Origin of the sequence: Kitasatospora sp. HPM-01-4 (assembly GCF_051374625.1) — a bacterium.
Taxonomy (GTDB): domain Bacteria; phylum Actinomycetota; class Actinomycetes; order Streptomycetales; family Streptomycetaceae; genus Kitasatospora.
In genome coordinates, this window is the sequence record NZ_JBPQGP010000005.1 from 4177795 (window position 1) to 4405245 (window position 227451).

The following is a 227451-nucleotide window of genomic DNA, read 5'->3' on the forward strand; positions in this document are numbered from 1 at the left end:
CGGCCGCGCCGCCGATCCCCTTCATGTACGAGGTCCAGACCTGGGTCGGCAGCGCGGAATCCGGGGTGTCCGGGCTCGCGCCGCCCAGGCCCTCCAGCGAGAGCAGCTTCATGTCCTTCAGGTCCGCCCGGTAGACCGTGACGGCCGTGGACACCTGGCCGCTGTAGCCGACGAACCAGCCCGCCGTACGGTCCGCGTTGGTACCGGGCGTCCCGGCCAGGCCCGGACCGGCCGCGGCCACCGCCTTGGCGCTCCCGGTGCGGACGGCGCCCTTGAGCGCCGCGTCCACGTCGCCGGCCACCTTCGGGCTCAGCGCCTGGACCGCGCTAGGCAGCCGCAGTTCGATCGGCGCGCCATTGCGGGTGATCTTGCGCACCGAGTACGGGTCGGTGTGCTTGCCGCCGGCGGCGAAGGCGGCGTACGCGTCGGCGGTCCGCACCGCGCTCGGCGTGGAGTTGCCGACGGTGAAGGCTGGCACCAACTCGCCCATGCTGTCCGGGAGCAGGCCCAGATCGGCGGCGGTCTGCTGCACCCGGTCCAGACCCACGTCCATGCCGAGCTGCATCATCGGCCCGCTGACGGACTGCTCCACCGCGGTCCGCAGACTGATCTGGCCCCAGTTCCGCTTGCCGTCGTTGGCGGTCTTCACGATCTGCCCGTCCCGCCCCCAGTACGGCCCCTCCGGGGTCATCACATTGACCCCGTTGTCGCCGTTGTAGACGGTGGTCGGCAGCACCGGCGAGCGGGCAGCGTCCCGCTGGCGCTGCACCCCCTGGCTGAGCCCGGCCGCGTACACCAGCGGGGTGAAGGCCGAACCGACCGGCACGGTGGAGGTGTTGGCGTTGTTGAAGCCCTGCTTCAGATAGTCGGGACCGCCGTAGAGCGCGACGATCCTCCCGTCGGGCGCCACCGAGGCGGCGCCGACCCGGACCAGCTGGTCACTCTGGCGGCTGTCGGGATCGATGCCCTTGGTGGCGTCCTGCACGGCCGCGGCCAGCGCGGTGACCTTCGGCTTCTCGAAGGTGGTGTAGATCTGGTGGCCGCCGAGGTCGAACTGGGCCGGGGTGATGTCGGTGTGGCCCTCCACATAGGTCCTGGCCATGTCCACCATGTACCCGACCTGTCCGCTCAGCCCGGCCGCCTTCGGCTGGGGCCTGGGCTCGGGGAACACCGTGTACTTGGCGCGCTCGGTCGCGGAGAGCTTGCCGATCTTCACCATCCGGTCCAGGGTCCAGGACCACCGGTCCACGGCCCGCTTGCGGTTCTCCGCACCGAGGGCCGGGTCGAACTGCCCCGCCCCCTTCAGCAGGGACGCCAGGAAGGCCCCTTCACTGGGGTTGAGCTGCGAGACGTCCTTGCCGTAGTACGCGGCGGCGGCCCGCTCGATCCCGTAACTGCCGCGCCCGAACCAGCTGGTGTTCAGATAGCCGGCCAGGATGTCCTGCTTGCTCATCCGCTGGTCCAGCTTGATCGATATGACGATCTCGCTCAGCTTGCGGGATATGTCCTGGCGCTGGTTCAGGTAGATGTTCTTCACGTACTGCTGGGTGATGGTCGAACCGCCCTGGGTGTCACCGCCCGAGCCCATCCGGTAGATCGCACGGCTGATGCCCTTGACGGAGATCCCCGGGTCCGAGTAGAAGGTCTCGTTCTCGGCGGCCAGCACGGCCCACTGGACCGACTCCGGCACCCGGCTGAGCGGCACCTCCTGCCGGTTGATCTCCCCGACCCGCGCCATCTCGGTGCCGTCGGCCCAGTAGTAGACGTTGTTCTGCTGGGTGGCGAAGGAGTTCAGGTCGTCCGGCACCTCGGTGGTCACGTAGAACCAGGTCCCCCAACCGGCCAGCACCGTCGTCCCGGCGGCCAGCACCAGGAGCAGCTGGCGCCACGACGGCACCCAGCGGCGGGCCCCGCGCCGCCCTCCGCGCGGGTAGTCCAGCCGTCGCAACGGCCGCCACCGACGCCGCCGTTCGGGCTTCTCCTCCTCGGCCCCGCCACCCTGGTGAGCACGCACAGTCCGGTCTCCGATTCGCTCGTGGGACAGGCTCCCCCGAACACAGAGACGCGACGAGGACCGCACCTCGGTTACCGATACGGGTGTGATCACGGTCATACTCTGCGAAACGGGCCGACAGCGCTCCGCCGTCCGCCGTCACCGGGCTCGCGTGTTGCGCCCGGACCGGCCGGGCGGGAGCGGCGAGAATCGCGGGTGTGGACAACAGCGTTCGGCTCGCGCGGCAGGAGCAGCCAGCCGGAGGAAGGCCCGACCCGGCCGGGGTCAGCCCACCCGGCGGTACTCGTACCGTCCCCTGATCGCCCGGTTGAAGTAGCCGCCCGGGCTGGACGCGCCGAGCAGCTCCCGGTGGACATGCCGGGGCACCCCCGTGTACCGGTAGACGGCGCTGCTCACGAACTCGATCTCCAGTACGTGTGCCCCGGCGTCGTAACCCACCGACCGGAGACAGGAGGAAACGACATGATCACGCACCATCCCTCCATCCTGCGCCCCCTCCTCACCCCGCGCCCGTGCGCCGAGGGGCGCGCGGCATGAGGCTCAACCCGGTGCACGAGCTGCTGCTGGCCGACCTGCTGACGGTCGGCGCACCGTACGCGTTCGCGCTCGGCGGCGGCTGCGCGGTGCTGGTGCACGGCCTGGTGGACCGGCCGGCCGAGGTGCTGGGAGTGGCCACCGAGAGCCCGGTGCCGATGGCGGAGATCGCGGCGGAGGTCGGCGCGGGGCTGGCCGGGTGCGGCTGGACGGTGCGGCGGCTGGAGTCCGGGGCGGTGTCCGCCCGGCTGGCCGTGCGGGATCCGGTGAGCGCGCAGGGGGCCGAGGTCGAGCTGCGCAAGGAGGTGTTCTGGCGCCCGGTGCTGCACACCGGGTACGGCCCGGTGCTGGCGCTGGAGGACGTGGTCGGCACCAGGGTCCGCGCGCTGGCCGACCGGGGCCTGCCCCGCGACCTGGTCGACGTACACGCGGCCGCCGACCGCTGGAGCCACCCCGAACTGGAGGAACTCGGACGCCGGCACACCCGGGGCGCCTTCGACCTCACCGAACTGCAGGCCAGGCTCGCCGGGGCGGACCTGCTCGACGACCGCGAGTTCGCGGTCCTGGGCCTGGACGAGGACGCCCGCACCGGACTCCGTGCCTGGGCCCAGTCCTGGGTCGACGACATCGCCGAACGCCTCATGGAGGAGGCCCCGCTCCAGGACGAGGAGACGGACTGACGGCGAGCACCCCCCGAGGGTGCTCGCCGTCCACGGGGTCCGTCAGTTGCCGGGGTTCCGGTAGAACGGCGCGTCGTCCGGCCCGATGTACTCCGGCCGGTACCAGGTCGACGGACGCATCGCCTTGCGCACCTCCTGGCCCACCCCGAGCACCGAGGCGAACAGCGCCATCCGCATCGGGATGCCGGCGTCGGTCTGCCGGAAGATCGCCAGCCGCGGGTCCCGGTTCAGGTCGGTGCTCAGGTCGTTGGCGCCCGGACGGCTATCGCGCGGCAGCGGGTGCATGATCACCGTGTCCTCGAGGCAGACCCGGTCCACCAGCGCCCGGTCGATCCGGAACTCGTCGCTGTACGGGAGCGGCTTGTCCTTGAAGCGCTCGGTCTGCAGCCGGGTCGCGTAGACCAGGTCGGCGCCCTTGAGGCCGTTGCTCGGCTGGGTGCTCTCCTCGACCCGGTGGCCCCGGCTCGCGACCAGTTCCAGCAGCTCCTGCGGCATCCGCAGCTCGGCCGGGGAGACGCAGGAGATGGTCAGGTTCTCGAAACGGGAGAGCAGCTTGATCAGGGAGTGCACGGTACGGCCGTACTTCAGGTCGCCGACCAGGGCGATCCGGCGGCCGTCCAGGCTCTTGTCCAGGCGGTCGAACTCGCGGTGCAGGGTGAACATGTCGAGCAGCGCCTGGGTCGGGTGCTCACCGGCACCGTTGCCCGCGTTGATCAGCGGGACGTTGGTGGCCGCCGCGAACTCGTTCATCGAGCTGACCTCGGGGTGCCGCATGACCACCAGGTCGCAGTAGCCGCTGACCACCCGCGCGGTGTCGGACAGTGACTCGCCCTTGGAGATGGAGGTCACCTCGGCGCCGGTGGTGCTGGTCACCGCGCCGCCGAGCCGCAGGAACGCGGTCTCGCAGCTCAGCCGGGTACGGGTGCTCGCCTCGAAGAAGAGGCTGGCCATCACCGCGCCCTCCAGCACCCGGGTCACCTGCGCGCCCCGGGCCACCGGCACCAGGACGTCCGCGAGTTCGAAGAGCCGCTCCAGTTCGTCCCGATCGAAGAGATCGCTGGACAGAATGTGCTTCCCGGTCAGTGACATGGCGGCTGTGACTTCCTCGGTAGTGCTGCTCGGCGCCGACAGTGTACTTCCCCGGGACCTGCCGGATCCTGCCGAGCACTTTCCACGCATTTCACTCCGCCGGAAAACCGGGAATTCCCGGCCGCCCCGGCTTCGAATTCCGCGGCGTGAATTCGGGGCGGCCGGAAAACGGACTCGTACCGACCGGCGATGGGGCCCGCGGCTCCCGTGCCGGTCGGCCTCAGCCGGCCGCGTACTCCCCGGTGATCAGGGCGCGCGCGACGGTGTGGAAGGTGATGTTGAAGCCGATCGCCGCCGCCGGGGTGTCCGGGGTGACGTCGAGGGCCGGGACGTCCAGCGCGTGGACCGCGAAGACGTACCGGTGGGCCGGTCCGGGCGGCGGGGCCGCACCGTCGTACTTGTGGCCGGGGAAGTCGTTGCGGCCGTGGAAGGAGGCCTTGCCGGGCAGGGCCTCGTCCGAGGCGCCCGCGCCGCGCGGCAGTTCGGTGGTGTCGGCGGGCAGGTTCAGCGCCAGCCAGTGCCACCAGCCGCTGCCGGTCGGCGCGTCGGGGTCGTAGCAGGTCACGGCGAAGCTCCTGGTGCCGGCCGGGGCGCCGGACCAGGAGAGCTGCGGCGACTCGTTCCCGCCGGCGTAGCTGAAGGCGTCGGCGAGCCTGCCACCGTCCGTCAGATCACGGCTGGTCAGTTCGAACGAGGGGACCTGGGGCAGGAATTCGTACGGCAGAGGCGGACGGACACTCATCGCGGCACCTTCTTCACCTGGCTGGACAGTGAACAACCAGGCAGCAGTGTAGGAGGCGGCCGTACAGTCGAGGGCATGGCCACGGACAGTTCCCCCGCACTCGACCCCGCCCGGATGATCGCCGAGGCTCGGCGGGCGTTCTTCGTGATGTTCGCCCTGCTCTGCGCAGTCTGGGCGGTCCAACTCGCCAACTGGGCCGACGACTACCGCCTCACCCTCGACTACGGCATCGTGGCCCACCGCCCGAGCCGGCTGGCCGACGTCCTCGCCGCACCCTTCATCCATGTCAACTGGCAGCACCTGGAGGGCAATTCCGGCCCCCTCTTCGTCTTCGGCTTCCTCGCCGCGTACCGCGGGGTGAAGAAGTTCCTCGGCCTCACCCTGCTGGTCGCGCTGACCAGCGGCGCGGCGGTCTGGCTGTTCGAGCGCGCTCACGTGGTGACGGTCGGCGCGAGCGGCGTGATCTTCGGGTACTTCGGTTACGTGGTGCTGCGCGGCCTGTTCGACCGGAACCTGATCGACAGCCTGATCGGCCTGGTGATGGGCGCCTCCTTCGCCTACCTCCTGACCACCGCCGTACCCGGCACCCCGGGCGTCAGCTGGCTGGCCCACCTGGGCGGCCTGGTCGGCGGCTTCGCAGGCGCCTGGCTCTTCCGCGACCGGAGCCGCAACCGGGCCTCCGCGGCCACCCCCGCCTCCGCCACCGCTCCCGCCGCCGCACCGGCCGCCACCGCTCCCGCCGCCGCACCGGCCGCCTCCGCACCGGCCGGCGCGCCCGTGCACAGTGCCGACCCCGACCGCGCCCAGCTGCTCAAGGAACTCGACGACCTGGGCTTCTGACCACCTCCACCCGGGCGACTAGGTCTAGACCTATCCCCGGCGGCCCGGTTAGCGTGACGGTCCGTACCGCACCGCCCACCCGGAGCCGCCACGTGGAGTCGTCCGTCCTCGCCTTCGCCACCGACCTGATCGACGAGGGCGCCGACACCTTCTTCGGCAACCTCACCGACCGGGCCGGGGTCGGCGGCGTCACCCTCGCCTCGGTCTACCACGAGGCCCGCGACGTCTTCCCGCACAACCCGCGCCGGGTCGTCCGCTACCTGGAGCCCGGCGCCGCCTACTTCCGCCCGGACCCGGCCCGCTGGGCCGGGCGGCGGCTCACCCCCGTCCCCTCCACCGCCATCGGTGAGCGCGACCCGTTCGCCGAGGCGGCGGCCGAGGCGCGGCGACGCGGCCTCAGGCTGCACGCCTGGACGGTCTTCTGCCACAACGACCACCTCGGCTTCAGCCACCCCGACACCGCCCCCGCCAACGCCTTCGGCGACCGCCACCTGACCGAGCTGTGCCCGGCCAACCCCGAGGTCCGCGAGTACGCGACCACCCTGGTCGGCGAGTTCGCCCGCTACGGCGTGGACGCGATCCGCGCCGAGTCGCTGCACTTCCACGGCCTGCGCCACGGCTACCACCACGAGCGGTACTTCGAGGAGCTGGGCCCGGTCACCGAGGCCCTGCTCGGCATCTGCTTCTGCCCGCACTGCCGGGCGGCCGCCGCCTCGGCCGGCGTCCCGGCCGCCGAGGTCCGGCGGGCCGTGCAGGACGAGCTGCGCGCCCGTCTCGCCGACGAGCGCCGCGCGGCCGAGCCCGCCGCCCTCGACCGGCTGGCCGACGGCGCGCTGGCGGCGTACCTGGACGCGGCCACCCGCTCGGTCACCACACTGGCCGCCGAGGTGACCGAGGCGGCGGCCGGGCACGGGATGCGGCTGACCTTCATGGACGCCGCCGGCCCCGGCAAGGGCTGGCTGTCGGGGATCGACCTGCCCGCCCTCGCCGGCGTGACCCACCGGATCGAGACCCTCGGGTACGAGAGGACCCCGCAGGCCGTCCGCGAGCGGGTCGCCGCCTTCGCTCTGCACGGGGTGCGGCCGGACGACCTGGCGGTGATCCTCCGCCCGATGGCCGAGGACTGCGACGGAGCGGACAACCTGGCCGAGAAACTCGGCGTACTGCGTGAACTCGGCGTCCCCGAGGTCGAGTTCTACAACTACGGTCTGATGCGCCTGTCCTCGCTGGACCGGATCGGCCAGGCCCTGCGCGGCTGAGTGATGACATCCGTCATGCCCGACCGATGACCCACCGGCCTGCCGCCCCCCGCCCACGGGACGACAGAATCGTGCTCACCGGCGAGGCGAACGACGCGAGGCCGGGACCACAGCTTCCGGGGGAACACCAATGAGCAGCACCGCCTCCACCGCCCTGCCGCAGACCGATGCCGAGCAGCCGGTGGCCACCGGGCAGCTTCCCACCGCCGAACCGATCCCCTCCGCCGAACCGATTCCCTCCGCCGAGCCGATCCCCTCCGCCGAGCCGCTGCCGACCGTCGCCGAGATGCGGCTGCCCACCTGGTTCTTCGGCTTCGAGGGCACCCTGGCCGGCGCGTACGACATCCTGCACGCCTTCCCCACGGCCTGGCCCGTACTGCTGGTCCTGCTCGCGACCAACCTCGCCGTCGCGTTCACCGTGATGCGCAAGCGGCTCAAGCTGGCGAAGATGCTCTGGCGCGGCAAGGGCACCCGCAAGGTCGCCTTCATGCTGCTCGGTCTGCGCCTGGGCAGCCACGCCCTGCTGGCGGTGATCGGCATCGCCCTCACCTCGGCCCTGGTGCACGTCCTGTTCGCCCTGGTGATGGCCGCGGTGACCGTCTCCCTGCTCGCCTACACCCAGAAGACCGCCCTGCGCGCCCTGGTCGAGGCCGGCAAGATCACCGCCTGAACCGGATCCGCCCCGCGGCCCGGGTGCCCGTCACGGCACCCGGGCCGCGCGCCGTCCCGACACCCCCGCCGCTCCATCCGTCCTCGAGCAGGGCCGAACGGCCAGAAAGACGACAACCTGGACGGAAGAAACGACGCAAACCACCCGATATCACCTCGCCCCCATCCCCGGGGCCATGTCTCGCCTGCTGCGCCCGCGGGCGGCGTGACGGTAGGCTTTCCGTGTGATCTTCAAGCGCATCGGCAACGGACGGCCGTACCCGGATCACGGCCGGATCAGCACCCGCCAGTGGGCGGACGTCGCGCCGCGTCCGGTGCGGCTGGACCAGCTGGTGACCACCAAGGGGCAGCTGGACCTCGAAACCCTGCTGGCCGAGGACTCCACCTTCTACGGGGACCTTTTCGCCCACGTGGTGAAGTGGCACGGCGACCTCTACCTGGAGGACGGACTGCACCGCGCGGTCCGCGCCGCCCTGCAGCAGCGCCAGGTGCTGCACGCGCGCGTGCTCGAAATGGACTGACCTCGGAAAACCCCGAGGATCGAACGCGAACCGAACGCCGCTGACGCGCGTCCTGACCATCGGTCATCCTCCGGCGTCCAGTCGCTCGGGCCCTTCAGTACATCCTTTCGAGTGTCCACGTACTCCAGATGATGATCATCTAGTACCCCGTGGCCGCTCCGGCACTAGTCTGCTGGGTACGGATCTGTCGCTGGCCGCACCAATCACCGAGCCTGCCCTGGCAAAGGGGGAGACTGACCGTGAGCATGTTGACTCCGCAGGGGTTGAAGGGGAAGCAGTACCGGGTCACCGGTAAGTCCTATCCCCGCCTCGGGCGCCCACCCCGCAAGAGCCGCAAGGTCCTGGCCGTGGTCGGCGCGGCACTCGCGCTCGCCCTGGTCGCACTCGGCGGCGTCCAGCTGGTGGGGATCTTCACCGGCAAGAGGACGCCGAGCGCCCAGGCCTGCGCCTCGCCCGGCGGCAAACCCCTCGCCGCGCCGGCCGCCTCGGGTTCCGCCTCGGGCTCTCCCAGCGCCTCGGGCTCTCCCGCCGCGTCCGCCCCCGGCTCTGCCGCGAGCAGCCCCGCCGCACCGGCCGCGACCAGCACCGCGGTCCCCCAGCCGCAGGCCGTCACCGTGAACGTCTACAACGCCACCGACAAGTCCGGTCTGGCCGCCCGTACGGCGGAGGAACTCAAGAAGCGCGGCTTCACCATCGGCAAGGTCGGCAACGCCCCGACCGCCATCGACCGGAAGCTGCCCGGCACGGTCCAGGTGATCAGCGGCCCGGCCGGCATGGGCGCGGCCACCCTGCTCGGCTCCCAGGCCGCCGGCTCGACCGCCACCACGGACAGCCGGACCGACGCCACGGTCGACTTCGTCATCGGCGACACCTACTCCGCCCTGCTGGAGCCGGCCAAGGCCGCCGCCGCGCTCGAAGCCGCCACCAAGCCCTCCCCCGCCCCGAGCCACGGCAGCTGCTGAAGCGCACCTGGCGCACGGGGTACCGCCCGACCGGCCGTGTGCGCGAGGTGGAACACGATCGCGTCCCGCCGGAACCGGTGAGCCGGTTGCGCTCCCACAACCTGGTGGGAGTGCAACCGGCTCACCGGTTCCCGGTGCGGCGGAGCGGTCTTCCGCTTCGCCCACGGGCTTGATCGAACGGGAGTCCGCGCCCCGTGCGGTTCTCAGCCGGCGGTGCCGTAGAGGCGGTCGCCCGCGTCGCCCAGGCCGGGGACGATGTAGCCGTTCTCGTTGAGGCGCTCGTCGACGGCCGCGGTCACCACGGTGACGGGCATCCCGGCCAGCTCCCGCTCCATCACCTCGACGCCCTCCGGCGCGGCCAGCAGCACCACGGCGGTGACGTCGGTGGCACCCCGCTCGATCAGCATCCGGATCGCCGCGACCAGCGTCCCGCCGGTGGCCAGCATCGGGTCGAGCACGTAGACCTGGCGGCCGGAGAGGTCGTCCGGCATCCGGGTGGCGTAGGTGGACGCCTCCAGCGTCTCCTCGTTGCGGACCATGCCGAGGAAGCCGACCTCGGCGGTGGGCAGCAGCCGGGTCATCCCGTCCAGCATGCCGAGCCCGGCGCGCAGGATCGGCACCACCAGCGGACGCGGGTAGCTCAGCCGGGTGCCGGTGGTGACGGCGACCGGGGTGGTGATCTCCACCTGGTCCGTACGGACGTCCCGGGTGGCCTCGTACGCGAGCAGGGTGACCAGCTCGTCGGTCAGGCGCCGGAAGGTCGGCGAGTCGGTGCGCTCGTCGCGCAGGGTGGAGAGCTTGTGGGCGACCAGCGGATGGTCGACGACGTGGAGACGCATAGTCCGACGATAACGGGCTTCGGCACATACGTACGACTTGCCGCAAACCGGGGCCAATGACGGAACCGAGACCTTTTCCGTGGTATCAACCGAACACTTCTGGGAAGGTCGGACCGTATGAAGAGCAACCCGGCGCGAACATCAGCCGCTCAGGCGGACGACGGGCCCGGCTCGACAGACGAGTCCCAGGCCGCCCCCGAGACCCCGGAAGAGCGCCGCCGACGGCGCGCCGTCTTCCTGCGCGAACTCGCCGAGGCGCGCGAGCTGCGCGAGCGGGTGCAGCCCCGGCGCACCAAGGAGCGCCGGATGCGCGAAGCGATGCGGATGCGAACCTTCCGGACCTGACAGAGACACCGCCGATCTGTCGGCCGTCAGCCAGCCATTCCGACACGACCTGCGAAGACGCGCTGCCGAACACCCCCCGCAGCGGCAGCCTTTCTGTCACGATGCCGGAGAGACGGTCCGAACAACGGACCGCCTCCGGCGCGGGGGCGGCCAGTCCGCGTTCGCCCGAGATCGCCTACAGCCGAGACCAATCTTGGGAGTGTCCCCGGTGGCGTACTTCGCTGCAGTGCTTGCTCGCACCGATGGCGGGTGGGATGTGAGCGAGACAGAACTTGACGAGGTCGAGACCCTGGCCGATCTGGCCGACCTGGCCCGCGAGGCCGCCCAGGACGACGACAGCGTCCTGGTCTTCATCGAACAGGAAGACGCGTGGTTCGCCGTGATCCGGGTGGACGGCGAGGACGACCCGCGGATCTTCGTCTCCGACGGCGCCGCCGCGGCCCGCAGCTCGTACGGCTCGGTGCTCACCGACGAGCTGGTGGACCGGGTCGGCGACGGCGACTTCGACGACGACTTCGACACCCTGGTGGCGGAGCTGGACGACGAGGGCACCGAGAGCGAGGCCGACGAGCGGGAGGAGGACGAGGAGGACGACCAGGACGCCGCCGGGTCCGGCGGGGTGCCGGTCGGCCCGCTCGGCGACCTCGAACTGCTGGCCGACCTCGGGGTCACCTCCGGCGAGCTGGTCGAGCTCAGCGGCGAGGGCTCCGTCCCGGGCGACGCGCTCTCCGAGATCGCCGAGGCGCTCGGCTGCGGCGAGGTCCTGGAGGCGGTGCGGTAACCGCCCCGCCGGTGGCCGACACTGGTCCCATGCAGATCGCTCCCCTCCCGGCCCCCGTACGCCCCGACCCGGTACGCGACCGCTGGACGGACCCGATGCGCCTCGCCATGGCCGAGGCCGCACTGGCCACCGCCGCCGGCGACGTACCGGTCGGGGCGCTCGTCCTGGGCCCCGACGGGACGGTCATCGGGCGCGGCCACAACGAGCGCGAGGCGATCGGCGACCCGACCGCGCACGCCGAGATGGTCGCGATCCGGCAGGCCGCTGAGACTTTGAACACAGCCGCGCGACCGGGATCACCCGGGGCGGCAGCGGAGTGGGACGGCGACGGGCGGCGGCCGGGCGACTGGCGCCTCAGCGGCTGCACCCTGGTGGTCACCCTGGAGCCCTGCACCATGTGCGCGGGCGCGATCGTGCTCTCCCGGCTGGACCGGGTGGTCTACGGCGCCCTGGACGAGAAGGCCGGGGCGACCGGCTCGCTCTTCGACGTGGTCCGCGACCGCCGCCTCAACCACCGCCCCGAGGTCATCCACGGCGTGCTCGCCGAGGACTGCGCCGAGCAGCTGCGCGCCTTCTTCGACACCCAGCGCTGAGGCCCCCTCCGGAACGGATTTCGTTCCTGACGGGACCGTCCGGTAGAGTTCCCCTCGGTAGCGTGTCCGAGCGGCCAAAGGAGCACGCCTCGAAAGCGTGTGTGGGGGCAACTCCACCGTGGGTTCGAATCCCACCGCTACCGCCATGAATTGGCAAAGGGTCCGGATTGAAATCAGTCCGGGCCCTTTGTCATACATCCGTGGGTTCTATGCTGATCCCCGCATCGTCGGCACAGGGCGGGCGTGCACACGGGAGGAACCCGCTATGGAGAGCCAGATCGTTCACAAGGCCGCATTCCTGCTGCACGAGTGCAACGAGCCCGAGCAGGTCGTGGTGGAGCGACTCAAGGAGTACTTCCCCTCGCTGAGCCTGACCGAGCGCGAGCGCTACGTGTCCGAGGCGTGGGACCAGGTGCACGGCCAGGGCGTTCCGGAGGCCTGAGCAGCCGTCGACAGCAGAGCCGGTACGACGGACCGGTGACCGGCGCGACAACGGCTCCGCACTCGTCCGGGGGTGACCACCATGACCCGGGAGTGCGGAGCCGTTGTCGCGACCGCTGTCGGCCTTTCGAAGGGGGGAGCGGTCTCCGGGGGGACGAGTCCGCTCCCCCGGCGGAGTCCCACAACCGGTGCCGCGTCGGGGGGAAGCCGCGGCACCCGGTCCCACAGCGGGGAGCTCCGGATCCGTGCACCGAGGATTCCTGCCAGATCCCCGGTACACCATCCATCGTGCGGCACGGCCGGGCCCCGGGCATCCGGAGAAAGGCCTCTGCCGCCAGGACCTTCGTCCCGCCGGGTGAACGCGTCTCTCACCCGATCGGCCGTCCTGTGGATAAGCTGCCGAGCAGAAAGCGGAGGGGCGCCCGGGGAAGGGCCGGCGGCCCATGGGCAGGGAGGCGGGCCGGGGCGATGGCGCAGGCGAAGAAGATCGGCATGTACCTCCTGCTCATCTTCGTGATCTACACGATCATCACGTCGCCCACCAGGGCGGCGGAACTGGTGCAGACCGGGTTCGTGGGGATCTCGGACGCCGCCAAGGCGGTGGGGACGTTCATGACGGGGCTGGTGAAGTAGCCCGCAGCCCGGGCGACCACCGGGCCCCTGCTCGGCCCGCCGGGCCCCGGCGGGTACGGTGACGGGGTTCGCCCAACCCTCGACCGCTAGGAGCGGCACTGTGATCCGGCACCTGGTCCTCTTCAAGCTCAACGAAGGCGTCGGCAGGGACGACGAGCGCGTGCTCGCCGGGGCCCGGGCCTTCGAGGAGCTCGGCTCGCTGATCCCCGAGCTCCGCCAGTGGGAGTGCGGCTGGAACATCACCGAGCGCGACATCGCCTACGACTACGCGATCAACAGCCTGGTCTCGGACCGCGACACGCTGCAGAGCTACCTCCTCCACGAGGCGCACCAGGCCGCGGCCGCACAGTGGCGCGAGTTCGCCACCTGGGTGATCGCCGACATCGAGGTCTGAGGCCCCGACGGTCACACCGGTCGTACCCGTACGACCCTTCGGCCCCCCGGCTCCCGCGAGCCGGGGGGCCTTCGTGCATCGGCACCCCTCCCGCACGATCCGCCAACACGCCTAAATGTGGTGCTTGCCCGTACTGTGCACTACTTGTGATGCTATGACCGGTTTTGCCGGACCTGGCGAGGTGGTGAGGACGACCCAAGGACCGCGCAGCAGTGGCTCGGACCGGAATAGTCGATCAAGGGAGGGTGACGTTCCGTGCGGACCCAGGACAGCGCGCCGGAGGCCGGCGAGGAGGGGTCACCCGGGTCCTCTGACGGCCGGTCCGGTGCCGGCCGCAGCTCGGTGGACGTCAGGACGCTGACCCGGGTCCTGTTCGAGCGGCTGAGCGAACTGCCGCCGGGTACGCCGGAGCGCGAGCGGGTGCGGGCCGCGCTGATCGAGATCAACATTCCGCTGGTGCGCTACGCCGCGACCCGGTTCCGCAGCCGGAACGAGCCGATGGAGGACATCGTCCAGGTCGGCACCATCGGCCTGATCAACGCGATCGACCGGTTCGACCCGACCCGGGGGGTGCAGTTCCCGACGTACGCACTGCCGACCATCCTCGGCGAGATCAAGCGCTACTTCCGGGACAACGTCCGCACCATGCACGTGCCGCGCCGGCTCCAGGAGCTGTGGGTGCAGGTCAGCGGTGCCATGGAGGAGCTCACGGTGGCGCACGGCCGGGCGCCCAAGGTGCCCGAGATCGCCGCCAATCTACGGATTCCCGAAGAGGACGTCCGGGCCTGCCTGGACGCCGGCCGGGCCTACAACGCCGCCTCACTGGAGGCCGCGCAGGAGCACGAGGGCGGACTCGCCCTGCTGGACCGGCTCGGCTACGAGGACTCCGCACTGGCCGACGTCGAGCACCGGGACATGGTCCGCCACCTGCTGGTCCAACTCCCCGAGCGGGAGCGGCGGATCATCATGCTGCGATTCTTCGCCAATCTGACGCAGTCCCAGATCTCCATCGAGCTGGGCATGTCACAGATGCACGTCTCCCGGCTACTGTCGAGGATCCTGACCCGGCTGCGGACCGGAAACTCCTGGGAGGAGTGAACCGATACCGGCCTGGGGGTTGCTGCGCGTTACTGCGGCGTGACATCTTGCGACGGTCGGGTTTGCCGAGACGCGTGTTCCGGTATGGAGCTGGAGGGCCGCCCAGCCGGGAACTGCCACTCGGTAGCGCCCGTTGTACTGTCAGTCACGAGGGGGTGGGTGCATGTCCGCAGAGCTGGGTGCTGCCGGGGTCCAGGGCACGACGACGGTCGCCGAGATTCCCGTGCCGCACAGCCATACGCCGCCGGTGCCCGAGGCGTCCGGGCCCGCGCCGGAGGCGGTCGGCGCCGCCGTGCCCGAGGGCAGGCCGCTGGACACCCGTACGCTCTCCCGCTCGCTGTTCCAGCGGCTGGCCACCCTGGAGACGGGCAGCGAGGAGCACACCTATGTCCGGGACACCCTGATCGAGCTCAACCTGCCGCTGGTGCGGTACGCCTCGGCCCGGTTCCGCAGCCGGAACGAGCCGATGGAGGACATCGTCCAGGTCGGCACCATCGGGCTGATCAAGGCGATCGACCGGTTCGACCCGGAGCGCGGGGTGGAGTTCCCGACCTTCGCGATGCCGACGGTGGTCGGCGAGATCAAGCGCTTCTTCCGGGACACCAGCTGGTCGGTCCGGGTGCCCCGGCGGCTGCAGGAGCTGCGGCTGGCGCTGACCAAGGCCGGCGACGAGCTCTCCCAGAAGCTGGACCGCTCCCCCACCGTGGCCGAGCTGGCCGCCTTCCTCGGGGTGAGCGAGGAGGACGTGGTCGAGGGCCTGGCGGTCGGGAACGCGTACACCGCGAGCTCGCTGGACTCCACGCCCGGCGAGGAGGAGGGCGAGGGCCCGCTGGCGGACCGGCTCGGCTACGAGGACCTGGCGCTGGAGGGGGTCGAGTACCGGGAGTCGCTGAAGCCGCTGCTGGCCAAGCTGCCGCCGCGGGAGCGGCGGATCATCATGCTGCGCTTCTTCGGCAATCTCACCCAGTCGCAGATCGGCGAGGAGATCGGCATCTCGCAGATGCACGTCTCCCGGCTGCTGACCAAGACGCTGACCCAGCTGCGCGCCGGGCTGATCAGCGAGAGCTGACCGGCCCGGCGGCCGGATCCGCGCCCGGGTGCCCCGCGCTCAGTCGGTGAGGAGGTTGCGGCGCAGGCCGTCCAGGACCTCGTCGTCCAGGCCCAGGCCGTCCCGCCAGAAGTGCTCGAAGGAGTCCCAGCCGGCCTCGACCTCGGCGAAGGCGGTCTCCAGGTAGACCCGCTCGGCCAGGAAGACCGGGAGCAGCAGGCTGGGCTCCTTCATCAGGCCGCGGGTGCCGAAGCTCTCCACGATGTGCTCGATCAGCGCGGCGGAGCGCTCGTTGGTGAGCAGGTAGTCCGCGAAGACCGTGTCGCGGTCGACGCCGAGGGCGGTGAGGGCCAGGGCGGCGACCCAGCCGGTGCGGTCCTTGCCGGCCGAGCAGTGGAAGAGCACCGGCACACCGTCGGGGGCGGCGAGCAGGCGCAGCACGGTGGCGAAACGCTCGCGGGCGCCGGGAGAGGTGACGAACCAGCGGTAGAGGCCGATCATCATCTGCTCGGCCCTGCCGTCGCCGAGGATGGCCCGCTGCCGCTCGGCGTCGCGGTCGGCGAGGGCCTGGCGCATGGCGATGTAGATGTCGAAGTCGGCGGCGAAGATCGGCACGTGGTGCAGGGTCGGGCCGCCCGGCTCGGCCGAGGGTATGGGGTCGAGCAGCATGGACTCGCCCGCCCCGTCGAGCTCGGCGACCGGCAGACCGAGGATCCGGTCGGCCCCGGACTCACGGACCTCGTCCAGGCTGCGCAGGTCGACGACTCGGCGCAGGCCGGCCGCGGCGAGGATCTCCTGGTCCGCTTCGGTGGTCCGGTTCATGGCGTCGGCGCGCAGCGCGACGCCGTACCGGAGGGTGCGGCCGTCCCGGGTCCGGTAGCCACCGAGGTCACGGGCGTTGGCCGCCCCCTTGAGGCCGAGGCTGCGTGCGGTCTCGGTGGTCTGCTGGGTCACGGGCTGTCCTCCGGGGCGCGTTCGCACGGTGAGCGGTACGAGAGCAGGCGTCGGTGTGCTGGGGACGGAGTACGAAAACTCGTACGACCCGATCAGTGTATGGGGCGGCGCCGGGGACGCGCCGGGGCGCGGTACGCCGGCTCCGGGGAGCGGGCCGGGAGCCGGAGAGCTGGTCCGCCGCGGCGGGACGCGGCCCGACGCGGCCGGGGAGCCTGAAGCCGCCGGCGGAGGAGCGGCGCGGCGGATTCGGCTGGTGTGTGCGGCCGGCCCCGTGCACGGGACGGGCCGACCGGTGCCGTACGGGCTGACGGCGCGACAGTTCCGCTGCCGGCGCCGGGCCACGGTCTGAGCTGGATGCCTGGCGGCGGCCCTGCTGGGACCGTCCGCCAGGCATGGGGAACAAGCCGCCGAACCCCGTCCGGCGGCGTCTTGCGGTTACTTGACGGCGAGCCAGATCACCGCGGCGACCACGGCGATCGCCACGACGACGATGCCGACGATCAGACCGGTGCGGTTGCCGTTGGAGGCGCTGCCGTACGTGGACACGGAACCCGGGGCCTGGGGAGCGGGGGTCTCCTCCACGAACGCCCGGAACATCTGGGTGCTGCCGGCGGGGTCGTAGTCGTTGTCAGCCATGGCACGGACTCTAGCCAACCCACGAGGTCAAAGGACACCCCGGACCCCCGGTAGTGAGCATGCCAGGCCCTTCGGAACCGGACTGACGGCCACTCGCCGGGCGCGCGTACGACAAGCTCGTGAAGACTTGGCCGGGTTGGGAGGACAGCGCGTGCCGATCGGGTTGAATCCGGTTATGACCGACAATCACAGTGACGCTCCCCACAGGGTGACCCTCGGCACGTCGGACCTGACCGTCTCCCCGCTGTCGCTCGGCGGGAACGTGTTCGGCTGGACCGCGGACGAGGCGCAGTCGTTCGCAGTGCTCGACGCCTACACGGCCGGCGGCGGCAACTTCGTCGACACCGCCGACGTCTACTCGGCCTGGGTGCCCGGCAACACCGGCGGCGAGTCCGAGACCATCATCGGCAACTGGCTCCGCAGCCGCGGCAACCACGCGGACATCGTGATCGCCACCAAGGTCGGGGCACACCCGGAGGCCAGCGGGCTGAAGGCGGCGAACATCAGGTCCGCCACCGAGGAGTCGCTGCGCCGCCTCGGTGTCGACCACATCGACCTCCTCTACACCCACCGGGACGACCCGGAGGTCCCGGTCGAGGAGTTCATCACCGCGCTGGACGAACTGGTCCGCGCGGGCAAGGTCCGCCACATCGCCGCGTCCAACATCAGCGCCGAACGGCTCACCGAGGCCCTGGAGTTCTCGGCCCGCGAGGGTCTGGCCGCCTATGTGGCCGTCCAGCCGCACTACAACCTGGTCTCCCGCGACACCTACGAGGGCCCGCTGGCCGAGGCCGTCGCGGCCCACGGCCTCTCGGCGGTGCCGTACTTCGCGCTCGCCTCGGGCTTCCTCACCGGCAAGTACCGGCCGGACGGCGGGGCGGTCGAGAGCGCCCGCTCGCAGGGCGCCGCCCGCTACCTGGAGGACCCGCGCGGGCCCAAGGTGCTGGCCGCCCTGGACCAGGTGGCCGAGGCGCACGGCGCCGAGCTCGCCTCGGTCGCGCTGGCCTGGCTCGCCGCCCAGCCGACCGTGGCCGCGCCGATCGCCAGCGCGCGCACGGTCGAGCAACTGCCTCCGCTGCTGGCCGCGGCACGGCTGCGGCTGACGGCGGACGAACTGGCCCTGCTGGACTCCGTCTCGGCCTGACACCGCCGAGACGCCACAGGCTGTGGACAGGCCCCTCGGGATCTGTCCACAGCCTGTGGACGCGGACGGACCTCCCCAGGCCGCGGAAGGAACTACCGGACGGCCGGCCGTGGCACCGAGGCGGTGACCCCCGCGGGGGCCACGAAGGCGACCAGCAGCTGCTCCATCAGCGCGTGGCGCGTCCTCTCGTCCAGCTCGTACGCGGTGGCGAGCTCCAGACGCCGGACCGCGAGCGCGGCCGCCTCGACCGCGTCGTCCACGAGCGCGGTGCGCAGGCCCGCGTCCAGGTCGGCGAGCCGGCGGCGGCGCATGCTCTCGGCGACCTCGGGCGCGTAGTCGAGGGCGAGCGGCTGCACCGAGTACACCTCGATTCCGATCGGGGCGGCCTCGGCGGCCAGGGCCTTGGTCAGCTCGTCGGCGAACCACTGCCCGTCACGCAGCGCGGGACCGGGCATGAGGTCGCTGTCACAGGGAAGCGCGCTGGCGGTACGCGAGAGCACGGCGTGCACCTGCTCGCGCAGGTACATCTCGTGATCGGCGACGGCCAGCGCGGCACGGGCGGTGTCCCTCACCCGCCAGACGATCAGCAGCCTCACCACGATGGGCGTTCCGGTCCGGTCGGTGACCCTGACCGGATCGCTGCGCCAGTGGCGCAGCCGTACGTCGACCACCCGGCGGCGCAGCAGCGGGTTCACCCAGACCAGCCCGGCGCGGCGGACGGTACCCCGGTAGCGGCCCCAGCGGGTGAGCACCCGGCTCTGACCTCCGCCGTTCGCCAGCAGGCCGCAGACGACCGACGCCGCGAGCAGCCAGGCGGCGCAGGCCGCGGCCACCGCACCGACGCCCATCACGATGTGCCCGTCGGCCCGGACGGCGGCGCTGCGCAGATCCGGCAGCACGGGGATCCTCGGCAGGACACCGGTCCGACTGAGCAGCAGGAGCAACGCGGCGACGGAGACGAGCAGCACGAGCAGCGCGATCCAGCCGGGAAGCGAACGGGCACGGTGCTCACGCAGCGCCTGATCGGCCCTGGGCGGGCGGCGGGCCGGATGCGGCTCGGCGGGGACGTCGGGGCGGGCCGGATGCGGCTCACCCTGTGCGTCGGGGCCGGCCATGGCGAGCGCGGCGGGGAGGGCCGGGTGCGTCTCGGTGGGCGCGTCGGGGAGAGCCGGGTGCGTCTCCCTGGGCGCGTCGGGGAAGGCCATGGCGGGCACGGCGGGAAAGGCCGGAGTTGATGTGTCGCGGGTGTCGGGCGGATCGGACGGCTGGACGGGGAGCCCGGGGGCCGGCGGTCTCGGTACGCCGGACGCACCGACGGGCTTCCGGTGCGAGTCGGCGTCGGCGGTCGCCGGGTACCACGCCGGCAGCCGGGTGTCGGCCGCCTCGAGTTCGTCCTCGACCGGCACCGGGGCCGCCTTGGCCAGCGGCCGGGCGACCGCCCCGGCGACGGCCCGACGGAACTGGGTGGCACCCAAAGACAGTTCGGGCCTGGGCTCAGGCCAGGAATCGGGTCGCGTCGAAGAATCGCGGGTGACGTTCATGCACGGATCCTCGGGGTCGGTGTGTCGCGCGACGTCCGCCCGGAGATGACGGGCGGCGTCGGGCACAGGCTCTGCTGATATACCATCAAATGCGACATTCAGAGCATAAGTGCTGTAATGACGCATTCCTGTCGACGTGTCGCCGGAAGCGCCGATCGCGGCCGTCGACGGCGGCGGGCCTCCTCGGCGCACCGTCAGCGCAGGCGTGAGCCGGATCCGCCGGTCAGGGCCCGGCGGATCAGCAGCCCTGCCGCCGCGAGGAAGAGCAGCCCCGCCCAGAGCCCGCTGCGCCATCCGCCCGTGCCCGTACGGTGCGCGGCGACCGGCTCCGGGAGGCCCGGCGCGGCTGCGGGGGCCGAAACCGGCGGCTCCCCGCCCGTGCCCGGAGCCTGCGGTCCTCCCGCGAAGGACGCCGCCCCGGCGCCGGTGACGGACGGCACAGCCCCCTCCGGCGCGACGGTCCCTGCGGCCCCGCCGGATGACGCGGGCCGAGAGGCCTGGGCGGACGGCACGGGCCGAGCGGGCACGACGATCGGCAGCAGCCGGACCCCGGAAACGGCCTTGGCACCGCACCGGGCGGCCTCGCCCTCGACCACCGCGACCGCCGCACCCGCGACGGCCCCGTCACCCCCGTTCTCCGGCCGGGTGCCGGCGACGGCCGTGCAGACGAGCGGTGCGGTGTCCTCGGCCCTGGGCGCGCCGACGGTGAGCCTGATCCGCCGGTCGAGGACCTGCCCCGAGTCGGCGAAGCCGCCCGGGCCGATGAGCTGCGCCGGGTCGCGGGCGATCCGCAGCCGGGCCCAGGTGTCGCCGGAGGCGGCGTTGCCCGGGACGGTCCACTGCAGCGTGGCCGAGGTGCTGCCGGCCGGCACCGTGGTCTGCACCCGCCCGGCGGCGTCGAAGTGCCCGCTGTGGCCGAAGTCGATCCAGCCGACCAGGGTGGCCGGCCGGCTGCCCGGCTCCACCGGGACGGTGACCTCGTAGGGGCGGCCGACCGCCGCCTCGTCGGGGAAGGAGACGGTGGGATCGCCGCCCCCGTACTCGTTTCGGCCCGGCCGGCGCCTGGGCGGCACCGGGCTGGCGAACGGACCGCGCCGGCTGGTGTCGCGGTCGGGCGCGATCAACGGAGCCGGGACATCCTCGAACTGCTCCGGCTCCCCGGGATCGCCGGGGCCCGGCCGGACCAGCGGCTGGGCGCTGTGCGCCGGCGGGAGGGCCAGGGTCCGTGCGGATCCGCCGCTCGCGTCCCGGCCGAGGAACAGGTCGGAGACCAGGTGCGAGGCGTTGCCGTAACCCTGCGGCGCCGTGCCCAGGCCCTCGTCCAGGGTGACGGTGTACGCGTGCCTGGGCGCGGCCGGGGCGGTGGCGCCGCCGCTTCGGGCGGTGCTGCGCCGTTCGACCCTGAAGGTGACGGTGCTGACCGTGCCCGCGAGTTCGAGCGTGCCCAGTCCGTCGGCGGCGCCGTCCGGGAGGCCGTCGCCGGACGGGGCGAGGGTGTCGCCGCCGACCGTCCAGCCCGGCCAGTCGGTACGGCCGATCAGGGCCACGGTGCCTGGGGCGCCGCCGGTGACGGTCAGTCTGGTGGCGGTGCTGCCGCCCTTGCCGGTGGCGACCCCGGCCAGGCCGCTGAGGTGCAGCCGGGGGTTGCGCACCACCCGGGAGAACGAGAGCCGCAGCGTGCCGAGCGTGTGCCAGGAGCCGTCGGACCGCGGGTGCCGCTCGGTGATCTCGAAGGTCTCGGCCGGATCACCCGGGCGAAGTCCGTCCGCGTAACCGGAGGTCACGGACGCGGAGGCGGCTGCTTCGCGGACGGACGATTTTCCGCCATCCGCGCCGCGGCTCGGGAGCGTCGCGCCGTGACCGGATCCGGTCCGGGCGGCGAGTCTTCCGGGCGCGGCAGTGGAGCTCACCCCGGGAGCGGGCGAGAACTCCAGTTCCACGGCGAGACCCGAGGGCAGGACCGCACGACGCGCGCGGTTCCAGGCGTCCGGGCTCTGCTGCGCCCTCGCGACGTCGGGCCAGGCCGTCGAAGTCCAGCCGAGCAGCAGGGCGGTGGCCAGTACGGCGGCACCTGCCCTGCCGACTCCCCTGCTCCCGGCCCCGGTCGGCCCGGGTCCGCCCGGACGGGACGCCGTGGCGGCATGGCGGAACTGTCGGCTCATCCGACTCTCCCTACGGTGTCCGCCGCCGGAACCGGCGGCGCGGGGGCGGATCTTGACGCGCGCATAACATCCGACAGAAGGGAATCACGAGCGGGCGCCGGTCATACTTCGACATCCGGTCCGGCCGTCCGTCCGCCACCCGATCGGCGGCCGCTCTCCCGACGGCCCGAAGGCCGCTCCGGCCGACGCGTTCCGGCCACCCCTGTTCCGGTCAACCGGAATCGGCTGTCCGGTAATTGAGCCTCGGTCGGCTCCTGCTGTTCGATTCGGGCACGAGCTCAGTAGAGTCAGCGGCCGTGACCACCGACCCAGCTCTCATCAGGAGCAGTCCCGCCCCGGCGGAACCGCACGGAGCCGGGGCCCGCGGGTACCCGCGGCGGCAGCCGTACGAGCGGGTTCCCGGGGTGCGCGGGCTGTCGGCGCCGCACCTCGACGGAGAGCGGGACCACCCCCGGGCCGCCCTCGCAGCCCTGATCACCCGACCGGAGGATTCCGGAGCACTCACCGGCCTGCCCCGCGCCCCTGGCTCCCGGCCCGACCGCCGCGCGCGCCCGGCGCACTCTCCCGCCGTCGGCGCCACCGGCTGAGGGCCGCTCGGTGCCCCTGGACCCAGCGGTGATCCGCGCCAGCCTCGCCGTCGTCGAGCGCCGCGCCGACCACCTGGTCAGGTACTTCTACGCCCACCTGTTCACCCACAACCCGGACGTCCGGCAGCTCTTCCCCACCGAACTGTCCGAGCAGCGCGACCGCCTGTTCGCCGCACTGACCGAGATCGTGCTCCGGCTGGAGAACACCGAGCAGCTCACCGCGTACCTGAGCGCCCTGGGCCGCGACCACCGCAAGTTCCGGGCCGCACCCGAGCACTACCCCGCCGTCGGCACCAGCCTGATCGCCGCCATCCGGCACTTCTCCGGCCACTCCTGGACGCCGGAGATCGAGAAGGCCTGGACCGAGGCGTACACCGTGATCGCCCGGGTGATGATCGAGGCGGCCGGGGCGGTGCCGCCCGGGACGCCGGCCTGGTGGGACGCGGTGGTGACGGCACGTCACCGGTCCGCGCCCGACATCGTGCGGCTCACCCTGCGCCCCTGCCGGCCGTACCCCTTCCTGGCCGGGCAGTACCTCTCGCTCTGCTCGCCCAGGCGGCCCCGGGTCTGGCGGCCGTACTCGATCGCCAACGCCCCGCGCGCCGACGGCACGCTGGAGCTGCACATCCGCCGGGTGCCCGACGGGCTGCTCAGCACCGTGCTCGTCAACGATCTGATGCCCGGCGAACGGGTGATGCTCGGGCCGCCGGTCGGTGACGCCGTACTGGACCCCTGCTCGCCCCGCCCGCTGCTCGCCGTGGCCGGCGGGACCGGCTGGGCGCAGATCAGGTCCCTGGTCGAGCAGCGGGCCGCCTGGGCCGAGGCCGGCCTGCCCGCACCGGCCACGGTCTTCCTCGCCGCCCGGAACGACGCCGACCAGTACGACCTGGACGCGGTCCGCGCGCTGGTCACCGGTCAGCCCTGGCTGGAGGTGGTGCTCGCGGCACCTGAGGACGGCGGCGACCGGGAGGCGGCCGTCGAGCTGCTGCGCGAGGGGCTCCGCCGGTACGGCGCCCACCGGCACGACGGCTGGGCCGGGCACGACATCCGCCTCAGCGGCCCGCCCGACCTGGCACCGGCCGTCACCGGACTGCTGCTCGCACTGAACGCCGGGCCCGAGCTGATCCGGCACGACCCCGTGCCGCCGACGTTCAACCGGACCCGGCCGCTGACCTCGTCCGACTGGTTCCTGGACCGGCGCGACGTGCCCTGGATCAACCGCACCGAGCGGGGCTTGAGGGACGAGGCCGGCCAGCCTGAGTAGATCTTGAAAAGCGCCCGGACGGGGCCGGAGAACGACGAAGGCCCCGGATTGGATCCGGGGCCTTCGGCTGGTGCGCTCAGCAGGATTCGAACCTGCAACCTCTTGATCCGTAGTCAAGTGCTCTATCCGTTGAGCTATGAGCGCTCGGGACACCCCCGAGGGGGAGCCTTCGCGGTGGTTTGGTGCGCTCAGCAGGATTCGAACCTGCAACCTCTTGATCCGTAGTCAAGTGCTCTATCCGTTGAGCTATGAGCGCTCGCCCTGTCGGCCGGGGCCTGCGGGGCGTTGCGGGGACAACATTACATGACCTGCGACCTGGGACGAAATCCATCACCCCGGGACGCACGAAGGGCCCCGCCGGCGTACTGCCGACGGGGCCCTTCGGATGGCGGAGGCTGAGGGATTTGAACCCTCGATCAGGAATAACCCCGAAACCGCATTAGCAGTGCGGCGCCATAGACCGGACTAGGCGAAGCCTCCTCCACATGGACTGCTCCGGCGGACCGGATGCACTCCGTGCGAATGCGATGATGCCACAGCCGGGGGCTCCGACACCAACCACCGCTTACGTTACTAGGCGGGTCATCCAGAGCGCAAAGAAGAATGAGATACTTCAGCCCCCCGAGGAGAGTGCGAGCCGCGAGTCGTACGCTGCGACGGCACCGCCGTCAGTGACGAAAGCCGTGAGGAGACCTGTCGACGTGAGCAGCAGGCCGATCCGAGGCGCTGCTCGCCTCGCCGCGATACTCGACGCCCTGCCCGACGCACTGCTGCTGGTCAACAGCAACGGCACGGTCGTGGACGCCAACAAGGCCGCGGTGCAGGCCATGCAGGCCCCCGGCACCTCGCTGGTCGGACGCGGGCTGCTCGACCTGCTGCCCGAGTTCGACCCCAGCCGGATCCCCGGCTCGATGCGCCCGGCCGCCGCCGAACCCGAGGGCCTGGACCACCCGGTCCGGATGACCGCACGGCGGACCGACGGCACCACCTTCCCCGTCGAGGTCTCCGGCAACGACTTCACCGACGACGGCACGGGCAGCGGCGGCGCGGGCGCGGCGTACGGCTTCGAGCCGTACCGGGACCCCTCCGCCAGCCGCGACCTGCTGCTGCTCCTGGTCCGGGACCTCTCCACCCGGCTCGGTGTCGAGGCCGAGCTGCGGCGGCAGCACAAGCAGACCGAGATGATCCTGCGGGCCGCCGCCGAGGGCGTGCTCGGCGTGGACCTGGACGGCCGGGTGGTCCTGGTGAACCCGGCCGCCGCGCACATCCTCGACTACCGGGCCAGCGAGCTCGGCGGCCGCGAACTGCACCCGCTGATCCAGCACTCCCAGGCGGACGGCAGCCCGCTGGCCCTGGAGGGCTCGGCACTGCTGGACACCCTGGTCTCCGGCCGCAAGCACCGGGTGCGCGGCGCCGTGCTCTGGCGCAAGGACGGCACCCCGGTGACGGTGGACCTCACCACCGCACCGGTCCGGGACGGCGATCAGCTGGTCGGCGCGGTGATGACCTTCACCGACCGGACCGGGGAACTGGCCCTGATCGCCCGCAACGAGCACCTCACGGCGGTCCTGGAGGGCGAGCTCGGCAGCGCGCTCACCGCCCTCCACCGCCGGATCGACGCACTGGCGGCCGACCCGGCCGGACAGCTCTGGCCCGAGGCCAACTGGACGCTGCGGCGGCTCGCCGACGAGTGCCGGCGTTTCGGCACGCTGATAGACGGGGTGCTGACACACCAGAAGTTCGAGCGCGACGTCGAGGCCGGGAAGCAGACGCTGGAGCGCACGTCGGTCGGCCTGGACAAGGTCGTCCAGCGGGCGGTCGAACTGGCCGGCGACCTGGTCGGGCCGGGGCGGGTCCGGTACTCGGTGCACGCCGCCGCCGTCGAGGTCACCGCCGACCGGGAGCACTTCGCGCGTGCGCTGGCCCATCTGGTGGCCGACGTCAGCGGGATCGGGCACCCGGTCGCCGCGGGGGCGGACGACGAGGGCGGCGACGGGCAGCACGCAGCGTCCGCGCTGCCGCCGGCGGGCGGCGACTCGCCGATGGTGGTACTGGCGGCCGCACAGCGCGGCGAGGTGGCCCGGATCGAGGTGCGCGGCCCCGCACGCGCCAGCAGCCCGGTGCACCTGCCGATCGCGCGCAGCACCGTCGAACGGCACGGCGGCGTACTGCAGCGGCACGAACTGCCCGGCCGGGCCGGGACGACCTACGTGGTCGAACTGCCGCTGGACCCTGCGGCGGTCGCTCGTGCGGCCGCCAAGTCGGCCGCCGACGGGGGCCGGAGCGTCCCCAGGGAGACCGACACCGCGATGCTGCCCGACCTGCCGGACGTCCCGCCCGCGCCGGGCGGCGGCGCCGAGGGTTCCGAGGCGGGCGCGCGCCCGGATGCGGACGACGGTGCCGGCTCGGCGGAATCCCGCGCGGCCTCGGGTGCCGAGGACCGTACGGCGGCCCGGGACACCGAACGCGCTTCCGGTGCCGACGACGGCAGGGAGAGCCGCGCGGCCGGCAGCGGCGCGCGCGGCCCGATCGCGCTGGGGCCCGGCGGGCCCGCCGCCGATACGGCACCCGGTGCCGCCGACGACGACACGGCGGCACCCGCGGCACCGGTTGAGGCCGCACCGGCCGCGGAGGAGCCGGGCCGGACGGGCCGCCGTCGGCGCGGGGTGCCCGCGAGCGAGGAGCCCTCGGCGGCGCTGTCCCTGCCCGGCGTACCCGACCCCGGTACGCCGCTGTACCCGGGCCTTGAGCACGCCCTGCCCGCGACCCCGCCCACGCCGCCGGCGCCGGCCGCGCCACCGGCCCCCACCGGGCGCCGCCGCAGGCTGGCCATCCCGGCGCAGCCCGGGACCCCGCCGACGGCCCCGGTCGGCTCGGGTACGGAACCAGGCCGGCCGATCGCGATCGAACCCGCCCCCACCGCCCCGACCACGGCCCCCGCGGCCCCGGGTGCCCCGGGTGAGCGGCCCGGCCTTCCCGTGCCGTTCGGGCAGCAGGGCGCCGGGGCGGCCGGGCAGTCCGCGCTCCCGGTGCCGTTCGGGCAGCAGAACGCCCCGGCGGCTGCCGGTCCGTCGGCCTCGGCAGAGCAGCGGGACACCGGCCAGGCGCCCGGGCAGCAGACTCCGGAGCAGCGGCCCGGCGCCGGTCAGGCCCAGCCGGTGGGCAGTGGACTGGGCGAGCTGGCGCCGCCGCGTCCGCTCGGCGGCTTCGCCTCGGCCTTTCCGCAGGCCTTCGCGCAGGTGCCCCCCGCGCCGGGCCAGGCCCCGGTGCAGTCCGCGCCGCAGTCGCAGGGCCCCGCGACGGATGGCGCGCGTCCGGCGCTGCCCGCGCCGGTGAGTTCCCCTGACACGCCGGCGCCCGTCGAGCCGCGTACGCCTCCGCGCCCGGTGGCCGAGCTGGCCCGTTCCAGCGCCGAGGAGGCGGGCCGGGTGCCCGCGTCGATGCCGGACTTCCCGACCATGGTGTCCTCCGCCGCGGACGGCGGACCGCGCCGGCTGCTGGTCTGGCCCGAGCCCGACCCGTCGACCAAGGCCGCGCTCCAGGACCGCGGGTACCGGCCGGTGATCGTCCGCTCCCGTGAGGAGGTCGACGCCCAGGTCTCCGGCTACCCGGCGGCCCTGTTCGTGGACCCGCTGACCGGCCCGATCACCCGCACCGCACTCCAGTCGCTCCGTACGGCCGCGCTCAACCAGCGGGTCCCGGTCCTGGTCACGGCCGGTCTGGGCCAGGCCACCAGGGACGCCGCGTACGGCGCCGACCCGGCCGTGCTGCTGCGCGCGCTGGCCCCGCGCGACAGCGAGAACCACGCCGCCCGGGTGCTGCTGGTCGAGTCCGACCCGGACATCGCGGCGGCGCTGATCGGCAGCCTGGAGCGGCGCGGCATGCACGTCGAGCACGCGGTCTCGGAGAACGACGCGGTCTCCCGGGCCAGCAGCATGCAGCCCAACCTGGTGGTGATGGACCTGCTCCAGATCCGCCGCCGCCGGGTCGGCCTGCTCGACTGGCTGCGCGCCAACGACCGCCTGTACCGCACCCCGCTGGTGGTCTACACCTCCGTGGACCTCGACCCGCAGGAGCTCCCCCGTCTGCGCACCGGCGAGACGGTCCTCTTCCTCGCCGAGCGCTCCACCAGCGAGGACGTCCAGTCCCGGATCGTCGACCTGCTCGCCCGGATCGGCGCGCTGGGCGAGGTCAGCGCGGCGGGGCGGTAGCACCGGCCGGTCCCGCGCGGCCGTGCGCCGCCGCGGGACCGACCGGGCGGCGCCGGGGGACGCGGGGAGTTTCGCGCCCCCTGGCCGCCCGTCCGCCTACTCCTTGCCGAGGACGGTGACGTCCAGCCGGTCGGCGGCGTAGTCGGCGCGGACGACCTTCTTGTCGAACTTGCCGACCGAGGTCTTGGGCACCGACTCCACCAGCGCCCAGCGCTCCGGGAGCTGCCAGGAGGCGACCCGCTCGGCGAGGAAGGCGCGCAGGGCCGGGAAGGCCACGGTGGCGCCGGCGCGCAGGACCACGGCGGCGAGCGGGCGCTCGCCCCACTTCTCGTCCGGGACGGCGATCACCGCGGCCTCGGCGACCTCGGGGTGGGCCATCAGGTGGTTCTCCAGCTCCATCGAGGAGATCCATTCGCCGCCGGACTTGATGACGTCCTTGGCCCGGTCGGTCAGGGTGAGGTAACCGTCCGGGGTGATGGTGCCGACGTCGCCGGTGCGCAGCCAGCCGTCCGCGCTGAACTTGTCGTCGGGCCGCTGCGGGTCCTGCCCGGCGCCGCCGAAGTACGCACCCGCGACCCACGGCCCCCGGACCTCCAACTCGCCTGCCGCGACGCCGTCGTGGGGCATCCGCTCGCCGCCGGGGCCGATCAGCCGGGCCTCGACGGAGGCCGGGAAGAGGCCCTGGGTGAGCCGGTAGGGCCACTGCTGCTCGGCGGTCAGCCCGGCCGGGGGCTGGGCGAAGGTGCCGAGGGGGGAGGTCTCGGTCATGCCCCAGGCCTGCACCACGGTGATGCCGTGGCGCTCCTCGAAGGCCCGCATCAGGGAGGGCGGGCAGGCCGAGCCGCCGATGACCACCGTGCGCAGCGAGGAGGTGTCGTAGTCGCCGCGGTCGAGCTCGTCCAGCAGTCCGGTCCAGATGGTCGGGACGGCGGCGCTGACGGTCGGCCGGACCCTGGCGATCATCTCGGCCAGCGGCTTGGGCTGGAGGAAGCGGTCCGGCATCAGCAGGTCGGCGCCCGACATGAAGGAGGCGTGCGGCACGCCCCAGGCGTTCGCGTGGAACATCGGGACCACCGGCAGCACGGTGTCGCGGCCGGTCAACGCGAAGGTGTCGGCGGAGTTCACCTGCAGGCAGTGCAGGTAGATCGAACGGTGGCTGTAGAGCACGCCCTTGGGGTCGCCGGTGGTGCCCGAGGTGTAGCAGAGGGCCGCCGCCTCGCGCTCGTCCAGGTCGGTCGGCCACGGGTACTCGGCCGGCCGCCCGGCGATCAGCTCCTCGTACTCGTGGACGGCTCCGCCGAAGCCGGCGAGCAGCGAGAGGTCGCCCTGGCCGCTCACCACGATGTGCTTCAGCGTCGGGGCGAGCTGCGGCAGCACGCCGGCCAGCAGCGGGAGCAGGCTGCCGTTGACGATGATCGCGTGGTCGGCGGCGTGGTTGATGATGAACGCCAGCTGCTGGGCGGGCAGTCGCAGGTTCAGCGTGTGCAGCACCGCGCCCATCGAGGGCACGGCCAGGTACGCCTCCAGGTGCTCGGCGTTGTTCCACATCAGTGTGCCTATCCGCTGGTCGCCCGAGACCCCGAGCTCGTCGCGCAGCGCGTACGCGAGCCGGGCCGCCCTGGCCCCGACCTCGGCGAAGGTGCGGACCACCGGAGCGGCGCCGTCCCAGGTGGTCACCGTCGAGCGACCGTGGACGGTGGATCCGTGGTCCAGGATTCGGGAGACGGTGAGTGGTGCGTCCTGCATCGTGCTGAACACGCGGGTCCTCCTTGACCGGTCCGGGCTGCGAGCGCACCCGCCGCTACTGGCGAGTAGAAACGGGATCCAGGCCCGATTCTGGCGAACCGCCGTCCCGGTGTCAGCAGATTGGCCCGGGATGAGACGTGTCGCTCACCCGCGCCCCGGGTGCGGGCCCGGATCGTGCCGGGCGGGCGGGCGCCGTAGGCGTCCCCTCGCCGGCTGTCGCCGCACCGGGCCCCCGCCCGGGCCGGCCGCTCGGGCGTGTGGGGAGACGGCCAACCACCTTTCGCCGCGCACCGGTTGGCGGCTCACGCGGCGGCCGCGGCCTGGGTCCCGGCACGGTGGGATGCCGCCGGCACCGCCTGCCCCGGTGGCCGGCGTGGCGCTGATCGCGCACCGGCTACGAGGACCCGCAGGGCGCCCCACCCCCCGAGGGAGGGGCGCCCTGCGCGGCATCGGGGCGGTCAGAAGACCGGGGTGGTGGCGCGCTGCAGCTGGCAGATGTCGGGGAAGCTCTTCTGCCAGGTGACCTGCTGGCCGTTCCAGTCGCCGTAGGCGGTGACGGTGACCGGGTCCTCGATGTGCGGGCATCTGAGGTGCGGGGCGCCGGCCAGGCGGTTGATGTCCCCGTCGGCGGCGGCGAGGGCGGCGCAGGCACCGTCCGGATCGGGGTGGCTGCCGCCGTTGGGGTTGCAGGTGAGGAAGTGGTCCTCGACGGCGGTGTCGTCCGCGTCGCGTACGACGTAGAGCTGGAAGAAGGTGTTCTCGGCGACCGGGGCGGCGGGGGCGGCGGCGGTGCTCAGGGTGGTGACGGCGACTACGGCGGCGGCGGCGGAGGCGGCGAGCCTGCGGAGCGCGGTGGTGGTCATGCCTCACACCCGACCATGCGGAATCGGCGGGGCCAAGCCGCCCTTCCGGCGAACGAGTGGGCCCGGCGCGGAAGTTCGCGCTAAGGAGTGAGCGCCGGGCGGCCGGGAGGACTAGGGCGTGTCCGACGGTACGCGGCGCCCGGTGGGAGCTGTCGGACGCGGACTACCGCCCCATCGCCACCAGACCGTCCAGCTGGTCGCGGTCGATGTTGAGGGTCACGCCCGCGTAGGTCTCGTCGGCGCTGCCCCGGTACTGGTGGATGCGCTGGTGGCGCACCCACATGTCGTCGGGCGGCGCGTCCTTGCCGTCGGTGACGGCGCGCCCGTCCCAGCGCGCGTACCAGATGACGTCGGGCAGCGGGGAACTGCCCGCCCGGCCGGCGGCGGCGATGTCGGCGACTCCGGAGTTCACGCTGGAGTAGAAGCCGGAGTGGTACCCGGCGGAGTGCAGCGTCTGGGTCCAGCCGAGGGTGAAGTCGACCACCGCCCGGCTGCAGGTCCGGTCGCCCGGCGGGTACGCCTCCATGTCCAGGTAGACCGGGCTGCCCGGGCCGAGGCCGAGCGCCTGCAGGCTGAGCACCGCCTCGGCGGCCTCCTCCCCGCCCTGCTGGACGGCGCGGGCCGGGTCGATCCGGTTGGGCTTGTTCTTGATCTTGGCGCACGGCGCCTGGAGGCCGACGTGGGTGGGCACCAGCTCCCAGCCCATCGCACGGACACCGCTCACCCAGCCCGGCGTGAGCCTGGGCTGGTCGCATCCGCGCTGGCCGCCGCTGCTGTAGATGCCCACCGCGCGGTACGGGGAGGCGATCCGCCACAGCTGCATGGTCTCCAGCGGCGGGGCGGAGCAGGCGTCGAAGCCGGGACCGGAGAAGCGGCGCTTGGGCAGCGACTCCCATCCGCGGCCGGTCTCCTCGATCACGGTCGGCGGTCCGGCCGGGTGCCCGCCGACCGAGCCGGCGACCGCGGCGACCGACTGGGTGTCGACCACCTGCCGGGCCGGCAGCGGGAGGTTGCGGTCGGTGGCCAGGAGCAGGACGAGGGAGGCCGCCGCGAGCGCGGCCGGGCGGAGGTAGCGCACCGTCCTTTGATACTGACCGGTCATCATCCGCCCGGTCCGCCGCGCCGGAACGTGACCGGCGTTCACCCCACCGTGACGGAAGTCCGTATACCGAGAAACAGTGCGGTAATGAGTTTGGATGCTGTTCGGGTATTACGTCACACTTTTCCCATGTCCACAGCCAGTACCTGTGAGACCGCTGTCCAGGTCTCGCCCGGCCCCTCGCCCGTCCATCCCCTGCGGCGCCGTCTGAACGTCCCGGCGCCGCTGCTCTGTGTCACGGCCATGTTCGCCGTCCAGCTCGGCATCGCGCTCTCCCAACCGCTCTTCGGGCCGCTCGGGGTCAGCGGCGCGACCTTCCTGCGGCTGGCGGCCGCCGCGGTGATCCTGCTCGCCGTCACCCGGCCGCGACTGCGCGGCCGCAGCCGGCGCGACCTGGCCTCGGCCGGACTGCTCGGCATGGTCTCCGCGGGCATGACCCTGTGCTTCGCCGGGGCCGTGGACCGGCTGCCGATGGGGACGGCGGCCACCATCGAGTTCCTCGGACCGCTGGCGGTCGCGATGGCCTTCGCCCGGCGGGCCAGCCACCTGCTCTGGGCGCTGCTGGCCGGCGGCGGGGTCGCGCTGCTGACCCTGTTCGGCGGGGAGGGCGGCGGCACGCACGGCCTGGACCCGGTCGGGCTCGGCCTCGCCTTCGCCGCCGCGGCCTGCTACGCCGGGTACATCCTGCTGACCGACAAGGTCGGCGCGTCCTTCAAGGGCTTCGAGGGGCTGGCGGTCTCGATCACGGTCGGGGCACTCGTGACGCTTCCGCTGGGGATCGGGCCGGCCTGGCACGGGCTCTCCTCGGCCGACAACCCGTGGGGGCTGCTGCTCGCCGTGACCGGGGTCGCGCTGCTGCTGCCGGTGATCCCGTACGCCCTGGAGATGTCGGCGCTGCGGCGGCTGCCGCAGCGGGTGTTCAGTGTGCTGGTGAGCCTGGAGCCGGCGGTCAGCGCGCTGGTCGGGCTCGTGGTGCTGCACCAGGTGCTGGGGGCGGCACAACTGGCCGGGATCGCCTGTGTGGTGGCCGCCAGCGTGGCGTCGACGCTGGCGAGTCGGCGGTAGGGGCCTTACGGCCGGGGGGATTTCAGGGGTGCGGGGGGCCGCGCGACCAGCCGTCGCGAAGGTGCGTGGTTTCGCGCGCGGCGCCCCGCGTCCCTGAGACGGTGCGGGGCCGCCGGAAGGCCGCCACGGCGGTGCGCGGGTTCCCGCACCCCGGGGCCACCCGCCCGCCCCGGGGTTCCGCTTGTCCGTGAAAGTGATCGTGATCGTGATCGTGGGCGGTGCCGGGTTCCCGGCACCGCCCACCGGTGTTCCGCCCTCCGGTGTTCCGCCCTCCGGTGTTCCGCCCTCCGGGCCGGATGGGACCTGGCGGAGCCGGTGGCCGTCAGATGGTCTTGCCGGGATTCATGATGCCGAGGGGATCGAAGACGGCCTTGATCTGCCGCTGCAACTCGAGCCCGACCGGCCCCAGTTCGCGCGCCAGCCAGTCACGCTTGAGCAGGCCGACGCCGTGCTCCCCGGTGATGGTGCCGCCGAGTTCCAGGCCGAGCGCCATGATCTCGTCGAAGGACTTCAGGGCCCGGGCGGACTCCTCCTCGTCGGCGCGGTCGAAGACCACCACGGGGTGGGTGTTGCCGTCCCCGGCGTGGCAGACCATGCCGATGGTGAGCCGCTGCCGGTCGGCGATCCGGGCGACCCCGCGCAGCATTTCGGCCATCCGGGAGCGCGGCACCGCGACGTCGTCGATCATCGTGGTGCCCAGCCGCTCCAGGGCGGGCAGCGCCAGCCTGCGGGCCTGGAGAAGCAGCTCGGACTCGGCCACGTCCTCCGCCGGCACCACCTCGCTCGCTCCGGCCGCCCGGCACAACTCGGCCACGGCGGCCAGGTCCTCTGCTCTGCCCGGGCCGTCGAAGGCGACCATCAGCAGGCCCTTGGTGGCCTCCGGCAGTCCCATCCGCGCCATCTCGTTGACGGCCCGGACGGTGGTGGAGTCCATCAGTTCCAGCAGGGACGGGACGAACCCCGCCGCCATCACCTCGCAGACCGCCGCGCAGGCCGAGTCCGTGCTCGGGAACTCCGCCACCAGCGCCAACTGCGGTGCGGGCGCGGGCCTCAGGGCCAGTACGGCCTGTACCACCACGCCGAGGGTTCCCTCCGAACCGACCAGCAGCCTGGTCAGGTCGTAGCCGGCCACCCCCTTGGCGGTCCGGCGGCCGGTGCTCAGCAGCCGTCCGTCGGGCAGCACGACGTCGAGGCCGAGGACGTACTCGCTGGTCACGCCGTACTTCACACAGCACAGACCGCCCGCACCGGTACCGATGTTCCCGCCGATGGTGCAGGACTCCCAGGAGGACGGGTCCGGCGGATAGGCGAGGCCGTGCTCGGCGGCGGCGCGGGACAACCGGGCGTTCACCACCCCGGGTTGGACGACGGCGATCCGGTTGACCGGGTCCAGCTCCAGGATCCGGTCCATCCTGACCATGGAGAGCAGGACGCAGCCGTCCACCGCGTTGGCGCCGCCGGAGAGACCGGTCCTGGCGCCCTGCGGCACCACGGGGACCCGGAGTTCGGTCGCGGTGCGGAGGACGTGCTGCACCTGTTCGACGGTCTCCGGCAGGACCAGGACGGCGGGTTCGCCCGCCGCGCAGAATCCCGCCATGTCATGGCGGTAGGCGGACGTGACATCCGGATCCACCACGACGGCCCGTTCGGGCAGCCCCTCCAACAGCCTTCCCGCCAGATCTGCCACGGCAGCCTCCGCTCCTCGTGTCCGCCGGCCGGATGCGTGCCCGGCACCCGGCCCGGGGCGAACTCTGCCCCTCCCACCTCGCCCGGGCAACCACGCGGTCCGGGTGTCGCTCCCGGGCGGCACGCGCGCCCGCCGGGTGGGTCCGGCCCGCTGACCGACCCTGGTCCGCCCGGAGGCGGACGGCAAACGCCCCACCGGGACTTCATCATCTCGCTTCCGCCCGTGGCACAGGGGTGTCGGCCCCGGGTGGTCCACCGCACGGGCTCGGGCGCACCGCTTCGGGCCCTCCGGCGTGCACCGCTCCGCGGCCGCCGGCGCCCGGGCCGCGAGAGCACCGGGGGGCCGTCCCACCGGGCGCTCCCCACGAAGTCCTTGCACGATCTGATGAAGTTCGGCCCGATATCCGTCGGACGTCCGGCCGAGTTGACTTCGTGTCACTAGCCTGCCTTCGGCAGAGCGACCGGCTGCCTAAGCTGAGAGCGACCAGGGGAGATGGCGGGTCGAACCCAGTCCGTCCCCGTCCCCGCCTCCGCAAAGGAGTCCACCGGCTATGCGTACAGCTCGCAAAGCAGTGCCGGCCCGCGCGAGGCCGCCCCGCCCGGCGGTGACCCGTGCGGCCGTTCTCGGCTCCTCCGTGGGCCAGTCCCTCTCCCCCGCCCTGCACCGGGCCGCCTACGCGGCCATGGGCCTCGCCTGGGAGGTCGAGGCGATCGAGTGCGAGGACCCGATGCTGTGCGGGATGCTCGACACCGGGAGCACCGCCTGGGCCGGGCTCGCGCTCGCCAAACCGCTCAAGCGCGCCGTCCTGCCCTGGATCGACGATGTCACCGACCTCGCCCTGGACGTCGGCGGTGTCAACACGGTCGTCTTCCGCCAGGGCCGGACCTTCGGTGACAACACCGATGTCCACGGGATCGTCCTGGCGCTGCGCGAGGCCGGGATCGACTCCCCCGCCTCCGCCCTGGTGCTGGGCGGCGGCGCCACCGCTGCCGCCGCCCTCGCCGCGCTGCGCGACCTCGGGATCCGGGAACCGGGCCTGGTGGTCCGTGAACACCGGTACGCGGCCGAGGCCTCGGCGGCGGCCGGACGGCTGGGCGTGGCGGTGGACATCCACACCTTCGACCGCCTCGAAGAACTGCTGCACCCCGCCGGTCTGGTCATCTCGACACTGCCGGCCGGCGCGGCGGACCCGTACGCGGCCGCGATCACGCACTCCGGGGCCGCCGTACTGGACGTGGTCCCCGCGGCCTGGCCCACCCGGCTCGCCAAGGCCGCCGGGTTCACCGGCAGCACGGTGGTGGACGGGCTGTCCCTGCTGGTCCACCAGGCCGCCCGGCAGGTGGAGTTGATCACGGGGCGGAGCGATGTCCCGGTGGAGGCCATGCGCGCGGCGGCCCGGGCCGAACTGGCCCGCCGTACGGGCTGAACGGCTCCGGGCGGCGCCTCGCACACTCCGGCCGCCGGGCGGGTGCCCTCCCGGTCGGCGGCGCGGGGAACCGAGGCGCCGCCGACCGCGCTCGTGCGGATCGCCGCTGCCCGGCGCCGGCCGACCCGGGCTCTCGGTCGGGCGCCCCTGCCCCGCACCCCTGGTGGCCCTCCGGCCGGTCGGCTGCCGGCCACTACGCGGAGAGCCCCTGGGAGTTGTCGGCCGCCTGGCGGCGGGCCGCGGAGAGGACGGTGATCGCGTGGGCGACCGAGCAGAGGGTCGTGTGCCGGTGCCAGCCCGCGTAGTTGCGCCCCTCGAAGTCGCGCATGCCGACCTTGGCGCCGATCTCGGTGAAGTCCTTGGCCACCCGGCGGGTGAGCCGGCCCATGCGCAGCAGTGCCGCCGCCGGCACCTCCACCATGTTGGAGAGCCAGAGCTCCGGCGGCTGCCCCTTGCCGCCGGACCAGCCGCCGACCAGGGTCAGTGCGCGCTGGGGTGCTCCCGGTGCGCCGGGACGGCGGATCGCGGGTAAGGTCACCCGGGTTCCGCTGACCAGGATCGAGCGGGTGATCGAGTAGTCGGGGTCCACCCAGCCCACCGGCCGGGCGAACCGCTTCGCCCACTCGGTCAACTGCTGTGCCTGGAAGAGCCGGTCGCCGCGTCCGGGCAGCCCCGGGTCGAAGCCGATCAGCCGGGTGGCACCGCCGATCCGCATCACGAACGGCACGCCCCGCCGGCTGAACTCCCTGACCAGTACGGTGGCGTCCAGTTCGCGGGCGTCCAGCACGGCCGGCCTGCGCCGCAGCCCCCAGTCGGGGCCGGCGATCTCCACCAGGGTCTCCACGGCGCACAGTTCGGGGCTGACGCCGGACACCTCGTCCGGGATCTTGGCACGCCGGCGGCGCTCCTGGTCGTCCAGCCAGCCGGGGGGCAGGAAGAGTCCCCAGTTCACCGGGGCGCTCGTCTCCTCGTTGGCGAGCCAGACCCCGTACGCCTGCTGGCTGTTGATCACCCGCCCGTGCTCGGTGCGGAAGGACTCCTCGACACCGACCGAGTGCGCGCCGGCCTTGGGAACCGCCATCGAGCTCAGCACCCAGGCCTGCGGCAGCACCACGCGGTCCAGGTGGCGGGCCAGTGTGTGTCTTACCGCCTGCCAGCTCCAGGAGGAGTCGCTGATGAAGTGGTGCAGGCTCTGCTCGGCCGCGCCGTGGGCGGCCACCGAGGCGAGCGCCCGCATCGACTTCCGTCCGGGGACCGACAGCAGCCCGGAGATGTACCACTCCCCACGGGCTCGCTGGTCGCGGCGCTTCAGTGAGGCGAGCATCCGGCGGGAGAAGTCCGTGACGAAGTCGTCCGCCACGTCCCCCCAGATCCGGTCCGAAACATCCTTCTCGATCAGATCCACAGCCCGCGTCCCCCTCTACGGCGATTGCGTCCACTAGCGCCTCCGGGCGCTGTGCCGGGAGGCCAGGTGTGCGGTGTTGTCTCAGGCACAGTAGCGTACCGACTGGTTGGTTTGAAATGCCCTTAGCGGAAGCTTGCCGAGATTCAACGGACTCGGACCGGAGTACTCGATACCGCACAGTTGGTTTGTTAAGCTCCTGTGCACACACTGCCCTTCCAGCAGCCGCAGGCGGTTCGCCGGGGGCCGGAACGGCAGGCCCAGCGGCATCCCGGCCGGCCGCACATCCGCGGTCCGGCCGCCCAGCGCGAGCACGAAGGAGAGGTCATGCCCCGTCAGGAACGGGCCGAGCGCACCAGGCGGTTACTGGTGCGGGCCGCCGCCGCCTCCTTCGACGCCGACGGCTACACGATGACCGGACTGGGGGACGTCACCAGGCTCTCGGGCATGTCCAAGGGCGCGCTGTACTTCCACTTCGGCTCCAAGGAGCAGCTGGCGGAGGCGGTCCTGGAGGGCTCCCGGGAGGGGCTGCGCGAGAGCATCCGCGAGGCCCGCGCGCCGGGCGGCCCGACCGTCCAGTACCTGATCGACCTGTGCCACTCGGTGGCCCGCCGTCTGGATCAGGACGTGGTGTTCAGGGCCGGTCTCCGGCTGACCAGCGACCCCGGTATGACCAAGCCCGTCTGCCCGCCGCCCCACGCCGGCTGGGGGCACATGATGCGGCTGCTGCTCAGGCGCGCGGCGGCCCGGCGGGAGATCCGCGCGGAGGCTCCGGTGGAGGCGGTGGCCACCCTGCTCGGTGCCGCCATGGCGGGCGTCGAGCTGCTGGCCCGGCAGGACACGCGGTGGCTCGACCGCGAGGCGATCACCCGCCTCTGGCAGACGATCCTTCCCGCACTGGTGCCGCCTGAGGCTGTCGACCGGCTGGATGCCACCGGGTCGCAGCCCATACCGGACGGACTCCTTCCGGTGGAGCTCGACTCACCGGCGCTCGACTAGCCGATGCCGCCCGGGCCGACGGCATCCGGACCGCCGACTTCAGGGCCGCCGACATCCGGGCCGCCGACTTCAGGGCCGCCGACTTCAGGACCATCGGCTTCAGGACCATCGGCTTCAGGGCCGCCCGATGCAGGGCCGCCGCTACTCGCGCCGACCGGACCGGGCCTGCCCGGGTAGCTCCGGTGGCACTCCGGGCCACCGTCATCTTCCTTGCGCCGAACCGGACTTCACAACAACGGGGCGCGGCGCCGAGACCGCCGCGCCCCACTGGACCGCCGGCTACTCGGCCGACGCCTCCTCGGCCTCGAACTCGACCTCGGGCAGCAGCGCGCGGGCCCCTCGGCCCGGCGACGTGTCCAGCCGCGCCAGCACCGACGGCCTGGCGATCGACGGCAGGAGGTGCTGCCACAGCACCGAGACCCGCTTCTCCAGGTCGGCCAGCCCGGACGCCACCTGCGAGTACGAGGTGACGCCGTTGAAGCTTCCGACGATCATCTCGGTCGTCTCCCTGGGGTCGACCTGGGGCAGCAACTCGCCCTGCTGCTTGGCCTGTTCGGCCAGCGCCCCGAGCACATCGGTCCAGGCGAGCAGCGGGTTGCTGTCGGTGAAGTCCACCGATCCGCGCTCCACCGCGAGCCTGATGCCGGCCCTCAGGATGGCGTCCTCCGGCAGCGCGTGCGCGACCGCCATGGTGATGTCCACCAACTCCTGGAGTTTGGAAGCGTTCTCCGCCACCCTCAGATGCAGGGTCTGTTCCTGCATCACCCCTCGGGCCAGCGCCTCCTTGGAGGGAAAGTGGAAGTACAGCGCACCCTTGGTCACCTCCACTCGGGCCAGGATCTCCTTGATCGAGGCCGCGTCATAGCCCAGCTCGTCGAAGACCTCCGCGGCCCCCTGCAAGATCATCTGGCGCGTACGGATCGCGCGCTCCTGTTGTGCCATCGGGACTCTCCTGTCGTACCACTGCTTACGCCCCGCCCTTCATACACAAGATTGACGGACCGAAGGGCTCCACAAATAAACCGGCTGACCTGTATTGTGATGCCAGGGCCAACGGGGCCCTGAACCACGCTTTTCGTGATCCTCGGGGGAGGGGAACATGATCGACGTGCAATCCATCACCGCAGCCCCCGGCTGCGCGCTGTCCAGCTCACCGTTCAGACCCGAAAGCGCTCGGATACCGTCTCCAGCGGCGAACTTCAGCAGCACAGTCCCCAGGGAGCTGGTCCACCGCGCCGCTGTGGCCGAGGTCCTGCTGACCCGCTGGCGCCGACTTGACGACACACACTTCAGTGCGTCGGCCCAGTGGCCACGAGGCCACAGTTTCTTCACCTCTCCTGACGGTTTTCACCATGACCCCCTCCTCATTGCAGAAACCATCCGACAGGTCGGTACCTTACTTGCTCACGCAGAGTTCAACGTACCGATGGACAGCAATTTCTTGCTCGAAACTTTGCACTTCGACTCCGACCTGCGCGGACTCGAGGTCAAGGGGACGCCTGCCGACCTGGAACTACTGGTCACCGCGTCCGATCTGCGCTACAGCGGCCGCATGCTGAGCGGTCTCCGCTACCACGCGCAGTTCCTGCGCGACGGCGCCCGGGTGGCCACCGCCAACCTCAAGGCCACCTTCATGAGACCGGCGATCTACCGCCGGATACGCGGCGAACACCTGACCGCCCGGCCGGGCACGGTGCTTCCCGCACCGGTGGAGCCCGCTCTCGTCGGCCGGCGGATCGGCTTCGACGTCGTACTCTCACCGACCGGGCTGTCCAACCGCTGGGAGCTGCGCGCCGACAGCCGGCACCCGGTGCTCTTCGACCACCCGGGTGACCACATCCCCGGCATGGTGCTGATGGAGGCCGCCCGTCAGGCGGCCCGGGTGATGGCGCCGGAGGCGGACATGATCACCTCGCTCGACACGTCCTTCACCAAGTACGTGGAGTTCGAGACGCCCTGCTGGATCGTGGCCGACGAGGTGGAGAGCCGCGACCCCTCCGTCCGGCGCCTGGTGGTCCGCGGTGAGCAGTTCGGAGAGACCGCCTTCACCATGTCCGTCGCGGTGGCCGCGCGGGTGCCGCTCGCCGTGTGACGGTGCGGCCACTCGGTGCGTCGGACGAACCCCCGACGCACCCCGGCCCTCCCCAGCGCCCGCCCGGTTCCGGCGGGCGACCGGCTGCGGCGGGCGACCGGTTCCGGCGGGCGACCGGCTGCGGCGGAGAGTCAGCGCACCGGCGGATCGGTACGGCCGGGACAGGCCCGGTACGGCGCACGGCCATGGACCGCGCGCCGATCCGGTACCGGAGTCAGAGCCGGCTGCCGCCGCTGGCGTCGATCCGCTGACCGGTGATCCAGCGGGAGTCGTCTGAGGCCAGGAAGGCGACGATGTCCGCCACATCGGCGGCCTCACCGAGCCGGTTGAACATCGAGTACGCCTCCAGGGCCGCGGTGGCCTCGGGACTCGTCCGGCGGTGGGCGTTCATCTCGGTGGCCACGAACCCCGGGGTCACCGCGTTGACGGTGATCCCCCGCGGGCCCAGCTCCTTGGCCAGCGCCAGGGTCAGCGCCTCGATCCCGCCCTTGGTCATCGCGTACCCCACACCCTCGGGGAAGGCGATCCGGGTGACGATCGAGGAGACGTTGACGATCCGCCCGCCGTCCGGCATCCGGGACAGGCCCTGCTGGATGAGGAACAGCGGGGCCTTGGCGTTCACCGCGACCAGCCGGTCGAAGATCTCCGGGGTCACCTTGTGGATGTCGGCGGGCACGCTGATGCCCGCGTTGTTGACCAGGATGTCCAGCCCGGGGCGCTCCCCGCGCTCCGCCAGCGCCTGGTCGAAGCGGCCGTAGAGCGTCTCGACGTCCCCCGGGACGCCCAGTTCGGCGGCGATCGGGAAGGCCCGGCCACCTTCCTTCCCGATCAGCGCGACGGTCTCCTCGGCTGCCGCCTGGTTACCGCCGTAGTGGACGGCCACCAGTGCGCCGTCCCTCGCCAGCCGCAGGGCGATCCCCCGGCCGATCCCCCGGCTCGCCCCGGTCACCAGAGCGGTCTTCCCATCGAGTGCGCCCACGGTGTGCTCCCCTTCCGCGTGGGTGGTCATACCGCCGATCACATCACGGGAAGGGGCTCCGCGGGGCCTGGTTCACTACTGTTCCAGGGGAGTTGGGGCCGTTCGTCCGACCGGGCCCCGGGCTCAGGACAGGGCCGGCTCGGTCTGCCCGGTCCGCGCGCTCCAGAGCAGGCCGGCCTCGGCCGCCGCGTCCAGTATGCGCACCAGCGACTCGTCGATGGCGTCGAGCGAGTCCACGATGTGCCGCACCCCGGCCTCCCGCATCAACTGCCGCTGGTGGCCGTGCTCGAAGTCCGAGGGGTGGCCGATGAACGGGACGCCCAGCGGCCTGGCGTGCTCGGCCACCCGGGCCACGTCGTCGATGAAGAGCACCTCGTCGTGGCCGAGGCCGAACACCTCGGTCACGATCTCCGTGACCCCGGGGCGGAAGTCATTGGTGCAGACGTACCCGGGCTCGTCGAACAGCCCGGCGTGCGCGCCGAGATGGCGGTCGAAGTGGGAGCGGTCCAGGCCGCCGTAGCAGACCGTGCGCAGCCCGAGCCCGCGCAGCCGCTCGACCAGCTGGACGGCACCGTCCAGCACCCGGTTCGGATCCCGCTCCAGGTACTCGTCCCGCTCCTGGAAATAGGCCTCCAGTACCCGCTCCGGTGACCAGTCCAGCCCGGCGGCCTCGGCGATCACCACGGCGGCATCGGCCTGCCGCTGGGAGAAGATCCGGCGCTCGGTCTCGGCCGAGTACTCGCCGCCCCGGCTGGTGATGAAGCGGTGGATCACCGGGCTGAAGGTGTCGTTCAGCATCACGCCGTCGATGTTCACGGCGGCGGCCTTGAGCCGGCTCAGCGGTCCCGTCATGGTGCAGTCCCCCCTCAGGTCTGCGCCCATGGTAGAGGGGAAGCTGCGGCGGAGATCAACTGTTGGGACACAAGTTACGTGGGGATCGCCTCCGCCCGTCCCCGCGGACCGGCACGGTGAACTCCGCTGCGCTGTACGGAATCTGGCCACTGATCGACCGGCGTGCTGCGGGAACGCGAAGGGCGGGTGCCGGCACCCGCCCTGAGCTGGGACTACGCCCACGCGCGGAGGGTGTGGGACTTGAACCCATGGCGACGGGTCGCGCCACGACAGTTTTGGAGAGCATCTCCGTGGGCGGCACTCGCGCCTGCGTCGTCCGGCAGCCGGCGCCGAGCGAGTGGCCGGTTCAGGAGGTGGCGGCGGTCGGCGCGGGCTTGCAGAACTCCGCCTCCAGCTCGGCGGTGAAGACGCCGATCGGGGTCTTCCAACTGCCGTTGGCCCAGTCGCCGTTCACCTCGGTCGAGAGGATGTGGCGGCCGTCGCGGGTGCCGAAGGTGTAGGACCAGGAACCGTCGATCGCACCGCCCATGCCCCACACCGTGCCGCAGGAGAGATCCATCGAGGCGACGCCCAGGCCGTAGTGGGACTTGTCGATCCAGCCGCCCTGCGGGTCCAGCATGGTGAACATCTCGCCCTGCTGGGCGGGCGGCAGCAGCCGGCCTTCGAGCAGCGCGCGGAAGAAGGTGCCGAGGTCGCCGTTGGTGGAGATCATGTCGCCGGAGCCGAAGCCCAAGGAGGGGTTCTGCTCGGTCACGTCGTAGCTGGGAGTGGTGTCGCCCGGCACCATCAGCTTGGAGTAGAGGCGGCCGTGCGGGCCGTGGATGCGCGTGTCGTCACCGGTCGGTTCGTAGGTGCTCTTCAGGTGCAGCGGCTTGGTGATCCGCTGGGCGATCTCCTGCGCCAGGCCGTGGCCGGTGGCCTGCTCCACGATCATCCCGGCGAGCAGGTAGTTGGTGTCGGAGTACTCCCAGCCGGCCCCCGGGGCGAACGTCGGCTTGTAGGCGATGGCGATCTCCACCAGCTGACGCGGGGTGAAGCTGTCGAACCGGTGCCGCAGGAACGGCTGGCCGACGAACTCGTCCTCTGCGAGCTGCGTCATGGCGAAGTTGTGGATGCCGCTGGTGTGGTCCAGCAGCTGACGGATCGTGATCCTGGAGCCGTCGTAGCCGTTGCCGTCCACCAGACCGGGCAGCCAGTGCTCGACGCTGTCGTCCAGGCTGAGCCGGTGCTCGGCCTCCAGTTGGAGGATGACGGTGGCGACGAAGGTCTTGGTGGTGCTGCCGATCCGGAACCGGTCCTGCGGCGCGAGCTCGCGTCCGGTGTTCAGGTCGGCGGCGCCGGCCTGCCCGAACCACGTCGAGTCGCCGTTTCGGACCTCGGCCATGGCCCCCGGCAGGCCGGCCTCGGAGACCGCGCGGTCGAGCACCGACTGGACGCCCGCGTGCTCGCCGTGGCGTGTGCGGTCCTCGGCGACGGCCGCCGGAGCACTCGCCAGCAGGGCGCCGGTGAGCACGGTGGTGAGGGCGGCGCGGACGGTGATCTTCATGGTGGTCCCCCTGGTCGCGGTCTGGTTTCGCGTTGCGTGAAGAGACTAGGCCGGAATTCACATAGTCATCAACGGGTGAGATGCCCAAGTGGCATGAAATGCCAGGTGAATTGGGGTCAATCCTTGCAATGAGCCTGCCGGTGAATGCAATAGATGCTCTCGCTTGTTGCAATGGGCTCGCGGTGAACGCATACTCGGCCGCGGAGAGAGGAGCGTTCATGCCGGGTGCCAGGCTGACCCAGGAAGACCGCCGCAAGATCGCCGCCGGACTCACCGAGGGGCTCGGCTACGGGGAGATCGCCCGCCAGCTCGCGCGCCCGACGTCGACGGTCACCCGCGAGATCGCCCGCAACGGCGGCCCGTCCGGCTACCGGGCGGACAGTGCGCAGCACGCCACCGCACGGCGTTCCCGGCGGCGCAAGGCGGGACCGCCTCGGACGTCCGACGGCGGCGCGGGCACGGCGGACGGGCGCGATCCGGCCGCGGTGGAGGAGTTCGCGACGCAGCTCGCCGAGCTGCTGGTGCACCTCGGCCTGCCACGCATGGTGGCCCGGGTGCTCGCCTGTCTCTACGTCACTGACAGCGGCAGCCTGACCGCGGCCGACCTGGTGCGGCGGCTCGGGGTGAGCCCCGCGTCGGTCTCCAAGGCGATCGGCTACCTGGAGGGCCAGGAGCTGGTGCGGCGCGAGCGGGACGAGGACGGTCGCCGCGAGCGGTACGTCATCGACGACGACGTCTGGTACCGGTCACTGCTGGCGAGCGCCCAACGCAACGCGATACTCGCGGAGTTCACGCGCAATGGGGCCGGCCTGCTCGGCGCGGCCACCCCGGCCGGGGCCAGGCTGCGCGCGGCGGCGGCCTTCCTGGAGGACACCGGAGCGGACATCGTCCGCGCCGTGCAGCGACGGCGGGACGAAGAGGCGGCGCACTCCGGGGCGGCGCCCCGGACGATGCCGCGGTGACCAGCGGCGCCCGGCACAAGGGTGGGACACCGTGGCACAGCGAAGGGCGGGCACCGGCGATCAGCCGGTACCCGCCCTGAGCTGGGGTGATCCCCACGTGCGGAGGGTGTGGGATTTGAACCCACGGTGACGGGTCACGCCACGACAGTTTTCAAGACTGTTCCCTTAGGCCGCTCGGGCAACCCTCCTGGCGGAGGTCAGCCTAACGGGTCCGGAGGGGTTCGGTGCACATGCTTTTCCGGAGTGGGCGCTTTCCAGGGGTGGAAGGGTCAAGGGTGGAAGGGTCAGGGAGTGTCGCCCTTGCGCTCGCCGAGGGTGACGGTGGTCTTGTTGGTCTTGCCGTCCCTGGTGTACTCGACGCTGACCTTGTCGCCGGGCTTGTAGGTCCAGATCTCGCTGACCAGGGTCGGGGAGCTGTCGATCGGGTGGCCGCCCAGCTTGGTGATGACGTCGCCCGCCTTGAGGCCGGCCTGGTCGGCGGGGCCGCCGGGGGTGACGGCCGGGGTGCCCTGGACGGGACCGGTCTGGATCTGGGCGCCGTCGCCCTTGTAGTCGTCGTTGCGCAGGACGCCGAGGATCGCGTAGACCGGGGTGCCGGTCTTGATCAGGTCCTGGGCGACCCGGCTGGCCTGGTTGATCGGGATGGCGAAGCCGAGGCCGATGCTGCCCGCCCGGCCGTTGGAGCCGCCGGTGTTGGACTGGATCGCCGAGTTGATGCCGATCACCGCGCCGGAGCTGTTGAGCAGCGGTCCGCCGGAGTTGCCCGGGTTGATCGAGGCGTCGGTCTGCAGCGCGTTCATGTAGGACGACTGTGCGCCGGTGTCGTCGCCGGAGGCCACCGGGCGGTCCTTGGCGCTGACGATGCCGGTGGTGACGGTGCCCTCCAGGCCGTACGGCGCGCCGATGGCGATGGTGGCGTCACCGACCGCGACCTTGTCCGAGTCGCCGAGCGGGAGCGGGACCAGCTTCTCCTTCGGCGGGTTGTCGAGCCGGATCACGGCCACGTCGTAGCCCTGGGCACGGCCGACCACCGAGGCGCTGTACGCGGAGCCGTCGGAGAACTTGACCGTCAGCTTGCCGCCGTTGGCCGCCGGGGCGACCACATGGTTGTTGGTGAGGATGTGGCCCTCGGTGTCGTAGACGAAACCGGTGCCGGTGCCGGACTCCTGCGAGCCCTGGGCCTTGATGGTGACCACGCTGGGCAGCGCCTTGGCGGCGATCCCCGCGATGGAGTCGGGGGCCCGGTCGACGGTCTTGTCGCCGGCCTGGACGGTGGTGCTGGTGTGGCTGGCGCCGGAGTAGGCGGAGTTGCTGGAGGCGCTGTTGACGGTGGCGCCGATCGCGCCGCCCACCAGGCCCGCCACCAGGGCGACCGCCGCGACCAGGCCGACCAGGCCGCCGCGCTTGCGGGCCCGCGGCGGCGTCGGGCCGCCGAAGTCGCCCGGGTAGCCGGGAGCACCGGGCTCACCCGGACCGGCCGGGGGCGTGCCCCAGCCGCCGAGCGGCTGCCCGGCGCCGAACGGGTGGTGCGGCTGCCCCTCGGCGGCGAACGCGGCGGCCTGCGGCGGGGCGCTCTGCCCGGCCTGGGCCGAGGGCGCCGCGTACGGGTTCTCGGCAGCGGCCGGCCCTGCGGCCTGGGCGGCCGGCGGCGGCGCGTCCAGGTAGCTCGGCGCAGCGGGGGCGGCCGGCGGCGGGGCGTCCAGGTAGCTCGGAGCGGCCGGTGGCGGCGCGTCCAGATAGGCGGGGGCCGGAGCCTCGCCCGAAGCGGCAGCGGCCGGGGCGGGCTCAGCGGCCGCCGCCCCGCTCAGCTTGGTGAGGGCGACCGTCGGCGCGGACTCGACGACCGGTGCGGCATCAGCCGACGCGCGGTCATGAGCCGGACCCACCGCCCCCTGACCGTCGGAGGAGCGCTCCTCCTCCGGCCCGGTGGACCCACTCGCGTGCTCGGTGCTCACGGACGACCTCCATAACTGACAGGACCTTGGCCCATAGTTTTTCGCATCACGGATTCAGTTGCCGTAAGGAGCCTTCTGAAGAACTCGTGAGAATCCTTAAGTACTCCCGACATGCCCTCGACAGGTCCCCCCGTCCGGTCCCGCCGGCCGGTCCCGCCGACCGGGTGTACCGGCCGTCGGCGGATCCGTACGGCCGCCCCGCGGCCTTGGGGGTTCGGACGACCTGCGGTTACCCTGGCGGCTCCAAAACTGACACGCGGGAGCTTGGACCGTCCAGGCTGAGAGTGCGCTGATCGGACCGTACGCCATTCGCACCGGCGACGCGGTCGAGGGGGCGCAGACCGCTCGAACCTGTCCGGGTAATGCCGGCGTAGGGAGCACTGGCCATGTCGGCTGTCTCTGTACCGCCCTCTGACGCGTCCACGACCGTCTCCGAGCGCCCCGAGGCGCCGCTGACACTGGACACCGCACCGCCTCGCACGCTCGGCTTCCGCGACCAGTTCGCGCTCTGGGCCAACCTCGGCGTCAGCCTGATGGGCTTCAGCGGCGCGGCCACCGTGCTCGGCACCGCCGGTTCCGAGCTCTCCTTCGCGGCGTCCGTGACGGCGGTCGTGGCGGGCACGGTGATCGGTACCGCGATGCTCGGCGTGGCCGCGCTGATCGGCGCGCGGACGGGCGCCCCGGCGATGGCCTCGCTGCGCGGGCTGTTCGGCACGAAGCTCTCGTACCTGCCGACGGTGCTGAACATCGCCCAGTGCATCGGCTGGGGCGTCTACGAGCTCATGGTGATCGCGATGGGCGCGCAGGCGGTGGCCGGAACGGACGGCTGGCGCTGGCTGTTCGTGCTGCTGGCGGGTGTGGTCACCACCACGCTGACCATCTGGCCGCTGGGTTCGATCGCGGTACTGCGCAGGTACATCGCGGCGGCGGTGGGTGTGGCGATGGTGTACTTCACCGTCCAGCTGGCCCGCCAGGGCTTCCCCGACCCGGGCTCGGGCAACTGGAACGGCTTCCTGCGCGCGACCGACGCGATCATCGCCGTCTCGATCTCCTTCGTCCCGATGGCCGCCGACTACACCCGGCACTCGCGCACCTCCTCGGGTGCGTACTGGGGCACCTTCTCCGGCTACACGCTGGCCCAGGTGTGGTGCTACGTGGTGGGTCTGATCGCACTGCTGCAGTCCGACGGCGACCCCTCGAAGATCTTCTCCTCGTTCACCGGGGTCACGGCCGGCTGGCTCTTCCTGCTGGTGCTGGTGCTGCGCGAGACCGACCAGTCCTTCGCCAACGTGTACTCGACCGCGATGTCCGTCCACAACCTGTTCCCCCGGGTGGACCGCCGCCTGCTGACCGGCGGGATCGGCGTGCTGGTCACCGTGCTGGCGCTGCGGATCCGGGAGTTCACGGACTCGTACTTCAACTTCCTCGGGCTGATCGGCTCGGTGTTCCTGCCGCTGCTGGCGGTGCTCGCGGTGGACTACTTCTTCGGCGTCGGCCGCCGCGGCTGGAACCTCGACCGGGACGCCCCGGCCCGCTGGCTGATGCTGGCGCCGTGGCTGCTCGGCTTCGCGGTCTACCAGTTCCTGGCCCCGACGCCGATCGCCGGCTGGTGGACCGACCTGTGGACCGGCCTGCAGTCCGCGGTGCACTTCACGCCGCAGGAGTGGAGCTCGGCCTCGCTGTTCGCCTTCCTGGTGCCGGCGCTGGCCACCTGGCTGCTGACCCTGGCCGGCCGGGACCGGGCGGCCGGCTGACCGGTCCCGGCCGCCCCCGAGGCGCTCTTTCCGGACGCGAATCCGCCCCCGGCTCCGGCCCGGGGCGGATTCCCTTTTCCGCCCTTTCTCCTCCGCCGCCGGCTTTTCTTCACCGTGAGTTCCCCGTGCCGATGGTTCCGGCTCACCTCGGGCCTCGTAGGGTTGGTGCCGTGGAAACCCGGAACCTCTCAGCGACGGCACCAGGAACCATCGACCGCACGGCCGTCCGGGTCATCGCGCACCGGGGTTCCTCCGCCGCCCTCCCCGAGCACACCCTCGCCGCCTACCGCCGGGCGATCGAGGAAGGCGCCGACGGCCTGGAGTGCGACGTACGGCTGACCGCCGACGGACAGCTGGTCTGCGTCCACGACCGCACGGTCGGGCGCACCTCCGACGGGCAGGGCACGGTGTCCGCGATGACGCTGGCCGAGCTCTCCCGGCTGGACTTCGGCTCCTGGAAGTCCCCCGAGGCACCCGAGCCCAGCCCCGTCCTCACCCTGGCCGGGCTGCTGGAACTGGTCGCCGACGCCGGCCGGCGGATCGAGCTGGCGATCGAGACCAAGCACCCCACCCGGCACGGCGGCAGGACCGAGACCGAACTGCTGCGCATGCTGGGCCACTACGGGCTGCTGCCCGCGATGTCCGCCGAATCCTCGGTCCGGGTGATGAGCTTCTCCGAGCTCTCGCTGCGCCGGATCCGCCGCTCCGCACCGGCCATTCCCACCGTCTACCTGGCGGAGCGCCGACTGCCGCTGCTCGGCCGGACCGGGAGGCTGCCCGGCGGCGCCCGGATCGCGGGCCCCGGCATCGAGCTGATCCGCGCCGATCCCGGTCTGGTACCGGCCCTTCGGCGGGCCGGACAGCGGGTGCACGTGTGGACCGTGGACGATCCGGCGGACGTCGAGTACTGCCTGGAGCTCGGCGTGGAGGCGCTCATCACCAACCGTCCGCGCGAGGTACTGGCCCAACTGGGCCGCTGACGGCCCCCCGGCGGGCTCCATGGCGGCCACCCGCCGCGGGCGACGGCCCGGCTGCGATGGCCGGGCGCGAGCGGGCCGGACGGTGGCGGGCGAATTGGTGTACGCGGGCGTGAAGCGGGGCGCAAAGGACAGCGCAAACAGGGCTCGACGCAAGCGCGTTGGCGAATTCCATACGCTTTCACAACAGTGTGTGAGCAGGTAATCACCATTTGCGTACCGTGAGTTGCGGCACTTGGAAATGTCCGGCCGGGATCGTGGAGTGGTCGTTTCCGATGGATTCCAAGGGGGCATCCATCCCTCGGCGAACGCTGAAGGAGGTCCGGGGGTGGCGTTGATGGTCGCGCACGCTGTGCTTGTCAAGTCCGGTCCCACTTCATCGACCATGGCCGTACCGCACGGGCCCGCCAGTGTCGCGGTCGCCCGGCGGCGGCTGCGGCGTGATCTCAAAGACCGCGAGATACCGGACGCGGTGATTGACGATGCTGTGCTGATCCTTTCCGAACTGCTCAGCAATTCCTGTCGATACGCGCGTCCGCTGCCACTTCTCGCGGTGCTCGGCGATGCCTCGGAGAGCCAGGAGAGTTCGGGGGCTTCGGAGGTTTCGGGGACTTCCGTGAACTCGGCGACTTCGGCCCTCGCCGATCTGCTCGATCCCGATCTGGGCGACGGCGGCGGCATTCTGGTGCGCTGGCAGCTGTACGAGGACGGCCTGCTCGGCCTCGAGGTGACGGACGGCGGTGCGGCCACCCGGCCGCTGCCGGCCCGGCCCTCGATGACCTCGCGCGGCGGCCGCGGCCTGAGCATCGTCGGGCAGTTGGCGAGCGACTGGGGAGTCCGCGACGCCCCCGGCCAGGTGACGGTCTGGGCCCTGCTCCCCACCCGGGTACGGCACACGGCGAGCGCCAGGAGCGCGTGAGCGCCCGGGGCCGGGGCCGCGTGGCACCGCCCGGGGCACGCCCCCGGGAGCTCACCGCCGCTCCCGAAAGGGCTGCCACCGCGTCCTGAAGAGAGCACTCGGCCGCTTTCCTGGAGCTAGGCTGCGCGGGAGCAAGTCGTCGCCAGTTTCCGGGAGAGCCGCACCATGGCCAAGAAGGCCGCGAAGAAGTCGCCGCAGCGCCGTCCGTCCACCGCCGTGAGCACGGGGGAGATCCCCGTCGTCGGCGCCCGGGAGGACTGCCCGTGCGGGTCGGGCCGCCGTTACAAGGCCTGCCACGGCCGGGAGGCCGCGCACGCGGTGCAGGAGCTGGTCCACCGCCCGTTCGAGGGCCTGCCGGGCGAGGCGGACTGGGTCGCGCTGCGCGAGCTGGTCCCGGCCGCGACCGCCCCGCTGACGCTGACCGCCGAGGCCAGGGCGCTCGCGGTCGGCGAGGTGCCCTCGGTGACCCTGGCGACCGTGCTGCCGCTGGCCTGGCCCGCGCTGCGCCGCCAGGACGGCTCGATCCTGATCGGTCTGCAGACCCAGTCCGCCTCCGGCGACCTGAGCCGCGACCTGGCCGACGCCCTGGAGCTGGCCCTGGCGACCGAGCCCGGCACCCCGGTGCCCGCCCGCCGGACCACCCCCGGCGGCCGCCGCCTGCAGGAACTGCTGGACGTGAACGCCGAGTTCACCCCGACCGTGTTCACCGGCTTCGAGTTCTGGCTGGAGGACGCCGCGAACGCCACCGGCGAGGTCGCCGCCTCGCTGGAGCGCGCCAACGCCTCGGCGATCCCGACCGAGAAGCTGGCCTCGGTGGACTCCGCGTACTGGTGCGCCGCCGCCGACAAGAACCACCTGCGCTGGGTGATGACCGTCCCCGAGGAGCGGCTGCTGGACGCGCTCGCCCGGCTGAGCGCGGCCGACCGCGCCTCGCTCGGCCAGGACACCCGCCTGGTCGGCTCGTTCCGCGCGCACGGCCTCACCGTGCCGGTCTGGGACCTGCCGTCGACGATGACCGCCGACGACTGCGAGAAGCCCGCCGCCGAGTTCGCCGAGCGCCTCGCGGACACCCTCGCCGCGCTGGCCTCGGCCGATGCCGCCCCGCTGACCGCCGACGAGCGCCGGGCCCGGGCCAACCTGGTGAACCGCCAGGTGACGCTCAACTGACGCTCCGCCGGCCCGCCGGAAGGATTCAGTGACTCGCGTCACATTTCCTTCGCGTTTCGGGAAATTGCCAGGTGGAACCCCTCGTGGACATCCCGTGGACAAATTGGCGCGGACGCGGATCTTTGTTACCATTTAAACAGTCCGGCCGCTGGTGCATCCCCCGTCGCCAGCGGCCGGATCTTCCATTTTCCCGACTTCCGACCGGCTCCGCCGGGGAGCGGGAAGTACGGCGCAAGAAGGCAAGCCGCGAGAACGATCCGTAGGCGGAATTGCACGACACCCTTGACGGCCGCACTCAGAAGGCCAGTCGGCTGCCGCCCGGAGCGGCCCTGCTCGCCGCGATCAACCCGCCCAGCAGCAGCTCGACTTGGGGAAGCACCGGCATGTCCCCGCCCGGCGGCCTGATCCAGCGCGCCGAACCGGCGTCGCTGCGCGAGGGCGGCAGCAGCAGATAGCCGTCCGGCCCGTGGAAGCGCAGCGACCCGGGCACCCAGGGCAGGTCCGCGAGCACTCCGCCGAGCCCCTCCAGCGTGTACGGGGCCACCAGCAGGACGTACCGCCGCCGGCTCGCCAGCACCGGACCGATCGGCAGTCCGAGCAGGTCGAAGTAGTCCAGCGCCCGCCGTCCGGCCTCCGCCGGGAGGCTCACCGCGCACACCTCCCGCCCGGTGGCGAGCAGCACCGGCGCGTCCGGGCTGCGCTCGCGCCACCACCAACTCACCATCCGCGCATCGGCGCTGGCCGCCAGCAGCGGCGGGTCGTGCGGGTGCGCCCCCGGCACCGGGCAGCCCGGGTCGTCGCAGGAGCACGGCCCGAGCAGTCCGGGCACGGCGTACGCGCCGGGCAGCACCGGCCAGCCGCGCCCGGCCGCCGCGAGCGCGGTGCGCAGCAGCGCGTTCCGCCGGCGCCGCCGACTCCCGGGCCAGCGCAGCCAGTTGCGACCCGGCCACCGGGGGCGCGACCGGCGCGTGCCCTGGGCGGTCCGGTCCTGGGGGCGCCAGCCCCGCCACGTCAGCCGGGGGCTCGTACCTTGCATGAGCACTCGCTCCTTTCCGTGACCGTCCGGCTCCGGCGCGACCGGCCCCGGCGCAGACACAGCTGTCGGGCTCCCGGCCGGTGCGATCGGACCACTCGGACCACATCGGCCGATTCGAACTGCACTGGCCGCCCTGACCGTTCGGGACATTCGAACTGACGAACCGTCATCTTGTCTGTCACGGCGTGGCTTCACGCCCGGGACTCGAACGTACAGACGCGCCCCGGGTCAGCCCCTGGCATCGAGAATCCCGCATCCGACTGGACGGACGTCGATGAGCGCGCGACGGTTCCACCGTACGGGTGAGTCGGTTGCCACCGTGCCGGATCGCGGGAGGCCGCGGCCTACGATCCGGGCCGCCGCCCGGCCCTCGCACCGGGCGCCACTCCGGTACCGGCGGGCACGGCGCCGGCATCCGGGCGCGCACCGATTCTGGACATGCCCCGATCGGCCTGTGTACAAGTGGTGGATTGGTGCCGAGTAGTGACGTAGCAGTCCATTTGCGCGGTGCGATCCTTTTGTGTGCCGCTGTCCTTCTGTGCGCTCCTGGGAGTCCTGCGTGACACACACCAGTCTGTGGGGAGTTGGGGCGGAATGACCGATGCCAAGCCGCTCGACCTGCCGCTGCCGGGGCCCGCCGGCCCGGCCGGTCCGGAAGCCGTACCGGAGCCGGGGCCGGGCCTGCTCGCCCTCGGGGCCGAATGCGGCCGCGGGGACCGGGCCCTGGCGGAGCACGCCGCCGCGGGACCGGCGTTCACCGCTCTCACCGGCGGCGATCCGATGGCCGCCGTCCCCAACGCGCCTGAGCTGCAGGACCGTTTGACCGGATGGCTGTCCGATTTCACCGCGCTCTACGAGCACACCGCCCGGCTCGCCGCCGCCCGCGGGCTCACCGCCACCCTGACCGCCGTGCTCGACTCCGGCGCTGACCTGCTCGGCGCCCACCGAGGGCTGATCACCACCACCGTCCCGGGCTCCGGCCGCCCGGTGGGCCTGGGCCTGGACGGGGCCAGCCTCGGCGCGCTGGAGACCGTCCCCGCCGAACACGGCCCGTTCGCCGGACTGCTCAGCCACCCCGGCAGCCCGGGCCGGCTGCTGGTCACCGACCTCGCCGCCGACCCCTCCGTCGGCCCGCGCTTCCGCGAGGTCGCCGGACAGCTCGGCCTCGGCGCCTGCTACGCGCTGCCGCTCGCCACCGAGCAGGACGGACCGCTCGGCGCCGCCGTCTGGTTCTACGACGAACCCGCCGAACCCGACGAGCGGCGGCAGCAGCTGGCCCAGCTGTACTGCGAGTTCGCCGCACCGCTGGTGGCCAAGCAGCTGGAGGCGGACCGCGCCCGCCGGGCCACCGAGGCGCTGCGCCGCGGTCTGCTGCCCGACCGGCTGCCCACCGTCCCCGGGCTGCGGCTCGCCGCCCGCTGCGTCACCGCCGAACTCGACCGCGCCGCCGACGCCACCACCGGCAGACTGGCCGGCAGCTCCGCGGGCAGCGACTGGTACGACGCCATCGCGCTGCCCGACGGCACCCTCGGCATCACCGTCGGCAGCGTCTCGGGCGACGGCCCGGGGGCCGGGCCCTCCTCCGCCCCCGGAGCGGCGGCGGCGATGAGCAGGGTGCGGTCCGCGCTGCGGGCCTACGCGGTACTGGAGGGCGAGGACCCGGTCTCGGTGCTCGGCGACCTGGAGCTGCTGCTCAAGACCACCGAACCCGCGCGCACCGCCACCGCCGTCTACGCCTGGGTCCAGCCCGAGGATCGGCGGATCACCCTGGCCGGGGCCGGGAACTGCCCGCCGGTCCTGGTCACCCGGTACGGCGCCAACTTCGTCGAGACCTCGCTCTCCGCACCGCTCGGCATGCTCGCCTGCTGGGAGGCGCCCGGGGTGGAGCTCGACGCCGAGCGCGGGGACCTGCTGCTGCTCTACACCGAGGGGCTGGCCCGGCGCTTCGGGCCCACGCTGCACGCCGGGCAGGCCGCGCTGCGGCGGGCCGCGGCCGACGCCCCGCGCGACGTCCGCCTCTCCCCGGAGCGCTTCTGCGCCCACCTGCTCGACATCTGTCCGCCGCCCGAGGGCGCCCTCGCCGTGGACGACGTGGTCCTGCTGGCGGCGCGCTTCGAGTGAGCCCGTCCCGGCGGCTCTCCGGGCGGGTGCCCGGCCGGCCCGCCGGGGTCGGTGTCCCGGTGCGTACGGGAGGTCCCGACGGCCCGCGCAGCTGTTCACCTGGGCCTACGTACCATGGGACGCACGCCCACGCGTGTCGCGATCCGACGCGTCCGGGGCGGTACCACTCGCGAGGAGGCGACGTACGTGACCGAGGACCGCACCCCGGCGGCAGCGGAGAACCCCGAGGGCGCTGCCGACGGCGGCCAGGAAGCCACCGAGCAGCCCGTCCAGGGCCGGAAGAACGGCCTCTACGGTGAGATCTCCGACGAGCTCGCCGCGTCGATGAAGTCCGGCTGGGCCGACACCGAGCTGCGCGACCTGCAGCCGGTCGAGCAGGCCCCGTACGCCGCCGAGCGGCGTGCCAGGCTCTCCGCCGCCTACCCCGGCGAGCGCCTGGTGATCCCGGCGGGCAACCTGAAGACCCGCTCCAACGACACCGACTACGGCTTCCGTCCCGCCAGCGAGTACGTGCACCTCACCGGTGACCAGACCGAGGACGCGGTCCTGGTCGCCGAGCCGGCCGGCGAGAGCGGCCACGACTTCCACCTCTACCTGCTGCCCCGCTCCAACCGCGAGAACGGCGAGTTCTGGCTGGACGGCAACGGCGAGCTGTGGGTCGGCCGCCGTCACAGCCTCACCGAGGCCGAGGCGCTGCTCGGGCTGCCCGCGCGGGACGTCCGCGAGGCTGCCGGGGAGCTGGCGGCCGCCGCCACCGACGGTGTCCCGACCCGGATCGTGCGCGGCTACGACGCCGGCCTGGAGGCCGCGCTGGCCGAGGTGCTGGACGCCGGCAAGGACGACGAGCTGAAGGTCTTCCTGAGCGGTCTGCGCCTGGTCAAGGACGAGTGGGAGATCGGCCAGCTGCGCGACGCCTGCACCGCCACCGTCAAGGGCTTCACCGACGCGGTGCGGGAGCTGGGCCAGGCCGTGGCCACCTCCGAGCGCTGGATCGAGGGCACCTTCTGGCGCCGTGCCCGGGTCGAGGGCAACGACGTGGGCTACGGCTCGATCTGCGCTGCCGGCCCGCACGCCACCACCCTGCACTGGGTCCGCAACGACGGCGAGGTCCGCCCCGGCGAACTCCTGCTGCTGGACGCCGGCGTGGAGACCCGCACCCTCTACACCGCCGACGTCACCCGCACCCTCCCGATCAACGGCCGCTTCAACGAGCTGCAGCGCAGGATCTACGACGCCGTGTACGCCGCCCAGGAGGCGGGCATCGCGGCCGTCCGGCCGGGCGCCCGGTTCCGCGACTTCCACGAGGCCTCGCAGCGCGTCCTGGCCGAGCACCTGCTCGCCTGGGGCCTGCTCGACTCCTCCGCCTACGACGTCGAGAAGGTCATCGAGCTCGGTCTGCAGCGCCGCTGGACCCTGCACGGCACCGGGCACATGCTCGGCCTGGACGTGCACGACTGCGCGGTCTCCCGCCGTGAGGAGCACGTGGACGCGCTGCTCCAGCCCGGCATGGTGCTGACCGTCGAGCCCGGCCTGTACTTCCAGGAGGACGACCTGACCGTCCCCGAGGAGTACCGCGGCATCGGCGTCCGGATCGAGGACGACATCCTGGTCACCGCCGACGGCAACGAGAACCTCTCGGCCGGCCTGCCCCGCCGCTCCGACGAGGTCGAGGCCTGGATGGCGGGCTTCTCCGCCTGAGCCGCCCGGGGGCGTGGGGCGAGCCGCACTCGGTTCTCCCCACGCCCCCGTCCGCGCACCCGGGGCCCGGGCGTGAACCACTACGCTCGCCGGAACTCCGCCGCCGGCGAGGAAGGGGTCGGACATGTCCGCGCAGCAGGCCACGGGCGGTCCGGTCGCGGTGGCGATCGGGCGCCGGCCGGAGCCCGTCCACACCGTCGCGGTGTACGCCTTCGACGGCATGACACCGTTCGAACTCGGCGTGGTGGTCGAGGTGTTCGGCCTCGACCGGCCCGAGCTCGCCGGGCTGCTGACGGCCCCCTGGTACGCGCTCAGGGTCTGCTCCGACCGGCCGGGGACACCGCTCGAGGCGGTCGGCGGCTTCTCGATCACCGCCCGGTACGGGCTGGACGAGCTGGCCGCCGCCGACACCGTGATCGTGGTCGGGGTACCCGACGTGTTCGGCGGCGAGGTCCCGCCCGGTCTGGTCGCCGCCCTCCGCAGGGCCCACCGACGCGGTGCCCGGACCGTCTCCATCTGCGGCGGTGCCTTCGCCCTGGCCGCCGCCGGACTGCTCGACCACCGCACGGCCACCACCCACTGGCGGTACGCCCGGCTGCTGCAGCAGCGCCACCCGCTGGTCGAGGTCGACCCGGACGTGCTCTACGTGGACGACGGCGACGTGCTCACCAGCGCGGACAGTGCCGCCGGGATCGACCTCTGCCTGCACCTGGTCCGCCGGGACCACGGTGCCAAGGTCGCCAACGCCGTCGCCCGCCGCTTCGTCGTACCGCCCCACCGGGACGGCGGACAGGCCCAGTTCATCGAGGCGGCGGTCGGACCGGTCGAGGAGGAGGGCGACGGGATCGCCCGTTCCATGCGGTGGGCGCTGGACCATCTGTCCGGGCCGCTGACCGTGCCGCTGCTCGCCCGGCAGGCCCGGATGTCGGACCGCTCCTACCTGCGGCACTTCACCGCGCGCAACGGGACCAGCCCGATGCGCTGGGTCGTCGCCCAGCGCATCGCCGCCAGCCTGCCGCTGCTCGAATCCCCCGGCGGCACGGTCGAGGAGATCGCCGCCGCCGTCGGCTTCGAGAGCGCCGCCACCTTCCGCCACCACTTCGGCCGCACCATGCGCACCTCACCCACGGCGTACCGCCGCGCCTTCGGCCGCGGCGTCGCGTAGTCCCCACCCGGCGGGCCGGTGAGGCCCAGATCACTGCGCACATCCGGCCGTTTTCCGTTATCCCGGCCCGGCTGGCGGATCTCCCAGGCGTTGGTACCCGACCCTGACGCTAGGTAGGCCATGAGCAGCGACTTCGAGACCGTGGTGACGGCGCCCTCCCAGGAGGGGCACAGGCGTGCCGGAGGCCCGGCCCGCAGGCGCGACCGCCGTCGGGCGGCCTCGGGCGCCACCGGACGGACTCGCAGGATCGCCACCATGGCCGGGGCGGCCGCGCTCGTCGTCGCCGCCGCGGGTGCCGGCTACGGCGTCCTCTCCTTCTCCGGCGGCAGCGCTCCGCGGTCGCAGGCCGCCGCCGCACTCCCGAGCTCCGCTGCCCCCGCACCGGTCCTCGGCACGCCCTCGGCCGCTCCCTCGGACGCCCCCTCGGGCACGGCCACCGGGGCGACGCCCACCGCCGCCGCCTCGGCGAGCCCGAGCCTCAGCGCCACCGCGGCTCCCAGCCCCGCCGGCTCCTCGGCCGCCGCCCAGGACTCCGCGAAGCGGTCCGGCTCCGCGGCCGCGAAGGGCGGCGCCGCCTCCGTGGACGAACGGGCCGCCACCACGGGCGGATCAGCTCAGGACCAGCAGGGTGACCGCAGCACGTCGGTCAAGTCCGCCACGCCCAGCGGTCCGCCCGCGAAAGCGCCCACCGTGAGCGGGAACTGGCCCGCCTCGCAGTCCGTGGCCGACGCCGAGGCCATCTCACTGCAGCTGATCAACAAGGAGCGCGCGATGGCCGGGGTCCCGGCGCTGAAGCCCGCTTCCGATCTCGCCGCCTTCGCCACCCAGTGGGCGAAGCACATGCGCGAGACCGGCTTCGCCCACTCCGCCAACGCCTCCGGCGCGGGCCCCAGCCGCACCGCGCACCGCACCCTCACCGGGGAGTGCATCGTGATGTGGGGCGACCCCTCGATGACCGCCGAGCAGGCCGCGGTGAAGTTCCAGGACATGTGGCGCAACCACCTCCCCCACTACCTGGCCCAGATCAACCCCGCGTACACCGAGATAGGCGTCGGCATCTACCACGACGAGAGCGGCTGGTGGGGCGTCCACGAGTTCGGCAACGGCTGAGCCCTGGGCAGGTGTTGACCACGGCGGCGGGTCCGCCGCCGTGGTCAACACCGGTCTGGCGCCCCTCGCCGCCGCCTCACCCGCGGGCGGCGGAGGCTACGCCTGGTGGGCGTCGGCGTTGGCGATCATGGCGTCGTGGAGCCACTGGGCCAGGCCGGTGGCGAGCTTCTCGTAGGTGGCGGTGAACCGGGGGTCGCAGACGTATATCCCAGCGATGCCCCGGTGGATCTCGTAGGTGCAGTCGTAGAAGTTGTCGCAGATGTGCCGGCGGTGGGCCTCGGCGAGCTCCATGGCCTCCGCGCTGTCGGCGGCGGCGCCGGACCGGAACCCCTCCACCAGACGGGAGTTGAGCGACTCCATGTCCGCCTGGATGCGCTGCCAGTCGGCCTTGCCGTACTGGCCGGTGCGCTGCTGGGACTGCTTCCAGGCGTCGGTGTGGCCCCAGCGCTCCTCGGCCTCGGTCTCCCAGCTCTCCTGGTATTCGGCGCCGAAGACCTCGAACTTCTCCTCGGGCGTCAGCTGTATGCCCATCCTTCTTGCCTCCATGGCCTGTTCGACGGCTGCGGCCATTTCCTGGAGCTGCCCGATCCGCGTGGTGATCAGCTGGTGCTGACGGCGCAGGTGCTCGGTCGGGCTGACCGAGTCGTCGTCCAGGATGTCCGCGATCTCTTCGAGGGAGAAGCCGAGTTCGCGGTAGAAGAGGATCTGCTGCAGCCGGTCGAGGTCCGCGTCCTCGTACCGGCGGTAGCCGGCCGGGGTGCGGCCGCCGGGCGACAGCAGTCCGATCTTGTCGTAGTGGTGCAGGGTCCTCACGGTCACCTTGGCGATCGCCGCCACCTGTCCCACCGAGTACGTGCTCATCGGGTCCGCTCCCTCCTCGCTGGCTCCAGCCTGCCGCCTCACGTTGCGTGAGGGTCAACCCGGAAGGCCGAGGCGCCCGGGCCGGCGCCCCGGGCCTCGGGCACTATCCGGCGAAGAAGGACTTCGCGGCGAGCACGGCCTCGGCGTCGTCGACGATGTCGCCGGGGCGGTTGGCCTGACCGAGCAGGACACCGCCCCAGCCCGCGCCGAAGTACCCGGCGCAGTGCTCCAGGGTCCCGATCAGCGGGTCGGCGCCGGAGCGCACGGCGGCGTGCGAGGTGACGCCCCAGAACGTGAGGCCGGCCATCCGCCGCTTGAAGTCCAGGCCGGGTACGGCCAGCCAGCCGGACCAGTGGTCCAGGTAGAGCTTGGTGCTGGCGGACACCGAGTACCAGTAGAGCGGTGAGACGATCACCAGGTCGGTGGCGTCGAGGGTGGCGTCCAGCAGGTCCCCGAGGTCGCCGGTGGGCCGGGGGTAGGTGCCGTCGCCGTCGTGGCGGAGGTCCTCGAAGGCCGGCAGGTCCAGGTCGTCGAGGCGGATCCAGCGCTGCCGCACCTCGGCGGGGAGCTGCTCGGCGGCGAGCCTGGCGAGCAGTTCGGCGTTGCCGTCGCGACGGCTGCTGCCGAGTACGAAGAGGAATCTGCGGGTCGTCGGGTCGGTGCTCCCGGCCGGGGTGCGGTCCGGAGTGCTGAGATCGCTCATCGGGTGATCGTATCGATCATGCTCCGGCCCACTCCCCGGGTTTTCACCCCGGCCCGCCGCCCCGCTCCTCCCCGGCCCCGCCCGCCCCGTTCTTCCCCGGCCCCGCCCGCCCCGTTCTTCCCCGGCCCCGCCCGCCCCGTTCTTCCCCGGCCCGCCCGCTCGGACCGTCACCCCGACACGACGCTCACTCGGCCAGCTCGGCCACCGCGATGACGTGGTCGATCCTGACCCGGACCAGCAGTTCACCCGGTACCCCGTTGCGGGCCGCGAGCTCCTCCCGCCGGTCCTCCCCCATGTAGCGCGCGCCGATCCGTCCGGCCCACTCGCGTACCTCGGACAGGTCCTCGCCGAGCGTCGCCGTCCCCCGGAGCGCGACGAAGGAGAACGGCGGCCGCTCGTCGTCCACACAGAGCATCACCCGGCCGTCACGGGCCAGGTTGCGGCCCTTGACGGTGTCCCGGCCGGTGTTGAACACGAGGTCGTCGCCGTCCAGCAGGAACCAGATCGGCGCCACGTGCGGGCTGCCGTCGGCCCTGGTGGTGGCCAGCTTGGCGGTACGGGTACCGGCGGACACGAAGGCCCGCCACTGGGATTCGGTCATCTGAGGCATGCGGCCCATGCTGGCCCAGGCCGCCCCGCCGGGCGGGGCAACCCGCCCGGCGCCTCCGCCCGGTCGACCGATCGGTCGACACCCGGGCCGCCCGCCGACGCCCGTCAGATCACCTCGGACAGCTCACGCAGCAGCTTCGCCTTCGCCCGTGCGCCGATCATGCTCTTCACCGGCTGCCCGCCCCGGAAGACCATCAGCGTGGGCATCGACATCACCCCGTACGCCGCCTGGGTCTCCGGGTTGGCGTCCACGTCCAGCTGGACGACCTTCAGCCGGTCCGCCTCCTCCCGGGCGACCTCCGCCAGCACCGGCGCGATCATCCGGCAGGGCGGGCACCAGTCGGCGGTGAAGTCCACCAGCACCGGCAGCTCGGACTCCAGCACCTCGGCGGCGAAGCTCTGGTCGGTGACCGCGTCGACTCCCGTTGCCTGCACCATGGTTCAGTTCCCCTCTGGTTCGATCGGACGCTCACTGAGCTCACACTGCGGCTTCGGACCGCCCGGCTGCGCGGCCTGCGCCTCCAGCTCCGCCCTGGCGAGCTGGGCGCCCACCTGGTCGCGGACCTCCTGGAGCCGGGCGATGCACTGGTCCAGCTCGGCCAGCTTGCTGCGGTAGACCTCCAGCGAGGCCGGACAGGAGTCCCCGGCCGGGTGGCCCGCTCGCAGGCACTCCACGAACGGCCTGGTGTCCTCCAGCTCGAAGCCGAAGTCCTGCAGCAGCCTGATCTGGCGCAGCAGCCGCAGGTCCTCCTCCCCGTACGCCCGGTAGCCGTTGCCACTTCGCCGCGCCGGCAGCAGACCGCGCGACTCGTAGTAGCGCAGGGTGCGCGTCGTGGTGCCCGCCTTCTGCGCCAGTTGTCCGATCCGCATGGGGACGACGGTAGACCTTGCCCCTGACGTCAATGCCAGCCCCCGCACCACCCGGGAGCACGCCGACGGATCCGCACCGCCCGAAGCGGCCCGATGGCGCCGGTCGGAGCGCGACCCGAGCCCGGACAGCCCTACCGCTGCGGCGGGCGGACGAGGTGCCATGCCATGATCACGGCATGACTTCCAACGTTTTCTTCGACATCACCGTCAACGACCAGCCCGCCGGCCGGATCGTCTTCAAGCTGTACGACGACGTCGTGCCCAAGACCGCCAAGAACTTCCGCGAGCTGGCCACCGGCGAGCACGGCTTCGGCTACAAGGGCTCCTCGTTCCACCGCGTCATCCCCCAGTTCATGCTGCAGGGCGGCGACTTCACCGCCGGCAACGGCACCGGCGGCAAGAGCATCTACGGCGAGAAGTTCGCGGACGAGAACTTCCAGAAGAAGCACGACCGCCCCGGCCTGCTCTCCATGGCGAACGCCGGCCGCAACACCAACGGCTCCCAGTTCTTCATCACCACCGTCGTCACCTCCTGGCTGGACGGCAAGCACGTCGTCTTCGGCGAGGTCGTCGAGGGCATGGACGTGGTGACCGCCATCGAGAAGCTGGGCTCGCAGAGCGGCGCGACCAAGGCGAAGGTCACCATCGCCGACTCGGGCATCGTGGCCTGACCACCGCCCGCGCCGGCCTGACCGGCACGAACCGCCCGCCGACCGGAACTCCCGGCGGCGGGCGGTCGGCTCGGCGGCCCGGCTCTCTCCGGGGCCTGCCGGGCTTACCGGGCTTACCGGGCTTACCGGGCCAGGTAACCGCCGTCCACCGGCAGCACCGCCCCGGTGATGAAGCTCGCCTCGTCGGAGGCCAGGAACAGGATGGCCGCCGCCACCTCCTCCGGCTCGCCGATCCGGCCCATCGGGTGGAGCTTCTCCATCGTCTCCAGGTACTCGGGGCCGCCCTCCTCACGGACCAACTGCCGGACCCGCTCGGTCCTGATCGTCCCGGGCGCCACCGCGTTGATCCGGATGCCCTTCGCCGCCCACTCGACCGCCAGGTGCTTGGTCAGCCCGGTGGCGACGAACTTGGCCGGACCGTACGCCGCCTGCGCCGGCTGTCCGGCGACCCCGGAGATGGAGGAGAGGCAGACGATCGAGCCGCCGCCGTCGGCCCGCAGCATCTCCTCGATCGCGTACTTGCAGGTCAGGAACATGCCCCGGCCGTCGATGGACATCACCCGGTCCCAGTCCTCCGGGGTGGTCTCCAGGACGGTCCGCAACGGGATGATCCCGGCGTTGGCGACCAGGGTGTCGATGCGCCCGAACCCCTCGACGGCGGCCGTGATCATCTCGCGGGCGTCCTCGGGCACCGACACGTCCCCGACCACCGTCCGGACCTCGGCGCCCTTCCCGGCCAGCTCCTCGCGCAGGGCCTCCAGGCCGTCCCCGTCCACGTCGGTGAGCACCAGCTCGGCGCCCTCGGCGGCGAACAACCGGGCCGTCGCCCGCCCGATCCCGGACGCCGCCCCGGTCACCACCGCCGCCTTGCCCCGCATCCGTCCGCCTGCCATCCGCCACGCTCCCGTCAGCCCATCGGTCGAGTGCGTACCACCTTCTCACCCGGGCCGCTCCAACTGCGTTAGAAACAGCGGGAGTCGGCTGGACGTGGCCCAGGGCCCGCCACGAACGTGCTCGCCTTGCGGGAGCTGCCGAAGGAACGGAACGCGGTCGAGCGATGCGTCAGCGCTCAAAGCAGTGGCGTGGCCTGGCCATGCGCACCGGCAAGCTCGCCGTCGCCTGCCAAGCCGCGCTTCATCCTGCGGCCGTCCTCATCCGGATTCGCGGCTGACCGACGGCGCGGCTCTCACGCCGCGGGCGTCACCGCGGCCAGGGCGGAGATCTCGGCGGCGACGGCATCCGGGTCGGGGGCGACGGTGACACGGGCGACGCCGTCCAGGCCCGGGTGGGCACCGACGCGGACCCCGTGCCGGGCGTTGCGCAGCAGGTCGAGGTCGTTGATGTCGTTACCGAAGGCGTTGTACTGGTCGATCCCCAGCGAGACCAGGGCCTCCCACTTGTTCGTGGTGCCCGGGGCGAAGTCGATGATCCCCTCGTCAAGGTGGTGGTTGACGGTCATCCCGAGCACGCGGCCGGCCTCGGCGAGGGCCGCCATGTCGGTCGCTTCGACCACGAGGAACTTCACGACGGCGGGGAGATCGGCGAGTTCGACCCGGCGGGCTCGGCGGTCCTGGTCGACACGGCTGCGGATCGGGTGGTCGGTCGGCCCGGTGTAGGCGTAGTCCCAGGGGCCGTCGGCGAGGTAGCCCGCCCGGAACCGCTCGGCCGCTGCCAACAGCTGGTCGAGTTCGCCGGCATCGAACGCGGCACGCGCCCGGACCTGGCCGCCGACCGAGACGAGGCTGCCGTTCCCGCCGATCAGCGTGGCGGTGGGGAAGGCCCCGTCAAGGACGGGCAGCAGGTCGCGGACCGGCCGGGCGGAGGCGAAGACCAGTCGGTGGCCGGCACGTTCGCAGTCCTCGATGGCGGCGATGATCCTGCTGTCGATCGTCCGCCCGTCGAAGCACAGCGTGCCGTCGATGTCGAAGACCGTGGTGCGGGCGCTGGCAATGATCACCGTGAGATGGTACCGAGCCGACGCTGTCCTGCCGCCCACCGAGGGCGCGGCTCCCCACAGTTACCCACAGGCAGGCGACGCACAGCTAACCCGCCTTCCCCTCCGGTCGCCGGGCGGTCGGCCGCTCGCGTCCCCAGGCGGCCAGCGGCTGGAGTGCGTCGTTGAGGCGCGTGCCGTCCTCGGTCAGCGAGTACTCGACGCGGGGCGGCACCTCGTCGTAGGAGACGCGGTGCACGATGCCGTCCGCCTCCATCTCGCGCAGGTGGGAGGCCAGCACCTTCTCGGTGATCCCCGGAAGCAGCCGACGCAGCTCGCCGAAGCGGCGGCAGGGGTGCTCATGGAGCGCCCAGAGGATCAGCACCTTCCACTTGCCACCGATCACCTCCATCGCGGCGTCGATCCCGCAGACGTGGCCGTCCGGTGTGCCCGGCCGGTTCAGCGTCGTCATGCCCCACCCCTCTGACGTGCTCGCTCACCCCGGGGTAACCACCCACTCCGAAGTGCGTACTTGATCACCTCCGGGCCTGTGACCAGCCTAATCGTCATGGCACACAACACTGTTGAGAAGACCTCCGTCACGCTACTGGGGCTCGGCGCGATGGGCGCCGCGCTGGCCCGTACCTGGCTCGCCGCCGGCCACCCGCTCACCGTCTGGAACCGCACCCCGGCCCGTGCCGAGGCACTCGCCGCCGAGGGTGCGAGGGTCGCGGGCAGCGCCGCCGAGGCGGTCACCGCGAACACCCTCGTCGTCGTCTGCCTGCTGGACGACGCCTCGGTCGACGAGGTACTGGCCGGCGCCGACCTGACCGGTAGGGACCTGGTCAACCTGACCACCAGCACCCCTGCCCAGGCCCGTGCCCGCGCCGAGTGGGCCCGCGAGCGCGGCGCCCGCTACCTGGACGGCGGGATCATGGCCGTCCCGCCGATGATCGGTGTCCCGGAGGCCGGCGGCTACGTCTTCTACAGCGGCTCGCGGGAGCTGTTCGAGCAGCACCGGGAGACCCTGGGCGTCCCGGCCGGCACCACCTACGTCGGCGAGGACGCGGGCTTCGCGGCCCTGCACGACGTGGCCCTGCTCAGCGCCATGTACGGAATGTTCGCCGGGGCCGCGCACGCCTTCGCCCTGATCCGCAAGGAGGACATCGACCCCGCGTCGCTCGCCCCGCTGCTCGCCGACTGGCTCGTCGCGATGGCCCCGGCAGTCCACCAGACGGCCGACCAGCTGCGGAGCGGCGACTACACCAAGGGAGTCGTCTCCAACCTCGCCATGCAGGTGGCCGGCACCCCGACCTTCCTGACCACCGCCGAACAGCAGGGAGTCAGTCCCGAACTGCTCCGCCCCTACTTCGACCTGATGCTCCGTCGCCTGGCGGAGGGCAGCGGCGAGGAGGATCTGACCGGCGTGATCGACCTGCTGGTGCGCTGACCGGCCGCCGGCCACCCCGGCGGCGACCGTGCTGGTCACAGTCCTCAACAGTGGTCTGTGGCCAGCACTTTGCCGTGGCACTGGCAGGCGAACGATGCAGTCGAAGGCGTCGGGGAGGGGTCGAAGGTGGAGCGGGGGTGGACGGGGGCTCTCGTGTTGGCTGCGGCGCCGAGACAAGCAAAGCGGTATCCAAGTCTCCGCCGACGGGCGAGGAGTGGTCAGCCACGCCGGATCCCGCCTGCTGGCCGATCTCGCGGACGCCACCGGCCTCACGCACGCCTTCGGCGACGCTCTGCGCCGACTTCGCCCGCGCGGCACCAGCCACGATCCAGGCCGGATCGCGGCCGATCTGGCGGTGATGCTCGCCGACGGCGGCGAGGCGATCACCGACCTGGCCCTGTTACGCGACAAGCCCGAGGTGTTCGGCCCCGTCGCCTCCACCCCCACCACCTGGCGACTGCTGGCCGACATCGATACGGCCGCGCTGGGCGCCCTGCGAGCGGCCCGCGCACTGCCCGAGAGATTGCATGGCTGCAGGCCGGCGAAACTCGAGACGGCATACCCACCGCGCACGCCGGCGGACGTCAACTACCCGGCCTGGTCCTGGACATCGACGCCACCCTGGTCACCTGCCACTCCGAGAAGGAGAACGCGGCGCCGACCTACAAGCACGGCTTCGGCTACCACCCGCTGCTGTGTTTCCTCGACAACACGGGCGAGGCCCTGGCCGGTGTGCTGCGGCCGGGCAACGCCGGGGCCAACACCGCCGCCGACCACATCGCCGTGCTCGACTCGGCGCTCGCCCAGATACCCGACGCCCACCGCTACGGCACCGAGATCCTCATCCGCGCCGATGTCGCCGGATCCGCCAAGGCCTTCCTGACCCGCATCCGGGCCCTGCGCTCACGCGGAATCCACGCCCGCTTCTCCGTCGGATGGACTATCACCGAACCGGTCCGCCAAGCGATCCGCCGCCTGCCCGACCAGCTCTGGCACCCAGCCCTCGAACAAGACGGCTCCCTGCGCGAAGGAGCCCAAGTCGCCGAACTGACCGGCATGATCAACCTGCCCGGGCTGCCCGAGGACACCCGGATCATCGTGCGCCGCGAACGCCCCCACCCCGGCGCTCAACTCTCCCTGTTCGACCCGGACGAGGGCATGCGCCACCAGGTCTTCCTCACCGACACCCCCTACGGCCAGGGCTCCTTGCAACTGCTGGAGGTCCGCCACCGCGCACACGCCCGCGTCGAGGACCGCATCCGCTGCGGCAAGACCACCGGATTCGGCCGCTTCCTCTCCCGCCACTTCCAGATCAACGCCGCCTGGCTCGAACTCTCCCTGGCCGCCATCGACCTCCTCTCCTGGACCCAAGCCCTCCTGCTCGACGGCGAATTGGCCACCGCGGAGCCGAAGAAGCTCCGCTACCGGCTGCTGCACGCCGCCGCCCGCATCACCCCCGGCGCCCGCCGTCTGCACCTGCGAATCGCCGCCACCTGGCCTTGGAGTCACAACCTCGCGACCGCCTTCACACGACTCCAAGCCCTACCTCGCCCGGTCACCTGAACCGACGAAACCGTCCCCGCCCGCCCACGACCCGAGGACCCATGGAGAGCCCGGCTCACGCGCCGGGCCATCGGCATGCCCCAAGCCCACAGCTGGCCTACGCCCCACCACCGACACCATCAGCCGAACCCAACTGAAAGGCGGAGGCTAGTGCTGTGACCGGGAACGTTCACCGGGGGTGCTGGCTACGGATCGACGGACGGCGAGTCCATGCGGGAGTAGCCGCGCCAAGCGGCCCATATACCTCGACGCCAGAGGGCGATACAGCTAACCTCACTGGATGTCAAAGGAGATGATGTTGCGTCAGTTAACATGGTTTATTACGGGCACGTCGTCCGGATTCGGGCGTCGCCTCACCGAGACGCTGCTGGAGCGCGGTGACCGGGTGGCGGCGACTCTGCGCAGGCCGGAAGCGCTGGCCGAGCTGGCCGACCGCTACCGGGACCGGCTCTGGGTGCGCGCTCTCGACGTGACGGACCCGGCGGCGGTGCGCGCCGTGGTCGATGAGGCATTTGCCGACCTGGGGAACATCGACGTGGTCGTCAACAACGCCGGGTATGCACTGTTCGGTGCCGCCGAGGAGGTCACGGACGAGCAGATCACCCGTCAGATCGCCACCAATCTGATCGGGTCGATCCGCGTCACCCGCGCGGTCATCCCGCATCTGCGGGCCCAGGGTGCCGGTCGGATCCTCCAGTTGTCCAGCATGGGCGGCCAGATCGCGTTTCCCAACCTGAGCCTCTATCACGCGAGCAAGTGGGGCATCGAGGGCTTCTTCGAGTCCGTGATTCCCGAGATCGCGCCGTTCGGAATTGGCGTCACGCTCGTCGAACCGGGCAGCGCTCGGACCGAGTTCGCCGGCTCCAGCGCCGCTCAGGCCGCGCCGATGGCGGTCTACGACGAGACGCCGGTGGGGGAGATGCGCCGCGCGGCGGCGGCAGGTGAGTTTCCCGTTCCCGGCGATCCCGCCAAGATCGTTGCAGCGATCATCGACTCTGTCGATGTCGAGCCCGCTCCGCGCCGCCTGCTCCTGGGCAGTGACGCCTACCACCTCGTGCAGGAAGCTCTCACCGCACGGTTGGCGGAGGTGGAGGCAGCCAAAGACCTGGCCCTTTCCACTGACGCGGACGATCCCGCCAACGGTCGCTAATGCTGTGACCATGAAGGTTCGCCGGGTTGGTCGGGCTGCGGTGAGGACCGCTCCAGCGGGCGCGCTTCTCGCCGCAGAGACGGCGTGTTTCGGCGCCAACGTGACTCCGTGACGCAGCGAACGAGCACGGTGGTGCTGATGTGTGGTCTTCCGGGGGCGGGCAAGACCACCTATGCGATGGAACTGGTGCGACGCGGTTACGCTCGACTCTCGATCGACGAGGCGGTCTGGCAACGGCTTGGGCAGCGCGACGCCGGCCTGGTGCTGGAGGCGGAGGCGTTCGACCAGCTCAAGGAGGAGGTCCGCCGCCAGCAGCGGCAGGAACTGGTCGAGCTGATGTTGGCCGGTCGCGACGTGGTGGTGGACTACAGCTTCTGGAGTCGCGCCGCCCGCGATGATTACAAGGCACTGGTTGAGAGCCACGGGGGCCGCTGGGAACTGGTCCATCTCAAGGCCGACCGGACGACGCTGGAGCGTCGCCTCGCGGTCCGGAATGGTGAGGAGGGCGCCAACTCCGTCACCGTGGATGAGAAGCTGTTCAACCGCTACGTGGCCAACTTCGAAGAGCCGAATGGAGAGGGCGAGCAGGTCCTCATGCAATCTTGGAGTTGAGGACCTGAAGCTGTGCGGCGGGGAGGGGACGCCCGCCCCAGCGGATGCCCTTCTCGCTGCGGATGCGGGCGCGCTCGCGGCGTTGGGCGGCGAGGACGTTGGGGTGACGGGCGTTGGCATTGCGCCAGCGAAGATAGGCGTGCAGCGCGCGAGTCTGGACGGTGTGGTCGGGGTGGTTCGAGTTCGCGAGGGTGAACTGCCGCAAGAGTCCGAAGTGCGCCTCGATCGGGTTGGCCCAGGAGGCGTTGGTCGGGGTGAAGCACAGGTGGACGTTGTTGTTCTTCGCCCAGCGCAGGATCTTCTTGCCGTTGTGGGCGGAGAGGTTGTCCAGGATCACGTAGACCGGGGCGCCGTCCGGGCGGGCGGCTCGGATCGAGCGGAGCGCGGCCAGGGTGTTCGCGGTGCCCTTGCGGCGGCGGTTGACGCCCCAAAGGGTGTCGTCGCCGATGGAGTAGCAGCCGTGGAAGTAGGTCACGCCGTGGGTTCGGTGGTAGGTCGCCGGTAGTCGGTCGGGTCGGCCCTGCTCGGCCCAGCAGGTGCCGGCGGTGGGGCGGATTCCGAGCGGGCCGAACTCGTCGAACGCGAACGTTCGGTCGGGGAAGCGTTCCAAGACGTGCTCGAGCCGGTCGAGCTTGGCGTCGTAGTCGGGGTCGCTGGACTCCTTCCAGGTATTGGTGCGTTGGAAGGTGATGCCTCGTCGGGTGAGCAGGCAGCGCAGGGCCTCGCGGCCGATCCGGATCACCCGGCCGTGCACGCGCCGCAGGTAGGCGAGCAGTTTGCGGATGGACCAGCGGGTGAAGGGCTGGCCGAGCTTGGTCGGTCGGGTGGTGGCCCTCCTGGTCGGTCAATCGACGCACCTTGACCGGCTCCGCCACCTTTGCCTCCCCCACCAGATCGGATGTCCGCCCGCATCCAACCGGTTCAGGCGCTCCTGCCGCCAACCCGGCGAACCTTCTCGGTCACCGCACTAGCCTGAGCCCCACCGAACACGGAAGGGCTGGACACATGGACGAGGACGAAGCCCGGCGGGTAGCCAGCACACTCCGGCGCCTAGGAATCCGGGGAATCGTCTCCCCCGAAGACCTGGACAGCCCGAGCGGGCAGTGGCGGGTGTACGACAGCACCGACCCCGTCGCCCGGCGGGACATCACCGACGAGGTGCTGGCGATCATCGCGGGTATGTCCCGTAAGACCGGTCCAACGCGAGGATTCGTCGTCCCCATCCCCCGCTGAGCACCAACCGGCCGGGAGCGGCGGCGAGGAGGATCTGACCGGAGTGATCGACCTGCTGGTGCGCTGACCGGCCGCCGGCCGCGCAGGCGGCGACCGTGCTGGTCACAGTCCTCAACAGTGGGCTGTGACCAGCACTTTGCCGTGGCGCCGGTACACGCGGCGGGTGGTGCCGCCGTCAGACGTCGCCGCCGAAATCGCCTCGGGCGGTGGCGGCGGTGAAGGCCAACCAGGCCTCTGTTGAGAAGCGGAGGTGCGGGCCCTCAGGGTCCTTCGAGTCACGGACGGGGACGACGCCGTGGGTGGCGGCGAACTCAGGGGCGTACTCAAGGCAGTTGCCGTTGTCGCCACCGCTGTAACTGCTCTTGCACCAGTACGCTGGCAGCGGCCGGTGGTCAGTCTTGCTCACTTGCGTAGTCCTCTGCTGCCGCTTCAATCAGAGCCAGAGACGCCTCAAGGGACAGTGCGGCGCTCCGTACGAGATCGTAGGCCCACCTGCAATTCTCCACATAGGCTGGATCGTCGATGAGTTGACCTCGATACGGACCCTCGCCGTAGGCCACGGGAGGGGCGTCAGCAAAGGTCATCAGGGTGAGAGATCCCTGCATCAGAGGGTGCCCACCTGCCGAGAAGGGCAGCACCTGAAGAACAATCCTGTTGCCACGCATCAGTTGGGCAAGATGGGCCATCTGACCATGCATCACTGCCGCACCGCCAGTGACCCGGCGGAGAGTCGACTCATCAAGGACGACCCAATATCGAGGTCTCGTTGAAGCATGAAGGATGTGCGCTCGCTCTATACGCATGCTCACGAGCTCGTCAGTCTCTACTTCCAGTCGCAATGGATCAAACGACCGGAATACCGCACGCGCGTACTCTGGGGTCTGCAGGAGACCCGGCACCAGAACCGGGTCGTATTCATAGATGGTCCGCGCCATCTCCTGCAGCTCTCGGACGGCCGTGAAGTAGTCGGCGAACCGACTCCGCGTGACCATCGGATACAGCCGAGCGAAGTGCCCGTCCGTACCCAGCGCGACGTCCAAACGCTCGGACAGGTCCTTCTGCGGTTGCCTGGTCGCCGACTCCATCTGCCCGATGTAGGCGCCCGAGCAGAACACCAGTGCCCCCAGCGCCTCCTGGGACAGGCCCTTGGCCAGCCGGATCCGACGAAGTTCCGCTCCGTAGAAGGCTTGCGGGGACTCGGAAGGGTCAAGTTCCTTCGGGTTCACCACAGTTCAGCACCTTCCCTTCTGACATTCCCGTTGTTGGGAGCCTCCCTCTTCACAGACTAGCTCCGGAGAGCGACGATTGGAGTACGGAACGTAATAATCGGGGCTCATGAGCCCCCTGAGGAGAGCGCCATGACCGCAAGTACCGGCCCCAGACCGACCGCCCCTTCGAGGCACGGACGTTCGTTGCTGCAGCGCTTCGCCGCCGAGAGCCGATCCACAGCCCTGGCTGCGGAAGCCGAACTGGCCGACGCCCTGCGGCAGGCGGGCATCGTGCTGCCGTCGCTGGCGACGGAACGTCACCCCGGGTACTTCACCGGCACCTTCCTGGTGGACCTCGGTCGAGCCCGGCCGGACGTGGTCGCGAGGCTTGCGGAAGCCGTCCGACGCGGTACGGGTACCGCAGCTGCGGAGTCGGCCCTGTGAACGACGAGTTGGAGCCCGAGGACACCGGCCCGCCGCCGGAGCAGGAGCCCCGCCCGCTCCTGACACCCGAAGAACTCACCGACCGGCCGCTCAGTCCGGAGGAGTACGCCAAACGGGTCGAACTCCTCCGAAAGCTCAGGCACATCAACAAGCTCACATGACAAGAGGATTGGCTCAGTTGACTGTCACCGTGACGGGCAGCACTCCGACTCTGACACCCGAACACAACCATCCCGTACGCGAGTTGGGTGTCACACCTGGCCCTCCCCCGTCGGAGCGCTGCCGGGCGACCGCCGAGGCGATGGGCGACGCACTCGGCCGGCGGGCCTGGATCGCCAGGCGCCCGACCGGGTGGCGGATCTACGTCCAGTACCGGGGCGAACCGCTGGACGACGAGACCGTGGACGCCGTGCAGCGCGCCTGCGGCACGGCGAAGCCGTGGGGCACCCGCTGCTCCACCAACCAGGGCACGATCAAACTCACCCTCTGGATCGAACTCCACACCGCCGACGAGGACGGCTGACGGCCGCCGCCCGGCCGGGACCGCGTCACCGCAGGCTGCGCAGGTACTCCCGGTTGAGTGCGGCGATGCCGGAGAGCGGGATGCCCTTGGGGCAGGCGGTGGCGCACTCGCCGGTGTTGGTGCAGCCGCCGAAGCCCTCGGCGTCCATCGCCGCGACCATGCCCTGGACCCGGCTGCCGCGCTCGGGGGCGCCCTGCGGCAGGAGGTTGAGGTGGACCACCTTGGCGGCCGTGAAGAGCATCGCGGAGCCGTTGGGGCAGGCGGCCACGCAGGCGCCGCAGCCGATGCACTCGGCGTGCTCGAAGGCGAGGTCCGCGGTCTCCTTGGGGACGGGGGTGGCGTGGGCCTCGGGGGCGCTGCCGGTGGGGGCGGTGATGTAGCCGCCCGAGCCGATGATGCGGTCGAAGGCGGAGCGGTCCACCACCAGGTCGCGGACGACCGGGAAGGCGGCGGCGCGCCAGGGTTCGACGTCGATGGTGTCGCCGTCGTTGAAGTGGCGCATGTGCAGCTGGCAGGTGGTGGTGCGTTCCGGCCCGTGCGCCTGGCCGTTGATGACCATGCCGCAGGCACCGCAGATGCCCTCCCGGCAGTCGTGGTCGAAGGCGACGGGCTCCTCGCCGCGCAGGATCAGCTCCTCGTTGAGGGTGTCCAGCATCTCCAGGAAGGACATGTCCGGGCTGATGCCGTCGACCTGGTAGGTGGTGAGCGCGCCGGGTGCGTCGGGGCCGGTCTGCCGCCAGATCCGCAGGGTGAGGTTCATGTGTAGCTCCGCTGGGTGGGGTGGACGTGTTCGAAGGTGAGTTCCTCGCGGTGGAGCACGGGAGCGGCTCCCGGACTGCGGTCTCCCGGGCCTCGGTCTCCCGGACTGCCCCCGGCCCCCTGGTACTCCCAGGCCGCCACGTACGCGAACTCCTCGTCCCTGCGGGCCGCTTCGCCGTCCGGGGTGGCGCTCTCGGTGCGGAAGTGGCCGCCGCAGGACTCGGTGCGGTGCAGGGCGTCCAGGCACATGAGTTCGGCGAGTTCGAAGTAGTCGACCAGCCGGTTGGCCTTCTCCAGCGCCTGGTTGAGCTGTTCGCCGGTGCCCGGCACCTTGATCCGCCGCCAGAACTCCTCGCGCAGCGCCGGGATCCGTTCCAGCGCCTTGCGCAGTCCGGCCTCGTCGCGGGCCATTCCGCAGTCGTCCCAGAGCAGTTCGCCGAGCTCCCGGTGGAAGGAGTCGGGGGTGCGGTCGCCGTCGATGGCCAGCAGCAGGTTGAGCCGGTCGGTGGCGTCGGCGACGGCCTCCTCGACCGCCGGGTGGTCGGCCGCGACCGGTGGGGCGTCCACCCGTGCGAGGTAGTCGGCGAGGGTGGCCGGGAGCACGAAGTAGCCGTCCGCGAGGCCCTGCATCAGTGCGCTGGCGCCGAGCCGGTTGGCCCCGTGGTCGGAGAAGTTGGCCTCGCCGATCGCGAACAGGCCCGGCACGGTGGTCTGCAGGTCGTAGTCCACCCACAGGCCGCCCATGGTGTAGTGGATCGCGGGGTAGATCCGCATCGGCACCCGGTACGGGTCCTCGGCGGTGATCCGCTCGTACATCTCGAACAGGTTGCCGTACCTGGCCTCGACGGCCGCCCGCCCCAACCGGCCTATGGCGTCGGCGAAGTCGAGGTAGACCCCCTGTCCGCCGGGGCCGACGCCACGGCCCTCGTCGCAGACCACCTTGGCGGCGCGGGAGGCGATGTCGCGCGGGACCAGGTTGCCGAAGGAGGGGTAGATCCGTTCCAGGTAGTAGTCGCGGTCCTGCTCGGGGATGTCCTGCGGCGCACGGGTGTCCCCGGCGGCCTTGGGCACCCAGATCCGGCCGTCGTTGCGCAGCGACTCGCTCATCAGGGTGAGCTTGGACTGGTGGTCGCCGGAGCGCGGGATGCAGGTCGGGTGGATCTGGGTGAAGCAGGGGTTGGCGAAGTAGGCGCCCCGGCGGTGGGCGCGCCAGATCGCCGTCGCATTGGAGTTCTTGGCGTTGGTGGACAGGTAGAAGACGTTGCCGTAGCCGCCGGTCGCCAGCACCACGGCGTCGGCGAGGTGACTGGAGATCCGGCCCGTGACCAGGTCCCGGGCGACGATGCCCCTGGCCCGGCCGTCGATCACGATCAGGTCCAGCATCTCGGTGCGCGGGTGCATGGCCACCCGGCCGGCCGCGATCTGCCGGGAGAGCGCCTGGTAGGCGCCGAGCAGCAGCTGCTGTCCGGTCTGGCCCCGGGCGTAGAAGGTGCGGGAGACCTGGACACCGCCGAAGGAGCGGGTGTCCAGCAGGCCGCCGTACTCGCGGGCGAAGGGCACCCCCTGGGCCACGCACTGGTCGATGATCTCCACCGAGATCTCCGCCAGGCGGTGGACGTTGGACTCGCGCGACCTGAAGTCCCCGCCCTTGACGGTGTCGTAGAACAGCCGGCGGATGCTGTCGCCGTCGTTGCGGTAGTTCTTGGCGGCGTTGATCCCGCCCTGGGCGGCGATCGAGTGCGCCCGGCGCGGGGAGTCCTGGAAGCAGAACTGCTCGACGTGGTAGCCCGCTTCGGCCAGCGTCGCACCGGCCGCGCCGCCCGCGAGCCCGGTGCCGACCACGATCACGCTGCGCCCGCGCCGGTTGGCCGGGTTGACCAGCTTCGCCTCGAACCGGCGGCGGTCCCAGCGGTCCTCGATCGGACCGTCCGGCGCCCTGGTGTCGCGGATCGGCGCGCCCACGGTGTAGTTGAGGTAGGTACTCATCGGACCACTCCGGTCATGACGGCCACGGGGATGGAGACGAAGCCCGCCGTCAGCACCACGGCGAGCAGGTCGGCGGTGAGCTTCAACGCCCGGTCGCGGCGCGGGTTGTTGACGCCGAGGGTCTGCGCGGCGCTCCAGAAGCCGTGCCGGATGTGCAGGCCGAGCGCGAGCATCGCCACGATGTAGATGCCGCCGCCGTACCAGGTGGAGAAGGAGGCCACCAGGTTCTGGTAGGGGTGGTCGGCCTCGGCCCTCGGGTTCACGGTGAGGGTGGTCAGATCCAGCAGGTGCCAGACGACGAAGAGCGCCAGGATCACCCCGCCCCAGCGCATCGTCCTGGTCGCGTAGCTGGTCTGCCGCCGCCGGTGGGCGTAGCCCTGCGGCCGGGCCGCCCGGTCCCGCTTGCTGAGCTGGTACGCGGCCGTGCCGTGCGCCAGTACGGCGGCCAGCAGTACGGCCCGGGCCAGCCAGAGGAACCAGCCGTGCCGCAGGAGGGGCTCACCGACCGTACGCAGCCAGGCCGCGTAGCCGTTGAGCTCGTCGGGGCCGAAGAAGACCTTCAGATTGCCGAGCAGGTGTGCCACCAGGTAGAGCAGCAGGATCACACCGCTGACGGCCATGACCGCCTTCTTGCCCACGGTCGAGTGCCACAGGGTCGCCAGAGTGGACGGACGTCTTGGGCCCGTACCGGTCGCCAATGCCATGCCAAGAACGGTAGGAACGCGGCCCACGGTACGTCCAAGACATGATGCGGCTGATCACGATAGGCATGGCCTATCGTGGCTGCCTATAGTCGGGAGTATGCAGTTCCAGCAGCTCCGCTACTTCGCCGCGGTCGCCGATACCCGCAACTTCACCCGGGCGGCCGAGCTGACGCATGTCTCGCAGCCCTCGCTCTCCCAGCAGATCCGGGCCCTGGAGCGGGAGTTGGGCGCGGAGCTGTTCCACCGCACCCGGGGCAACATCGCGCTCACCGACGCCGGCGCCACCCTGCTGCCGCTCGCCCGCCGCATCCTCACCGACGCGGACAGCGCCCGGCTGGCCGTCCAGGAGGTGGTCCAACTGCGGCGCGGGCGAGTGCGGTTGGGGGCACCGCCGAGTCTGTGCGGAAGCCTGGTACCGGATGTGCTCACCGCCTTCCGGCGCGACTACCCCAATGTGGAGCTCGCGGTGCGGGAGGGCGGCTCGCAGGACCTGGTCGGCGCGCTGGGCGCCGGTGAGCTGGACCTCGCGCTGGTCATCGCCCCGCAGGCGGGCGAGGTGGTTCCGGCCCATCTCGCGGTCACCGAGCTGCTGCACGAGCAGCTGGTACTGGTCTCGGCGACGGAACTGCCGCGCCGGCGGATGCGGGTGGAGGAGCTGCGGGACCGTCCGCTGGTGATGTTCCGCAAGGGGTACGCGCTGCGGGAGAGTGCGCTGGCGGCCTGCCGGGCGGCCGGCTTCGAGCCGCGGTTCGCCGTGGAGGGCGGCGAGTTGGACGCGGTGCTCGGCTTCGTACGGGCCGGACTGGGCCCCGCGGTGGTCCCCGGTATGGTCGCCGACCGCTCCGGTCTCCACCTGGCCACCTTCGCCGGCCCCGGGCTCGGCCGCACCATCGCCCTGGCCCACGGCCGCGACCTCCCGCTCACCCGCGCCGCGGCCCAGCTGCGCGCCACCCTCCTCGACCACCTGCGCACCGCGGCCGCCCAGGGCTCCCTCCCCACGGGCACCCGGCTCCTCCCGACGGCGAAGTAGCTTCGCGGGCAGGCTGGTTGAGGCACGGGAGCGAAAGCGCCCCTGGACGTGCGAGAAGTCGCGCGAAGCCCGAGGGGGAGCCGCACCTGCCAGAGGCACGGCAAACGGCGATCAGCCCACTGCGACGGCGCAGTGGGCTGATTCGCGGTACTCCGTGTTCCCCGGAGGGCGTCAGTCGACGCAGGGGATGCCGCCCGCCTTCACGGCGGGGCCCTGCATCGGGAGGGTGGAGGCCGGGTCCGGCGTGTCGCTGCTGGACGGGGCGGAGGAGCTGTCCGAGCCGCTGCTTCCGGCCGCGTCGAGGCCGGTGCTGCTGGACGGCGGGGTGTACCCGGTGCCCAGGGTCACCACGATGTGGCCCGCGGGGACGGCGGAGGAGACGGTCGCGGTGACCCCGTAACGGGCCGCGACCTTCTCGGCGGCGCTCTTCTCCGCGGAGCCGCTGTACTGGACGGTGGTGGTCCTCGGGTGGCTGGACGCCTCGCCGGTCCGTCCGGCCTTGAGGCCCATCTCGGTGAGCGCCTTGGACTCGTTGGCCGCCGCCCTGGTCACCTTGGACGCGTTGTACACGTCCACCGTGCCCTTCAGCGAAGCGCCGGAGCCGGCGTCGTCCGCCGGAGTGGTGGTGGCCCCCGAGTCACCGCCGGAGCCGTCGGAACCGTCGGAGGAGGCGGGCACGGGCGCCGGGTCGTGGCCGAACAGCTGCTGGACGATCTTCTTGATCAGGTCCGGGTTGACGGTGTTGACGGCCTCGCCGCCGATCGTCTTGAAGCCGCTGATCGGCAGGGTGTTGAACTCGACGTTGCCACCGGTGAGGTTGGGCGCCTGCTGGGCGAAGTCCAGGATGTCCCACTGGTTGTCGATGACCACGTCCTTCTTCACCACGTCGAACAGCTTCTGCATCTGCCCGAGGTCGCCTATGACCCCGTTCTGCTTCAGCTTGTACTCGACGGAGGCGATGAAGGCCTGCTGCCGGTGGGTGCGGTCGAGGTCGCCGTTGGGCAGGTTGTGCCGCTGGCGGACGAAGGAGAGCGCGTCGGCCGCGTTCAGGTCGCTGTACCCGGCCGGGAGCTTGAGGCCGGTGCCACCGCCCTCGTGGGTCGCGGTACGGGAGATGATCGGGTCGTTGACCGGGTGGTTGAGGCAGACCCGGATCGGCTCCAGCGCCTTGGCGATGTCGTAGAAGCCGATCAGGTTGACCTCGGCGAAGTGGTCGATCGGGATGTCGAGGAACTTCTGCACGGTCTGGATGGTCGCCGAGCGACCGGCCTCCCGGCTCTGCCGCTCCAGCTCCGACTTGGACAGGCCCTTGTCCTGCAGCTTGGACTCGGCGGCGTCCTTGGCGATGCCGTACGCCTCCTTGATCTTGTGCATCTTCCCGTCCGCGCCGTACGTCTGGACGTAGTCGTCGCGCGGGATGGAGAGCGCCGTCACCTTGCCGCCGTTGGCGGGGATGTGCAGCACGATCAGGGAGTTGGTGTTGTAGCCGCCGATGTCGCTGCTGCTGCCGGCGTGCAGGTCGTTCTCCACCACGTCCGGCGGCAGGTCGTTGCCGTCCATGTCCTTGCGGCTGTCCAGGCCGATCAGCAGCAGGTTGACCGAGTTGTCGAGCTTCTTCGGCGCGTTCTTCTTCGCCTCGTCCAGCGCGCTGGAGGTGGTCAGCCCGTCCTGGAGGTCCTTGAGCGTGTACCAGGTGAAGCCGCTGGAGCCGAGCACCGCCACCGAGACGATGCAGGCGGCAGCCCGGCCGGCCATCAGCAGCGGCTTGGGCCGCCCGCCCTTCGGCTTCCGCGGCCGCGCCTGAACCTGCCTGCCCTCAGCCACGACGGCCCCTTCCCTCCCGCAGCCTGCGGACCACGATCATCAGCAGTGCGGCCAGCACGGCCGCCGTCATCACCGGGAAGGCGTGGGTCACCCAGCGCAGCGCCCCGCTGGCCAGGGCCTTGCCCGGGTACTTGTCCCCGTCGACGAGGTACTCGGTGCCGACGGCCACCGTCAGCACCACCACCGGCGCGGCGGTGGTCACCCACCACCAGCCGGCCCGGCTGCTGACCAGGGCGGCCAGCGCGGTGCCCAGCACCGCGCAGACCGCGAACACCACGCCGACCCCGGATCCGATCACCACGTCGACCAGGGCACCAAGCACCGGCAGTCCGAGCGCCGGGTAGACGGCGGGCAGCCGGCCCGCGGTCTCCCGCCGGGCACTCGCCGTACGGGTGCGGCCTCGTCCGTCGGCGTCCTCCGCCGGCCTACGGCCACCGGGGACGTGCCCGGCGGCCTCGTCGGGCCGCCACTGCGGAGCCGCACCGCTCCGCGCGGTGCCCTCGCCCGAGCGCCGCGCGGGCGGGACCGGGCGCTGACGCCGTACCTCCGCCTCGTCGTAGGGCGCACGCGCCCGTTGTCCCGCCATGCCCACACCCCTTGTTCGCTCGGCTGCCGCAATCACCTCGTCCTGCCTCGGCCCCTGGCCGATGCGGACGGGCAGCGGACGGGCAGCGGCAAGAACGCGAGTGCGCTCTTGTCACCTACCGGGACATGCAGCACCCGAACGCCGGTTCCAACGTTCGGGCCGCCCGGACGGGCTTCCCATTTACTTCTACAGACATGTAGAGAATGACCGAAGCATACAAAGGCACTCCCGCAAAGTCACCCGCAGGGGTGTAATCCATACACCACTCGTCTACGTGCAACGAGCGACGGCGGCAGCGGTGGCGGTACGACGCCCTGACCGCACCGGCTTTCGGGACACGGCCCGAGCCGCGCATCCGGCTGCGCACGGCCCCTGCCCGGCCCGGCGGCCAGTGGAACGGCCGCACCCGGATGTGCTCCCGGCGCACCGTGTACAGCATGTTCGGGTCAAGTCCGAACAGCGGAAGGGCTATCGACGCGATCGGGTCGGTGCGCACCGACGCACCGACACGCACACCATGCGGAGCACCGCACCGGACACCGGCGGCAGAACGTCCGGGCCGTCCAGGCCGGCACCGGCCCGCCCGGCGGCGCCCGGCACTTCACGGGCGCGCGCATCCGGCGATCGGCTCCGCCAAGTCGCCGGATCCACCGGCCATTTGGCGGGTACGAACAGATCTGCCGACCGGTCGGCCGTCGAACGGCCGCTGCGCAGAAGGGCGTTGAGGCCCGGGCCGAGTGGTGCGTGGACCTGTCCGGTGGAGGCGTACACCCTCAGGCCGCCTACGCCCTCGGCTTGCCTACGCCCTCAGCCTGGCGGCGGCGGGCCGGTGGTCGCTGGAGGTGGCGGGCAGGGTCCAGGCAGCGGCGGCGGGGATGTCGCGGGTGAGGATGTGGTCGATGCGGGCCAGCGGGAAGGCGGCCGGCCACGTGAACCCGAAGCCGCTGCCCGCGCTCTCCTGCGCGGACCTCAGACGGCTGGTGAGCGGCGCGAGCTCATGGTCGTCGGCGGCGGTGTTGAGGTCGCCCAGCAGCAGCACCTTGCGAAGCGGTTCCTCGTCCAGCGCCCGGCCGAGGGCCGCGAGGTTGCGGTCGCGCCGGCCGATGGCGAAGCCGGCAGGGGTGAGCCGGACGGAGGCGAGGTGGGCGACGTACACGGCCAACGGGCCACCGGGGCCCTGGACTTCGGCCCGCAGGGAGCGGCTCCAGCCCGGATCGATGGTCAGCCGCCGCGACTCGGTCACCGGGTAGCGGCTCCACAGCGCGACGGTGCCCACGTGGACCTGGTACGGCAGTTCGGGATCCAGCACCTGCCGGTAGACGGGCAGTGAGGCATCGGTGACCTCCTCCAGAGCGATGAGGTCAGGGGTGACGGCGAGCAGGGCGCGGGCAGTCCCCGCGGGGTCCGGATTGTCGGCGCTCACATTGTGGGTGACCACCGTGAGTTCGGCCCCGTGGCCCGGCGGCAGAGCACCGGACACGAACAGCGGCCCGAACACGACGGTCCACACCGCGGCCAGCGGCACGGCGGCGCAGGCCGGTACGGGCGCCCGGCGCAGCGCGGCGGCGAGCAGTACGGCCGGCACCACGAGGCCGCTCCAGGGCAGGACGCTCTCCCACAGGCTCCCCAGGCCTGCGCCCAGGCCCGGTATCCGCCGGTGGCCGGCCAGGGCGAGGGCGGTGAGCAGGGCGAGGGCGGCGGGTGTGCGGCCGCGCCGCCACGGGCCGGCCGCCCGCCGGCCGCGAACCCGGCCCCGGGCCGGCGGGGTCCGCCGGGGCCCCGGGGCAGGGTTCGCGGGTGGTGGCCCCGGGGCAGGTGGGGCGGGTCGGGGCCCCGGGTAAGGCGGGGCAGGTGGCGGCCCCGGGTAAGGCGGGGCAGGTGGCGGCCCCGGGTAAGGCGGGGCAGGTGGTGGCCCCGGGTAAGGCGGGGCGGGGCTGGGTCGGTGCGGTCGGGTCATGGCCGGTGTCCCTGGGTTCTGAGGCGGTCCGGGGAATTCGGGTGGGGATCATCTCCGCTACCCGGCGGCGTCCGGAAGCAGCTCGGGGCACGTCCCGCCCGGGGTGGTGCGCAGCTCGAAGTGCCAGATCTCGTTGGCGTACACCTGGCAGAGCCCGTACCGGGCACCGTGCTGGATCAGCCAGTAGTCGGCGTTGGTCGGGCCGACGTCCACCGCCTTGCCCGAGACGTGCGCCGACTTCTCCGGCGTGTTCACGAACTGCCTGGCCTTCTCCAGGCTCCCGTACTTCGCCACCGCCCGGTCCAGCAGCCGTTGCTGGTAGGTCTTGTTGCGCCAGCCGGAGGTGACGTTCATCTCGATGCCCTGGGCACGGGCGTCGCTAGCGGCCTGTCGGAGGGCGTCCAGCAGCGGACCGTCCAGGTTGCGCACTGCCGGGGCCTCGGTGTCGAACGGGCTCAGCGTCTTGCCGTCGGGGATCTCGCCGTCCGCCCCGGAGCCGGCGCTGCCCTTCGCACCGCTGGACGAGGAGGACGGCGGGGCGGTGGCCTTCAAGGACAGCATTGCCGCGCGCGGCGGATAGGCCGCATAGGCGCCGGCCACCATCAGCCCCAGCACCATCGCAGCCGCCCCTGCGATCCTGGCGCCCCGCCGTCCGCCCCACCCGGTGCGCCCCGTCTCCTGTGCCATCTGCTCCGTGCTGTCCATGCCTGCCTCCCGGTGAGTCCGTCGCTGCGCCGCGGCGGGCTACCGCAGCGACACCATTGGAGGCGGGACGGTGTTGCCGGGACGTATCCGCTGGCCGATACGTTTTCGATAGGCTCGTTCGTATCCAATGGACACCATGCGTCGGCAGCACCCCGCGGGCCGATGAAACCCGGGGGGACTGAACGGAGGAGAGCGCGTGCGGGTCCTGGTGGTGGAGGACGAGATCTACCTCGCCGAGGCGGTGCAGGCCGGCCTGCGGCTGGAAGCGATCGCCTGCGACATCGTCACCGACGGCGACGCCGCCCTGGAACGCCTCGCGGTCCACACCTACGACGCCGTCGTCCTGGACCGCGACATCCCCGGAACCCACGGGGACGACGTGTGCCGCGCCATCGTCCGCCAGGGGCTCGGCTGCCGCATCCTCATGCTCACCGCCGCCGCCCGCCTCAACGAGAAGGTCGCCGGATTCGAACTCGGCGCCGACGACTACCTGACCAAACCCTTCGATCTCGCCGAACTCGTCGTACGGCTGCGCTCGCTGGCCCGCCGCCCCGCGCAGGCCACGCCGCCCGTCCTGGAGTTCGCCGGACTGCGGCTGGACCCCTTCCGCCGCGAGGTCTACCGCGACGGGCGCCATGTCGCGCTCTCCCGCAAGCAGTTCGCCGTCCTGGAGGTCCTGATAACCGCGCGCGGCGGCGTCATCAGCGCCGAGGACCTGCTTGAGCGCGCATGGGACGAGAACGCCGACCCCTTCACCAACGCCGTCCGCATCACCATCTCCGGCCTGCGCAAACGCCTCGGCGACCCATGGGTGATCCAGACCGTGCCCGGCGTCGGCTACCGCCTCTCCGACGACAGCACCCCGGCATGAGCGCGGACACCGGAGCCGCCCGGCACCCCCGCGGCAACCGCCCCCGCCGCCTGACCGCCCGGATGCGGCTGACCCTCAGCTACACCCTCTTCGCCGTCATCGCGGGCACCCTCTGCCTCACGGTGGTCTACGTCGGCATGCGCTACATCCCCAACTACCCCCTGGTCTCCTCCAACCCCCGCTACCGCTCCGACGCCCCCTCCCGCTACGAGATCCTCCAGTCCCTGCTCACCGCCTCCGGCTACGCCCTGGCCGTGCTGACCGCCGTCGGCATGATCGGCGGCTGGCTGATCGCCGGCCGCGTCCTGCGCCCCCTCCAGGACCTCACGGACGCCGCCCACCGCGCCGCGAGCGGATCGCTGGAGCACCGCATCGCCCTCACCGGGCCCCGGGACGAGTTCACCGACCTCTCCGACGCCTTCGACGAGATGCTGGAACGCCTGCAGCGCTCCTTCGACGCCCAGCAGCGCTTCGCCGCCAACGCCTCCCACGAACTGCGCACCCCCCTGAGCATCACCCGCACCATGCTCCAGGTCGCCGCCGCCGACCCGGCCGGCCAGGACTGGACCCGGCTCCTCACCCGCCTCCAGGACACCAACCAGCGCGGCATCGAGATCAGCGAGGCCCTGCTCCAGCTGGCCGACCTCGGCCACACCCCACCCGAGCTGGAGAGCCTCGACCTCGCCGACACCACCAGGGACGCCCTCGCCGCCGTCCGGGACGAGGCCGCCGCCCTGGGCATCACCGTCACCGCCGACTGCCGGCCCGCCCCCGCCACCGGCAACCCCGTCCTGCTGCGGCAGACCGCCGTCAACCTGCTGCACAACGCGCTGCGCCACAACCTGCCCGCCGGCGGGTCCGTGACCGTCACCACCGGAGCCGACCCCGCCCGCCCCGACCGTGTCCTGCTCGCCGTCGCCAACACCGGCTCCCGGCTCGACCCCAAGACCGTCGCCACCTTCACGGAGCCGTTCCTGCGCGGCCGGGGCCGTATCGCCGAGGCCGGCTCCACCCGCCGCGGCCACGGCCTGGGCCTGGCCATCGTCGCCGCCATCACCGACAACCACCACGGCGAACTCCGCCTGGCCCCCGCTCCCGCCGGAGGCCTGCACGTCGAACTCGCCCTCCCCGCACGCTGACCACGTACGGCTCCGGCACGCGGTCGCGGAACGACAAGTGATCAGCCGTGCGCGGACAGCCGACCCGGTGGCACTCCCGTCCGCGCGCTGCCGCGCTCGCACCACCCGGGCGGCGCGGGGAGACCGTCTCCGTGAGGTTTACGTCCTCGGTTACTCCATCCAGCGGTACCCCCGCTGCGGAAATATGATGAATCCGGGGTTTTCGCCACGAGCCCAGCTCGGGCTGGGCCCGCCGCTGAGGCACCTCGGAGGGTCCATGGCCCGACACCGTCCCACCCGGCCCACCAGCGCCGACGACCTGCTCAACGAGCTCGGGCGGCTGACCGCCCAGGCACTGGAGCGGGCCGAACTCCAGCAGGCCCGGGTGGAACTCGCCGAAGCGCTGCAGCGCGAGCTTCTCCCGGGCGCCCTGCCCGAGCTGCCGGGCCTGCGGACCGCCGCCCGGTACCTGCCCGCCCGCGACGGCCTGGACGTCGGCGGCGACTGGTACGACGGGTTCTGGCTGCCCGACGGGACACTCGGGTTCTCCATCGGCGACGTCCAGGGCCACGACGTGGAGGCGGCCGCCTTCATGGGACAGGTCAGGATCGGACTGCGTGCGGTGGCCGCCAACTCGACCGACCCGGGCGAGGTGCTCAGCCGGGCCAACGACCTGCTGCTGTCGATGGACACCCGGCTCTTCGCCACCTGCACCTTCCTCCGCTTCGACCCGCTCACCTGGGAGCTGGCCCAGGCCCGGGCCGGCCACGTCCCGGCCGTCTGGGCCACCGCCGACGGCAGCACCTGCATCGCCCAGGACGAGGGCGGGCTGCCGCTCGGCATCGTGCCCGGCGAGGTGTACCCGGTGGCCAGGCGCCGGCTGTCGCGGGCCGGGGCGTTCGTACTGTTCACGGACGGGGTGATCGAGGGCCCGTCCTTCCCCATCGAGGAGGGGCTCGAGCGGGTGACGCAGACCGTACGGGCCCAGGTCGTCGGCCGGACCGGCGTCGACCCCGGTGGCCTCGCCGCCGAGGTGCTCAAGGTCGCCGACCTCACCGGCCACTCCGACGACGCCGCCGTCCTGGTCATCTGCCACGACGACCACGCCGACCCGCCCGCCTGAGCGCCCGCCCGCGACGGCACCGCGCCCGGGCACCCGTCCGCCCGGCACCCGGCTCCGCAGGCCCCGCCGGATACCCGCGGTGCGCGTGTCACGTACGGGCCCGGCTCCCGGACGTTGTCTGATGGCTGCTGTGGTGCGAAACGAGGAACTCCGGCGTCTGACCGTGGCAGGCCTCCAGAACATCGCCGTCGCCGCCCTCTACTTCACGAGCGGCCGGCTCGGCCTGCTGCGGAAGGTGGCGATCGCGGGGGCGGAGGTCACCCCGCTCTGGCCGCCCACCGGCATCGCCCTGACCGCCCTGCTCCTGCTGGGCCTGCGGATCTGGCCGGGGATCGCGCTCGGCGCCCTGCTGGTGACCGCGACGGTCAGCCCGCTGAACCTCACCGTCCTCGGGGTCGTCCCCGGGAACACCCTCGCTCCGGTCTGCGCCTTCCTGATGCTGCGCCGGGTCGGGTTCCGGGTCGAACTCGAGCGGCTGCGCGACGGGCTGGCGCTGGTCTTCCTGGGGGCGCTCACCGGGATGCTGATCAGCGCGACCGTGGGCCCCGGCGCCCTGGTCCTGCACGGCGACCTGCCGCCGAGCGGCTTCTGGCCCACCTGGTCGGCGTGGTGGACGGGCGACGCCATGGGCGTACTCGTGGTCACCCCGCTGCTGCTCGGGCTGCGCACCGCCGGGCTGCCCCGGGACCTCAGCCCGCGCCGGTGGATCGAACCGGCGGCCCTGCTGAGTGCCACCGCCCTGGTGTCGCTCCTGGTCACCCACACCACGCTCTCCCTGCTGTTCCTGGTCTTCCCGCTGCTCATCTGGGCCGCGCTGCGGTTCCAGCTGGCGGGGGCGGCGGCCTGCGTGCTGCTGGTCTCGGTCGTGACCGTGGTGGCCGCCACCGACAACGTCGGTCCCTTCGCCAGCCACCGCCTGCTCGGGACCATGGTCATCCTCCAGGCCCTCAACGGCTCCGCCGCCCTGACCACGCTGCTGCTGGCGGCCGTCGTCGCCGAACGCAGGAGCACCTACCGCAAGATCGAACAGGCCTGCATCGGGCTCGCCGAGGTGGTCGCCCGCCTCGCCCCCGGCGGCGACACCCCCCGCTGGCCGCCGTCCAAGGACTGAAGCGGCAGGCCCGGCACGAGCGGGCGCGCCTCGGGGACACGCGCACCCGCAACGGCTGCCAGTGCGCTGGCAGCCATCTGACAGCGCGGCGCGCGACGGTGTGCCACGCCGGTACGGCAGGTCGTAGCCGACGAGGCCGCGGCCGTCCCGGCAGGAGACCGAAAGGGCACCCGTTGACTTCCTCACCCCAGGCCGGCGGCCTGGCCGCACGCCTGTGCCGCCCCCTGCCCCGCCCCCTGCCCCGCTCAGCGCGCCGCACGAAGCGCCCCACCCCGGCCGCGCGCCGGGCCCGCGCCGCCGCAGCCGTCGCTGGCCTGATCGCGGCAACCCTCCCGACCGCCACCGCCACCGCGACGGCGGCGACCACCGCCACCGTCACCACGGCCGGCGCCCAGGTGCCCCGGCTGGACTGGCAGCCGTGCGCCGAGGGCTTCGAGTGCGCCACCGCCCGGGTTCCCCTCGACTACCGCGCACCGCGGGGCGCCACCATCGACATCGCGGTGATCAAGCACCCGGCGACCGACCCGACGCACCGGATCGGGTCGCTGTTCTACAACCCCGGCGGCCCCGGTGTGCCGGGCACCCAGGCGCTGCCGGCGATGACCTCGCTCTTCCCCGAGCAGCTGCGCGCCCGCTTCGACATCGTCAGCTTCGACCCGAGGGGCATCGGCGCGAGCACCACCACGCGCTGCTTCCCGGACAACGCGGCCGAGCAGCGGTTCTTCGCCGGCGTGCCCGAGGGCTTCCCGGTCGGACGCCCGCAGGAGCGGGCCTGGACCGACGCCTACGCGCGCTTCGGCCAGGAGTGCCTGCACAGCGCCCCGGCGCTGCTGCCGCACCTGTCCACCGCGAACGTCGCCCGGGACATGGACCTGCTCCGCCAGGCGGTCGGGGACCGGCAGCTCACCTACTACGGCGTCTCCTACGGCACCTACCTGGGCGCCACCTACGCCAACCTCTTCCCCGGCCGGGTGCGTTCGATGGTCCTGGACAGCGCCGTGGACCCGGTGGCCTGGTCCACCGGGCGCGGCGGCCAGGCCGATCAGCTGGGCTCCTTCCTGCGGACCGGTACCGACCTGGCCGCCGACCGCACCCTGAACGCCTTCCTCGACCAGTGCGGCCAGGCCGGGCCCCGGGCCTGCGCCTTCGCCGCCCCCGGCGCCACCGCGACCCGGGCCAAGTTCGCCACCCTGCTCCAGCGCCTGCGGCAGCGGCCGGTCACCCTCGACACCCCGATGGGGGCGATGCCCTTCAGCTACGCGTCCACGGTGGAGAGCACACTGATGCAGCTGTACGCGGCCGCCCCGGTGGCGAACCTGGCGGCCGGCTGGCCGGGGCTCGGGCAGCAGCTCCAACAGCTCTGGACCGCATCCACCGCGCCCGCCACCCCCGCCGCCACCGCCCCCGCCGCGCCGACCGCCGCCCCCGCGACCGGCGGCTACCAGGGGAAGGAGCAGTCCCTCGGTGTGATGTGCGCGGACAGCGCCGACCCGCGCTCCACCTCCGGCTATCCGGCGCAGGCCGCCCTCGCCCGGGCCAGGTCCGGCGACCTCGGTTCGTACTTCGCCTGGGCCGCGGAGCCCTGTGCCACCTGGCCGGCCCGCGACCGCGACCGGTACGACGGCCCGTGGAACCGCCCGACCGCCAACCCGGTCCTCGTCCTGGCCAACACCGGCGACCCGGCCTGGCCCTACCAGGGTTCCCAGGCCATGTCCCGGACCCTGGCCCGGGCCCGCCTGCTGACCGTGGACGGCTACGGCCACACCGTCATGGCCAACCCCAGCGCCTGTGCCGCCGCCCATGAGGTCCGCTACCTCGTCGACGGCGTCCTGCCCCCGTCCGGCACGGTCTGCGAGCCCGACCACCGGCCCTTCGAGGGCGCTGCCCACTGACCGGGCACCGGGCCCGCCCCGACCGGCCCGACCGGCCCGACCGGCAAGGAAGCCGGGCGCGCGCCGTCACTCGAGCGCGAGGGACAGCGACTCCGGCCGGGGCAGGGCCCGTCCGCGATTCCAGGCGGCGGCGAAGCCGTCCTCACCGAGGGCGGCCTCGCAGGCGCCGAGGAGTCCGCGCAGTTCGGGGTCGCCCGCGTCGTGCGTACCGCGCAGCGCGTACGCGGCACCCAGGGCCATCGCGCCCCGGTCGGCCTCGCCGCGGGCGAGGCAGTACTCGGCGAACCCCTCCAAGGCCGTGGCCCGGACCGGGTGGTCGCCGCACTCGGCGGCCAGTTCCAGCGCCCGGCGGTGGAACCGGTCGGCCTGCTCCGGGCCGCCCCGGTGCAGGTGGATCCGTGCCAGGCTGGTGTGCAGCAGCGCCGACAGCTGGACCTGCTCAGGGCCGCCGGTTCCGGCGGCGGACCGCTCCAGCAGCGAACTCAACGCCTGCTGCTGGCAGTCCAGCGCGGTTTCGAAGTCCCCGGTACGGCGGGCCAGTTCACCGATCGCGTACTGCGCCGCCAGCCGCAGCCGCGGGTCGCGGTTGCGCAGCGCGATGTCCGAGGCCTGTTCCAGCTCGGCCTTCGCGGTGTCCAGGTCGCCCGCCCGTGCCCGCAGTTGGCCGGACAGCACCAGCAGCATCGGCGACTCGCCCGCGCCGCCGACCTCCGCGTCGTGGCGGCGGGCCTCGTCCAGTGCCGCCATCGCCTCGGCCACCTCGCCGGTGACGGACCGCAGGCCGGCCAGTGAGATCAGCGCCAGTGCCAGGCCCCATCGGTCGCCGAGGCGCCGGAACCGGAGCAGCGAGGTGCGCAGGCAGTCCTCGGCGTGCCGCACCCGCCCGCCGCCGAGCTCGATCCGGCCGAGGACCAGCTGCGCGACGGCCGCGGTCCACGGGTCGGGATGGTCCGAGAACCGCTCGGCCACCTGTGCCGCGCCGCCCGCCGGCCGGCCCATGGCGAGCAGGAGGGCCGCGCCCAGCGCGACGGGGTGGTCGGCGCCCTGCGCCGTCATCAGCGCGCCGCCGAAGGCCTGTGCCGCCGCGGCGTCATCGGCACCGCTCGACGGCAGGGTGAGCCGGGCGACGATCAGGCAGCGGGCGTGGGCCTCCTCGGCGCCGGGCGGCGGTGCGTACCCGAAGGCGCGCAGCACCTCGGCCGTCCGCTCCCCGGCCTGGTGGCCCTGACCGCGCATCAGCCACGGCCACACCCGTGCGGCGGCCAGTCGCAGCGCCCGTCCGGCGGCCCCCTCGGCGGTGCCCGCCCGGATCTCCCGGCGCAGCGCGGCGTCCAGGTTGCCCTGCTCGGCGTCGAGCCGGGCGAGCCAGGTCAGTTGCCCGGCGGTGCGCAGCAACGGCTCGGCGGTCTCGGCGAGTTCGAGGAAGCAGTCGGTGTGCGCGGCCCCGGCATCCGCCGTCTCCCCGGCCTCGGCGAGCTTGGCCGCCGCGTACTCCCGGACCGTCTCCAGCAGCCGGTACCGCTCCGCGCCCACGGCGCCCGGCGACGGGACGAGCACCACCAGCGACTTGTCCACCAGCGCGGCCAGCAGGTCCTGTACGGCGGTCTCATCGGGGCGGTCGCCGTCCGGCCACCGTCCGGCGCACACCCGGTGCGCGTCGGCGAGCCGGGCCCCGCCCGAGAACACGGACAGCCGCCGCAGCAGGACCCGTTCGTCCCCGGCCAGCAGGGCCCAGCTCCAGTCGATGACGGCGCGCAGCGTGCGGTGTCTGGGCAGGGCGGTCCGGCTGCCCCGGTCCAGCAGCCGGAAGCGGTCGTCGAGCCGGTCCGCCAGCTGGGCGGGTGTCAGCGAGCGCAGTCTGGCCGCCGCCAGTTCGATGGCGAGCGGGATGCCGTCCAGTTCGCGGCAGAGCCGGACCACGTGCGGGGCGCTCGCGGCGTCCAGCGCGAACCCGGGGCTCACCGCCGCCGCACGGTCGGCGAACAGGGCCACGGCGGGGTGCTCCCGGGCCTCCTCGGGCCCGGCGCCGGACTCCGGTACCGCGAGCGGCCGTACCGGGCGGAGCGCCTCCCCCGTCACGCCCAGCGGCTCGCGGCTGGTGGCCAGGACCTTGAGCCGGGGCACGGCGGCCAGCAGGCGGCCGACGAGCAGGGCGGCCTCGTCGACGAGGTGCTCGCAGTTGTCCAGCAGAAGCAGCACCGGGCGTCCGGCCAGTTCCCTGACGATCCGTTCGACGGGGTCCGCCGCGAGGCCCTCGGTCTGCAGGCCGCCGGCCAGCACCCCGGCCGCCGGACGGCAGACCGCGGACAGCACCGCGGCGGTGGCGGCACCCGGGCCGGTGGCGGACGCCAGCTCGACCAGCCGCACCTCGCCGGCCGCCGCCGCTTCGAAGGCCGCTCCGGCCTCCACGGCCAGCCTGGTCTTGCCCACACCGCCCGGCCCGGTCAGGGTCACCAGCCGGTGCTCGCCGAGCAGCCGCCCGACCCCGGCCACGTCCTCCGCCCGGCCGACGAAGCTGGTCGACCGGGCGGGCAGTACGGAGGGCGGAGCGGTACGGCCACGGTCCGCCCGGGCACCGGCCGCCGGGGCGCCGCCGCGCAGTACCCGCAGATGGGCCTCCCGCAGCTCGGCACCGGGGTCCGTCCCGAGCTGGTCCGCCAGCGCCCGGCGGGTCCGGTCGTAGACCTCCAGCGCGGCGGCCTGCTGCCCGTCCGCCTGCAGTGCCCGGATCAGCCGCGCCGCCGACCGTTCCCGCAGCGGGTCGGCCGCGCACAGCTCGGTCAGCTCGGCGATCAGCCGGGGCGGCATCCCCGAGGCACCGGCACCGGCCAGTGCGAGTTCGGCGTCCGCCCGGTCCTCGACCGCCGACAGCCGTACCTCGCGCAGCCGGGCCGCCGGTGCCACGGCGAAGGCGGCCGGGCCGGCGTCCGCCAGCGGGTCCCCGCGCCAGAGCGAGAGCCCCTCGCGGAGCACCTGGGCGGCCCGCGCGTACTCACCCGCCCCGAGCGCGGCACGCCCTTCGGCCGCCGCCCGCTCGAACGCCCAGGCGTCGACGCTGCCCGGCGGCAGATCGAGCCGGTAGCCCGAGGGGTGCGAGCCGATCGCGGCCCGGCCGGTCCCGGGGTCGGCGTCCAGGGCGCGCCGCAGCCGGGAGACCAGGGACTGCAGCGCACCGGCCGGATCGGCGGGCGGCCGGTCCTCCCAGAGGTCGCGGACCAGCCGTTCGCCGACCACCAGCCGGCCGGGGTCGAGCGCGAGCCGGATCAGCAGCGCGCGCAGCCGGGCGCCGCCGATGCCGACCGCCGCCCCGTCCGTACCGCGCAGGACCTGGAGTGGTCCCAGTACCCCGATGCGCATCGCCCGCGCCCCCCTCTCCCGTCCGGCACGACGATCATCGCGTACCGGTCGGGAGCGGGCGGCGGCGGGCGTCCTACGCCGCTACTTGCCCGACGGTGCCGGGGCCGAGCCGAACGACTTCAGCAGCCACTCCTTGTGGTAACCGGGCAGCGGGAGCTGCTTGTTCACCACCGGCGTGCCGAAGATGCTCAGGTGCGCCGACAGCGCTCCGGTCAGATCGACGCCGCCGTACAGCGCGAGGCTGCCGCGCGCCTGCGGGGTGCTGCCCTTGGAGGTCTCCACCGCGACCGAGCCCTCGCCCTGGGCCCGGACGTACGGCTCCACCGTGGCGTCCACGCCGACCGCGTTGAACAGCCCGACGTTCACCTCGGCGCCGAGGCCGGCGCGGACGGAGGCGTTGCCGGAGAGCTGCGCCTTGACCGGCGAGATCCTGGTGTCGCCGGTGTCGGTGACCGGGCTCCAGCCGTGGCCGCCGGTGTACTTGGCCTGCACCGCCCATGCGCCGTCGAACTGCTGCTCGGCTTCCATGGTCACCTTGCCGTCGGCGTTGACCTCGAGGAAGCAGGTCAGGCCGAGGTTGACCACGACCGGCAGGCCGCCGACGTTGAGCACGGGGTTGGCGTGCAGCTCGGCGAAGGGGACGCGGATCGGGTTGGCGCCGGTGGTCCTGGCCAGCTCACCGCTGACCTTCCACTGGGCGTGCGCGCCGAGGTCGAAGCCGACCGACGCGGTGCGCGGGCTGCCGTGGTCGGCACCGTGGTACGCGAAGTGCACGGCGGGCCGCAGCTGCAGGGAGCCCGAGGCCGAGGCGCTGCCGCCCGGCAGCGCGACCGGCGCGTTCAGGTCCAGCTGGAGGGTGCCGGAGGCGTCGGCCTTGGACGTGCCGCCGTCCTTGCCGAAGGTCAGCTTCAGGTCCTTCACCAGCGGCTTGACCGTGATCGCGTGCGGGTCGACGGCGACCTTGCCGTCCGCCTCGGCGGGCCCGAGCAGCTCGGCCAGGGTCGCGGGGCGGGTGGCGGCGGTGACCGAACCGTCCTTGGCGGGCTGCACCGAGGTGACGGCGAGCAGCGCGCCCTTGGGAGCGGCGGCGGTCGGCGGGCTGGCGATCAGCTGACCGGGCCGGACGGTCTCGGCGGGGTCGGCCGACGCCGGCTGCGACGCTCCGGCCGACGGGGTCCCGGCCGGAGCGGACGGGCTGCCGGTGGACGGCTCGGTGGTGGACGAGCTGCCGGCGGACGGCTTGGCGGTGGACGAGCCGCCGGCGGACGGCTTGGCGGTGGCACCCGAGGCCTTGGCCGTCGGCGAGGCACTGGACGACGAGCCGGATCCGCCGGTCACGCCCGTGGTGACGGCCTTGAGTACGACGGTTCCGGTGGCCGGGTCGTAGGCGGCGAGCTGGACGTTGCGCGCGGCGGAAGCGGTGGCCGGGTGTGCGCCCGCGGCCGGGGTGCTGACGGCGGTCTGCTCCGTCCCCGGCTGGGCGGCGGCCACCACGAGGGCGTCCGAACCGGCGCGGGCGGCGAGCGTGGTGGCCGGGGCATCGGTGGCACCGGGTGTCCCGGGCGTCCCGGACGCCTGCGGCCCGGTCCCGGGCGCCGCGCAGGCGGAACCGCCGAGGACCAGCGCCGCCGCGAGGGCAGGCAGGACGACTATGCGGGCAGAGCTGTTCAACGAGTCCCCTTTGGCGCGGCGGATGAGGACACGACCGCGCGAGATCAGTAGACACAGGCGGCGTGGGACGGCCGCGGAAGTGATGTTACTGACGGGTCATCTACTTGTCGAAGACATGCAGAGCGGGGCCGCCGCCCGAGCCCCAACTGACCTACGGCCCAGGGGTTTCGTCGCGCTCCAGCACGAGACCGGACGAACCGGCCACCAGGCCCGTGCCCGCTTCGAGGTGCAGATGGCTCCCGTCCGGGGTCCCGTCCTGAGCCAGCACCAGCAGATGGCCCGCCAGCGCACGCAGCCCGGCGGCGTCGGCCTCGATGACCGTCTCCCCGCCCAGCTGCCGGACCATGATCCGGGCGTCCGCCTCCCAGCCGAACGTCCGCACCACCCCGTCGGTGGTCACGTCCACCCGGCCCCGGGCACCTGAGGGCCGGTCAGCCTCGTGATTCATGATCGCCATCCTCCCCCGCCCCGCTCACGGCCCCTCACCTACCCTCCTCCCATGACCGATCGCGAGGACCTCGACCACGGCCTCCTGGACGAGGAGGACCGGGCGTCCCTCGACGAGCGCGACCGGATCGGCACTCCCCCTCGCCCCGGACGCCGTCCGCACCGGGGTTCACCTGCTTCAGGATCGAGGCCGAGGGGCCGGCCGAGGAGTACGCCGCCCGGCTGCGCGCCGCCCTCGGCGCCGCCCTGGACCGCTCCCTCGCCGAGTGCGGACTCGACACCCGGACCGCGCCCCGGCCCGTCCCCCCATGGTTCGCCGAGGTCAGCGACGGCCTCGGCGGAGAGCGGGCCCCGGCTTCGCCAGGCGCGGAGCCGAGCGCTTCGTCGCCGCGGGGCACGGGGCCGGCTGGAGCCTCCAGGGGTGGCTCACGGAGTTCGACCACGACTCCGGGCGGTGGTGGTCGTGGTGGGACCTCACCCGGTCCGGCGACCGGACGCTGTCCCTGTGGGTCGACGCGGGGGCGGAATCCTTCTTCGCCTGCGATGACCTCCGCTGGGCCGCCTACACCGCGGGGGCCGCCTCCGTCGCCCCGCACGTCCCCCGGGACAGGGCCGACTGGCTGCGCGAACCCTCGCTCTGACCACGGCGGGCGTCCGCGCCGCCGTCACCGGCCTTCTGACGCGGCGGCGCCCGGCCGGTCCGCCGCGTCCTCAGGGGATGCTCCGGCTCGCTCCTGCCGTGCCGACCGCCCCGGCACCCTGACCACCGCGCGGCCCGAGTCCAGGTCGATCCGGCGCTCCAGGAGCACGCCCGACCCGGCGTCGTCACGCAGGAGCAGCCGGCGCTCCTTCTCCTCCACCACGTGCCGGTTGCCCGGGCCGAAGAGGGTGTGGAGCTCTCCCATCAGACCGGCGGTGGAGGCGGCACCGATGCCCGCCTGCCGCTTCCGCCAGTAGATCCAGCCCCGCCGCTCCAGCCACAGCAGCAGCCGGTCCAGCAGGAAGAACGCCGCTACCGCCGCGGCCACCCAGCCGAAGATGCCCATCGCCGCCCCCATGAAGTCGCCCTCCGGGCAACGTACGGGCACGGCCGGCCGTGCCCGGCGATCGCCGACTCCCAGCCGGCGATGGGGAGTTCGGTACCAGAGGTGCTGTCCCCGGCCCCGCGCCGGCTACCCGGCCCGGACCACCCTCGGGACGGCCTCCGCCAGCGCGCCGGCCACCCTGTGGACATCGGCGCCGGTCGTACGCCAGTTGCTGAAGGCGGCCCGCAGCGCGGGCACTCCGGCGTGGACCGTCGGGGTGAGGAAGACCTCCTCCTTCACCTCGGCGGCCAGGGCGGCGAGCCGTTCGGCCGTGGGCTCCTCGGCCAGCGTGAAGCAGACGACGTTGAGGCGGACCGGCGCGAGCAGGCGCAGGCCCGGCGTGGCGGCCACGGCCTCGCCCAGCGCGTGGGCGCAGGAGACACAGCGTTCGACGATCTCGCGGTGGCCGTCCCGCCCGTAGGCGCGCAGGGTGAACCAGGCGGCGAGCGCGCGCAGCCGGTGCGAGTTCTCCGGGGTGAGGTGGACCAGGTCGGGGTTGTCGCCCACCGAGCCGAGGTACGCGGCGGAGTTCCGGAAGACCCGGGCCTGCAGGTCCGGGCGGCGGGTGAACTGCACCGCGCTGTCGTACGGCACGTTCAGCCACTTGTGCAGGTCCACGCAGACCGAGTCGGCCAGGTCGAGGGCCTCGACCAGGTGGGCGTGGGCCGGGGAGAGCGCGGCGAAGGCGCCGAAGGCCGCGTCCACGTGCAGCCAGAAGTCGTGGCGCGCGCGCAGGGCGGCGATGGCGCGCAGGTCGTCGAAGTCGACCGTGTTGACGGTGCCGGCGTTGGCCACCACGATGCAGGGCCCGTCCGTCTCCTCCAGGGCGCGCTCCAGGGCGGCCGCGTCGACCGCCTCCCGGCCGGCCAGGGTCTCCACCCCGACCAGCGCGCCGCGGCCGAGGCCGAGCACCGACAGCCCCTTGGACACGCTGGAGTGCGCGCTGCCCGACAGCACCCGTACCGGGCCCAGCGCGGCCAGCCCGTCCTCGGCCGGGCTGACCCCGCGCCGCTCCCCGAGCCACTCACGGGCGATCGCCAGTCCGACCGTGTTGGACATGGTCGCGCCGCTGACGAAGGTGCCGCTGTGGGCGTCGGACAGGCCGAAGAGCTCGCGCAGCCAGCCGACCGTCGCCCGCTCCAGGTGCTGGCCGGCCGGGTCGAGACCGCTGTTGGCGTTCTGGTCCACGGTCGCGGTCAGCCAGTCCCCGGCCAGCGCGGCCGGGGTCGCACCACCCGTGACGAACCCGAGGTAGCGCGGCCCGGCACTGGCCGACAGGCCCGGCTCCCAGCGCACCGCGAACTCCTCCAGCGCCGCCCGCAGTCCCACCCCGCGCCCCGGCAGCGGCTCCGCCGCCGGCACCCGTGACGGCGGGACGACCGGGCGCTCCGCCAGCCCGTCGAGGAAGGCCCCGGCATGCTTCCGGGTGGCCTCCAGCAGGTCGGGCAACTGGGCCAGATCCTCGGCGAGTTGTGGATGCACGGCTACCCCTTCGATCGGTTACGGCCCGAAGCTACCGCCGCGCGGCCGCGCCGTCCCGATCCAATTCCGGACGAGTGGACTGCTCCGTGCCGTCCGGCGGGGCCGCCTCGCGCACCCCGGAGCGCGCGAGGCGGGCCGGGCCTCAGTCGCCGAGGAACGTCAGGTCGAGCCGGGCCAGCCGCTCGGGATCGGCGAGGATGTCGAGCGCGGCCACCTTCCCGTGCGCGACCGTGAAGGCCGCGACCGAGACCGGCCGGCCGTCCGCGATCGCGACGGCTCCCGGGCCCCCGTTGACCAGGACCGGCAGGGTGAACTGGGCGAGCCTGGCGAAGGTGATCGCCCCGCCGGCCACGGCCTGCGCACCGCGCAGCAGAGCGCCGGGACGCAGGACGCCGCCGTCGGAGCGCACCACGACGTCCGGGTCGAGGACCGCGACCAGCGCCTCGAAGTCCCCGCCGCGCGCCGCGGCGAGGAAGGCGTCGACCACCTCGCGCTGACGTGCCAGGTCGGCGTCGGGGGCGGGGATGTCCTGGACCCGGCGCCGGGCGCGGCTGGCGAGCTGGCGCGCGGCGGCCGGAGTGCGCCCGACGATGGGGGCGATCTCGTCGAACGGCACGGCGAACATGTCGTGCAGCACGAAGGCGAGCCGCTCGGCCGGCGCCAGGGTTTCGAGGACCACCAGCAGCGCCAGGCCCACGGAATCGGCCAGCAGCGCCTGCTGTTCGGGGTCCACGCCGTCCGTACTGCTCACGATCGGGTCGGGCACGTGCACGTCCAGCGGGTCCTCCCGGCGCGAGGTGCGCGAGCGCAGCATGTTCAGGCAGACCCGGCCGGCGATGGTGGTCAGCCAGCCGCCCATGTTCTCCACGCCGCTGCTGTCGGAGCGGTCGAGCCGGAGCCAGGTCTCCTGGACGGCGTCGTCCGCCTCGCTGAGGGAGCCGAGCATCCGATAGGCCACCGCCCGCAGATGCGTACGGTGAGCCTCGAACTGCTCTGCCAGAAACTCGCTTCGGTCCATAGGTCGCATTCCTCCGTCGCCTCGTGCCACAGCACTGACCCGCGAAACCCGGCCGATGTGACGGACACCGGCCCTGGAACCGTCGAGCGGGATCATGCAAGCACGTACGGGCGGCCCGACCCCCACCGCCTCTCGTGTCCTGACAGTACGTCAGCGCCCTGCACAAGTACGTCAGTCGACGCACGGGATCCCGTTGTCGCCCTTGACCGCCGCTCCCTGCATCGACATGGTGGCGGCCGGATCCGGGGTCCCGCCGGAGGCGCTCGCACCGGCCTGGCCCGGACCGCTGCCGGTGCCGGTGCTGCTGTCGCCGTCACTGCTCGCGGGCGCCTGGTAGCCGGTGCCCAGGGTGACCACGATGTGCCCGGCCGGGACAGCGGACGACCCGGCGGCACTCGTGCCGTAGCGGGCGGCGACCTGCCCGGCGCCGTCCTTGGCGCCACGGCCGTAGACCACCGTGGTGGACCTCGGGTGGCTGCGCGCCGTGCCGGTCCGGCCGGCCGTGAAACCCATGCCGGCCAGTGCTCTGGACTCGTCGGCGGCGGCCCCCTGGACCGAGGACGCGTTGTACACGTCCACCGTCCCCGAAACCCCGGCCGACGGCGCGGCGGGGGCCGGGGTGCTGCCGGCGGTGCCTTCGGTGCTTCCGGCGCCGCCATCGGCAGTGGCAGCGGCAGCGGCGGCCGGAGCGGAGTCGGCGTAGCCGAACAGCACCTTGACGGTCCTCTTGATCTGGTCCGGGTTGACGTAGTTGACGAGTTGCAGGCCTTCGCCGGGGATGTAGACCGGCGGCTTGAGCGCCTTGACCGGGAGGGTGTTGAACTCGACGTTGCCGCCGGTCAGGTTGGGCGCCTGCTGGGCGAAGTCCAGGATGTCCCACCGGTCGTCGATGACCACGTCCTTCTTCACCACGTCGAACAGCTTCCGCATCTTGCCCAGGTCCCCGAACAGCCCGTCCTGCTTGAGCTTGTACTCGACCGCGGTGATGAACGCCTGCTGGCGGTGGGTGCGGTCGAAGTCCCCGCCGTCGAGGTTGTGCCGCTGGCGGACGAAGGAGAGCGCCTGGGAGGCGTTCAGGGTGTTCATGCCCTTGCGGAAGTCGGCCCCCGAGCCCTGGCCGTCCTCGGCCGGGTCGCTGGTGTCCTTGTTGAGGCAGACCGTGATCGGCTCGACGGCCCTGGCGATGTCGTAGAAGCCGATCAGGTTGACCTCGGCGAAGTGGTCGACCGGGACGTCGAGGAACTTCTGCAGGGTGTAGACGGTGGCCGCGCGGCCCGCCTCCCGGCCGGCCTGCTCCAGCGCCGCGCCCGTGAGGCCCTTGGCCTTGAGAGCCGGCGTCACCTTGTTCTTGGCGAGACCGTAGGCCTCCTTGATCTTGTGCATGCCCTGCTCGGAGCCGTCGCCGTCGTAGGTCATGACGTAGTCGTCGCGCGGGACGGACACCGCCTCCACCTTGCCGCCCCCGGCGGGGATGTGCAGCAGGATCAGGCTGTTGGTGTTGTAGCCGCCGACGTCGGAGCTGTGGCCCGCGTGCAGCTCGTCCTGGATGAACTCCGGTGGCAGGTCGGTCCCGTCCATGTTCCGGCGGCTGTCCAGGCCGATCAGCAGCAGGTTGACCGAGTTGTCGAGCTTCTTCGGCGCGCTCCTCCTCGCCTGCTCCAGCGCGTTCGACGTCGTGATGCCGTCGCTGAGGTCGTGGTACTCGTACCAGGCGGCCCCGGTGGTACCGAGCACGGCCAGCGAGACGCAGCAGGCGAGGGTGCGGCCGACGGCCAGCCATCCGGGCACCGCCCCGGCCCGGCGGTGGCGCCGCGACCGCTCGCGGCCGGCCGCTCCGTGGGATCCTCTCTCAGTCCACACAGGGGATGCCGTTCTGCTGTGCGGCGGACGGAGCGACGGAGGGACCCGTGGCCGCCGAACCGCCGGAACCGGACGCGGTGGCGGCGGCCGCAGGCGCGGTGGCGGCGGGCGCCGGGGTGTCACCGAAGCGCTGCTTCACGATCTGCCGGATCCTTTCCTGGTCGACCGTGTTCACGTTCTCACCGTCGACCGTCTTGAAACCGGAGAGCGGCAGCGTGTCGAACTCCAGGTTTCCACCGGTCAGTTCAGAGACCTGTCCGGCGAACCGCACGACGTTCCACCGGTCGTCGATCACCAGGTCCTTCTTCACCGCGTCGAACAGCGACTGCGTCCGGGCCGGATCGCCGAGCACGCCGCCTTGGCCGAGCCTGTGCAACGCCGAAGCGATGAAGGCCTGTTGACGACGCACCCGGTCCAGGTCGCCGTTGGGCAGGTTGTGCCGCTGGCGGACGAAGGAGAGAGCGTCGGCCGCGTTCAGATCGCTGTACCCGGCCGGGAGTTCGAGACCGGTGCCACCGCCCTCCTGAGTGGCGCTGCCGGAGACGATCGGGTCGCTGACCGGGTGGTTGAGGCAGACCCCTACCGGCCCCACCGCCTTGGCGATGTCGTAGAAACCCATCAGGTTGAACTCGGCGAAGTGGTCGATCGGGATGTCGAGGAACTTCTGCACGGTCTGGATGGTCGCCGAGCGCCCGGCCTCCCGGCTCCGCCGCTCCAACTCCCCCTTGGCAAGGCCCTGGCCCTGGAGTTCCGCCTCCGTCCGCATCTTGGCGAGGCCGTACACGTCCCTGATCCTGTGCATCCGCCCGTCCGCGCCGTACGTCCGGACGTAGTCGTCGCGCGGAACGGACAGCGCGCTCGCCCTGCCGCCGCCCGCCGGGATGTGCAGCACGATCAGGGTGTCGGCGTTGTAGCCGCCGGCCTCGGAGCTGCTGCCCGCGTGCAGGTCGTTCTCCACCACATCCGGCGGCAGGTCGTTGCCGTCCATGTCCTTGCGGCTGTCGAGACCGATCAGCAGGATGTTGACCGCCTTGTCCAGATGAGCCGGTGCACCCTTCGAGGCATCGTCCAGGGCCCTGGAGACGGGCACCGGCGCGGTGAGGTCCGACGCCAGGACGCCGCCCGCGCCGATGACCGCGAGCGCGATGACGCTGCCGGTGATCGCGGCCGTCCGACGGCGCCGACGCCTGCCGCGGCCCTGGGCGAGACCGCCGGACACCAGCGGCTCCGCCTCGGTCCTGACGTCCTCGGCCGCCCGGTTGAAGGCATGGACGAGGCCGTGCTCGAACTCCGGATCGGGCTGGAGGCCGGGCTGGGGATCGGCTGACATACGGGATCACCGTCTCTCGGATCGAAGCTGAAAGTTCTGCGCCACGCGGCGGGTTCAGTGGGCGGCCAGCTCGTCGAGCGAGGTGCCCAGCAGGGCTCGCAGCTTTGCCAGCGCCCGCGTGCTGCGGGTGCGCACCGCACCCGTGCTGACCCGCATGACCGAAGCGGTCTCCTCCACGCTCCGGTCCTCCCAGTAGCGCAGGACCAGCACCACCCGGTCACGGGCGGGGAGTTGGGCGAGCGCCTCGGTCAGCGTCACCCGCAGCGTGGCGTCCTCCACCCGCCCCTCGGGCTCGGGCAGGACTTCGGCGGGACGCTCCCGGCTGCTGCGCCGCCGCCGGTGCGAGAGGAAGCAGCGGACCAGCACCGTCTGCGCGTACCCCGCCGGATTGTCTATCCGCCCCGACCGCCCCGGCCGGGACAGCCGCCGCCAGTGCGTGTACATCCGCCCGAGCGTCTCCTGGACCAGGTCCTCGGCGAGATGCGCGTCGCCCCCGGTCAGGAAGTACGCGGAGCGGTACAGCTGCCCGGCGCGTCCGTTCGCGAACGCGACGAACTCCGCCTCCATCGCTTCCCGCGCACCACTGCTGGAGATCATCACCACTCCCGACCCTGACGGACCATCCGCCCTATGACGCTCCGGCCCGCCCCGCGCGTTACACCGTGCCGGCCGAGAACCTCCGGGCCGGGCCGCGAGGCGTCGCCGGGCCACTCGGTCGCCGAGCCGCAAGACGTCGCCAGACAGCCCGGTCGCCGGAAAAAGCCGGGCAGGTGACCGGGCGCGTGTCGATAGGATGAGGCCGCCCACAGCGGAACTTCGCTCTCTGTGGCAGCCCGAGAGTCGGCACTGAGCAGGGCCCTCGTTGCGGCCCCCAGACCTGCGCCCGTCACGGCGCTCCTGACGGGGTGCCGGCGGGAGAAATTGGAGCATCCGAGGATGGCTCGGCACCTGATCACCAGCGCCCTTCCGTACATCAACGGGATCAAGCACCTGGGCAACATGGTCGGGTCCATGCTCCCGGCGGACGTCTACTCCCGCTACCTGCGCCAACGCGGCCACGATGTCCTGTACATCTGCGCCACCGACGAGCACGGCACCCCGGCCGAGCTGGCCGCCCAGGAGGCCGGCCTGCCGGTGTCCGAGTTCTGCGCCCAGGCGCACCTGCAGCAGAAGGCGGTCTACGACGGCTTCCGGCTGTCGTTCGACTACTTCGGCCGCAGCTCCTCCCCGCAGAACCGGGAGATCACCCAGGAGATCGCCCGGGAGCTGCACGCCAACGGCTTCATCGAGGAGCGCGCGATCCGCCAGGTGTACTCGATCACCGACGGGCGCTTCCTGCCGGACCGGTACATCGTCGGCACCTGCCCGCACTGCGGCTACGACAAGGCCCGCGGTGACCAGTGCGAGAACTGCACCCGTGTGCTCGACCCGACCGACCTCCTCCAGCCGCGCTCGGCGATCAGCGGCAGCTCGGAGCTGGAGGTCCGCGAGACCAAGCACCTCTTCCTCCTCCAGTCGAAGCTGACCGGCCAGGTGGAGCGGTGGATCGCCGACAACGGCGACGACTGGCCCGTCCTCGCCTCGTCGATCGCCCGCAAGTGGCTGACCGAGGGCCTCCAGGACCGCGCGATCACCCGCGACCTGGAGTGGGGCGTGCCCGTACCGGCCGACGTGTGGCCCGAGTTGGCGGCCGAGGGCAAGGTCTTCTACGTCTGGTTCGACGCCCCGATCGAGTACATCGGCGCCACCAAGGAGTGGGCGGACGCGGCCCCGGCCGGTGAGGCGCGCGACTGGAAGTCCTGGTGGTACGAGGCCGACGACGCCGTCCGGTACACGGAGTTCATGGCCAAGGACAACGTCCCGTTCCACACGGTGATGTTCCCGGCCACGATCCTCGGCTCGCGCCAGCCGTGGAAGAAGGTCGACTACGTCAAGGCGTTCAACTGGCTGACCTACTACGGGGGCAAGTTCTCGACCAGCCAGAAGCGGGGCATCTTCACCGACGTCGCGCTGGAGCTGCTGCCCGCCGACTACTGGCGCTACTTCCTGATGGCGCAGGCGCCCGAGTCGGACGACTCCAGCTTCACCTGGGACCTGTTCGCCTCCGTCGTCAACAAGGACCTGGCCGACACCCTGGGCAACTTCGTCAACCGCGTGCTCTCCTTCAGCCGCAAGCGCTTCGGCGACCACGTCCCCGCCGGCCACCAGCCGGGCGAGGCCGAGCAGCGCCTGGGCGCGCAGATCGCCGAGTTGCTCGCCGAGTACGAGGCCAACCTGGACGCGCTCAACTTCCGCAAGGCGGCGCAGAGTCTGCGGGCACTGTGGAGCGCGGGCAACGCCTACCTGGACGAGAAGGCGCCCTGGCTCCAGGTGAAGACCGACCCGGAGGCCGCCGCGCTCACCCTGCGCACGGCCATGAACCTGATCTACCTCTACTCGGTGCTCTCCGAGCCGTTCATCCCGGCCGCGAGCCAGGCCATGCGCCACTCCTTCGCACTCGCCGAGGACATCCCGGTGCGCACCCTGACCTGGGTGAGCCCGCAGCAGGCCCGCTCACTGGACCTCGTCCCGGCCGGGACCGCCTTCACCGTCCCGCCGGTCCTCTTCGCCAAAATCACTGACGAGGACCTGGAGACCTGGACCACGCGGTTCGGCGGCGAGTAGGCCCCGGCGGCCGCGGGTCGCGGAGCCGCCGAGGTCATTCCCGGTCTCGGTGGCTCCGCGACTCCGCCGGGCCGGCCCGCCACCGCGCGGTGTCCCCGGCCCGGCCCACCGATACTGGCTGTGCGGCCGCCTGCGGCCCTTCGCTGTCCACCGACGACGAGAGAAGAGCCGGAACGTGCCGACCGCACCGGTGATCCTCAGCGACGTCCCGGGCTCCTTCGCCTGGGGCGTCTTCCACGAGCGCCATCCGAAGCTCATCCGGCAGGTGCTCGACGCACTTCCGTACGGGCCCGCCGAACGGGAGGCGATCGAGCGCCTGCTGGCCGAGAGCACCACGGGCCTGCTGGAGCCGCTGGGTGAGGACGCCCATGACCACGCCCAGTGGCTGGAGTGGGGCCGGGGGCTGTGGGGACTGCCGTGGGGCGAGGCGCCGTTCCTCTGGGCGGAGAGCTACTTCTACCGCCGACTGCTCGAAGCCACCGGCTACTTCCGGCCGGGCGCCTGGCAGGGGATCGACCCCTTCGCCCCGTTCAAGGCCGCCGAGCTGGACGGCGCCGCCGTGGACGCCGAACTGGCCGCGCTCGGCGAACTCCACGCCCTGCCGGCGGCCGACCGCGGCCAGGCCCTGCTGTCGTCGGCCCTGTGGGGCAACCGCGCCGACCTCAGCTTCCAGATCACCGCACAGACCGGCGCCGACTCGCCCTCGGGGCTGATCACCGATGACAGCCCACTCATGTGGACCGAGCTGGCACGGGCCGAACTGGCACGGACCGAGGGCGGACGGGCCGAGGACGGACGGGCCAGGAGCGGACGGGCCAGGAGCGGACGGGCCAGGAGCGGACGGGCCAGGAGCGGACGGATCTGCCTGGTCGCGGACAACGCCGGCCGCGAGCTGCTGCCGGACCTGGTACTGATCGACCACCTCCTGACGAGCGGGCCGGCCTCCGAGGTCGTCCTCCACGTGAAGCCACAGCCGTACTACGTCTCCGACGCCACGATGGCGGACGTCCTCGCAACGGTGGAACGCCTCCGCACCGCGCCCCAGCCGGAGGCCGCGGCGATCGGCCACCGGCTGTGGCAGGCGATGGGCACGGGCGCACTCGCGGTCAGGACCCATCCGTTCTTCTGCGCCCCGCTGCCGTTCCACGCCATGCCCGCCGATCTCCGGGCGGAGTTCACCGGCGCCACGATGACCATCCTGAAAGGCGACCTCAACTACCGCCGCCTGACCGGAGACCGGCTCTGGCCACCCACCACCCCCTTCGCCGACGCGGCACACCACTTCCCATCACCCGTAACCAGCCTGCGGACCCTCAAGTCGGACGTGATCGTCGGACTCACGGATTCCACCGTCACCGATCTCGACGGCACGGGGGAGCCATGGCGAACCAGCGGCCGGTACGCCGTCATCCAGACCTGCGTCCCGCGGTAGCCGCACCGCGGGATGCGATGCGACACGAGGCCGGAGACTCCGGATCGGTCCAGACAACAACCGGCAGTTGGCGCGTGACGGCTCGGACCACCAGGTCGGAGGCATCCTGCAACGGGTACCAACGGTGATCCGACCGGACCTGGAGCATCTCTTCCAACGCGTGCGACCTACCTGTCGCGCAGCGGATGTTCGGCATCATCAGCAGTGCCCAGCGCGTCCACGGCGCGCTGCACGCCGAGGGCCGGCGAGGAGGTGCTGCGATCAGCAGCCTGCGCGAGGAGATCGAAGCCTTCACCGCCACCCCGACGTCCGTTCTCATCCAATGACCGCGTCGGTAAGCTCCGCTGCCATGACCCCAGTTCACCCGGCCGGCCCCCGCCTGGCACTGCGCGAAGTCGAACCCGAGGACGCCGAGGCCCTCCTGGCCATCTACGGCGACCCGGAAGCCACCCGGCACCTCAGCTTCGAGCCGCGCACACCGGCCCAGGTTGAGCTGATCATCGACCGCTCGATCGGGTCGGCGCGGGAGGACCCGAGGACCGAATACTGCCTCGCCGTCACCCGGCTCGGCGAGCACCGGCTGATCGGCTACGCGCGCCTGGCGACCGAGCCGCAGCAGGCGGCCACCATCGGGTTCGCCCTGCACCCGGCCGAGTGGGGCAAGGGTCTTGGCACGGAGACCGTCCACCTGTTGTGCGCGCTGGCTTTCAACACCCTTGGTCTGCACCGCATCTGGGCGGCGCGGTCACCGTTGAACGAGGCGTCGGCTCGTACGCTCCTGCGGGCCGGCATGACCGAGGACGGCCGGATCCGCGACCACGTCTTCGTCCGCGGCGCCTGGCGCGACTCGATCACCTACTCGATCCTGGAGCACGAGTGGACAGCGATCGACGGGCTGAAGACCAGCCCGGGCCCCGGGGCCTGACGCGACTGACGATGCCCAGTCGCCCGTCGGCCCACCTGCCGATGGAAGCGGACCCGGAAGGTGAACTCCTGTTGACCGAGCTGGTCTTGCCGCACATAGCGCTCTCCGGCACCGCCGATCCCCCGGGCGGCGTCCTGCCCGACTTGCCAGCCACCGACGGCGGCAACCACTGGGCGGACGGGTACTGCCGGCCGCACTGGGCCGGCAGTGGAACCGGAGCCTCACGCCCGGCTGCTCCTCCTGCTGCCCGTCCTCGGCGACGCCGACCTGTCGACTGACGCCACCGAGACCGTCGCCGGCGCCCTCGCCGCCATCGGCACCCCGCCCGAGGCCACGGCCGCCCTTGCCGAGGCCCTGCTCGACCACCCCTTCTGGGACGGCAAGACCTGCCGCACCGGCGGCCTCCCTGGCACGACAGCCCAGGATTGGTCCAGACAGCACGAAAGCCGCAGGTCCATGACCTGCGGCTTTTCACTGGAGCGGGCGACGAGAATCGAACTCGCGCTCTAAGCTTGGGAAGCTCATGTTCTACCATTAAACTACGCCCGCCTGACGGGCTGTCAGTGACTGCCCGACTGTTTCCACACTCTACCCCATCCGAGCAGGTGCTTGGGACTGGCGTGAACGCGACCATAGGTCGATGCGCGCGGGTGGGGTGAGGCGTACTGTGTGGGCCGTTCCGCTGGGGTGGGTGGGGCGGCGAGCCGCTGAGCGGAATGTCCGGAACATCCCCTAATGTGTCGCTGTCCCGGGCGAGGGGCCCGCGTGGACACCGGTCACTGGTACGGCGGTTCCGCAGGGATGGTCGTACCGCAGGGTGGTGGCTTCGCAGAGACCGCGGTTCCGCAGGGACGGCGGTGGGTGCGGCGCCGCCGCCGTCGTGGCGCGAGTACGGGGAAAGAATGGGAAGGGGATCGATGGAGCAGCGCACCGTCGTTCGTTGTGCCGAGGGGCACCTGTTCAGCACCAGCACGTTCCCGCTGCAGCAGCTCGGCCCCGGACGGCTCGGTCCCGGCAGACTGATCCGCTGTCCGCAGTGCGGACGGCTGCGCAGCTCGGTGCCGGCCGATGTGAGTGAGCTGTCCGCGCCGCAACTGGCGCGCGCGATGCGACTGGAGGCCGCTCCGTTCCTGGCCTGAGCGCCGGGGAGCGGGCCGCCGCAGGGCGCAATCGGATCATCTGGGCCCCGGCCGGATTCGGCCGGGGCCCAGGTGTGCACGTACTCTCGAAGCGTGCTGCTCTCTGACAAGGACATCCGTACCGAGATCGACAAGGGCCGGGTCGTGATCGACCCGTTCGACCCTGCGATGATCCAGCCTTCCAGCATCGACGTCCGGCTGGACCGTTTCTTCCGGGTGTTCGAGAACCACCGCTACCCGCACATCGACCCCTCCGAGGAGCAGCCGGACCTCACGCGGCTGGTCGAGCCGGAGGGCGACGACGCGTTCATCCTGCACCCCGGTGAGTTCGTGCTGGCCTCCACGTACGAGGTGATCACGCTCCCGGACGATGTGGCCTCCCGGCTGGAGGGCAAGTCCAGCCTGGGCCGGCTCGGGCTGCTGACCCACTCCACCGCGGGCTTCATCGACCCGGGCTTCAGCGGGCACGTCACGCTGGAGCTGTCCAATGTGGCCACCCTGCCGATCAAGCTCTACCCGGGCATGAAGATCGGCCAGCTCTGCCTGTTCCGGCTGTCCTCGCCGTCCGAGCACCCGTACGGGTCCGAGCGGTACGGCTCGCGCTACCAGGGCCAGCGCGGCCCGACGCCGTCGCGCTCGCACGTGAACTTCCACCGCACGCAGGTGTGACGCCGCACCCGGGTGCGGTGGCACCCGGGTGTAATGCGGGACGACGGAGGGGGCGTACGGACAGATCCGTACGCCCCCTCCGCTGTGCTCAGGCCGCCTCGGGCGTCAGGCCGACTTCGGGGCGTCGCACCGACTTCGGGCGTCGGGCCCGCTCCGGAGGACAGGCCCGCTTCAAGCGTCAGGCCCGCTTGGGACGGGTGACCGCGACCAGCTCGCTGCCGTCCTCGGAGAGCAGCAACTCGGTGCGCAGCTCGGCCAGTTCGCCGAGGTGGTGCAGATGGGTGCCACCGCAGAAGATCTCGGCGGGGCCGTCCGGGAGCTCGCAGTGCCAGCGGCGGCGGGCGGTCAGCTCGGGCCCCGGCACCTCGATCCTGACCTCGGCGTCGGCCTCGACCCAGGCCGCGAGCTGGACGTTGACGGCCTCGGTGAGTGCGGGGAGGGCGTCGGCCAGCGCCGGGTACTCCTCGGTGGCCTCCGTCGTGAAGCCCTTCTTGCGCAGTGACTTGCCGAGCCGGTAGGTGTCCGTGCTGGCCTCGGTGTCCATCACCGAGGAAGCCATGGCGAGGCTGTCGAAGTCGGGGTTGCCGAAGGCGTCCGCGCGGCCCGGGTCCTTGCGCCAGCGCGGAGCGAGGGCGGCGTTCAGGGCGAGGGCGAGCAGGTGGCAGCCGCTGTGGGCGGCGGAGAGCAGCGCCCGGCGCCCGGCGTCCACGCGCAGCTCGGCGACCTGGCCGACCGCACCTGCGGGCTCGGTCGCGACCACGTGCAGCACCAGCCAGGACCACTCCTCGTCGCCCCGCCGCACCGGGATGTCGGCGCCGACCAGCAGCTCGCCGCCGTCGGGGCCGACGGCACCGGTCAGGCAGTCCACCACCGGGTACGTGACGCCGCCGACGGTGAGTTCGCCGAGGTCGGCGGGCTGGTCGGGCCAGGTGTGGTCGAGCGGGTGGAACGGGGTCGCCTCGGTGACCACGGCGTACCGGCCGTCGGCCAGCGCGTGCACGGCGAGCACGGGCGACTCACCGCTCACCTCCCCGGCCGGGAAGCTGACGTGGGTGGTGGGGAGGAGGGTCATTCGATGGCTCCGTGGACGGCGGGACGGGTGCGGAGGGATGGGATGAACGGAGGAAGCTGGGCAGCCCCCACCCTAGCCCCGGCCAGGTCCCCGTCCACGGTGTGCCCGGCCCCGGCCCACCCTCGGCAGCCGCGAGTCGAGCAGCCGCGGCCTCAGCGGCCGCGCCCCCGGCTCAGCCCAGCGTCGGCAGCTTGATCAGCACCAGCAGCGCCACCAGCTGCAGCGCCGCCGCACCCGCCGCCTTGCCCCAGGGCAGGTCGTGCAGGCGGCGCACCATGGTGGTCAGCAGGAAGGCACAGAGCAGCCAGGTCGCCCACCCCAGCACCTGCACCACGGGGTTGCTCGCGGGCAGGAAGAGCGCGAACAGCAGGCGGGGCGCGTCGGTGGTCCAGCCGATCAGTACGGCCAGACCGATGGTCGACTGCCAGGGCCCGTCGCCGCCGAGCTGCCGGGCGAGCCCGTAGGTCACCGCACCGAGCATGCCGCCCGCCAGGGTGAACCCGACCGCCGCCGCGACGATCGCCCAGAGCGCCACCGAGAAGGTGGAGTCGACCACGTCGTTGTGGGTGGCGCCGATACCGAGCACGGCGAGCACGCCGTAGATCAGCGAGACCGAGAGCGCGGGCAGCCACACCTGGTGGTCCCGCATCCGGTCGAAGGTCGCGGACGGCTCCCGGTACATGCCGGCGAGCAGCTGCTTCCAGGTCAGTCGCGGGCCGCCGAGGTGCGGCCCGGACTGGCCGCCGGCCCGGTAGACCGTGACGTTGTCCTGCGCGGGGTAGCCCTGCGGTTCGTCGTACTCCGGGCCGTACCCGGGACCGTAGCCCTGGTTCTGGCCCTGGTCCGGGTAGCCCTGCTGCCCGTGCGGCTGCTGGTACGGCGGCTCACCGTACGGGTAGGGCGGCTCGCCGACGGGGAACGCCCGGGTGTGGCCTGGCTCGTCCCCCTGCGGTGCACCGCTTCCGTACGCCCCGGCCCCGCCCGGGTACGCCTCGTTCGGGCCGGTGAAGAACTCGGGCTGCCCGGACGCGTACGGCGGCTCGTCCTGCTGCCCGCCCCCGTACTGCCCCGCGTGCGCACGCGCAGACCCACCGGGTGCCGTCGCCCAGCCCTGCCGGGGGTCTGCGGCGCCCTGTCCGTTGTCGTATCCGTTGCCAGCCACGCATCGACGTTACCCGCTGACGCTGACCCGGCGTCGGTTGATCAACAGGTCGGGGGAGATTGCAGCACCGCTGTGACACGCCGGTGCGCGCTCCAGGCCCGGCCGGATCCGGTGCACGGACCCGTACGCATCCGTGCACCGAAGCGCCGACCGTGGAGCCCCGGTCCGGGCAGGATCCGGACCAGCCGAGGAACCGGCTAGCGCTGCACGCCGACCGCAGGCGCGTGCACCACGGCCGCCGGGGTCTCGCCGGCCGGGCAGCCGCCGGGGCCCGCCGTGGTGCGGACCGCGCCGACCGGCAGCAGGGTGCCGCAGGCGATCCGGATGCCGTTCGGCAGTTCGTTGTCGGACTCCACGATCGCGCCGTCGCCGATCACGGCCCCGTCGAGTGCCGTACGGGCCCCGATCGTCGCGTAGGCACCGACGATGGAGTCCTTGACCAGGGCGTCCTCGGCGATCACCGCGCCGGGCAGGATCACGCTGCCCTCGACGATCGCACCGGACTCGATCACCGCGCCCTCGGAGACCACCGTGCCGCAGCTGAGCACCGCGCCCGGGTGGACGTCGGCGTCGGGCAGCAGCAGGGCCTCACCGGTCGGTCCCGGCACCGCCGGGGAGTCGACCTTGCCGAGCACCAGATCGGCCGAGCCCTGGACGAAGGCCGCGGGGGTGCCCAGGTCGAGCCAGTACGAGGTGTCGACCACACCGCGCAGCAGGGCGCCGGTGGACAGCAGTTCGGGGAAGGTCTCGCGCTCGACGGAGACCTCGCGGCCGGTCGGGATCCGGTCGATCACCGATCGGGTGAAGACGTAGCACCCGGCGTTGATCTGGTCGGTGACGATCTGCTCGGGGGTCTCGGGCTTCTCCAGGAACTCCAGCACCCGCCCGTTCCCGTCGGTCGGCACCAGGCCGAAGGCGCGCGGGTCCTCGACCCGGGTGAGGTGCAGGGTGACATCGGCCCCGGCGGCCACGTGGCCGTCGCGCAGGGCGGCGATGTCCACACCGGAGAGGATGTCGCCGTTGAAGACGAGCACCGGCTCGTCGGGGCCGCAGGTGAGGCCGGAGGCGGCGTTGCGGATCGCCCCGCCGGTGCCGAGCGGCTCCTTCTCGGTGAGGTAGACCAGCTCGATGCCGTACGGGCTGCCGTCCTTGAAGTGGTCGACGAAGACCTCGGCCAGGTACGAGGTGGCCAGCACGACCCGGGTCACCCCGGCCGCGGCGGCACGGGCCAGCTGGTGGGCGATGAAGGGCACTCCGGCGACGGGGAGCATCGGCTTGGGAGTGTGGGTGGTCAGCGGGCGCAGTCGTGTGCCCTTACCACCGACCAGCATGATCGCCTCGGTCATGGTCCGCGCTTCTCCCCTTGTTCCGGTGTGATGGCCGTCCCGGTACGACGACCCGGCCGTTCTGCCGGCCGTTGCCGTTGTTCGGAAGCCCGTAGCGGGCCCGTAAGCGCCTACTGTATTTCCTTCCAAAGCAGGCACGTTCCAACGGCTGCTTGATCCTTATCACTGAATCATTGAAGAACCCCACGGACGATCGACCGGGCGCTTAAACGAACATTAACGATCGTCGAAGAAACGAAGCGGCCGGAATGGTTCCGGCCCCCGCCCCGGAACGGGGTGGGGGCCGGAACGCCGACGGCTAAACCGCAGGTCAGACCTCGGCCGGCTGCGGATCCGGCGCGGGCTGGGCCTTCACCGAGTCGAGCAGCAGCTGGGCCACGTCGACCACCTTCAGGTGCTCCTTGGCGGCGCCTTCGTTCTTCTTGCCGTTGACCGAGTCGGAGAGCATCACCAGGCAGAACGGGCAGGCGGTGGAGACGATGTCCGGGTTGAGCGACAGCGCCTCGTCCACGCGCTCGGTGTTGATCCGCTTGCCGATCCGCTCCTCCATCCACATCCGGGCACCACCGGCGCCGCAGCAGAAGCCGCGCTCCTTGTGGCGGTGCATCTCCTGCTGGCGCAGACCGGGGACCTTGTCCATGATCTCGCGCGGCGGGCTGTAGACCTTGTTGTGGCGGCCCAGGTAGCAGGGGTCGTGGTAGGTGATCAGACCCTCGACCGGGTTGACCGGGACCAGCTTGCCCTCGTCGATCAGGTGCTGCAGCAGCTGGGTGTGGTGGATCACCTCGAAGTGGCCGCCCAGCTGCGGGTACTCGTTGGCGATGGTGTTGAAGCAGTGCGGGCAGGTGGCGACGATCCGCTTGACCGGGGCGTCCTCCAGGGCCGCGTTCAGCGTCTCGACGTTCTGCGCGCCGAGCATCTGGAACAGGAACTCGTTGCCCAGGCGGCGGGCGGAGTCACCGGTGCACGACTCCTCCTTGCCGAGGATCGCGAACTTGACGCCCGCGGTGTGCAGCAGCTCCGCGAAGGCCTTGGTGGTCTTCTTGGCCCGGTCCTCCAGGGCGCCGGCGCAGCCGACCCAGTACAGGTACTCGACCTCGGCGGGCTCGATGTCCTGGCCGATGACCGGCACCTCGATGCCGGTGTCCTTCTTGAGCTCCTTGACCCAGTCCAGGCGCGCCTTGGTGGCCATGCCCCACGGGTTGCCCTTGTTCTCCAGGTTCTTGAGCATCGTCCCGGCCTCGGTCGGGAACGAGGACTCGATCATCACCTGGTAGCGGCGCATGTCGACGATGTGGTCGATGTGCTCGATGTCCACCGGGCACTGCTCGACGCAGGCGCCGCAGGTGGTGCAGGACCAGAGCACGTCCGGGTCGATGACGCCGTTCTCCTCGGCGGTGCCGACCAGCGGGCGCTCGGCCTCGGCGAGAGCCGCCGCCGGGACGCCGGCCAGCTGCTCGGCGGTGCCCTTCTCCTCGCCCTCCATGCTCTTGCCGCCGCCGGCCAGCAGGTAGGGCGCCTTGGCGAAGGCGTGGTCGCGCAGCGACATGATCAGCAGCTTGGGCGAGAGCGGCTTGCCGGTGTTCCAGGCCGGGCACTGCGACTGGCAGCGGCCGCACTCGGTGCAGGTGGAGAAGTCGAGGATGCCCTTCCAGGAGAAGTGCTCGACCTGGGAGACGCCGAAGACCGCGTCCTCGGCCGGGTCCTCGAAGTCGATCGGCTGGCCGCCGCTGGTCATCGGCTGCAGCGCGCCGAGCGCCACGGCGCCGTCGGCGTTCCGCTTGAACCAGATGTTGGGGAAGCCCAGGAAGCGGTGCCAGGCGACACCCATGTCGGTGTTGAGCGAGACCGTGATCATCCAGATGAAGGAGACCGAGATCTTGATCATCGCGGTCAGCCAGAGCAGGTTGTGCAGGGTGCCGACACTCAGCCCGGAGAACGCCTTCACCAGCGGGTACGAGACCACGTACGCGGGCGAGTAGTGGTCGACCCCGAGCTGCGCGCCCTCCAGGCCGCGCAGGGTCAGGATCGCCGCACCGATGATCAGGATGACCGCCTCGATGAAGTACGCGAAGCCCATGTTCGAGCCGGCGAAGCGGGACTTGCGGCCCGGCTTGTTCGGCAGGCTCAGCTGGCGGATCACGGTCAGCACCGCGATGCCGAGGAAGGTCACCAGGCCGAGCAGCTCCTGGAACACCAGGTACGGCGTCCAGTCACCGACGATCGGGACCTCGAAGTCCGGGTCGAAGAGCTGGCCGAACGCGCCGACCAGGGTGAGGATCAGCGCGTAGAAGCCGACGGCGACGCACCAGTGGGCGATACCGACGATGCCCCACTTGTTCATCCGGCTGTGCCCGAGGAACTCCCGGATCAGGGTCACCGTGCGGGCCACCGGGTCGTTGATCCGCGACCCGGCCGGTACGGGCTGGCCGAGCCGGACGAACCGGTAGATCTGCGCGATGGCACGAGCGAACAGCGCCACGCCAACCACGGTCGTGCCCAGTGAGATGAGGATCGCTGCTAGCTGCATCCGGCTTCTCCGTACTCCAGCGGCGGTGAGGGTATAGGTCCGTCAAGTGTACTCGTGGGTAACTTAACCACCCACCGGGCGGACCTTATCGCCCATTAGCACCGATCCAGAAGGTGCTCAAGGTATGGCGGCAGTCACGTAAGGCCATACTCACCCATTCGAGCGAAAAAGGGACGGGGTGGATCGCCCGCGCAGCAAACTTGAGCCGCCACGACTCAGGGCTGTTGACTCGCTCGCGCCCCTCGTGCATGCTTGAGCCCGTAAAGCTCAACTTCTCGTCGGAGGTATCCACGATGGCACGTGCGGTCGGCATCGACCTCGGTACGACTAACTCGGTCGTCAGCGTCCTGGAGGGCGGTGAGCCCACCGTCATCACCAACGCCGAGGGTGCCCGGACCACGCCGTCCGTCGTCGCCTTCGCAAAGAACGGCGAGGTTCTGGTCGGCGAGGTCGCCAAGCGTCAGGCGGTCACCAACGTCGACCGCACCATCCGGTCGGTCAAGCGCCACATGGGCACCGACTGGAAGATCAACCTGGACGGCAAGGACTTCAACCCCCAGCAGATCTCCGCCTTCATCCTGCAGAAGCTGAAGCGCGACGCCGAGGCCTACCTGGGCGAGACCGTCACCGACGCCGTCATCACCGTCCCGGCGTACTTCAACGACTCCGAGCGCCAGGCCACCAAGGAGGCCGGCGAGATCGCGGGCCTGAACGTCCTGCGCATCGTCAACGAGCCGACCGCCGCCGCCCTGGCCTACGGCCTGGACAAGGACGACCAGACCATCCTGGTCTTCGACCTCGGTGGTGGCACCTTCGACGTCTCCCTGCTGGAGATCGGCGACGGCGTCGTCGAGGTGAAGGCCACCAACGGTGACAACCACCTCGGTGGTGACGACTGGGACCAGCGGGTCGTCGACCACCTGGTGAAGACCTTCCAGGCCGGCCACGGTGTCGACCTGTCCAAGGACAAGATGGCCCTGCAGCGTCTGCGCGAGGCTGCCGAGAAGGCCAAGATCGAGCTGTCCTCGTCCTCCGAGACCTCGATCAACCTGCCCTACATCACGGCCTCCGCCGAGGGCCCGCTGCACCTGGACGAGAAGCTCACCCGGGCCCAGTTCCAGCAGCTGACCGCGGACCTGCTGGAGCGCTGCAAGGTTCCGTTCCACAACGTCATCAAGGACGCCGGCATCCAGCTGTCCGAGATCGACCACGTGGTCCTGGTCGGTGGCTCCACCCGTATGCCGGCCGTCTCCGAGCTGGTCAAGGAGCTGACCGGCGGCAAGGAGGCCAACAAGGGCGTCAACCCGGACGAGGTCGTCGCCATCGGCGCCTCGCTGCAGGCCGGTGTCCTCAAGGGTGAGGTCAAGGACGTCCTGCTGCTGGACGTCACCCCGCTGTCCCTCGGTATCGAGACCAAGGGCGGCATCATGACCAAGCTGATCGAGCGCAACACCACCATCCCGACCAAGCGGTCGGAGATCTTCACCACGGCCGAGGACAACCAGCCGTCCGTGCAGATCCAGGTCTACCAGGGTGAGCGCGAGATCGCGGCCTACAACAAGAAGCTCGGCATGTTCGAGCTGACCGGCCTGCCGCCGGCCCCGCGCGGCCTGCCGCAGATCGAGGTCACCTTCGACATCGACGCCAACGGCATCATGCACGTGGCCGCGAAGGACCTCGGCACCGGCAAGGAGCAGAAGATGACCGTCACCGGCGGCTCCTCGCTGCCGAAGGACGAGGTCGACCGGATGCGCCGCGAGGCCGAGCAGTACGCGGAGGAGGACACCAAGCGCCGCGAGGCCGTCGAGACCCGCAACCAGGGCGAGCAGCTCGTCTACTCGACCGAGAAGTTCATCGCCGACAACGCCGAGAAGCTCCCGGCCGAGGTCAAGACCGAGGTCGAGACCGCGATCGCCGAGCTGAAGGAGAAGCTCAAGGGCGAGGACATCGCGGCGATCCGCGAGGCCACCGAGAAGGTCTCCACCACCGCGCAGAAGCTGGGCCAGGCCCTCTACGCGCAGAACGAGGCCGCCGGTGCCGCGGCCGGCGGTGCCACCGCCGGCGCCCACAAGGACGACGACGTCGTCGACGCCGAGATCGTCGACGAGGACAAGCCCAAGGGCGGTGCGGCATGACGGAGAAGCCGCAGGGCGGCAAGCCCGGCGACGACTCCGCCGCCGAGGAGGCCGTTCTCAAGGCCGCCGAGGAGGCCGTCGCGGACGCCTCCGCCGACGAGCTCACCACTGCCAAGCGCGAGGCCTCCGAGCGGACGGCCGACCTGCAGCGCCTCCAGGCCGAGTACCAGAACTACCGCAAGCGGGTCGAGCGCGACCGGCTGACGGTCCGCGAGATCGCGGTCTCCAACATCCTGGAGACCCTGATCCCGGTACTGGACGACATCGGCCGGGCCCGTGAGCACGGCGAGGTGACGGGCGGTTTCAAGTCGGTCGCCGACTCGCTGGAGACCGTCGTCGCCAAGCTGGGCCTGCAGCAGTTCGGCAAGGAGGGCGAGCCCTTCGACCCGACCATGCACGAGGCGCTGATGCACAGCTACTCCTCGGACGTCACCGAGGACACCTGCGTGCAGATCCTGCAGCCCGGCTACCGCATCGGCGAGCGGATCATCCGCCCGGCCATGGTCGCGGTGGCCGAGCCCCAGCCGGGCAGCCAGAGCACCTCCGCCCCGGAGGCCTCCGAGAAGTCGGAGTCCGACAAGGGTGACGGTGCGGCCGAAAGCTGACACCCTGTGCGCTGCGGAGTCGTACGTCGTCCATCGTTGCGACGGACGGCTCCGCAGCGCCGTATCCGCGAGCACTGACCGTTTTATGTTCCGGCCTGGGAGGTGGCGGCAGCCATGAGCACCAAGGACTACGTGGAGAAGGACTACTACAAGGTCCTCGGCGTGCCCAAGGACGCCACCGCCGCCGAAATCAAGAAGACCTACCGCAAGCTGGCCCGGGAGTTCCACCCCGACGCCAACAAGGGTGACGCCAAGGCCGAGGAGCGCTTCAAGGACATCTCCGAGGCGTACGACGTCCTCTCGGACGAGAAGCGCCGCAAGGAGTACGACGAGGCCAGGTCGCTGTTCGGCGCGGGCGGCTTCCGCGGCGGCGGGGCCGGCGGCGGCAGCTACAACTTCGACTTCGGCGACCTGTTCAGCGGCTCGCAGGGCGGCGGCGGCATCGGCGACGTCTTCGGCGGACTGTTCAACCGCACCGGCGGCCGGCAGGCCCAGCCGCGCCGGGGCGCCGACGTCGAGACCGAGGTGACGCTCAGCTTCGAGGAGGCCGTGGACGGCGCCACCGTCCCGCTCCGGATGACCAGCCAGGCCGCGTGCCGCTCCTGTTCCGGCACCGGTGCCAAGACCGGCACCACGCCCAGGGTCTGCCCGACCTGCGTCGGCGCGGGCACCGTCAGCCGGGGCCAGGGCGCCTTCGCGCTCTCCGAGCCCTGCCGGGACTGCAAGGGCCGCGGCATGCTGGTCGACGACCCGTGCACCGTCTGCCACGGCAGCGGCCGCGCCAGCTCGGCCCGCACCATGCAGGTCCGGATCCCCGCCGGGGTGCAGGACGCCCAGCGCATCCGGCTCAAGGGCAAGGGCGCCCAGGGCGAGCGCGGCGGCCAGCCCGGCGACCTCTACGTCACGGTCCACGTGGACTCGCACCCGGTCTTCGGCCGCAAGGGCGACAACCTCACCGTGACGGTCCCGGTCAGCTTCCCCGAGGCCGCGCTCGGCGGCACCATCGAGGTGCCGACGCTGAACGGTCCCTCGGTGAAGCTCAAGCTGCCCCCGGGCAGCTCGAACGGCCTCACCATGCGGGCCCGCGGCAAGGGCGCCACCCGCAAGGACGGCACCCGCGGCGACCTGCTGGTCACCGTGGAGGTCGTGGTCCCCAAGAACATCACCGGCGACGCACTGAGCGCACTGGAGCACTATCGCGAGGCCACCGCCTCGGACGACCCGCGTGCCGCCCTCTTCAAGGCGGCGGAGGGAGCGTGACCAGATGAACCAGGACCAGACCGGCACCGGCAACGCGATCGGCCCGGGTCTCGGGGAGGGGCTCCCCGGCGGTCCCCGCCCGGGCCGGACCTCCTCGGCCCGCGCCAATCCGTACCAGCTGACCGAGGACACCCCGGTCTACGTGATCTCGGTGGCCGCCGAGCTCTCCGGCCTGCACCCGCAGACCCTGCGCCAGTACGACCGCCTCGGCCTGGTCTGCCCCGACCGGACCGCGGGCCGCGGCCGGCGCTACTCCGCCCGCGACATCCAGCAGCTGCGCGACGTCCAGCGCCTCTCCCAGGACGAGGGCATCAACCTGGCCGGCATCAAGCGCATCATCGAGCTGGAGAACCAGGTCAGCGCCCTGCAGTCCCGCATCGCCGAGCTGGTCGGCTCCCTGGAGGACGCCGCCACCACCCTCCAGCAGCGCGAGGCCGCCGTCCACGCCTCCTACCGCCGCGACCTCGTCCCGTACCAGCAGGTCCAGCAGTCCAGCGCCCTGGTGGTGTGGCGGCCGAAGCGGTAGAACAGCCCGCAGAGCCTGCAGTCGTCGGCACCCCTTCCTCTTGGGGGGTGCCGACGAACTCGTTGTGGTGAGAGAGTGCGATCCCAGGCGGCCGCGCTCGCGCGTCGAGTCCGGCGGCTGCCAGGTGAAGCCAGTGCCTAGGATCTGCGGAGACAGCTCACTGGGCATACCAGTTCGGCCGACAGCGAGGAGCGACGGATGGGTGGGGCTGAGGATCCCGGTCTCACATCGACCGGGCTTGGTGCGCTGTCCGCCGAAGCACGGGCCCTGTACAAGTCGGCCGTCCGCTCCAACGGGAGGCTCGTCCCGGCCACCCTGGGGGACGGTGACGACGGGCACCTGCGCGAACTGGTCGAAGTCGGGCTCCTCGTACCGGACATGGACGACCCCGGGGTGCTCGTCGCCGTCGACCCGAAGCAGATCACGGCCGGGCTGACCGCGACCCTGCAGCGCCGCGCCCTCGAACTGCTCACCCGCGCCTCGGCACTGCCGACCGAACTGCACGAGCTGAGCCAGGCGTACGGCCACCTGGGAACGGTCTCCCAGGCCGGCGGCCCCGTCGAGCACATCCAGGGCAAGACCGAGATCAACCGGCGGCTCGCCGAGCTGATGGAGGGCAGCTGCAAGGAGGTTCTCAGCGCGCAGCCCGGCGGAGGCGCGCGGTCCTTCCCGGCGGCGGCCGCGATCGAACTGGACGTCAACATGCTCCGCCGCGGCGTCTCACGCCGGACGATCTACCAGCCCAGCACCCGCTACTCGGCCCCGACGAGGGAGTACGTCGCGGCGATGACCAGCGTGGGCGGCCAGGTACGCACTCTGGGCGAGCCTTTTACCCGCCTGATAGTCGTGGACCGACTGATCGCTGTCATTCCCTTCGACGGCGACACCGAACGGGCCGCGGTGGTTCAGGACGAGGCTGTTGTGGCGTACCTGGTCAACCAATTCGATGGCTTCTGGGAACGGGCGATACCGTTTCTGGGCGGAAACGACGTACCCCCTGAAGTGGTCTCCCGTCTCCGGGCGAACATCATCCGCATGATGCTTCAGGGGGTGGGCCATCGCGTCATTGCCCGCAGCCTGGGACTCAGCGAGCGGACCCTGGCACGCCACATCGCCGAACTACGCGAGGAACACGACGCCGAGACTCTGTTTCAGCTCGGCTGGAAGATGGCGGAGAGCCATCGCAGCCTTCCGCATTTCGAAGACGACGTCGTGGAGTGACCAGAATCCGTCAGGTCCAGATCACATCGGCAGCCGGGGACGCCTGAAGAGCAGCCAGGCTCGGAGCAGCAGCAGCCGGTGGCGTCTGATGCGTGCTGACCACGGATCGGGTCCAGATGACGTCAGTGGCGTGCGCCGGTGCAACGCCGAGCAGAACGGTCACCCCGGCGAGTATGACTGAGGTCGCGAGACGGCGCGCCTTGAGCACGGGGACCACTTCCCTTCAAATGTAATTGCCGACTTCACCATATTGGTTCCGCCAAGTCGGCCGACACTCGCGGTTACCCACGAACCGTCAGCTGACAGCGGCGGTCCATACCTTATGCATCGGATGTAACTTTTGCAGCCCCAACGGCTGGCCAGCAGTACACGGGATGTGTCATCTCGCTGCCTGGCAGGGAGATGACACCGGGTGCCAGTGGACGCGAGACCGCCCTCACCGAGACGATCAGTGCACCGTCCAATCGGTCGGAATCGCCACTGTACGGGGGCGAGAGCCAGTGGCGTGGACATGCCGAAATAGTTCTGACCTCAGCGAATGTACAGCAGCATTCTCAATAACCACACCGCCCATCAGGACTTGGCACCCTCGGGCACTTCCTCCCCGGAGTCGACATGAGTGAGCCCTACCTGCGCCAGCGCGCCGTCCAGACCCCCGAGGGCCGGCGCGCACGGGTGTTCCTGGCCGCGCCGCTGATGCGGTTGACCGGTCCGGCCGACAGCGTGGTGACCCTGGCCAGCCGGACCAGGCTGACCACCCTCCGCTCGACACTCCTGAACAGCGGCGCGGCCGTGTACAGCGCTCACCACAGCGACGCCTGGACCGTGCAGGGCCGGGCCCCCGAGTCCCGGGTGCCGTCCGACTTCCGCGCGCTGCAGACCGCCGACCTGGTCTTCGCCTACGTCGGCGCTCCGCTCTCGGCCGGCGTGAGCCTGGAGCTGGGCTGGGCCTCCGCGCTGCGCAAGCCGGTGGTGCTGCTGGTGGACGAGGCGATCACGCACAACCCGCTGATCGCCACCATCGAGCAGGTCGCGCCGGTACTGCCGCTGGTCTTCGACGACACCTGGTCCCAGGAGGCGCTGCGCCACACCGTGGAGACCGCGCTCGACTGGGCGGGCATGGCCCTCTCGCTCCGCGAGGGCTTCTGGACCTCCCCCGGCGACGCCTTCCCGGCGCCGCGCCAGGAGCCCTTCGGCTACTGGTCGTCCGAGGCCGCCACCGGCTGACCGCCACGCGTCACCCACCCGACGGCACCTCGCCTCCCCGCATCTGCCAGCCGAGCTGGAACAGCGTCTGAGCGTCGTACAGTTCGCGCAGCCGCGAGATGTGGCCGGCCACCGTGCGCTCGCTCAGCCCCAGCCGGCTGGCGATCGCCCGCTGGGTCAGCCCCTGTGCCAGGAGCCGGCCCACCTGCTCATGGGCCGGGACCGCGCCGCCGTCCGGCTTGGCGCTGCGCCACTGGACCCGCTCGGCCCGCTCCCAGTCCCGCTCGAACACGGCCACCAGGAAAGCCACCACCGCGGGATCCTCGATGAACGCCGCACTGCTGTTGTCCGCGGCGGCCGGGATCACCGCGACCCGGCGGTCGAAGACGAGCATCCGGGTGAACGGCTCGGCCAGGATCCTGATCTGCCCGCCCCACTCGCTGACGGCCGCCGCGTACCGGACCGTCGACGGATCGTCCCTGACCTCGGGCTGGTAGATCGTCCGGCAGCTGCCGCCCCTGCCGAGGAACAGGCGCAGACGCTCCATCGACTGGGCCAGATGACCCGCCGGCCGTGCGCCGGGCTGCGCCGCCAGCGCCTCCTTGCTGCTGTCGGCCTCGATCTGCAGGATCCGGTGCCGGATCTCCTCCATGTTGTCGACGTGCTGCACCTCGCTGAAGCGGGCCACCTTGCGCGGGGCACAGTCGTAGGCCTCGGTCAGTTCCCCGAGGAGCGCGGGCATCTCCTCCGCCTGCACCAGCATCCGGGTGCCCGCCGCCCGCAGCTCGGCACTGATCCGCTCCCCCACCGCGCGCGGGTTCACCGCCGTCAGCGAGGCGTCCTCGGTGTGGTGCACCAGCAGCCCGAGTTCGAGCAGCCGCAGCACCGTCGGGGCCTCCGCCTCCGCGATGCCGCGGAACGGCACCCGCCCGCCCTGCTCCAGCACCGCGAAGTACAGCGCCCGCTCGGCCTCGGTCGGCAGCGCGACGACACCGCTCTCACTCACCGCCACGGCCCTCACCCCGCATCAGCCACCCCAGCTGGAAGAGGGTCTGGGCACCGTGGCGGGCCCGCAGCCGGGCGATGTGCCCGGCGACCGTGCGCTCGCTGAGCCCCAGCCGGGTGGCGACGGCCCGCTGGGTGAGGCCGGTGGCGAGGAGCCGGCCGACCCCGTCGAGGGTGGGGTCGGCGGCGGGCCGTGTCCTTTGGGCGGACCAGTGGACCGTGCCGGCCCGGGCCCAGTCCCGCTCGTAGCCGGAGAGCAGGAAGGACAGGGTGGCCGGGTCGGTGAGGAAGGCGGCCCGGCTGTGGTCGTCGGCCGCCGGTACGACGGCCACGCTCCGGTCGACGACGATCATCCGCTGGAACGGCTCGTCCAGCACCCGGATCTCGCCGCCGTGCTCGCTGATCGCGACCGCGTAGTCCACGGTGGCCGGTTCGGCCAGCACCACCGGCTGGTAGAGCACCCGCAGCGAAGCACCGCGTCTCGCCAGGTCCAGATCCTGCCGCAGGGCCAGGGCCATGATCTCGGGCGACCGCGGCCCCGGCTGTGCGGTGAGCAGCTCGTGCTTGCAGTCCGAGACCAGTTCGGCGATCCGGTGGCGGATCCGTTCACCGCCCTCGATGACCATCGGTGCCGGGGGGCCCACGGGGGTCCTCGGGAGGGAGTCGTACGCGCGGGCCAGCCCCTCCAGGGCGGTGGGGAGCTCCTCCGCCTCCCGCAGCAGCCGGGTGGCCGACGAGCGCAGCCGGGCACCGATCCGGTCGGCGACCGCGCGCGGGCTGACCGCGAAGTACGCGTCGTCCACCGGGTTCTCGATCAGCAGGCCGAGCCGGACCAGTTCGTCCCTGGCCGCCGAGTCGTCCGCACGGATGCCCTTCGCCGGTATCCGGCCGCCTTCGCCGAGCACCGCCAGATAGAACCGGCGAGCAGTCTCCCCCGGCACCCCGGAGGCCTGGTCGGCCTTCGGATCCGCTACCACTTCAGCACCCCTGCCGACTTCCCTCTGACCGTCCTCCGCCGTCTCGATCATGCTCTCAGCAGGATCGGGGGCGGAATCCGGAGCCCTTGCAGCGGCGGACTTCCCGGGGCCAGGCGCGGTCGCGCTCTGAAACCCACGGGAGGCCCACTGCGGCACGCCATCGCCGAGGCGCTTTCGGCGAGGCGGAGCAGCAACACCTCGCCGACTCCGGTTCCGGGGGCCATCACCACACATGGCGTCCCGGCCGGCGCTCTCCCCCCGCTGCGCGTCGGCGTGATCCGTGACCCGCGCACCTCGTTGAAGAGCAAGTCGCCGTCCTCAGGCTGCGGTTGCCCGGACGACCTGGCGTGACTCCACCCTCACAGTGGGAAGCCGACGGAACAAGTGGCGCTCAGCTGCAGGTTCTTGCAAGTGCAGAAACCTGCAGCGCGGCGAGCGGGACGGGCACAGGGTTTCCCCGGCTTTGCGGCTATTTGCGCACCCTGGCGCGTACTTGACAACACATCGGGCCGCGCCCGGGCCGGGGCCGGCGATCGGTTCAGCGCAGCAGGCGCCCGGCCGCGAGACCGGTCAGGGTACGGGTGCCGGCCACCGCCCAGGCGGCGAGGAGCAGCAGGTACAGCCCGGCCGCGAGGGCGGTGAATCCGCCGAAGCCGGTGTGGCGGGCGAGGCCGGCCGAGCCGGTGACCATAGTGCCGACCGGGAAGGTGAAGGCCCACCAGGTCATGGCGAACGGCATCTCGGCACGCCAGGCGCGGAGGTTGGCGGCGAGCGCGATGCCCAGCCACAGCAGGGCGAAGCCGGTCATGCCGATGCCGAACAGGATCGCGAAGGCAGCGGCGGCGCCGGCGAGCCGCGGGTCGGCGAGCCTCGCGGCGTCGGCGAGCTGGTTGACCGCGGTGGTGGACTGACCGAGCGGGCCGAGGACCAGGAAGAGCGAGGGGGTCAGCGCCAGCGTCGGCAGCTTGCTGTGCACCAGTCCGGTCAGCACCACCGGCAGCAGTGCGAGGACGGCCAGCAGGCTGGCGCCGAACAGCGCGTAGCAGCCGTACAGCATGGCGGGCCGCCATGCCTGCGGCAGGTGCGGGACGAGCGCCGGGCCCAGCGCGGCGGCCACCATCGGGGCGACCACCGGGAGCAGCCAGGTGGGGTTGGCCCTGAGCGCGGAGACCTCGTGCCGGGTGATCATCAGGTACGGGATTCCGGCGGCCACCGCGACCGCGTACGCCGTCCCCACGGTCCACAGCACCAGGTCGGCGGCGACCGCGGGGCCGGTCCCGATCAGCCGGGAGCCGACCGCGAGGGTGCCGTACCCGACGGCGAGCAGGGCCATCGGCGGGCAGCCGTAGAAGACGGCGGTGGCCGGGTTGTCCAGCAGCTGGCTGCGGGCGGCCTCGCGGTGCCTCAGCAGGTGCACGGCCCGTCCGGCGACCAGCAGGGCCAGTGCGGCCGACGAGAGCAGCCAGACCAGCTCGCCGAAGCCGAGCAGGCCGGGCAGGTGGAGCGGGAGGGCGGCCGCCCCGTTGGCGACGATCGCGGTGCCCATCACGGCGGCGTACCAGTTCGGGCCGAGCTGGGCGAGATCGAGCCGCTGCCGGGAGGGGCGGGTGGACGGGGACGGTACTGGGCCGGACGGTGCCGGGCTTGACGGTGCCGGGCCGGACGGCGCCGGGCTTGACGGTGCCGGAGGGGTGTCGGTGCTGAGGGTGGCCATGGCCCCACCGTGCCGGGCCGGCCGGGCAGGCGGTAGCGCGGCCCGCCCTATGGGGACATAGGCTTGCTTTATGGCTCTCTCCCCCCATGTCCCCGAGCTCGGTGCGCTGGAGCTGCTGCTCGCGGTGGCCAGGCTCGGCAGTGTGGGCCGGGCCGCGGCGGAGCTGGGCGTGAGCCAGCCGGCCGCGAGTGCCCGGATCAAGGGGATGGAGCGGCAGATCGGGGTGGCACTGCTGGAGCGGTCGCCGCGCGGTTCGCGGCCGACCGAGGCCGGGCGGCTGGTGGTGGAGTGGGCCCGCGGCGTGGTGGAGGCGGCCCAGGCGCTGGACGCGGGCATCGACGCACTGCGGGGCAGCCGGGACGCCCGGCTGCGGGTGGTGGCCAGTCTGACGGTCGCCGAGTACCTGATGCCGGGCTGGCTGCTGGCCCTGAACGAGGCCAGCCCCGGCACCGCGGTGACGCTGCGGACCGCCAACTCCGCCGATGTCGCCGCCCGGGTGCTGGCCGGGCACGCGGACCTCGGCTTCGTGGAGGGCCCGCGCACGCCCGCGGGACTCTCCGGCGCGGTGGTCGCCGCCGACCGGCTGGTGGTCGTGGTCGCGCCGGACCACCCGTGGGCGCGCCGCTCGGCGGTCACCGGGCCGGAGCTGGCGGCGACCCCGCTGGTACTGCGCGAACCGGGTTCCGGCACCCGCGAGGTGCTCGACCGGGCGCTGGCGCCCTTCGGAGGTACCGCGCCGCCCCGGCTGGAACTCGCCTCCTCCACCGCGCTCAAGGCGGCCGCGATGACCGGCGCCGGCCCGGTCTGCCTGAGCGAGCTGGTGGTGGTCGAGGAACTGGCGACCGGGCGGCTGGTGTCCGTACCGCTGACCGGGGTCGATCTGCACCGCCCGCTGCGCGCCGTCTGGCCCGCCGGCCAGCGGCCCGCCGGACCGGCCCGTGCCCTGCTCGGGCTCACCCGCAGGCCCGCCCGGGGCAGTCGGTGAGCGGACCGGGGAGCCGCCGCCGGCCCCGGGAAATTCGCTGCCGTACCGGCCTCCCGGGACAGACCTGAGTGGAATAGACTCAACTTAGTGCATGCTGTACGAGTCACAGTCATGAGAGGAGCACGCCAGCCGTGGATGCCGGCAAGTTCACCAGCAAGACGCAGGACGCCCTGTCCGCCGCGATCCGCCAGGCCAGCGCCGCAGGTAACCCGGACGTCAAGCCGGTGCACATCCTGCTGGCCCTGCTGGAGCAGCCGGAGGGCCTCACCCGCCCCCTGCTCGAAGCCGTCGGTGCGGACGTCCCCGCCCTCACCGCCGCGGCGCGCCGGCAGCTGACCGCGCTGCCCAGCGCCATGGGCTCGACCGTCTCCGCGCCGCAGCTCGCCCGGGACACCATGGCGGTGCTCGCCGAGGCGGGCAAGCGCGCCGAGGACCTGGACGACCAGTACCTGTCCACCGAGCACCTGCTGGTCGGTCTGGCCGCCGAGGGCGGCCCGGTCGCCGACCTGCTGAAGCAGCACGGCGCGACCTCCAAGGCCCTGCTCGCCGCGTTCAAGGACGTCCGGGGCAGCGCCCGGGTCACCTCCCCCGACCCGGAGGGGACGTACAAGGCGCTGGAGAAGTACGGCACCGACCTCACCCAGGCCGCCCGCGACGGCAAGCTGGACCCGGTGATCGGCCGGGACCAGGAGATCCGCCGGGTGGTCCAGGTGCTCTCCCGCCGGACCAAGAACAACCCGGTGCTGATCGGCGACCCGGGCGTCGGCAAGACCGCCGTGGTCGAGGGGCTGGCCCAGCGGATCGTCGCCGGTGACGTGCCGGAGTCACTGCGCGGCAAGCGGCTGGTCGCGCTGGACCTCGGTGCGATGGTCGCGGGCGCCAAGTACCGCGGCGAGTTCGAGGAGCGCCTGAAGGCGGTCCTGAACGACATCAAGGACAGCGACGGCCAGGTCATCACCTTCATCGACGAGCTGCACACCATGGTCGGCGCGGGCGCGGGCGGCGACTCCGCGATGGACGCGGGCAACATGCTCAAGCCGATGCTGGCCCGCGGCGAGCTGCGCATGGTCGGCGCCACCACGCTGGACGAGTACCGCGAGCGGATCGAGAAGGACCCGGCACTGGAGCGCCGCTTCCAGCAGGTGCTGGTCGGCGAGCCGAGCGTCGAGGACACCATCGCCATCCTGCGCGGCCTCAAGGGCCGGTACGAGGCGCACCACAAGGTGCAGATCTCCGACGCCGCCCTGGTCGCCGCGGCCACCCTGTCCAACCGGTACATCACCGCCCGCTTCCTGCCCGACAAGGCCATCGACCTGGTGGACGAGGCCGCCTCCCGGCTGCGGATGGAGATCGACTCCTCACCGGTCGAGATCGACCAGCTCCAGCGCGCCGTGGACCGGTTGCGGATGGAGGAGCTGGCGCTGGAGAAGGAGTCCGACCCGGCGTCGGTCGAGCGGCTCACCAAGCTGCGCCGCGATCTCGCCGACAAGCAGGAGGAGTTGAGCAGCCTCAACGCCCGCTGGGAGCAGGAGAAGAAGAGCCTCAACCGGGTCGGCGAGCTCAAGGAGCGCCTGGACGACCTGCACGGCCTGCTGGAACGCGCCCAGCGCGACGGCGACTTCGAGCGCGCCTCCAAGCTGATGTACGCCGAGATCCCGGCCGCCGAGCAGGAGTTGGCCGAGGCCCAGGCCAGGGCGGCGGACGAGGACGCGAGCGCCTCCATGGTCAAGGAGGAGGTCGGCCCGGACGACGTGGCCGACGTGGTCGCCTCCTGGACGGGCATCCCGGCCGGCCGTCTGCTGGAGGGCGAGAGCGCCAAGCTCCTGCGGATGGAGGAGGAGCTGGGCCAGCGCCTGATCGGCCAGCAGGAGGCCGTACGGGCCGTCTCGGACGCCGTGCGCCGCACCCGCGCCGGTCTCGCCGACCCCGACCGCCCGACCGGCTCGTTCCTCTTCCTCGGCCCGACCGGTGTCGGCAAGACCGAACTCGCCAAGGCCCTGGCCGACTTCCTCTTCGACGACGAGCGGGCGATGGTCCGGATCGACATGAGCGAGTACGGCGAGAAGCACTCGGTCTCCCGCCTGGTCGGCGCCCCGCCCGGGTACGTCGGCTACGAGGAGGGCGGCCAGCTCACCGAGGCGGTCCGGCGCCGCCCGTACAGCGTGGTGCTGCTGGACGAGGTGGAGAAGGCCCACCCCGAGGTCTTCGACGTACTGCTCCAGGTGCTGGACGACGGCCGCCTCACCGACGGCCAGGGCCGCACGGTGGACTTCCGCAACGCCATCCTGATCCTCACCTCCAACCTGGGCAGCCAGTACCTCGTCGACCCGACCATCCCGGAGGACCGCAAGAAGCTGCTGGTGCTGGACACCGTCCGCGGCGCCTTCAAGCCGGAGTTCCTGAACCGGCTGGACGACATCGTGGTCTTCGACGCCCTCGGCACGGCGGAGCTGAGCCGGATCGTCGACCTCCAGGTCGCCCGGCTCGGCGAGCGGCTGCGCGAGCGCCGGCTCACCCTGGACGTCACCGAGGCGGCCCGCGACTGGCTGGCGCTGACCGGTTACGACCCGGCGTACGGGGCGCGGCCGCTGCGGCGGCTGGTGCAGTCCGCGATCGGCGACCAGCTGGCCCGGGCGATCCTGTCCGGCGAGATCCACGACGGGGACACCGTGGTGGTCGAGCGCGACGAGGCGGGCGACCGGCTCACCGTGCGGGGCCGGCACCCGGTGACCTCGCTGGAGAAGTGACCCCGGGGGCCGGAGCACGGTGACCCGCCGCCCGCCCGGTGGCGGGTGGGTCACCGTCCCGGCCCCGTTCCGGTCCTGCTCAGGTCCTGCTCAGGCCGTGTTCCAGCCCTGCTCCAGCCCTGTTCCAGCCCTGTCCGAGGCGGTCAAACCGGCTGGTTACGGATCTTCCGGGCGGACGCGCAGGCGTCCCCTGTGTCGCGGGCCCGGAATGAGGCAGGATGGGGACATGGAAGGGCGGCCCCTCAGTCCCAGCCACCCTTGTGAACTGAGAATACGAAGGACCTCCCGTCATGAGCATCGACCCGTCGTCCATCCCCTCCTTCGGCATGCCGCAGGGCGGTCGCCCCGGCGGCCCGGCCGGCCCGCCGCCCGTGGTGGTCCCCGACCAGGCCCTGGTGGCGCAGCTGCTCGACCAGATGCAGCTCAAGCACCTCGTGGACGATGAAGGCGACCTCACCGCGCCGTGGGACGGCTTCCGCGTCTACTACATGTTCCGCGGCGAGCAGAAGGAACTCTTCGCGGTACGCGCCTTCTACGACCGCGCATACCCGCTCGAGGACAAGCACGAGATCCTCGACCTGATCGACGAGTGGAACCGCGAGACCCTCTGGCCCAAGGTCTACACCCACACCCACGAGGACGGCGTGGTCCGCCTGATCGGCGAGGCCCAGATGATCGTCGGCACCGGCGTCAACCTGGACTACTTCGTCACCACCACCGCCAACTGGACCCAGGCCGCCGTCGGCTTCGAGCAGTGGATCGTCGAGCGCCTCGGCCTGCAGAAGGACATCGAGGGCGAGCAGGGCGAGGGCAACGCCTCCGACGAGGGCTGATCCCCCAACGGTCTCACGGGCCCGCCACCCCCGCCCGGGGGTGGCGGGCCCGCCCTTTGCGTGACCACCTGGCCGGCAGGCCCGGCTCGCCGCAGTGGGGGGCCGTCCACAGTGGGCTTGTCGTCGTCCGCCCGCACCCGGAGGATGGTCCCCACTACCGACCGCGAGGAGCCGAGATGGGTGCGCGACCGCTGTTGAACCGCAGGCTGGCGGGCATGGGTACGACGATCTTCGCGGAGATGTCGGCGCTTGCCACCGCCACCGGCTCGATCAACCTGGGCCAGGGGTTCCCGGACACCGACGGCCCCCGGGAGATCGCCCAGGCCGCCGCCGACGCCGTACTGAACGGGCGCGGCAACCAGTACCCGCCCGGCCCCGGCATCCCCGAACTCCGCACCGCCATCGCCGAGCACCAGCAGCGCTTCTACGGGCTCGGCTACGACCCGGACGGCGAGGTGCTGGTCACCGCCGGTGCCACCGAGGCCATCGCCGCCGCGCTGCTCGCCCTGCTGGAGCCCGGCGACGAAGTGATCGCCTTCGAGCCCTTCTACGACTCCTACGCCGCCTGCATCGCGATGGCCGGCGCCGTCCGGGTCCCGCTGACCCTGCGCGCGCCTTCCTTCCGCCCCGACCTGGACGAGCTCCGCTCGCTGATCACCCCGCGCACCCGCCTGCTGCTGCTCAACACCCCGCACAACCCCACCGGCCTGGTCCTCACCCCGGACGAGCTGCGCGAGATCGCCGAACTCGCCGTCGAGCGCGACCTGTTGGTCATCACCGACGAGGTCTACGAGCACCTGGTCTTCGCCACCGGGCACCACCCCATCGCCGCGCTGCCGGGCATGCGCGAACGCACCGTCTCGATCTCCTCCGCCGGCAAGACCTTCTCCTTCACCGGCTGGAAGGTCGGCTGGGTGACCGGCACCCCGGAGCTGGTCGCAGCCGTCCGCACCGCCAAGCAGTACCTGACCTACGTCAGCTCCGGCCCGTTCCAGTACGCGGTCGCCGAAGCACTGCAGCTGCCCGACGACTACTTCGACGGCTTCCGCGCCGATCTGCTCCGCAAGCGGGACCTGCTCGCCGACGGACTGTCGGCCGCCGGTTTCCAGGTGTTCGTGCCCGAGGGCACCTACTTCATCACCACCGACATCACCCCGCTCGGCGAGAAGGACGGCATCGAGTTCTGCCGCTCGCTGCCCGAGCGCTGCGGCGTGGTCGCCATCCCCAACGTCGTCTTCTACGACAACACCGAGGCCGGCCGGAGCCTGGTCCGCTTCACCTTCTGCAAGCGGGAGGAAGTGATAAACGAGGCAATCGACAGGCTGTCTCGCCTGCGGAACCACTGAGGTCAGGCAGGTACGCGGAGCGCGTGAGCGCCTGGGTAGGTGTAGCCCGGGTCCGGGCGACCAGCGGATGCCGCTTCGAGTGCCTGGCGCCGTTCGGCCTGTCGCTGATCCTCTAGCCGGGCCACCCAGAGGGGCACCACCCGGTACGTGCCGGGGCGGGGCAGCGTGATGTGCGGCTTTTCCACCCACAGGTTAAGCGTCGGCTCTTCCATCGCGAGAGGCAGTGTCAGCTCCGGCGCAGGCTCCACGGACCGGCCGAGCTGGCGGACGTGGCCACGGACCAGTTCGTGATCCTCACCGTCTCGGTCGGCCACATGGGGGACGGGCCAGCCTGCCCACGATCCGGGCTGGAGTGCCCGCACTGTCACGGGCCTACGGTCGGGGGTGGGGTGGGGACGCTCGGGTGCCACTGTGATTGCCCATGCGCATGTCCCGGCAACCGTAAGGGCGACGACCCAAAGGGACAGTAAGGCGGTAACGTTGTTCACGTCGTTCAGCTCCCAACAGCTGTTCGGCTTGCCCCGTGTGACTGTTCCCGCAGTCCCGGGGCTCTTTCATTTGTGACGCTAGCGCCCACATCTGGCACCTGTCCATACCTGTCCCTGGCTATCCAGGTCTATGTCCGGAAGTGCCCCAATGTGTACGGTCATCCCGTGATTGAGTTCGACCCGACCCGGCCAAAGTGGGAGCAGATCGCAGATACGCTGCGAGCCCGCATCGTGAGCGGTGAATACCCGCCGCGCCACCTGATCTCCGAAATGCAGCTTGAGCGCGACTACGAGGTGAACCGGAAGACCGTCCGGAAGGCCACAGATGTCCTGCGCCAGGAAGGCTTGATCACAACCAGGCCCGGCATGGGCTCTTTCGTGGCTGACCGTAGCGACCAGGGAGCCGAATAGGAGAAGCCCCGGCCGTGTGCCACGGGGGGAGACACACGGACGGGGCGATTTGGGGGCACCTACAGTCCGGGAAGCAGGCGCGGCGAGTGCGGATTGGTGAGGCTGCCGTCCGCTGGCACGTAGACCGACACAGTGATTCTCACGGCGTCCTGCCACTGCGAACGCGACCACCGTGTTTGGGAGTTGGCGTAGGGCCAGACTGCGACGGACAGGGCCCAGTGCATGTCTCCGGTGATGTCCTCCCCTTGATACAGGCAATACACCTGCCATCCGGCGGGCCGTCTGGCGACCCACGGCCTACGGCCCAGCGCCCGGCCGATCGCCTCGGCCACCTCCAGGAACTTCGCCGCCGGAGGGGCATCCACAGGCCAGGCTTCCGCCAACACACCTACGGGGTAAGCGACTTCAGTAGCCAACATTCCACCTTTTTGCGAGAAAGCCCCGCCCATGCGCCACGGGGGATGGGCACGCATGGACGGGGCTGATTAAGGGCGCTACGCGCGGTCAGTGATCACGACGTGTACGCCGATTCCGCGCCGCCAGACTTCGACGGTTCGCCGCTGGCCGACACGGACCCACCAGAGCCGTCCTGGCGTGCGCTCTGCGGCCCGCTCGAAGTCGATCCCACCGACGACCGCCAGGACCACGCACAGCCCGAACCACAGCCACGCGCTCACTCCGGTTCTTCCTTCGGCGAGATGATCCACGCGATCACCGGCACATGGCCGAAGGTTCGGTGGCTCGGTTCGTCCCTAACGTGCCTGAAGGGCCACGCCTGTGCCTGCTCGAAGCTTTCTTCGATCGGCCCCGCAGCGCCGCACCGGGTGCCTTCCTCGTCCTCGCTGAGGCACACGAAGCGGTGCGTGGTCGGGGGCGTGTCCGGTTCCTGGTCGGCGCGCCGGATCGTCCAATCTATGAAGCGGAACCGGCGCTTCTTCAGGACTACTTCGCCGCTCATTGCTCCTCCCCCGCTTCGCCGCTCTCCGCCAGCTGCTCGGCGGGCTCTTCCGGCGCCGTTTCGGCCGGTTCCTTCGGTTCAGCCCGGGCACAGCTGATGTACGCGTCCCGACCCGGGTGGTGGTCGAAATACCCGGACTGGGGTCGGTTGTGCCTCACCATGGATGGTCCTCCGAAAGGTAGAGCTCCTGCAACGAGCGGAAGTTGACCACCTTTGTGGCCTCTCGAAGCTGGCGCATGGTGTCCGACTCTTCGACGGGCTCCAGCGGGGGTCCAGGGGGCTGTTCCTGGCCTTCCTGGCGATCCTCAGGGGCAGGTTCGGGGATCACACTTCACCACCGCCCCGAGGGACTTCACATTTCGGCGCGTGACGCTCCCGGAGGACCTTCACGTCCGACAAGGCCGACTTGTCGCCGGTGGACAGGGCGTGGCTTGCCACGGCGTCGAGCCGTCGGCATTCGACGCATTCCCGCATCTTGGCCCTGGTGGTCTTAGGCGACATCGGGCACCGCCGGGAGAACGGGGCGGCCGAGCATCGGGGCCAGCGCTGCGCCGGAAGCCTTGCCCTTGTCGGGGCACTTCTCGCTGCCGCACTCGCAGAATGCCCAATCTTTTGGCGTGCCGCGTCCCTTGCCCCGTAGCTTCTCGAAGTACTGCGGGTCGTACTCGCCCAGGGGCCGCCAGCCCTTGGGCGGGAGAACCTGTCTGCGCCGTTCGGTCACTGGCACGCTCCTCTCCGTATCGATCACGAAGAGGCTCCCGTCGCGGGGACAACACCGACAGGGACGGAACGTCCTACTTCTGCGCGCTAGTCAGTGACCCCGAGAAGCCGTGCCAGCCTGCGCAGGCCAGGGGGCCGCGCCGGACCGGCCCACAGGTCGGACACAATTGCCACAGCTAGCGTGTGGTGCCGCATCCAGCCGGGCGCAACCCGCTGAAGTCTCTCCAACGTCGTCACAGCCCCGGCTGCGTCGCCCATGTCGGTGTAAGCGCGCGCCACGTCCAGGAGCAGCCACGTACGCCATGACGGCGGAGTGTCAGCGCTCATACGGATGCCTCGGGCCAGCACCAGAGCTTCATCCGGGCGGGCATGCTGGACAGCAAGCCGGACCCGTTCGATACGCACGGACGACCGGTTGAAGACGCTGACCATCCGGCCGTCCGCAGGGGCAGGCATGCGGGCAAGGCGGCCCGTCGCCTCCTCAGCGGTCAGCATCATGTCGGACGCACCCTCGTAGTCCCCGCTGCGCGCCGTGCTGGTGGCCGCAGACATGACCAGCCCACCCCAGACGCGAAGCCCTTCCGCGCTGGTCGCATGGTCGCGCTCCAGGCCGTCAGCGGCATGAACCGCCAGAGACTGGGCGTCGTCCAGCCGGTTCTGACGCTGATAGGCCCACGCCACGGAGTTACAGATCATGGCGGGCAACAGAGGGTCCTCTGACGAGTCCGCAGCCGCTATGGCGCGCTCCAGGCTGGACAGCCCAAGGTCGGTCTTGCCGAGCCGGATCGCAAGGTGCCCGCCCAGTTGCAGCGCCTTGCCCAGGGCATGCTGACCTTCCCTCCGGTCACGCCCCCTGCCAACAGCAGCAGCTAGCCGGGCGTCCGCGATGACCCCAGGCAGCAGCTCCATCACCCGCCCGAAGTCAGCCGAGTGGTACAGCGTCCAGGCGTCCGCGATCTCAGCCCGGAGCAGCGCCAGGGACAGCGTGTCAGCCCCGTCGGCCACCGGCGGAGGGGCGAACAGCGGCGGCATGATCGCCCGGCGCACAGCCACCAGCTCCGGCGGCTCGGCTTCCCCCGTGGACGGCACAGCGGGCGGGTCACCCAGAAGCGAAGTGACTTCCACGCCAAGGCCTTTGGCGAGCGCATGGAGTGTCGGAAGTCGGGCTGAGTGCTTCCGCCTCTGCTCCAACTTCCTTACCACGTCTACCGATACGCCCGACTTCTCGGCCAATCCCTCCTGCGTCAGGTCAGCCAACCGGCGAAGTCGAGACAGCCGGTCACCAAGGTGCTCAGTCGCCATGCGGAGACGGTACCCCGGCAAACGCCACTGTGTGGGCGGTCGACAGAACACAAGGAGCCCCCGCGCCGACCACGCCTGAACAGGGGCAACGGACGACACGGGGGGCTTCGTGTGCTGCGCGGGACGGCGACCGGCCGCCAGGGATGGATTCGCTAAGTCGAGTTGAGAACGCGCGCCGACAGCACAACTCGCCACCTCGCCTGCTTAGGTGGGCAGTTGACCCCGGCCGGCCGAAAGGGCAAGGTTTCCAACTCGACTTAGAGTGGCGGGCCTTGGCCTTGGCTAGTCGGCGGCCACGTCTGCCAGGATGCGCGCGGCTCGCTCGGCGATCATCACGTACAGCTGTTTCGGCGCCGTCGGCAATCCGGCGCAGGCGAGCAACTTCATTGGGCCGTCAGACTCGGCAAGCCACACAGCGCCCTGTACGACGCGTTCGTAGACCCGGCGACCCTCCGGCCCAAGGTGGGCGGGAACGGCCGTCAGAACCCCCTCCACGGCCGTTACAGAGGCATCGTCGGGGAGCGGGCGCCGTCCAGGGTTACCCAGCTTGCGCTTTCGCTCGTTCGGGACGGGCGGACGACCGGCAACCATCGACACCCCCCGGGTCTGAATTTCGCGACGGTGCGCGTTTCCATGCGGGCCGGGTCCCCGGATCGTAGTCGACCAGAGATCAAACCGCCCCCCTATGCCCCCTAATGTCCGTTTTGGGAGTCACACTGAGTAAGTGTCGCGCGCCGAGAGGGGCGGAAAATAAAAGCGCCCGCCACAGCGACCCGGAGGCGACTGCGACGGGCACTAGCAAGGCGATTGCCTTACAGGGTCTGGCTAAGGCCAGTGCCGGAGATCACTGAAATGGAACCGGGGTAACGGGCCGCCTGAAAAGATGCGTAGTTGTAAAGCCTTACAAACACAGACATCTGGTTGGCATAGGTCTGCTGGAAAGCCTCAGCCCGAATGTGCGACTCCCACAGCCGGACATCATCCGACTTGAGAACTAGGACTCGGTCCTCATTCGTACCGGTTCCCAGGTTGGTAGGAATGTTCGCGTCGAGATACACATCCAGACCAGCGATTCGACCCGCCGGACCCTCAGCGTTCAGCTTCGGGCCGAGAACACCGAGAACATTGTTCGGGCCGCTCTCAGCGGGAACGATGACCGGGCGGCCTAGCGTGTCCTGCTGCGCCAGCATCCACATAAACCGGCGCGGGTGCATGACGATCGCGTCGGGCGCCTCATAGCGGGAGGTATAAACCTTGCTGATCGCCGACGCAATCGCGTTGTAAAGCGAGTTGGCGCCAGTCAGCGCGGTACCAGACCACGCAACGGAGTTGGTGCCCGCAAGGGTCAGAATTCCGGTCGGCTGGCCGCCGGTGCCCGGGCCGGTAAGGCAGAGTGTGTCCAGGCGCATCGCGTAATCGGCGGCGAGGTCGCCCAGGATCACGTCATCAATGTTTAGCGGGCTCTGCTCTATGAGCTGCAAAGAAACGGTCTGCCCACCCGCTACCGTGGTCACGCTGCTCGAAATGCTGGTGGTCGTTAGGTCCGTCTGCTGAATCTGACTATTCTGCGTCGTCTGAACGGCAGTCGCAGTACCAGTGTTGACCTTCGGAAGGTTGAGCTGATCCGTACCGGGCGGCAGCGGATCATTCGTCACGAGATCGGCAAAAACTCGCCTCGGTCGGGCTAGCTTGACAAACTCGGCTTCGAGCCACATAGGCGGGACAAACTCGCCACCGCTGCCGTTCGTGGTGCTGATAGCGCGAAGTTCACCGTTCGCGCGGGCCCGGTCTGCAACCATCCTGTTGTTGCGGTCCAGCCGCTCAAGCGCGTTACGGTCGCCGTTATTTCGGACATTGAGCATGTCCATAAAGAATGAGGTCTTGGGATCCTCGCGCTTATACACCTCCGGCTCACGGGTAATGATGGCAGCGCCGGGCATGGTCGGCTTACGGTTCTCCGTGGTCACGCGGTTTACTCCTGCGATTGGGGCATACTTGCGCTGCATCGGCGCGGCAGCCTCATCCGCCCGCACCTGCTCGTCTAGTTCCTCGATGCGATCATCGAAAGCGCGAATGTCAGCTTCCGTTGTATCGAAAATTCGGCCCTCGGCCGGCGTGAGGCTGCGATTTTCAACCTTGGCGCGCTCAATAATGCGCTTGAGCGAATCCCGCGAGATTTCGCGCTTCGCTCGCAGATCCCTGATCATTTCCCGCTTATCCATTTGGTTCCTTGTCGTTCTCAGTTGGGTTGGCCGCTTCGCGGTGAATGATGCAAAAAGCGGCGAGCAGTTCAGCGCGTGCACGGGGCTCACGTGGCACACGGGCGTGATCGGCGATTACCGCCAGCGCACGGCTCACGCGGCCATTCGGACGCTTCGCCAGCGGGCTACTGTCCACGCTGCTCCAGAACCGCATTTGCTATCCGGCGGTCGTTCGCCAGTTGGCGCATACTCGTGCCGACCTCGACCAGCGAGGTAAGAGCGGAAAGCATCGGGTGCGGCTTTCCATCGACCGCCACGCCGTCTCGCTCCACCGCTTCAAGTGCAGCGAGCGAAAGCGCGTTGAGGCGTAGGCGTAGTTCCGGAATGAACGCGTCGGGTCCGGCATCCGGGGCGGGCCTCAGCTGACGAGTCATCTCGCTTGGATTCATGATGATTCCTTGGGTGGAAAATAAAAAAGGCCCCCGTGGACCCGGAATGCCAATGGGCGGCATGCATTCCGAATACACGAGGGCCAAGATCAAAGGGCGCGCCGCCAAGCGCAACAGAGAGCCGCGTGCCGCAGTAAAGGGCGACAGCCTCTCCAATTACCTAGAGAGCAAGACATTTACGTGGAGCGGGACGCAAAGCGGCGGCATCAACAAGATGGGCAGAGCGCTCCAGGTGCACTGAAGCAGGGGGGCCGCCTAAATTTAGGCGGTGGTGCGTGCTGCGAACGACGTGACAGGAGGGGGCGCGTATCCAAATTTGGGCACGGGTCTCGCTCTGCGGCAGCGGGGCCAACCTGATCTATGGGAGGCCTCCAGGAGGTGCCGCAAGGGCTTCTGAGCGCCTTTCATGCGCTGCCACCTCGGGGCCCGCGCAGGGCTTGAGCGGTGCTCAGGGGCCGTTCTGGGTGCCCGTGGGTTCATCGGGGAGTGGTCGCTGTCGGCGACACGGGCCAGCGGGGCGGGCTCAGCAGGGAAGGGTGACGAAGGTGATGACTTGAGGCCCGATCCTGGACTGCTCTTGTATTACTAAGGGTCTAACTAGAAATACGTCTCAAGTCGTCACCTCGTCACCCTCCTGTGCTGGAGGCGCTGTGCGGCCGTCTGCGGGCACGAAGAAGCCCCCGCCGGGCCGGTGGGCCAGACAGGGGCTGGGAGAGCGCCAGAGGGGCGTACCGCCGTCCTGCGGGGTGGCTGTGGCTTGCAGGGGGCTTTACGCCGCTTGAGTGAACTGCTCCGTGGTGACCTTCTTACGCTTCTTCCCCTTTTTGGCCTTCTTCGTCTTGGGCTGTTCGGGCTCGATCACGCGCGGAGCCCCGGCCCAGGCGAAGTGGAAGCGGTCCGACGTTACCTTCGTGCGCCCGGCAGCGAACGTGCGCCGGACACACACGCCGTCAAGTGCGAGTCCCAGTAGCTCGCGCTGTTGCTCCACGGGAGCCTTCTCCCAGGCTTCCCGCACGAGGGCGGAGTCCAGCAGATACCCGATGTCCGCCGTGTGCTTGGGCGCGGCGTTCAGTGCCTTCTCAGCTGCCTTCAACTCTGCCTCGGCCTCTGCCAGCAGGGCCGGGTAGAACTCCCGTGCTGGTCCCTCGAATTCCTTGCGCTTGTACCGGGCTGCGGTGAGGTCTTCAAGGGCCGCCTTGGCGTCGTCTACGCGCTCTTGCAGCGCCTTCCGGTCGGTGACTACGTCTGGCCGGTGGGAGGCCAGCCAGCGGGCCGCTACCGCCTCGATCAGCGGGCTATCGGGCTCGCTGGCGGCGAGTCGGCTCGCCCATGCCTCGAACACGATCTCTTCGACCGCATGCGCCTGCACAGAAGCAGGGTTGTCGCAGCCGATGGCACGGAGCTTGTGGCGGCAGGCGTACGACGCACCTTGCTTGATCATGACGTATCCGCAGCCTGCGCAGAACAGAAGACCGGCGAGCCGACTGCGAGGAACTGACCGGACCCCCTTGGTCGTTGGGCGCACTCCGAGAAGCGCGGTCCGCCCCGTGACCTTCTTGCGTGCCCGCTTCTGCTGCGCCTCGGTAACCAACACTTCGCCGACCCGGACACGCTTTCCCTTGCTGTCGCGGTGGATCGGATCGTCCCGGTCGTCCCAGTCACTGGACGGCTGGTAGCCGATGTACGCGGGGTTCTTGAGGATCTTGTAGATGTGGGTCGGTATCCAGTTTCGGCCACCCGGAGAAGGGATGCCGTCGGCGTTGAGCCCCCGGGCGACCTGCGGACCGGTGATCCCCATCTCACATTCCCGGATGATCCGCCTGATCACATCAGCCTTCGTCGGGCCGTCGATCTTGCCGGGGATGGCAGGAGAGTTGTCGATCTTGAGCTTGCGGGTCTTCTTCACCTTCCGGAGCCCGTAGGGCACCTTCGACGCGAGCCAGAAGCCTTGATCCTTCGAGAACCGCCACGCGTCCGAAACCCGGTCGGACAGCTGATCGGAGAACTCTTTGGCATCCTCCGCCCGCCACATGATCATGCGGCGGTCCTTCGGGTTGCTGGTGTCGAGGTTGTCAGCCCCGAAGAAGATCCGGCGGCCTTCAAGCCGGTCCATGATCGTGAGCACCGCGAGCGCACCCTTGCGGCTGAACCTGTCGAGCTTGTACGACCACAGGCACCGGGTAGCGCCCGACTCCAGCGCGTCAAGGCCAGCGTCGTACCCGGGGCGCTGAACGTCCTTGCTGCCGCTGATCCCGTTGTCCACCCACACGTAGCGCGGGCGGTATCCGTTCCGCTCTCCCCAACTGACCCCGTCGCCGATCTGCTGGCCGACGCTCAGTTCGGTGTCTCGCGAGCCCTTCCGGGTAACAGACTTCCGGGCGTAGATGTCCATGTCCCCGTTCGGGTCAAGGACCTTGTACGGGACGGCGGTTGCGGTGTGTCGTCCGAAGGTGTCAGAGGTGGTGGTGTGCTTGGCGGCCATGACGCGCTCTCCCGGCGGTCGGCCCGCTCACGGTGAGGGGCATGCACCACCGGGAGAGTGCAAGACATTTCCCGTGGTACGTCCGTCTTCACCTTCTGCAAGAAGGACGAGGTGCTCCAGGAAGCGGTGGCGCGCCTGAGCAGGTTCTGACGGACCGTCATCTGAAGGCGGTCGAAGGGGCAGGCGTCGGGATGAGGAGGGCGGTCGGCTCCCGCTGACAGCGGAAGCGTACGTAAGTGAGGGCTTACGGCCTGACGTACGGTCATAAATTTTGTGGCGCATCCCGACGCGAAGCCACGAGCGGCACCGCACACGACCTCCCACCGGACGTCGTTCCGGCGTGAACGGCTCCGGCGGCTCTGATCTTGGGAGCCCGATCGGCGCCTCGGTGCTCAACCCGTGGGCGCCGTCGTGGAGTTCACCCGGGTACCTGTGAAGCCCGTCCTCCGCTTTTTCGGGTGGGTGGCAGGTGAAACCGCCGTCTCCGCGCGAGCGACGCGGACGGCTGCGTCGACGGCTACTCCGCGTCGGCGCAAGGGTGTTCGGCGTGTGTGCTCCACCGCTCTTCACAGCGGGGCGGTCCGGGTTGCCGGGCCCGGCTGTCCGCTCCTCGGCTCGCCGGCTCGGACTTTGGGGCGCGCAAGTCACATACGTCCGCTCAGTTCACATCAATCACGCCCAGCGCGCGAGGCGCGCGCCCAGCGCCTGGGACGTGTGACCGGCAGGAATGGCCGTGTATCGGACAGAGTCATTCACGGCGCCGATCAGACTGTGAACGCGGCCGCCGGCAGAACGGTGAATGCCCGGCAAAGAAGGGTAACACCCTGACGGTCCAGGAGAATTAGTGCTTCTCTGCTGCTGAATCTCCAGCCGGAATCATTCCTTCCATGGTCGGCCGCGCCAAGGACCGCAGCACAGTCGCCGACGGCTCGTCAGCGGCGGATTCTGATGCTGCCCGGCCGGCGCGCACGGAGTCGAAACGGGGAGCCGAGCATGCTCACCACACTGCAGACCTCCTACACGGACACCCGCGCCGGTGACCTGGCCTGGCGCCTGGGCGGCGACCCGCTGCCCGCGCTCGCCGTACGCGACCTTCACCTGGACGGCCCGGGCGGCCGGGAGGGCGGACACGCCCAGGACGGACCGGACGGACCGGACGGCCGGGCGGGCCAGGGCGCCTCCACCAGACGGACCGGCGGGACGCTGCAGCTTCGCCTGCTCGGCGCCTCGCACCAGGTGGTCCTGGCGGCCGGACCGGGCGAGTGCCTGGAGACCGTCGCCTGCATGCCCGGGCACCGCACCCCGCTCCCGGCGCGGGTGGCCAAGCAAGTGGCGGGCTGGGAGTACGAGTTCGCGGCCCGGATCGAGGAACTGTCGCCGCACATCTTCGCCGCCCGGGCCCAGGAGCTGCTGGCCCTGGTCGAGGGGCACCCCCGGGCCCTGGCCGGGGTCTTCCCCGGCGACCCGAGCGCCTTCACCGCCCTGATGGCCCAGGGCGACCAGCACCGCGTGCTGTGGCGGACCTGGCACGCGTACCCGCAGGAGGGCCGGCTGGTCTGTACCCGCTCCTCCCTGGTGGTGCGGAGTCTCCCACCGGGTACGGCCGGTCACACCGGCGCATCGGACGGGTAACCCGTGCCGGTGAAGCGTCAACTCCGCGTGCGGCGTTGTCCGTCGAATGGGCGCAGCCCCGGACGCGGTACGTCGCCTAGCGTTTGTTCATGATCAACCAATCGGCGGGCCCACCGGCGCAGCCGGGCCTCGATTCCGACGACCCTGCCCTGACCGGGCGGATCGAGCCACGGGCGGTCCGCGCCCGGGACGCCATACCGGGCAAGCGGCTGTGCCGGTCCGCCCGGCCGCTGGTGCTGCTCGCCGCGTTCGTCTGCGCGGCGTGCGGCCTGGTCTACGAGCTCGAACTGGTCGCCCTGGGCGGCTACCTGCTCGGCGACTCGATGACCCACACCTCCGTGGTGCTGTCCGTCATGGTCTTCGCGATGGGCGTCGGCTCGCTGCTCGCCAAACGGCTGGCCCGCCGCCCGGCCACCGCCTTCGCGGCGATCGAGTGCGCGCTGGCGCTGGTCGGCGGGCTGTCGGTGCTGGTGCTGTACTCCTGCTGGGCCTGGCTCGACCGGTACGGGGCGACGACGGCCGGACTGGTCGGGATGACCCTGGTGATCGGAGCGCTGATCGGCGCCGAGATCCCGCTGCTGATGACCCTGATCCAGCGGATCCGCCGGGAGGACGCCGGCCGTGCCGCCGCCGACCTGTTCGCCGCCGACTACGTCGGCGCGCTGATCGGCGGGCTGGCCTTCCCGTTCCTGCTGCTGCCCACCTTCGGCCAGGCCACCGGGGCGCTGCTGACCGGCGCGGTGAACGCCCTCGCGGGGGCGGCCGTGGTGCTCTGGCTGTTCCGTGCGGAGCCGCCGCCCCGTGCCCGGCTGCTGCTGTGGACCGGCTGCGGCCTGGTGCTGGCCGCCCTGGCCGCGGCCGCCGCGTGCACCGGTGCGATCGAGCGGGCCGCCCGGCACGCCCTGTACGGCGCCCAGGTCCGCTTCGCCACCCAGAGCCGGTTCCAGGAGATCGTGCTGAGCGGACCCGCCAGGCCCGCCCGCCTGTTCGGTCCCCGAGCGGTCTCCGCGGGCCCGACCGTGGTCGAGGCGGTCGACCGGGTCCCGCCACGGCGCGGCGCGAGCACCTTCCGGAGCGGCCCTTCCGATCCTCCGCTGGAACTCTTCCTGGACGGCCGGCTGGCCGTCTGCGGTCCGGACGAGTACCGGGACCACGAGGCGCTGGTGCACCCGGCGCTGGCCACCGGCCCCACCGGCCGGGTCCTGGTGCTCGGCGGGGACGGGCTGGCGCTGCGGGAGGTGCTGCGGCACGCCCGGGTGCGGTCCGTGGTGGTGGTCGAGCAGGACCCGGCGCTGCCCGCCCTGGTCCGGGCGGACCCGGCGCTGAGCGCGCTCAGCGGGCACGCCTTCGACGACCCCCGGGTGCGGCTGGTCATCGCCGACCCGCTCCGGTGGCTGCGTTCCGACCGGGAGGCGGCCAAGGAGCCCTTCGACGTGATCGTCTCCGACCTGCGCGAGGCCGAGGGGCGGCGCGGCGCGAAATACGCGTCGCTGGAGTTCTACGGCCTGGCCGCTCGCCGGCTGGCGCCGCACGGGCGGCTGGCCGTTCGGACCGGACCGGCCGGCGGGGCGCTGTGGTCGGCCGAGGCGGGGCTGCGGGGGATCGGGCTGTACACCGTCCCGTACCAGGGGGCGGGCGGCGTGCACCACTGCTCCGGCGGACCGCAGTCCGGCCCGGCCTTCGTACTGGCCGGACGGGAGCGGCCCGTGCTGGGGCTCGGCTCGGACGCGCCTGCGCCGCGCTCGCTGACCGCCGACGGGCTGCGGGAGTCCGCCCGGCTGCTGGCCGAGCACCGTCCGCGCGGGGCCGCGCGGCCGAGCACGCTGCTCGGGTGAGACCGGCCGGTCCGGGCCCGCTCGGACCGGCCGCTCCGCCCGGACGGCTTCGCCGGTACCGGCGCCCTGCCGGGCACGTTCCGCGACACCGCTCGCAACGGGGCGGCTGCGCTGCGTGAGCCGGTCGGGCGACCGGGGCGGACCCGGGGCGAAGAACCTGCCCGCAAGCTCTCGACCCGGCCGGACGGGTCGGTAGGCTCGCGGGCATGGAGCATGAGGTTGTCGTCCCGCTGCCGGCCACCGTCGTCCAGCAGGCGATGCAGGATCCGGAACTGCTGGTCCGCTGTGTCCCCGGGCTGGGCACCGACGCCGAGGAGGACGCCGAGACCGGCGCCGCCCCGGACACCGAGAAGAACACCGCCAAGAAGTCCGGCAAGGGCGGTCGGGGCGGTCGGAAGAACGCGGCCAAGAAGGCCCCTCGGTACGCCTTCGGCGACGAGATCGGTGGGCGGCTCCGGCTGCGGATCGGCGGCTCCACCATCACCTACCGGGGTGTGCTCTCCCTGATCGAGGGGCGGGAGGGCGTCCTCACCGCGTTCGCCGAGGGGCAGGAGTCGCGGGGCAGCGGCGAGGCGAGTGCGACCGTCCGGATCGCCGTGTCGGAGAGCGGCGACGAGGACTCCCCGAGCACCACTCTGCGGTTCACCGGTGATCTGAGCGCGAGCGGCCGGCTGGCCGAACTGGACCCCGCCACCCTGGCCGCCGCGGGCCGCCGGCTGCTGGACCGGTTCTCGGCCGCGCTGGCCGCCGAGGCCGCCGGCGAGGAGCCGCCCGGCGCCACCGTCGTCTACCTGGAGGCCCACGCCCCGGGGTTCGGCAGCGACCTGGACGAGGACCTCTCCGATCTGATCCCGTTCTCGGACGAGTCCGTCTTCGCGAAGCCCTCGGAGGAGGCCGCCGCCGAGGAGGCCGCCGCCGAGGAGACCACCGCCGAGGAGACCGCCGCTGCGGAGACCCCCGCTGCGGAGGAGGCATCCGAGGAGGAGGCCGAGGAGGCCGCCGAGACGGAGGAGGCTGCTGAGACGCAGGAGACCGCTGCGGCCGAGACGTCCGAGGTGACCGCCGAGGCGGACGAGACGGACGAGACGGACGAGGGCGCCGAGCCCGAGGTGGCTGAAGCGGCGCAGGAGGCGGACGAGGCCGAGGAAGAGGCAGCGGTCGAGATCCCGGACTCCCCTGCGGATCTCGCCTACGAGTTCGAGCAGGAGTACGAGAACGGCCTCGGCTCGGCGGACGAGCCGCTCACCGGCCCGGTACGCCGGAGCATCGTCGGCCGCTCGGCCGAGGAGGTGGACCACGCCCCGCCGCGCGGCCGGTACGCGCCCGCGCCGCCCGCCCGCAGCGCACGCGCCCGCGCCGCGACCCGCTGGGCCGGTCCGGACGTGACCCCGGTCAGCGGTGGGCCGGTCGGTGACCGCAGCGCGATGCCCTGGGTGATCGGCGGTGGAGTGGCGCTGCTCGGCGGCGCGGTCGTCCTGGTCCGCGCCCTCCGCCGGCGCTGAGACGCCTGTAGCGGGTCGCACTGCCCCGGGGACGCCCGGGGCGGTCACCCGGGGTGCGGGGGCCGAACGCACGGTTCCTCTCGCCCCGGGGCGGTGCGTCCGAAGCGGCGCGCCCGCAGCAGTACGTCCGAAGCGGTGCCCCGCCGCCGCCCGGATGGGCCGCACGGCCCGGCTCGGCGGTCACGCGGGGCGTTCGGGCCTTAGACTGGCTGCTCATGAGCAACGACCGCGACGCCCTGCTGGCGCAGATCAAGGACAAGGCCGTCGTGCACGGCAAGGTCACCCTCTCCTCCGGCCTCGAGGCCGACTACTACGTGGACCTGCGCCGCATCACGCTGGACGCCGAGGCGGCGCCGCTGGTGGGCAAGGTCATGCTGGACGCCACCGCCGACCTGGAGTACGACGCCGTGGGCGGGCTCACCCTGGGTGCCGACCCGGTGGCCGCCTCGATGCTGCACGCCGCCGCCGCCCGCGGCCGCAAGCTGGACGCCTTCGTGGTCCGCAAGGCGGGCAAGGCGCACGGCCTGCAGCGCCGGATCGAGGGCCCGGACGTCAAGGGCCGCCGGGTGCTGGCGGTCGAGGACACCTCCACCACCGGCGGTTCGGTGCTCACCGCCGTCGAGGCGCTGCGCGAGGCCGGTGCCGAGGTGGTCGGCGTCGCGGTGATCGTGGAGCGCGGCGCGGCCCCCGCGATCGAGAAGGCGGGCCTGCCCTACTACACCGCCTACACCCTGGACGACCTGGGCCTGTAAGCGCGCGAGCAGGCGGACCGACACGGCGACGGCCGGTGTTTCACGTGAAACGACGTGAAACACCGGCCGTCGCAGTTGTGCGGGACCGTCCCGCTCAGATCTTGCGGTGGCGGCCGCCACCGGTGCTCACCGGCTCGCCGCCCTCGGCGGCCGGACCGGCCTTCTTCTTCTTGCGCTCGCGCAGCACCTCGAGAATGATCGGCGAGACCGAGATCAGGATGATCAGGGCCATCGCGGGGATCAGGTACTTGTCGATCACCGGCGCCATCGCGTCGCCGAAGAAGTAGCCGATCGCCAGCATGGACTCGGTCCACAGCACACCGCCGACCACGTTCCACACGAAGAAGGTCTTGGCCGACATCTCCAGCGTGCCCGCGACCGGGTTGAGGAAGGTCCGCACGATCGGGATGAATCGCGCCATGACCACGGCCTTCGCCGGGCCGAACTTGTCGAAGTACTCCTCCGCCTTGACCACGTACTCCCGGCGGAAGATCTTCGACTCCGGCTTGTCGAACAGCCTCGGTCCCACCTTGGCGCCGATCAGATGGCCGAGCTGCGCACCGGCGACGGCACAGATGGGCGCGCCGAGGAAGAGCACCGCGGCCGGGAGCCTGGCCCCCTCGCCGAGCACCGAGGAGGCGGCGCTCGAGGCGGCCACTCCGGCCAGGATCAGCAGGGAGTCGCCCGGGAAGAAGAACCCGACCAGCAGGCCTGTCTCCGCGAAGATGATCGCGAGCAGCCCGATGGCACCCAGCGACGAGATCAGCGACTTGGCGTCGAGCACGTTGACGGCTAGCTGGTTCATGGTGTCCACGCGCGCAGGATAGCGTTCCAGGCCGGCGAGGAGCTGAAGGCACCGGTCGCTCCCCGGCCTCCGGCGCCGCGTTCGAAGCCCTTTGTCCCAGGTGGTGGGCCGCTGGGTGACCTCGGGGGACGAGTCTGGGAAGATGGCACAGGTGTCCGCCTCGCGGTCATGGAACCACCCTCGTCCCTCGTACCGCGGTCGGCACCGTCGAACCGGGTACCGGGCCGCAGTGCAGCGTTGCGCCGGCCGGAAGGTGCCTCATCTCGACCCAGGCGTACCGCGTCTCGGACAGTGTCGTCCGGGCGCCCCACACCGACAGGAGCGGATTCGCATGCCCATCGCAACTCCCGAGGTCTACAACGAGATGCTCGACCGGGCCAAGGCGGGCAAGTTCGCCTACCCGGCCATCAACGTCACCTCGTCGCAGACGCTGCACGCCGCCCTGCGCGGTTTCGCCGAGGCCGAGAGCGACGGCATCATCCAGATCTCCACCGGTGGCGCGGAGTTCCTCGGCGGCCAGCACAAGAAGGACATGGTGACCGGCGCGGTCGCGCTCGCCGAGTTCGCGCACATCGTCGCCGCCAAGTACGACATCACCGTCGCGCTGCACACCGACCACTGCCCGAAGGACAAGCTGGACGGCTACGTCCGCCCGCTGCTGGCGATCTCCGCCGAGCGCGTGGCCAAGGGCCAGAACCCGCTCTTCCAGTCGCACATGTGGGACGGCTCCGCCGAGACCCTGAGCGACAACCTGGCCATCGCCCAGGAGCTGCTCGCCCAGGCCGCCGCCGCCAAGATCATCCTTGAGGTCGAGATCACCCCGACCGGTGGCGAGGAGGACGGCGTCTCGCACGAGATCAACGACGAGCTGTACACCACCGTCAACGACACCGTCCGCACCGCCGAGGCCCTGGGCCTGGGCGAGAAGGGCCGCTACCTGCTGGCCGCCTCCTTCGGCAACGTGCACGGCGTCTACAAGCCGGGCAACGTGGTGCTGCGTCCGGAGCTGCTGCGCGAGCTGCAGGACGCGATCGGCAAGCAGTACGGCAAGACCGACCCGTTCGACTTCGTCTTCCACGGCGGCTCCGGCTCCACCACCGAGGAGATCGCCACCGCGCTGGAGAACGGCGTCGTGAAGATGAACCTGGACACCGACACCCAGTACGCCTTCACCCGCCCGGTCGCGGACCACATGTTCAAGAACTACGACGGTGTGCTGAAGGTCGACGGCGAGGTCGGCAAGAAGAGCACCTACGACCCGCGCACCTGGGGCAAGCTCGCCGAGGCGGGCATGGCCGCCCGCGTGCTCGAGGCCGCCCAGCAGCTGCGCTCGGCCGGCAACCGCATCAAGTAGGACCGGCGACCGCATCAGGTAAGGCCGGCAGCCGCATCGAGCAAGGCCGGAGCCCGGCTCACCGGGCTCCGGTACCGGAAGGGGTGCCCTCCGCGACGGCGGAGGGCACCCCTTCGGCACGGTCGGCTACTGCTTGAGCTCGGCGTACGCCTCCGCGCTGCTGTCGCGCAGGAACTGCCAGCAGCGCTCGGCCTCCTCGGTCTCCTTGATCGCATCCGCCGCGCGGGCCAGTCCGGCCAGGCAGCGCAGGAAGCCCCGGTTGCCCCGGTGCTCCCACGGCACCGGGCCGTGGCCCTTCCAGCCGTTGCGGCGCAGCGCGTCCAGGCCCCGGTGGTAACCGGTGCGCGCGTAGGCGTACGACTCCACCACGCGACCGGCGTCGAAGGCGTCGTCGGCGAGCATCGCCCAGGCCAGCGAGAAGGTCGGGAACGCCGCCGCGACCTGGGTCGGGGAGGCCGACTCCTCGCCGAGCATCCGGTACGGCTGCTCGTCCTCGGGCAGCAGGGTCGGTTCCGGTCCGCCGAGCAGGTTCTTGTAGTTGGTCATGGAGTGAAGTCTGCCATCCGTGTCCCACACACGGTCCGGATGCGTTCGAGCACCTTCCGTGGCGCACGCGGTCTTGCGCATCAAGCAGATACGGAGTACGTGGACAGCCCGGCGCACGGCATGCAAGGGTGGTTGGTGCCGTCAACCAGTTGACGTTTTATCACCCTGTCGGGCGACCAGAGAGCGTACGAGTGCGAGCAACTCCGAAGAGCCGGTCCAAGGCGGCCCCGAACCGCCGGCAGGCAAGACGCCGCCGCCAGGCCAAGCGGCGCAGACTGGCTGTTCGGCTCGCACTGCTGGGCGGCGGCCTGGTCGCGGCCGCCGCGCTGGTGATTCCCGGCAGCGGCGGCGGCAAGCCGGCCGCCGGCCCCACCACCCAGGCCCGGGCGGTCCCGTCGATGAGCGAATCCCCCGGCTCCGACAGCTCGGGCGCCCGGGTGGAGACCCCGGGCTCGCCGGCCACCGCGTCCCCGTCCGCACCGGCGTCCTCCCCCTCGTCCTCGCCCTCGGCGGACCCCGGCCCGGCCAAGGGCAAGGGCACCTTCACCACGGCCGCCGCCGACGGGGCCGCCGTCGGACACGGCAACATCCGCCGCTACAAGGTCGAGGTCGAGGACGGGATCGGGATCGACGCCCAGGCCGCCGCCAAGCAGATCCACAACATCCTTTCCGACAAGCGGAGTTGGACCACCAACGGCAAGGACGGCTTCCAGCTGGTGGCCGACGGCAAGTACGACTTCACCATCAAGATCGCCTCACCGGCCACCGTCGACGCGATCTGCGCGACCGGCGGACTGAACACCGGCGGTGAGGTGAACTGCGACGTCGGCCCGCAGGTGGTGGTCAACCTCAAGCGCTGGAACACCGGTTCGCCGCAGTTCACCGGCTCGATCGACGACTACCGCGCCCTGATCATCAATCACGAGGTCGGCCACCGGATCGGCCACGGCCACGAGGGCTGCCCCGGCAAGGGCAAGCTCGCCCCGGCGATGATGCAGCAGATCTACGGCATGAACGGCTGCCTGCCCAACGCCTGGCCGTACACCGCGGACGGCACCTACATCAGCGGCCCGCCGGTGCCGTAGGCCGCGGCGGCTCGGTCGCGGCCCGGGGTCGCGGGGAACCGGGCGGGAGCCTGGCACCTGCGCACCGCTCCGCTCACCCGGCGCCGGGTCGGCACCCCCGGATGTGCCCGTCCGCTCAGAACTCGATCGCCGCGATGCCGTCCGAGGTCCCGATGACCAGCCGGCCGCCGGCCATGGCCAGGGCCCAGACCTGGGAGCCGAGACGCAGGTCCAGGAGCACTCCGGGGCGGCCCGGCGCGGTGATCCGGACCAGTCCGTCGGCCCAGGCGGCGGCGACCAGCAGCCCGGCCGGGGTCTCGGCCAGGGCGACCGCGCCGACCGGGCCGTGTCCGCCCTCCAGCGGTTCGGCCTCCGGCGCCGTGCCGGGGTACCAGAGCCGGACCTTCCCGTCGAAGCCGCCGCCGGCCAGCACCACCCGGCCGGCCGCCAGGGTGCCCGCCAGCGCCGTCACCGGGCCGGTGTGCAGGCGCTCGCTGAGCACCGCGCCGTCCTGGTACCAGTGCACCGAGCCGGCCTCGTCGCCCACCGCCGGAGCCGAGCCGGGCGGTCCGGAGACGACGGTGAGCGCGCTCAGGCCGCTCCCGGCCGCGCCGCGCAGCACGTCCAGCGGTTCTGACACCGCCGGGGGCCGGTCGGCGGCGCTCCCGGGGCCGGGGATCACCTCCACGCCGCCCGAGGCGTCCAGCAGCAGTACCTCGCCCTCGGCGGTGACGGAGAGCGCCCGCAGCGGTTTGGGGTCCGGTGTGTCCACCCGGGCCAGTGGGACACCGGTCTCCGCCTGGACGGTGCGGATCGTGCCGCCCGGGTCGGCGAGCAGCAGCTGGCCCGCGTAGCCGCCCGCGCCGAGGGCCAGCGAGGCGACCGGTCCGGGCCAGCCGATCGAGGAGTTGGGCCACAGTGCCCAGGCGCCGCGCCAGGGCGCGGGGACGGTGGCGAGCCGCTCGGCCGCCCGGTCGTCCAGGCCGATCAGGCGGGTGCGCAGCAGGGCGGCCCGCACCCCGGGGTCGGGTTCGGCGATCAGCGCCGGTCCGGCCACGTCCCAGACGGCCACGACCGGGCCGCCGGCGCCCTCCAGCGCGGTGGTCACCGCGAGCGGTCCCGCATAGGAGAGCAGGGCCGGATCGGCCAGCAGCCCGCCGGCCCCGCCCTCGCGGGTGGTCGCCGCCCACAGCTCGGAGAGCACCTGCTCGTCGGCGGCGGCCGCATCCAGGCCTCCGTCGACCCGGCGGGGCACCCGGGCGGCCAGCTGGGCCAGGCTCTCGGGCGCCTGCGGCCGGGTGCGGCCGAGCGCCGCGCCCGGACTCGGGTACCCGGCCGGGTCGGCATGCAGGCCCGCGCACCAGCGCTGGTAGCGGGCCGGGTCGGTCCACTGCGGCAGGTCGAGGTCGAGCACGGCGGGCTGTTCGACGGCGGTGAAGCCGAGCGCCTCGGGGCTGCCCTCCGGGGCCTCCACGATCAGCCGGACCCGGGGCAGCCGCAGCAGCGGGTCGAGGAGTTCGGCGACCAGCCGGGCGGGGTCGGCGGCCCGGTTGAGGCCGGGGACGCAGACGACCGTACGGCCGCCGCCCTCGGCCAGCGCGGTGAGCAGGTCGCCGGGGGTGTGGGCGAGCACACCGAGCCGATGGCCGAGGGCCCAGACCACGCCGCGCACACTCGCCCCGGCCGCGGGGACCACGGCGTGCAGCCGCCGCCGCTCCGGGGCCTGCTCACCGCCGCAGGCCTGGGCCAGCCACTCCAGCAGATGGGTCTTGCCTGATCCGGGCGAACCCGCGATCCGGCAGAGCCGGGGTGAGCGGTCGTCGTCCAGCCAGCCCAGCAGCGCGGCCCCGGCCGGGCGGCGCCCGGCCCGCAGTGGCGGTATCGCGTGGTCCTGCCCGGTCATGCCCGCTCCCCCTCGTCCGTCCCTGTCCGGCCGGTTGGTGAGCTTACTTGGCCGTCGGCCGGCGGCCGCGCCTCGGACCGCCCGGCGGTCATGGACCGACCGGCGGCAGGGCCCGCGGCGTCGCCCACGCTCCCTGTCGCCGGTCGCTCTCAAGCAGCCGTCAGCCCATGACGGGCAGGAACTCCGCGAGGTCGCTGCGCTCCCCGCTGGCCGAGACGGCGTCGGACTCGACGGCGGTGCCCCAGGCGACGCGTCCGGTGGCGAGGCGGATCCAGTTGAGCGGGTCGGTCTCGACCACGTTCGGCGGGGTGCCCCGGGTGTGCCTGGGCCCGGGCACGGCCTGCACCACGGCGTACGGGGGGATCCTCAACTCCACGGCGCCGCCCGGAACCTGAGCGGCGAAGGAGTCGGCCAGCAGCCGGGTGACGGCGGCCACGGCCTGCCTGGCGTGCGGGAATTCGGCCAGGCCGAGCGCATGGGCGAGATCGTCCGCGTGCACCACGGCCTCGACCAGGCGGGTGACCAGCACGTCGGTCAGCAGCATCGGGCCGAAGGCGGTGGCGAACTTCCTTTCCGGGTCCGATACCTGTGGGTCAGTCAGGGTCTTGAGCAACTCGTCGGCGACCCGGTCGAACTCCCGGGCCACCTCCTCGGGGCTGCCTCCGAAGGCCTCCCGTGCGTGCTCCTCCACCATCGTCTCGACCCGTGCCGCGGCGGTCCTGGTCAGGCCGACCCACTCGACCAGGCCGAGCCGGCTGCCCTCCGGCACCGGGGCGTCAAGGCGCAGGCGCACCACCCCGAGGCCCTGGCCGATGTGCGCGACCAGCTGCCGGACCTCCCAAGTCCCCAGCCTGGTCGGGAGGTTGAGCACGTCATCGGCATCCGGGCGGGCGCAGAGCGAGCGAACCGCGCTGCGCAGCGCCTCGGTCTGCCCGACGAGCGCGGCGCGGACCTTGGCGGGGTCGTACACACGGGTCTTGGTCATGGCCGCAGGCTAACGGAACATGCGCGGGCGGGTTGGCCGAACACAGATGCGGACCGCGCTCCGCCGATCATGCCGGTCACACCGTGGGACGGTCCGTCGTAGGACCGTCCCACGGCGCGTCCGGGAAACAGGGGCGCGGTCTCCCGCGCCCCTGTCCGTCACGCGAGCAGCGCCTCGATCACGCCGGTGTGCGCGTCCGTGAGCTCGGTCAGCGAGACGGTGAACTGGCCCTGGACGTCCAGGGATTCGCCGTCGACCACGCCGATCCGGGTGGCCGGGAGGCCACGCGCACCGCACATGTCGTTGAACCGGACCTCCTCGCTGCGCGGCACCGCGACCACGGCACGCCCCGCCGACTCGGAGAACAGGAACACGAACGGGTCCATGCCCTCGGGCACCACGACCCGGGCGCCGTTGCCGCCCTTGAGGCAGCTCTCCACCAGCGCCATGCCCAGGCCGCCGTCGGAGAGGTCGTGCGCGGCGTCGATCATGCCGTCGCGCGAGGCGGCGATCAGGATCTCGCCGAGCAGCCGCTCGCGCTCCAGGTCCACCTTGGGCGGCAGGCCGCCGAGGTGGTCGTGGACGACCTGCGACCAGGCGGAGCCGCCCAGTTCGTCGGCGGTGTCGCCGAGCAGGTAGAGCAGCTGGCCGCTCTCGCCGAAGCCGACCGGGGTGCGCCGGTTGACGTCGTCGATGACACCGAGCACCGCGACCACGGGGGTCGGGTGGATGGCCGTCTCGCCGGTCTGGTTGTAGAGCGAGACGTTGCCGCCGGTGACCGGGGTGCCGAGCACCTGGCAGGCGTCGGCCAGGCCCCGGGTGGCCTCGGCGAACTGCCACATCACGTCCGGGTCCTCGGGGGAGCCGAAGTTGAGGCAGTCGGAGACCGCGAGCGGCTTGGCACCGCCGGCCGCGACGTTGCGGTACGCCTCGGCGAGGGCCAGCTGGGCTCCGGTGTACGGGTCCAGCTTGGCGTAGCGGCCGTTGCCGTCGGTGGCGAGGGAGACGCCGAGGTTGGTCTCCTCGTCGATCCGGATCATGCCGGAGTCCTCGGGCGAGGCGAGCACGGTGTTGCCGAGCACGAAGCGGTCGTACTGGTCGGTGATCCACGCCTTGGAGGCCTGGTTCGGCGACCCGACGACCTTCAGCAGGTCCGCCTTCAGCGCCTCGCCGTCGGCGGGCCGGGCCAGCCGGGACGCCGTCGGCTCGTCCGCCTGCAGCGCGTCCTGCCAGCTCGGCCGGGCGTAGGGGCGCTGGTAGGTCGGGCCCTCGTGGGCGACGGTGCGCGGCGGTACGTCCACCACCAGCTCGCCGTGCCAGAAGATCTCCAGGCGCTCGCCGTCGGTCACCTCACCGATCACGGTGGCGATGACGTCCCACTTCTCGCAGATCTCCAGGAAGCGCTGGACCTTGTCGGGCTCGACGATCGCGCACATGCGCTCCTGCGACTCGCTCATGAGGATCTCCTCCGGCGAGAGCGTGTGGTCGCGCAGCGGCACGGTGTCCAGCTCGATCCGCATACCGCCCGAACCGGCCGAGGCCAGCTCGCTGGTGGCGCAGGAGAGGCCGGCACCGCCGAGGTCCTGGATGCCCTTCACCAGCTTCTCGGCGAAGATCTCCAGGGTGCACTCGATGAGCAGCTTCTCCTGGAACGGGTCGCCGACCTGGACGGCGGGGCGCTTGGCCGGGCCGGTGGCGTCGAAGGTCTCCGAGGCCAGCACCGAGACACCGCCGATGCCGTCGCCGCCGGTGCGGGCGCCGTAGAGGATGACCTTGTTGCCGGCGCCGGATGCCTGCGCGAGGTGGATGTCCTCGTGCTTCATCACACCGACGCACAGGGCGTTGACCAGCGGGTTGCCCTGGTAGCAGGAGTCGAAGACGACCTCGCCGCCGATGTTGGGCAGGCCCAGGCAGTTGCCGTAGCCGCCGATGCCCGCGACGATCCCGGGCAGCACGCGCCGGGTGTCGGGGTGGTCGGCCGCACCGAAGCGCAGCGGGTCCATCACGGCGACCGGGCGGGCGCCCATCGCCAGGATGTCGCGGACGATGCCGCCGATGCCGGTCGCCGCGCCCTGGTAGGGCTCGATGTACGACGGGTGGTTGTGCGACTCCACCTTGAAGGTGACCGCGTACCCCTGGCCGACGTCCACGACACCGGCGTTCTCGCCGATGCCGACCAGCATCGCGTCGCTGTCGGGCTTCTTCTCGCCGAACTGCTTGAGGTGCACCTTGGAGCTCTTGTACGAGCAGTGCTCCGACCACATGACCGAGTACATCGCCAGCTCGGCGCCGGTGGGGCGGCGGCCGAGGATCTCGCGGATCCGGGCGTACTCGTCTTCCTTCAGACCCAGTTCGGCCCAGGGCTGGGCGGATTCCGGGGTCTGCTCGGCGTTCTTGACGGTGTCGAGAGTCATCAGGTGTTCACCAGCTGCTTCAGGACGGAGGTGAAGAAGCCCAGGCCGTCGGTGCCACCGGTACCGACCAAGGGCTCTACGGCGTGCTCGGGGTGCGGCATCAGGCCCACGACGTTCCCGGCGGCGTTGGTGATGCCGGCAATGTCATTGAGCGAACCGTTCGGGTTGACGTCCAGGTAGCGGAAAACCACCCGGCCCTCGGCCTCAAGCTCGTCGACGGTTCGGGCGTCGGCGGTGTAGCGGCCGTCCATGTTCTTCAGCGGGATGCAAATCTCCTGCCCCGCCTGGTAATCGGACGTCCACGCGGTGCCCGCATTCTCCACACGCAGCTTCTGCTCGCGGCAGATGAAGTGCAGGTGGTTGTTGCGGAGCATCGCGCCCGGCAGCAAGTGGGACTCGGTGAGGACCTGGAAGCCGTTGCAGATGCCGAGGACCGGCATTCCCAGCTTCGCCTGCTCGATGATGCTCTCCATCACCGGCGAGAAGCGGGAGATGGCGCCGGCCCGGAGATAGTCGCCGTAACTGAATCCGCCCGGCAGGACGACGGCGTCGACCTGGTGGAGATCCTTGTCACGGTGCCAGAGGGCGACCGGCTCGGCGCCGGCCAGACGGACCGCGCGCTGGGCGTCGCGGTCGTCGAGAGAGCCGGGGAAAGTGACTACCCCTACGCGGGTGGTCACTTTGCCTCCTCCTCGACGCGGACGGTGAAGTCCTCGATCACGGTGTTGGCCAGAAAGGTCTCGGCGGCTTCGCGGATGCGGGCGAGCGCGGCGTCGTCCACCGGCCCTTCCAGCTCCAGTTCGAAACGCTTGCCCTGGCGGACGTCGGCGATCCCGTCGAAACCGAGACGGGGCAGTGCGCGCTGCACCGCCTGGCCCTGGGGGTCGAGGATCTCCGGCTTGAGCATGACGTCGACTACGACGCGTGCCACTTGCACTCCCGGTGGTGTGGTGCGTGAAGGCGGGGACCTTCAGACTACCGGGGCTTTCGGGTGAGTTTGCCTGCCGGTCGAGGCAACGCGCGTAGACCTACGCCCCTTACGCACCAAGGGTTCCAGAGCTCTCAGTCGCCTCTTCGGCGGCCCTCTTTCGGCGGCTTAAATGTCCCCTGCCAAGCACCCGCGGGAACACCCGAATACCGGCACTCCGGACAGATCGACCACCCGTATCGGGACTATCCGCCAAGCGTGAAGACCGATGAAAATTCGGAAAAAGAAAGCATGGAGGCCTTCGATTTCCGCCCGCTTCGGGTGCAGAATAGGGCGACCGGCAACGGGGAGTCGGGCGTATCGGCATGGGCCGATGCCGTCCGCCTGCTCATCATTCCCAGCCGGTGCACGTGGTCGTCGAGCGCAGCCCGCGCCCGACGGCCGAATTGCCCGAGAGGATTGACGCCCATGGCTCAGCGTGTAGTTGTCACGCTCTCCGACGACCTGGACGGCGGCGCCGCCGCGGAAACCGTCCACTTCGGCGTAGACGGGAAGTCGTACGAGATCGACCTGTCCGTGGACAACGCGGAGAAGCTGCGGGAGGCCCTCGCCCCGTTCGTCGCGGCCGGCCGCCGCCAGAGCCGTACCGGAAAGTCCTTCCGCCGCACGGCGCTCACCCCCGACCCGGCCGCCGTCCGGGCCTGGGCGCAGTCGCGCGGCATGGAGCTGCCCGCTCGCGGCCGCATCCCCAAGCACGTCTACGAGGCTTTCGCCGAGGCCAACTGATCCTGCCGCAGCAGGCCCGTCGCCCCCGCCCCGACCGCACCGGCGGGAAGGGTGGGGCGACCACCCCGAAACATGGGGTAGAGTATTCCTCGTCGCCGCAACGGGGAACCGGAGAGGCGGCTGGTGCACGAGGCGGAAACGCCGAATCGCACCGTGCGGACGTGGCTCAGTTGGTAGAGCATCACCTTGCCAAGGTGAGGGTCGCGAGTTCGAATCTCGTCGTCCGCTCGTAGTACTCTCGCAGTACTCATAATTGAAGATCGTGCGGACGTGGCTCAGTTGGTAGAGCATCACCTTGCCAAGGTGAGGGTCGCGAGTTCGAATCTCGTCGTCCGCTCAGGTTGCGAAGGCCCCCCTCCATCGAGGGGGGCCTTCGCCGTTCCCGCCCCACCCTCGCTCCGGTTTCCGGGGTTCGGGCCCTTCCCGCACCGATGACATTTGTCATCGCCGGCCCGTGGATCCGCACCGGCCTTCGATGACGGGACGCACTGCCCTCGCCGCCCCGCCGCCGGGAGGCTGGAGGCATGAAGAACAGCAGCTCCTCCGAGCAGCAGCCCGCCGTCGAGGTCCGCGGCCTGCAGCGCCGCTACGGTCCCGCCGGCTCCGCCGGCTTCGACGCCGTCCGGGGCCTCGACCTCACCATCCGCCGGGGCGAGCTGTTCGCCCTGCTCGGCACCAACGGCGCGGGCAAGACCTCCACGATGGAGCTGATCGAGGGCCTGGCCGCCCCGACCGCGGGAACGGTCCGGGTGCTCGGCCACGACCCGTACCGGGAGCGGGCCCGGGTCCGGCCGCGGATCGGGATCATGCTGCAGGAGGGCGGCTTCCCCTCCGAGCTCACCGTCGCCGAGACCGGGCGCACCTGGGCCGGACTCACCAGCGGCTCCCGCCCGGTGGACGAGGCGCTCGACCTGGTCGGCCTGCTGGACCGGCGCGGCGTACGGGTCAAGCAGCTCTCCGGCGGCGAGCGGCGCCGGCTCGACCTGGCGATGGCACTGCTCGGCCGGCCCGAGGTGCTCTTCCTGGACGAGCCCTCCACCGGCCTGGACCCGGAGGCCCGGGCCGCCGTGTGGCGGCTGGTCCGCGAACTGCGCGCCGAGGGCACCACGGTGCTGCTGACCACGCACTACCTGGAGGAGGCGGAGGAGCTCGCCGACCGCCTCGCCATCATGCACCGGGGCCGGGTGGTCACCGGGGGCACCGTCGCCGAGGTGCTCGCCGACCGCCCGTCCCGGATCACCTTCGAGCTGCCCGAGCGGTACGGCCGCTACGAGAGCCTCAGCCTGCCGCCGCTGGACGCCGAGGTCAGCTCCGAGGGCCGCCGGATCACCCTGCGCACCCCGCGGCTCCAGGCCACCCTGACCGACCTGCTCGGCTGGGCCGCGCACCACGAGATCACGCTCGGCGCGCTGGACGCCCGCAGCGCCTCGCTCGAAGAGGCCTTCCTCGCGATCGCCGCCGAAGCCGACACCGACACCGCAGCCGCCCCCGCCCTGATCGGATCCGCCCGATGACCGCCCTGACCGCCTCCGCCGCCACGTCCCCGACCTCGCCGCTCGGCCGGCTGCTCGCCCTCGGCCGGGCCGAGACCACCCTGCTGCTGCGCAACCGCACCGCGCTCTACATGGCCCTGGCGATGCCGGCGGCGATGGTCCTCGTGGTGCACTCCGTCCTCAAGCAGATGGCCGCGCACAAGCCGGATCTCGACCAGCACGCCACCCTGATCAGCGCGGTGGCGGGGATGATCCTGATGTTCGTCGTCTACTACAACCTGACCGCCGCGTACGTCGGCCGCCGCATCGCCCTGGTGCTCAAGCGGATGCGCACCGGCGAGGCGACCGATCTGGAGATCCTCGGCGGGACGGCCGTCCCCTCGGTCATCCTCGCGCTGGTGGAGTGTGTCGTCCTGGGCGTCGGCGGGGCCGTGGCGCTGAAGCTGCCGGCTCCGGTGAACCCGGTCCTGCTGGTGCTCGGGCTGGTGCTCGGCATCGCCCTGATGGTCGCCCTGGCGGCCGCCACCAGCGCCTTCACCAAGACCGTCGAGAGCGCCGGGATCACCACCCTGCCGATCATGCTGCTCGCGCAGCTCGGCTCCGGGATGATGATCCCCCTGGAGATCCTGCCGGAGAAGCTCGCCACCTTCTGCCGCGCGCTGCCCACCACCCCGGCCTTCCAGCTGGTGCGGATCGGCTGGTTCGGCACCGACGGCAGCTCCGCCGCCACGGACTTCCTCGGCACCTGGACCAGGGCCCTCCCGCACCTCGGTCTCGCCGTGTTCTGGATCGCCGTCGCCGTCTGGGCCGCCCGCCGCTGGTTCCGCTGGGAGCCGCGGGGCTGAGGCCACCTCATTTCGGCCGAACCCCCGCCTAGTTCGCCTACGCCCCTGACTGATAGGAAGACAGCACAATTCATGGAATCGGGGGAACGGGACGAAATCGGCATGGATCTGACCAGACCGGTGCGGCGCTGGCGGGCCACCGGGAAGCCACAGCGCACGGAGCTCTATTTCCGCTGGTCGATGTATCTGACCCAGCTGATCCAGCCGCTGGTGGCGCTCTCCTCCTTCTCGGGCCAGCACGCCGCCCGCTCCCACCTGCTGTTCCCGGTCGGTATGGCGGTCTCCGTCACCGGCACCGCGCTCTCCATCTGCACCCTGCGTGCCGCGCTGAGCCACTACCTCGGCCGCCGCGGCAGGCCCACCGGATGGCTGGTCGCCACCGGACTGATGCTGGCCGCCGCGGTCCCGGCCCTCCTGCTGCTCGCTCCGGCCCACCGGTACGAGCAGATCCCGTCCACCACCACCGCGGTCGCCTACCTGGTGGGCTACGGGCTCGGTCCGGCGGTCATCGCGCTGTCGGTCCGCTCCGGTGTCCTGGTCTGCGCGACGGGGATCCTGCTGATCGCTCCGGTGGGGTACCTGACGGGGTGCTCCCTCCCCGCCGCCATCGGGGTGGTGATCGTCACCGCCTTCTGGACCGCCTTCATGAGCACCGCCTGGCGCATCTCGGCCTGGGTCATCGGGGCGGTCTGGGAGCTGGACGCCGCCCGGGAGAAGCAGGCGCGGCTGGCGGTGGCCGAGGAGCGGCTGCGGTTCTCCCGCGACCTTCACGATGTGATGGGCCGCAACCTGACGACCATCGCGCTGAAGAGCGAACTCGCCGTCCAACTGGCCCGCCGGGGCCGCGCGGAGGCCGCCGAGCAGATGGCCGAGGTGCAGCGGATCGCCCAGGAGTCGCAGCGCGAGGTCCGCGACCTCGTACGCGGTTACCGGGCCGCCGACCTCCAGATCGAACTGGCCGGCGCTCGCTCGGTGTTGCGCGCTGCCCAGGTCGAGTGCACCACCGAGCTGGCCCCGGAGACCGGCACGCTGCCGCCGACCGTCCAGTCGGTGCTCGGCTGGGTGATCCGCGAGGCGACCACCAACGTGCTGCGGCACAGCGACGCCAGGTACTGCTCGATCCGGCTGCGACCGGCCGACGGCCGGGCCGTGCTGGAGATCGAGAACGACGGTGTGCCCGTGGTCCCCAAGCCCAGTGCGGGAAGCAGCACCGGGCTGGCCGGACTCCGGGAGCGGCTCACCGCCCTGGACGGCCGGCTCACCTGCCAGCAGCCGGGTGCCGGGCGCTACCGGCTGACCGCGAGCCTGCCCCTGACCGACAGCCGTACCGTCACCGCCCTGGAGGACAGCGCCCGATGACCGAGCCCACCACCGGATCCCCGGGCGAGCGAGCGGCGCCCTCGGGCACCTGCGTCCTGCTCGCCGACGACGAGCACCTGATCCGGGGCGCACTGGCCGCCCTGCTGGCCCTGGAGGACGACATCACCGTGGTCGCCCAGGCCGCCTCCGGGCCCGAGGCGCTGGCGATGGCCGAGGCCCACCGGCCGGACGTCGCCGTGCTCGACCTCCAGATGCCCGGTCTGGACGGCATCGAGGTGGCGGCCGAGCTGCGCCGGCGGCTGCCGGACTGCCGCACCATGATCGTCACCGGCCACGGCCGCCCCGGCTACCTCAAGCGGGCGCTGGAGGTCGGGGTGCGCGCCTTCCTGCCGAAGACCGTCTCGGCCGAGGAACTCGCCGGGATCATCCGCACCGTCCGGGCCGGCGGCCGGTACGTGGACCCCGAGCTGGCCGCCGACGCGATCAGCGCCGGGGACAGCCCGCTCACGCCCCGGGAGACCGACGTCCTGGAGCTGGCCGCCGACGGCACCTCGGTCGCCGAGATCGCCGAACGGGCCTCGCTCTCCCCCGGGACCGTGCGCAACTACCTCTCCTCCGCCGCCACCAAACTGGGCGCGGAGAACCGCCACTCGGCGGTGCGGGTGGCCCGCGAGCGCGGCTGGATCTGACCGGCGGGTCCTGTCCGGGCGCGGGGCGGCGGGTCCGAGGGTGGACCCGCCGGCCCCGGGAAGGGCCCTGCGGCCCGTCAGGCCCAGGTGAGACCGGTCAGGCGCTCATAGGCCTCGACGTACTTGGCACGGCTTCGCTCGACGATGTCCGCGGGCAGTGCCGGCGGCGGGAGTTCGCTCGCGCGGTCCCAGCCGGACTCGGGCGAGGTCAGCCAGTCGCGGATGAACTGCTTGTCGTAGGAGGGCTGGGCATGGCCCGGCTCCCACCGGTCCGCGGGCCAGAAGCGCGAGGAGTCCGGGGTCAGCACCTCGTCGCCGATCACCAGCTCGTCGCCGCTCAGACCGAACTCGAACTTGGTGTCCGCCAGGATGATCCCCCGCTCGCGGGCGATGTCCCGGGCCCGGGAGTAGACGGCCAGCGTGGTCTGCCGAAGGGTGGCGGCCAGCTCGGGACCGATCCGGCGAGCGGTCTCCTCGTAGGAGACGTTCTCGTCGTGCTCGCCGACCTCGGCCTTCAGGGCCGGGGTGTAGATCGGGCCGGGCAGCTCGGAGCCGTCCTCCAGGCCCTCGGGCAGCGCGATGCCGCAGACCGTACGGTCCGCCCGGTACTCCAGCAGACCGGAGCCGGTCAGGTAGCCGCGGGCCACGCACTCCACCGGGACCATGTCCAGGCTGCGGCAGATGAGCGTGCGGCCCTTCCAGTCGGCGGGCGCCTCGGCCGGGACCTCGGTCGAGATCACGTGGTTGGGCACGATGTCGGCGATCCGCTCGAACCACCACAGCGAGAGCTGGGTGAGGATCCGGCCCTTGTCGGGGATGTCGGTCGGCAGCACCCAGTCGAAGGCGGAGGTCCGGTCGCTGGCCACCATCACCAGGTCGCCGTTCTCGGCTCGGTAGAGATCACGCACCTTGCCGGTGTGCAGATGGACCAGGCCGGGCACCTGGACCGGCTCGGGCTTGGTGACAAATCCGCTCAAGGTTTTCAGTCCTCAGGGTGGTTCTCGCCCCGATGCGGCGAGAAAGGGAAGGTCACTGGCCCGAGTCTGTCACGAAGCCCTCTCCCGGCCCGTTCCACGCGCGTAGCTCAGACCCCTTACCGGACGGGCCGGACAGCCTCCCCCGAGGCATGGGGTTCCTCCCCGGGAACGAAGCCCGCGCAGGCCGGCGGGGCCGACGGCGCCCGAGGGCGGCTAGCCCTCCTTGCGGATGTGGTCGAGGAGGTTGGCCGTGGCCCGCTGGACGCGGTCGTCGGTGTGGCCGGGGCGGTCGAGCGCGGGGGACCAGGCGAAGGTGCCGGCCGCGAAGACGTACGCGCCGCTGGGGGCCCGGTAGAGCGAGGTCTCCTGGAAGCGCGGCTTGCCCAGGGCGTCGCGGTACGGGGAGTGGGCGAGCAGGATCCGCTCGGTGTTCTCGGGCAGGGCGACCCTGGGGAAGTAGCAGTCCGCCTCGCCCGCGACCAGCCCGGGCAGTTGCTCGCCCTCCCGCAGACCGGTGCCCTCCCAGAGCCAGTGCGAGGTGTTCCGGGCCACCAGCGGGACGGGCGTGGGCACGCTCCCGGCGTACTGGATGCCGAGCAGGTGCTGCTCGGGCTCGCCCGCGTCCCGCCAGAGCGCGCTCTGACTGCCCGGCACCCCGGCCGCCGGGTTCCGGGCCGGGACCCGCTGGCGCTTGCGGCAGTTGAGCAGCCGGTTCGGCTCGCCGGACGGAGCGGCCGTCAGCTCGACCCGCCAGTACATGGTGTTGGCGGAGAGGAAGACCAGCGAAGTCCCGTCGTCCCTGGCCCGCTCGACGGTGCGCCGCATCGGCTCGGACCAGTACTCGTCGTGCCCGGGGAAGATCAGCGCCTTGTGCCGGGCCGGTTCGACCAGACCGGCGTGCAGGTCGGAGGCGGTGGCGTAGGACAGGTCGTAGCCGTAGCGCTCGGCCCAGCGGATGAAGTCGTAGGCGTGGCCGACGTGCAGCGGCAGCCCGGCGCCCGCGTGCGGCCGGTCGAAGGAGACCGTGACGGCGGCCTCCTGCTCGCCCAGCAGCCGGCCGTGGTCGTCCCAGGCGTGGTAGAGGCTGGCACCCTGGTGGCCGTCCTCGGGGAAGAGGTTGTACGCCTGCCAGGTCACGTCGGGCAGCACCAGCAGCAGCTCGCCCGCATGCCCGGGATCGGTCAAGTCCCGCACGGTGAACGGGATGTGGGTGCGGTGCCGGTTGTCGGCGGTGGTGAGCACCGCGACGTACGCGCCCGGCCTCCAGTGCGGCGGGACCTGCAGCCGCCAGGACTGCCACCAGTGGTGGCAGGAGACGGTACGGCCGACCACCAGCGGCGCGGCCTGGGACACGCCCGCGATCAGCGGGCTGGACGTCGTGTGGTGGGCGCCGTCACCGTTGTAGTGGCCGATCCGGTAGACGTCCACGGTGAACTCGCGCGGCGGGTTCACCGTGACCCGGAAGTCCACCGAGCCGCCGGGGCGGATCACGCCGGCCGAGGCGAAGCCCTTGATCTGCTGGTTCACGTCCTCCGCGTTGGCCGGGGTGCCGATCGGCGGCCTGGGAGGCGGCGTGTCCAGCGGCTGCTGGCCGGGCGCGTCCACGCTGACGTACCAGGGCACGGCGCCCTCGGCCCCGGCCACGTACTGGTCCGGACTTCGCAGCCAGGGCAGCGGCCCCTGCCCGAAGGGGTCGGAGACACCGTGTGCCAGCGTGCCCGACTCCCAGCGGCGGTTGAGTTCCGTCCCCACGCGCCCCTCCCACAGTCGCCGGGCCCGGCCCGGCGCTCCCCCGCTCGGTGGCATGTGCCAGATGTATGTGCGTGCTGGGATCTAGCACACCACAAAGTGCTGGCGCTGCGTCACCCCACGGTAGCAACAAGTGGTGTTGAAACCCTCTGCTCCGCCATGACCTCCGGAAACCCGGCCGGGTTCAGAGACGTACGGGGCGCTCGAGCCGGACACCCGCGCCCTCCAGCCAGGCGCGCAACGGGGCGTCCTTGCCCTGCTCCACCGCCTGCGCCACCGGCGAGGAGGGATCGGGCCCGCGTTTGCCGTCCACCAGCAGCACCGGGCCGTCCAGCCAGTCCAGGCCCGGGGTGCCGGCCCCGGTGTCCACCGCCGCGCAGCAGACCAGCGCGGTCACGTGCTCGACCAGCAGGTCGCGTCCGGGCCGCATGGGCTGCAGCGGGGGCGCACACCAGCCGCTGAGCGCCAGCTGGGCGGCCAGCGCGGCGGACAGCGGCTCGCCCCCGCCCTCCGCGAGCCTGGCCAGCAGGCCGGTCAGCGGCGGCCCGGCGGCCCGGTCGCGCCCGGCGCCACCTCGCCGCGCCGCGTCCGCCGCGCCGCCCGGCGCCGTACCGGCCAGCGCGGCCTGCAGGGCGGCGGCCTGGGTGCGCCAGCCGAGGTCCACCACCTGCGCCGGGTAGTCCGCCCAGTCGAGGTCCTGCCAGCCGGTGGCGGAGGTGCCGAAGAACAGCTCGGCGGCGAGCAGCGAGACCGCCGCGTCCACCTCGCCCGGCTCCTCCAGCAGGTCGCAGGCGGGCCGGTCGCCGAGCCGGGACTCGTACCCTTCGGCGAGGCGGTCGCGGCGGGAGAGCTCGGTCAGGGCGGAGACCACGCCCGCGTTCAGGTGGGTGGGCAGCCGGCCGAGCCGCCAGGCCGGCAGCGCGACCCGGCTGAGCAGCCGGTCCCAGCCCGCGTAGGCCAGGCCGACCTGCTCCTGGGCGGCGATCCGCAGACCGTAGTCGACCGCCTTGGCGCGGTCGGAGGCCCAGGCGGCCACCGAGCGCTCCAGCTCCGCCGAGTGGTCCCGGCAGGCGGCGAGCAGCCGGCGGGTGACCCCGCCCACCAGGGCGGCCGGGCCCCTGCGCCGGCCGGTGCCCGAGGTGTCCAGCGCGGCGTCCAGGCTGCGGACGTAGCGGCGGGCGGCGGCGATCTCCGGGTCGGCGGCGGCCGCCGTGCCGGCCACCACGGGCGCGAGCAGGGCGCGCAGCTCCCCCGCCCGCATCCACCACAGGAAGGGCGAGCCGATCACCAGCACCGGCGCGGTCGGCTCGGCGCGGTGGCGGCTGAACAGCCCGCGGCGCGGGTGGGCCTCCTCCAGCCAGCTGTCGCAGTCGGGGGTGAGCGCGATGCCCGAGGGGGTGGGCACCTCCAGCCGCTCGGCGAGTTCGCCGATCAGCCGGTACAGCTCCGGAGCGCAGTCCCGGGACACCGGAACGGCCGGGGTGCGCGGCGGGACGGCTCTGGCGTGGGCCCTGGCCACCAGCGCGGCGACCGTCAGGACCAGCACCGCGACCACCCCGGCCACCCAGCGGGCGGCGTCCCACGCCGCCGCGTCGGCGGCACCCGGTGCGCCGATCCGCCCGGTGAACCGGCCGGCCAGCAGCACCGCGGCGAGGGCGGCGGGCAGCGCGGCGAGGGCCACCCCGAACCCCCGCACCCGCAACAGGGCCTGGGCCTGTGCACGGGCGGCTTCCACAGCGGCCATGCGACGCGGCACCCCCTTCGGAGCCCGAGGTCGGTGATCGCGGTACCCCACGGAGGAGGTCCGCAACGGTCCGGACACCCGAGCCGACTCGAAATGATCAGTTCAGACCGGGCATCGACCTGCGCCGACACCGGTTGTGCATCCTGCCTGGCACTTCTGACAGTTTTGACGCCAGCATGCGGGTGCGTGTTCCGGATCGGCCTGCTTCCACCCGTCCTGGTGACGTTGCACGACTTCAGCATCCCCCTGACCGCTCCGGACGCCACCCGGCACCGCGCACGACGGCCCGGAGCGAGCCACCGTGATCCGGCGCGATCCAGCGCACCATAAGGCCCGGACACCGGCCGCGTCAGCCGGATGGCGAGTACCTCACCCGAAGGACTGGAATCCGGGTCTCTTCCGGTGCGGCGCGCGGCCTGTGGCGGCGGCGGGCGCACTGCCCGAGGGGGATACCTCCGGCCGGGCGCAAAACCCGCCGGGCACGGCCCGGGAGCCGGAAAACCCACAGGGGCGCGAGGCAGAGCCCCGCGCCCCTGTCGATCGCGCTCTCCCGCCTACTGCCGGGCGGCCTCGAGGGCGATGTCGGTGCGGTGGTGGGAGCCCTTGAGGGTGATCCGCTCGACGGCCCGGTAGGCGCGGGTGCGGGCCTCGGCGAGGTCGGCGCCGGTCGCGGTGACCGACAGCACGCGGCCGCCGGCGCTGAGCACCTGGCCGTCCTCGCCGACCCGGGTGCCGGCGTGCAGCACGTGGACCGAGCCGTCGGCGGACTCCGCCTCGGCCAGGCCCTCGATCGGGTCGCCGGTGCGCGGCGCGGCCGGGTAGCCCTCCGAGGCGATGACCACGGTGACGGCCGCGCCCTCCTCCCAGCGCAGCGGCTCCAGCGTGTCCAGGGTGCCCTCGGCGGCGGCCAGCAGGACGCCCGCCAGCGGGGTCCGCAGCCGGGCGAGCACCACCTGGGTCTCCGGGTCGCCGAAGCGCGCGTTGAACTCGATCACCCGGGTGCCGCGCGAGGTGAGCGCGAGGCCCGCGTAGAGCAGGCCGGAGAACGGGGTGCCCCGGCGGCGCAGTTCGTCCACGGTGGGCTGCAGTACGGTCCGCAGCACCTCGTCGACCAGGCCCTCGGGGGCCCAGGGCAGCGGCGAGTAGGCGCCCATGCCGCCGGTGTTGGGGCCCTCGTCGCCGTCCAGGGCGCGCTTGAAGTCCTGGGCGGGCACCAGCGGGAGGACGGTGGTGCCGTCGGTGATCGCGAAGAGCGAGACCTCCGGGCCGTCCAGGTACTCCTCGATCACCACCCGGCCGCAGGCGGCGGCGTGGGCCAGGGCGGCCTCGCGGTCGGAGGTGACCACGACGCCCTTGCCGGCCGCCAGACCGTCGTCCTTGACCACGTACGGGGCGCCGAAGGCGTCCAGTGCCTCGGCCGCCTCCTCGGGGGTGGTGCAGACGTAGGAGCGGGCGGTGGGGACGTTGGCCCCGGCCATCACCTCCTTGGCGAAGGCCTTGGAGCCCTCCAGCCGGGCCGCCTCGGGAGAGGGGCCGAAGACCGCGAAGCCGGCCGCGCGCAGCGGCTCGGCGACCCCGGCCACCAGCGGGGCCTCGGGGCCGATGACGACCAGGTCGGCGGCCAGGCGCCGGGCGAGTTCGGTGACCTGCCCGCCGTCCAGCTGGTCGACCGGGTGGACCGTCGCCACCTGCGCGATCCCGGCGTTGCCCGGGGCGCAGTGCAGCTCGGTGACGACGGGATCTTGGGACAGAGAGCGGCACAGGGCGTGTTCGCGGGCGCCGCCGCCGATGACGAGGACCTTCACGCCGCTCAGGGTAGTCGGTGGCTCGTTCACGGCTGCCGCCGGTCCCGTCGAAAGCTCCAACCGGAGCGGCGATCCGGGCCGTTCTGCTGGAGGAACCTCCAAGGACCGGGCGCGTTCCACCGCCGGGTCAGGCCGGGGCTCTGCGGACCGCTCGCTCGGAAGGGTGAAATCTCACCGCCCGCCGAAACCCTCCCACCTCGGCATACCGAGGTGAATTCCGGTAACGATCATTTCCGAAGCGGCCCCGCGCTCAGCCATTTGGCGGTAAGAGTTTGTCTCGGAGAACCACCGGCACAGCCCGGTGCACGGCACCATTGGGCGGCCCACACCCGCGCACGGCGCCGGGCCGGTCCGATGGAACGTCACAGGACCTGGCGTCAGACCGGCGCCGGGTCGGTCCCGGTACCCCGCCGGGGCGTCAGCAGTCCGCCCGCCACAGGGAGCCCCACAGGTGAGCCAGCCGGAAATGCAGCCCGAGGAGAGCCCTTGGGGCAAGGAAGTCGGCGAGGAGGACCAGCCCGTCACGCCCTCCCAGGAGCACGCGCCCTCCCGGCGCCGTACCGACCTGAGCGCCCGCCAGTTCCCGCTCGGGGACTGGGGCGAGCCCGCCGAACGGCTTGAGGAGCTCTACCGGTGGTCCGAGGAGCGGGCCGTCGAGGCGATCGAGTGGTACCGCCACGACCGGATCCGCAAGCGTCGCTGGGCCCGGCTGCTGCGGTTCGGCGCGGCCGGCTTCGCCGTCGCCGGGGTGAGCGCCCCCCTGGTCGCGCTCACCGGCCTCGCCGGGCAGGCTGCGAACTGGGGGTACGTCGCGCTGGTGCTCTCCGCCGCCGGGCTGGGCGCGGACCGGGCGTTCGGGCTGACCTCCGGCTGGATGCGCGACATCAGCACCGCGCAGGCGCTGCAACGGAGGCTGGAGGCCTTCCAGTTCGACTGGGCCTCGGAGTGCGTGCGCGAGGTGCTGGGGCCCACCGAGGGCACGGCGGGGGAGGCGGCCGAACGCTGCCTCGGGGTGCTGCGGCGGTTCTGCGAGGACGTCTCGGACATGGTCCGCAGCGAGACCTCCGAGTGGATGCTGGAGTTCCGGGCCGGTATGACCCAGCTGCCCACCCAGGCCCCGGGGGCCTGGGGCGGGCGCAGCGAGGGCGGCTCGGGCGCGCAGGTCCGCGCTCTGCCCTCGCCCGGCACCCGGCCCACCATGCCCCGCCAGCGTCCCCCGGAGGGCCCCCTCCGCTGAGGCCCCGTCCGTTGAGGCCCCGTCGGCCGGGCCCGCGGTGCGCCCTCGGGGGTACGGGGAGCCGCGCTGCGGGAGACGGCTTCACCCGAGGCGCCCCCGGGGAGCGGCCCGCTACGCGAAGACGATCATGGAGCCCTGGGTGAGGCTGCGGATCGCCGCCGCGTAGAGCCCGGCCCAGGCGTGGCGCTCGCGGGCGTAGGGGTGGAGGTCGTCCAGGGGCGGGCCGAAGGGCTGCTCGAGGCCGGTCGGGCCGAGCGGCCGGGTGGCGGCCGGCGGGTTGTTGAGGTCGATGCCCAACACCGGGGCGACGGCCTGGAGTTCGCGCAGCAGCCCCTGCGAGGATCCGAGCGGCCCGCCGGACTCCAGCAGGTTCTCGGCCACCACCGGGAGCAGGAAGTCGATCGGCACGTACGCCCCGGCGTGGTCGAAGTGCCAGACCAGGTGCGAGCGTTCGGCCGTGCTCTCGAACATCTCCAGCAGCTGCTCGTAGTCCCCGCCGAGCTCGTCCACCGGCGTGATCTCGAAACCGGTCAGGGCCAGCAGGTAGGCGCGGCGCAGGAAGTGGAGCGAGTTGTAGTCGAACGCCGCCACCGGCTCGACCTCGCCGGTTATGCCCGGCACGTGCGCGTACACCGGGACCTCGGGCAGGCCCTGGGCGGTGAGCGCGAGGTTGTAGCGCTGGAGGTCGTCCCTGAACGGGTTCTCGGGGCTGTGGGTCAGCTTGTCCACGAGCGGGACCAGCCACAGGTCGCAGGCCATCGGCCGGCTCTTCCTCTCCGGAGGGCGGGCAACGACGGCCCACCCTATCGGCCCGGCGCGGGCTCCTCGCTCCCCGGCCGGAGCATCCGCACCGGCCTGCCGAGCCTCCCCAGGGGGTCCTTCTGACCGGAGGCCGGCAGCGGCACGAAGCGCGGCAGCGGCACCAGCCCGAGGCCGACCTCCGCCACCTCGCGCGCCTGGGGCTCCTGGTCCGTGTCCGCCGGCGCCGGCGGCGTGGGTGAGGAGTCGTCGGCCAGGTGCTCGCGGAGCAGCGGCAGGACGGTGACCGACTCCAGCGGCTGGCCGGTGAGCGAGGCCAGCAGTTCGACCGTGAACAGGTTGTACTCGTTGACCAGCCGGTGCGTCCCGGCCAGGTCGCGGGCCTCTATCCGGTCCACCAGCTCGTTGTGCCCGGCCCAGCAGACGCCGCTGAGGTTGTCCGCCGCGCGCAGGTAGGGCGCCGCGAACATCCAGGACTGCACCCGCAGCCAGTCCAGGTAGTCGCCGATCCGGCGGTTGCCGACCAGCAGGCCGACCTCCTGCCAGAACCGCCGGTCGCAGCCGACCAGGACGTCCAGCTGGCCGGCCCGTGAGGCGCGCACCGCGGCCTCGGCCCGGCGCCGCAGCGAGGGCAGCCTGACCCAGTCGTACTCGGGTGCGACCGCACCGCCCCGTGTGGCGGCGAGCTGGCGCAGCGAGCTGTCGGTGAGCAGCGCCCTGGCCTCGAAGATCTCCAGGAAGTCGGCCCAGGTGAACTCCGGCACCGTGAAGCCCCGGTGGTGCTCGGCGCGGAGCAGCCCCTGGGCCGCGAGGTCGACCAGCGCCTCCCTGGCCGGGGTCGCCGAGACCCCGTACTGCTCGGCGATCTCCTTGACGGTGAAGTTCTGGCCCGCCGCGAGGCGTCCGGCCATCATCTCCTCGCGCAGCGCACCCGCGATCTGCTCACGGAGGCTGTTGCGCTGGATGGCGGGGTGGCCGCCCCCCGATCCGAAGGAGCTGAACATTCCGGTCGCGACCCCCCTCTGTTAGGACTCGGCAAACGCGACGGCGGCTCATCTTCTCAAAAACGGCCACCGGGTGCGCAAGAGCCCTGTTCCCGGTCATATCGGGACACCGGACCGGTTTCCCGGCCGGATGTCCGGTGATCGGGTCCGGGCCGTCCGGTGAGCGGCCCGGCCGCCGGGTGCCCGGGTGTGCGGACGGCACGGCGGGGGCCGTCCCGGCGGCCGTCGGGTCAGCGCTGTACCGGTGCGGGGATACCGAGCAGGCGGTCGCGGTGCACCGGGAACTCGGTACGGGCCCTGGCGGTCTCGCCGGGATCGAACTCCACCGTGATCACCTCTTCGTCCGCACCCCCCTCGGCCAGCACCCTGCCCCACGGGTCGACCACGATGCTGTGGCCCGCCTGCTCGACCCCGCCGTGCGTGCCGGCGGTGTTGCAGGCCAGGACGTAGGCCTGTTCCTCGACCGCGCGGGCGCGGGCGAGCAGCGTCCAGTGCTCACGGCGGCGCTCCGGCCAGGCGGCCGGGACGATCAGCAGCTCGGCGCCGGCGTCCAGCAGGGCCCGGAACAGCTCCGGGAAGCGCAGGTCGTAGCAGGTGGCCAGACCCAGCGTGCCGAAGTCGGTGGCGGCGGTGACGATCTCCTGGCCCGCGCCCATCGCGACCGCCTCGCCGCTGTCGAAGCCGAAGCGGTGGATCTTGCGGTAGGTGTGCCGCAGCTCACCGTCGGGGGCGAAGAAGAGCGAGGTGTTGTAGATCGGGCCGTCCGGGTCGCGCTCGACGATCGAGCCCGCGTGCAGCCACACCCCGGCGGCCCTGGCGGCGGCCGACATCGCCTCGGCGGTCGGCCCGTCCAGCGGCTCGGCACCGACGGACCAGGCGTCGTAGTTGAATCCCCCGAGCGGCCACAGCTCCGGGAGGACGACCAGGTCGGCCCCCTCCTGCGCCCGTACCAGCGCGGCGGCCCTGGCCCGCCGCTCCTCCGGCGGCTCGGCGTCGGAGACCGCGAGTTGGATCAATGAAGCGCGCACACTACCACCGTCCATGGGACCCGTCCTACGATCGTCACCCGAAAGCGCTGCCCAGCTGTCATCCGGCAGCGTAACGTGCGGGTAGCGCGTCCGCCCGGAAGCCTGGACACCTCGTCCATCGGACCCCAGGTCCGCCCGGACCCGGACGAGTGTGGCAAGGAACCTGACGGAGAGCCGGAGATACCCGTGACGGACAACCAGACCGTACAGGCCTGCGTCGACGCCTGGACGCAGTCCATCGAGTCGATATCCGAACTGCTGGCCGCGCTGCCGACGGACTCCTGGAACCGGGCCACCGACTGCCCCGGCTGGTCCGTCCGCGACATCGTCTCGCACATCATCGCGGTCGAGTCCGAGCTGCTCGGCGATCCCCGGCCGATCCACTCGCTGCCGCGCGACCTGCGGCACGTCACCACCGAGTTCGCCCGCTACGTCGAGCTGCCGGTCGACAAGCGCCGCTGCCACACCCCGATCGAGCTGACCAGCGAGCTGGACTACGTCTTCATCCGCCGTTCGCGCGCGCTGCGCGACTCCCGGCACGAGCCCGGCGACCCGGTCCGCACGCCGACCGGGCCGCTCGCCCGTGAGGTGCCGTACTGGGCGCTGCTGCGCCAGCGGGTCCTCGACGTCTGGGTGCACGAGCAGGACCTGCGGCGCGCCCTCGGCGAGACCGGCAACCTGGACTCCCCCGCCGCCCTGATCACCCGCGATGTCCTGCTCGAGGGGCTCCCCAAGGCCGTCGCCAAGCAGGCCGGCGCTCCCGCCGGGACGGTGGTCTCCTTCGACGTGACCGGCCCGGTGGAGTTCCTGCGCACCGTCCGGGTGGGCGCCGACGGCCGCGGCACCCTGGACGAGCGGGTCAGCCTCGCCCCCGACGTCCAGTTCACGATGGACTGGGAGACGTACGTCAGGCTCGCCTGCGGCCGCGGCCGGCCGAACCCGGTCGAGGCCGAGGGCGACCAGGAGCTGGCCGCCCGGGTACTGGCCAACTTCGCGCTGACGCCGTGACGGTCCGTGGGATTTCCTGACGGCTCGGCGTACACGGAGAAGCGTCACAGCTGAGCATTAGTGCGTTTCCGTGGCGTACGCGGGTGGCGCGCATCGTGCTCCCGTACGGTCGCCGGTACCGGCACATCACCCGTTCGGCCTCGTTGCCCAGGGCAGCCCATCACCGATGAGTGAAGGAGGGGCGGTCATGGACGACGAAACCGGCATGGTGCTGGTGCGGTCCAGCTTCCCGGTCACCGGCCAGCCGATCAGGGTGGTCATGATCAACGGCGAACCGTGGTTCGTCACGGCGGACGTGTGCAAGGTCCTGGGGGCGTGGAAACCCGAGCCAAGCCAGCAGGCTGGTCGGCCCGCAGCACACCCGATCCGTGAACAGCCACCGGATTACTCTCATTCGGAATGAGAGTAATAGCGAAACTGCAGGTCGGAGACCCTACGCCCGCCCCAGCTCCCGCTTCAGCCGCACGATCATCGCCGTCCCCAGGGCCAGCGGGACGTACTGCCAGCAGAGGGCCCACCGGTACGTCTCGGCCGTGTGTCCGGCGGCTCCCGAGAGGGAGTCGAGCAGCAGGCCGATGCCGAAGAGGGTGATCATCGTGCCGATGAAGCCGCCCATGTTGGCGATGCCGGAGGCGGTGCCGAGGCGCTCGGGCGGGTTGTGGGCGCGGGCGTAGTCGAGACCGACCAGGGATGCCGGGCCGTTGCTGCCCATGACGACGAGCAGTACCACCAGCAGCCACAGCGGTGGCCGCCCGCCCGGCCAGGCGAGCACCACGGCCCAGCAGGCGGCCGTGCTGCCGATGACCGTGAAGGTGACCGGGATCCGGGCGGCGGGGTAGCGGGAGACCAGGCGCCCGAAGACCAGGCCGAAGGCCATGTTGCACAGGACGAGCAGGGTCAGCAGTCCGCCCGCCTCGCCCCGGCTCATCCCCTGGCCCTCGACCAGGTACGGCATGCCCCAGAGCAGGCCGAAGGTCGCGCCCGGGAAGGCGGTGGTGAAGTGCACCCACATGCCGAGCCGGGTGCCGGGTTCCCGCCAGGCGTGCCGGATCTGCTCGCGCACGGGCGGCCGCCGCCCGGCGGCCGGTACGACGGTGACGCCCGCCGGGGCCTCCTTGAGCAGCAGGGCGACCATCGCGAAGGCCCCGAGACCGAGCAGGGCGATCAGGGCGAAGGTGGCGGTCCAGCCCTGGCTGTGCAGGGCCGGGGCGAGGACCACGGTGGTCACCAGGTTGCCGCCGGTGCCGACCAGTCCGGTGAGCTGGGCGACCAACGGGTTCCTGGCCGCCGGGAACCAGCGGGCGGCGACCCTCAGCACGCTGATGAAGGTCATCGCGTCGCCGCAGCCGAGCACCGCCCGGGAGGCCAGCGCGGGCCCGAAGGAGGGGCTGAAGGCGAAGGCGAGCTGACCGGTGCTCAGCAGCAGGATGCCGAGCAGCAGTACCCGGCGCGGCCCGAACCGGTCGATCAGCAGGCCGACCGGCACCTGCATGGCCGCGTAGACCAGCACCTGGAGGATGGCGAAGGTGGAGAGCGCCGAGGCGCCGATACCGAACCGGGCCGCCGCGTCCAGCCCGGCCACACCGAGGCTGGTGCGGTGGATCACCGCGAGGACGTAGACGCCGACACCGATCGACCAGGCGCCCCAGGCGGCCCGGCCGCCGGGCGGTGCGGGGTGGTGCTCGGAGCTCTCGGAGGATCCGGGGCCGGGCTCGGGCTCGGGCTCGGGCTGTGGCCGGGGGCCAGGGACAGAGCAGGGGCGGACAGGGCTGTCGGGGTCCACGGGCACGGCGACCAGATTAGTCATCCCATCAAATGACCATTCCGGCAGGTGGCTACGCGGGACCGGAACAGCACGGCACGGGAGCGGCACGGGAGCGGCACGGCGCCCGGCGCGCTCAGCCCCTGAGCGTCCAGGTCACCGTCCTGGTCATGTGCTGGTCGCGGAACGCCTCGTCGCGCACCCAGTCGGTGGTGTCCCGCACGGTCGCGGTGACCTGTACGTCCTTGCCCGAGGGGATCTGCAGCGCGGCGGTGTCCAGCAAGCCGGGGTCCGGCCCCTGAGGGGCGGTCACCACGCCGTCGACCTTCCACTCCACCTGCAGCTGCCGGCCGCCCTCCAGCGGCAGCGGGCGCACGTGCAGCCGGGGCCGTCCGGCCACCGTGCCGGCGGGGGGTTCCGGCGGGTCCATCGGGCCGATCCGCCGGTAGATCTGTTCGAGGATCGCCTCCCGGGAGGGGAGGTTGTAGGTACCGCCGAGGGTCCGCATGACCGAGTCGGCGGTCGGCCGGTAGATGCCGTTGCCGCTGCGGTACGCCCCTACGGTGCCGCCGCCGTCCGGGGACTCGGCACCGAGCCAGCGCCACCACTTCACATGGGTGCGGGCCATGTCGTCGGCGTTCACCGTGGAGAGGTTGGGGTAGTCGGCATCGTCGGGGGCGGTGTCGTACTCGTCGCCCAGGTCGCCGACGGTGTGGCCGATCTCGTGCTGGATGATCCGCCCGGCGTCCGGGCTGCCGCCCGCGAGGGTGGTCACCCCGGTACCGCCCGCGCCGCCGTACTCGCCGGAGTTGGCCAGTGCGATCAGGTACTGCGGGCCGTCCCCCTTGCCCGCGTACCTGGCGGTGGTGGGCTCGTCCGCGCAGAGCAGCCGGGCGGTGCCGTCGCACCAGAAGTGCATCCCGAGCGGGGTGACCGTCCGGCGGCTGCGGCTCTCCGACTCGGCTATCCCGGCGACGGGGGAGACCACGTCCACCCGCCTTATGTTGAAGTAGCCCTGGTAGCTGCGGAACGGTTCTATGTCCATCACCGCGTGCCAGGCCCGGTCGGCCTGCTCCTGGAACAGCTGCTGCTGGTCGGCGGTGTAGCCGTCGCCCATCAGCACCAGCGTGATCCGGTTGGCGGGGTCGCCGGTGCGGCGTATGTCCACCGTGGGCGCGGGCTGGGGCGCCCGCTGGTCCGTGGCGGTCGTGCCGTGCGGCGGGGCGGGGCGGTCCGGGGTGGGCGCGGGAGCGCCGATCGTTCCGAACGGCGGTGGGGATGCCACCTCCAGCGCGGTCGGCAGAGCTGCGACCGAGAGCAGGCTGAGCGCTGCTGCGCTCCGGACGATTCGGCCAGACCAACCGTTCGGCATACGGTGCGTCCTCCGGACTCCGGTCACCCGGCTGGAGCGCGGGTGGTGGGCCGACAAGACGTACCCGGCCCACCGGACACTCCCGACCGCGGGGGGAGCGACTTCGCCGGTCCGGATCACCGTGGCGGGGCATCCGGCGCAGTCGGCGGGCGCACCGGCCGAAACGGCCGTAGGACCGCCCGGGCCACGGACCTCCCGGGCCCGTGGACCTCCCGGCGGGCGAGCGGGCGTGCCGCCGGGGCGGCCGGGTGTGCCGTCCGGGCGAGCGCTCGGCCCCGTTCTGCTCCGGGAGGCGCTCCCCCGGCCTCAGCGGGCCGCGCGGCGGTGCAGCAGCAGGTGCGTTCCCACTCCCAGGAGCAGGCCCCAGAAGGCCGAGCCGATGCCGAACGGGCTCATCCCGGAGGCGGTGGCCAGGAAGGTCACCACCGCGCCGTCGCGGCCGCCTTCGTCGGCGAGCGCGCCGGCCAGGCTGCCCTGGAACGACGCCAGCAGGGCGACCCCCGCGATCACCGCGATGAGCGCCGCGGGCAGCCCGGTGAACAGGCTCACCAGCACCCCGCCGAAGCTGCCCACCAGCAGGTACAGGACACCGGCCGACATCCCGGCGATGTAGCGGCGCTCGGGGTCGGGGTGGCTCTCCGGTCCGGTGCAGATCGCGGCGGTGATGGCGGCCAGGTTGACCCCGGGCGAGCCGAACGGTGCCATCAGGACGGAGACCGCACCGGTGGTGCCGATCAGCAGCCGGTCGTCCGGCTGGTAACCGGAGGCGCGCATGATGCCGAGCCCGGGCGCGTTCTGCGAGGCGAGCACCACGATGGTGAGCGGCAGCGCCAGGCCGACCGTCGCGGACCAGCCGAAGGCCGGTGCGGTGAGCACCGGGCGGACGAGCCCGCCGTCGCCCAGGTGCAGTGGCAGTCCGACGGTGCCGGCGGCCAGGGCGCCGCCCGCCAGCAGGGCCACGGGTACCGCGTACCGGGGCAGGTGGCGCTTGGTGAGCAGGAAGGCCGCGAAGGTGCCCAGTACGAGGACGGGCGCCTGGTGCAGCGAACCGAAGACCCCGGTGCCGAAGGAGAACAGGATCCCGGCCAGCATCGCGTTGACGATCCCGGGCGGTACGGCCCTGATCAGCCGCCCGAACAGTCCGGTCAGTCCGAACAGCGCGACCGCCGCACCGCTCACCAGGAAGGCCCCCACCGCCTCGCGGTACGGGTACGCGCCCAGGCTGGTCACCAGCAGCGCCGCTCCGGGCGTGGACCAGGCGGTGATCACCGGCGTCCTGGTCCACCAGCTCAGCAGCAGGCAGGTGAGTCCGCTGCCGACGGCCACCGCCCAGATCCAGGAGGCGGTGTGCGCGTGGTCCAGGTGTCCGGCGGCGGCCGCCGCCAGGACGACCACCAGCGGGCCGGAGAAGGACACCGCTATGCAGACCAGCCCGGCCAGCAGGGCGGGCAGCGAGACGTCCCGGCGCAGCGAGCGCCGTCCGGCGGACGCCTGCCCAGTCCCGGTCCCCGGCCGCGTCCGCTGCCGCGTTCCAACGTGATGCTCTGCCACCCGAGCAGTATTCTGGAAGACCCTTTGCGGCGCTCCGGAATTACCTCCACGACTACTGCCGCCATCCGGCGGCAGACGTGTCGCGGGTGTGAAGTCCCTTCGCACGCAGGCACGGAGAGCGGAGCCGGCGGGCCGCGACCACCGGCCGACCTCACCCGCAGTCCGCGACAGCTCCTGGGGGAACCCGTCATGCGAGTATCCGCTGTACCCGGTCTTGTGAAGAACGTCCTGTCCTCGCTCGCCACCCGCAGGGCCCTCGCCCTCGGCGCCGCCGTCCTGACCGCCGGCGGCGCCGCCCCGCTGCTTCCGGGCGCCCCGGCCGCCTGGGCGTGCGGTGGTACGGCCGGCTCGGCCGACAGCGCGGCGAGCGCGTCCGCCCCCGCGGCGGGCCACCGCGGCGAGGTGGCTTCGGCCTTCGTCCCGGTGGTGCCGGCCTCGGTGACCGCCGGTGGCGCACCGGTCGAACTCGGCGTCGAGATGGCCAACTTCACCGGCGCCGACTACGCCGACATCGCCCCGTCCTTCGCGCTCTACAACCCGGGCTCCGGCTCCGACCACGCCTTGCCGGGCACAAACCTGCGGATCCGGGACCTGAAGGTGGAGGTCATGCAGGACGGCCGGTGGCGGAACCTGCCGCTGCACCAGGGCTGCGACCCGACGCTGGTCGCCGACACCTCCGTCCTCGCCGGCCCGCTGGCCGACCGGCACGCCCACCGCTACCTGTTCCGGCTCTCGCTCTCGGCCGACGCCCCCGGTCAGCAGACCGAGATCCAGGTCTTCAGCGGCTTCGGTCTCAACGGCAAGAGCAACTCGACCGTCCTCAGGGTGCTCCGCTAGAGCCTGCCCTCCGCGCTCCGGAACGCCGGTGGGACCCGCCTCAACCGAGGCGGGTCCCACCGGACTTGGACCGACCGGCAACGGAGCCCGGGGCGGTCAGGGGGGCGGTCAGCCCCAGGTGATCAGGCGCGCCGGACGCTCCAGGATCGCGGCGACGTCCGCCAGGACCTTGGAACCGAGCTCGCCGTCGACCAGGCGGTGGTCGAAGGAGAGCGCGAGGGTGGTGACCTGACGCGGCACCACCTTGCCCTTGTGGACCCACGGGAGCTCCCGCACCGCGCCGAAGGCCAGGATGGCGGCCTCGCCGGGGTTGAGGATCGGGGTGCCGGTGTCGACCCCGAAGACGCCGACGTTGGTGATGGTGATGCTGCCGCCCTGCATGTCGGCCGGCGGGGTCTTGCCCTGGCGCGCGGTCTCGATCAACTCGCCGAGCGAGACAGCCAGTTGCGGCAGGGTCTGGGATCCCGCGTCCTTGATGTTGGGCACGATCAGGCCGCGCGGGGTGGCCGCCGCGATGCCGAGGTTGACCTGGCCCCTGATCACGATCTCCTGGGCGGCCTCGTCCCAGGCGGCGTTGATCTCCGGGTGGCGCCGGACGGCCGTCAGCAGCGCCTTGGCGACCAGCAGCAGCGGGCTGACCCGGACGCCCGCGCCCAGCTCGCCGGTCTCCTTGAGCTTGCGGACCAGCTTCATCGTCCGGGTCACGTCGACCTGGACGAACTCGGTGACGTGCGGCGCGGTGAAGGCCGAGGCCACCATCGCCTGCGCGGTGGCCTTCCGGACGCCCTTGATCGGCACCCGGACGTCGCCCCGACCGGCCTGCACCGCCTCCACGGCCACGGCCTCGGCGACCGGAGCCGGGGCCGCGGCCTCGACCGGTACGGCCGCCGCGGCGGCCGCGTGCACGTCCTCGCGGGTGATCACACCGTCCCGGCCGGTCGGCACCACGGCCCGCAGGTCGATCCCGAGGTCCTTGGCCAGCTTGCGGACCGGCGGCTTGGCCAGCGGGCGCTCACCCGTCACCGGAGCGGTGGCCGGAGCGACGACGGCCGGAACGGCCACCGGAGCGACGACGGCCGGAGCGGCGACCGGGGCAGCGGCCGGAGCGGCAACCGGGGCGGCCGCGGTGCTGCGGCGGGCCCGCCGCTGGGTGCCACCGGTGCGCGGCCCGTAGCCGACCAGCACCTCGCGGCGCTCGGGCACGACCTCCTCAGCGGCCGCGGCGGCGTCCGCGACGGCGGGCGCGGGGGCAGCCTCACCGGCGCTCGCACCGACCGCGACGGAGATGATCGACGTGCCGACGTCCACCGTCGTCCCGGCGGGGAAGAAGATCTGCTCGACGACCCCGTTGAACGGGATCGGCAGCTCGACCGCCGCCTTGGCGGTCTCCACCTCGCAAACGACCTGACCGTCCGTCACCTCGTCGCCGGGCTTGACGTACCAGGTCAGGATCTCGGCCTCGGTGAGGCCCTCGCCGACGTCCGGCATCTTGAACTCGCGGAGCGAGCGAACTGCAGTGGTCATCATCGCTCCCGGGGATCAGAACGCCAGCGCGCGGTCGACGGCGTCGAGCACACGGTCCAGGTCGGGCAGGTAGGACTCCTCGACCCGGGACGGCGGGTACGGCGCGAAGTAGCCGCCGACCCGCAGGACGGGCGCCTCCAGGTGGTAGAAGCACCGCTCGGTCAGCCGGGCCGCGAGCTCGGCGCCCATGCCCATGAAGACCGGCGCCTCGTGCACCACGATGCCGCGTCCGGTGCGCTTGAGCGAGGCCTCCAGGGTGTCGAAGTCGACCGGGGAGAGCGAGCGCAGGTCGATGACCTCCAGCTGGTGGCCGTCCTCCTCGGCCGCCGCGGCGGCCTCCAGGCAGACCTTCACCATCGGGCCGTAGGCGATCAGGGTGGCGTCCGTGCCGGGCCGCACCACCCGGGCGGCGTGCAGCGGCAGGTCGGGCGCGTCCAGGACCTCGCCCTTGTCCCAGTACCGGCGCTTGGGCTCCAGGAAGATCACCGGGTCGTCGGACTCGATGGCCTGGCGCAGCATCCAGTGCGCGTCCTGGGCGCTGGAGGGGGTGACCACCCGCAGGCCCGCGGTGTGCGCGAAGTACGCCTCGTGGGACTCGCTGTGGTGCTCGACCGCGCCGATGCCGCCCGCGTACGGGATGCGGACGGTGACCGGCATCTTCACGTGCCCGAGCGCGCGGGCGTGCATCTTCGCCAGCTGGGAGACGATCTGGTCGAAGGCGGGGTAGACGAAGCCGTCGAACTGGATCTCCACGACCGGCCGGTAGCCTCTGAGCGCGAGGCCGATCGCGGTGCCCATGATCCCGGACTCGGCGAGCGGGGTGTCGATGACCCGGCTGTCGCCGAAGTCCTTCTGCAGCCCGTCGGTGATCCGGAAGACCCCGCCCAGCTTCCCGATGTCCTCGCCCATCAGGACGGTCTTCGGGTCCTTCTCCAACGACTTGCGAAGGGCCTCGTTGAGCGCCTTGGCAATGCTCAGCTGACCGGCCATCAGTGGTTCTCCCCGCCCTCGAAGGACGCCGCGTACGTCTCGTACTCAGCCCGCTCTTCCTCGACCAGTGCGTGCGGCTCGGCGTACACGTGGTCGAAGATCAGGGTCGGGTCCGGGTCGGGCATGCCGCGCACGCCCTCGCGCACCCTGAGTCCCAACTCCTCGCTCTCCGCCTCGATCCGGGCGAAGAACTCCTCGTCCGCCAGGCCCTCCTTCTCCAGGTGGGCCCGCAGGCGGGTGATCGGGTCCTTGGCCTTCCAGGCCTCGGTCTCCTCGCTCATCCGGTAGCGGGTCGGGTCGTCGGAGGTGGTGTGCGCACCCATCCGGTAGGTGAACGCCTCGACCAGCACCGGGCCGTTGCCGCTGCGGGCGTGGTCGAGGGCCCAGCGGGTGACCGCGAGAGTGGCCAGCACGTCGTTGCCGTCCACCCGGACGCCGGGGAAGCCGAAGCCCAAGGCGCGGCGGTAGAGCGGGATGCGGGTCTGCACGGCGGTGGGCTCGGAGATCGCCCACTGGTTGTTCTGGCAGAAGAAGACGACCGGGGCGTTGTAGACCGAGGCGAAGGTGAAGGCCTCGTTGACGTCACCCTGGCTGGAGGCGCCGTCGCCGAAGTACGCGATCACCGCGTCGTCGGCGCCGTCCTTGGTGATGCCCATCGCGTAGCCGGTGGCGTGCAGGGTCTGCGCGCCGATCACGATGGTGTAGAGGTGGAAGTTCTTCTCGTTCGGGTCCCAACCGCCGTGGTTCACACCGCGGAACATGCCGAGCAGGTTCAGCGGGTCGACGTCGCGGGTCCAGGCGACGCCGTGCTCGCGGTAGGTCGGGAAGGCGTAGTCACCGGGGCGCATCGCGCGTCCGGAGCCGACCTGGGCGGCCTCCTGGCCGAGCAGCGAGGCCCACAGGCCCAGTTCGCCCTGGCGCTGCAGCGAGGTGGCCTCGCCGTCGAAGCGCCGGACCAGGACCAGGTCGCGGTAGAGCGAGCGGAGTTCCTCCGCGGTGATCGCCAGCGGGAATTCCGGGTTCTCGACCCGGTCCCCTTCGGGCGTGAGTAGCTGTACGAGCTCCGGCGGGGCGTCCGTACCCTTTGTGCGGAGGTTGTCAGGGACGCCGGGGGCGGCCTTCTTGCGCGCCCTCGCCGTGCTTTTGACGGTCACGTTCACTCCTCGGTCTGTCCGGCCGCCCGGGGTCGCCGGTGACCGGTCCGGTCACCGCCTCGCAGGCACGCGTGGGTGTGCGCACCGACTGCAAGGCAGGTGGTGTTCCCTTTCCGACGGCGTCCCTCACGAGAACGTTACCCAGCGGCGCCCCTTGGCGCGCTTGCGCTAGGACGTCCTACTTGTTCACGCCCGAGAACGGCAGGTGTGGTGCAGCCCTCACGTGGTGGCCGTCAGGACACCTGCGCACGCTATCCGGGCGGAGGCTTTCGCGTAAGGGGGTAATCGGCACGGATTCTGCCCTCGGAGTGACAGAGGCGATATGTCTTTCCTGAAGGTGTATGGGAGCATTTGACCGTGACTGGAAACGGACAAATCAGGGTTTTCCTGCTAGATGATCATGAGGTCGTCCGACGCGGCGTACACGACCTTCTGTCCATGGAGGACGACATCACGGTCGTCGGCGAAGCCGGCACCGCCGCCGAGGCGCTGACCCGGATCCCGGCCGTCAACCCCGACGTCGCGATCCTCGACGTCCGGCTGCCGGACGGCAACGGCGTGGCGGTCTGCCGCGAGATCCGCTCGCACCGGCCCGAGATCAGGTGCCTGATGCTGACCTCCTTCTCGGACGACGAGGCGCTCTTCGACGCCATCATGGCCGGGGCGTCCGGGTACGTACTGAAGGCGATCCGCGGCACCGACCTGATCTCGGCGGTCCGCGACGTGGCGGCGGGAAAGTCCCTGCTCGACCCCATCGCCACCAGCCGGGTCCTGGAGCGGCTGCGCGACGGCGGCGAGAAGGAGGACGAACGGCTCGCCCAGTTGACGAAGCAGGAGCGGCGGATCCTCGACCTGATCGGCGAAGGTATGACGAACCGCCAGATCGGGAACGAACTGCACCTGGCCGAGAAGACCGTCAAGAACTACGTCTCCAGCCTGCTGGCCAAGATGGGGATGGAGCGCCGCACCCAGGCGGCCGCCTATGTGGCCCGGCGTCAGGCCGATCATCAGCATTAGGCACATCTCTGACACAATGTCAAGTACATGTGCAGGACTTGATTACGCTCCTGTTCCGTGACAACGCAAGGCCAGATCATCGTGTGCGCACCGGCTCGGCCGGACCGCACCGCACCCCCCTTCGGCACCCTCAGCCCCCCGGTCGCACTCGAGGACCTGACCGGAGTGCTGCGCTCCTACCGGATCGGCAGGCCCCGCGAGATACGGCCGGTGGCCGAGGGACTGCTCAACCGGGGTTACCGGATCACCACCGGATCCGGCCGCTACTTCCTCAAGTGCTACGTCGACCACGTCACCGCCACCCGGACCGCGATCACCGCCCAGCACCGCGCCAGCCGCGACCTGCACGCCCTCGGACTGCCCACCCCGTCCCCGCTGCCGGCCCTCGGCGGCCGGACCGTGACCTCGTACGGCGGACGGCTGTTCGCCCTCTACCCCTGGGTCGCCGGCCGGCACCGGCACGGTACCGAGCTGACCTGCGGGCAGTCCGCCGGACTCGGCGAGCTGCTCGGGCGGATCCACGGCTCACTCGGCAAGGTCTGCGCCCCCGTACCGCAGCCCGCCGGGCACGGCACCGCCGAGCCGGCCGAGACCGTCCTCCTGGTCGGCGAACTGCGCCGGCGGATCGCCCGCACCGAGGCCTACGGCCCCTTCGACGCGCTCGCCGAACAGCGCCTGGCCGAACGGCTGGAACTGATCGCCCTGTACCGGCACCGGCGGCCCGCCCCCGAGAGCGCCCCGCCGACCGGCTGGACCCACGGCGACTTCCACGGCCTCAACCTGCTCTACCGCGGCGAGAGCCTCGCGGCCGTCCTGGACTGGGACAAGCTCGGCACCCGCCCGCAGGCGGAGGAGGCCGTCCGGGCCGCCACGCTGATCTTCAACGACCGGGAGAGCGGCGTCCTGGACCTGGTCCGGGTCCGCCGCTACTCCCAGGCCTACCGGGCCTGCGGCGCCGCCACCGCGGCCCAACTGGCCGCCGCCGTACACCGCGTGTGGTGGGAGCGCCTCAACGACCTCTGGATGCTCCAGTGGCACTACCAGCGCGGGGACCACCGCGCCGACCCGCTCTTCCCCGCCTCGGCCGGCCAACTCGCCTGGTGGTGCCAGGAGTACGAACAGGTCCTGGACGCCTTCACCAACTGACCGGCGTGCTCGGGCGCGGGGCCCGTCGGAACCGGCGGGGACGCGAGGTTCCTCCGGGTCGGCCCCGCGCGCGGGTCGGAGGGCGACCGCTGCGCTCATGACCGGCTCACCTCCCGGAAAGCACGTTGCGCCGCCCGACCTTGAGGTCGGGCGGCGCAACTGTCAGGAGGGCGGAGGAGCTCCGGAACCCCCTGGTTTCCGTCAGTTGTTGGTGGTGCCCCCGCCGGCGCCTCCACCGGAGCCCCCGCCGGAGCCCTTACCGGTGTCGGGCGGGCCGCTCTGGCCACCGGAGGGGGTGGGGCCGGGGGGCTTGCTGTGCCCGGAGGTCGGCTGGTCGGTCGGCGAGTCGCTGGGCGGTGCGCTGACCGGTGCCGAGGCCGAGGACGACGGGGTCGGCGAGCCGGAGGCCCCGGCGGAGCGGCCCGGTGTCGGGGGCGGCGTCTGGGTGTCCTGCCACTCCGGCGGCGGGGAGTTGCGGTTCGGGTTGGTGTTGCCGCCGATGCTGTGGCTCGGCATGGGCAGCGGCGACGGCGCCGACGTGTCCGGGGTGTCGGTCGGCTCCGTGGACTGGCTCTGCGAGGTGCCGGTCTTCGGCGTCTGGTTGTAATCGTGCTTCGAACCGCCCGGGCTCAGCGCCATCGCGGCGCCGATCGCCACCACCGCGAACAGCGCCACCAGCCCGCCCAGCAGCGCCCAGGGCTTGCGCTTGCGCCCGTCGCCCTCGTGGCCGTAGCCGTCGTCCTGGTAACCGCCACCGTGCCCGCCGTCGTACGAACCGCCCGGGTACGGGCTCGACGGGGCGTTGTACTGGGCGGCGGCGGCCGGGTAGGGCATCATCGCCGTCTGGTCGTTCGGGGTGGCCACACCGGCGCCCGGTCCGTCGACCGAGCCCAGCGCCGTGGTGACGGCGGTCGCGTCGCCGTAGCCCTGGCCCGGGATCCCGGGGACGACGGCGGTCGGCCCGGTCGCGAAGGCGGCACTGGCCGCGCCGTGCATCTCCCGCAGGGCGTGCTGGACATGGGCCCGGAACTCGTCCGCGCTCTGGAAGCGGTCGTCCGGGTTCTTGGCCAGCGAGCGCAGCACCAGGTCGTCGAGGGCCGCGGGCACCCGGCTGTTGGCCTGCGAGGGCGGCACCGGCATGTCCTGGACGTGCTGGTAGACCACCGAGAGCGGGGTGTCCCCGGTGAACGGCGGACGGAGCGTCAGCAGCTCGTAGAGCATGCAGCCGGCCGCGTACAGGTCCGACCGGTGGTCAACCGCCTTGCCCAGGGCCTGTTCCGGCGACAGGTACTGCGGGGTGCCCATCACCATGCCGGTCTGGGTCATGGTGGTGGCGCCGCCGGTCAGCGCCCGGGCGATGCCGAAGTCCATCACCTTCACCGCGCCGGTGTTGGTGATGATGACGTTGGCGGGCTTGATGTCGCGGTGCACGATGCCGTTGCGGTGGCTGTAGGCGAGCGCCTCCAGCACCCCGGCCGTGATGATCAGCGCCTGGTCGACCGGCGGCGCGTCCTCGTCCATCAGCAGCTCACGGACGGTGTGGCCCTCGACCAGCTCCATCACGATGTACGGGGTCGAGTCCCCCGCCAGCTCCTCTTCGCCGGTGTCGTACACCGAGACGATCGAGTGGTGGTTGAGTGCCGCGACCGCGTGCGCCTCACGGGTGAAGCGCAGCCGGGCCACGTCGTCCTGGGCCAGGTCGGAGCGGAGCAGCTTGATCGCGACGGTCCGGCCGAGCCGCACGTCCTGTGCGGCGTAGACCTCCGCCATGCCGCCCCGGCCGAGCCGGTGCGTGATGCGGTAGCGGCCGCCGCCGAGCGTGCCCAGCGGAGCCGCGGTGCCGCGGCTCGGGGTGAACACCTGGTCGGGCGGCAGCAGCGGTGACTCCTCCGTGTCCGGACCGGCGCCCTGCGCCCCGGACGTCTGCCGAGTGTTCTCGTCGGTGTGCTCCGGGCCGCCGGAACCCTGGTCACCGGCACCCTGGGCGCGCTCCGCCTCGCCGTCTCCCGGCGTCTGTGTCTGTGCCATCACTCCTCGCCCCGGGCTGTCGCTCGGTGCGCGGTCGCCCTTCGGTTACGTCCTCAGAACGCTACAGCTTCGGTGTGCCGAGCGTGGAACCGCAGACCTGCCAATACGGTTCAGAACGTACTGTTCCGACCTTGATCGAGCTGGACCACCGAGATCGACCGGGCTCCGGTGGTGTTGAGGTTCAACACCTTCTGCTTCTCGTGCTTGGCCGCCACGATGCCGATGATGATCACAGCCAGCACGATAAGGCCGACGATCACGCCGACCACAACCAGGGCCGTCCCACAGCCGTTGCCGCCGCCGTTGTTCGCCGGACGCGGCGCGAAGGCCTGCGGCTGCGGCGCCGGGAACGGCTGCGGCGTGGGCGCCTGCTGGGGGAACGGCTGCGGGGTCGGCGCCGCCTGCCGCGGGAACTGCTGCGGGGTCGGCGCCTGCTGCGGGAACGGCGCCGGGGTCTGGTACTGCGGCGGGAAGGGCGTCGGCGTCTGCTGGTACCCCTGGGCAGGCTGCTGGAAATGCGGCGCCACCTGTGGGAACGGCTGCGGGGTCGGCTGCGTCTGCTGATACGGAGGCTGCGGGCCGGGCGGGGTCCTGGGGCCGGGCGGAGTCTGCGGTGCCTGCGGGAAGGAGGGCTGCTGCCGGTACCCCTGCACCTGCGGGAAGTCGGACGTCGACGGCGCCGCGTGCACCGAGCGCGGCCCCTCGCCGATCACCAGCGGGGTGCTCGCCTGCAGCGGCCCGCCGCCCTGCGTCCCGGCGGTGATCCGCTCGATCTCGGTGCGCATCGCGTCCGCGCTCGGGAACCGGTGTGCCGGTTCCTTGCGCAGCGCCCGGGCCACCAGCGCGTCCACCTCGGGGGTCACCGCCCGGTTCACCGTGGACGGTGCCGGGGGCTCCTCCTGCACGTGCTTGTACGCGATGGAGAAGGCGGTGTCCCCGTCGAACGGCAGGCTGCCGGTGAGCAGTTCGAAGAGCATGCAGCCCACCGAGTACAGGTCGGACCGCGCGTCCACGCCCTTGCCGAGCGCCTGCTCCGGCGAGAGGTACTGCGGGGTGCCGACCACCATGCCGGTCTGGGTCATCGAGGTCACGTCGGACTGCAGCGCACGCGCGATGCCGAAGTCCATCACCTTGACGACGCCCTTGGTGCTGACCATGACGTTGCCCGGCTTGATGTCCCGGTGCACCAGGCCCTGGTCGTGCGAGGCCTCCAGCGCCGACAGCACCGACGCGGTCACCTTCAGCGCCTGCTCGACGGGCATCGCGCCGTACCGCGTGATCGCCTCGTTGAGCACATCGCGCAGCGCCTTGCCCTCGACGTACTCCATGACGATGTACGGGGTCACCGAACCGTCCGCGCCGATGTCCTCGCCGCTGTCGAAGACCGAGACGATGTTGGTGTGCTGGAGCTTGGCGACCGCCTGCGCCTCGCGGCGGAACCGCAGCTTGAACGAGTCCTCGCGGCCGAGCTCGGTGTGCAGCGTCTTCACCGCGACCTGGCGGTCCAGCACCGTGTCGTGCGCCAGGTGCACGGAGGCCATGCCGCCCTGGCCGAGCAGGCGCCGCAGCACATAGCGGCCGTGCCCCAGGGCGGATCCCATCGCAGGCCCGCCCGTGGCGGTGCTGTCCTCGCTCATGGTCGTCCACTCCCCCTCGGCCCGGCGGTCCGCAGCCGCGTCGTCTCGTCCGGGTCCGGGACCCGCCGGTCGGCGGCCGGGGCCGACGACACGGGCCAGGGTATCGGCAATCCGTCACGGCCCCGGTCCAGGGGGCGACGGGCCGCCGCCGGGGGGGAAGCGGGCCGGGATCACGGCGTGCGCGCCGGGGCGCGGGGCCGCCCACCGGGGCTCCGCGCGCCCCGGGCGGCACACGGCCGGAGCACTCACCCGGCCGAGGCCGCCGCCCGGCCTCAGCACTGGGGGTATGAGTCAGAGATACGGGTCAGAGGTACGGGCCCGAGCGGAAGCCGCGGCCGGGCGCCGGCTCCTCGTCCTCGTGCTCCATGCCGTGGCCGCCCGCCGGCAGTGCCCGCCGCATCTGCTCCAGCTGCGCCCGCGCGGCCATCTGCTGGGCGAACAGCGCGGTCTGGATCCCGTGGAACAGCCCCTCCAGCCAGCCCACCAGCTGGGCCTGGGCGATCCGCAGCTCGGCCTCGGTGGGGATGGAGTCCTCGGTGAAGGGCAGCGAGAGCCGCTCCAGCTCCTCGACCAGCTCGGGGGCGAGCCCGAGTTCCAGTTCCTTGATCGAGCTGGCGTGGATGTCCTTCAGGCGGGCCCTGCTGGCCTCGTCCAGAGGCGCCGCCCTGACCTCCTCCAGCAGCTGCTTGATCATGCTGCCGATGCGCATGACCTTGGCCGGCTGCTCGACCATCTCGGTCACCGGCAGCTCCCGGGGCTCCGCGCTCTCGCCCTCACCGCCGCCGGACCGGCCCGCGAAACCGCTGGGAACCGCACCGATGGGCATGCCGTCCGGGCCGACGATCAGCACCTTCGCGCCCTCGTCCGCCCCCTGGGCCGCCGCCTGGTACGACTCCGACTGCGACCGTTCGTTCATCGGCTTCGTCATAGCTCCTTCATATGCTTCGGGCAGCGAGAGGGTCAACTGACCGACCATGACGCGGTCCAGGACCGGCCACCCGGCCGCCCCGCTCCTGACCCCCTGACTAACCGTCAATCCGTCCGAAAGCGCCCGGATCCCGCCCTCAGCGCCCGCGCAGCCGCAGCCCGATCAGCGCCAGACCGCAGCCGATCATGGTCAGCCCGGCTCCGAGCGGGAACTGGAGGTTGGAGGGGTCGGTCCACCGGATCGGCCCGGACAGGCCGTCCACGCCCTGTGCCTGCGCACGCGGCGAGGCCGCATCGGCGGTCGGCGACGGCTCCTCGCCCGGCTCCGGATCCTGCGGTCCGTCCGCCGGTACGTCCGGCCAGAGCGGACCGGCCTCGTCCGCCCCGCCGGACCCGCGGCCGGGCCCGGAGCCGCGTGGGCCGCCCCTGGCCCACCGGTGCACGGCCCAGGGCGGCGCACCTCGGACACCGCCCCAGGAGGCGCCCCACGGCCGATCGCCGGCCCCGCCCGCAGAGCCGCCGCCCGCAGAGCCGCCGCCGGGAGCGTCCTCGGACGGGACCGCGCTCGGCCCGGCCGCCTCCCCGTCGGCCCGCTCACCGGTCGGGCCGGACGGGGCAGCGGCCCCGGACGCCGCCGAGGGCCCTGGCGTGGCCGGAGCCGTCGGCATGGCCGTCCCCGGCGCGGCACCGCCCTGCTCCACGGACGCCTCGACGGCACTCCCGGCGGGGGACGGCGCCAGCGGCGGCAGCACCATGCGCCCCTCGGCCCCGGCCACGAACGACGCGAGCACCCCCGGTGCGAGCGGCCCGAACGCCTCGGTGGACAGCCCCGCGACACCCGCCGCCGGACTCGCGGCCGCCCCCGGCGCCGCGAACGGCTGCGGAAGGCCCCGCCCGGCCGGATGGCCGGCCCGTGCCGGGCCGGCCGTCCGCATCGGATCCGTGTCCGTGGCAGCCATGCCCGCCGATGCCAGCAGGGGGGCGGCGCCACCGCCCACCGCCAGGGCCGGACCTGCCAGCAGCAGCGGCACGACCACGCCGGTGGCGGCGACCGCCGCCCACCGGCGCGGTACGGCACAGCAGGGCGGCAGCGCGGCACAGAGCGTGGAGAACGCGTTGGTAAGTGCGGCCACGGACGGAGGTCCTTCCGACGGCCGACCGCGCTCGGGACGCGGCCGGCGGCGGGACAACTCCGCACCAGATTCACACATTCCGACATCTCAGGCACTTCGGACACTTCGGTCACTGCTTCGGAGTCTCCGGCCACTCACCGTCACCGCGCTCCGCCGCGTCACCGCCCCCGGCTCCCAACCCGCCCCGACGGGCCCCGATCCGCGGCCGCGAAGGCCATGGACAGCTGTTCTGACGATCCGTCAATCCCACGTCCGGCATACGGCTCCAGAAGCCGCTCGGACATCAACCCGCCGTTGCCGCACGGCTCCAGGGCAGACCGGCCTGCCGACGGAGGAGTCCCACCGCCACCTCGACCGCCTCCCGTGGCCGTCCGAGGCCCGGTCGAGTCGATGTGCCCGGTGCGCACCACCATGGTGACCGGCGTCAAGCCGCTTACGTCGAAGGGGAACTGACATGCCTGTGGTAACGCTCTACTCTCCCGGCCCCAGCCCCGGCCGCGCCGCGCTGGAGGGCCTCGCGCAGGAGATCGCCTCGGTACTCGGCATCCCGGCGGACCGCTGCCGGCTGCTCTGGCAGCAGGTGGCCGCCGGGTCCGCCGGCAAAGTCGGCACCCTCACCGGCCGGGGCCGCGCGGCAACACGGAGTGGCCCAAGGTCGGCATCTTCGCCGGCCCGGACGTGCACGTCCCCGGCCTGGACGCGGTCGACGGAACGCCGGTCGTCGACATCAAGCCGTACATGGTGGAGTTCGGGCCGCAGGGTGAGGTCGCCCAGCCGTCCTGGTCCACCGAGGTGATGCGCGGGTACTACCAGGACCGACCGGCAATAGGACGCGAGTCGCCGCCCTCCGCCAAGGGCACGGGCCCTGCCCCCGCCCGTGCGGAGACAGGGCCCGTGCCCGCCGGCGGACCCGGCTCAGGCCCTGAGGATCACCTTGCCGACCTGCTCGCCCGCCTCCAGCGCCCGGTGGGCGTCGGCGGCCTCGGTCATCGGCAGCACCCGGTCCACCACGGGCTTGACCACGCCCGCCTCGATCAGCGGCCAGACGTGCTCGCGCACCGCCGCCACGATCGCCGCCTTCTCCGCGAGCGGACGGCCGCGCAGGTTGGTGGCGACGACCGCGGCCCGCTTGGCCAGCAGGGTGCCGAGGTCGAGCTCGCCCTTCACCCCGCCCTGCAGGCCGATGATCGACAGGCGGCCGTTGACCGCCAGCGCGTCCACGTTCCGCTGCAGGTACTTGGCGCCCATGATGTCCAGGATCACGTCGACCCCGGCGCCGCCGGTGGCCTCCTTCACCGCCTCGACGAAGTCCTGCTTGCGGTAGTCGATCCCGACGTCCGCCCCCAGCTCCGCGCAGCGGGACAGCTTCTCGGGGCTGCCCGCGGTCACCAGCACCTTCGCCCCGACCGCCTTCGCCAGCTGGATCGCCATCGTCCCGATCCCGCTCGCCCCGCCGTGGATCAGCACCGTCTCACCGGGCCTGAGGTGGGCCACCTGGAACACGTTGGACCAGACCGTGGCGACCACCTCGGGCAGCGCGGCGGCCTCCTCCGGGGTCAACCCCTTGGGAATCGGCAGCAGTTGGCCGACCGGAACCGCCACCCGCTGGGCGTAGCCGCCGCCGCTGAGCAGGGCGCACACCTCGTCGCCGACCGCCCAGCCCGCCACGCCCGGGCCGAGCGCGACGATCCGTCCGGCGCACTCGAGGCCGAGGTAGGGCGACGCACCCGGCGGCGGGTCGTAGAACCCCTGCCGCTGCAGCAGATCGGCCCGGTTGACGGCACTGGCCGCCACCTCGACCAGCACCTCCCCGGCTGCGGGCACCGGATCCGGCACCTCCGCCCAGGTCAGCACTTCCGGGCCGCCCGGCTCAGGAATCGTGATCGCATACATGGCTCCGACGCTACTCCCAAACCGGACCGGACCTCAGTGGGCCTCACCGGAACACGGCGGATCGCAGCGGCCGGCCGACGCGCGCCCACGTCGCCGGCAGGCAGCAGACGGAACACGGAACGTAGCGAGGATGCGACATAGCGTGCCAACGCTCCGGCGCGCGGCGACAGTTGCACTCCCCATCACCCAAGTCCGCGCCTGCCAGGCTTCGTTGGACCGCCATCCAAGGCGCCCGGCCGACACACTGCAGGTCAACGGCGCTGTTCGAAGCCGGGATCAAGCATGCTTGGTGCCGTGACTGGTGACCGTTCATCCAAGTCCGGCCGCCGCGCCCCGCACCTGTGGACTCCACAGGAGGCCCGGGCGCGCGCCATGGACACCGCCCGCGCCGGCCGGGACCCGGACCCGGGCCGCGACATCACGCTGCCCGGCCGCCGGTACGTCCCACCGATGCGCCACATCGCCCGGCGGCTGCTGCTGGCGCTCGCGGTGCTGGTCGCCACCACGCTCATCGTGTGGCTGGGCCGCGACGGCTACCACGACAACGCCGGCGGCACGGTCGGCCTGCTCGCCGCCGCGTACTACGCCACCGTCAGCCTCTCCACCACCGGGTACGGCGACATCATCCCGGTCAGCGACGCCGCACGGATCACCAACATCCTGGTGATCACCCCGCTGCGCGTCCTCTTCCTGATCATCCTGGTCGGCACCACCCTGGAGGTGCTCACCGAACGGACCCGCCGGCAGCGGCGGATCGAACGCTGGAGGTCCACCGTGCACGAGCACACCGTCGTCATCGGCTACGGCACCAAGGGCCGCAGCGCCGTCCAGACCCTGCTCGGCCAGGGCGTGCCGAAGGAGTCCATCGTCGTGGTGGACCCGCAGCACAAGGCGGTCGAACAGGCCTCGATGGACGGGCTGGTGGGCGTAGTCGGCGACGCGACCCGCACCGACACCCTGCGGCGGGCCGAACTGCCGCGCGCCGCACGGGTGGTGGTGGCACCGGAACGGGACGACACGGCCGCCCTGGTCACCCTGACGGCACGCCAGCTCAACAAGAGCGCCACCGTGGTCGCCGCGGTACGGGAGGACGAGAACGCCCCGCTGCTGCGGCAGAGCGGCGCCGACATGGTGGTCACCAGCTCCAGTTCGGCGGGCCGGCTGCTCGGCCTCTCCATGCTCAGCCCGAACGCCGGAGTGGTCATGGGGGATCTGCTGACCTACGGCAGCGGCCTCGATCTGGTCGAACGCCCGGTCACCCGCGCCGAGGCCGGGCACAGCCCCCGCGACTGCGCCGACCTGGTCCTCGCCGTCGTCCGGGGCCACCGGATCCTCGACTACGCCGACCCCGAGGCCGCCACCCTCCACCTCACCGACCGTGTCATCACCATCCGGCGGGTGAGCCAGTAGGGAGGGCGCTCCGCACCCGCCGCCTCGGCCGCTCCCGGGGGCGGCTACGGCACCGGGAGCAGCTCCACCCGGGCGCCCGCCCGAACGCCGCCGGGCGGGATGACCGCGAGCGCCTCGGCGAGCGCCAGCCCCCGGAGCATCGCGGGACCGCCGAAGGCCAGCGGCAGGACCCCCTCCTCGGTGCGGACCACCGGCAGCAGCCTGGTGTCCTCGGGGTGGCCGGGGAAGTCCCGGGCGGCCACGGCGGGTTCCGGGGTCCGGGGACGGCGGCCGGAGAGGGCGTGCAGCAGCGGCAGGGCGAGCGTGACCGTCCCGGCGACGGCGGCCAGCGGGTTGCCGGGCAGGCCCACCAGGTGGCGTCCGCCGGGGAGCTCGGCCAGCAGCATCGGGTGCCCGGGCCGGACCGCGACGCCGTCCACCAGCAGCCGCGCCCCGACGGCCGTCAGCGCCTCGTGCAGGAAGTCCACCGGACCGGCCGCGGTACCGCCGGTGGTGACCACCACATCGGCGGGCGAGAACCGTACGGCGTCCCGGAGCAGCCCGAAGTCGTCCCCGACCCGGCGCCGGTCGATGATCTCGGCCCCCGACGCGGTCAGCCACGGCGGCAGCAGAGGGCCGAGCGCATCCCGGACCAGGCCGTCCCCGGGGACCCCCGAGTCCAGCAACTCGTCGCCGAGCAGCAGGAGTTCGACGGTCGGGCGGCGGTGCACGGCCAGGCTGTCGAGGCCGCAGGCGGCGGCCAGCCCGAGCACCGCGGGGGTGACCGGCGTACCTGCGGGCAGCAGCGGCTCACCGCGCCGGCACTCCTGGCCGCGCGGCCGGACGTCCTGACCGGGCGCCACATCGCACAACGGGTGCAGCAGGCCCCGGTCGACCCGCCCGTGCTCCCGGCGCAGCACCCCGGTCGCGCCGTCCGGGACCCGCGCCCCGGTCGCGATCTCCACGGCCTCGCCGTCGGCGAGTGCGCCCCGCGGCCCCTCCCCGGGTTCTCCGGTCCCGGCCGGAGTGTCCGGATCCGGGCGGTCCCCCGCCAGGATCCGGCCCGAGGTGTGCCAGGGGCCGGGGCCCGCGACCGCCCAGCCGTCCATCGCCGAGGTGTCGAAGCCGGGCAGGTCGGTGAGCGCGGCCAACGGCGCCGCCAGGGTTCGGCCGAGCGCCTCGGAGAGCGGGACCTCCACCTTCGGCAGGGGCCCGCGCACCGCCAGCCGGGCCGCGCGGCGGGCCTGCGGCCACCCGCCGCGGCTCAGCGGCGCGGCGCCACCGCCGCCTCCCGCCCGCGCCGCACCGGGGGCCTCGGGCACATCGGTCAGCGCGCTCACGCCGACCCCGTCCCCGGCCCGCCGCCGGACCCGGCACCACCGTCCGGCGAGCCCGCCGCCCAGCGCTCGGCCAGCGCGGCGGTCCGGGCGCTGGCCGCGGCGACGGCCTGCGGCCCACCGCCCTGCTGGGCGGCGGCGTAGCCGATCAGGAAGGCGGTCAGCGGGGCGGCCGGGCGGTCCACCCCGTGCGCGACCACCCGGGCGAGGTCCAGCAGACCGCGTACGTCCACCTCCAGGTCGATCCCCAGCTCGGTGCTGACTTCGGCGATCCAGTCATCCAGCGTGCGCTCCATAGGGCCATGCTGCCCGATCGCGACGCTCCCCGGGCCGCTCCGCCGGTCAGGATCACGAGTCGTTTCGCTCACCACCGCCCCTGACGCCCGGTGAGGTCCCGGGCGGCGTGAGCGTCCGGCCCGGCGGACCCGTCAGCGGTCGGGGCCGTAGGCGCACAGGAAGGCCGCCACGGCGGCGTCGGCGATTCCGCGCGGCTCGACGGCGGGCAGGCCGCGGGTTCCGAACCGGGAGCGGTACTCCAACGGGCCGGTGAGCGGGGCGGGGAAGTAAGACCGACCGGCAATAGGGAGCGTGGGTGAAGAAGGGGGTCCCCCCGGCCGAAGGCTGGGGGAGGGTCGAGAGCCGAGTCTGGGCGTGCATCGTGAGGAGAGCGCAGCGGCGCTGCGCGCGACGAGGGATGTGCGTCCAGGCGAGAGCTATCGGCACGCGACGCCGCGGGCCCTGTTGCCGGTCGGTCTAAGTCGCCCACTACCCCCCGTGGGCCGCCCAGCTCGAACCGCTGCTCGCGGCGGAGCCGTCCGGGCGCTCCTGACCAGACCTGAGGGCGTGTCCGACCCGCCCTAGCCGCCCGGCCGCCGCCGAGCACGCTCCCGCTCCCGCGCCCGCTCCAGCTCCTCCCAGGTGTCGCAGTCGTACGCCGCGCCCCGCGGGTCGGCCAGCCGGGTGAGGTCCAGCGGGGCCAGCAGGCGGCGCAGGGGCAGCCCGTCCGGGTCGCCGAGGCCGGCCAGCGCGCGGCGCAGCGCGGCGGTGCGGTAGGCGGCGGCCAGCGGCTGGTCGCGGCCGGCGGCGTCGACCAGCAGGGCGCCCTCGCAGCCGGTGTCGTCCAGTGCGGCCAGCAGCCGCCGGAGTGTCGGGCGGTCGAGGAAGGGCAGGTCCGCGGCGAGCAGCAGGACGCGTTCGGCGCCGATCCGCCCGAGTCCCGCGGCGACGGCTGCGACCGGGCCGCCGCCGGGCGGCTGCTCCCGGGTCCAGGTCACCCCGGCGCGTTCGGTGTCCCTCGGCGGGCCGACCACGACCGTCGTACCGGCGTCCGCGCAGGCGGCGAGGACCCGGTCGAGCAGGGTCCGTCCGCCGACCTCCAGCCCGGGCTTGTCCGCTCCGCCGAACCTGCGGGCGGCGCCCCCGGCCAGCACCATCGCGTCGTACCCCGTCATGCCGCCAGTATCCGCCGCCGGCCCTCCGCTCAGGCGCTCAGGGCTCGTCGACGATCTCCGCGTCGACGATCCCGCTCTCGTCGTGCCGCTCGGTGACGGCGGGCCCCACCGGCTCACCGGTCACAGGCGGGGCCGCGGCGAGCCTGGCGGTGTTGGCGGCCGCGCCGAGCTGCAGGAACACCGGCAGCGTCAGACCGCCGTGGCGCTCGTTGACCGCGGCGGCGAGCGCCTCGGGATCGTCGGGATGCTCGGCCAGGGCCCGGTCGAAGTCCTGCAGGTACTCGCCGGTGAAGGCGAGCACGCGGATCGCGTCGTCGTCGTACCCGGGCGCGCGGTGCCCGGCGATCACCCGGTCCACGTCCAGGTCGGCGATCCGGGCCAGGTTGTGGCCCCAGTCCAGGCGCCGGGCCTCGTCGGTGTCGGCCGTCCAGAGGTGGGTGCCGTGGTAGGCGAAGTCCCCCGCGACGACGGTACGGGCGCTGGGGACGTAGGCGAGGGTGGCGCCCTCGCTGTCGCCCTGGCCGAGGTGCAGCACCCGGATCAGCTGCTGGTCGACCATCAGCGGCTGGGGCAGCAGCGGGGCGGGCAGCAGCGGGTGGTCGGGGATGTCGTCGCCGTACACCGGCTTCCACTGGGCGACCTTGGCGGCGGCGGTCCGGGCGATCGCCTCCACCACGGGCGGCGCGGCCAGCAGCTGGGCCTTGGGGAAGAGCTTCAGCACCTCCTCGGCGCCGAAGTAGTGGTCGGGGTGGTGGTGGGTGATCACCACGGCCAGCAGCTGGCGCTGCTTGGCCGCGACCCACTCGGCGAGTTCACGTCCGGCGCTGCGGGTGAGCTGGGTGTCGATCAGGATCGCGGTCCGCTCGCCCACGATCAGGGTGGAGGTGGCGAAGAAGCCGCTCTCCGGGCCGGTGAAGACCTCGATCCGGAGCGGGCGGGCGGCTGGGGTCCCCATGCCTCGGTCGGCCGGCTGTGCCCCGGCATCGTCGGACGGGGACGGCGTCACGTCTGCTCCCTGGTCGGTGTGGCGGGCCCGGCCGGGCCCCGTGCGGTACCAGCTTGGAAGCAACGGCCGACGAACGCCGGGTAGGCGCGCCCAGGTGAGTGATCGGCCACATCACGCCGGCGCACGGCCCCCCCCCGGTCCGCGGACACCCCTCCCAGGCCCGCTGCGCACGGTACCCCGCGTTCACCGTCCTGTCAGGCGGATGACCACTCCGACGCCGCCGCACCGGCTCCGGCGCTCCACCGTCGCGGCCGGCGCCGCACTCGGTGCGGCGGCGCAGGGGAGCGGGCCGGTGCCGAGGAGACGCCGCGTCGGCTCCGCCCGCCCCGGGGGTGCTACTTCTTCTTTCCGGTGAGCTGCTGGAGGCGGGTTTCGACGCCCCAGGCGGTGACGCGCAGCAGGGCTTCGACGACGATGTTGCGGCTCATCTTGGAGGCGCCCAGTTCGCGTTCGATGAAGGTGATGGGGACTTCGGTGACCTTGAAGCCGGCCTTGACGGCGCGCCAGGCGAGGTCGACCTGGAAGCAGTAGCCGGCCGAGGCGACCTGGTCCATGCCCAGGCCGAGCAGGGTCTCCTTGCGGAAGGCGCGGTAGCCGCCGGTGACGTCGCGGATGGGGACGTCGAGCATCAGGCGGGAGTAGGTGGAGCCGCCGCGGGAGAGCAGCACGCGGGACTTCGGCCAGTTGACGATCTTGCCGCCGGGGACCCAGCGGGAGCCGAGGACCAGGTCGCTTCCGCGCAGGGCGGTGAGCAGGCGGGGGAGTTCCTCGGGCTGGTGGGAGCCGTCGGCGTCCATCTCGACCAGGACGTCGTAGCCGTTCTCGATGCCCCAGCGGAAGCCGGCCAGGTACGCGGCGCCGAGGCCTTCCTTGCCCTTGCGGTGCATGACGTGGACGTGCTCGTCCTCGGCAGCGATCTTGTCGGCGGCCTCGCCGGTACCGTCGGGGCTGTTGTCGTCGGCCACCAGCACGTGCGCCTCGGGGACGGCGGCCCGCACCCGGGAGACGATCCGCTCGACGTTCTCGACCTCGTTGTAGGTCGGGATGATCACCAGCACCGGGCCGAGATCGGCGAAGGTGCTCTCCTTGGGGGCAGTCACGTCTGTGCCTTTCGAAGCAGCTGGAATAAACAGCGAGCCCGCGGCCCTAAGGCCGGATCGGCAGTGCGCGAGTTGGTGTATGGGCCCACACGTATGAAGAGGTCAAGGATGCGCATGCTACCTCGGCACGATGAGTCCGCCGACTGCCAGGGCTCAGGGGGTTTTCCGGACCGGACCTCCCCCCGTCGGTAGTCTCTTAGCCCAACCTGAACACCCGTGGGCCGCACGGCAAACGGCGGTCGGCGGCTGGACCGGCCCCTCTTCACAGCCGGGCCGTCCGGCCTGCGGATCCGTCCCGGACACCCCTGCCGGACGCCCCGCGCCGATGCCGTACCGGCCGGCGGAACGCGCTCCGGCTGTTCACCGGGAGGTCCCTCGGGCCTGGCCCGCCGGTCTCCTGGGTCGGTTAGGGTCGTTTCTCCCAGTACTCCCGGGTACTCCCGGTTGGCCCGGCGACCGCCCCGGCCGGCCGGGGCGACGCACAGAACAGGCAGGACCGCGCACATGGACAGGCTCGTCAACACCGTCCGCCCGTACGCCTGGGGATCGGTCACCGCCATCCCCGAGCTGCTCGGAGTGGCGGCGACCGGTGAGCCGCAGGCCGAGCTGTGGATGGGGGCGCACCCGGGTTCACCCTCCCGGGTGGACCGTGGCGAGGGCGGCCGTTCACTCGCGGCGCTGATCGCGGAGGACCCGCGGCGCGAGCTCGGCGACACCGGCGTGGCCAAGTTCGGCCCCGAGCTGCCGTTCCTGCTCAAGGTGCTGGCCGCCGGAACGCCGCTCTCCATCCAGGCGCACCCCGATCTGGCCCAGGCCAGGGCCGGGTTCGCTGACGAGGAGGCCCGCGGGGTGCCGCTCGACGCTCCGCACCGCAACTACAAGGACGCCAACCACAAGCCCGAACTGATCTGCGCGCTCAGCGAGTTCGAGGGCCTGTGCGGGTTCCGTCCCCCCGTCGAGGCGGCCGGTCTGCTGCGGTCGCTGGGTGTCCCTGCGCTCACCCCGCTGATCGAGATCCTGCGGGGCAAGCCCGAGTCCGAGGCGCTGAGCGAGGCCCTCGCCACCATCCTGACCATGACCGGCGACGGCGCCCGGGCCACCGTCGCCGAGGTCGCCGCCGCCGTCCAGCGGGCCGCCGAGGCCGAGCCGGACGGCCAGTTCGCCGGCTACGCCTTCGTCGCACGGGAGTTCCCCGGTGACACCGGACTGCTGGCCGCGCTCCTGCTCAACCACGTGCGGCTGCAGCCCGGTGAGGCGCTGTACCTCGGTGCGGGTGTCCCGCACGCCTATCTGCGCGGGCTCGGCATCGAGATCCTGGCCAACTCCGACAACGTGCTGCGCGGCGGGCTGACCCCCAAGCACGTGGACGTGCCCGAGCTGCTGCGTGTGGTGATCTTCCAGGGCGGGGAGCCCGAGGTGCTGCGTCCGGTCGCCGACGCCGACGGCGAGGAGCTCTACGCCGTGCCGATCGACGAGTTCCGGCTGTCCCGGTTCACCCCCGGCACCGCCACCCGCCGCCTGACCGGGCTCGCCCCGCAGATCCTGCTCTGCACCGAGGGCACCGCCCGCCTCACCGCCGCCGACGGCAGCACGCTGACCCTGGCCCGCGGCGAGTCCGCCTTCCTCCCGGCGACCGGCACCGACACCGCACTCACCGGGCCGGACGCCACCGTCTTCCGCGCGACGGTCACGCTCTGACCGCTGCCGGGCGGCTCCCCTCGAACACGGGGAGCCCGCTGCGGCGAGGGCTCACTCCCGGATGGGCGGTTCGCCCTTGGACCAGGCCACCTGGAGCCGGAGCAGGTCGAACCGCCAGCCGTCCACCGTGCGCACGGCCTCGCCGGACATCCGCCCGGCGATGTCGAAGGAGCTGCCGGGCGCGAGCGATCGCTGTGCGTGCGGCCGGTCCGGGAGTACGTGCAGGCAGAGCAGGTTGAACTGGAAGGCGGCCCGGCCACCCTGCACGGTGATGCCGTAGTTGGACCCGAAGTGCACCGTCCGGGCGTATCTCCCCAGCACCTTGGACTGGTACTCCGCCAGCCCCGCCAGCCCCTCCCAGCGGCCCATCGGGAACACCAGCCGGACGTCCTTGGTGAACAGCGACCGGGCCCACTCCTCGTCGCAGACCCGGTCGTCCAGACTCGCCAGGTACCGGTCGATCAGCCTCACCACCGCGTCGCGCTCCACGTACGCGCCCAACAGTTCGCGCAGCATGGCGAGTTCGGCCGACTCGTCCGGCCCCCAGCCGTTCGTGTTCGTCATGCTTCCATGATGAAATCTCAAGCCGACTTCACGTCAAGGACCGAACTCCCTCACCGGCGAAAGGGCTTCATCCACCGGGACCGGAATCCGCCGGCACGGTAGGTCACTTCGGCGGTGCCACCAGGCCCGCCTCATAGGCGATGATCACCAGATGGACCCGGTCGCGGGCGCCGAGCTTGGTGAAGAGCCTGGCCACATGGGACTTGGCGGTGGCCACCGTGAAGCAGAGGTGGTCGGCTATCTGGCTGTTGGACATGCCGCGTCCGACCAGGGTCAGCACCTCGCGCTCGCGCTCGGTGATGCCCTCCAGCGTGCGCCGGCGCGCCGGGGCCGGTTCGGGCCGGCCGGCGAACTCCTCGATCAGGCGGCGGGTGACGCTCGGCGCGATCAGCGCGTCACCGGCGGCCACCACCCGGACCGCCCCGAGGATGTCCTCCAGCGCCATGTCCTTGACCAGGAAGCCGGACGCACCCGCGCGCAGCGCGCCGTAGACGTAGTCGTCGTCGTCGAAGGTGGTGAGGACCAGGACCCGCGTGCTCTCCTGCCCGGACGTGATCAGGCGGGTGGCCTCGATGCCGTCCATGCCGGGCATCCGGATGTCCATCACCACCACGTCGGGCCGCAGCTCCCGGACCAGCCGGACCGCCTCGGCGCCGGTCCCGGCCTCGCCCACCACGTCGAGGTCCCCGGCGTCGGACATGATCACGCGCAGGCCGGTGCGCATCAGCGGCTGGTCGTCGGCCAGGACGACCCTTACCGCCATCAGGCACCCGCCGGCAGCGGAAGCCGGGCGGCGACGCGGAAGCCGCCCCCGGGACGCGGTCCGGTGCTCAACTGCCCCTGCAGCAGGCCGACCCGCTCCCGCATGCCGACCAGGCCGTACCCGGTACCCGTGCCCGTCGCGCCACCGCCACGGCCGTCGTCGACGACCTCCACGGACAGCTCCTTCTCCTGGTAGTCGATGGACACCCGGCAGTCCCGGGCCCCGGCGTGCCGCACCACGTTGGTGACGGCCTCCTGCACGATACGGAAGGCGGACAGGTCGATGTCCGGGGGCAGCGGCCGCCGCTCGCCCCGCCACTCCACCTCGACCCGGACCCCGGCGCCCGCGGTCGTCGCCTCGGCCAGCCGGTCGAGGTCGGCCAGCCCCGGCGCGGGTGCCAGCGGCGCCGGCCGGGAACCGCTCTGAGGCTCCGCCGCCGGGTCGGAGTGCCGCAGTGCGACCAGGGTCCGCCGCAGCCCGGCCAGCGCCTCCCGGCTGGTCGCCTCCACGGCCTTCATCGCGTTGCGGGCCTCGGCCGGCTGGGTGTCGATGACCCGGGCGGCGACGCCGGACTGGATGGCGATGATGCCGATGCTGTGCGCCACCATGTCGTGCAACTCCCTTGCGATCCGCATCCGTTCGGCGGTGACCGCCTGGGCCGTCGCCTGCGACCGCAGTGCGTCGGCATGGGCGTGGCTCTCGTGGATCGCGTTGCCGATCAGCCAGGCGACCACGGTGGTCAGCACCACGATCATCAGCGTCGGGGTGTAGATCATCATGTCCATCGCCACCCGGGTCAGCGCGTAACCGCCCAGCACCACCAGCGACATCACGGCGGTGGCGATCGAGGTCCGGCGCGGCTCGGTGGCCGCGACGAAGCAGACCGCGACATCGACCGCCAGGGACTGCAGCAGCGGGATGTCCTTGACGCTCAGCCCCATCGTCGACAGGACCGTGGCGGCGAGCAGCAGCGCGACCGCCGTCAGCGGCCGGCGCCGCCGGGGCACGGCCAGCAGCACCAGGGCGGCCGCCATGACGATGTCCACCAGGTTGAAGTAGCTCGACCCGAAGACCCGCTCGACCAGGGGAAGTTGCGAACCCCTGGTCAGCTGCGGCACCCACCGGATCTCGTCCACCTCTTGTGCGACGGGGTACGCCGTGGCGGCGAACCAGATGAGGGCCATCCAGCCGCCCGGTGGTACGCGTTTGAGCAGCGAGGAGCGCGGCGTAGCGGACATGGGGGTGATCGTAGCCAGCCGCCGTCCGCCCGCGCATCGGCCCGTGGGCGGCATACCCGGGATTGACGACGGTTCGGAAAGTGCCGCCGCCGGCCCGATGCCGTAGGGCCCCGGTGACCGGCACGGTGGCTCCCGTGATCGAAGCAACCGACCTGACGAAGCGTTACGGCGGCACCACCGCGGTGAACCGGCTGACCTTCACCGTACGCCCGGGGCACGTCACCGGGTTCCTCGGCCCGAACGGGGCCGGCAAGAGCACCACGCTCCGGATGATCCTCGGCCTCAACGACCCCACCGGTGGCACGGTCACCGTCGGCGGCCGCGGCTTCCGGGACCGTCCGCGCGGCCTGCGCCACGTCGGTGCGCTGCTCGACGCGGGCGACGTCCACGGCGGGCGCAGCGCGCGGGCGCACCTGTCCGCCCTGGCCCGCAGCAACGGCATCCCGCGCGGCCGGGTGGACGAGGTGCTCCAGGAGGTGGGGCTGACCGCTGCCGCCAGACGGCGGATCGGCGGGTACTCGCTGGGGATGAAGCAGCGCCTGGGCATCGCGACCGCCCTGCTCGGCGATCCGCCCGTGCTGCTCTTCGACGAGCCGCTCAACGGCCTCGACCCCGAGGGTGTGCTGTGGGTGCGCGGCCTGTTCCGGCGGCTGGCCGCCGAGGGGCGCACGGTGTTCGTCTCCAGTCACCTGATGAGCGAGATGGAGCACACCGCCGACCAGCTCATCGTGATCGGCCGGGGTGAGCTGATCGCCGCGGAGAGCCTGGCCGGGTTCGCCGCCCGCGGCACCGGTGTGAGCGTGTCCGTACGCTCCCCCGAACCGACCGCGCTGGCAGCGGTGTTGACCGCCGAGGGCGCCATGGTGCACCCCGGCGAGGGCGAGACCCTCACGGTGTCCGGACTGGATGCGGCGCGGATCGGCGAACTCGCCTTCCACAACCGGATCGTGCTCCATGAACTCAGCCCCCGCAGCGCCTCCCTGGAGCAGGCGTTCATGGAACTCACCGCCGACAGCGTCGAATACCTCGCCGGAGACCACCGAGGAGACCACCGATGAGCGCGGCAGCCCGCACCGCCGGCCCCACGGACAGCCCGGGTGCCACCACCGAGCCCCGGGCCCGGTTCACCGACCTGCTGGCCGCCGAGTGGATCAAACTGTGGTCGCTGCGCTCCACCCGCTGGGGGCTCGGCCTCGGCGCGCTGATCGTCATCGGCCTCAACGTGACGGCCGCCAAGGCCGACTACGACCTGATCCCGGAGATGACCGCACAGCAGGTGGCCGGGTCCTTCTGGCTGCGGGACGCCTTCAGCCAGAACTCCTACTTCCTCGCCATGATCGGCGCCGGCAGCTTCGGCGCGCTCGCCGTCACCGGCGAGTACACCACCGGCCTGATCCGCACCACCTTCGCGGCCGTCCCCGCCCGCCGCTCGGTGGTGGGGGCCAAGCTGCTCGTGGTGTCGGCGGTCATGCTCGTCGTCGGCGCGGTGGTCGCGGCGGCCTCCTTCTTCGCGTCCCAGGCCATCCTGTCCGGCCGGGGCGGCGGCTGGTCGTTCAGCCACCCCGGCGTACCGCAGGCCATGGCGGGCTCCGCCCTCATCGTCCCGGTGTCCGCCGTCATCGGCATGGGTCTGGGCGCCCTCATCCGGCACAGCGCGACCGCCACCGTCGCGGTCATCGTCACCCTGCTGATGCTCCCCGAGCTCTTCAGCGGCCACACCTACGCCTGGGTGATCGACGTCGAGCACGCGCTGCCGCGCACCGCCTGGACCGGTCTCGTGGACGGGATCCCCGGTATGTGGCACGGCCGGTACGCCGAACCGGTCGGCGAGGCCTGGATCGTCCTGGCGGCCTGGTCACTGGTCTCGGCGCTCACCGCCGTGTTCGTCGTGGACCGCCGCGACCTGTGAGGGGGTGCGCCGCCGGCCCGGTGGGACGGCGGGGTGGGTGGGACCGCCGGTGGGACGGGTGGGTGGGACGGCCGGCTCAGCCCGCGCTCCCCGGTGCGTCCCCGGGCGAGTCCTCCGCCACTCCCTGTGCCGAGCCCGGCAGCAGCGGGAACACCCGGGCGATGACGGCGACCGGCCTGGCACCGGCGGGGCGCGTGGCCGGCCCTTGCTCCCGGCTCCGGAAGCCGGCCAGGGTCCGCCGCACGGATTCGGCGACCGCGCCCATCTCCTCCGGGGTCAGGTAGACCACCGCGCTGAAGGCCTCGTCCTGCTGCCACCGAGCCGGGGCCTGCTCCCGCAGGGCGAGCCAGCGCCGGTAGCTCTCGTCCTCCAGACCTCGGGCCAGTTCACCGAACTCGGCAGCGGCAGCGGCGGATTCGTCCGCCGGACCGGAGCCGGTGTCCGGCCCCGGATCCTGCCGCAGCCGCCACGGCCGGGCACGGCCGTCGGTGGGCGGGGCCTCCTCGATCCTTCCGTAGCGGGCGAGTTGACGCAGATGGAAGGAGCACAGCCCGGAGCTGTAGCCGAGCCGCCCGGCCGCCTCGGTGGAGGTGATGGTGTCCTGTTCGGCCAGCAGCGCGAGCAGGGCCGAACGCACCTCGTGCTCGGGCAGACCGTCACCACTCGTCATGGGCGGTCGGGTTGAGAAATCCTCTTCGGTCACTTTGCAAAGTCTGCTACTTTGCAAAGTGACATGCAATCAGATCTTCTCATCCAGGTAGCGTTCCGGCGATGCTCCGCCGACTCGCCGCCGCTACAGGAGTGGTGATGTCCGAAGTGTCCCCTCGGTCCCGCCGGACCGGCACCGGAGCCCGAACCCTGGTGCAGGGCAAGCCGGTCGACTCCCACCCCGTACTGTCCCCCGAGGCCCGGCGCGGTTCGGTGCTGCGGATCACCGAGGTCGGCGAGGAGATCCTGCACCGCCCCTGCCGCCCCGTGACACAGTTCGGCACCCCCGAGCTCTCGAAGCTCATCGACGACATGTTCCTGACCATGTACGTCGCCGAGGGAGCCGGGCTGGCCGCCAACCAGGTCGACGTCGACCTGCAACTCTTCGTCTACGACTGCCAGGACGAGGACGGCGTCCGCCATGTCGGCCACATCCTCAACCCGGTCATCGACGAAGAGGCCCGGGCGCGGCGCCGCCTCATCGAGGACGTCGAAGGCTGCCTGTCGGTCCCCGGCGCGGCCATGGAGGTCCCCAGGAACCACCGGACCGTGGTGCGCGGCTGCGACCAGCACGGAAGCCCCCTGGTCATCGAGGGCTCCGGCTACTTCGCCCGCTGCCTGCAGCACGAGAGTGACCACCTGCAGGGCCACCTGTACCTCGACCGCCTCGCCAGGCGGGACCGCCGGGACGCCCTGCGGCAGATGGCCGACGAGCGCGAGGACGTGCACCGGCGCCGTGCCCTGCGGGCGGCCGAGCTGACCCAAAGGTCCTGAAGACCCGGACCGGGTACGGGAGTTCGGATCCGGCCGGTCTAAACTCCGGTCTCATGACGATGGTCACAACACGCACGGTCGAATACCCGGCCGACGGACTGACGATGATCGGGCACCTCGCGCTCCCCGCCGGTGCCGGCCGCCGGCCCGCGGTCCTGATCGGACCCGAGGGGCCCGGCCTGAACGACTTCCAGCGCCGCCGGGCCGACGCCCTCGCCGAACTGGGGTACGTGGCACTGGCCTTCGACATCAACGGCGGGCGCTGGTTCACCGACCCGCAGGAGATGCTGGCGCGCGCGATGCCGCTGCTCGCCGACCCCGACCGGATGCGGGGCATCGGCCATGCGGCACTCGATGTGCTGCGTGCCGAACCGCGGACCGACCCCGACCGGATCGCCGCCATCGGCTACGGCACCGGGGGCGCGATCGTGCTGGAACTCGGGCGCGACGGCGTCGACCTGCGGGCGATCGGGACGGTCAACGCACTGATCACGGGCCGGCCGGGTGAGGCGGCACGGATCCGGTGCCCCGTGTGGGCCGGGGTCGGATCGGAGGACCCGATCATGCCCGCCGGGCAACGGGACGCCTTCGCCGCCGAGATGCAGGCCGCGGGCGTCGACTGGCGCCTCGTGGTCTACGGCGGAGCCCTGCACGCCTTCCACCACCCGCCGGTCGACCAGGCCGTGCTCCCCGGCATCGGTTACCACCCGCAGCACGCGCAGCGGGCCTGGCGCGACATCCTCGACCTGCTCGCCGAGTGCCTGCCCCTGACGGAGTGAGCCGGAGCGTCAGCACCGCCGTCGTCATGACACGACGGCAAAGCGAGTGACACGGAGCCCGGGAACCCGCACCCCGGCTCCGTGTCGTGTCCGCCCCTGGTCCGGCATCAGCCATGGGACTCCGGAACGGAATTCGAGGCCCTGCACCTCATGTAGGGTCTCGCGGCTCTTGTCATAGGTCACCGCTGTGACCTGCAGCTCTCAGATCCGTCTCACCACCTGTCGGGGTTGATCAGTCTCACCACGATGGCGGATCCCGAGAGCTGGGCTCGTCACTCGTCTTCGTCGTCGGTGTCGTAGGGCGGGATGGTCCAGCGCATCACCATCTCGCCCGCCGCGTCGGCTTCGAGCGTGACCGGGTATACCTGGCCGGCGTCCCGCTCACCGTGGTGCCGAATCGAGTGGTCGCCCTGATCCCATTCGATGCCGAGTACCTGGCAGCCACCGACCTCAATCGCTCCGGCACGGAGCGGGTGGTGCCACCCGGCTCGCCGGAAACGGTGGTAGTCGGTGTGGTTGTCGATCGAGACCATGAGGCCCTTGCCGTGGAGGCGGTCGCACCAGGCGGTGAGTTCGGCCACACGGGCGGCCGCCTCGGCCAACGGGAGGTCGAGCCACCCATGCGGTCCGTCGACGCCGTACTGCGCGATCCGCTCGCCGCCGAACTCGACGTGCGCGTCGTCCGCGTACCGTCCCCAGTAGAAGACGTCGGCGAGCCCATCGGCCGGCTCACTGTCCATTCCCGTCCACGTGTCCAGCCCAGCAGCGTCGCCGATGACCATGCCGCACCGGTCAACGGGCAGGTCCCCAAGCCGGACCGGCACCGATCGGTCCGCAATCCCGGGCCACGGGAGGCCGAGGCTGATCTCCAGGGTCGCAATCGTCGGCTCCTCATCGAACGGGGATGGCGAGGTGCTCGCCCTCACTTTCAACGGCCGATCGGCGGCGGCCGGAACCGCGACCGCCTCGCACAACCACTCACGAAGATGGCCTCCTCCCGACGACGACACCGCCCTCGCGCGCTCGGACAAGGGCCGACCCAGTTCCTGCCAGTGGTCTATCCACCCGGCCATGCCGAGCACCAGCACACCCGATGGCGCACTGACGGATCCCAGGTCGACGAAGCTCTCAGGCATGCGCCGATCTAAATTCACCGCCTGCCAATCCCACGCCGCTCATTTGCACGAGAAAGCAAATATTCAGTGAAGCGCTGAGCCTTGGTAGCCCTTTCCAAGATCACACCTTCAGCATCAAGATAGACTGCCGCCCACTTCTTTAGATCCTCAAAAATCCCCTTCACCTCAAGATCACCCAGCTCCGCTCCGTTTAGCGCAAGAGCACGTAGCTGCTGGGGGCGTCGAACAGGGCCGTCATTCAGTCGTTCAGCAACGAGCATCGAAAGATGGAACTTCAGATTGCTCTTCTGAGAAACGTTCGCCTCCGCAGATCCGGACAGAATGAAAGTATCCACTTGGCGCTGGGTCCTAGCTGCCCAAAGGTAGACCTCAAGATCAATCGATGAGTTGAAAACCAGCCGATAGTCATCATTGTTCTTCAACAGCGAAGAGGGCTTACCCCGCGCCTTATCTGGCCGCGCCAATCCCATGGCGGTAATGGCAGCACCGACGAACTGGATACTCACGATCTTAGAGGGATCTTTCCCATCATTCTTATAGAAACCCTTACGCCTGTCATAATACCAACCATGCGTCAGGAAGTAATTTTCAATATTCCGCTGAACCTCATCCGTGGCTCGCAGCGAGGCGTCAGTGATAGCAGTCTGGCGGTTAGTTGCACGGATAACCAAGTCCCTGGTAGCAGAGTCACCCGTAACAATGATGCGCACCAGAAGCATTCGATCATTCGCCTCCGATTCGCCATCCACTCTAAGCGCCTCAAAGATCTCATGGCTCGTCTGCAAGCCATTGACAATCTGGATATTCGACAAAGAGTACGTCTTGGCGGTGCTTGTCGCTTCGCTACAAAGCAGCGTGACGCCGTTATTCAACCACCAGAATTCAGGACTATCGGCCGAGGCAAGCGAATTCCTGATCTCCTGATTAACCGAAACGTTCCCCTGATAGTCCCTAACATTCCATTCGAAGAGATGACGCCTAAGGCGTCCATTCTCGTCAACAATCAGGTCGAAGTAATCCCTTAGGCGCACAAGAGCAACGTGTGAGCGCCCGTGAGTTGCACTCTCCTGATACTTCATGGAGAACGTGTACGGCGGGCGCTCATTATACCTGGACAGCAGTTCAAGGTCGCCAAGAAGACTCACAGAAATAGACTGCGCATCAGGAACAGCACCCTGAATCACTTGCTTGAGCGCATTAATCTTGGCCTCAAGCTGAGGAGTAATCCCCCCACTGTCACCCGGTGCCGCATAGACGACATTAACCCGCAGGCGGGGCCGACGCGTAAGGAGCTTCTCCCACGCATCTCGAAATAGGCCGAAACGAGCCAATAGAGTCGGGTTATAGAGAACAGCTAGCGATTCCAAAGGCAGAGACAAGTCAAGCATTCGCCGCAGCGTGTTCTCCAGCTTATCCACGGCCTCTTCGGAGAAACTTGGAGTTCTCTTGGCCTGAACAACCCAAAGCTCCAACGCCTTATCCTGGCCGAAATCGCTAGCCCGACTAGACGATGCAACCACATCAGAGTCTTCATCGAGGAGAATATCGTCGAAGAAAACGTAAACCGCGTCGATGGCACCATCCTGTCCGCCTCCGACAATTCCGGCTTCAATTTCCTCCATGCCTAGCCCGAATGAACGCAGAGCCAGCTCAGAAGCAAATACCTCAAAAGCTGTACCGTCCAGAACGTTTGGCAGGTTCTCCGTCTTCCATGCATCAAATATTCGCATGATCAGCGTCTGCGCATTGCTAGGCATCTTCGGCACCAGGAAGACTCCATCTCGGCTATCGATTAGCCTAGGCACCATACCATCTCGACCCGACGAGCAGTAGGGCTTTCTCAAAGCTGGCCGCTCTCGACCTAGGACTTGGTGGCCAAGTCAGCCGCCTTGGGCCAGCGGCCTACCCCTTAAGATCTCGCTCGCAGCATCATCTTCCTGCGATAAATCCGACCCTCACCATAAATGAATCAGCTTGTGATCGATAGGGTCGAGCCTGCGGTACGCACTATTCAGGGGGCGCCAGTTGCCTCTGCAGAATCCACTGGGCTGCCGTAGCCACCTCTTGGCCTGCTGGCGTCAGCTTCATCGGACGGCCACGCTCAGCCCGTTCAAGCAGAGGATCACCGAGGTCCCGTTCGAGGCGGTTGATCTGAGCCACCAATGCCGACTGGTTGATTCCGAGAGCCGCAGCGGCCTCACTCATCGTCGAATAGGAAATAGCCCACAGGAAGCGATCCAGTCTTTGCCGCGCATAGGGGCTCGTGAGGGCCTTTTTCAGGATAGACGGCATTTCAGCCGTCTCGTCGGAAATTCGAAGGGCTGCCGCGTGGCTTCCTCCGCCACGAGGCCGAAGGGCAACTTCGTGGACCCTGGCCCACCTGGCCATGTTCGAAGTGCTCATGCCCTTCTCCTGTGCTAGATCAGGCAGGGTCCGGCGGTGATGGACATATTGTTCGATCAGCCAGTCCCGTTCTACGGTTCCTCGGGGCTTGTAGTCCTGTGGGCCGTCGCGGAGCGGGACGCCGTACTCGTTCGCGAGTGCGGTCAGCACGCTGCGGGAGAAGCCGGTGAGGGCGGCGATCCGGTTCAGGGATTGGTGCTCGTCCAGGTAGAGGCGCACGAAGGTCTCCTTCGGCACGTCCTGACGAGCTTGGCGACGGATAGTACCTGTCGCGCTGGCAACGGACTTGGTCGGCGGCAGTGCTGGGGCGGGATGCTCGTCCAGGACATAGCGGATCGCTTCGACGCTGGTGTCGAACGCCCTGGCCGCATATTGCACCGGATTCTTGCGCTGGCGGATGAGCTGGTGCAGGCGTGGGATATCGATGCGAGCGGGGTCGGGGCCGGGCAGGTCCAGCCCGTCAAGCAGGGAGGTGGGTGGCTGCCACGTCACCGGCTCGTCGTGGATGCCATGCTCTGCCAGGAAGTCCCTGGCCGCGCGGTCCAGTTCCTCGGCCAGCTCGGGTGTTTGGAGGGCTGCAGCACGGGCGGTCTCGGCTCTGAAGGGTGCTTCGTCGACCTTGTGGTAGCCGGGCGCGGCTTCGGCTGGCAGGCCGCTGATGCGTTGGAACAGCCGGCAGCGGATGATCTGCTCTCGTCGGCCTTGGCCGGGCGGCGTGCCGGTGCGGCGGCATATGTCCAGCCAATGCTCGTGCGGCAGCAGGTTGGTGTAGTCGAGATGACGGCGACGCCGGTAGTCGATGGGGACGTCGTTGGAGTCGAGGTAGTCGGCCAGGCGGACCAGGGCAGTCATCATGTCCGGCCATTGCGGCTGATCGTTCAGCAGTTGCAGGATCCGGGAGATCTCGACGCCGTCAGTGACTGCGCCGAGGTGCCGGGCCGCGTCATCAAGGCTTGCCCGACCGCCGATGATCAAGAGAGCGCTGGCCAGGACAGGCGCGAGAACACGAGGGTAGACCCCTTCCGACAAGGTGAGCCGTACTGCCCAGGACGGCCAGAACGTGCTGGGTACGTTCCGGGCTCGCCCCGTCAGCTCAGCCCCCGTTGTCGGCGTACACGTGAACGTCCCCAGCCACGTACGGATGAACGTGGCCGCTTCTTGATGCGTCGTGGGCTGTTGCCCGACACTCTGCTGCTTGGTCGGTGAGGAGAGTGCGGAGGGCGGCTGACGGTGGTTCTGGATCCGCATCGCTGGTTGGAACTGAGGCGTTTCCGTGGCCTGTTCGATTCCGGGTCGATGAGTCTGTCGGAGATCGCCAGGGAGACGGGGCTGGACCGGAAGACGGTCCGTAAGTACCTCTCGGCCCCGGGCCCGGCCACCCCACCACGCCGGTCGTCGAACGGACGCTCGCGGGCAAGGGTCATCGACGAGTTCGCGCCGCTGGTCGACTCGATGCTCCGGGCGGAGGTCCTGATGAAGGCCGCCGTGATCCACGAGCGCCTGGCCACCGAGTACGGGTTCACCGGGAACTACCAGCGCGTCAAGCTCTACCTCCAGGAGGCCCGCCCGCGGATCGCCGAAGAACTCGGCATCACACCGAAGGAGCTGGCGGGGATGCACCGCCGGTTCGAGGTGATCCCGGGCGCCCAGGCCCAAGTGGACTGGGGGGACGAGGGCAAGATCCTCGCCCACATGGGCATCGACAAGGTCTACTCCTTCCACATGACGCTGTCGTACTCGCGCGACCCGTTCTGCTGCTTCACCACCAGCCAGGACCTGCAGACGTTCTTCGACTGCCACCGCAGGGCGTTCGCGCACTTCGGCGGGGCACCGATGACGATCGTCTACGACCGCACCAAGACCGTCGTCCGCCGCCACGTCGCCCCGGGCGAGGCGGTCCCGCTGCACCCGGAGGCGGTCGGCTTCGCCGGCCACTACGACTTCGACCCCGACGTCCTGGCCGCCTACCGCCCCACCGGCAAAGGCCGGGTCGAACGCCAGGTCCTGATCGTCCGCGACCACGTCCTGTCCGGCCGGGCCTTCTCCTCCATCGAGGAGATGGACTCCGCGTTCGCCGCCTGGGTGCCCATCCGGCGCGCTCAGATCCACAAGACACACCGCGAAGTCATCGGCGAGCGGGCGGCCCGCGACCACGCGGCCCTCAAACCGCTGCCACCCACCCCGTATCTGGTGGCCGAGCGGCACCTGCGGCCCGTCGGCAAGGACTGCCTGGTCGCCTTCGGCGGCAACCTCTACTCGGTGCCGGCCCGCAAGGTGCGACCGCGCCAGCTGGTCGAGATCCGGGCCACGAAGTCGCAAATCATGCTGCACTCCACCGTCCCCGGCACCGACGGCGAGACACTGCTGGCCATGCACGCCAGGGCGGTCGGCCGGGGTGCCCGCGTCGTCCAGGAGACGCACTGGGACGGCCTGCCCACCGGCAAGGGACGCCGGACCACCACGGGTGATGTCCCCTCCCAGCCCCGCCACGAGCGGCCTCTCGGCCGGGAAGCCGGACCCCTGCAATCCCTGCTGAACCGGGCCGCGATCACCCGCATCGAAGTCGGCCGCCGTCCGCTGTCGGTCTACGACGAGCTGACCGGTACCCGCCCCTTCACCACCAACCGACCGACGAAGGAACCCTCTTGAGCCAGCTGACCGGCAACCGCATCCGGACCACGGCCGCCAAGCTCGGCCTGCCCCACCTGGCGGAGACCATCAACGAGTTCACCCGGCGGGCGGACGAGGCGAAGATGGGCTACCTCGACTTCCTCGACCTGGTCCTGTCCGAGGAACTCGCCGTCCGCGACGACCGGCGCTTCCGCCAGGGCCTGCGGCTGTCGAAGCTGCCCCACCACAAGACAATCGACGAGTACGACTTCTCCTTCCAGCCCGACCTCGACCCGCGCAAGGTCAAGGACCTCGCCACCCTCTCTTTCGTCGAGGCCAAGGCCAACGCCGCCCTCCTCGGGCCGCCCGGGGTGGGAAAGACACACATCGCCGTCGGGCTCGCGGTCGCGGCCTGCCGAGCTGGTTACTCCATCTACTTCACCAGCCTCGACGACATGGTCCGCAACCTCAAGGCCGCCGAGACAGCCGGTCGCCTGGCCAACAAACTCGGCACCTACCTGCGGCCCGGCGTCCTGGTGGTCGATGAGGTCGGCTACCAGCCCCTGGAGCGAGCCGAGGCGAACCTGGTCTTCCAGGTGATCTCCAAGCGCTACGAGAAGGGCTCGATCATCCTGACCTCGAACAAGACCTTCAGCGAGTGGGGACAAGTCTTCGGCGACGAGGTCCTCGCCACCGCCATCCTCGACCGGCTCCTCCACCACTGCGACGTGATCTCCATCAACGGCCCCAGTTACCGCCTGAAGAACCGCCTCAAGGCCATCGAGCGAGACGCGGAAGTGGCCTGACATCCAGCCTCGTTGGACGTCGACTGTCCGCCGAGCTTGACCGGTGTCAGTGTGCGTCAGGAGTAGAAGCCTCGGCCGTACTCTTCGCGGTTCAGCTGGAAGTCGTCCGGTCGATCACGGCGGAGCTCCTCGTAGCGCGCGACGAAGGCGTCCAACGCCTCGTGCAACGTGCAGTCCGACACCTCCCGGATTGCCTTGATCGCGAAGACGATCCGGTGATCCAGGATGTCGCGGTCTACGCTCTCCGGCAGCTGTCCCATGGGGTCGACAGCGTAGCGGAGGCCCCGCGTGCACTGGGCCTGAGCGGTTGGGACCTCCTGGCAAGCAGCCAAGATCTGGCGCCAGAGACCGCCTGATAGCTGGGGACGTTTAGGCGTACGCAGTTGGGGAGTCAAGGCCGTACGCCGACACCCGTGAGGTTCGGTCTGCTGGGCATGGTGGTCACCGTGCGGAAGCGGAGCTGGTCACTGGGCCGGACCGACGGTGCGAGCGCGGCCAGGTGCACCGCGTTGAGGACAGAGCTCAGGCCGCGTCCCCAGCTGTCGATGCTCGTGGGGCTGATCTGCCAGAGCTCCTCGCGCATCGCCTCCAGCAGTCCGCGCATCACCTCCCCCGCCTGGTGGAGATCCCGGTGTTCAAAGACTCGCAGTGCGATGATCACCGCGACTGCGGCGCTCGCGGCCCGCGGCGGGGCCATGAAGCCGGGCCGCTCCACGGCTCGGGATGCGAGTCGGGAGTCCGGGTCGAGCGTGAAGTGCTCATCGGCGAGATCGGGGGGCAGCAGCTTCGTGATGACGCCAGCGGGGAGGTCCGTCAGCACTCGTCCGCCGAGGGCTCGGATGTCCGCGAGGGCGTCGCATGCCGGCTGTGGGCTGGCGGTGTAGGCACCGAAGGCGGCTGTCCCGGACTCGATAGTCTCCAGCAGCCGGTCCTGGGCCGTCAGCACCGGATGGCCTGCGGGCAGCCGAAGCGTTCTGGTCGCGGTGAGGTCGAAGCCGCAGCCACCGGATATCGCTTTGCCGGGTTGTGAGGGGGGATTGCCGCAGATGCCCAGTTGGGGAATGACCCGGCCGGAACGGGGTCGCTCCCGCTGGACGCGCCCGCAGTTCGGGCAACAGTCCGCGAGCAGGCGGCGGTGGCGGGGGCAGGCGAAGGCCCATCCCAGGCGCCAGGCCAACTGCCAGCGGCCGCCGGATCCGGCCAGGCAGTCCGGGCAGAACCGCGATCCCCGGCCGCGGCCCCAGAGCACCCGGCGGTCGACGTGCCTGCGGGCCAGGTCGATACGAAGGGCGCGTTGGTCGTAGTGGGCCAGCGTCATGGCCGTGATCACGGCCGGTGAGAGTCCGCTCGCGTGCGCGATGGCCGATGTCTCGTGCTCGCGCAGCGCAATCGTCCAGTCCGACGGAACGTCCCTGAGGTGGTTCCCGGATCGGTCTCTCACCGGGAAGCCGAGATGCGACCGTACGTCGCCCAGCGGGGTGTCCAGCCGCTGGGCCAGGGCTTCGAGCCACGAATCGAGGGCTTCGCCGGGCAAGGGGTCGAGCCGGATCGGCAATGTCCTTGGGGCACCGGTCATGCCGATTTCCTTCGTGCGGTCTGCGGCCGGCTGGTCAGTCGCCGCTTCTCCAGGGCGGCTTCGAGTTCCTGGCGGGCCTTCTCGGACGCTTCGTCGTTCTTCACGCCGTCCAGCAGGTCTTGGCTGAGTGTTTCCTCGCCGCTTCGGACCGCCCGTTGGCAGCCGCGGTTGATCAGCGTCATCAGGGAACCGATGTGTCCGGTGCTGCGGGCGAAGAGGTAGTCGGACAGGTCGTCCGCGAGCATGCCCGGGTGCTTGTCGGTCAGGACCACACGTTGTTCGAGGGCCAGCAGCATCTGTCGCCACTCCTGGCGGTTCTTCTCGGTCTCGATCGTGAAGGGCCGCATGCCGAGCCGCGTGGTGCGCCGGCCGGTCTGGGCCATGACCGCGTCGCCCTTGGTGCCGCCCTCGCTGAACAGCCCCTTGTCGGCGAGTCCGACGCCGACCATCAGCAGGGTCACCGGGAACTCGTTGGCGATCCACTTGAGGTGGTTGCTGACCTCGATGCCGTTCGTCTTGCGCCACTTCAGGAAGTGCAGGTCGTCCAGAGCGAGCAGCCGAACCTCGCAGGAAAGCATGCAATCCAGGGCTCGCTGGCCGAGTTGGGCGGTGGTCCCGCGGTGGCGTCCTGGGTGGCCGAAGAACTCCAGCATGGCCCGGTTGAGATCCTTCATCCCGGTATTGCCGGTCAGGCCGACCCGGCAGACCGGCACCCGTTCATTCCCCTGGGCGGTGAACTCTCCTTGCTCGGCTATCTCCCGGCGGTGGAACTCTCGGGCGAATGCCAGCACCGAGGTGGTCTTGCCCAGGCCGGGAAATGCATCGACTGCGACGGCGCCCTTGGCCTTGTCACCGTCCTGCAGGTTGCTGTCGATGATGTCCCACAAGTCGTCGTGGAGCTCTGCCAGTTGCGGTGTCCTGAGTGGCCCGAGGTTGGCGTGCCACTCACGCCTGCTGCGGTTGTAATCGGCTCGTGCCTGCGGGCTCAGGGCCTTGAGTTGGGCGCGTGTCAGTACGTCGGGTTGGGTGCGGCGCGGGCCGTCGGCGAACGCCTTGAAGTCCTCCTTCCGGGACAGCGCCAGGTTCGCCGGGCTGGGCAGGCTGGCCGTGCCGGTCACACGTCCTCCAGGGCGTCCGCGTAGAAGTCGTCCTCGCCAACGAGGTCTTCCAGGTCGGCTTCGTCGTCATCGCCAAGCTCCGTCGGCTCTGGCTGCTCGGCCTCCGCCGTGTCCGGGGCCGGGGCCGCCCCGAGGGCCTTGCGCACGGACGGAAGCGAGATGACCGTCTCGGCCTCGGTCTCCGGCAGCTCGATCGCAGCCTGTTCACGGGAGAGCCGCAGAGCCATGCGTCGTTCGGCCAGCGTCGTTCCCAGCCCGAGGTTCCACCGTTCCAGCAGGTCGGCAACGGCGAGCCGGTCGTCCGGGTAGCGGTACTTCGACACGGCCAGCTTCCGAGCGAAGGCCAGGGCGTCCTCGCTCAGCGGCATGTGCGCCGCTTGTGCATGCTCCCAGAGCAGGGTGTGCCAGCGGCGGCTGTCAGGATCCCGGAAGTAGATCCTGGTGATGTCGTCGGGGTCCACCTGGAACGGCCAGCCGTTCTTGACCGGCCCGTCGTAGGGGCTCTTGAGGTTGCGGTAGGCGTTGAGCGCGGGTCCGTTGTAGCGCCGGCGGTCGATCTCGACGCCGTAGTGCTGGATCGTGCGCCACTTGGTCTGAAGGAACTCGAAGGCGAGGTTCGGATCCCGCGGGGCCTCGATGTAGCCGGCCCTCGCCATGCCGTGCTCGAACATCTTCGCCGGGGACATCCTCATCCCGGGCAGGCCCGGGTCGAGGAGACCGGAGTGAGGTCGGCAGTGATAGACCACCGCGGTCCACTCACGGATGATCGCCTCCAGCTCGTCCAGGAAGAAGAACGCGTCGTCCTCCGGTCTCTCGCCCCGGGAGTGGATATCAGGCCCCTTGTAGCCGGGCAGGGCCTGTAGGAGGTTCTCGCGAATGGTCCGGAAGAACCGCTCGACCGGGCCCTTGTCTCGGCCCGTCCGCAGCCGGGCGGGCTGGATCGAGATCCCCATCCGCCGGCAGACGCTGGTCAGGTGTTCCGAGACGTAGACCTTGCCGTGGTCGACCACGAGCGTCTCCGGAACCAGAACCGGCGAGGCGAGCCCTGGGCCTTCGGCCGCGTCGACATCCACCAGCACCGTCCTGGGGATGCCGTGCTCGGGCCAGACCGCGTGCCTGGGCCAGTCTCGCCCAGCGGGGCGGGGCCGGAAGGACTGGTAGAGCACCGCGCTAACGTCCACCGCCTTCGTCGAGACCGGCGTGAGCCGGATCCCGGTGATGCAGCGTGTGTACCAGTCCATCCCGACCGAGAGCTCGGCCTGCACCCACCGCAACGTCAGCGGGTCGAATGCGAAAACGTCCAACCGGGTGGAGTCCATCAGGAGGTACTCACCTGGTCTGGTCGGCCGCAACTTGCCGTAGGCACCCTCGGACCGATCGGCGATGTCCCGGTTCCGCTTCGTGCTCAACCGGAAGAGCGGATGCCTGCGCTCCAGCTCCGACAACAGCCGAAACGCAACCGCCCGGCTCGGCTGCGGCACCACGTCTGGACCGAAGCGAGCGATCACCCGTGCTCGCGTCCGCTCGATAACCATCGTCCGCGACGGTTTCGACTCGCCGGTGTGCTCGACCATCACCTCCAGCGCGGTCTCCACCCACCGATCATCCGCCTTGGTCCGGCTGACCGGACCGTGTGCACGGGTGGGAGCAAGCCCTGCTTCGCCCTGCCGTTGGAAGTCGGCGACCCAGCGCTCGACTGTCCGGTAGCCCACACCAAGCTCCTGAGCCTTCGCCCGGTAGCGCTGTGCGAGAGCCCTGTCCGGCAAGTACTCGGGGCGCGGCTCCCCCTCGGCCGCAAGTTCACTCGATCCGGACTGATAGCCGGTCAACACCTCCCTGACATGGCGCGCACGATCACGAACCTGCTGCTGCTCAGCTGTGCTCAGCTGACCGAGTACCACCCCGAGAAGCTCCGTGTCCTCATCAGCTGCCGGCCCTAGTTCGTTAGGGATGATCTGCGCGCGTTCCGAGGCAAGCAGCTCCTTCAGCGACAGCCGCCGAAGCCGCTCCCGGGTGTCCTTCAAGACGACCTCATTGCCCGCGGGCGTGCTCACGAACTCGATGACTTCCACGGTCTCGCCGTCGTAGCGGAACCGCGTACCGACTCCGACCCGGACTCCGGCTCCGCTCATGCAGACCTCCGCAGAACCCCGTTAGCTGTCAGTGGTCTTGTCAGATCCGTGCGTAACTGCCCTGTCCACAGGAGGTGAAGGACGCTGGCGCGGACCAATGGCTGCGGGTGCTTCGGAAGGCACCGAATCGCCTCACCGACCGTCGCACCGTCCAGGTCCTGAGCCCGGAGTTCGTCCAGCACGTCGGCGTTGATCAACCAAGACCTGCGGTAGCCAGCCAGAAACCGCAGGTTCTCCAACTCGGTGGCTGGCGGCTCGCTCCACGCTTCGTAGCGCCACCCACGGGATTCAACGACCTCGCGTGTCCAGGCGAACGTGGATGCGACTGTGGGATCAGACATCCGCCGTAGCGGCTTGACGTCCACGACTACCAACCCGTTGACAGTCAACAGCAGATAGTCCGGGATGTGCTTGAGGACCTTCCCGCCAACGTTCGCTTTGAGGAGGAAGGGCTGGGCGACGATGCAGTGCACTGCCCCGTCGAAGTCGGCGTACAACAGCCGTGCCAGCTCCAAGCGCGACTCGTAGATCACGTGATCGCGATTGGTCGACGCCCAGTAGGTCCCCGAATAGTGCTGCTGGCCCTTGTACCAGCGGAACGTACGCCAAGGGCGAGCCGCCCCGAGAGAGTCTCCCGAGACGGCGGCCCAACGTACGTCTTCCTCGGCCCCACCGCCGCCCTGAAAGCTGACCGTCACGGCCGCGAGATCGAGTTGCAGCTGATCCACCATGTGCCCACCCCAACGCCAGAGATCTGACGACCTGATGGCAACACGGTCGGGGCAGGGCACCCTCACATCAGGGAAGAACGACGATCTCACCCTCGAACGAGTGAACTTCGTCGCGCTCCCCTTCCGAATCTCAGCTCAGTGGCGTATCCGCCACCACCCCGCCAAGATCCACGAGATTCCGCCACGAATCGCGAGACCCTACACCTCAGGTCACGTCGCGGGTCATGTCCACGAAGCGGGAGTAGTGGCCCTGGAAGGCGACCGTGATGGTGGCCGTGGGGCCGTTACGGTGCTTGGCGACGATCAGGTCGGCCTCGCCGGCGCGGGGTGACTCCTTCTCGTAGGCGTCCTCGCGGTGGAGCAGGATGACCATGTCGGCGTCCTGCTCGATGGAGCCGGACTCTCGCAGGTCCGAGACCATCGGCTTCTTGTCCGTTCGCTGCTCCGGGCCACGGTTCAGCTGGGACAGCGCGATGACCGGGACCTCCAGCTCCTTGGCGAGGAGCTTGAGGTTACGGGACATGTCCGAGACCTCCTGCTGGCGGCTCTCGGCGCGGCGGGAGCCGCCCGACTGCATCAGCTGCAGGTAGTCGATGACCACGAGTTTGAGGTCGTTGCGCTGCTTGAGGCGACGGCACTTGGCGCGGATCTCCATCATCGACAGGTTCGGGGAGTCGTCGATGTAGAGGGGGGCGTTGGTGACGTCGGGCATCCGGCGGGCGACCCGGGTCCAGTCGTCGTCGGTCATGTTCCCCGAGCGCATGTGGTGCAGGGCGACCCGGGCCTCGGCGGAGAGCAGGCGCATCGCGATCTCGTTGCGCCCCATCTCGAGCGAGAAGATCACGCTCGGCAGGTTGCTGTGGATCGAGCAGGCACGGGCGAAGTCCAGTGCCAGGGTGGAATTGTGAGTCGGGACCATGGCCCGTGTGGCCAAGTACAGGTGCTCAGGGTTGTCCACCTGGACGCAGCGGACCGGGACGCTCTCGACCTCACGGACATCGGTGATGAACCGCTGCCGGAGCTTCGGGGTGCCCGGACGCCGACGCTCCTGGTGCATGCTCCGCTTCCGCTCCAGCCCGAAGACGTCGTCGGTCGGGGTGAAGGTGACGAGGTACGCGACGGACGAGTTCTCGGAACGCCCGGCGACCCTCTTGGTGCTCATACCGCACCGGTAGCCGAGACTCACCACAAGCTCCCGGAAGCCCTCGGCCAGCTGCCTGTTGGTAACCGCGAACTGCACCGATCCCGTGTTCGTGACCGTACCGTCGGTGTCGAGGAGGCCGGCGAGCAGTGCCCTCCGCTGGTCGACCGAAGCACGCAGGTACTCCTGGGGAATGTGCTTGTTCCCCAGGAGGCCCGCCTCCCGCAGCACCACCCTGAGGCTTCCGTGGTTCCTGGAGCAGAGGGCGCAACGCGGCTCGGAGAACGCGGAAGCGCACGTCTTGCCGCAGTCCACGCACCTCGTGGGAGGGACCGGAGCGGAGACCGACCGCGCCCGGCCCCCGCACGACCTCCCGCAGGTCCGCACATGGGCGAGCTTGGCCACGAACGTCTTCCCGCAGACGACGCAGGAGCGCTCGATCCGCTCCGGCTGCCTGACGGCCAACCGCAGGGCGTACGTGATCGACGCACCCACGCGTCGGACCTTGAAGCCCTCGCTCTCGATCCGCCGCACCACCTCGGGGTCCGCAGAGGTGATCCTCGCGGCCTGGCTGTGGCCATCGCCCAGCCAAGCGCCCAGGGTGTAGGGCGGAACGGGCAGGGAGCGGGCCGGAAGACCGAGGGGCGCGGCGTTTCGCACAGAGTGGTTCCTGCGCCGGTCGGCCGTGTCACAGTGCAGCGTCGCGGCGATCTCCTTGGTCGTCCTCACCGCCGCGGAGTTGCGCTGGTTCCCGTCATCGCCGTCCCTGGCCGCGGCATCCCCGGCCGACCTGCGCGAGGCACGGGTCTCGGTGAGCCACTGGTGGTCCGCGTCGGCGATGACGGACGTACCGTCGTCAAACGTGATCTCGAAGCAGGGTCGCTGCGTCATCACGTCCGTGGCCGCCACCACCCGGGTCGGCTTCCCCGACGCGTCGATCAGGTAGTCACCCGGCTGCACCTCACCCATGGTGGTCCACCCGTCAGGGGTGGGGAGCGGAGTGTCCAGGGCCAAGGCCTTACCCATGGCGGGACGGGCCGCGATGACGATCATCTGGCCGGGGTGCAGGCCGTTGGTGAGCTGGTCCAGGTCGGCGAAGCCGGTGGGGACGCCGGACATCTGGCCCTGCCGGGAGCCGATCGCCTCGATCTCGTCGAGGGCGCCCTCCATGATGTCGGCGAGCGGGGCGTAGTCCTCGTTGGTGCGCTGCTCGGTGACGGCGTAGATCTCCGCCTGGGCGGCGTTGACGATCTCGTCCACATCGCCCTCGGCGGCGTAACCCATACCGGCGATCCGGGTACCGGCCTCGACCAGGCGGCGCAGCACGGCGCGCTCGTGGACGATCTCCGCGTAGTACTCGGCGTTGGCCGCCGTCGGGACGGAGTTGACCAGGGTGTGCAGATAGGAGGCGCCGCCGACCCGGGCGAGTTCACCGCGCTTGGTGAGCTCGCCGGCGACGGTGATCGGGTCGGCCGGCTCGCCCCTGGCGTAGAGGTCGAGGATGGCGCCGTGGATCAGCTCATGGGCCGGGCGATAGTAGTCGGCGGGCTTGAGCACCTCGACGACGTCCGCGATGGCGTCCTTGGAGAGCAGCATGCCGCCGAGGACGGACTGCTCGGCGGCCAGGTCCTGCGGGGGTACCCGTTCGAAGCCGTCCGCTGCCGGGCGGCCCTCGTCCCGGGCGTCGTCGCGCTTCTTCCGGTCGAAGCCGCCCTTGCGGTCGCCGTCCTTCTGCCCGCCGCCCTTCTGGAAGCCGCCCTTGCCGTCGCCGTCGGACCGGCGGCGGCCGGCCGGCAGACGGTCGCCGGGGCCGTCGGGGAAGGGGTCGTCGGGGAAGGCGTCCAGGAACGGCCCGGGGGGGAAGGCGTCATCGGACGGCTGCCAGTCATCCTCCGGCGGGGGAGGGACGTCGTGGTCGTCGTACTGGGGGCCGGTCACGCTTGTTCCCCGATCAGCGAGTGGTGGTGCGAGTGGAGCTGGCCTTGCCGTTGGCGCATCACCTTTCATACGCCAACACGCCGGGGAATCCGGCGCCGGGCAGGAGATGTCGCACGGGTGGCGCGGCGGTCAGACGTCCACGCTACGGGGACGGGCGGCGATCGGCCAAGATGGTTATCCACAGGCTGTGTGGATGAACAGCCCACACCTGTGGAGAACCCCCGGAAACCTGTGTACAAGTCTGTGGACAGCACTGTGGATAACCACACAATCCGGCTGGCGTCAACGCGCTGACCTGCGATAACTCTTTCCACGGCCTGTGTATGAGAAATTCTTCACACGACCCGGACCGCACCCTGCGGGCCCGCTCAGCCACGACCTCGATCAAGATTTCGAGTAATAGACACTCCTTGATCTTGCCACTTACCTGTGGATGAGTACCCTTGTCCCCATGACAACCGCCCCCACCCGCCGTCGGCACGACCGGGAGATCCTGGCCCTGGCTGTCCCGGCGTTCGGGGCACTGGTCGCCGAGCCGCTCTTCCTGATGGCCGACTCCGCGATCATCGGTCACCTCGGCACCGCCCAGCTCGCCGGCCTGGGCATCGCCTCGGCCGTGCTCACCACCGCCGCCGCCACCTTCGTCTTCCTCGCCTACGCCACCACCGCGGCGGTCTCCCGCCGGATAGGCGCCGGCGACCGCCGGGCCGCCGTCCAGCAGGGCATCGACGGGATCTGGCTCGCCCTGCTGCTCTCCGCCGGTGTGGCCGCCCTGATGCTGCTGCTGGCCCCCTGGGCCGCCCGGGCCCTGGGGGCCTCCCCCACCGCCCTCCCGTACGCCGTCGGCTACCTGCGGATCAGCGCCCTCGGGATACCGGCGATGCTGCTGGTCCTGGCCGCCACCGGCGTGCTCCGCGGCTTCCAGGACACCCGCACCCCGCTGCTGGTGGCGATCGGCGGCTTCACCCTCAACCTGCTGCTCAACCTCGGCCTGGTCTACGGCGCCGGGCTCGGCGTGGCCGGCTCGGCCTGGGGCACCGTACTGGCGCAGACCGCGATGGCCGCCGCGTACCTGGCGGTGGTGGTCCGCGGGGCACGCCGCGAGGGCGCGCGGCTCGCGCCCGACCCCGCCGGTATCCGGGCCTGCGCCAGGGCCGGCGGCCCGCTGGTGGTCCGGACCATGAGCCTGCGCGGCATCCTGCTGGTCGCCACCGCGGTGGCCGCCCGGCTGGGCGACACCGCGGTCGCCGCCCACCAGATCGCCATGACGCTCTGGGGGTTCCTCGCCTTCGCCCTGGACGCCATCGCCATCGCCGGCCAGGCGATCATCGGCCGCTACCTGGGTGCCGGGGACATCCCCGGCACCAGGGCGGCCACCCGCCGGATGGTCGAGTGGGGCCTCGGCGCGGGGCTGCTGCTCGGCCTGCTGCTGGTGCTGGCCCGGCCGCTGTACGTCCCGCTGTTCACCCCGGATCCGCAGGTCCGGCAGCAGCTCTCCGACATCCTGCTGCTGGCCGCCCTGGCCCAGCCGGTGGGCGGAGTGGTCTTCGTCCTGGACGGTGTGCTGATGGGCGCCGGGGACGGCCCCTACCTGGCCTGGGCGATGCTCGCCACCCTCGCGGTCTTCGCCCCGGTGGCCTGGGCGGTGCCCGCGCTGGGCGGCGGCCTGATGGCCCTCTGGTGGGCCTGGAACCTCTTCATGCTGGTCCGGGCGGCCTTCCTCGCCGTCCGGGCACGCAGCGGCCACTGGCTCGTTCCAGGCGCGGTGCGCGCCTAGCGCGGCGCGGCGCCCCTGCGGGCCGGGGGCTCCCGGGGCAGGTGTGTGCACCCCGAGCGCGCCCGAAGGCCCGTGAACCCGGGAACAACGGCCGAGGGCCGGTCCCCTCCCTGAGGAGGAGACCGGCCCTCGGTTCACAGTCAGCCCCGAAGGACTACCGCTGCTTCGTTCAGGCGACGACGACGTCGATGTTGGCCTGGACGTCGGCGTGCAGCTTGACCGAGACCTTGTGGGTGCCCACGGTCTTGATCGGCGAGGCGATCGCGACAGCGCGCTTGTCCACGACCGGGCCGTCGGCCTTCTTGATGGCCTCGACCACGTCGGCCTGGGTCACCGAGCCGAACAGGCGGCCGGCGTCGCCGGAGCGAACGGCCAGCTTGACCTGCAGAGCCTCCAGCTTGGCCTTGACCTCGTTGGCGGCCTCGAGGGTCTGGATCTCGTGGATCTTCCGGGCGCGACGGATGGCGTCGACGTCCTTCTGACCGCCCTTGGTCCAGCGGATGGCGTAGCCGCGCGGGACCAGGTAGTTGCGGGCGTAGCCGTCCTTGACCTCGACGACCTCGCCGGCGCTGCCGAGACCGGGGACCTCGTGAGTGAGGATGATCTTCATTCTTCGGTCACCCTCTCTTAGCGCGTGGTGGAGGTGTAGGGCAGCAGCGCCATCTCACGGCTGTTCTTCACGGCCGTGGCGACGTCACGCTGGTGCTGGGTGCAGTTGCCGGTGACCCGGCGGGCACGGATCTTGCCGCGGTCGGAGATGAACTTCCGCAGCAGGTTCGTGTCCTTGTAGTCAACGTAGTTGACCTTGTCCTTGCAGAAGACGCAAACCTTCTTCTTCGGCTTGCGAGCAGGCGGCTTCGCCATCATGTGCTCCATTTGGGTTGACGCTCCGCGGGTGCCAGGCACCCGTGGACCGCACGAAATCTCTCAGCATGCCGGGGCCCGCTCAGCGAACGGGCCCGGCGCGCACCGCTTAGAACGGAGGCTCTTCCGAGTAGCCGCCACCGGACGGGGCACCCCAGCCGCCGCCCTGGCTGCCACCGGAGGGAGCGCTGGACGCCCACGGGTCGTCGGACGGAGCGGACTGCCCACCGGGCTGTCCACCCCAACCGCCACCCTGCTGGCCGCCGTAGCCGCCCCCACCCTGCTGTCCGCCGAAGCCGCCCTGGCCGCCGGGACCGCCGGAGCGGTTGGCCCGGGTGACCTTGGCGGTCGCCGAACGCAGGCTCGGGCCGACCTCGTCGACCTCGACCTCGAAAACCGTCCGCTTCTCGCCTTCCTTGGTCTCGTAAGACCGCTGGCGCAGTCGGCCCTGCACGATCACGCGCATGCCGCGCTGCAGCGACTCGGCCACGTTCTCCGCCGGCTGACGCCAGACGTTGCACGTGAGGAAGAGGCTCTCGCCGTCCTTCCACTCGTTGGTCTGGCGGTCGAAGGTGCGCGGGGTGGACGCGATACGGAACTTCGCGACCGCCGCACCCGACGGGGTGAAGCGCAGCTCGGGGTCGTCGACGAGATTGCCGACGAGGGTGATGACGGTCTCGCCTGCCATGGTGGTGATGACCTCTCGGAAAGGAGTTCTGCGGTGCTTGCCGCACCTGTTTCACGTGAAACGGTCACGTGGCACGGGCGGCGCGAGTCACCAGACGCCCGAAGGCGTCAGGTAATGGACTCAGTGGGTGTCCGGGCGCAGGACCTTGGTCCGCAGAACCGACTCGCTCAGGCCAAGCTGGCGGTCGAGCTCCTTGACGACCTCAGGCGTGGCCTTCAGGTCGATGACCGAGTAGATGCCCTCGGACTGCTTGTTGATCTCGTAAGCAAGACGGCGACGACCCCAGGTGTCGATCTTCTCCACCTTGCCGCCACCCTGGCGGACAACGTTGAGGAAGCTCTCGATCAGGGGGGAGACAGCGCGCTCCTCGACCGAGGGGTCGAGGATGACCATCACCTCGTAGTGACGCATGAGTAACCCACCTCCTTTGGACTCAGCGGCCACGGTCTCTCCGTGGCAGGAGGGTTGTGCAGCGTCGCACCGGTGCGACGACCTACCGGCAACCGTAGTCGCCGGGACCGACATTCGACGGCCCCTTGCCCGTGAGAGGGCATACGGGGGCACAACTACACCAGTGCAGATCGCACAGCCTACCCGCACCCGTACGGCCGAACAAAATGCATACCGGTTGTGATCCGGGGCGTACCAGCGGGAACCTGTACAGAACGACTGCGTTCCTCCTCAGGAGGTGGGTCCCATGGCACAGACCATCCGCCGATTCCCTCAGCTCACCCTGAACACCGACGGCCACCGGCATCCGAGGGAGAACACCCTCGTCGGCCTCACCGCGGTGCTCGGCCTGATCGCCTTCTTCAGCGGCTTCTTCCACAACCTGCACCTGCTCAGCTCGTGGACCGGGCTGTTCGGGATCATCACCGGCCTCTGGGGCCAGTTCGTGTCGGTGACCACCGCCGAGCGGTTCGTCCTGATGATCACGCTCGGCGCCGCCGCGATCGGCTTCTACCTGGGCATCGCGCACGGCGGACTGTTCGGGGGCTTGTGGTGAGCCGCACACTCTGATCGACCACGGCAAGCCGCAGAACCCGCGTAACCTCCGGCGCCCCCACCGCGTACATACCTGTGCACAGGTTCCGCGGCGGGGGTGCCGTCGGTTCGGCTCGCCGCCCGGCCCGACCTTCACGAATCGGACCATTCGGGCGATAGGGTCACTCTGGACCGGCCGAACGAGGAGGAGCACACGAGCATGAGCCTGCGCCTGAGGACGATCACCCGCGAGGAACACCTGGCTTTCGTCGCTTCCCGGCCGTCGGTCAGCCACATGCAGGTACCCGCCTGGGGCCAGGTCAAATCCGAATGGCGCAACGAGAGCCTCGGCTGGTTCGACGAGTCCGGCAAGCTGGTCGGCGCGGCTCTGGTGCTCTACCGCCAGCTGCCCAAGATCAAGCGCTATCTGGCGTACCTGCCCGAGGGCCCGGTGATCGACTGGTTCGACCGCGACCTGGACCAGTGGCTGCGGCCGATGCTCGCCCACCTCAAGTCGCAGGGCGCCTTCTCGGTGAAGATGGGCCCGCCGGTGGTGATCCGCCGCTGGGACGCCCCCACCATCAAGGAGGCGATCGCCGGCCAGCAGGCCAAGCGGCTGCGCGACGTCGACCCCGACTGGTACGAGCCGCGCGCCTTCGAGGTCGCCGACCGGCTGCGCAGGGCCGGCTGGCTGCAGGGCGAGGACGGCGGCGCCGGCTTCGGCGACGTCCAGCCCCGGTACGTCTTCCAGGTCCCGCTGGCGGGCCGCTCGCTCGACGACGTCCAGCGCGGCTTCAACCAGCTCTGGCGCCGGAACATCAAGAAGGCCGAGAAGAGCGGCGTCGAGGTGGTCCAGGGCGGCTACGAGGACCTGAAGGTCTTCCACCAGCTGTACCTGGTCACCGCCGAGCGCGACCGGTTCACCCCGCGCCCGCTCGGCTACTTCGAGCGGATGTGGCAGGCCCTCACCGCCGAGGACCCGGACCGGATGCGCCTCTACATCGCGTACCACGAGGGCGAGGCGCTGGCCGCGACCACCATGCTCACCGTCGGCGAGCACGTCTGGTACTCCTACGGCGCCTCGGCCAACCACAAGCGCGAGGTCAAGCCGTCCAACGCGATCCAGTGGCGGATGATGCGCGACGCCTACGCGCTCGGCGCGAGCGTCTACGACCTGCGCGGCATCAGCGACACCCTCGACGAGGACGACCCCCTCTTCGGGCTGATCCAGTTCAAGGTGGGCACCGGCGGCCAGGCCGCGGAGTACCTGGGCGAATGGGACTTCCCGCTCAACAAGCTGCTGCACAAGGCGCTCGACCTCTACATGTCGCGCCGCTGAACCTCTCTGACACCGGCCGCCGCCACCGCGGCCGAGGTCGTCACCAACCACGGAGAGAAGACCCCATGACGCTGTCGCTGTACGTGGACACCGCGCGCTGGCGCGCACACCAGCAGTCGGTGCTGGCGGAGTTCCCCGGTCTGGTGCCGGTGGCCAAGGGCAACGGTTACGGCTTCGGCAACGACCGCCTGGCCGAGGAGGCCGCCCGGCTCGGCACCGGCATCCTCGCGGTCGGCACCGCGCACGAGGCGGCCGGCCTGCTCGACCGGTACGACGGCGAGCTGCTGGTGCTCACGCCCTACCGGGTCGGCGAGCCGGACGCGCGGCTGCCGGACCGGGTGATCCGGACGGTCGCCGGCGCCGAGGCGCTCCAGGCGCTCCCGGAGGGCAGCCGGGTGGTCGTGGAGTGCATGACCAGCATGCGCAGACACGGCATCGCCCTCGCCGACCTCGCCCGGCTGCCGGTGCGCGGACCCGGCTCCGAGGCCCGGATCACGATCGAGGGATGGGCGCTGCACCTGCCGCTGGACCGCCCGGACGGCTCCGACCCGGTGGCCGAGGTCGCCCGGTGGATGGAGGCGGTCACGGCCGCCGGGCTGCCCGCCACGACCGTCTTCCTGAGCCACCTCTCCTCGGCCGACCTGGCCCGGCTCGCCGGGCGGTACCCCGACACCGCCTTCCGCTCCCGGATCGGCACCCGGCTCTGGCTCGGCGACGTCGGATCGCTCCAGGCCCGTGCCACGGTGCTGGACGTCACCCCGGTCCTGCGCGGCGACCGGTACGGCTACCGCCAGCACAAGGCCCCCTCGGACGGCCACCTGCTGGTGGTGGCCGGCGGCACCGCGCACGGGGTCGGCATGGAGGCACCCAAGTACCTGCACGGCGTGCTCCCCCGGGCCAAGGGGCTGGCCAGGGCCGGACTCGCCACCGTCAACCGCACCCTCTCGCCGTACTCGTGGAGCGGCAGACAGCTCTGGTTCGCCGAACCGCCGCACATGCAGGTGAGCATCCTCTTCCTGCCCGCCGACGCCGCCAAGGCGCCCGTCGCGGGCGACGAGCTCAGCCTCAACGTCCGCCACACCACGACCCACTTCGACCTGGTCGCCGACCGCTAGGCCGCCGGGAGCGGACAGGGGCGCGGGGCTGACAGGGGCTCAGGGCTGACAGGGGCTCGGCGCACCCTGCCTGCGCGCCCTCACGCCCGATGACACGCCCTCACGGCCGGGAGCTCAGCGCCGCTCCTTCTCGGCGGGCCGGTCGACCTGACCCACCAGGACGTACTCGGTGTGATCCGCCTCTTCGCGCAACCGCCGTGCCGGTCCCAGCACGAAGGCGTCGGGTGCGAAGTCCAGCACCCCGCCCGAGGGGTCGTCACTGCCGTCCCACCGCACCGGGTCCTGCTCGGGCCGCAGGATGTCGCGGACCACCATCCCGCACAGGTACAGCGTGCCGAGCAGGTGCAGCACGATGGCGAAGTGGTACCAGTCCATCCCGATCCCG

197 protein-coding genes, 8 tRNA genes and 7 pseudogenes (2 of these 212 cut by a window edge) are annotated in these 227451 nt (G+C 71.6%); 98 read left to right on the forward strand and 114 right to left on the reverse strand.

The features are described 5' to 3' along the window. Together ACSMTC_RS18120 and ACSMTC_RS18125 are read right to left on the reverse strand one after the other, a co-directional pair. Nucleotides 1–2014 carry the 5' portion of a transglycosylase domain-containing protein gene (locus ACSMTC_RS18120; protein WP_436560738.1) on the reverse strand. The gene continues 8 nt to the left of window position 1, outside the view, so only the first 2014 of its 2022 coding nucleotides appear in the window; it begins with the start codon at nt 2012–2014; its stop codon lies beyond the left edge, outside the window. Between the two features lie 264 nt (nt 2015–2278). Further along, a complete protein-coding gene (locus tag ACSMTC_RS18125; RefSeq protein WP_436560739.1) occupies nt 2279–2491 on the reverse strand; it encodes a KTSC domain-containing protein in 213 nt (70 codons plus the stop codon). Between the two features lie 56 nt (nt 2492–2547). On the opposite strand from ACSMTC_RS18125, the gene ACSMTC_RS18130 reads away from it, so the two are divergent. Beyond that, entirely contained in the window at nt 2548–3228 is a 681-nt protein-coding gene (locus ACSMTC_RS18130) for a nucleotidyl transferase AbiEii/AbiGii toxin family protein (RefSeq protein WP_436560740.1), read from the forward strand. Nucleotides 3229–3270: 42 nt separating this feature from the next. Here the strand turns inward: ACSMTC_RS18130 and pyrB are convergent, their stop codons facing one another. Together pyrB and ACSMTC_RS18140 are read right to left on the reverse strand one after the other, a co-directional pair. Continuing rightward, nucleotides 3271–4317 (reverse strand): aspartate carbamoyltransferase, encoded by a 1047-nt coding sequence (gene pyrB, locus ACSMTC_RS18135; RefSeq protein ID WP_436560741.1) that lies wholly within the window; start codon nt 4315–4317, stop codon nt 3271–3273. 220 nt (nt 4318–4537) lie between these two features. After that, on the reverse strand, nt 4538–5059 hold the full coding sequence (locus tag ACSMTC_RS18140) for a YbhB/YbcL family Raf kinase inhibitor-like protein (protein WP_436560742.1): 522 nt from the start codon (nt 5057–5059) through the stop codon (nt 4538–4540). Nucleotides 5060–5134: 75 nt separating this feature from the next. Here ACSMTC_RS18140 and ACSMTC_RS18145 point away from each other — a divergent pair, with 75 nt between their 5' ends. From ACSMTC_RS18145 to ACSMTC_RS18165, 5 genes are all read left to right on the forward strand, one after another. Then, nucleotides 5135–5899: a rhomboid family intramembrane serine protease gene (locus tag ACSMTC_RS18145; protein ID WP_436560743.1), complete on the forward strand. Its 765-nt coding sequence runs from the start codon at nt 5135–5137 to the stop codon at nt 5897–5899. 92 nt (nt 5900–5991) lie between these two features. Next, nucleotides 5992–7158, forward strand: a complete 1167-nt coding sequence (locus tag ACSMTC_RS18150; protein WP_436560744.1) for a hypothetical protein — start codon at nt 5992–5994, stop codon at nt 7156–7158. Nucleotides 7159–7288: 130 nt separating this feature from the next. After that, the gene (locus tag ACSMTC_RS18155; protein ID WP_436560745.1) at nt 7289–7828 is read left to right on the forward strand and encodes a hypothetical protein; all 540 of its coding nucleotides are present in this window, start codon (nt 7289–7291) and stop codon (nt 7826–7828) included. Between the two features lie 223 nt (nt 7829–8051). Further along, nucleotides 8052–8348 (forward strand): type II toxin-antitoxin system VapB family antitoxin, encoded by a 297-nt coding sequence (locus ACSMTC_RS18160; protein WP_344636837.1) that lies wholly within the window; start codon nt 8052–8054, stop codon nt 8346–8348. Between the two features lie 245 nt (nt 8349–8593). Next, nucleotides 8594–9310 (forward strand): LytR C-terminal domain-containing protein, encoded by a 717-nt coding sequence (locus ACSMTC_RS18165; RefSeq protein WP_436564728.1) that lies wholly within the window; start codon nt 8594–8596, stop codon nt 9308–9310. 203 nt (nt 9311–9513) lie between these two features. Here ACSMTC_RS18165 and upp read toward each other — a convergent pair whose 3' ends face one another. After that, entirely contained in the window at nt 9514–10149 is a 636-nt protein-coding gene (gene upp, locus ACSMTC_RS18170) for a uracil phosphoribosyltransferase (RefSeq protein WP_436560746.1), read from the reverse strand. 117 nt (nt 10150–10266) lie between these two features. On the opposite strand from upp, the gene ACSMTC_RS18175 reads away from it, so the two are divergent. The 9 genes from ACSMTC_RS18175 (at nt 10267) to ACSMTC_RS18215 (ending at nt 15503) form a co-directional block, all read left to right on the forward strand. After that, nucleotides 10267–10494, forward strand: coding sequence for a hypothetical protein (locus ACSMTC_RS18175; RefSeq protein WP_436560747.1), 228 nt, complete (start codon nt 10267–10269; stop codon nt 10492–10494). Between the two features lie 208 nt (nt 10495–10702). After that, nucleotides 10703–11275 (forward strand): tRNA adenosine deaminase-associated protein, encoded by a 573-nt coding sequence (locus ACSMTC_RS18180; protein ID WP_436560748.1) that lies wholly within the window; start codon nt 10703–10705, stop codon nt 11273–11275. Between the two features lie 29 nt (nt 11276–11304). Next, nucleotides 11305–11868: a nucleoside deaminase gene (locus tag ACSMTC_RS18185; protein ID WP_436560749.1), complete on the forward strand. Its 564-nt coding sequence runs from the start codon at nt 11305–11307 to the stop codon at nt 11866–11868. Between the two features lie 56 nt (nt 11869–11924). Beyond that, nucleotides 11925–12014 (forward strand) — tRNA-Ser (locus ACSMTC_RS18190). 119 nt (nt 12015–12133) lie between these two features. Further along, nucleotides 12134–12310 carry a hypothetical protein gene (locus ACSMTC_RS18195; protein WP_436560750.1) on the forward strand — a complete coding sequence of 59 codons (177 nt, stop codon included), beginning with the start codon at nt 12134–12136 and terminating at the stop codon, nt 12308–12310. A 491-nt stretch (nt 12311–12801) separates the two neighbouring features. Then, entirely contained in the window at nt 12802–12942 is a 141-nt protein-coding gene (locus ACSMTC_RS18200; RefSeq protein WP_436560751.1) for a hypothetical protein, read from the forward strand. 100 nt (nt 12943–13042) lie between these two features. Continuing rightward, nucleotides 13043–13336, forward strand: coding sequence for a Dabb family protein (locus ACSMTC_RS18205; protein ID WP_436560752.1), 294 nt, complete (start codon nt 13043–13045; stop codon nt 13334–13336). Nucleotides 13337–13591: 255 nt separating this feature from the next. Continuing rightward, nucleotides 13592–14434 carry an RNA polymerase sigma factor SigF gene (locus ACSMTC_RS18210; protein WP_436560753.1) on the forward strand — a complete coding sequence of 281 codons (843 nt, stop codon included), beginning with the start codon at nt 13592–13594 and terminating at the stop codon, nt 14432–14434. Between the two features lie 163 nt (nt 14435–14597). Then, nucleotides 14598–15503, forward strand: coding sequence for an RNA polymerase sigma factor SigF (locus ACSMTC_RS18215; RefSeq protein WP_436560754.1), 906 nt, complete (start codon nt 14598–14600; stop codon nt 15501–15503). A 39-nt stretch (nt 15504–15542) separates the two neighbouring features. Here ACSMTC_RS18215 and ACSMTC_RS18220 read toward each other — a convergent pair whose 3' ends face one another. Both ACSMTC_RS18220 and ACSMTC_RS18225 read right to left on the reverse strand, forming a co-directional pair. Beyond that, the gene (locus ACSMTC_RS18220; RefSeq protein ID WP_436560755.1) at nt 15543–16436 is read right to left on the reverse strand and encodes a tyrosine-protein phosphatase; all 894 of its coding nucleotides are present in this window, start codon (nt 16434–16436) and stop codon (nt 15543–15545) included. Nucleotides 16437–16871: 435 nt separating this feature from the next. Next, the gene (locus tag ACSMTC_RS18225) at nt 16872–17072 is read right to left on the reverse strand and encodes a hypothetical protein (RefSeq protein ID WP_436560756.1); all 201 of its coding nucleotides are present in this window, start codon (nt 17070–17072) and stop codon (nt 16872–16874) included. A 175-nt stretch (nt 17073–17247) separates the two neighbouring features. On the opposite strand from ACSMTC_RS18225, the gene ACSMTC_RS18230 reads away from it, so the two are divergent. Then, the gene (locus ACSMTC_RS18230) at nt 17248–18216 is read left to right on the forward strand and encodes an aldo/keto reductase (protein WP_436560757.1); all 969 of its coding nucleotides are present in this window, start codon (nt 17248–17250) and stop codon (nt 18214–18216) included. A gap of 92 nt (nt 18217–18308) precedes the next feature. Here the strand turns inward: ACSMTC_RS18230 and ACSMTC_RS18235 are convergent, their stop codons facing one another. Continuing rightward, nucleotides 18309–19691 carry an SPFH domain-containing protein gene (locus tag ACSMTC_RS18235; RefSeq protein WP_436560758.1) on the reverse strand — a complete coding sequence of 461 codons (1383 nt, stop codon included), beginning with the start codon at nt 19689–19691 and terminating at the stop codon, nt 18309–18311. A 260-nt stretch (nt 19692–19951) separates the two neighbouring features. Then, nucleotides 19952–21919, reverse strand: a complete 1968-nt coding sequence (locus ACSMTC_RS18240) for a GEVED domain-containing protein (RefSeq protein WP_436560759.1) — start codon at nt 21917–21919, stop codon at nt 19952–19954. 597 nt (nt 21920–22516) lie between these two features. On the opposite strand from ACSMTC_RS18240, the gene ACSMTC_RS18245 reads away from it, so the two are divergent. Beyond that, nucleotides 22517–23770: a globin domain-containing protein gene (locus tag ACSMTC_RS18245; protein ID WP_436560760.1), complete on the forward strand. Its 1254-nt coding sequence runs from the start codon at nt 22517–22519 to the stop codon at nt 23768–23770. Between the two features lie 68 nt (nt 23771–23838). Here the strand turns inward: ACSMTC_RS18245 and ACSMTC_RS18250 are convergent. The 3 genes from ACSMTC_RS18250 to ACSMTC_RS18260 all read right to left on the reverse strand — a co-directional run bounded on the left by ACSMTC_RS18250 (nt 23839) and on the right by ACSMTC_RS18260 (nt 24250). Beyond that, a tRNA-Arg gene (locus tag ACSMTC_RS18250) sits at nt 23839–23914 on the reverse strand. A gap of 36 nt (nt 23915–23950) precedes the next feature. Beyond that, a tRNA-Arg gene (locus tag ACSMTC_RS18255) sits at nt 23951–24026 on the reverse strand. Nucleotides 24027–24156: 130 nt separating this feature from the next. Further along, a tRNA-Ser gene (locus ACSMTC_RS18260) sits at nt 24157–24250 on the reverse strand. Between the two features lie 221 nt (nt 24251–24471). Here ACSMTC_RS18260 and ACSMTC_RS18265 point away from each other — a divergent pair. Beyond that, nucleotides 24472–27981 carry a hybrid sensor histidine kinase/response regulator gene (locus ACSMTC_RS18265; RefSeq protein WP_436560761.1) on the forward strand — a complete coding sequence of 1170 codons (3510 nt, stop codon included), beginning with the start codon at nt 24472–24474 and terminating at the stop codon, nt 27979–27981. Nucleotides 27982–28077: 96 nt separating this feature from the next. Here ACSMTC_RS18265 and ACSMTC_RS18270 read toward each other — a convergent pair whose 3' ends face one another. The 3 genes from ACSMTC_RS18270 to ACSMTC_RS18280 all read right to left on the reverse strand — a co-directional run bounded on the left by ACSMTC_RS18270 (nt 28078) and on the right by ACSMTC_RS18280 (nt 31668). Beyond that, nucleotides 28078–29739 carry a long-chain fatty acid--CoA ligase gene (locus tag ACSMTC_RS18270; protein ID WP_436560762.1) on the reverse strand — a complete coding sequence of 554 codons (1662 nt, stop codon included), beginning with the start codon at nt 29737–29739 and terminating at the stop codon, nt 28078–28080. Between the two features lie 446 nt (nt 29740–30185). Beyond that, complete coding sequence (locus ACSMTC_RS18275; RefSeq protein WP_436560763.1) at nt 30186–30590, reverse strand: SSI family serine proteinase inhibitor; 405 nt, start codon at nt 30588–30590, stop codon at nt 30186–30188. A gap of 163 nt (nt 30591–30753) precedes the next feature. Continuing rightward, a complete protein-coding gene (locus tag ACSMTC_RS18280; RefSeq protein WP_436560764.1) occupies nt 30754–31668 on the reverse strand; it encodes a DUF1906 domain-containing protein in 915 nt (304 codons plus the stop codon). A 150-nt stretch (nt 31669–31818) separates the two neighbouring features. Between ACSMTC_RS18280 and ACSMTC_RS18285 the strand changes: the two genes are divergently transcribed. Beyond that, nucleotides 31819–32754, forward strand: a complete 936-nt coding sequence (locus ACSMTC_RS18285) for an EamA family transporter (protein ID WP_436560765.1) — start codon at nt 31819–31821, stop codon at nt 32752–32754. A gap of 322 nt (nt 32755–33076) precedes the next feature. On the opposite strand, the gene ACSMTC_RS18290 is transcribed toward ACSMTC_RS18285, so the two are convergent. Next, a complete protein-coding gene (locus ACSMTC_RS18290; RefSeq protein ID WP_436560766.1) occupies nt 33077–34441 on the reverse strand; it encodes an FAD-binding oxidoreductase in 1365 nt (454 codons plus the stop codon). Nucleotides 34442–34991: 550 nt separating this feature from the next. Between ACSMTC_RS18290 and ACSMTC_RS18295 the strand changes: the two genes are divergently transcribed. Beyond that, a complete protein-coding gene (locus ACSMTC_RS18295) occupies nt 34992–35867 on the forward strand; it encodes a shikimate dehydrogenase (protein WP_436560767.1) in 876 nt (291 codons plus the stop codon). Between the two features lie 193 nt (nt 35868–36060). Here the strand turns inward: ACSMTC_RS18295 and ACSMTC_RS18300 are convergent, their stop codons facing one another. After that, nucleotides 36061–37272, reverse strand: a complete 1212-nt coding sequence (locus tag ACSMTC_RS18300) for an IS701 family transposase (protein ID WP_436560768.1) — start codon at nt 37270–37272, stop codon at nt 36061–36063. 324 nt (nt 37273–37596) lie between these two features. Between ACSMTC_RS18300 and ACSMTC_RS18305 the strand changes: the two genes are divergently transcribed. Next, complete coding sequence (locus tag ACSMTC_RS18305) at nt 37597–38268, forward strand: ScbR family autoregulator-binding transcription factor (RefSeq protein WP_436560769.1); 672 nt, start codon at nt 37597–37599, stop codon at nt 38266–38268. A gap of 279 nt (nt 38269–38547) precedes the next feature. On the opposite strand, the gene ACSMTC_RS18310 is transcribed toward ACSMTC_RS18305, so the two are convergent. Next, nucleotides 38548–39210 carry a ScbR family autoregulator-binding transcription factor gene (locus ACSMTC_RS18310; protein WP_436560770.1) on the reverse strand — a complete coding sequence of 221 codons (663 nt, stop codon included), beginning with the start codon at nt 39208–39210 and terminating at the stop codon, nt 38548–38550. A gap of 157 nt (nt 39211–39367) precedes the next feature. Between ACSMTC_RS18310 and ACSMTC_RS18315 the strand changes: the two genes are divergently transcribed. Next, nucleotides 39368–40360 (forward strand): ScbA/BarX family gamma-butyrolactone biosynthesis protein, encoded by a 993-nt coding sequence (locus ACSMTC_RS18315; protein WP_436560771.1) that lies wholly within the window; start codon nt 39368–39370, stop codon nt 40358–40360. A gap of 214 nt (nt 40361–40574) precedes the next feature. Here the strand turns inward: ACSMTC_RS18315 and ACSMTC_RS18320 are convergent, their stop codons facing one another. The 3 genes from ACSMTC_RS18320 to ACSMTC_RS18330 form a co-directional block, all read right to left on the reverse strand. After that, nucleotides 40575–41339 (reverse strand): SDR family oxidoreductase, encoded by a 765-nt coding sequence (locus ACSMTC_RS18320; protein ID WP_436564729.1) that lies wholly within the window; start codon nt 41337–41339, stop codon nt 40575–40577. Between the two features lie 123 nt (nt 41340–41462). Further along, on the reverse strand, nt 41463–42191 hold the full coding sequence (locus ACSMTC_RS18325) for an HAD family hydrolase (RefSeq protein WP_436560772.1): 729 nt from the start codon (nt 42189–42191) through the stop codon (nt 41463–41465). 346 nt (nt 42192–42537) lie between these two features. Continuing rightward, entirely contained in the window at nt 42538–43737 is a 1200-nt protein-coding gene (locus ACSMTC_RS18330) for a serine hydrolase domain-containing protein (protein ID WP_436560773.1), read from the reverse strand. 218 nt (nt 43738–43955) lie between these two features. Here ACSMTC_RS18330 and ACSMTC_RS18335 point away from each other — a divergent pair, with 218 nt between their 5' ends. Further along, entirely contained in the window at nt 43956–44699 is a 744-nt protein-coding gene (locus ACSMTC_RS18335; RefSeq protein WP_436560774.1) for a GbsR/MarR family transcriptional regulator, read from the forward strand. Between the two features lie 100 nt (nt 44700–44799). Here the strand turns inward: ACSMTC_RS18335 and ACSMTC_RS18340 are convergent. Continuing rightward, a tRNA-Ser gene (locus ACSMTC_RS18340) sits at nt 44800–44887 on the reverse strand. Between the two features lie 96 nt (nt 44888–44983). Next, nucleotides 44984–46654, reverse strand: a complete 1671-nt coding sequence (locus ACSMTC_RS18345; RefSeq protein WP_436560775.1) for a S1C family serine protease — start codon at nt 46652–46654, stop codon at nt 44984–44986. Between the two features lie 386 nt (nt 46655–47040). Here ACSMTC_RS18345 and ACSMTC_RS18350 point away from each other — a divergent pair, with 386 nt between their 5' ends. The 4 genes from ACSMTC_RS18350 (at nt 47041) to ACSMTC_RS18365 (ending at nt 51471) form a co-directional block, all read left to right on the forward strand. Further along, nucleotides 47041–48408, forward strand: a complete 1368-nt coding sequence (locus ACSMTC_RS18350; protein WP_436560776.1) for a purine-cytosine permease family protein — start codon at nt 47041–47043, stop codon at nt 48406–48408. Nucleotides 48409–48578: 170 nt separating this feature from the next. Beyond that, entirely contained in the window at nt 48579–49388 is an 810-nt protein-coding gene (locus ACSMTC_RS18355; protein WP_436560777.1) for a glycerophosphodiester phosphodiesterase, read from the forward strand. Between the two features lie 613 nt (nt 49389–50001). Further along, nucleotides 50002–50304, forward strand: a complete 303-nt coding sequence (locus ACSMTC_RS18360) for an ATP-binding protein (protein WP_436560778.1) — start codon at nt 50002–50004, stop codon at nt 50302–50304. A 165-nt stretch (nt 50305–50469) separates the two neighbouring features. After that, complete coding sequence (locus ACSMTC_RS18365) at nt 50470–51471, forward strand: DUF5926 family protein (protein ID WP_436560779.1); 1002 nt, start codon at nt 50470–50472, stop codon at nt 51469–51471. 295 nt (nt 51472–51766) lie between these two features. On the opposite strand, the gene ACSMTC_RS18370 is transcribed toward ACSMTC_RS18365, so the two are convergent. Then, on the reverse strand, nt 51767–52507 hold the full coding sequence (locus ACSMTC_RS18370) for a bifunctional DNA primase/polymerase (protein WP_436560780.1): 741 nt from the start codon (nt 52505–52507) through the stop codon (nt 51767–51769). Nucleotides 52508–53101: 594 nt separating this feature from the next. On the opposite strand from ACSMTC_RS18370, the gene ACSMTC_RS18375 reads away from it, so the two are divergent. From ACSMTC_RS18375 to ACSMTC_RS18390, 4 genes are all read left to right on the forward strand, one after another. After that, entirely contained in the window at nt 53102–54628 is a 1527-nt protein-coding gene (locus tag ACSMTC_RS18375; protein ID WP_436560781.1) for a PP2C family protein-serine/threonine phosphatase, read from the forward strand. Nucleotides 54629–54814: 186 nt separating this feature from the next. Further along, complete coding sequence (locus tag ACSMTC_RS18380; RefSeq protein WP_436560782.1) at nt 54815–56326, forward strand: aminopeptidase P family protein; 1512 nt, start codon at nt 54815–54817, stop codon at nt 56324–56326. 124 nt (nt 56327–56450) lie between these two features. Further along, the gene (locus ACSMTC_RS18385; RefSeq protein ID WP_436560783.1) at nt 56451–57491 is read left to right on the forward strand and encodes a helix-turn-helix domain-containing protein; all 1041 of its coding nucleotides are present in this window, start codon (nt 56451–56453) and stop codon (nt 57489–57491) included. A gap of 120 nt (nt 57492–57611) precedes the next feature. Next, nucleotides 57612–58601, forward strand: a complete 990-nt coding sequence (locus ACSMTC_RS18390; RefSeq protein ID WP_436560784.1) for a CAP domain-containing protein — start codon at nt 57612–57614, stop codon at nt 58599–58601. Between the two features lie 96 nt (nt 58602–58697). Here the strand turns inward: ACSMTC_RS18390 and ACSMTC_RS18395 are convergent, their stop codons facing one another. The 5 genes from ACSMTC_RS18395 to ACSMTC_RS18415 all read right to left on the reverse strand — a co-directional run bounded on the left by ACSMTC_RS18395 (nt 58698) and on the right by ACSMTC_RS18415 (nt 61644). After that, nucleotides 58698–59462, reverse strand: coding sequence for a MerR family transcriptional regulator (locus ACSMTC_RS18395; RefSeq protein WP_436560785.1), 765 nt, complete (start codon nt 59460–59462; stop codon nt 58698–58700). Between the two features lie 103 nt (nt 59463–59565). Continuing rightward, the gene (locus ACSMTC_RS18400) at nt 59566–60165 is read right to left on the reverse strand and encodes a flavodoxin family protein (protein WP_436560786.1); all 600 of its coding nucleotides are present in this window, start codon (nt 60163–60165) and stop codon (nt 59566–59568) included. 184 nt (nt 60166–60349) lie between these two features. Continuing rightward, the gene (locus tag ACSMTC_RS18405; protein ID WP_436560787.1) at nt 60350–60775 is read right to left on the reverse strand and encodes a PPOX class F420-dependent oxidoreductase; all 426 of its coding nucleotides are present in this window, start codon (nt 60773–60775) and stop codon (nt 60350–60352) included. Nucleotides 60776–60879: 104 nt separating this feature from the next. Continuing rightward, complete coding sequence (gene trxA / locus ACSMTC_RS18410) at nt 60880–61212, reverse strand: thioredoxin (protein WP_436560788.1); 333 nt, start codon at nt 61210–61212, stop codon at nt 60880–60882. A 3-nt stretch (nt 61213–61215) separates the two neighbouring features. After that, a complete protein-coding gene (locus ACSMTC_RS18415; protein ID WP_436560789.1) occupies nt 61216–61644 on the reverse strand; it encodes a MerR family transcriptional regulator in 429 nt (142 codons plus the stop codon). A 176-nt stretch (nt 61645–61820) separates the two neighbouring features. On the opposite strand from ACSMTC_RS18415, the gene ACSMTC_RS18420 reads away from it, so the two are divergent. Further along, nucleotides 61821–62315: a peptidylprolyl isomerase gene (locus tag ACSMTC_RS18420; protein WP_436560790.1), complete on the forward strand. Its 495-nt coding sequence runs from the start codon at nt 61821–61823 to the stop codon at nt 62313–62315. Between the two features lie 122 nt (nt 62316–62437). Here ACSMTC_RS18420 and ACSMTC_RS18425 read toward each other — a convergent pair whose 3' ends face one another. Continuing rightward, nucleotides 62438–63208 carry an SDR family NAD(P)-dependent oxidoreductase gene (locus tag ACSMTC_RS18425; protein WP_436560791.1) on the reverse strand — a complete coding sequence of 257 codons (771 nt, stop codon included), beginning with the start codon at nt 63206–63208 and terminating at the stop codon, nt 62438–62440. Between the two features lie 132 nt (nt 63209–63340). Here ACSMTC_RS18425 and ACSMTC_RS18430 point away from each other — a divergent pair. Continuing rightward, nucleotides 63341–63486: pseudogene (locus tag ACSMTC_RS18430) on the forward strand (IS5/IS1182 family transposase); the annotation flags it as partial. Between the two features lie 15 nt (nt 63487–63501). On the opposite strand, the gene ACSMTC_RS18435 reads toward ACSMTC_RS18430, so the two are convergent. Continuing rightward, nucleotides 63502–64272 carry an HAD hydrolase family protein gene (locus tag ACSMTC_RS18435; protein WP_436560792.1) on the reverse strand — a complete coding sequence of 257 codons (771 nt, stop codon included), beginning with the start codon at nt 64270–64272 and terminating at the stop codon, nt 63502–63504. Between the two features lie 85 nt (nt 64273–64357). Continuing rightward, nucleotides 64358–64720 (reverse strand): winged helix-turn-helix transcriptional regulator, encoded by a 363-nt coding sequence (locus tag ACSMTC_RS18440; protein WP_436560793.1) that lies wholly within the window; start codon nt 64718–64720, stop codon nt 64358–64360. Between the two features lie 96 nt (nt 64721–64816). Here ACSMTC_RS18440 and ACSMTC_RS18445 point away from each other — a divergent pair, with 96 nt between their 5' ends. The 4 genes and pseudogenes from ACSMTC_RS18445 (at nt 64817) to ACSMTC_RS18460 (ending at nt 69023) form a co-directional block, all read left to right on the forward strand. Continuing rightward, on the forward strand, nt 64817–65698 hold the full coding sequence (locus ACSMTC_RS18445; RefSeq protein ID WP_436560794.1) for an NAD(P)-dependent oxidoreductase: 882 nt from the start codon (nt 64817–64819) through the stop codon (nt 65696–65698). A 160-nt stretch (nt 65699–65858) separates the two neighbouring features. Beyond that, a pseudogene (locus ACSMTC_RS18450) lies at nt 65859–67261 on the forward strand (IS1380 family transposase). Between the two features lie 280 nt (nt 67262–67541). After that, nucleotides 67542–68411, forward strand: a complete 870-nt coding sequence (locus ACSMTC_RS18455; protein ID WP_436560795.1) for an SDR family oxidoreductase — start codon at nt 67542–67544, stop codon at nt 68409–68411. Between the two features lie 84 nt (nt 68412–68495). Beyond that, nucleotides 68496–69023, forward strand: coding sequence for a P-loop nucleotide/nucleoside kinase family protein (locus ACSMTC_RS18460; protein ID WP_436560796.1), 528 nt, complete (start codon nt 68496–68498; stop codon nt 69021–69023). Here the strand turns inward: ACSMTC_RS18460 and ACSMTC_RS18465 are convergent. Beyond that, nucleotides 69004–69855: pseudogene (locus tag ACSMTC_RS18465) on the reverse strand (IS630 family transposase); the annotation flags it as partial. The gene ACSMTC_RS18460 and the pseudogene ACSMTC_RS18465 overlap by 20 nt on opposite strands. Nucleotides 69856–70028: 173 nt before the next feature. Between ACSMTC_RS18465 and ACSMTC_RS18470 the strand changes: the two are divergent. Then, nucleotides 70029–70256 carry a hypothetical protein gene (locus ACSMTC_RS18470; protein ID WP_436560797.1) on the forward strand — a complete coding sequence of 76 codons (228 nt, stop codon included), beginning with the start codon at nt 70029–70031 and terminating at the stop codon, nt 70254–70256. 175 nt (nt 70257–70431) lie between these two features. Here ACSMTC_RS18470 and ACSMTC_RS18475 read toward each other — a convergent pair whose 3' ends face one another. Next, entirely contained in the window at nt 70432–70662 is a 231-nt protein-coding gene (locus ACSMTC_RS18475) for a DUF397 domain-containing protein (RefSeq protein WP_436560798.1), read from the reverse strand. After that, nucleotides 70649–71485 carry a helix-turn-helix domain-containing protein gene (locus ACSMTC_RS18480; RefSeq protein WP_436560799.1) on the reverse strand — a complete coding sequence of 279 codons (837 nt, stop codon included), beginning with the start codon at nt 71483–71485 and terminating at the stop codon, nt 70649–70651. The genes ACSMTC_RS18475 and ACSMTC_RS18480 overlap by 14 nt, the downstream gene beginning before the upstream one ends. Before the next feature lie 129 nt (nt 71486–71614). Between ACSMTC_RS18480 and ACSMTC_RS18485 the strand changes: the two genes are divergently transcribed. Genes ACSMTC_RS18485 through ACSMTC_RS18495 form a run of 3 tightly spaced genes read left to right on the forward strand, consistent with a single transcriptional unit; the run spans nt 71615 to nt 72431 of the window. Continuing rightward, nucleotides 71615–71908: a hypothetical protein gene (locus tag ACSMTC_RS18485; RefSeq protein ID WP_436560800.1), complete on the forward strand. Its 294-nt coding sequence runs from the start codon at nt 71615–71617 to the stop codon at nt 71906–71908. Continuing rightward, nucleotides 71905–72069: a hypothetical protein gene (locus ACSMTC_RS18490; protein WP_436560801.1), complete on the forward strand. Its 165-nt coding sequence runs from the start codon at nt 71905–71907 to the stop codon at nt 72067–72069. Before ACSMTC_RS18485 ends, ACSMTC_RS18490 begins: the two co-directional genes overlap by 4 nt. A gap of 17 nt (nt 72070–72086) precedes the next feature. Continuing rightward, complete coding sequence (locus ACSMTC_RS18495; RefSeq protein ID WP_436560802.1) at nt 72087–72431, forward strand: hypothetical protein; 345 nt, start codon at nt 72087–72089, stop codon at nt 72429–72431. A 25-nt stretch (nt 72432–72456) separates the two neighbouring features. Here ACSMTC_RS18495 and ACSMTC_RS18500 read toward each other — a convergent pair whose 3' ends face one another. The 3 genes from ACSMTC_RS18500 to ACSMTC_RS18510 are packed head-to-tail and all read right to left on the reverse strand — an operon-like array spanning nt 72457 to nt 75880. Continuing rightward, nucleotides 72457–73191: a succinate dehydrogenase/fumarate reductase iron-sulfur subunit gene (locus tag ACSMTC_RS18500; protein ID WP_436560803.1), complete on the reverse strand. Its 735-nt coding sequence runs from the start codon at nt 73189–73191 to the stop codon at nt 72457–72459. After that, nucleotides 73188–75176, reverse strand: coding sequence for a fumarate reductase/succinate dehydrogenase flavoprotein subunit (locus ACSMTC_RS18505; protein ID WP_436560804.1), 1989 nt, complete (start codon nt 75174–75176; stop codon nt 73188–73190). The genes ACSMTC_RS18500 and ACSMTC_RS18505 overlap by 4 nt, the downstream gene beginning before the upstream one ends. Beyond that, complete coding sequence (locus tag ACSMTC_RS18510) at nt 75173–75880, reverse strand: succinate dehydrogenase cytochrome b subunit (protein WP_436560805.1); 708 nt, start codon at nt 75878–75880, stop codon at nt 75173–75175. Before ACSMTC_RS18510 ends, ACSMTC_RS18505 begins: the two co-directional genes overlap by 4 nt. 97 nt (nt 75881–75977) lie before the next feature. On the opposite strand from ACSMTC_RS18510, the gene ACSMTC_RS18515 reads away from it, so the two are divergent. Beyond that, nucleotides 75978–76910, forward strand: coding sequence for a LysR family transcriptional regulator (locus tag ACSMTC_RS18515; RefSeq protein ID WP_436560806.1), 933 nt, complete (start codon nt 75978–75980; stop codon nt 76908–76910). 171 nt (nt 76911–77081) lie between these two features. Here ACSMTC_RS18515 and ACSMTC_RS18520 read toward each other — a convergent pair whose 3' ends face one another. From ACSMTC_RS18520 to ACSMTC_RS18535, 4 genes are all read right to left on the reverse strand, one after another. After that, nucleotides 77082–78734: an LCP family protein gene (locus ACSMTC_RS18520; protein ID WP_436560807.1), complete on the reverse strand. Its 1653-nt coding sequence runs from the start codon at nt 78732–78734 to the stop codon at nt 77082–77084. After that, nucleotides 78727–79320 carry a DUF6542 domain-containing protein gene (locus ACSMTC_RS18525; protein WP_436560808.1) on the reverse strand — a complete coding sequence of 198 codons (594 nt, stop codon included), beginning with the start codon at nt 79318–79320 and terminating at the stop codon, nt 78727–78729. The genes ACSMTC_RS18520 and ACSMTC_RS18525 overlap by 8 nt, the downstream gene beginning before the upstream one ends. Nucleotides 79321–80119: 799 nt before the next feature. Continuing rightward, a complete protein-coding gene (locus ACSMTC_RS18530; RefSeq protein WP_436560809.1) occupies nt 80120–80908 on the reverse strand; it encodes an endonuclease/exonuclease/phosphatase family protein in 789 nt (262 codons plus the stop codon). 426 nt (nt 80909–81334) lie between these two features. After that, a complete protein-coding gene (locus ACSMTC_RS18535; RefSeq protein WP_436560810.1) occupies nt 81335–81982 on the reverse strand; it encodes a M15 family metallopeptidase in 648 nt (215 codons plus the stop codon). Nucleotides 81983–82178: 196 nt separating this feature from the next. On the opposite strand from ACSMTC_RS18535, the gene ACSMTC_RS18540 reads away from it, so the two are divergent. The 5 genes from ACSMTC_RS18540 (at nt 82179) to ACSMTC_RS18560 (ending at nt 88097) form a co-directional block, all read left to right on the forward strand. Next, nucleotides 82179–82853 (forward strand): response regulator transcription factor, encoded by a 675-nt coding sequence (locus tag ACSMTC_RS18540; protein WP_436560811.1) that lies wholly within the window; start codon nt 82179–82181, stop codon nt 82851–82853. Then, on the forward strand, nt 82850–83992 hold the full coding sequence (locus ACSMTC_RS18545; RefSeq protein ID WP_436560812.1) for a sensor histidine kinase: 1143 nt from the start codon (nt 82850–82852) through the stop codon (nt 83990–83992). The genes ACSMTC_RS18540 and ACSMTC_RS18545 overlap by 4 nt, the downstream gene beginning before the upstream one ends. A gap of 256 nt (nt 83993–84248) precedes the next feature. After that, nucleotides 84249–85094 carry a PP2C family protein-serine/threonine phosphatase gene (locus ACSMTC_RS18550; RefSeq protein WP_436560813.1) on the forward strand — a complete coding sequence of 282 codons (846 nt, stop codon included), beginning with the start codon at nt 84249–84251 and terminating at the stop codon, nt 85092–85094. Nucleotides 85095–85224: 130 nt separating this feature from the next. Further along, a complete protein-coding gene (locus ACSMTC_RS18555; RefSeq protein ID WP_436560814.1) occupies nt 85225–86205 on the forward strand; it encodes an MASE1 domain-containing protein in 981 nt (326 codons plus the stop codon). Between the two features lie 173 nt (nt 86206–86378). Next, nucleotides 86379–88097 carry an alpha/beta hydrolase gene (locus ACSMTC_RS18560; RefSeq protein WP_436560815.1) on the forward strand — a complete coding sequence of 573 codons (1719 nt, stop codon included), beginning with the start codon at nt 86379–86381 and terminating at the stop codon, nt 88095–88097. Nucleotides 88098–88163: 66 nt separating this feature from the next. Here the strand turns inward: ACSMTC_RS18560 and ACSMTC_RS18565 are convergent, their stop codons facing one another. The 3 genes from ACSMTC_RS18565 to ACSMTC_RS18575 all read right to left on the reverse strand — a co-directional run bounded on the left by ACSMTC_RS18565 (nt 88164) and on the right by ACSMTC_RS18575 (nt 93573). After that, nucleotides 88164–91454 (reverse strand): AfsR/SARP family transcriptional regulator, encoded by a 3291-nt coding sequence (locus tag ACSMTC_RS18565; RefSeq protein WP_436560816.1) that lies wholly within the window; start codon nt 91452–91454, stop codon nt 88164–88166. 81 nt (nt 91455–91535) lie between these two features. Further along, complete coding sequence (locus ACSMTC_RS18570; RefSeq protein WP_436560817.1) at nt 91536–93125, reverse strand: hypothetical protein; 1590 nt, start codon at nt 93123–93125, stop codon at nt 91536–91538. A 151-nt stretch (nt 93126–93276) separates the two neighbouring features. Next, on the reverse strand, nt 93277–93573 hold the full coding sequence (locus ACSMTC_RS18575; protein WP_436560818.1) for an Imm32 family immunity protein: 297 nt from the start codon (nt 93571–93573) through the stop codon (nt 93277–93279). A gap of 307 nt (nt 93574–93880) precedes the next feature. Between ACSMTC_RS18575 and ACSMTC_RS18580 the strand changes: the two genes are divergently transcribed. Further along, on the forward strand, nt 93881–94213 hold the full coding sequence (locus ACSMTC_RS18580; protein WP_436560819.1) for a hypothetical protein: 333 nt from the start codon (nt 93881–93883) through the stop codon (nt 94211–94213). A gap of 24 nt (nt 94214–94237) precedes the next feature. On the opposite strand, the gene ACSMTC_RS18585 is transcribed toward ACSMTC_RS18580, so the two are convergent. From ACSMTC_RS18585 to ACSMTC_RS18610, 6 genes are all read right to left on the reverse strand, one after another. Then, nucleotides 94238–94660 carry a DUF6191 domain-containing protein gene (locus tag ACSMTC_RS18585; protein ID WP_436560820.1) on the reverse strand — a complete coding sequence of 141 codons (423 nt, stop codon included), beginning with the start codon at nt 94658–94660 and terminating at the stop codon, nt 94238–94240. An 84-nt stretch (nt 94661–94744) separates the two neighbouring features. Continuing rightward, complete coding sequence (locus ACSMTC_RS18590; protein WP_436560821.1) at nt 94745–96139, reverse strand: pyridoxal phosphate-dependent decarboxylase family protein; 1395 nt, start codon at nt 96137–96139, stop codon at nt 94745–94747. A 142-nt stretch (nt 96140–96281) separates the two neighbouring features. Further along, nucleotides 96282–97157: a sigma-70 family RNA polymerase sigma factor gene (locus tag ACSMTC_RS18595; RefSeq protein ID WP_436560822.1), complete on the reverse strand. Its 876-nt coding sequence runs from the start codon at nt 97155–97157 to the stop codon at nt 96282–96284. A 171-nt stretch (nt 97158–97328) separates the two neighbouring features. After that, nucleotides 97329–98945, reverse strand: coding sequence for an LCP family protein (locus ACSMTC_RS18600; protein WP_436560823.1), 1617 nt, complete (start codon nt 98943–98945; stop codon nt 97329–97331). 61 nt (nt 98946–99006) lie between these two features. After that, nucleotides 99007–100347: an LCP family protein gene (locus ACSMTC_RS18605; RefSeq protein WP_436560824.1), complete on the reverse strand. Its 1341-nt coding sequence runs from the start codon at nt 100345–100347 to the stop codon at nt 99007–99009. 54 nt (nt 100348–100401) lie between these two features. After that, on the reverse strand, nt 100402–100944 hold the full coding sequence (locus ACSMTC_RS18610) for a SigE family RNA polymerase sigma factor (protein WP_436560825.1): 543 nt from the start codon (nt 100942–100944) through the stop codon (nt 100402–100404). A gap of 339 nt (nt 100945–101283) precedes the next feature. Here ACSMTC_RS18610 and metG point away from each other — a divergent pair, with 339 nt between their 5' ends. The 5 genes from metG to ACSMTC_RS18635 all read left to right on the forward strand — a co-directional run bounded on the left by metG (nt 101284) and on the right by ACSMTC_RS18635 (nt 105878). Continuing rightward, a complete protein-coding gene (metG, locus tag ACSMTC_RS18615; protein WP_436560826.1) occupies nt 101284–103011 on the forward strand; it encodes a methionine--tRNA ligase in 1728 nt (575 codons plus the stop codon). 175 nt (nt 103012–103186) lie between these two features. Beyond that, nucleotides 103187–104443, forward strand: a complete 1257-nt coding sequence (locus ACSMTC_RS18620; RefSeq protein WP_436560827.1) for a damage-control phosphatase ARMT1 family protein — start codon at nt 103187–103189, stop codon at nt 104441–104443. A 185-nt stretch (nt 104444–104628) separates the two neighbouring features. Continuing rightward, on the forward strand, nt 104629–104769 hold the full coding sequence (locus ACSMTC_RS18625) for a hypothetical protein (RefSeq protein WP_436560828.1): 141 nt from the start codon (nt 104629–104631) through the stop codon (nt 104767–104769). Nucleotides 104770–104792: 23 nt separating this feature from the next. Beyond that, a complete protein-coding gene (locus ACSMTC_RS18630; protein WP_436560829.1) occupies nt 104793–105368 on the forward strand; it encodes a GNAT family N-acetyltransferase in 576 nt (191 codons plus the stop codon). A gap of 207 nt (nt 105369–105575) precedes the next feature. Then, complete coding sequence (locus ACSMTC_RS18635; protein ID WP_436560830.1) at nt 105576–105878, forward strand: hypothetical protein; 303 nt, start codon at nt 105576–105578, stop codon at nt 105876–105878. On the opposite strand, the gene ACSMTC_RS18640 is transcribed toward ACSMTC_RS18635, so the two are convergent. Further along, nucleotides 105844–105917, reverse strand: a tRNA-Gly gene (locus ACSMTC_RS18640). The genes ACSMTC_RS18635 and ACSMTC_RS18640 overlap by 35 nt on opposite strands. 353 nt (nt 105918–106270) lie before the next feature. On the opposite strand from ACSMTC_RS18640, the gene ACSMTC_RS18645 reads away from it, so the two are divergent. Continuing rightward, nucleotides 106271–106507: a hypothetical protein gene (locus ACSMTC_RS18645; RefSeq protein ID WP_436560831.1), complete on the forward strand. Its 237-nt coding sequence runs from the start codon at nt 106271–106273 to the stop codon at nt 106505–106507. Nucleotides 106508–106600: 93 nt separating this feature from the next. Beyond that, a complete protein-coding gene (gene dcd / locus ACSMTC_RS18650; protein ID WP_436560832.1) occupies nt 106601–107176 on the forward strand; it encodes a dCTP deaminase in 576 nt (191 codons plus the stop codon). Nucleotides 107177–107354: 178 nt separating this feature from the next. On the opposite strand, the gene ACSMTC_RS18655 is transcribed toward dcd, so the two are convergent. The 4 genes and pseudogenes from ACSMTC_RS18655 to ACSMTC_RS18670 form a co-directional block, all read right to left on the reverse strand. Beyond that, a complete protein-coding gene (locus ACSMTC_RS18655; RefSeq protein ID WP_436560833.1) occupies nt 107355–108248 on the reverse strand; it encodes an alanyl-tRNA editing protein in 894 nt (297 codons plus the stop codon). Between the two features lie 172 nt (nt 108249–108420). After that, on the reverse strand, nt 108421–109410 hold the full coding sequence (locus tag ACSMTC_RS18660; protein WP_436560834.1) for a Yip1 family protein: 990 nt from the start codon (nt 109408–109410) through the stop codon (nt 108421–108423). 281 nt (nt 109411–109691) lie between these two features. Next, a pseudogene (gene manB, locus ACSMTC_RS18665) lies at nt 109692–110756 on the reverse strand (mannose-1-phosphate guanylyltransferase); the annotation flags it as partial. A gap of 310 nt (nt 110757–111066) precedes the next feature. Continuing rightward, complete coding sequence (locus ACSMTC_RS18670; protein WP_436560835.1) at nt 111067–113286, reverse strand: heterodisulfide reductase-related iron-sulfur binding cluster; 2220 nt, start codon at nt 113284–113286, stop codon at nt 111067–111069. Between the two features lie 293 nt (nt 113287–113579). On the opposite strand from ACSMTC_RS18670, the gene dnaK reads away from it, so the two are divergent. The 6 genes from dnaK to ACSMTC_RS18700 all read left to right on the forward strand — a co-directional run bounded on the left by dnaK (nt 113580) and on the right by ACSMTC_RS18700 (nt 120260). Further along, complete coding sequence (dnaK, locus tag ACSMTC_RS18675) at nt 113580–115421, forward strand: molecular chaperone DnaK (protein ID WP_436560836.1); 1842 nt, start codon at nt 113580–113582, stop codon at nt 115419–115421. Beyond that, nucleotides 115418–116026, forward strand: a complete 609-nt coding sequence (gene grpE / locus ACSMTC_RS18680; RefSeq protein WP_436560837.1) for a nucleotide exchange factor GrpE — start codon at nt 115418–115420, stop codon at nt 116024–116026. The genes dnaK and grpE overlap by 4 nt, the downstream gene beginning before the upstream one ends. Nucleotides 116027–116140: 114 nt before the next feature. After that, the gene (dnaJ, locus tag ACSMTC_RS18685) at nt 116141–117286 is read left to right on the forward strand and encodes a molecular chaperone DnaJ (RefSeq protein ID WP_436560838.1); all 1146 of its coding nucleotides are present in this window, start codon (nt 116141–116143) and stop codon (nt 117284–117286) included. Nucleotides 117287–117290: 4 nt separating this feature from the next. Continuing rightward, nucleotides 117291–117812: a heat shock protein transcriptional repressor HspR gene (locus tag ACSMTC_RS18690; RefSeq protein WP_436560839.1), complete on the forward strand. Its 522-nt coding sequence runs from the start codon at nt 117291–117293 to the stop codon at nt 117810–117812. Nucleotides 117813–118010: 198 nt separating this feature from the next. Next, entirely contained in the window at nt 118011–119033 is a 1023-nt protein-coding gene (locus ACSMTC_RS18695; RefSeq protein WP_436560840.1) for a hypothetical protein, read from the forward strand. Between the two features lie 615 nt (nt 119034–119648). Further along, nucleotides 119649–120260 carry a hypothetical protein gene (locus ACSMTC_RS18700; protein ID WP_436560841.1) on the forward strand — a complete coding sequence of 204 codons (612 nt, stop codon included), beginning with the start codon at nt 119649–119651 and terminating at the stop codon, nt 120258–120260. 10 nt (nt 120261–120270) lie between these two features. Here ACSMTC_RS18700 and ACSMTC_RS18705 read toward each other — a convergent pair whose 3' ends face one another. The 3 genes from ACSMTC_RS18705 to ACSMTC_RS18715 form a co-directional block, all read right to left on the reverse strand. After that, nucleotides 120271–121245 carry a LuxR C-terminal-related transcriptional regulator gene (locus ACSMTC_RS18705; RefSeq protein WP_436560842.1) on the reverse strand — a complete coding sequence of 325 codons (975 nt, stop codon included), beginning with the start codon at nt 121243–121245 and terminating at the stop codon, nt 120271–120273. Further along, entirely contained in the window at nt 121238–122221 is a 984-nt protein-coding gene (locus ACSMTC_RS18710) for a LuxR C-terminal-related transcriptional regulator (protein ID WP_436560843.1), read from the reverse strand. Before ACSMTC_RS18710 ends, ACSMTC_RS18705 begins: the two co-directional genes overlap by 8 nt. 538 nt (nt 122222–122759) lie before the next feature. Further along, nucleotides 122760–123935, reverse strand: a complete 1176-nt coding sequence (locus ACSMTC_RS18715) for an SLAC1 family transporter (RefSeq protein WP_436560844.1) — start codon at nt 123933–123935, stop codon at nt 122760–122762. A 70-nt stretch (nt 123936–124005) separates the two neighbouring features. On the opposite strand from ACSMTC_RS18715, the gene ACSMTC_RS18720 reads away from it, so the two are divergent. From ACSMTC_RS18720 to ACSMTC_RS18740, 5 genes are all read left to right on the forward strand, one after another. Then, complete coding sequence (locus ACSMTC_RS18720; RefSeq protein WP_436560845.1) at nt 124006–124920, forward strand: LysR family transcriptional regulator; 915 nt, start codon at nt 124006–124008, stop codon at nt 124918–124920. Between the two features lie 131 nt (nt 124921–125051). Next, entirely contained in the window at nt 125052–127667 is a 2616-nt protein-coding gene (clpB, locus tag ACSMTC_RS18725; RefSeq protein ID WP_436560846.1) for an ATP-dependent chaperone ClpB, read from the forward strand. Between the two features lie 290 nt (nt 127668–127957). Next, nucleotides 127958–128500 (forward strand): type III secretion system chaperone family protein, encoded by a 543-nt coding sequence (locus ACSMTC_RS18730; RefSeq protein WP_436560847.1) that lies wholly within the window; start codon nt 127958–127960, stop codon nt 128498–128500. Nucleotides 128501–128676: 176 nt separating this feature from the next. Further along, nucleotides 128677–129846: a pyridoxal phosphate-dependent aminotransferase gene (locus ACSMTC_RS18735; RefSeq protein ID WP_436560848.1), complete on the forward strand. Its 1170-nt coding sequence runs from the start codon at nt 128677–128679 to the stop codon at nt 129844–129846. Nucleotides 129847–130499: 653 nt separating this feature from the next. Next, entirely contained in the window at nt 130500–130745 is a 246-nt protein-coding gene (locus tag ACSMTC_RS18740; RefSeq protein ID WP_436560849.1) for a GntR family transcriptional regulator, read from the forward strand. Between the two features lie 494 nt (nt 130746–131239). Here ACSMTC_RS18740 and ACSMTC_RS18745 read toward each other — a convergent pair whose 3' ends face one another. The 7 genes from ACSMTC_RS18745 to ACSMTC_RS18775 all read right to left on the reverse strand — a co-directional run bounded on the left by ACSMTC_RS18745 (nt 131240) and on the right by ACSMTC_RS18775 (nt 138857). Further along, nucleotides 131240–131422, reverse strand: a complete 183-nt coding sequence (locus ACSMTC_RS18745) for a hypothetical protein (protein ID WP_436560850.1) — start codon at nt 131420–131422, stop codon at nt 131240–131242. After that, nucleotides 131419–131703, reverse strand: a complete 285-nt coding sequence (locus ACSMTC_RS18750) for a DUF7848 domain-containing protein (protein WP_436560851.1) — start codon at nt 131701–131703, stop codon at nt 131419–131421. Before ACSMTC_RS18750 ends, ACSMTC_RS18745 begins: the two co-directional genes overlap by 4 nt. Before the next feature lie 490 nt (nt 131704–132193). Then, nucleotides 132194–132430: a hypothetical protein gene (locus tag ACSMTC_RS18755; RefSeq protein ID WP_436560852.1), complete on the reverse strand. Its 237-nt coding sequence runs from the start codon at nt 132428–132430 to the stop codon at nt 132194–132196. An 80-nt stretch (nt 132431–132510) separates the two neighbouring features. Further along, nucleotides 132511–133725: a helix-turn-helix domain-containing protein gene (locus ACSMTC_RS18760; protein WP_436560853.1), complete on the reverse strand. Its 1215-nt coding sequence runs from the start codon at nt 133723–133725 to the stop codon at nt 132511–132513. An 812-nt stretch (nt 133726–134537) separates the two neighbouring features. Further along, the gene (locus ACSMTC_RS18765; protein WP_436560854.1) at nt 134538–135947 is read right to left on the reverse strand and encodes a phage major capsid protein; all 1410 of its coding nucleotides are present in this window, start codon (nt 135945–135947) and stop codon (nt 134538–134540) included. 164 nt (nt 135948–136111) lie between these two features. After that, entirely contained in the window at nt 136112–136375 is a 264-nt protein-coding gene (locus tag ACSMTC_RS18770) for a hypothetical protein (protein WP_436560855.1), read from the reverse strand. 769 nt (nt 136376–137144) lie between these two features. Then, nucleotides 137145–138857 carry a recombinase family protein gene (locus ACSMTC_RS18775; RefSeq protein WP_436560856.1) on the reverse strand — a complete coding sequence of 571 codons (1713 nt, stop codon included), beginning with the start codon at nt 138855–138857 and terminating at the stop codon, nt 137145–137147. 993 nt (nt 138858–139850) lie between these two features. Here ACSMTC_RS18775 and ACSMTC_RS18780 point away from each other — a divergent pair. The 4 genes from ACSMTC_RS18780 to pyrE all read left to right on the forward strand — a co-directional run bounded on the left by ACSMTC_RS18780 (nt 139851) and on the right by pyrE (nt 144578). Then, entirely contained in the window at nt 139851–140489 is a 639-nt protein-coding gene (locus tag ACSMTC_RS18780; protein WP_436560857.1) for a DUF2617 family protein, read from the forward strand. An 89-nt stretch (nt 140490–140578) separates the two neighbouring features. Next, nucleotides 140579–142324, forward strand: coding sequence for a spermine/spermidine synthase domain-containing protein (locus ACSMTC_RS18785; RefSeq protein WP_436560858.1), 1746 nt, complete (start codon nt 140579–140581; stop codon nt 142322–142324). A gap of 206 nt (nt 142325–142530) precedes the next feature. Next, complete coding sequence (locus ACSMTC_RS18790) at nt 142531–143826, forward strand: SRPBCC family protein (protein ID WP_436560859.1); 1296 nt, start codon at nt 142531–142533, stop codon at nt 143824–143826. Nucleotides 143827–144041: 215 nt separating this feature from the next. Beyond that, on the forward strand, nt 144042–144578 hold the full coding sequence (pyrE, locus tag ACSMTC_RS18795; protein WP_436560860.1) for an orotate phosphoribosyltransferase: 537 nt from the start codon (nt 144042–144044) through the stop codon (nt 144576–144578). Between the two features lie 94 nt (nt 144579–144672). Here pyrE and ACSMTC_RS18800 read toward each other — a convergent pair whose 3' ends face one another. Beyond that, nucleotides 144673–145383: a DedA family protein gene (locus tag ACSMTC_RS18800; protein ID WP_436564730.1), complete on the reverse strand. Its 711-nt coding sequence runs from the start codon at nt 145381–145383 to the stop codon at nt 144673–144675. Nucleotides 145384–145714: 331 nt separating this feature from the next. Between ACSMTC_RS18800 and fbaA the strand changes: the two genes are divergently transcribed. Beyond that, entirely contained in the window at nt 145715–146737 is a 1023-nt protein-coding gene (gene fbaA / locus ACSMTC_RS18805; protein WP_436560861.1) for a class II fructose-bisphosphate aldolase, read from the forward strand. Between the two features lie 126 nt (nt 146738–146863). On the opposite strand, the gene ACSMTC_RS18810 is transcribed toward fbaA, so the two are convergent. Beyond that, nucleotides 146864–147283, reverse strand: a complete 420-nt coding sequence (locus tag ACSMTC_RS18810; protein ID WP_344639194.1) for a DUF3151 domain-containing protein — start codon at nt 147281–147283, stop codon at nt 146864–146866. Between the two features lie 191 nt (nt 147284–147474). Here ACSMTC_RS18810 and ACSMTC_RS18815 point away from each other — a divergent pair, with 191 nt between their 5' ends. Continuing rightward, nucleotides 147475–148368, forward strand: coding sequence for a DUF3152 domain-containing protein (locus ACSMTC_RS18815; RefSeq protein ID WP_436560862.1), 894 nt, complete (start codon nt 147475–147477; stop codon nt 148366–148368). A 115-nt stretch (nt 148369–148483) separates the two neighbouring features. Here the strand turns inward: ACSMTC_RS18815 and ACSMTC_RS18820 are convergent, their stop codons facing one another. The 5 genes from ACSMTC_RS18820 to purS form a co-directional block, all read right to left on the reverse strand. Then, on the reverse strand, nt 148484–150250 hold the full coding sequence (locus ACSMTC_RS18820) for a WD40 repeat domain-containing protein (RefSeq protein WP_436560863.1): 1767 nt from the start codon (nt 150248–150250) through the stop codon (nt 148484–148486). A gap of 160 nt (nt 150251–150410) precedes the next feature. Further along, nucleotides 150411–151235, reverse strand: coding sequence for a sterol carrier family protein (locus ACSMTC_RS18825; protein WP_436560864.1), 825 nt, complete (start codon nt 151233–151235; stop codon nt 150411–150413). 158 nt (nt 151236–151393) lie between these two features. Beyond that, nucleotides 151394–153649 (reverse strand): phosphoribosylformylglycinamidine synthase subunit PurL, encoded by a 2256-nt coding sequence (gene purL, locus ACSMTC_RS18830; RefSeq protein ID WP_436560865.1) that lies wholly within the window; start codon nt 153647–153649, stop codon nt 151394–151396. Continuing rightward, nucleotides 153649–154329 (reverse strand): phosphoribosylformylglycinamidine synthase subunit PurQ, encoded by a 681-nt coding sequence (purQ, locus tag ACSMTC_RS18835; protein WP_436560866.1) that lies wholly within the window; start codon nt 154327–154329, stop codon nt 153649–153651. Before purQ ends, purL begins: the two co-directional genes overlap by 1 nt. Beyond that, nucleotides 154326–154580: a phosphoribosylformylglycinamidine synthase subunit PurS gene (gene purS, locus ACSMTC_RS18840; protein WP_436560867.1), complete on the reverse strand. Its 255-nt coding sequence runs from the start codon at nt 154578–154580 to the stop codon at nt 154326–154328. The genes purQ and purS overlap by 4 nt, the downstream gene beginning before the upstream one ends. A 465-nt stretch (nt 154581–155045) precedes the next feature. On the opposite strand from purS, the gene ACSMTC_RS18845 reads away from it, so the two are divergent. From ACSMTC_RS18845 to ACSMTC_RS18875, 7 genes are all read left to right on the forward strand, one after another. Continuing rightward, on the forward strand, nt 155046–155363 hold the full coding sequence (locus ACSMTC_RS18845) for a histone-like nucleoid-structuring protein Lsr2 (RefSeq protein ID WP_030304494.1): 318 nt from the start codon (nt 155046–155048) through the stop codon (nt 155361–155363). Between the two features lie 155 nt (nt 155364–155518). Then, nucleotides 155519–155591 (forward strand) — tRNA-Gly (locus tag ACSMTC_RS18850). Nucleotides 155592–155627: 36 nt separating this feature from the next. After that, nucleotides 155628–155700, forward strand: a tRNA-Gly gene (locus tag ACSMTC_RS18855). Between the two features lie 187 nt (nt 155701–155887). After that, a complete protein-coding gene (locus ACSMTC_RS18860; RefSeq protein ID WP_436560868.1) occupies nt 155888–156877 on the forward strand; it encodes an ABC transporter ATP-binding protein in 990 nt (329 codons plus the stop codon). After that, nucleotides 156874–157701 carry an ABC transporter permease gene (locus ACSMTC_RS18865; protein ID WP_436560869.1) on the forward strand — a complete coding sequence of 276 codons (828 nt, stop codon included), beginning with the start codon at nt 156874–156876 and terminating at the stop codon, nt 157699–157701. Before ACSMTC_RS18860 ends, ACSMTC_RS18865 begins: the two co-directional genes overlap by 4 nt. 102 nt (nt 157702–157803) lie before the next feature. Beyond that, nucleotides 157804–159060 carry a sensor histidine kinase gene (locus tag ACSMTC_RS18870; protein WP_436560870.1) on the forward strand — a complete coding sequence of 419 codons (1257 nt, stop codon included), beginning with the start codon at nt 157804–157806 and terminating at the stop codon, nt 159058–159060. After that, a complete protein-coding gene (locus ACSMTC_RS18875) occupies nt 159057–159710 on the forward strand; it encodes a response regulator (protein ID WP_436560871.1) in 654 nt (217 codons plus the stop codon). Before ACSMTC_RS18870 ends, ACSMTC_RS18875 begins: the two co-directional genes overlap by 4 nt. Nucleotides 159711–159787: 77 nt before the next feature. On the opposite strand, the gene ACSMTC_RS18880 is transcribed toward ACSMTC_RS18875, so the two are convergent. The 4 genes from ACSMTC_RS18880 to purD all read right to left on the reverse strand — a co-directional run bounded on the left by ACSMTC_RS18880 (nt 159788) and on the right by purD (nt 165985). After that, nucleotides 159788–160687, reverse strand: a complete 900-nt coding sequence (locus tag ACSMTC_RS18880) for a phosphoribosylaminoimidazolesuccinocarboxamide synthase (RefSeq protein ID WP_436560872.1) — start codon at nt 160685–160687, stop codon at nt 159788–159790. 213 nt (nt 160688–160900) lie between these two features. Then, nucleotides 160901–162439: a N,N-dimethylformamidase beta subunit family domain-containing protein gene (locus ACSMTC_RS18885; protein ID WP_436560873.1), complete on the reverse strand. Its 1539-nt coding sequence runs from the start codon at nt 162437–162439 to the stop codon at nt 160901–160903. A 181-nt stretch (nt 162440–162620) separates the two neighbouring features. Continuing rightward, entirely contained in the window at nt 162621–164180 is a 1560-nt protein-coding gene (locus ACSMTC_RS18890; RefSeq protein WP_436560874.1) for a hypothetical protein, read from the reverse strand. Nucleotides 164181–164734: 554 nt separating this feature from the next. Then, nucleotides 164735–165985: a phosphoribosylamine--glycine ligase gene (purD, locus tag ACSMTC_RS18895; RefSeq protein ID WP_436560875.1), complete on the reverse strand. Its 1251-nt coding sequence runs from the start codon at nt 165983–165985 to the stop codon at nt 164735–164737. Between the two features lie 451 nt (nt 165986–166436). Here purD and ACSMTC_RS18900 point away from each other — a divergent pair, with 451 nt between their 5' ends. After that, entirely contained in the window at nt 166437–167222 is a 786-nt protein-coding gene (locus tag ACSMTC_RS18900) for an SLATT domain-containing protein (RefSeq protein WP_436560876.1), read from the forward strand. A gap of 111 nt (nt 167223–167333) precedes the next feature. On the opposite strand, the gene ACSMTC_RS18905 is transcribed toward ACSMTC_RS18900, so the two are convergent. From ACSMTC_RS18905 to ACSMTC_RS18915, 3 genes are all read right to left on the reverse strand, one after another. Then, complete coding sequence (locus ACSMTC_RS18905) at nt 167334–167981, reverse strand: hypothetical protein (protein WP_436560877.1); 648 nt, start codon at nt 167979–167981, stop codon at nt 167334–167336. A gap of 44 nt (nt 167982–168025) precedes the next feature. Next, nucleotides 168026–168985 carry a GntR family transcriptional regulator gene (locus tag ACSMTC_RS18910; RefSeq protein ID WP_436560878.1) on the reverse strand — a complete coding sequence of 320 codons (960 nt, stop codon included), beginning with the start codon at nt 168983–168985 and terminating at the stop codon, nt 168026–168028. Nucleotides 168986–169215: 230 nt separating this feature from the next. Continuing rightward, on the reverse strand, nt 169216–170013 hold the full coding sequence (locus ACSMTC_RS18915) for a carbon-nitrogen family hydrolase (protein ID WP_436560879.1): 798 nt from the start codon (nt 170011–170013) through the stop codon (nt 169216–169218). Nucleotides 170014–170199: 186 nt separating this feature from the next. Here ACSMTC_RS18915 and ACSMTC_RS18920 point away from each other — a divergent pair, with 186 nt between their 5' ends. Together ACSMTC_RS18920 and ACSMTC_RS18925 are read left to right on the forward strand one after the other, a co-directional pair. Next, nucleotides 170200–171021, forward strand: coding sequence for a maleylpyruvate isomerase family mycothiol-dependent enzyme (locus tag ACSMTC_RS18920; RefSeq protein ID WP_436560880.1), 822 nt, complete (start codon nt 170200–170202; stop codon nt 171019–171021). A gap of 187 nt (nt 171022–171208) precedes the next feature. Then, nucleotides 171209–171424, forward strand: a complete 216-nt coding sequence (locus ACSMTC_RS18925; protein WP_436560881.1) for a BRO-N domain-containing protein — start codon at nt 171209–171211, stop codon at nt 171422–171424. A gap of 30 nt (nt 171425–171454) precedes the next feature. On the opposite strand, the gene ACSMTC_RS18930 is transcribed toward ACSMTC_RS18925, so the two are convergent. The 3 genes from ACSMTC_RS18930 to ACSMTC_RS18940 all read right to left on the reverse strand — a co-directional run bounded on the left by ACSMTC_RS18930 (nt 171455) and on the right by ACSMTC_RS18940 (nt 175706). Then, entirely contained in the window at nt 171455–172828 is a 1374-nt protein-coding gene (locus tag ACSMTC_RS18930; protein ID WP_436560882.1) for an MFS transporter, read from the reverse strand. Between the two features lie 91 nt (nt 172829–172919). Beyond that, a complete protein-coding gene (locus ACSMTC_RS18935; protein WP_436560883.1) occupies nt 172920–174155 on the reverse strand; it encodes a M64 family metallopeptidase in 1236 nt (411 codons plus the stop codon). Between the two features lie 306 nt (nt 174156–174461). Beyond that, nucleotides 174462–175706, reverse strand: a complete 1245-nt coding sequence (locus ACSMTC_RS18940; RefSeq protein ID WP_436560884.1) for a benzoate/H(+) symporter BenE family transporter — start codon at nt 175704–175706, stop codon at nt 174462–174464. A gap of 189 nt (nt 175707–175895) precedes the next feature. Here ACSMTC_RS18940 and ACSMTC_RS18945 point away from each other — a divergent pair, with 189 nt between their 5' ends. Next, complete coding sequence (locus ACSMTC_RS18945; protein ID WP_436560885.1) at nt 175896–176543, forward strand: hypothetical protein; 648 nt, start codon at nt 175896–175898, stop codon at nt 176541–176543. Nucleotides 176544–176651: 108 nt separating this feature from the next. Here ACSMTC_RS18945 and ACSMTC_RS18950 read toward each other — a convergent pair whose 3' ends face one another. Genes ACSMTC_RS18950 through pdhA form a run of 3 tightly spaced genes read right to left on the reverse strand, consistent with a single transcriptional unit; the run spans nt 176652 to nt 180211 of the window. Beyond that, nucleotides 176652–178067, reverse strand: coding sequence for a dihydrolipoamide acetyltransferase family protein (locus ACSMTC_RS18950; protein WP_436560886.1), 1416 nt, complete (start codon nt 178065–178067; stop codon nt 176652–176654). 15 nt (nt 178068–178082) lie between these two features. Next, complete coding sequence (locus ACSMTC_RS18955) at nt 178083–179057, reverse strand: alpha-ketoacid dehydrogenase subunit beta (protein WP_436560887.1); 975 nt, start codon at nt 179055–179057, stop codon at nt 178083–178085. Next, nucleotides 179057–180211, reverse strand: a complete 1155-nt coding sequence (pdhA, locus tag ACSMTC_RS18960; RefSeq protein WP_436560888.1) for a pyruvate dehydrogenase (acetyl-transferring) E1 component subunit alpha — start codon at nt 180209–180211, stop codon at nt 179057–179059. The genes ACSMTC_RS18955 and pdhA overlap by 1 nt, the downstream gene beginning before the upstream one ends. Nucleotides 180212–180568: 357 nt before the next feature. Between pdhA and ACSMTC_RS18965 the strand changes: the two genes are divergently transcribed. Next, the gene (locus tag ACSMTC_RS18965) at nt 180569–181228 is read left to right on the forward strand and encodes a response regulator (RefSeq protein WP_436560889.1); all 660 of its coding nucleotides are present in this window, start codon (nt 180569–180571) and stop codon (nt 181226–181228) included. A gap of 57 nt (nt 181229–181285) precedes the next feature. Next, nucleotides 181286–182374: a phosphotransferase enzyme family protein gene (locus ACSMTC_RS18970; RefSeq protein ID WP_436560890.1), complete on the forward strand. Its 1089-nt coding sequence runs from the start codon at nt 181286–181288 to the stop codon at nt 182372–182374. 201 nt (nt 182375–182575) lie between these two features. Here ACSMTC_RS18970 and ACSMTC_RS18975 read toward each other — a convergent pair whose 3' ends face one another. The 4 genes from ACSMTC_RS18975 to ACSMTC_RS18990 all read right to left on the reverse strand — a co-directional run bounded on the left by ACSMTC_RS18975 (nt 182576) and on the right by ACSMTC_RS18990 (nt 188099). Then, nucleotides 182576–184402, reverse strand: a complete 1827-nt coding sequence (locus tag ACSMTC_RS18975; RefSeq protein ID WP_436560891.1) for a protein kinase domain-containing protein — start codon at nt 184400–184402, stop codon at nt 182576–182578. 110 nt (nt 184403–184512) lie between these two features. Beyond that, the gene (locus ACSMTC_RS18980) at nt 184513–186039 is read right to left on the reverse strand and encodes a protein kinase domain-containing protein (protein WP_436560892.1); all 1527 of its coding nucleotides are present in this window, start codon (nt 186037–186039) and stop codon (nt 184513–184515) included. 304 nt (nt 186040–186343) lie between these two features. Beyond that, nucleotides 186344–186967 (reverse strand): bacterial proteasome activator family protein, encoded by a 624-nt coding sequence (locus ACSMTC_RS18985; RefSeq protein ID WP_436560893.1) that lies wholly within the window; start codon nt 186965–186967, stop codon nt 186344–186346. A gap of 136 nt (nt 186968–187103) precedes the next feature. Next, on the reverse strand, nt 187104–188099 hold the full coding sequence (locus ACSMTC_RS18990) for a hypothetical protein (RefSeq protein WP_436560894.1): 996 nt from the start codon (nt 188097–188099) through the stop codon (nt 187104–187106). A 570-nt stretch (nt 188100–188669) separates the two neighbouring features. On the opposite strand from ACSMTC_RS18990, the pseudogene ACSMTC_RS18995 reads away from it, so the two are divergent. After that, nucleotides 188670–188834: pseudogene (locus ACSMTC_RS18995) on the forward strand (TrmO family methyltransferase domain-containing protein); the annotation flags it as partial. 180 nt (nt 188835–189014) lie between these two features. Here ACSMTC_RS18995 and ACSMTC_RS19000 read toward each other — a convergent pair. Then, on the reverse strand, nt 189015–189992 hold the full coding sequence (locus tag ACSMTC_RS19000) for an NAD(P)H-quinone oxidoreductase (protein WP_436560895.1): 978 nt from the start codon (nt 189990–189992) through the stop codon (nt 189015–189017). A 372-nt stretch (nt 189993–190364) separates the two neighbouring features. On the opposite strand from ACSMTC_RS19000, the gene ACSMTC_RS19005 reads away from it, so the two are divergent. Continuing rightward, nucleotides 190365–191402: a potassium channel family protein gene (locus tag ACSMTC_RS19005; protein ID WP_436564731.1), complete on the forward strand. Its 1038-nt coding sequence runs from the start codon at nt 190365–190367 to the stop codon at nt 191400–191402. A gap of 44 nt (nt 191403–191446) precedes the next feature. On the opposite strand, the gene ACSMTC_RS19010 is transcribed toward ACSMTC_RS19005, so the two are convergent. The 5 genes and pseudogenes from ACSMTC_RS19010 to ACSMTC_RS19030 all read right to left on the reverse strand — a co-directional run bounded on the left by ACSMTC_RS19010 (nt 191447) and on the right by ACSMTC_RS19030 (nt 196275). Beyond that, nucleotides 191447–192712: a molybdopterin molybdotransferase MoeA gene (locus tag ACSMTC_RS19010; RefSeq protein WP_436564732.1), complete on the reverse strand. Its 1266-nt coding sequence runs from the start codon at nt 192710–192712 to the stop codon at nt 191447–191449. A 5-nt stretch (nt 192713–192717) separates the two neighbouring features. Then, nucleotides 192718–193032: pseudogene (locus tag ACSMTC_RS19015) on the reverse strand (DUF6457 domain-containing protein); the annotation flags it as partial. 567 nt (nt 193033–193599) lie between these two features. Further along, nucleotides 193600–194169: pseudogene (gene mobA, locus ACSMTC_RS19020) on the reverse strand (molybdenum cofactor guanylyltransferase); the annotation flags it as partial. Between the two features lie 37 nt (nt 194170–194206). After that, complete coding sequence (locus tag ACSMTC_RS19025; RefSeq protein ID WP_436560896.1) at nt 194207–195175, reverse strand: MBL fold metallo-hydrolase; 969 nt, start codon at nt 195173–195175, stop codon at nt 194207–194209. A gap of 335 nt (nt 195176–195510) precedes the next feature. Beyond that, nucleotides 195511–196275, reverse strand: a complete 765-nt coding sequence (locus ACSMTC_RS19030) for a polyprenol monophosphomannose synthase (RefSeq protein ID WP_436560897.1) — start codon at nt 196273–196275, stop codon at nt 195511–195513. Between the two features lie 504 nt (nt 196276–196779). Between ACSMTC_RS19030 and manA the strand changes: the two genes are divergently transcribed. Further along, nucleotides 196780–197973, forward strand: coding sequence for a mannose-6-phosphate isomerase, class I (manA, locus tag ACSMTC_RS19035; RefSeq protein WP_436560898.1), 1194 nt, complete (start codon nt 196780–196782; stop codon nt 197971–197973). A 51-nt stretch (nt 197974–198024) separates the two neighbouring features. Here the strand turns inward: manA and ACSMTC_RS19040 are convergent, their stop codons facing one another. From ACSMTC_RS19040 to ACSMTC_RS19050, 3 genes are all read right to left on the reverse strand, one after another. Beyond that, nucleotides 198025–198537: a nuclear transport factor 2 family protein gene (locus ACSMTC_RS19040; RefSeq protein WP_436560899.1), complete on the reverse strand. Its 513-nt coding sequence runs from the start codon at nt 198535–198537 to the stop codon at nt 198025–198027. A 103-nt stretch (nt 198538–198640) separates the two neighbouring features. Further along, on the reverse strand, nt 198641–199300 hold the full coding sequence (locus ACSMTC_RS19045) for a response regulator (protein ID WP_436560900.1): 660 nt from the start codon (nt 199298–199300) through the stop codon (nt 198641–198643). Continuing rightward, nucleotides 199300–200538: a sensor histidine kinase gene (locus ACSMTC_RS19050; RefSeq protein WP_436560901.1), complete on the reverse strand. Its 1239-nt coding sequence runs from the start codon at nt 200536–200538 to the stop codon at nt 199300–199302. The genes ACSMTC_RS19045 and ACSMTC_RS19050 overlap by 1 nt, the downstream gene beginning before the upstream one ends. Before the next feature lie 134 nt (nt 200539–200672). Between ACSMTC_RS19050 and ACSMTC_RS19055 the strand changes: the two genes are divergently transcribed. Continuing rightward, nucleotides 200673–201596: an ATP-binding cassette domain-containing protein gene (locus tag ACSMTC_RS19055; RefSeq protein WP_436560902.1), complete on the forward strand. Its 924-nt coding sequence runs from the start codon at nt 200673–200675 to the stop codon at nt 201594–201596. Next, nucleotides 201593–202447 carry an ABC transporter permease subunit gene (locus tag ACSMTC_RS19060; protein ID WP_436560903.1) on the forward strand — a complete coding sequence of 285 codons (855 nt, stop codon included), beginning with the start codon at nt 201593–201595 and terminating at the stop codon, nt 202445–202447. Before ACSMTC_RS19055 ends, ACSMTC_RS19060 begins: the two co-directional genes overlap by 4 nt. A 76-nt stretch (nt 202448–202523) precedes the next feature. Here the strand turns inward: ACSMTC_RS19060 and ACSMTC_RS19065 are convergent, their stop codons facing one another. Then, a complete protein-coding gene (locus tag ACSMTC_RS19065) occupies nt 202524–203150 on the reverse strand; it encodes a winged helix-turn-helix transcriptional regulator (RefSeq protein WP_436560904.1) in 627 nt (208 codons plus the stop codon). A gap of 104 nt (nt 203151–203254) precedes the next feature. Here ACSMTC_RS19065 and def point away from each other — a divergent pair, with 104 nt between their 5' ends. Together def and ACSMTC_RS19075 are read left to right on the forward strand one after the other, a co-directional pair. Next, nucleotides 203255–203929: a peptide deformylase gene (gene def / locus ACSMTC_RS19070; protein ID WP_436560905.1), complete on the forward strand. Its 675-nt coding sequence runs from the start codon at nt 203255–203257 to the stop codon at nt 203927–203929. Nucleotides 203930–203982: 53 nt separating this feature from the next. Next, a complete protein-coding gene (locus ACSMTC_RS19075) occupies nt 203983–204708 on the forward strand; it encodes a dienelactone hydrolase family protein (RefSeq protein ID WP_436560906.1) in 726 nt (241 codons plus the stop codon). 272 nt (nt 204709–204980) lie between these two features. Here the strand turns inward: ACSMTC_RS19075 and ACSMTC_RS19080 are convergent, their stop codons facing one another. From ACSMTC_RS19080 to ACSMTC_RS19090, 3 genes are all read right to left on the reverse strand, one after another. Further along, entirely contained in the window at nt 204981–205844 is an 864-nt protein-coding gene (locus tag ACSMTC_RS19080; protein WP_436560907.1) for a hypothetical protein, read from the reverse strand. Nucleotides 205845–205858: 14 nt separating this feature from the next. Continuing rightward, nucleotides 205859–207601, reverse strand: a complete 1743-nt coding sequence (locus ACSMTC_RS19085; RefSeq protein WP_436564733.1) for an AIPR family protein — start codon at nt 207599–207601, stop codon at nt 205859–205861. Between the two features lie 250 nt (nt 207602–207851). Continuing rightward, nucleotides 207852–209222, reverse strand: coding sequence for a LysR family transcriptional regulator (locus tag ACSMTC_RS19090; protein ID WP_436560908.1), 1371 nt, complete (start codon nt 209220–209222; stop codon nt 207852–207854). Nucleotides 209223–209543: 321 nt separating this feature from the next. Between ACSMTC_RS19090 and istA the strand changes: the two genes are divergently transcribed. Next, a complete protein-coding gene (gene istA / locus ACSMTC_RS19095) occupies nt 209544–210896 on the forward strand; it encodes an IS21 family transposase (RefSeq protein WP_436557614.1) in 1353 nt (450 codons plus the stop codon). Then, on the forward strand, nt 210893–211663 hold the full coding sequence (istB, locus tag ACSMTC_RS19100; protein WP_436557615.1) for an IS21-like element helper ATPase IstB: 771 nt from the start codon (nt 210893–210895) through the stop codon (nt 211661–211663). Before istA ends, istB begins: the two co-directional genes overlap by 4 nt. A gap of 56 nt (nt 211664–211719) precedes the next feature. Here the strand turns inward: istB and ACSMTC_RS19105 are convergent, their stop codons facing one another. The 6 genes from ACSMTC_RS19105 to dnaB all read right to left on the reverse strand — a co-directional run bounded on the left by ACSMTC_RS19105 (nt 211720) and on the right by dnaB (nt 220206). Then, complete coding sequence (locus ACSMTC_RS19105) at nt 211720–211923, reverse strand: hypothetical protein (RefSeq protein ID WP_436557616.1); 204 nt, start codon at nt 211921–211923, stop codon at nt 211720–211722. A 131-nt stretch (nt 211924–212054) separates the two neighbouring features. Further along, nucleotides 212055–213239 (reverse strand): TniQ family protein, encoded by a 1185-nt coding sequence (locus tag ACSMTC_RS19110; protein ID WP_436560909.1) that lies wholly within the window; start codon nt 213237–213239, stop codon nt 212055–212057. Then, nucleotides 213236–214357, reverse strand: coding sequence for an AAA family ATPase (locus tag ACSMTC_RS19115; protein ID WP_436560910.1), 1122 nt, complete (start codon nt 214355–214357; stop codon nt 213236–213238). Before ACSMTC_RS19115 ends, ACSMTC_RS19110 begins: the two co-directional genes overlap by 4 nt. Then, on the reverse strand, nt 214354–216489 hold the full coding sequence (locus tag ACSMTC_RS19120; RefSeq protein WP_436560911.1) for a Mu transposase C-terminal domain-containing protein: 2136 nt from the start codon (nt 216487–216489) through the stop codon (nt 214354–214356). The genes ACSMTC_RS19115 and ACSMTC_RS19120 overlap by 4 nt, the downstream gene beginning before the upstream one ends. Then, complete coding sequence (locus tag ACSMTC_RS19125; protein ID WP_436560912.1) at nt 216486–217220, reverse strand: TnsA-like heteromeric transposase endonuclease subunit; 735 nt, start codon at nt 217218–217220, stop codon at nt 216486–216488. The genes ACSMTC_RS19120 and ACSMTC_RS19125 overlap by 4 nt, the downstream gene beginning before the upstream one ends. A 205-nt stretch (nt 217221–217425) precedes the next feature. Next, nucleotides 217426–220206, reverse strand: a complete 2781-nt coding sequence (dnaB, locus tag ACSMTC_RS19130; protein WP_436564734.1) for a replicative DNA helicase — start codon at nt 220204–220206, stop codon at nt 217426–217428. 544 nt (nt 220207–220750) lie between these two features. Here dnaB and ACSMTC_RS19135 point away from each other — a divergent pair. Then, nucleotides 220751–222076 carry an MATE family efflux transporter gene (locus tag ACSMTC_RS19135; protein ID WP_436560913.1) on the forward strand — a complete coding sequence of 442 codons (1326 nt, stop codon included), beginning with the start codon at nt 220751–220753 and terminating at the stop codon, nt 222074–222076. 169 nt (nt 222077–222245) lie between these two features. Here the strand turns inward: ACSMTC_RS19135 and rplI are convergent, their stop codons facing one another. The 4 genes from rplI to rpsF form a co-directional block, all read right to left on the reverse strand. Next, nucleotides 222246–222686: a 50S ribosomal protein L9 gene (gene rplI, locus ACSMTC_RS19140; RefSeq protein ID WP_436560914.1), complete on the reverse strand. Its 441-nt coding sequence runs from the start codon at nt 222684–222686 to the stop codon at nt 222246–222248. Between the two features lie 17 nt (nt 222687–222703). After that, nucleotides 222704–222940 (reverse strand): 30S ribosomal protein S18, encoded by a 237-nt coding sequence (gene rpsR, locus ACSMTC_RS19145; RefSeq protein ID WP_030270170.1) that lies wholly within the window; start codon nt 222938–222940, stop codon nt 222704–222706. Nucleotides 222941–223049: 109 nt separating this feature from the next. Then, nucleotides 223050–223628: a single-stranded DNA-binding protein gene (locus tag ACSMTC_RS19150; protein ID WP_436560915.1), complete on the reverse strand. Its 579-nt coding sequence runs from the start codon at nt 223626–223628 to the stop codon at nt 223050–223052. A gap of 120 nt (nt 223629–223748) precedes the next feature. After that, a complete protein-coding gene (rpsF, locus tag ACSMTC_RS19155) occupies nt 223749–224039 on the reverse strand; it encodes a 30S ribosomal protein S6 (RefSeq protein ID WP_344639030.1) in 291 nt (96 codons plus the stop codon). A 286-nt stretch (nt 224040–224325) separates the two neighbouring features. Between rpsF and ACSMTC_RS19160 the strand changes: the two genes are divergently transcribed. From ACSMTC_RS19160 to ACSMTC_RS19170, 3 genes are all read left to right on the forward strand, one after another. Then, nucleotides 224326–224634: a hypothetical protein gene (locus ACSMTC_RS19160; RefSeq protein ID WP_436560916.1), complete on the forward strand. Its 309-nt coding sequence runs from the start codon at nt 224326–224328 to the stop codon at nt 224632–224634. A gap of 198 nt (nt 224635–224832) precedes the next feature. Beyond that, nucleotides 224833–225951 (forward strand): lipid II:glycine glycyltransferase FemX, encoded by a 1119-nt coding sequence (locus ACSMTC_RS19165; RefSeq protein WP_436560917.1) that lies wholly within the window; start codon nt 224833–224835, stop codon nt 225949–225951. A gap of 65 nt (nt 225952–226016) precedes the next feature. Further along, nucleotides 226017–227066: an alanine racemase gene (locus ACSMTC_RS19170; RefSeq protein ID WP_436560918.1), complete on the forward strand. Its 1050-nt coding sequence runs from the start codon at nt 226017–226019 to the stop codon at nt 227064–227066. A 114-nt stretch (nt 227067–227180) separates the two neighbouring features. On the opposite strand, the gene ACSMTC_RS19175 is transcribed toward ACSMTC_RS19170, so the two are convergent. Continuing rightward, nucleotides 227181–227451: the 3' portion of a glycosyltransferase family 87 protein gene (locus ACSMTC_RS19175; RefSeq protein ID WP_436560919.1), read on the reverse strand. The gene runs 1250 nt beyond the window's last position; the window shows 271 of its 1521 coding nt (coding positions 1251–1521); its start codon lies off the right edge, out of view; its stop codon occupies nt 227181–227183.

What these genes read in the sequence shown, in the direction of transcription:
- ACSMTC_RS18125 (WP_436560739.1), bottom strand. Translation starts at nt 2,491, where the DNA reads ATGGTGCGTGATCATGTCGTTTCCTCCTGTCTCCGGTCGGTGGGTTAC.
- ACSMTC_RS18130 (WP_436560740.1), top strand. Translation starts at nt 2,548, where the DNA reads ATGAGGCTCAACCCGGTGCACGAGCTGCTGCTGGCCGACCTGCTGACG.
- pyrB (WP_436560741.1), bottom strand. Translation starts at nt 4,317, where the DNA reads ATGTCACTGACCGGGAAGCACATTCTGTCCAGCGATCTCTTCGATCGG.
- ACSMTC_RS18140 (WP_436560742.1), bottom strand. Translation starts at nt 5,059, where the DNA reads ATGAGTGTCCGTCCGCCTCTGCCGTACGAATTCCTGCCCCAGGTCCCC.
- ACSMTC_RS18145 (WP_436560743.1), top strand. Translation starts at nt 5,135, where the DNA reads ATGGCCACGGACAGTTCCCCCGCACTCGACCCCGCCCGGATGATCGCC.
- ACSMTC_RS18155 (WP_436560745.1), top strand. Translation starts at nt 7,289, where the DNA reads ATGAGCAGCACCGCCTCCACCGCCCTGCCGCAGACCGATGCCGAGCAG.
- ACSMTC_RS18165 (WP_436564728.1), top strand. Translation starts at nt 8,594, where the DNA reads ATGTTGACTCCGCAGGGGTTGAAGGGGAAGCAGTACCGGGTCACCGGT.
- upp (WP_436560746.1), bottom strand. Translation starts at nt 10,149, where the DNA reads ATGCGTCTCCACGTCGTCGACCATCCGCTGGTCGCCCACAAGCTCTCC.
- ACSMTC_RS18175 (WP_436560747.1), top strand. Translation starts at nt 10,267, where the DNA reads ATGAAGAGCAACCCGGCGCGAACATCAGCCGCTCAGGCGGACGACGGG.
- ACSMTC_RS18185 (WP_436560749.1), top strand. Translation starts at nt 11,305, where the DNA reads ATGCAGATCGCTCCCCTCCCGGCCCCCGTACGCCCCGACCCGGTACGC.
- ACSMTC_RS18195 (WP_436560750.1), top strand. Translation starts at nt 12,134, where the DNA reads ATGGAGAGCCAGATCGTTCACAAGGCCGCATTCCTGCTGCACGAGTGC.
- ACSMTC_RS18200 (WP_436560751.1), top strand. Translation starts at nt 12,802, where the DNA reads ATGTACCTCCTGCTCATCTTCGTGATCTACACGATCATCACGTCGCCC.
- ACSMTC_RS18215 (WP_436560754.1), top strand. Translation starts at nt 14,598, where the DNA reads ATGTCCGCAGAGCTGGGTGCTGCCGGGGTCCAGGGCACGACGACGGTC.
- ACSMTC_RS18225 (WP_436560756.1), bottom strand. Translation starts at nt 17,072, where the DNA reads ATGGCTGACAACGACTACGACCCCGCCGGCAGCACCCAGATGTTCCGG.
- ACSMTC_RS18230 (WP_436560757.1), top strand. Translation starts at nt 17,248, where the DNA reads ATGACCGACAATCACAGTGACGCTCCCCACAGGGTGACCCTCGGCACG.
- ACSMTC_RS18240 (WP_436560759.1), bottom strand. Translation starts at nt 21,919, where the DNA reads ATGAGCCGACAGTTCCGCCATGCCGCCACGGCGTCCCGTCCGGGCGGA.
- ACSMTC_RS18275 (WP_436560763.1), bottom strand. Translation starts at nt 30,590, where the DNA reads ATGACCACCACCGCGCTCCGCAGGCTCGCCGCCTCCGCCGCCGCCGCC.
- ACSMTC_RS18285 (WP_436560765.1), top strand. Translation starts at nt 31,819, where the DNA reads ATGTCCACAGCCAGTACCTGTGAGACCGCTGTCCAGGTCTCGCCCGGC.
- ACSMTC_RS18295 (WP_436560767.1), top strand. Translation starts at nt 34,992, where the DNA reads ATGCGTACAGCTCGCAAAGCAGTGCCGGCCCGCGCGAGGCCGCCCCGC.
- ACSMTC_RS18305 (WP_436560769.1), top strand. Translation starts at nt 37,597, where the DNA reads ATGCCCCGTCAGGAACGGGCCGAGCGCACCAGGCGGTTACTGGTGCGG.
- ACSMTC_RS18310 (WP_436560770.1), bottom strand. Translation starts at nt 39,210, where the DNA reads ATGGCACAACAGGAGCGCGCGATCCGTACGCGCCAGATGATCTTGCAG.
- ACSMTC_RS18315 (WP_436560771.1), top strand. Translation starts at nt 39,368, where the DNA reads ATGATCGACGTGCAATCCATCACCGCAGCCCCCGGCTGCGCGCTGTCC.
- ACSMTC_RS18325 (WP_436560772.1), bottom strand. Translation starts at nt 42,191, where the DNA reads ATGACGGGACCGCTGAGCCGGCTCAAGGCCGCCGCCGTGAACATCGAC.
- ACSMTC_RS18330 (WP_436560773.1), bottom strand. Translation starts at nt 43,737, where the DNA reads ATGAAGATCACCGTCCGCGCCGCCCTCACCACCGTGCTCACCGGCGCC.
- ACSMTC_RS18335 (WP_436560774.1), top strand. Translation starts at nt 43,956, where the DNA reads ATGCCGGGTGCCAGGCTGACCCAGGAAGACCGCCGCAAGATCGCCGCC.
- ACSMTC_RS18350 (WP_436560776.1), top strand. Translation starts at nt 47,041, where the DNA reads ATGTCGGCTGTCTCTGTACCGCCCTCTGACGCGTCCACGACCGTCTCC.
- ACSMTC_RS18365 (WP_436560779.1), top strand. Translation starts at nt 50,470, where the DNA reads ATGGCCAAGAAGGCCGCGAAGAAGTCGCCGCAGCGCCGTCCGTCCACC.
- ACSMTC_RS18370 (WP_436560780.1), bottom strand. Translation starts at nt 52,507, where the DNA reads ATGCAAGGTACGAGCCCCCGGCTGACGTGGCGGGGCTGGCGCCCCCAG.
- ACSMTC_RS18375 (WP_436560781.1), top strand. Translation starts at nt 53,102, where the DNA reads ATGACCGATGCCAAGCCGCTCGACCTGCCGCTGCCGGGGCCCGCCGGC.
- ACSMTC_RS18385 (WP_436560783.1), top strand. Translation starts at nt 56,451, where the DNA reads ATGTCCGCGCAGCAGGCCACGGGCGGTCCGGTCGCGGTGGCGATCGGG.
- ACSMTC_RS18390 (WP_436560784.1), top strand. Translation starts at nt 57,612, where the DNA reads ATGAGCAGCGACTTCGAGACCGTGGTGACGGCGCCCTCCCAGGAGGGG.
- ACSMTC_RS18395 (WP_436560785.1), bottom strand. Translation starts at nt 59,462, where the DNA reads ATGAGCACGTACTCGGTGGGACAGGTGGCGGCGATCGCCAAGGTGACC.
- ACSMTC_RS18400 (WP_436560786.1), bottom strand. Translation starts at nt 60,165, where the DNA reads ATGAGCGATCTCAGCACTCCGGACCGCACCCCGGCCGGGAGCACCGAC.
- ACSMTC_RS18405 (WP_436560787.1), bottom strand. Translation starts at nt 60,775, where the DNA reads ATGCCTCAGATGACCGAATCCCAGTGGCGGGCCTTCGTGTCCGCCGGT.
- trxA (WP_436560788.1), bottom strand. Translation starts at nt 61,212, where the DNA reads ATGGTGCAGGCAACGGGAGTCGACGCGGTCACCGACCAGAGCTTCGCC.
- ACSMTC_RS18415 (WP_436560789.1), bottom strand. Translation starts at nt 61,644, where the DNA reads ATGCGGATCGGACAACTGGCGCAGAAGGCGGGCACCACGACGCGCACC.
- ACSMTC_RS18420 (WP_436560790.1), top strand. Translation starts at nt 61,821, where the DNA reads ATGACTTCCAACGTTTTCTTCGACATCACCGTCAACGACCAGCCCGCC.
- ACSMTC_RS18425 (WP_436560791.1), bottom strand. Translation starts at nt 63,208, where the DNA reads ATGGCAGGCGGACGGATGCGGGGCAAGGCGGCGGTGGTGACCGGGGCG.
- ACSMTC_RS18440 (WP_436560793.1), bottom strand. Translation starts at nt 64,720, where the DNA reads ATGACGACGCTGAACCGGCCGGGCACACCGGACGGCCACGTCTGCGGG.
- ACSMTC_RS18445 (WP_436560794.1), top strand. Translation starts at nt 64,817, where the DNA reads ATGGCACACAACACTGTTGAGAAGACCTCCGTCACGCTACTGGGGCTC.
- ACSMTC_RS18455 (WP_436560795.1), top strand. Translation starts at nt 67,542, where the DNA reads ATGTCAAAGGAGATGATGTTGCGTCAGTTAACATGGTTTATTACGGGC.
- ACSMTC_RS18470 (WP_436560797.1), top strand. Translation starts at nt 70,029, where the DNA reads ATGGACGAGGACGAAGCCCGGCGGGTAGCCAGCACACTCCGGCGCCTA.
- ACSMTC_RS18485 (WP_436560800.1), top strand. Translation starts at nt 71,615, where the DNA reads ATGACCGCAAGTACCGGCCCCAGACCGACCGCCCCTTCGAGGCACGGA.
- ACSMTC_RS18500 (WP_436560803.1), bottom strand. Translation starts at nt 73,191, where the DNA reads ATGAACCTCACCCTGCGGATCTGGCGGCAGACCGGCCCCGACGCACCC.
- ACSMTC_RS18505 (WP_436560804.1), bottom strand. Translation starts at nt 75,176, where the DNA reads ATGAGTACCTACCTCAACTACACCGTGGGCGCGCCGATCCGCGACACC.
- ACSMTC_RS18510 (WP_436560805.1), bottom strand. Translation starts at nt 75,880, where the DNA reads ATGGCATTGGCGACCGGTACGGGCCCAAGACGTCCGTCCACTCTGGCG.
- ACSMTC_RS18515 (WP_436560806.1), top strand. Translation starts at nt 75,978, where the DNA reads ATGCAGTTCCAGCAGCTCCGCTACTTCGCCGCGGTCGCCGATACCCGC.
- ACSMTC_RS18525 (WP_436560808.1), bottom strand. Translation starts at nt 79,320, where the DNA reads ATGGCGGGACAACGGGCGCGTGCGCCCTACGACGAGGCGGAGGTACGG.
- ACSMTC_RS18535 (WP_436560810.1), bottom strand. Translation starts at nt 81,982, where the DNA reads ATGGACAGCACGGAGCAGATGGCACAGGAGACGGGGCGCACCGGGTGG.
- ACSMTC_RS18545 (WP_436560812.1), top strand. Translation starts at nt 82,850, where the DNA reads ATGAGCGCGGACACCGGAGCCGCCCGGCACCCCCGCGGCAACCGCCCC.
- ACSMTC_RS18550 (WP_436560813.1), top strand. Translation starts at nt 84,249, where the DNA reads ATGGCCCGACACCGTCCCACCCGGCCCACCAGCGCCGACGACCTGCTC.
- ACSMTC_RS18565 (WP_436560816.1), bottom strand. Translation starts at nt 91,454, where the DNA reads ATGCGCATCGGGGTACTGGGACCACTCCAGGTCCTGCGCGGTACGGAC.
- ACSMTC_RS18575 (WP_436560818.1), bottom strand. Translation starts at nt 93,573, where the DNA reads ATGAATCACGAGGCTGACCGGCCCTCAGGTGCCCGGGGCCGGGTGGAC.
- ACSMTC_RS18580 (WP_436560819.1), top strand. Translation starts at nt 93,881, where the DNA reads ATGGTTCGCCGAGGTCAGCGACGGCCTCGGCGGAGAGCGGGCCCCGGC.
- ACSMTC_RS18595 (WP_436560822.1), bottom strand. Translation starts at nt 97,157, where the DNA reads ATGGACCGAAGCGAGTTTCTGGCAGAGCAGTTCGAGGCTCACCGTACG.
- ACSMTC_RS18605 (WP_436560824.1), bottom strand. Translation starts at nt 100,347, where the DNA reads ATGTCAGCCGATCCCCAGCCCGGCCTCCAGCCCGATCCGGAGTTCGAG.
- ACSMTC_RS18610 (WP_436560825.1), bottom strand. Translation starts at nt 100,944, where the DNA reads ATGATCTCCAGCAGTGGTGCGCGGGAAGCGATGGAGGCGGAGTTCGTC.
- metG (WP_436560826.1), top strand. Translation starts at nt 101,284, where the DNA reads ATGGCTCGGCACCTGATCACCAGCGCCCTTCCGTACATCAACGGGATC.
- ACSMTC_RS18625 (WP_436560828.1), top strand. Translation starts at nt 104,629, where the DNA reads ATGTTCGGCATCATCAGCAGTGCCCAGCGCGTCCACGGCGCGCTGCAC.
- ACSMTC_RS18630 (WP_436560829.1), top strand. Translation starts at nt 104,793, where the DNA reads ATGACCCCAGTTCACCCGGCCGGCCCCCGCCTGGCACTGCGCGAAGTC.
- ACSMTC_RS18645 (WP_436560831.1), top strand. Translation starts at nt 106,271, where the DNA reads ATGGGAAGGGGATCGATGGAGCAGCGCACCGTCGTTCGTTGTGCCGAG.
- ACSMTC_RS18655 (WP_436560833.1), bottom strand. Translation starts at nt 108,248, where the DNA reads ATGACCCTCCTCCCCACCACCCACGTCAGCTTCCCGGCCGGGGAGGTG.
- ACSMTC_RS18670 (WP_436560835.1), bottom strand. Translation starts at nt 113,286, where the DNA reads ATGCAGCTAGCAGCGATCCTCATCTCACTGGGCACGACCGTGGTTGGC.
- dnaK (WP_436560836.1), top strand. Translation starts at nt 113,580, where the DNA reads ATGGCACGTGCGGTCGGCATCGACCTCGGTACGACTAACTCGGTCGTC.
- grpE (WP_436560837.1), top strand. Translation starts at nt 115,418, where the DNA reads ATGACGGAGAAGCCGCAGGGCGGCAAGCCCGGCGACGACTCCGCCGCC.
- dnaJ (WP_436560838.1), top strand. Translation starts at nt 116,141, where the DNA reads ATGAGCACCAAGGACTACGTGGAGAAGGACTACTACAAGGTCCTCGGC.
- ACSMTC_RS18690 (WP_436560839.1), top strand. Translation starts at nt 117,291, where the DNA reads ATGAACCAGGACCAGACCGGCACCGGCAACGCGATCGGCCCGGGTCTC.
- ACSMTC_RS18695 (WP_436560840.1), top strand. Translation starts at nt 118,011, where the DNA reads ATGGGTGGGGCTGAGGATCCCGGTCTCACATCGACCGGGCTTGGTGCG.
- ACSMTC_RS18700 (WP_436560841.1), top strand. Translation starts at nt 119,649, where the DNA reads ATGAGTGAGCCCTACCTGCGCCAGCGCGCCGTCCAGACCCCCGAGGGC.
- ACSMTC_RS18715 (WP_436560844.1), bottom strand. Translation starts at nt 123,935, where the DNA reads ATGGCCACCCTCAGCACCGACACCCCTCCGGCACCGTCAAGCCCGGCG.
- ACSMTC_RS18720 (WP_436560845.1), top strand. Translation starts at nt 124,006, where the DNA reads ATGGCTCTCTCCCCCCATGTCCCCGAGCTCGGTGCGCTGGAGCTGCTG.
- ACSMTC_RS18730 (WP_436560847.1), top strand. Translation starts at nt 127,958, where the DNA reads ATGAGCATCGACCCGTCGTCCATCCCCTCCTTCGGCATGCCGCAGGGC.
- ACSMTC_RS18735 (WP_436560848.1), top strand. Translation starts at nt 128,677, where the DNA reads ATGGGTGCGCGACCGCTGTTGAACCGCAGGCTGGCGGGCATGGGTACG.
- ACSMTC_RS18750 (WP_436560851.1), bottom strand. Translation starts at nt 131,703, where the DNA reads ATGAGCGGCGAAGTAGTCCTGAAGAAGCGCCGGTTCCGCTTCATAGAT.
- ACSMTC_RS18760 (WP_436560853.1), bottom strand. Translation starts at nt 133,725, where the DNA reads ATGGCGACTGAGCACCTTGGTGACCGGCTGTCTCGACTTCGCCGGTTG.
- ACSMTC_RS18765 (WP_436560854.1), bottom strand. Translation starts at nt 135,947, where the DNA reads ATGGATAAGCGGGAAATGATCAGGGATCTGCGAGCGAAGCGCGAAATC.
- ACSMTC_RS18770 (WP_436560855.1), bottom strand. Translation starts at nt 136,375, where the DNA reads ATGAATCCAAGCGAGATGACTCGTCAGCTGAGGCCCGCCCCGGATGCC.
- ACSMTC_RS18775 (WP_436560856.1), bottom strand. Translation starts at nt 138,857, where the DNA reads ATGGCCGCCAAGCACACCACCACCTCTGACACCTTCGGACGACACACC.
- ACSMTC_RS18780 (WP_436560857.1), top strand. Translation starts at nt 139,851, where the DNA reads ATGCTCACCACACTGCAGACCTCCTACACGGACACCCGCGCCGGTGAC.
- ACSMTC_RS18785 (WP_436560858.1), top strand. Translation starts at nt 140,579, where the DNA reads ATGATCAACCAATCGGCGGGCCCACCGGCGCAGCCGGGCCTCGATTCC.
- ACSMTC_RS18790 (WP_436560859.1), top strand. Translation starts at nt 142,531, where the DNA reads ATGGAGCATGAGGTTGTCGTCCCGCTGCCGGCCACCGTCGTCCAGCAG.
- pyrE (WP_436560860.1), top strand. Translation starts at nt 144,042, where the DNA reads ATGAGCAACGACCGCGACGCCCTGCTGGCGCAGATCAAGGACAAGGCC.
- ACSMTC_RS18800 (WP_436564730.1), bottom strand. Translation starts at nt 145,383, where the DNA reads ATGAACCAGCTAGCCGTCAACGTGCTCGACGCCAAGTCGCTGATCTCG.
- fbaA (WP_436560861.1), top strand. Translation starts at nt 145,715, where the DNA reads ATGCCCATCGCAACTCCCGAGGTCTACAACGAGATGCTCGACCGGGCC.
- ACSMTC_RS18810 (WP_344639194.1), bottom strand. Translation starts at nt 147,283, where the DNA reads ATGACCAACTACAAGAACCTGCTCGGCGGACCGGAACCGACCCTGCTG.
- ACSMTC_RS18820 (WP_436560863.1), bottom strand. Translation starts at nt 150,250, where the DNA reads ATGACCGGGCAGGACCACGCGATACCGCCACTGCGGGCCGGGCGCCGC.
- ACSMTC_RS18825 (WP_436560864.1), bottom strand. Translation starts at nt 151,235, where the DNA reads ATGACCAAGACCCGTGTGTACGACCCCGCCAAGGTCCGCGCCGCGCTC.
- purL (WP_436560865.1), bottom strand. Translation starts at nt 153,649, where the DNA reads ATGACTCTCGACACCGTCAAGAACGCCGAGCAGACCCCGGAATCCGCC.
- ACSMTC_RS18845 (WP_030304494.1), top strand. Translation starts at nt 155,046, where the DNA reads ATGGCTCAGCGTGTAGTTGTCACGCTCTCCGACGACCTGGACGGCGGC.
- ACSMTC_RS18860 (WP_436560868.1), top strand. Translation starts at nt 155,888, where the DNA reads ATGAAGAACAGCAGCTCCTCCGAGCAGCAGCCCGCCGTCGAGGTCCGC.
- ACSMTC_RS18865 (WP_436560869.1), top strand. Translation starts at nt 156,874, where the DNA reads ATGACCGCCCTGACCGCCTCCGCCGCCACGTCCCCGACCTCGCCGCTC.
- ACSMTC_RS18870 (WP_436560870.1), top strand. Translation starts at nt 157,804, where the DNA reads ATGGATCTGACCAGACCGGTGCGGCGCTGGCGGGCCACCGGGAAGCCA.
- ACSMTC_RS18875 (WP_436560871.1), top strand. Translation starts at nt 159,057, where the DNA reads ATGACCGAGCCCACCACCGGATCCCCGGGCGAGCGAGCGGCGCCCTCG.
- ACSMTC_RS18890 (WP_436560874.1), bottom strand. Translation starts at nt 164,180, where the DNA reads ATGGCCGCTGTGGAAGCCGCCCGTGCACAGGCCCAGGCCCTGTTGCGG.
- ACSMTC_RS18905 (WP_436560877.1), bottom strand. Translation starts at nt 167,981, where the DNA reads ATGGCCTGCGACCTGTGGCTGGTCCCGCTCGTGGACAAGCTGACCCAC.
- ACSMTC_RS18910 (WP_436560878.1), bottom strand. Translation starts at nt 168,985, where the DNA reads ATGTTCAGCTCCTTCGGATCGGGGGGCGGCCACCCCGCCATCCAGCGC.
- ACSMTC_RS18925 (WP_436560881.1), top strand. Translation starts at nt 171,209, where the DNA reads ATGGACGACGAAACCGGCATGGTGCTGGTGCGGTCCAGCTTCCCGGTC.
- ACSMTC_RS18930 (WP_436560882.1), bottom strand. Translation starts at nt 172,828, where the DNA reads ATGACTAATCTGGTCGCCGTGCCCGTGGACCCCGACAGCCCTGTCCGC.
- ACSMTC_RS18935 (WP_436560883.1), bottom strand. Translation starts at nt 174,155, where the DNA reads ATGCCGAACGGTTGGTCTGGCCGAATCGTCCGGAGCGCAGCAGCGCTC.
- ACSMTC_RS18945 (WP_436560885.1), top strand. Translation starts at nt 175,896, where the DNA reads ATGCGAGTATCCGCTGTACCCGGTCTTGTGAAGAACGTCCTGTCCTCG.
- ACSMTC_RS18950 (WP_436560886.1), bottom strand. Translation starts at nt 178,067, where the DNA reads ATGACCACTGCAGTTCGCTCGCTCCGCGAGTTCAAGATGCCGGACGTC.
- ACSMTC_RS18955 (WP_436560887.1), bottom strand. Translation starts at nt 179,057, where the DNA reads ATGGCCGGTCAGCTGAGCATTGCCAAGGCGCTCAACGAGGCCCTTCGC.
- ACSMTC_RS18975 (WP_436560891.1), bottom strand. Translation starts at nt 184,402, where the DNA reads ATGGCACAGACACAGACGCCGGGAGACGGCGAGGCGGAGCGCGCCCAG.
- ACSMTC_RS18980 (WP_436560892.1), bottom strand. Translation starts at nt 186,039, where the DNA reads ATGAGCGAGGACAGCACCGCCACGGGCGGGCCTGCGATGGGATCCGCC.
- ACSMTC_RS18985 (WP_436560893.1), bottom strand. Translation starts at nt 186,967, where the DNA reads ATGACGAAGCCGATGAACGAACGGTCGCAGTCGGAGTCGTACCAGGCG.
- ACSMTC_RS19000 (WP_436560895.1), bottom strand. Translation starts at nt 189,992, where the DNA reads ATGTATGCGATCACGATTCCTGAGCCGGGCGGCCCGGAAGTGCTGACC.
- ACSMTC_RS19005 (WP_436564731.1), top strand. Translation starts at nt 190,365, where the DNA reads ATGGACACCGCCCGCGCCGGCCGGGACCCGGACCCGGGCCGCGACATC.
- manA (WP_436560898.1), top strand. Translation starts at nt 196,780, where the DNA reads ATGGACAGGCTCGTCAACACCGTCCGCCCGTACGCCTGGGGATCGGTC.
- ACSMTC_RS19040 (WP_436560899.1), bottom strand. Translation starts at nt 198,537, where the DNA reads ATGACGAACACGAACGGCTGGGGGCCGGACGAGTCGGCCGAACTCGCC.
- ACSMTC_RS19045 (WP_436560900.1), bottom strand. Translation starts at nt 199,300, where the DNA reads ATGGCGGTAAGGGTCGTCCTGGCCGACGACCAGCCGCTGATGCGCACC.
- ACSMTC_RS19050 (WP_436560901.1), bottom strand. Translation starts at nt 200,538, where the DNA reads ATGTCCGCTACGCCGCGCTCCTCGCTGCTCAAACGCGTACCACCGGGC.
- ACSMTC_RS19060 (WP_436560903.1), top strand. Translation starts at nt 201,593, where the DNA reads ATGAGCGCGGCAGCCCGCACCGCCGGCCCCACGGACAGCCCGGGTGCC.
- def (WP_436560905.1), top strand. Translation starts at nt 203,255, where the DNA reads ATGTCCGAAGTGTCCCCTCGGTCCCGCCGGACCGGCACCGGAGCCCGA.
- ACSMTC_RS19075 (WP_436560906.1), top strand. Translation starts at nt 203,983, where the DNA reads ATGACGATGGTCACAACACGCACGGTCGAATACCCGGCCGACGGACTG.
- ACSMTC_RS19080 (WP_436560907.1), bottom strand. Translation starts at nt 205,844, where the DNA reads ATGCCTGAGAGCTTCGTCGACCTGGGATCCGTCAGTGCGCCATCGGGT.
- ACSMTC_RS19085 (WP_436564733.1), bottom strand. Translation starts at nt 207,601, where the DNA reads ATGCCTAGCAATGCGCAGACGCTGATCATGCGAATATTTGATGCATGG.
- istA (WP_436557614.1), top strand. Translation starts at nt 209,544, where the DNA reads ATGAGTCTGTCGGAGATCGCCAGGGAGACGGGGCTGGACCGGAAGACG.
- ACSMTC_RS19105 (WP_436557616.1), bottom strand. Translation starts at nt 211,923, where the DNA reads ATGGGACAGCTGCCGGAGAGCGTAGACCGCGACATCCTGGATCACCGG.
- ACSMTC_RS19110 (WP_436560909.1), bottom strand. Translation starts at nt 213,239, where the DNA reads ATGACCGGTGCCCCAAGGACATTGCCGATCCGGCTCGACCCCTTGCCC.
- ACSMTC_RS19120 (WP_436560911.1), bottom strand. Translation starts at nt 216,489, where the DNA reads ATGAGCGGAGCCGGAGTCCGGGTCGGAGTCGGTACGCGGTTCCGCTAC.
- ACSMTC_RS19125 (WP_436560912.1), bottom strand. Translation starts at nt 217,220, where the DNA reads ATGGTGGATCAGCTGCAACTCGATCTCGCGGCCGTGACGGTCAGCTTT.
- ACSMTC_RS19135 (WP_436560913.1), top strand. Translation starts at nt 220,751, where the DNA reads ATGACAACCGCCCCCACCCGCCGTCGGCACGACCGGGAGATCCTGGCC.
- rplI (WP_436560914.1), bottom strand. Translation starts at nt 222,686, where the DNA reads ATGAAGATCATCCTCACTCACGAGGTCCCCGGTCTCGGCAGCGCCGGC.
- rpsR (WP_030270170.1), bottom strand. Translation starts at nt 222,940, where the DNA reads ATGGCGAAGCCGCCTGCTCGCAAGCCGAAGAAGAAGGTTTGCGTCTTC.
- ACSMTC_RS19150 (WP_436560915.1), bottom strand. Translation starts at nt 223,628, where the DNA reads ATGGCAGGCGAGACCGTCATCACCCTCGTCGGCAATCTCGTCGACGAC.
- rpsF (WP_344639030.1), bottom strand. Translation starts at nt 224,039, where the DNA reads ATGCGTCACTACGAGGTGATGGTCATCCTCGACCCCTCGGTCGAGGAG.
- ACSMTC_RS19160 (WP_436560916.1), top strand. Translation starts at nt 224,326, where the DNA reads ATGGCACAGACCATCCGCCGATTCCCTCAGCTCACCCTGAACACCGAC.
- ACSMTC_RS19165 (WP_436560917.1), top strand. Translation starts at nt 224,833, where the DNA reads ATGAGCCTGCGCCTGAGGACGATCACCCGCGAGGAACACCTGGCTTTC.
- ACSMTC_RS19170 (WP_436560918.1), top strand. Translation starts at nt 226,017, where the DNA reads ATGACGCTGTCGCTGTACGTGGACACCGCGCGCTGGCGCGCACACCAG.